The 221362-nt window shown below is 71.7% G+C and carries 220 protein-coding genes, 1 tRNA gene, 2 pseudogenes and 2 riboswitches (2 of these 225 cut by a window edge); of the genes and pseudogenes, 97 read left to right on the top strand and 126 right to left on the bottom strand.

Features of this window, described 5'->3' with window-relative positions; genetic code table 11:
* The 3 genes from fabB to C5708_RS06420 form a co-directional block, all read right to left on the bottom strand.
* Positions 1 to 1208, bottom strand: partial view of a beta-ketoacyl-ACP synthase I gene (gene fabB / locus C5708_RS06430; protein WP_242919080.1) — the 5' portion only. It extends 7 nt beyond the left edge of the window; the window shows 1208 of its 1215 coding nt (coding positions 1-1208); it begins with the start codon at positions 1206 to 1208; its stop codon lies off the left edge, out of view.
* 23 nt (positions 1209 to 1231) lie between these two features.
* Positions 1232 to 1753, bottom strand: coding sequence for a 3-hydroxyacyl-[acyl-carrier-protein] dehydratase FabA (gene fabA, locus C5708_RS06425; RefSeq protein ID WP_242919078.1), 522 nt, complete (start codon positions 1751 to 1753; stop codon positions 1232 to 1234).
* A gap of 178 nt (positions 1754 to 1931) precedes the next feature.
* On the bottom strand, positions 1932 to 2390 hold the full coding sequence (locus tag C5708_RS06420) for an SH3 domain-containing protein (protein ID WP_242919654.1): 459 nt from the start codon (positions 2388 to 2390) through the stop codon (positions 1932 to 1934).
* A 197-nt stretch (positions 2391 to 2587) separates the two neighbouring features.
* Between C5708_RS06420 and C5708_RS06415 the strand changes: the two genes are divergently transcribed.
* Entirely contained in the window at positions 2588 to 3574 is a 987-nt protein-coding gene (locus C5708_RS06415) for a D-glycerate dehydrogenase (protein ID WP_242919076.1), read from the top strand.
* 62 nt (positions 3575 to 3636) lie between these two features.
* On the top strand, positions 3637 to 5538 hold the full coding sequence (locus C5708_RS19535; RefSeq protein ID WP_242919074.1) for a prolyl oligopeptidase family serine peptidase: 1902 nt from the start codon (positions 3637 to 3639) through the stop codon (positions 5536 to 5538).
* Positions 5539 to 5565: 27 nt separating this feature from the next.
* Here the strand turns inward: C5708_RS19535 and moeB are convergent, their stop codons facing one another.
* The gene (gene moeB / locus C5708_RS06405) at positions 5566 to 6303 is read right to left on the bottom strand and encodes a molybdopterin-synthase adenylyltransferase MoeB (RefSeq protein WP_242919072.1); all 738 of its coding nucleotides are present in this window, start codon (positions 6301 to 6303) and stop codon (positions 5566 to 5568) included.
* A gap of 78 nt (positions 6304 to 6381) precedes the next feature.
* On the opposite strand from moeB, the gene hslV reads away from it, so the two are divergent.
* Entirely contained in the window at positions 6382 to 6948 is a 567-nt protein-coding gene (gene hslV / locus C5708_RS06400; protein ID WP_242919070.1) for an ATP-dependent protease subunit HslV, read from the top strand.
* Positions 6949 to 6981: 33 nt separating this feature from the next.
* Positions 6982 to 8289, top strand: a complete 1308-nt coding sequence (hslU, locus tag C5708_RS06395; protein ID WP_242919068.1) for an ATP-dependent protease ATPase subunit HslU — start codon at positions 6982 to 6984, stop codon at positions 8287 to 8289.
* 16 nt (positions 8290 to 8305) lie between these two features.
* On the opposite strand, the gene C5708_RS06390 is transcribed toward hslU, so the two are convergent.
* Complete coding sequence (locus tag C5708_RS06390; protein WP_242919067.1) at positions 8306 to 9187, bottom strand: methylated-DNA--[protein]-cysteine S-methyltransferase; 882 nt, start codon at positions 9185 to 9187, stop codon at positions 8306 to 8308.
* A gap of 247 nt (positions 9188 to 9434) precedes the next feature.
* On the opposite strand from C5708_RS06390, the gene C5708_RS19530 reads away from it, so the two are divergent.
* The 4 genes from C5708_RS19530 to C5708_RS06370 all read left to right on the top strand — a co-directional run bounded on the left by C5708_RS19530 (position 9435) and on the right by C5708_RS06370 (position 14262).
* Positions 9435 to 9926, top strand: coding sequence for a T6SS immunity protein Tdi1 domain-containing protein (locus tag C5708_RS19530; RefSeq protein WP_242919065.1), 492 nt, complete (start codon positions 9435 to 9437; stop codon positions 9924 to 9926).
* Positions 9927 to 10009: 83 nt separating this feature from the next.
* Positions 10010 to 12385 carry a DNA translocase FtsK gene (locus tag C5708_RS06380; RefSeq protein ID WP_242919063.1) on the top strand — a complete coding sequence of 792 codons (2376 nt, stop codon included), beginning with the start codon at positions 10010 to 10012 and terminating at the stop codon, positions 12383 to 12385.
* Between the two features lie 106 nt (positions 12386 to 12491).
* Positions 12492 to 13142 (top strand): outer-membrane lipoprotein carrier protein LolA, encoded by a 651-nt coding sequence (locus tag C5708_RS06375; RefSeq protein WP_242919061.1) that lies wholly within the window; start codon positions 12492 to 12494, stop codon positions 13140 to 13142.
* Between the two features lie 313 nt (positions 13143 to 13455).
* The gene (locus C5708_RS06370; RefSeq protein WP_242919059.1) at positions 13456 to 14262 is read left to right on the top strand and encodes an exodeoxyribonuclease III; all 807 of its coding nucleotides are present in this window, start codon (positions 13456 to 13458) and stop codon (positions 14260 to 14262) included.
* A gap of 6 nt (positions 14263 to 14268) precedes the next feature.
* Here C5708_RS06370 and C5708_RS06365 read toward each other — a convergent pair whose 3' ends face one another.
* Positions 14269 to 14955 carry a response regulator transcription factor gene (locus tag C5708_RS06365; protein ID WP_242919652.1) on the bottom strand — a complete coding sequence of 229 codons (687 nt, stop codon included), beginning with the start codon at positions 14953 to 14955 and terminating at the stop codon, positions 14269 to 14271.
* 71 nt (positions 14956 to 15026) lie between these two features.
* Between C5708_RS06365 and C5708_RS06360 the strand changes: the two genes are divergently transcribed.
* The gene (locus tag C5708_RS06360; RefSeq protein ID WP_242919057.1) at positions 15027 to 15548 is read left to right on the top strand and encodes a L,D-transpeptidase family protein; all 522 of its coding nucleotides are present in this window, start codon (positions 15027 to 15029) and stop codon (positions 15546 to 15548) included.
* Between the two features lie 6 nt (positions 15549 to 15554).
* Here the strand turns inward: C5708_RS06360 and C5708_RS06355 are convergent, their stop codons facing one another.
* On the bottom strand, positions 15555 to 16247 hold the full coding sequence (locus tag C5708_RS06355; protein ID WP_242919055.1) for a YggS family pyridoxal phosphate-dependent enzyme: 693 nt from the start codon (positions 16245 to 16247) through the stop codon (positions 15555 to 15557).
* Position 16248: 1 nt separating this feature from the next.
* Here C5708_RS06355 and C5708_RS06350 point away from each other — a divergent pair, with 1 nt between their 5' ends.
* Entirely contained in the window at positions 16249 to 16908 is a 660-nt protein-coding gene (locus C5708_RS06350) for a thiamine phosphate synthase (protein WP_242919053.1), read from the top strand.
* Here C5708_RS06350 and C5708_RS06345 read toward each other — a convergent pair.
* Entirely contained in the window at positions 16898 to 17299 is a 402-nt protein-coding gene (locus C5708_RS06345) for an NtrZ family periplasmic regulatory protein (protein ID WP_242919051.1), read from the bottom strand. The two genes, C5708_RS06350 and C5708_RS06345, sit on opposite strands and share 11 nt — an antisense overlap.
* A gap of 311 nt (positions 17300 to 17610) precedes the next feature.
* Between C5708_RS06345 and C5708_RS06340 the strand changes: the two genes are divergently transcribed.
* The 5 genes from C5708_RS06340 to C5708_RS06320 all read left to right on the top strand — a co-directional run bounded on the left by C5708_RS06340 (position 17611) and on the right by C5708_RS06320 (position 23285).
* Complete coding sequence (locus tag C5708_RS06340) at positions 17611 to 18105, top strand: DUF3576 domain-containing protein (protein WP_242919049.1); 495 nt, start codon at positions 17611 to 17613, stop codon at positions 18103 to 18105.
* Between the two features lie 23 nt (positions 18106 to 18128).
* The gene (gene leuS / locus C5708_RS06335) at positions 18129 to 20729 is read left to right on the top strand and encodes a leucine--tRNA ligase (protein ID WP_242919047.1); all 2601 of its coding nucleotides are present in this window, start codon (positions 18129 to 18131) and stop codon (positions 20727 to 20729) included.
* Between the two features lie 20 nt (positions 20730 to 20749).
* A complete protein-coding gene (gene lptE, locus C5708_RS06330; protein ID WP_242919044.1) occupies positions 20750 to 21250 on the top strand; it encodes an LPS assembly lipoprotein LptE in 501 nt (166 codons plus the stop codon).
* Between the two features lie 7 nt (positions 21251 to 21257).
* Complete coding sequence (gene holA, locus C5708_RS06325) at positions 21258 to 22313, top strand: DNA polymerase III subunit delta (protein ID WP_242919042.1); 1056 nt, start codon at positions 21258 to 21260, stop codon at positions 22311 to 22313.
* A gap of 111 nt (positions 22314 to 22424) precedes the next feature.
* Positions 22425 to 23285, top strand: a complete 861-nt coding sequence (locus C5708_RS06320) for a universal stress protein (RefSeq protein ID WP_242919040.1) — start codon at positions 22425 to 22427, stop codon at positions 23283 to 23285.
* A 497-nt stretch (positions 23286 to 23782) separates the two neighbouring features.
* Here C5708_RS06320 and C5708_RS06315 read toward each other — a convergent pair whose 3' ends face one another.
* From C5708_RS06315 to C5708_RS06285, 7 genes are all read right to left on the bottom strand, one after another.
* Positions 23783 to 23947 carry a hypothetical protein gene (locus C5708_RS06315; protein ID WP_242919038.1) on the bottom strand — a complete coding sequence of 55 codons (165 nt, stop codon included), beginning with the start codon at positions 23945 to 23947 and terminating at the stop codon, positions 23783 to 23785.
* A gap of 353 nt (positions 23948 to 24300) precedes the next feature.
* On the bottom strand, positions 24301 to 25212 hold the full coding sequence (locus C5708_RS06310) for a ParB/RepB/Spo0J family partition protein (RefSeq protein WP_242919036.1): 912 nt from the start codon (positions 25210 to 25212) through the stop codon (positions 24301 to 24303).
* A 17-nt stretch (positions 25213 to 25229) separates the two neighbouring features.
* On the bottom strand, positions 25230 to 26075 hold the full coding sequence (locus C5708_RS06305) for a ParA family protein (RefSeq protein WP_242919035.1): 846 nt from the start codon (positions 26073 to 26075) through the stop codon (positions 25230 to 25232).
* A complete protein-coding gene (rsmG, locus tag C5708_RS06300; RefSeq protein WP_242919033.1) occupies positions 26062 to 26724 on the bottom strand; it encodes a 16S rRNA (guanine(527)-N(7))-methyltransferase RsmG in 663 nt (220 codons plus the stop codon). Before rsmG ends, C5708_RS06305 begins: the two co-directional genes overlap by 14 nt.
* Positions 26699 to 28561: a tRNA uridine-5-carboxymethylaminomethyl(34) synthesis enzyme MnmG gene (gene mnmG / locus C5708_RS06295; RefSeq protein ID WP_242919031.1), complete on the bottom strand. Its 1863-nt coding sequence runs from the start codon at positions 28559 to 28561 to the stop codon at positions 26699 to 26701. Before mnmG ends, rsmG begins: the two co-directional genes overlap by 26 nt.
* A gap of 162 nt (positions 28562 to 28723) precedes the next feature.
* Positions 28724 to 30073, bottom strand: coding sequence for a tRNA uridine-5-carboxymethylaminomethyl(34) synthesis GTPase MnmE (gene mnmE, locus C5708_RS06290; RefSeq protein WP_242919029.1), 1350 nt, complete (start codon positions 30071 to 30073; stop codon positions 28724 to 28726).
* A 17-nt stretch (positions 30074 to 30090) separates the two neighbouring features.
* Positions 30091 to 30333 carry a DUF6489 family protein gene (locus C5708_RS06285; RefSeq protein WP_242919027.1) on the bottom strand — a complete coding sequence of 81 codons (243 nt, stop codon included), beginning with the start codon at positions 30331 to 30333 and terminating at the stop codon, positions 30091 to 30093.
* Between the two features lie 117 nt (positions 30334 to 30450).
* On the opposite strand from C5708_RS06285, the gene C5708_RS06280 reads away from it, so the two are divergent.
* Entirely contained in the window at positions 30451 to 31149 is a 699-nt protein-coding gene (locus C5708_RS06280) for a dienelactone hydrolase family protein (RefSeq protein WP_242919025.1), read from the top strand.
* 9 nt (positions 31150 to 31158) lie between these two features.
* The gene (locus C5708_RS06275) at positions 31159 to 32130 is read left to right on the top strand and encodes a quinone oxidoreductase (protein WP_242919023.1); all 972 of its coding nucleotides are present in this window, start codon (positions 31159 to 31161) and stop codon (positions 32128 to 32130) included.
* An 82-nt stretch (positions 32131 to 32212) separates the two neighbouring features.
* Here C5708_RS06275 and rho read toward each other — a convergent pair whose 3' ends face one another.
* Positions 32213 to 33643 carry a transcription termination factor Rho gene (rho, locus tag C5708_RS06270; RefSeq protein ID WP_242919022.1) on the bottom strand — a complete coding sequence of 477 codons (1431 nt, stop codon included), beginning with the start codon at positions 33641 to 33643 and terminating at the stop codon, positions 32213 to 32215.
* Positions 33644 to 33947: 304 nt separating this feature from the next.
* Here rho and C5708_RS06265 point away from each other — a divergent pair, with 304 nt between their 5' ends.
* Positions 33948 to 34460, top strand: a complete 513-nt coding sequence (locus C5708_RS06265; protein WP_242919020.1) for a hypothetical protein — start codon at positions 33948 to 33950, stop codon at positions 34458 to 34460.
* Positions 34461 to 34476: 16 nt separating this feature from the next.
* Here C5708_RS06265 and hemJ read toward each other — a convergent pair whose 3' ends face one another.
* The 3 genes from hemJ to hemE are packed head-to-tail and all read right to left on the bottom strand — an operon-like array spanning position 34477 to position 37055.
* Complete coding sequence (gene hemJ / locus C5708_RS06260; RefSeq protein ID WP_242919018.1) at positions 34477 to 34944, bottom strand: protoporphyrinogen oxidase HemJ; 468 nt, start codon at positions 34942 to 34944, stop codon at positions 34477 to 34479.
* On the bottom strand, positions 34941 to 35984 hold the full coding sequence (hemH, locus tag C5708_RS06255; RefSeq protein WP_347567004.1) for a ferrochelatase: 1044 nt from the start codon (positions 35982 to 35984) through the stop codon (positions 34941 to 34943). The genes hemJ and hemH overlap by 4 nt, the downstream gene beginning before the upstream one ends.
* A gap of 30 nt (positions 35985 to 36014) precedes the next feature.
* A complete protein-coding gene (hemE, locus tag C5708_RS06250; protein ID WP_242919016.1) occupies positions 36015 to 37055 on the bottom strand; it encodes a uroporphyrinogen decarboxylase in 1041 nt (346 codons plus the stop codon).
* 565 nt (positions 37056 to 37620) lie between these two features.
* Here hemE and C5708_RS06245 point away from each other — a divergent pair.
* Genes C5708_RS06245 through dnaQ form a run of 5 tightly spaced genes read left to right on the top strand, consistent with a single transcriptional unit; the run spans position 37621 to position 41277 of the window.
* On the top strand, positions 37621 to 38469 hold the full coding sequence (locus C5708_RS06245; protein WP_242919014.1) for a pyruvate, water dikinase regulatory protein: 849 nt from the start codon (positions 37621 to 37623) through the stop codon (positions 38467 to 38469).
* Positions 38466 to 39059 (top strand): Maf family protein, encoded by a 594-nt coding sequence (locus C5708_RS06240; RefSeq protein ID WP_242919012.1) that lies wholly within the window; start codon positions 38466 to 38468, stop codon positions 39057 to 39059. The genes C5708_RS06245 and C5708_RS06240 overlap by 4 nt, the downstream gene beginning before the upstream one ends.
* Entirely contained in the window at positions 39056 to 39919 is an 864-nt protein-coding gene (gene aroE, locus C5708_RS06235; protein WP_242919010.1) for a shikimate dehydrogenase, read from the top strand. Before C5708_RS06240 ends, aroE begins: the two co-directional genes overlap by 4 nt.
* Positions 39916 to 40554 (top strand): dephospho-CoA kinase, encoded by a 639-nt coding sequence (coaE, locus tag C5708_RS06230; protein WP_242919009.1) that lies wholly within the window; start codon positions 39916 to 39918, stop codon positions 40552 to 40554. Before aroE ends, coaE begins: the two co-directional genes overlap by 4 nt.
* Before the next feature lie 6 nt (positions 40555 to 40560).
* Complete coding sequence (gene dnaQ / locus C5708_RS06225) at positions 40561 to 41277, top strand: DNA polymerase III subunit epsilon (protein WP_242919007.1); 717 nt, start codon at positions 40561 to 40563, stop codon at positions 41275 to 41277.
* 70 nt (positions 41278 to 41347) lie between these two features.
* Here the strand turns inward: dnaQ and secB are convergent, their stop codons facing one another.
* Entirely contained in the window at positions 41348 to 41848 is a 501-nt protein-coding gene (gene secB / locus C5708_RS06220; RefSeq protein WP_242919005.1) for a protein-export chaperone SecB, read from the bottom strand.
* A gap of 202 nt (positions 41849 to 42050) precedes the next feature.
* Here secB and timA point away from each other — a divergent pair, with 202 nt between their 5' ends.
* From timA to C5708_RS06205, 3 genes are read left to right on the top strand one after another with little or no spacing between them, the layout of a single operon-like run.
* Positions 42051 to 42659, top strand: a complete 609-nt coding sequence (gene timA, locus C5708_RS06215; RefSeq protein WP_242919003.1) for a TIM44-related membrane protein TimA — start codon at positions 42051 to 42053, stop codon at positions 42657 to 42659.
* A gap of 5 nt (positions 42660 to 42664) precedes the next feature.
* Positions 42665 to 43852 (top strand): MltA domain-containing protein, encoded by a 1188-nt coding sequence (locus tag C5708_RS06210; protein WP_242919001.1) that lies wholly within the window; start codon positions 42665 to 42667, stop codon positions 43850 to 43852.
* The gene (locus C5708_RS06205; RefSeq protein WP_242918999.1) at positions 43849 to 44367 is read left to right on the top strand and encodes a Smr/MutS family protein; all 519 of its coding nucleotides are present in this window, start codon (positions 43849 to 43851) and stop codon (positions 44365 to 44367) included. The genes C5708_RS06210 and C5708_RS06205 overlap by 4 nt, the downstream gene beginning before the upstream one ends.
* A gap of 32 nt (positions 44368 to 44399) precedes the next feature.
* On the opposite strand, the gene C5708_RS06200 is transcribed toward C5708_RS06205, so the two are convergent.
* From C5708_RS06200 to C5708_RS06170, 7 genes are all read right to left on the bottom strand, one after another.
* Positions 44400 to 44873, bottom strand: coding sequence for a VOC family protein (locus C5708_RS06200; protein ID WP_242918997.1), 474 nt, complete (start codon positions 44871 to 44873; stop codon positions 44400 to 44402).
* 117 nt (positions 44874 to 44990) lie between these two features.
* Positions 44991 to 45314, bottom strand: coding sequence for a phosphoribosyl-ATP diphosphatase (locus tag C5708_RS06195; RefSeq protein WP_242918995.1), 324 nt, complete (start codon positions 45312 to 45314; stop codon positions 44991 to 44993).
* A gap of 39 nt (positions 45315 to 45353) precedes the next feature.
* A complete protein-coding gene (gene hisF, locus C5708_RS06190) occupies positions 45354 to 46118 on the bottom strand; it encodes an imidazole glycerol phosphate synthase subunit HisF (protein ID WP_242918994.1) in 765 nt (254 codons plus the stop codon).
* A 2-nt stretch (positions 46119 to 46120) separates the two neighbouring features.
* The gene (gene hisA, locus C5708_RS06185; protein WP_242918992.1) at positions 46121 to 46867 is read right to left on the bottom strand and encodes a 1-(5-phosphoribosyl)-5-[(5-phosphoribosylamino)methylideneamino]imidazole-4-carboxamide isomerase; all 747 of its coding nucleotides are present in this window, start codon (positions 46865 to 46867) and stop codon (positions 46121 to 46123) included.
* Positions 46855 to 47490, bottom strand: coding sequence for an imidazole glycerol phosphate synthase subunit HisH (gene hisH / locus C5708_RS06180; RefSeq protein WP_242918990.1), 636 nt, complete (start codon positions 47488 to 47490; stop codon positions 46855 to 46857). Before hisH ends, hisA begins: the two co-directional genes overlap by 13 nt.
* 9 nt (positions 47491 to 47499) lie before the next feature.
* On the bottom strand, positions 47500 to 48093 hold the full coding sequence (gene hisB, locus C5708_RS06175) for an imidazoleglycerol-phosphate dehydratase HisB (RefSeq protein ID WP_242918988.1): 594 nt from the start codon (positions 48091 to 48093) through the stop codon (positions 47500 to 47502).
* 97 nt (positions 48094 to 48190) lie between these two features.
* Positions 48191 to 49180, bottom strand: coding sequence for an adenosine kinase (locus C5708_RS06170; protein ID WP_242918986.1), 990 nt, complete (start codon positions 49178 to 49180; stop codon positions 48191 to 48193).
* Positions 49181 to 49290: 110 nt separating this feature from the next.
* Here C5708_RS06170 and C5708_RS06165 point away from each other — a divergent pair, with 110 nt between their 5' ends.
* Entirely contained in the window at positions 49291 to 50145 is an 855-nt protein-coding gene (locus C5708_RS06165) for a transporter (protein ID WP_242918984.1), read from the top strand.
* Between the two features lie 49 nt (positions 50146 to 50194).
* Here C5708_RS06165 and nth read toward each other — a convergent pair whose 3' ends face one another.
* Positions 50195 to 50866, bottom strand: coding sequence for an endonuclease III (gene nth, locus C5708_RS06160; RefSeq protein WP_242918982.1), 672 nt, complete (start codon positions 50864 to 50866; stop codon positions 50195 to 50197).
* 64 nt (positions 50867 to 50930) lie between these two features.
* On the opposite strand from nth, the gene C5708_RS06155 reads away from it, so the two are divergent.
* Together C5708_RS06155 and C5708_RS06150 are read left to right on the top strand one after the other, a co-directional pair.
* Complete coding sequence (locus C5708_RS06155; RefSeq protein ID WP_242918980.1) at positions 50931 to 51410, top strand: DUF2244 domain-containing protein; 480 nt, start codon at positions 50931 to 50933, stop codon at positions 51408 to 51410.
* Positions 51411 to 51460: 50 nt separating this feature from the next.
* Positions 51461 to 52714, top strand: a complete 1254-nt coding sequence (locus C5708_RS06150; protein ID WP_242919650.1) for a UbiH/UbiF/VisC/COQ6 family ubiquinone biosynthesis hydroxylase — start codon at positions 51461 to 51463, stop codon at positions 52712 to 52714.
* 27 nt (positions 52715 to 52741) lie between these two features.
* Here the strand turns inward: C5708_RS06150 and rnk are convergent, their stop codons facing one another.
* From rnk to C5708_RS06120, 6 genes are all read right to left on the bottom strand, one after another.
* The gene (rnk, locus tag C5708_RS06145) at positions 52742 to 53152 is read right to left on the bottom strand and encodes a nucleoside diphosphate kinase regulator (protein ID WP_242918978.1); all 411 of its coding nucleotides are present in this window, start codon (positions 53150 to 53152) and stop codon (positions 52742 to 52744) included.
* A 262-nt stretch (positions 53153 to 53414) separates the two neighbouring features.
* Positions 53415 to 53771 (bottom strand): DUF971 domain-containing protein, encoded by a 357-nt coding sequence (locus C5708_RS06140; protein ID WP_242918977.1) that lies wholly within the window; start codon positions 53769 to 53771, stop codon positions 53415 to 53417.
* The gene (locus C5708_RS06135; protein ID WP_242918975.1) at positions 53768 to 53971 is read right to left on the bottom strand and encodes a Trm112 family protein; all 204 of its coding nucleotides are present in this window, start codon (positions 53969 to 53971) and stop codon (positions 53768 to 53770) included. Before C5708_RS06135 ends, C5708_RS06140 begins: the two co-directional genes overlap by 4 nt.
* A gap of 11 nt (positions 53972 to 53982) precedes the next feature.
* Positions 53983 to 54651, bottom strand: a complete 669-nt coding sequence (locus C5708_RS06130) for an LON peptidase substrate-binding domain-containing protein (protein ID WP_242918973.1) — start codon at positions 54649 to 54651, stop codon at positions 53983 to 53985.
* Positions 54652 to 54680: 29 nt separating this feature from the next.
* On the bottom strand, positions 54681 to 55574 hold the full coding sequence (gene trxA / locus C5708_RS06125) for a thioredoxin (RefSeq protein WP_242918971.1): 894 nt from the start codon (positions 55572 to 55574) through the stop codon (positions 54681 to 54683).
* A 113-nt stretch (positions 55575 to 55687) separates the two neighbouring features.
* Positions 55688 to 56230, bottom strand: coding sequence for a YbaK/EbsC family protein (locus C5708_RS06120; RefSeq protein ID WP_242918969.1), 543 nt, complete (start codon positions 56228 to 56230; stop codon positions 55688 to 55690).
* A gap of 85 nt (positions 56231 to 56315) precedes the next feature.
* Between C5708_RS06120 and C5708_RS06115 the strand changes: the two genes are divergently transcribed.
* From C5708_RS06115 to C5708_RS06070, 9 genes and pseudogenes are all read left to right on the top strand, one after another.
* The gene (locus C5708_RS06115) at positions 56316 to 57059 is read left to right on the top strand and encodes a DUF6065 family protein (RefSeq protein WP_242918967.1); all 744 of its coding nucleotides are present in this window, start codon (positions 56316 to 56318) and stop codon (positions 57057 to 57059) included.
* A 114-nt stretch (positions 57060 to 57173) separates the two neighbouring features.
* A tRNA-Gly gene (locus C5708_RS06110) sits at positions 57174 to 57248 on the top strand.
* A gap of 214 nt (positions 57249 to 57462) precedes the next feature.
* Positions 57463 to 58059 (top strand): annotated as a pseudogene (locus C5708_RS06100) (protease modulator HflK N-terminal domain-containing protein); the annotation flags it as partial.
* Positions 58060 to 58192: 133 nt separating this feature from the next.
* A complete protein-coding gene (locus C5708_RS06095) occupies positions 58193 to 59764 on the top strand; it encodes a DUF4173 domain-containing protein (RefSeq protein WP_242918959.1) in 1572 nt (523 codons plus the stop codon).
* 11 nt (positions 59765 to 59775) lie between these two features.
* Entirely contained in the window at positions 59776 to 60492 is a 717-nt protein-coding gene (locus tag C5708_RS06090; RefSeq protein ID WP_242918957.1) for a response regulator transcription factor, read from the top strand.
* On the top strand, positions 60489 to 62084 hold the full coding sequence (locus C5708_RS06085) for a HAMP domain-containing sensor histidine kinase (protein WP_242918955.1): 1596 nt from the start codon (positions 60489 to 60491) through the stop codon (positions 62082 to 62084). Before C5708_RS06090 ends, C5708_RS06085 begins: the two co-directional genes overlap by 4 nt.
* Before the next feature lie 123 nt (positions 62085 to 62207).
* Positions 62208 to 62399, top strand: a complete 192-nt coding sequence (locus C5708_RS06080; protein ID WP_242918953.1) for a hypothetical protein — start codon at positions 62208 to 62210, stop codon at positions 62397 to 62399.
* 77 nt (positions 62400 to 62476) lie between these two features.
* Entirely contained in the window at positions 62477 to 63445 is a 969-nt protein-coding gene (locus C5708_RS06075; protein WP_242918951.1) for a DUF5996 family protein, read from the top strand.
* A gap of 225 nt (positions 63446 to 63670) precedes the next feature.
* The gene (locus C5708_RS06070; protein WP_242918949.1) at positions 63671 to 66088 is read left to right on the top strand and encodes a bifunctional diguanylate cyclase/phosphodiesterase; all 2418 of its coding nucleotides are present in this window, start codon (positions 63671 to 63673) and stop codon (positions 66086 to 66088) included.
* Positions 66089 to 66095: 7 nt separating this feature from the next.
* Here C5708_RS06070 and C5708_RS06065 read toward each other — a convergent pair whose 3' ends face one another.
* On the bottom strand, positions 66096 to 67688 hold the full coding sequence (locus C5708_RS06065) for a helicase HerA-like domain-containing protein (RefSeq protein ID WP_242918948.1): 1593 nt from the start codon (positions 67686 to 67688) through the stop codon (positions 66096 to 66098).
* A gap of 152 nt (positions 67689 to 67840) precedes the next feature.
* On the opposite strand from C5708_RS06065, the gene C5708_RS06060 reads away from it, so the two are divergent.
* From C5708_RS06060 to C5708_RS06050, 3 genes are all read left to right on the top strand, one after another.
* Positions 67841 to 68977, top strand: a complete 1137-nt coding sequence (locus C5708_RS06060) for an AI-2E family transporter (protein WP_242918946.1) — start codon at positions 67841 to 67843, stop codon at positions 68975 to 68977.
* Between the two features lie 342 nt (positions 68978 to 69319).
* Complete coding sequence (locus C5708_RS06055) at positions 69320 to 74221, top strand: NAD-glutamate dehydrogenase (protein ID WP_242918943.1); 4902 nt, start codon at positions 69320 to 69322, stop codon at positions 74219 to 74221.
* A 101-nt stretch (positions 74222 to 74322) separates the two neighbouring features.
* On the top strand, positions 74323 to 74883 hold the full coding sequence (locus C5708_RS06050) for a DUF308 domain-containing protein (RefSeq protein ID WP_242918942.1): 561 nt from the start codon (positions 74323 to 74325) through the stop codon (positions 74881 to 74883).
* A 15-nt stretch (positions 74884 to 74898) separates the two neighbouring features.
* On the opposite strand, the gene C5708_RS06045 is transcribed toward C5708_RS06050, so the two are convergent.
* Positions 74899 to 75660 (bottom strand): VOC family protein, encoded by a 762-nt coding sequence (locus C5708_RS06045; protein WP_242918940.1) that lies wholly within the window; start codon positions 75658 to 75660, stop codon positions 74899 to 74901.
* 74 nt (positions 75661 to 75734) lie between these two features.
* Entirely contained in the window at positions 75735 to 76715 is a 981-nt protein-coding gene (locus C5708_RS06040; RefSeq protein ID WP_242918937.1) for a zinc-binding dehydrogenase, read from the bottom strand.
* A 177-nt stretch (positions 76716 to 76892) separates the two neighbouring features.
* Here C5708_RS06040 and C5708_RS06035 point away from each other — a divergent pair, with 177 nt between their 5' ends.
* Positions 76893 to 77780, top strand: coding sequence for a LysR family transcriptional regulator (locus C5708_RS06035; protein WP_242918936.1), 888 nt, complete (start codon positions 76893 to 76895; stop codon positions 77778 to 77780).
* Between the two features lie 19 nt (positions 77781 to 77799).
* Here C5708_RS06035 and C5708_RS06030 read toward each other — a convergent pair whose 3' ends face one another.
* The 6 genes from C5708_RS06030 to C5708_RS06005 all read right to left on the bottom strand — a co-directional run bounded on the left by C5708_RS06030 (position 77800) and on the right by C5708_RS06005 (position 86021).
* Complete coding sequence (locus tag C5708_RS06030; protein ID WP_242918934.1) at positions 77800 to 78501, bottom strand: dienelactone hydrolase; 702 nt, start codon at positions 78499 to 78501, stop codon at positions 77800 to 77802.
* Positions 78502 to 78593: 92 nt separating this feature from the next.
* Entirely contained in the window at positions 78594 to 80183 is a 1590-nt protein-coding gene (gene purH / locus C5708_RS06025) for a bifunctional phosphoribosylaminoimidazolecarboxamide formyltransferase/IMP cyclohydrolase (RefSeq protein ID WP_242918932.1), read from the bottom strand.
* Between the two features lie 16 nt (positions 80184 to 80199).
* A riboswitch (ZMP/ZTP riboswitch) is annotated at positions 80200 to 80305 on the bottom strand.
* A 47-nt stretch (positions 80306 to 80352) separates the two neighbouring features.
* On the bottom strand, positions 80353 to 82224 hold the full coding sequence (locus C5708_RS06020; protein WP_242918930.1) for a nucleoside-diphosphate sugar epimerase/dehydratase: 1872 nt from the start codon (positions 82222 to 82224) through the stop codon (positions 80353 to 80355).
* Positions 82225 to 83973 (bottom strand): heparinase II/III family protein, encoded by a 1749-nt coding sequence (locus C5708_RS06015; RefSeq protein WP_242918928.1) that lies wholly within the window; start codon positions 83971 to 83973, stop codon positions 82225 to 82227.
* 7 nt (positions 83974 to 83980) lie between these two features.
* Positions 83981 to 84661 carry a ribulose-phosphate 3-epimerase gene (gene rpe / locus C5708_RS06010; protein ID WP_242918919.1) on the bottom strand — a complete coding sequence of 227 codons (681 nt, stop codon included), beginning with the start codon at positions 84659 to 84661 and terminating at the stop codon, positions 83981 to 83983.
* 73 nt (positions 84662 to 84734) lie between these two features.
* On the bottom strand, positions 84735 to 86021 hold the full coding sequence (locus C5708_RS06005) for an RsmB/NOP family class I SAM-dependent RNA methyltransferase (protein WP_278253818.1): 1287 nt from the start codon (positions 86019 to 86021) through the stop codon (positions 84735 to 84737).
* Between the two features lie 219 nt (positions 86022 to 86240).
* On the opposite strand from C5708_RS06005, the gene C5708_RS06000 reads away from it, so the two are divergent.
* Both C5708_RS06000 and C5708_RS05995 read left to right on the top strand, forming a co-directional pair.
* On the top strand, positions 86241 to 86441 hold the full coding sequence (locus tag C5708_RS06000) for a succinate dehydrogenase assembly factor 4 (RefSeq protein ID WP_242918907.1): 201 nt from the start codon (positions 86241 to 86243) through the stop codon (positions 86439 to 86441).
* Positions 86442 to 86539: 98 nt separating this feature from the next.
* Complete coding sequence (locus C5708_RS05995) at positions 86540 to 86974, top strand: hypothetical protein (protein WP_242918905.1); 435 nt, start codon at positions 86540 to 86542, stop codon at positions 86972 to 86974.
* Between the two features lie 111 nt (positions 86975 to 87085).
* On the opposite strand, the gene pyrF is transcribed toward C5708_RS05995, so the two are convergent.
* Positions 87086 to 87802, bottom strand: a complete 717-nt coding sequence (gene pyrF / locus C5708_RS05990) for an orotidine-5'-phosphate decarboxylase (protein ID WP_242919646.1) — start codon at positions 87800 to 87802, stop codon at positions 87086 to 87088.
* A 169-nt stretch (positions 87803 to 87971) separates the two neighbouring features.
* Here pyrF and C5708_RS05985 point away from each other — a divergent pair, with 169 nt between their 5' ends.
* Positions 87972 to 88682, top strand: coding sequence for a MarC family protein (locus C5708_RS05985; protein WP_242918903.1), 711 nt, complete (start codon positions 87972 to 87974; stop codon positions 88680 to 88682).
* Positions 88683 to 88685: 3 nt separating this feature from the next.
* Here C5708_RS05985 and C5708_RS05980 read toward each other — a convergent pair whose 3' ends face one another.
* The 3 genes from C5708_RS05980 to C5708_RS05970 all read right to left on the bottom strand — a co-directional run bounded on the left by C5708_RS05980 (position 88686) and on the right by C5708_RS05970 (position 90737).
* The gene (locus C5708_RS05980) at positions 88686 to 89486 is read right to left on the bottom strand and encodes an SDR family oxidoreductase (RefSeq protein ID WP_242918901.1); all 801 of its coding nucleotides are present in this window, start codon (positions 89484 to 89486) and stop codon (positions 88686 to 88688) included.
* Between the two features lie 71 nt (positions 89487 to 89557).
* Positions 89558 to 90175 (bottom strand): flavodoxin family protein, encoded by a 618-nt coding sequence (locus C5708_RS05975; protein ID WP_242918899.1) that lies wholly within the window; start codon positions 90173 to 90175, stop codon positions 89558 to 89560.
* Positions 90176 to 90317: 142 nt separating this feature from the next.
* Positions 90318 to 90737: an Rrf2 family transcriptional regulator gene (locus C5708_RS05970; protein WP_242918898.1), complete on the bottom strand. Its 420-nt coding sequence runs from the start codon at positions 90735 to 90737 to the stop codon at positions 90318 to 90320.
* A gap of 350 nt (positions 90738 to 91087) precedes the next feature.
* On the opposite strand from C5708_RS05970, the gene C5708_RS05965 reads away from it, so the two are divergent.
* The 3 genes from C5708_RS05965 to C5708_RS05955 all read left to right on the top strand — a co-directional run bounded on the left by C5708_RS05965 (position 91088) and on the right by C5708_RS05955 (position 94704).
* The gene (locus C5708_RS05965) at positions 91088 to 93016 is read left to right on the top strand and encodes a potassium transporter Kup (RefSeq protein WP_242918896.1); all 1929 of its coding nucleotides are present in this window, start codon (positions 91088 to 91090) and stop codon (positions 93014 to 93016) included.
* 3 nt (positions 93017 to 93019) lie between these two features.
* Positions 93020 to 93388: a hypothetical protein gene (locus C5708_RS05960; protein WP_242918894.1), complete on the top strand. Its 369-nt coding sequence runs from the start codon at positions 93020 to 93022 to the stop codon at positions 93386 to 93388.
* 80 nt (positions 93389 to 93468) lie between these two features.
* The gene (locus C5708_RS05955; protein WP_242918893.1) at positions 93469 to 94704 is read left to right on the top strand and encodes an argininosuccinate synthase; all 1236 of its coding nucleotides are present in this window, start codon (positions 93469 to 93471) and stop codon (positions 94702 to 94704) included.
* Between the two features lie 41 nt (positions 94705 to 94745).
* Here the strand turns inward: C5708_RS05955 and C5708_RS05950 are convergent, their stop codons facing one another.
* On the bottom strand, positions 94746 to 94952 hold the full coding sequence (locus tag C5708_RS05950) for a KTSC domain-containing protein (RefSeq protein ID WP_242918890.1): 207 nt from the start codon (positions 94950 to 94952) through the stop codon (positions 94746 to 94748).
* Between the two features lie 127 nt (positions 94953 to 95079).
* On the opposite strand from C5708_RS05950, the gene C5708_RS05945 reads away from it, so the two are divergent.
* The 3 genes from C5708_RS05945 to C5708_RS05935 all read left to right on the top strand — a co-directional run bounded on the left by C5708_RS05945 (position 95080) and on the right by C5708_RS05935 (position 97196).
* Positions 95080 to 95487, top strand: a complete 408-nt coding sequence (locus C5708_RS05945; RefSeq protein ID WP_242918888.1) for an MAPEG family protein — start codon at positions 95080 to 95082, stop codon at positions 95485 to 95487.
* Positions 95488 to 95557: 70 nt separating this feature from the next.
* Positions 95558 to 95687, top strand: a riboswitch (cobalamin riboswitch).
* Positions 95688 to 95801: 114 nt separating this feature from the next.
* Positions 95802 to 96434, top strand: a complete 633-nt coding sequence (locus tag C5708_RS05940) for a LysE family translocator (RefSeq protein ID WP_242918886.1) — start codon at positions 95802 to 95804, stop codon at positions 96432 to 96434.
* Positions 96435 to 96620: 186 nt separating this feature from the next.
* On the top strand, positions 96621 to 97196 hold the full coding sequence (locus C5708_RS05935) for a hypothetical protein (protein ID WP_242918884.1): 576 nt from the start codon (positions 96621 to 96623) through the stop codon (positions 97194 to 97196).
* A gap of 91 nt (positions 97197 to 97287) precedes the next feature.
* Here C5708_RS05935 and C5708_RS05930 read toward each other — a convergent pair whose 3' ends face one another.
* Complete coding sequence (locus tag C5708_RS05930) at positions 97288 to 98070, bottom strand: SDR family NAD(P)-dependent oxidoreductase (RefSeq protein ID WP_242918882.1); 783 nt, start codon at positions 98068 to 98070, stop codon at positions 97288 to 97290.
* 72 nt (positions 98071 to 98142) lie between these two features.
* Here C5708_RS05930 and C5708_RS05925 point away from each other — a divergent pair, with 72 nt between their 5' ends.
* On the top strand, positions 98143 to 98541 hold the full coding sequence (locus C5708_RS05925) for a YkvA family protein (RefSeq protein ID WP_242919644.1): 399 nt from the start codon (positions 98143 to 98145) through the stop codon (positions 98539 to 98541).
* The gene (locus tag C5708_RS05920) at positions 98534 to 99169 is read left to right on the top strand and encodes a lysoplasmalogenase (protein ID WP_242918874.1); all 636 of its coding nucleotides are present in this window, start codon (positions 98534 to 98536) and stop codon (positions 99167 to 99169) included. The genes C5708_RS05925 and C5708_RS05920 overlap by 8 nt, the downstream gene beginning before the upstream one ends.
* Before the next feature lies 1 nt (position 99170).
* On the opposite strand, the gene C5708_RS05915 is transcribed toward C5708_RS05920, so the two are convergent.
* The 10 genes from C5708_RS05915 to trmD form a co-directional block, all read right to left on the bottom strand.
* On the bottom strand, positions 99171 to 100091 hold the full coding sequence (locus C5708_RS05915; RefSeq protein ID WP_347566998.1) for a DMT family transporter: 921 nt from the start codon (positions 100089 to 100091) through the stop codon (positions 99171 to 99173).
* Entirely contained in the window at positions 100084 to 100830 is a 747-nt protein-coding gene (locus C5708_RS19525) for a 2OG-Fe(II) oxygenase family protein (RefSeq protein ID WP_242918872.1), read from the bottom strand. The genes C5708_RS05915 and C5708_RS19525 overlap by 8 nt, the downstream gene beginning before the upstream one ends.
* Positions 100827 to 101720, bottom strand: a complete 894-nt coding sequence (locus tag C5708_RS05905) for an SDR family oxidoreductase (protein ID WP_242918870.1) — start codon at positions 101718 to 101720, stop codon at positions 100827 to 100829. The genes C5708_RS19525 and C5708_RS05905 overlap by 4 nt, the downstream gene beginning before the upstream one ends.
* Before the next feature lie 99 nt (positions 101721 to 101819).
* Entirely contained in the window at positions 101820 to 102428 is a 609-nt protein-coding gene (locus C5708_RS05900; RefSeq protein WP_242918868.1) for a TetR/AcrR family transcriptional regulator, read from the bottom strand.
* A gap of 30 nt (positions 102429 to 102458) precedes the next feature.
* Positions 102459 to 103535, bottom strand: a complete 1077-nt coding sequence (locus C5708_RS05895; protein ID WP_242918866.1) for an HlyD family secretion protein — start codon at positions 103533 to 103535, stop codon at positions 102459 to 102461.
* Positions 103536 to 103696: 161 nt separating this feature from the next.
* Positions 103697 to 104749 (bottom strand): 3-isopropylmalate dehydrogenase, encoded by a 1053-nt coding sequence (leuB, locus tag C5708_RS05890; RefSeq protein WP_242918864.1) that lies wholly within the window; start codon positions 104747 to 104749, stop codon positions 103697 to 103699.
* 40 nt (positions 104750 to 104789) lie between these two features.
* Positions 104790 to 105398 (bottom strand): 3-isopropylmalate dehydratase small subunit, encoded by a 609-nt coding sequence (gene leuD / locus C5708_RS05885; RefSeq protein ID WP_242918862.1) that lies wholly within the window; start codon positions 105396 to 105398, stop codon positions 104790 to 104792.
* An 11-nt stretch (positions 105399 to 105409) separates the two neighbouring features.
* Positions 105410 to 106870, bottom strand: coding sequence for a 3-isopropylmalate dehydratase large subunit (gene leuC, locus C5708_RS05880; RefSeq protein ID WP_242918860.1), 1461 nt, complete (start codon positions 106868 to 106870; stop codon positions 105410 to 105412).
* 230 nt (positions 106871 to 107100) lie between these two features.
* Positions 107101 to 107499: a 50S ribosomal protein L19 gene (rplS, locus tag C5708_RS05875; RefSeq protein ID WP_242918858.1), complete on the bottom strand. Its 399-nt coding sequence runs from the start codon at positions 107497 to 107499 to the stop codon at positions 107101 to 107103.
* A 20-nt stretch (positions 107500 to 107519) separates the two neighbouring features.
* Positions 107520 to 108242 carry a tRNA (guanosine(37)-N1)-methyltransferase TrmD gene (trmD, locus tag C5708_RS05870; protein WP_242918856.1) on the bottom strand — a complete coding sequence of 241 codons (723 nt, stop codon included), beginning with the start codon at positions 108240 to 108242 and terminating at the stop codon, positions 107520 to 107522.
* A 100-nt stretch (positions 108243 to 108342) separates the two neighbouring features.
* Here trmD and C5708_RS05865 point away from each other — a divergent pair, with 100 nt between their 5' ends.
* A complete protein-coding gene (locus tag C5708_RS05865) occupies positions 108343 to 109203 on the top strand; it encodes an acyl-CoA thioesterase II (RefSeq protein WP_242918854.1) in 861 nt (286 codons plus the stop codon).
* A gap of 3 nt (positions 109204 to 109206) precedes the next feature.
* Here the strand turns inward: C5708_RS05865 and rimM are convergent, their stop codons facing one another.
* From rimM to C5708_RS05845, 4 genes are all read right to left on the bottom strand, one after another.
* The gene (gene rimM, locus C5708_RS05860) at positions 109207 to 109719 is read right to left on the bottom strand and encodes a ribosome maturation factor RimM (RefSeq protein WP_242918852.1); all 513 of its coding nucleotides are present in this window, start codon (positions 109717 to 109719) and stop codon (positions 109207 to 109209) included.
* Between the two features lie 56 nt (positions 109720 to 109775).
* Positions 109776 to 110255 carry a 30S ribosomal protein S16 gene (gene rpsP / locus C5708_RS05855; RefSeq protein WP_242918842.1) on the bottom strand — a complete coding sequence of 160 codons (480 nt, stop codon included), beginning with the start codon at positions 110253 to 110255 and terminating at the stop codon, positions 109776 to 109778.
* A gap of 29 nt (positions 110256 to 110284) precedes the next feature.
* Entirely contained in the window at positions 110285 to 111799 is a 1515-nt protein-coding gene (gene ffh / locus C5708_RS05850) for a signal recognition particle protein (RefSeq protein ID WP_242918840.1), read from the bottom strand.
* Positions 111800 to 112067: 268 nt separating this feature from the next.
* Positions 112068 to 113093, bottom strand: a complete 1026-nt coding sequence (locus C5708_RS05845; protein WP_242918832.1) for an NAD(P)-dependent alcohol dehydrogenase — start codon at positions 113091 to 113093, stop codon at positions 112068 to 112070.
* Positions 113094 to 113228: 135 nt separating this feature from the next.
* Between C5708_RS05845 and C5708_RS05840 the strand changes: the two genes are divergently transcribed.
* Complete coding sequence (locus C5708_RS05840; RefSeq protein ID WP_242918830.1) at positions 113229 to 114131, top strand: LysR family transcriptional regulator; 903 nt, start codon at positions 113229 to 113231, stop codon at positions 114129 to 114131.
* Here the strand turns inward: C5708_RS05840 and C5708_RS05835 are convergent.
* Positions 114128 to 114520: a VOC family protein gene (locus C5708_RS05835; protein ID WP_242918822.1), complete on the bottom strand. Its 393-nt coding sequence runs from the start codon at positions 114518 to 114520 to the stop codon at positions 114128 to 114130. The genes C5708_RS05840 and C5708_RS05835 overlap by 4 nt on opposite strands.
* A gap of 28 nt (positions 114521 to 114548) precedes the next feature.
* The gene (locus C5708_RS05830; RefSeq protein ID WP_242918814.1) at positions 114549 to 115586 is read right to left on the bottom strand and encodes a TraB/GumN family protein; all 1038 of its coding nucleotides are present in this window, start codon (positions 115584 to 115586) and stop codon (positions 114549 to 114551) included.
* A gap of 193 nt (positions 115587 to 115779) precedes the next feature.
* Here C5708_RS05830 and C5708_RS05825 point away from each other — a divergent pair, with 193 nt between their 5' ends.
* Positions 115780 to 116346: a hypothetical protein gene (locus C5708_RS05825; RefSeq protein WP_242918812.1), complete on the top strand. Its 567-nt coding sequence runs from the start codon at positions 115780 to 115782 to the stop codon at positions 116344 to 116346.
* A gap of 83 nt (positions 116347 to 116429) precedes the next feature.
* On the opposite strand, the gene C5708_RS05820 is transcribed toward C5708_RS05825, so the two are convergent.
* Entirely contained in the window at positions 116430 to 118583 is a 2154-nt protein-coding gene (locus C5708_RS05820) for a M3 family metallopeptidase (RefSeq protein ID WP_242918810.1), read from the bottom strand.
* Between the two features lie 177 nt (positions 118584 to 118760).
* Between C5708_RS05820 and C5708_RS05815 the strand changes: the two genes are divergently transcribed.
* Together C5708_RS05815 and C5708_RS05810 are read left to right on the top strand one after the other, a co-directional pair.
* Positions 118761 to 119612, top strand: a complete 852-nt coding sequence (locus C5708_RS05815; protein WP_242918808.1) for an aspartate/glutamate racemase family protein — start codon at positions 118761 to 118763, stop codon at positions 119610 to 119612.
* 92 nt (positions 119613 to 119704) lie between these two features.
* Entirely contained in the window at positions 119705 to 120253 is a 549-nt protein-coding gene (locus C5708_RS05810; protein WP_242918806.1) for an SRPBCC domain-containing protein, read from the top strand.
* A gap of 54 nt (positions 120254 to 120307) precedes the next feature.
* On the opposite strand, the gene C5708_RS05805 is transcribed toward C5708_RS05810, so the two are convergent.
* On the bottom strand, positions 120308 to 120844 hold the full coding sequence (locus tag C5708_RS05805) for a carboxymuconolactone decarboxylase family protein (protein ID WP_242918804.1): 537 nt from the start codon (positions 120842 to 120844) through the stop codon (positions 120308 to 120310).
* Positions 120845 to 120942: 98 nt separating this feature from the next.
* Positions 120943 to 121500 carry a peroxiredoxin gene (locus tag C5708_RS05800; RefSeq protein ID WP_242918802.1) on the bottom strand — a complete coding sequence of 186 codons (558 nt, stop codon included), beginning with the start codon at positions 121498 to 121500 and terminating at the stop codon, positions 120943 to 120945.
* Between the two features lie 130 nt (positions 121501 to 121630).
* On the opposite strand from C5708_RS05800, the gene C5708_RS05795 reads away from it, so the two are divergent.
* Entirely contained in the window at positions 121631 to 122536 is a 906-nt protein-coding gene (locus C5708_RS05795; RefSeq protein WP_242918800.1) for a hydrogen peroxide-inducible genes activator, read from the top strand.
* A 54-nt stretch (positions 122537 to 122590) separates the two neighbouring features.
* Here the strand turns inward: C5708_RS05795 and C5708_RS05790 are convergent, their stop codons facing one another.
* A complete protein-coding gene (locus tag C5708_RS05790; RefSeq protein WP_242918798.1) occupies positions 122591 to 124732 on the bottom strand; it encodes a prolyl oligopeptidase family serine peptidase in 2142 nt (713 codons plus the stop codon).
* A 2-nt stretch (positions 124733 to 124734) separates the two neighbouring features.
* Positions 124735 to 126930, bottom strand: coding sequence for a prolyl oligopeptidase family serine peptidase (locus C5708_RS05785; RefSeq protein ID WP_242918796.1), 2196 nt, complete (start codon positions 126928 to 126930; stop codon positions 124735 to 124737).
* A gap of 158 nt (positions 126931 to 127088) precedes the next feature.
* On the opposite strand from C5708_RS05785, the gene dapF reads away from it, so the two are divergent.
* Both dapF and mtaB read left to right on the top strand, forming a co-directional pair.
* Positions 127089 to 127922 carry a diaminopimelate epimerase gene (gene dapF / locus C5708_RS05780; protein ID WP_242918794.1) on the top strand — a complete coding sequence of 278 codons (834 nt, stop codon included), beginning with the start codon at positions 127089 to 127091 and terminating at the stop codon, positions 127920 to 127922.
* Complete coding sequence (mtaB, locus tag C5708_RS05775) at positions 127919 to 129217, top strand: tRNA (N(6)-L-threonylcarbamoyladenosine(37)-C(2))-methylthiotransferase MtaB (RefSeq protein ID WP_242918792.1); 1299 nt, start codon at positions 127919 to 127921, stop codon at positions 129215 to 129217. Before dapF ends, mtaB begins: the two co-directional genes overlap by 4 nt.
* On the opposite strand, the gene C5708_RS05770 is transcribed toward mtaB, so the two are convergent.
* Positions 129214 to 130395, bottom strand: a complete 1182-nt coding sequence (locus C5708_RS05770) for an aspartyl protease family protein (RefSeq protein ID WP_242918790.1) — start codon at positions 130393 to 130395, stop codon at positions 129214 to 129216. The genes mtaB and C5708_RS05770 overlap by 4 nt on opposite strands.
* A gap of 120 nt (positions 130396 to 130515) precedes the next feature.
* Here C5708_RS05770 and ftsY point away from each other — a divergent pair, with 120 nt between their 5' ends.
* Complete coding sequence (gene ftsY / locus C5708_RS05765; RefSeq protein ID WP_242918788.1) at positions 130516 to 131454, top strand: signal recognition particle-docking protein FtsY; 939 nt, start codon at positions 130516 to 130518, stop codon at positions 131452 to 131454.
* Positions 131455 to 131464: 10 nt separating this feature from the next.
* The gene (locus C5708_RS05760; protein ID WP_242918786.1) at positions 131465 to 132067 is read left to right on the top strand and encodes a septation protein IspZ; all 603 of its coding nucleotides are present in this window, start codon (positions 131465 to 131467) and stop codon (positions 132065 to 132067) included.
* 2 nt (positions 132068 to 132069) lie between these two features.
* Here the strand turns inward: C5708_RS05760 and C5708_RS05755 are convergent, their stop codons facing one another.
* Positions 132070 to 132597: an NUDIX hydrolase gene (locus C5708_RS05755; RefSeq protein ID WP_242918784.1), complete on the bottom strand. Its 528-nt coding sequence runs from the start codon at positions 132595 to 132597 to the stop codon at positions 132070 to 132072.
* A 161-nt stretch (positions 132598 to 132758) separates the two neighbouring features.
* Between C5708_RS05755 and C5708_RS05750 the strand changes: the two genes are divergently transcribed.
* Complete coding sequence (locus C5708_RS05750; RefSeq protein WP_242918782.1) at positions 132759 to 133385, top strand: MarR family winged helix-turn-helix transcriptional regulator; 627 nt, start codon at positions 132759 to 132761, stop codon at positions 133383 to 133385.
* Positions 133386 to 133397: 12 nt separating this feature from the next.
* On the opposite strand, the gene C5708_RS05745 is transcribed toward C5708_RS05750, so the two are convergent.
* The 7 genes from C5708_RS05745 to ccmA form a co-directional block, all read right to left on the bottom strand.
* Positions 133398 to 133748 (bottom strand): hypothetical protein, encoded by a 351-nt coding sequence (locus tag C5708_RS05745; protein WP_242918780.1) that lies wholly within the window; start codon positions 133746 to 133748, stop codon positions 133398 to 133400.
* A gap of 80 nt (positions 133749 to 133828) precedes the next feature.
* A complete protein-coding gene (locus C5708_RS05740) occupies positions 133829 to 134347 on the bottom strand; it encodes a DsbE family thiol:disulfide interchange protein (RefSeq protein ID WP_242918778.1) in 519 nt (172 codons plus the stop codon).
* Between the two features lies 1 nt (position 134348).
* The gene (ccmD, locus tag C5708_RS05735; RefSeq protein WP_242918777.1) at positions 134349 to 134528 is read right to left on the bottom strand and encodes a heme exporter protein CcmD; all 180 of its coding nucleotides are present in this window, start codon (positions 134526 to 134528) and stop codon (positions 134349 to 134351) included.
* A 4-nt stretch (positions 134529 to 134532) separates the two neighbouring features.
* The gene (locus C5708_RS05730; RefSeq protein WP_242918775.1) at positions 134533 to 135264 is read right to left on the bottom strand and encodes a heme ABC transporter permease; all 732 of its coding nucleotides are present in this window, start codon (positions 135262 to 135264) and stop codon (positions 134533 to 134535) included.
* 126 nt (positions 135265 to 135390) lie between these two features.
* Complete coding sequence (locus tag C5708_RS05725; protein ID WP_242918773.1) at positions 135391 to 135903, bottom strand: Spy/CpxP family protein refolding chaperone; 513 nt, start codon at positions 135901 to 135903, stop codon at positions 135391 to 135393.
* 158 nt (positions 135904 to 136061) lie between these two features.
* Positions 136062 to 136727 (bottom strand): heme exporter protein CcmB, encoded by a 666-nt coding sequence (gene ccmB, locus C5708_RS05720; RefSeq protein ID WP_242918771.1) that lies wholly within the window; start codon positions 136725 to 136727, stop codon positions 136062 to 136064.
* Positions 136724 to 137338 carry a heme ABC exporter ATP-binding protein CcmA gene (ccmA, locus tag C5708_RS05715; RefSeq protein ID WP_242918769.1) on the bottom strand — a complete coding sequence of 205 codons (615 nt, stop codon included), beginning with the start codon at positions 137336 to 137338 and terminating at the stop codon, positions 136724 to 136726. Before ccmA ends, ccmB begins: the two co-directional genes overlap by 4 nt.
* Positions 137339 to 137515: 177 nt before the next feature.
* Between ccmA and acnA the strand changes: the two genes are divergently transcribed.
* The 3 genes from acnA (at position 137516) to C5708_RS05700 (ending at position 141797) form a co-directional block, all read left to right on the top strand.
* Positions 137516 to 140206, top strand: coding sequence for an aconitate hydratase AcnA (gene acnA / locus C5708_RS05710; protein ID WP_242918767.1), 2691 nt, complete (start codon positions 137516 to 137518; stop codon positions 140204 to 140206).
* Between the two features lie 104 nt (positions 140207 to 140310).
* The gene (locus tag C5708_RS05705; RefSeq protein ID WP_242918765.1) at positions 140311 to 141048 is read left to right on the top strand and encodes a DUF1223 domain-containing protein; all 738 of its coding nucleotides are present in this window, start codon (positions 140311 to 140313) and stop codon (positions 141046 to 141048) included.
* 401 nt (positions 141049 to 141449) lie between these two features.
* Entirely contained in the window at positions 141450 to 141797 is a 348-nt protein-coding gene (locus C5708_RS05700; protein WP_242918763.1) for a DUF2794 domain-containing protein, read from the top strand.
* An 82-nt stretch (positions 141798 to 141879) separates the two neighbouring features.
* Here the strand turns inward: C5708_RS05700 and C5708_RS05695 are convergent, their stop codons facing one another.
* Positions 141880 to 142626, bottom strand: a complete 747-nt coding sequence (locus tag C5708_RS05695) for a Bax inhibitor-1/YccA family protein (protein WP_242918761.1) — start codon at positions 142624 to 142626, stop codon at positions 141880 to 141882.
* 163 nt (positions 142627 to 142789) lie between these two features.
* Here C5708_RS05695 and C5708_RS05690 point away from each other — a divergent pair, with 163 nt between their 5' ends.
* From C5708_RS05690 to C5708_RS05680, 3 genes are read left to right on the top strand one after another with little or no spacing between them, the layout of a single operon-like run.
* Positions 142790 to 143830 (top strand): aldo/keto reductase, encoded by a 1041-nt coding sequence (locus C5708_RS05690; RefSeq protein WP_242918759.1) that lies wholly within the window; start codon positions 142790 to 142792, stop codon positions 143828 to 143830.
* A 52-nt stretch (positions 143831 to 143882) separates the two neighbouring features.
* Positions 143883 to 144419, top strand: a complete 537-nt coding sequence (gene thpR, locus C5708_RS05685) for an RNA 2',3'-cyclic phosphodiesterase (protein ID WP_242918757.1) — start codon at positions 143883 to 143885, stop codon at positions 144417 to 144419.
* A gap of 7 nt (positions 144420 to 144426) precedes the next feature.
* Positions 144427 to 144867 carry a DUF488 domain-containing protein gene (locus tag C5708_RS05680; RefSeq protein WP_242918755.1) on the top strand — a complete coding sequence of 147 codons (441 nt, stop codon included), beginning with the start codon at positions 144427 to 144429 and terminating at the stop codon, positions 144865 to 144867.
* A 114-nt stretch (positions 144868 to 144981) separates the two neighbouring features.
* Here C5708_RS05680 and pnp read toward each other — a convergent pair whose 3' ends face one another.
* From pnp to C5708_RS05635, 9 genes are all read right to left on the bottom strand, one after another.
* Positions 144982 to 147135 carry a polyribonucleotide nucleotidyltransferase gene (pnp, locus tag C5708_RS05675; protein ID WP_242918753.1) on the bottom strand — a complete coding sequence of 718 codons (2154 nt, stop codon included), beginning with the start codon at positions 147133 to 147135 and terminating at the stop codon, positions 144982 to 144984.
* A gap of 243 nt (positions 147136 to 147378) precedes the next feature.
* Positions 147379 to 147648: a 30S ribosomal protein S15 gene (gene rpsO, locus C5708_RS05670; RefSeq protein WP_242918745.1), complete on the bottom strand. Its 270-nt coding sequence runs from the start codon at positions 147646 to 147648 to the stop codon at positions 147379 to 147381.
* Between the two features lie 17 nt (positions 147649 to 147665).
* The gene (gene truB, locus C5708_RS05665; protein WP_242918743.1) at positions 147666 to 148595 is read right to left on the bottom strand and encodes a tRNA pseudouridine(55) synthase TruB; all 930 of its coding nucleotides are present in this window, start codon (positions 148593 to 148595) and stop codon (positions 147666 to 147668) included.
* Positions 148595 to 149041 (bottom strand): 30S ribosome-binding factor RbfA, encoded by a 447-nt coding sequence (gene rbfA / locus C5708_RS05660; protein WP_242918741.1) that lies wholly within the window; start codon positions 149039 to 149041, stop codon positions 148595 to 148597. Before rbfA ends, truB begins: the two co-directional genes overlap by 1 nt.
* A 136-nt stretch (positions 149042 to 149177) precedes the next feature.
* Positions 149178 to 149723 carry a DUF2939 domain-containing protein gene (locus C5708_RS05655; RefSeq protein WP_242918739.1) on the bottom strand — a complete coding sequence of 182 codons (546 nt, stop codon included), beginning with the start codon at positions 149721 to 149723 and terminating at the stop codon, positions 149178 to 149180.
* A gap of 59 nt (positions 149724 to 149782) precedes the next feature.
* Entirely contained in the window at positions 149783 to 150607 is an 825-nt protein-coding gene (locus tag C5708_RS05650; RefSeq protein WP_242918737.1) for a dienelactone hydrolase family protein, read from the bottom strand.
* 47 nt (positions 150608 to 150654) lie between these two features.
* Positions 150655 to 151224 (bottom strand): hypothetical protein, encoded by a 570-nt coding sequence (locus C5708_RS05645; RefSeq protein WP_242918735.1) that lies wholly within the window; start codon positions 151222 to 151224, stop codon positions 150655 to 150657.
* Positions 151225 to 152294: 1070 nt separating this feature from the next.
* On the bottom strand, positions 152295 to 152618 hold the full coding sequence (locus C5708_RS05640; protein ID WP_242918734.1) for a hypothetical protein: 324 nt from the start codon (positions 152616 to 152618) through the stop codon (positions 152295 to 152297).
* A 217-nt stretch (positions 152619 to 152835) separates the two neighbouring features.
* Positions 152836 to 153042: a helix-turn-helix transcriptional regulator gene (locus C5708_RS05635; RefSeq protein WP_242919640.1), complete on the bottom strand. Its 207-nt coding sequence runs from the start codon at positions 153040 to 153042 to the stop codon at positions 152836 to 152838.
* Between the two features lie 337 nt (positions 153043 to 153379).
* On the opposite strand from C5708_RS05635, the gene C5708_RS05630 reads away from it, so the two are divergent.
* Positions 153380 to 153544: a hypothetical protein gene (locus C5708_RS05630; protein ID WP_242918732.1), complete on the top strand. Its 165-nt coding sequence runs from the start codon at positions 153380 to 153382 to the stop codon at positions 153542 to 153544.
* 151 nt (positions 153545 to 153695) lie between these two features.
* Here C5708_RS05630 and infB read toward each other — a convergent pair whose 3' ends face one another.
* The 6 genes from infB to trmB all read right to left on the bottom strand — a co-directional run bounded on the left by infB (position 153696) and on the right by trmB (position 161049).
* Positions 153696 to 156752 carry a translation initiation factor IF-2 gene (infB, locus tag C5708_RS05625; RefSeq protein WP_242918730.1) on the bottom strand — a complete coding sequence of 1019 codons (3057 nt, stop codon included), beginning with the start codon at positions 156750 to 156752 and terminating at the stop codon, positions 153696 to 153698.
* A gap of 103 nt (positions 156753 to 156855) precedes the next feature.
* The gene (locus C5708_RS05620; RefSeq protein ID WP_242918728.1) at positions 156856 to 157497 is read right to left on the bottom strand and encodes an RNA-binding protein; all 642 of its coding nucleotides are present in this window, start codon (positions 157495 to 157497) and stop codon (positions 156856 to 156858) included.
* A 69-nt stretch (positions 157498 to 157566) separates the two neighbouring features.
* Positions 157567 to 159279 carry a transcription termination factor NusA gene (nusA, locus tag C5708_RS05615; RefSeq protein WP_242918726.1) on the bottom strand — a complete coding sequence of 571 codons (1713 nt, stop codon included), beginning with the start codon at positions 159277 to 159279 and terminating at the stop codon, positions 157567 to 157569.
* A gap of 2 nt (positions 159280 to 159281) precedes the next feature.
* A complete protein-coding gene (gene rimP / locus C5708_RS05610; RefSeq protein WP_242918724.1) occupies positions 159282 to 159833 on the bottom strand; it encodes a ribosome maturation factor RimP in 552 nt (183 codons plus the stop codon).
* A 145-nt stretch (positions 159834 to 159978) separates the two neighbouring features.
* Positions 159979 to 160203, bottom strand: a complete 225-nt coding sequence (locus tag C5708_RS05605; RefSeq protein WP_242918722.1) for a hypothetical protein — start codon at positions 160201 to 160203, stop codon at positions 159979 to 159981.
* A gap of 147 nt (positions 160204 to 160350) precedes the next feature.
* The gene (gene trmB / locus C5708_RS05600) at positions 160351 to 161049 is read right to left on the bottom strand and encodes a tRNA (guanosine(46)-N7)-methyltransferase TrmB (protein WP_242918720.1); all 699 of its coding nucleotides are present in this window, start codon (positions 161047 to 161049) and stop codon (positions 160351 to 160353) included.
* 129 nt (positions 161050 to 161178) lie between these two features.
* On the opposite strand from trmB, the gene C5708_RS05595 reads away from it, so the two are divergent.
* Both C5708_RS05595 and C5708_RS05590 read left to right on the top strand, forming a co-directional pair.
* Entirely contained in the window at positions 161179 to 161868 is a 690-nt protein-coding gene (locus C5708_RS05595) for a glycosyltransferase family protein (protein ID WP_242918718.1), read from the top strand.
* A complete protein-coding gene (locus C5708_RS05590) occupies positions 161865 to 162632 on the top strand; it encodes a M48 family metallopeptidase (protein WP_242918716.1) in 768 nt (255 codons plus the stop codon). The genes C5708_RS05595 and C5708_RS05590 overlap by 4 nt, the downstream gene beginning before the upstream one ends.
* A gap of 7 nt (positions 162633 to 162639) precedes the next feature.
* Here the strand turns inward: C5708_RS05590 and C5708_RS05585 are convergent, their stop codons facing one another.
* The gene (locus C5708_RS05585; RefSeq protein ID WP_242918714.1) at positions 162640 to 163626 is read right to left on the bottom strand and encodes a nitrilase family protein; all 987 of its coding nucleotides are present in this window, start codon (positions 163624 to 163626) and stop codon (positions 162640 to 162642) included.
* 117 nt (positions 163627 to 163743) lie between these two features.
* Positions 163744 to 165738, bottom strand: a complete 1995-nt coding sequence (locus C5708_RS05580; RefSeq protein ID WP_242918713.1) for a penicillin-binding protein 1A — start codon at positions 165736 to 165738, stop codon at positions 163744 to 163746.
* A gap of 200 nt (positions 165739 to 165938) precedes the next feature.
* Between C5708_RS05580 and C5708_RS05575 the strand changes: the two genes are divergently transcribed.
* The 4 genes from C5708_RS05575 (at position 165939) to C5708_RS05560 (ending at position 169106) form a co-directional block, all read left to right on the top strand.
* The gene (locus C5708_RS05575) at positions 165939 to 166247 is read left to right on the top strand and encodes a hypothetical protein (RefSeq protein ID WP_242918712.1); all 309 of its coding nucleotides are present in this window, start codon (positions 165939 to 165941) and stop codon (positions 166245 to 166247) included.
* Positions 166248 to 166308: 61 nt separating this feature from the next.
* The gene (gene recQ / locus C5708_RS05570; RefSeq protein ID WP_242919638.1) at positions 166309 to 168141 is read left to right on the top strand and encodes a DNA helicase RecQ; all 1833 of its coding nucleotides are present in this window, start codon (positions 166309 to 166311) and stop codon (positions 168139 to 168141) included.
* A 76-nt stretch (positions 168142 to 168217) separates the two neighbouring features.
* The gene (locus C5708_RS05565) at positions 168218 to 168613 is read left to right on the top strand and encodes a GFA family protein (protein WP_242918711.1); all 396 of its coding nucleotides are present in this window, start codon (positions 168218 to 168220) and stop codon (positions 168611 to 168613) included.
* Positions 168614 to 168695: 82 nt separating this feature from the next.
* Positions 168696 to 169106 carry an SRPBCC domain-containing protein gene (locus C5708_RS05560; protein WP_242918710.1) on the top strand — a complete coding sequence of 137 codons (411 nt, stop codon included), beginning with the start codon at positions 168696 to 168698 and terminating at the stop codon, positions 169104 to 169106.
* A 28-nt stretch (positions 169107 to 169134) separates the two neighbouring features.
* Here C5708_RS05560 and gyrB read toward each other — a convergent pair whose 3' ends face one another.
* The 3 genes from gyrB to C5708_RS05545 are packed head-to-tail and all read right to left on the bottom strand — an operon-like array spanning position 169135 to position 173050.
* Positions 169135 to 171573: a DNA topoisomerase (ATP-hydrolyzing) subunit B gene (gene gyrB, locus C5708_RS05555; RefSeq protein ID WP_242918709.1), complete on the bottom strand. Its 2439-nt coding sequence runs from the start codon at positions 171571 to 171573 to the stop codon at positions 169135 to 169137.
* 2 nt (positions 171574 to 171575) lie between these two features.
* Positions 171576 to 172715: a DNA replication/repair protein RecF gene (gene recF / locus C5708_RS05550; RefSeq protein ID WP_242918708.1), complete on the bottom strand. Its 1140-nt coding sequence runs from the start codon at positions 172713 to 172715 to the stop codon at positions 171576 to 171578.
* A gap of 47 nt (positions 172716 to 172762) precedes the next feature.
* The gene (locus tag C5708_RS05545) at positions 172763 to 173050 is read right to left on the bottom strand and encodes a GIY-YIG nuclease family protein (RefSeq protein WP_242918707.1); all 288 of its coding nucleotides are present in this window, start codon (positions 173048 to 173050) and stop codon (positions 172763 to 172765) included.
* Positions 173051 to 173128: 78 nt separating this feature from the next.
* On the opposite strand from C5708_RS05545, the gene C5708_RS05540 reads away from it, so the two are divergent.
* The gene (locus C5708_RS05540) at positions 173129 to 174055 is read left to right on the top strand and encodes a DMT family transporter (protein WP_242918706.1); all 927 of its coding nucleotides are present in this window, start codon (positions 173129 to 173131) and stop codon (positions 174053 to 174055) included.
* Here the strand turns inward: C5708_RS05540 and C5708_RS05535 are convergent.
* The 6 genes from C5708_RS05535 to mutM all read right to left on the bottom strand — a co-directional run bounded on the left by C5708_RS05535 (position 174052) and on the right by mutM (position 180181).
* On the bottom strand, positions 174052 to 174801 hold the full coding sequence (locus C5708_RS05535) for an SDR family NAD(P)-dependent oxidoreductase (RefSeq protein ID WP_242918705.1): 750 nt from the start codon (positions 174799 to 174801) through the stop codon (positions 174052 to 174054). The two genes, C5708_RS05540 and C5708_RS05535, sit on opposite strands and share 4 nt — an antisense overlap.
* Positions 174802 to 174919: 118 nt before the next feature.
* On the bottom strand, positions 174920 to 176038 hold the full coding sequence (gene dnaN, locus C5708_RS05530) for a DNA polymerase III subunit beta (RefSeq protein ID WP_242918704.1): 1119 nt from the start codon (positions 176036 to 176038) through the stop codon (positions 174920 to 174922).
* Positions 176039 to 176181: 143 nt separating this feature from the next.
* Positions 176182 to 177630, bottom strand: a complete 1449-nt coding sequence (gene dnaA / locus C5708_RS05525) for a chromosomal replication initiator protein DnaA (protein ID WP_242918703.1) — start codon at positions 177628 to 177630, stop codon at positions 176182 to 176184.
* A gap of 406 nt (positions 177631 to 178036) precedes the next feature.
* On the bottom strand, positions 178037 to 178306 hold the full coding sequence (gene rpsT, locus C5708_RS05520; RefSeq protein ID WP_242918702.1) for a 30S ribosomal protein S20: 270 nt from the start codon (positions 178304 to 178306) through the stop codon (positions 178037 to 178039).
* A 119-nt stretch (positions 178307 to 178425) separates the two neighbouring features.
* A complete protein-coding gene (locus tag C5708_RS05515) occupies positions 178426 to 179295 on the bottom strand; it encodes a TraB/GumN family protein (RefSeq protein WP_242918701.1) in 870 nt (289 codons plus the stop codon).
* A 22-nt stretch (positions 179296 to 179317) separates the two neighbouring features.
* Entirely contained in the window at positions 179318 to 180181 is an 864-nt protein-coding gene (mutM, locus tag C5708_RS05510) for a bifunctional DNA-formamidopyrimidine glycosylase/DNA-(apurinic or apyrimidinic site) lyase (protein WP_242918700.1), read from the bottom strand.
* Between the two features lie 140 nt (positions 180182 to 180321).
* Here mutM and C5708_RS05505 point away from each other — a divergent pair, with 140 nt between their 5' ends.
* Together C5708_RS05505 and ubiB are read left to right on the top strand one after the other, a co-directional pair.
* Positions 180322 to 181092, top strand: coding sequence for a class I SAM-dependent methyltransferase (locus C5708_RS05505; protein ID WP_242918699.1), 771 nt, complete (start codon positions 180322 to 180324; stop codon positions 181090 to 181092).
* Positions 181093 to 181127: 35 nt separating this feature from the next.
* A complete protein-coding gene (gene ubiB / locus C5708_RS05500; protein ID WP_242918698.1) occupies positions 181128 to 182639 on the top strand; it encodes a 2-polyprenylphenol 6-hydroxylase in 1512 nt (503 codons plus the stop codon).
* Here ubiB and C5708_RS05495 read toward each other — a convergent pair.
* Positions 182636 to 183217, bottom strand: coding sequence for a hypothetical protein (locus C5708_RS05495; RefSeq protein ID WP_242918697.1), 582 nt, complete (start codon positions 183215 to 183217; stop codon positions 182636 to 182638). The two genes, ubiB and C5708_RS05495, sit on opposite strands and share 4 nt — an antisense overlap.
* A 165-nt stretch (positions 183218 to 183382) precedes the next feature.
* Here C5708_RS05495 and coaBC point away from each other — a divergent pair, with 165 nt between their 5' ends.
* Both coaBC and dut read left to right on the top strand, forming a co-directional pair.
* Positions 183383 to 184585: a bifunctional phosphopantothenoylcysteine decarboxylase/phosphopantothenate--cysteine ligase CoaBC gene (coaBC, locus tag C5708_RS05490; protein WP_242918696.1), complete on the top strand. Its 1203-nt coding sequence runs from the start codon at positions 183383 to 183385 to the stop codon at positions 184583 to 184585.
* A complete protein-coding gene (gene dut, locus C5708_RS05485) occupies positions 184585 to 185040 on the top strand; it encodes a dUTP diphosphatase (RefSeq protein WP_242918695.1) in 456 nt (151 codons plus the stop codon). Before coaBC ends, dut begins: the two co-directional genes overlap by 1 nt.
* Before the next feature lie 12 nt (positions 185041 to 185052).
* Here the strand turns inward: dut and C5708_RS05480 are convergent, their stop codons facing one another.
* Positions 185053 to 186543 (bottom strand): amidase family protein, encoded by a 1491-nt coding sequence (locus tag C5708_RS05480; protein ID WP_242918694.1) that lies wholly within the window; start codon positions 186541 to 186543, stop codon positions 185053 to 185055.
* A gap of 19 nt (positions 186544 to 186562) precedes the next feature.
* Positions 186563 to 187378: a 4-hydroxy-tetrahydrodipicolinate reductase gene (dapB, locus tag C5708_RS05475; RefSeq protein ID WP_242918693.1), complete on the bottom strand. Its 816-nt coding sequence runs from the start codon at positions 187376 to 187378 to the stop codon at positions 186563 to 186565.
* Between the two features lie 303 nt (positions 187379 to 187681).
* On the opposite strand from dapB, the gene C5708_RS05470 reads away from it, so the two are divergent.
* Complete coding sequence (locus tag C5708_RS05470) at positions 187682 to 189973, top strand: NADP-dependent malic enzyme (RefSeq protein WP_242918692.1); 2292 nt, start codon at positions 187682 to 187684, stop codon at positions 189971 to 189973.
* 113 nt (positions 189974 to 190086) lie between these two features.
* Entirely contained in the window at positions 190087 to 191397 is a 1311-nt protein-coding gene (locus tag C5708_RS05465; protein ID WP_242918691.1) for an Hsp70 family protein, read from the top strand.
* Here C5708_RS05465 and C5708_RS05460 read toward each other — a convergent pair.
* The 10 genes from C5708_RS05460 to rdgB all read right to left on the bottom strand — a co-directional run bounded on the left by C5708_RS05460 (position 191373) and on the right by rdgB (position 202921).
* Entirely contained in the window at positions 191373 to 192734 is a 1362-nt protein-coding gene (locus C5708_RS05460; protein WP_242918690.1) for an MFS transporter, read from the bottom strand. The genes C5708_RS05465 and C5708_RS05460 overlap by 25 nt on opposite strands.
* Before the next feature lie 99 nt (positions 192735 to 192833).
* Complete coding sequence (locus C5708_RS05455) at positions 192834 to 194558, bottom strand: response regulator (protein WP_242918688.1); 1725 nt, start codon at positions 194556 to 194558, stop codon at positions 192834 to 192836.
* 164 nt (positions 194559 to 194722) lie between these two features.
* Complete coding sequence (locus tag C5708_RS05450) at positions 194723 to 196159, bottom strand: serine hydrolase domain-containing protein (protein ID WP_242918686.1); 1437 nt, start codon at positions 196157 to 196159, stop codon at positions 194723 to 194725.
* A gap of 94 nt (positions 196160 to 196253) precedes the next feature.
* Positions 196254 to 197804: a YifB family Mg chelatase-like AAA ATPase gene (locus C5708_RS05445; RefSeq protein ID WP_242918684.1), complete on the bottom strand. Its 1551-nt coding sequence runs from the start codon at positions 197802 to 197804 to the stop codon at positions 196254 to 196256.
* A 134-nt stretch (positions 197805 to 197938) separates the two neighbouring features.
* A complete protein-coding gene (gene gshB / locus C5708_RS05440) occupies positions 197939 to 198886 on the bottom strand; it encodes a glutathione synthase (protein WP_242918682.1) in 948 nt (315 codons plus the stop codon).
* 21 nt (positions 198887 to 198907) lie between these two features.
* On the bottom strand, positions 198908 to 199723 hold the full coding sequence (locus C5708_RS05435) for a transglutaminase family protein (protein WP_242918680.1): 816 nt from the start codon (positions 199721 to 199723) through the stop codon (positions 198908 to 198910).
* Positions 199720 to 200151 (bottom strand): YraN family protein, encoded by a 432-nt coding sequence (locus C5708_RS05430; RefSeq protein WP_242918678.1) that lies wholly within the window; start codon positions 200149 to 200151, stop codon positions 199720 to 199722. Before C5708_RS05430 ends, C5708_RS05435 begins: the two co-directional genes overlap by 4 nt.
* Positions 200148 to 201029, bottom strand: coding sequence for a 16S rRNA (cytidine(1402)-2'-O)-methyltransferase (rsmI, locus tag C5708_RS05425; protein WP_242918676.1), 882 nt, complete (start codon positions 201027 to 201029; stop codon positions 200148 to 200150). Before rsmI ends, C5708_RS05430 begins: the two co-directional genes overlap by 4 nt.
* Before the next feature lie 93 nt (positions 201030 to 201122).
* Positions 201123 to 202259, bottom strand: coding sequence for a radical SAM family heme chaperone HemW (gene hemW, locus C5708_RS05420; protein WP_242919636.1), 1137 nt, complete (start codon positions 202257 to 202259; stop codon positions 201123 to 201125).
* 62 nt (positions 202260 to 202321) lie between these two features.
* On the bottom strand, positions 202322 to 202921 hold the full coding sequence (rdgB, locus tag C5708_RS05415) for an RdgB/HAM1 family non-canonical purine NTP pyrophosphatase (RefSeq protein ID WP_242918674.1): 600 nt from the start codon (positions 202919 to 202921) through the stop codon (positions 202322 to 202324).
* A gap of 28 nt (positions 202922 to 202949) precedes the next feature.
* Between rdgB and C5708_RS05410 the strand changes: the two genes are divergently transcribed.
* From C5708_RS05410 to C5708_RS05395, 4 genes are all read left to right on the top strand, one after another.
* Positions 202950 to 203540, top strand: coding sequence for a glutathione S-transferase N-terminal domain-containing protein (locus C5708_RS05410; RefSeq protein ID WP_242918672.1), 591 nt, complete (start codon positions 202950 to 202952; stop codon positions 203538 to 203540).
* Between the two features lie 407 nt (positions 203541 to 203947).
* Positions 203948 to 204481, top strand: a complete 534-nt coding sequence (locus C5708_RS05405; protein ID WP_242918670.1) for a DUF2975 domain-containing protein — start codon at positions 203948 to 203950, stop codon at positions 204479 to 204481.
* 18 nt (positions 204482 to 204499) lie between these two features.
* Positions 204500 to 204736 carry a helix-turn-helix transcriptional regulator gene (locus C5708_RS05400; RefSeq protein ID WP_242918668.1) on the top strand — a complete coding sequence of 79 codons (237 nt, stop codon included), beginning with the start codon at positions 204500 to 204502 and terminating at the stop codon, positions 204734 to 204736.
* A gap of 3 nt (positions 204737 to 204739) precedes the next feature.
* Positions 204740 to 204988, top strand: a complete 249-nt coding sequence (locus C5708_RS05395; RefSeq protein WP_242918666.1) for a DUF2164 domain-containing protein — start codon at positions 204740 to 204742, stop codon at positions 204986 to 204988.
* 29 nt (positions 204989 to 205017) lie between these two features.
* Here C5708_RS05395 and rph read toward each other — a convergent pair whose 3' ends face one another.
* A complete protein-coding gene (gene rph, locus C5708_RS05390) occupies positions 205018 to 205734 on the bottom strand; it encodes a ribonuclease PH (protein ID WP_242918664.1) in 717 nt (238 codons plus the stop codon).
* 72 nt (positions 205735 to 205806) lie between these two features.
* Here rph and hrcA point away from each other — a divergent pair, with 72 nt between their 5' ends.
* The gene (hrcA, locus tag C5708_RS05385) at positions 205807 to 206889 is read left to right on the top strand and encodes a heat-inducible transcriptional repressor HrcA (protein WP_242918662.1); all 1083 of its coding nucleotides are present in this window, start codon (positions 205807 to 205809) and stop codon (positions 206887 to 206889) included.
* An 11-nt stretch (positions 206890 to 206900) separates the two neighbouring features.
* Positions 206901 to 207527, top strand: a complete 627-nt coding sequence (gene grpE, locus C5708_RS05380; RefSeq protein ID WP_242918660.1) for a nucleotide exchange factor GrpE — start codon at positions 206901 to 206903, stop codon at positions 207525 to 207527.
* Between the two features lie 69 nt (positions 207528 to 207596).
* Here grpE and C5708_RS05375 read toward each other — a convergent pair whose 3' ends face one another.
* Together C5708_RS05375 and C5708_RS05370 are read right to left on the bottom strand one after the other, a co-directional pair.
* Positions 207597 to 208505, bottom strand: a complete 909-nt coding sequence (locus C5708_RS05375) for a dienelactone hydrolase family protein (protein WP_242918658.1) — start codon at positions 208503 to 208505, stop codon at positions 207597 to 207599.
* Between the two features lie 63 nt (positions 208506 to 208568).
* A complete protein-coding gene (locus C5708_RS05370) occupies positions 208569 to 209186 on the bottom strand; it encodes an alpha-ketoglutarate-dependent dioxygenase AlkB (protein WP_242918656.1) in 618 nt (205 codons plus the stop codon).
* 261 nt (positions 209187 to 209447) lie between these two features.
* On the opposite strand from C5708_RS05370, the gene dnaK reads away from it, so the two are divergent.
* The 3 genes from dnaK (at position 209448) to C5708_RS05355 (ending at position 213084) form a co-directional block, all read left to right on the top strand.
* Complete coding sequence (gene dnaK / locus C5708_RS05365) at positions 209448 to 211349, top strand: molecular chaperone DnaK (RefSeq protein WP_242918654.1); 1902 nt, start codon at positions 209448 to 209450, stop codon at positions 211347 to 211349.
* 162 nt (positions 211350 to 211511) lie between these two features.
* Positions 211512 to 212669, top strand: a complete 1158-nt coding sequence (dnaJ, locus tag C5708_RS05360; RefSeq protein ID WP_242918646.1) for a molecular chaperone DnaJ — start codon at positions 211512 to 211514, stop codon at positions 212667 to 212669.
* 31 nt (positions 212670 to 212700) lie between these two features.
* Positions 212701 to 213084 carry a DUF3224 domain-containing protein gene (locus C5708_RS05355; protein ID WP_242918644.1) on the top strand — a complete coding sequence of 128 codons (384 nt, stop codon included), beginning with the start codon at positions 212701 to 212703 and terminating at the stop codon, positions 213082 to 213084.
* Positions 213085 to 213381: 297 nt separating this feature from the next.
* Here C5708_RS05355 and C5708_RS05350 read toward each other — a convergent pair.
* Positions 213382 to 214140: pseudogene (locus C5708_RS05350) on the bottom strand (pseudouridine synthase); the annotation flags it as partial.
* Positions 214141 to 214241: 101 nt separating this feature from the next.
* Here C5708_RS05350 and C5708_RS05345 point away from each other — a divergent pair.
* Together C5708_RS05345 and C5708_RS05340 are read left to right on the top strand one after the other, a co-directional pair.
* On the top strand, positions 214242 to 214697 hold the full coding sequence (locus C5708_RS05345; RefSeq protein ID WP_242918642.1) for a DUF1440 domain-containing protein: 456 nt from the start codon (positions 214242 to 214244) through the stop codon (positions 214695 to 214697).
* Positions 214698 to 214818: 121 nt separating this feature from the next.
* Positions 214819 to 216003, top strand: a complete 1185-nt coding sequence (locus tag C5708_RS05340) for an aspartyl protease family protein (protein ID WP_242918640.1) — start codon at positions 214819 to 214821, stop codon at positions 216001 to 216003.
* A 49-nt stretch (positions 216004 to 216052) separates the two neighbouring features.
* Here C5708_RS05340 and C5708_RS05335 read toward each other — a convergent pair whose 3' ends face one another.
* Both C5708_RS05335 and C5708_RS05330 read right to left on the bottom strand, forming a co-directional pair.
* Complete coding sequence (locus C5708_RS05335) at positions 216053 to 216664, bottom strand: hypothetical protein (protein WP_242918638.1); 612 nt, start codon at positions 216662 to 216664, stop codon at positions 216053 to 216055.
* A 186-nt stretch (positions 216665 to 216850) separates the two neighbouring features.
* Complete coding sequence (locus C5708_RS05330; protein ID WP_242918636.1) at positions 216851 to 217393, bottom strand: GNAT family N-acetyltransferase; 543 nt, start codon at positions 217391 to 217393, stop codon at positions 216851 to 216853.
* A gap of 132 nt (positions 217394 to 217525) precedes the next feature.
* On the opposite strand from C5708_RS05330, the gene mutS reads away from it, so the two are divergent.
* Positions 217526 to 220207, top strand: a complete 2682-nt coding sequence (gene mutS / locus C5708_RS05325) for a DNA mismatch repair protein MutS (protein ID WP_242918634.1) — start codon at positions 217526 to 217528, stop codon at positions 220205 to 220207.
* On the opposite strand, the gene C5708_RS05320 is transcribed toward mutS, so the two are convergent.
* Positions 220204 to 221121, bottom strand: coding sequence for a LysR family transcriptional regulator (locus tag C5708_RS05320; RefSeq protein WP_242918632.1), 918 nt, complete (start codon positions 221119 to 221121; stop codon positions 220204 to 220206). The two genes, mutS and C5708_RS05320, sit on opposite strands and share 4 nt — an antisense overlap.
* 98 nt (positions 221122 to 221219) lie before the next feature.
* Between C5708_RS05320 and C5708_RS05315 the strand changes: the two genes are divergently transcribed.
* On the top strand, positions 221220 to 221362 hold the beginning of the coding sequence (locus C5708_RS05315; protein WP_242918630.1) for an SDR family oxidoreductase. 580 nt of this gene lie beyond the right edge of the window; 143 of the gene's 723 nt are visible here — the first part of the coding sequence; its start codon is at positions 221220 to 221222; the stop codon falls past the right edge of the window.

Below are 221362 nucleotides of genomic sequence, written 5' to 3'. Positions count from 1 at the left end.
TCGTGGCGGCTCATCACCAGGCAGGCGTTGGTGCCGCCGAAGCCGAAGCTGTTGGACATGACGTTGCGCAGTTCGACGTCCCTGCGCGCGCGCAGGATCGGCAGGTCGGCGAAGGCCGGGTCGAGGGTCTCGATGTGGGCGCTCTCGGCGGCGAAGCCGTTGTTGAGCATCAACAGGCAGTAGATCGCCTCCTGCGCGCCGGCCGCGCCCAGGCTGTGCCCGGTCAGCGACTTGGTCGACGAGATCAGCGGGGCCTTGTCGCCGAACACCTGGCGCACGGCCTCCATCTCCTTGAGGTCGCCCACCGGCGTCGAGGTGCCGTGCGGATTGAGATAGTCGATCGGGCCGTCGACGGTCTGCATGGCCAGCCTCATGCAGCGCGTCGCGCCCTCGCCCGAGGGAGCGACCATGTCATAGCCGTCGGAATTGGCGGCGTAGCCGGTGATCTCGGCGTAGATCTTGGCCCCGCGCGCCTTGGCGCGCTCCAGGTCCTCGACCACCACGATCCCGGCGCCGCCGGCGATGACGAAGCCGTCGCGGTCCTTGTCGTAGGCGCGGCTGGCCACGGCGGGGGTGTCGTTGAAGTTGCTCGACATGGCGCCCATGGCGTCGAACATGTTCGACAGGCTCCAGTCCAGCTCCTCGCAGCCGCCGGCGAAGACGACGTCCTGCTTGCCCAGCATGATCTGCTCGGCGGCCGCGCCGATGCAGTGGGCCGAGGTCGAACAGGCCGAGGTGATCGAATAGTTGACCCCCTTGATCTCGAACCAGGTCGACAGCACCGCCGAGGGGCCGCTGCTCATCGCCTTGGGCACCGCGAACGGCCCGATGCGTTTGGGGCCCTTCTCGCGGGTGATGTCGGCGGCGGCGACGATGGCGCGGGTCGAGGGCCCGCCCGAGCCGACGATCAGGCCGGTGCGCTCGTGCGAGATCTCGGCCTCGGTCAGGCCGGAATCGGCGATGGCCTGCTCCATGGCGATGTGGGCGTAGGCCGTGCCCGGAGCCAGGAACCGCGCGGCGCGGCGGTCGACCATCGACTCCCAGTCGATATGGGGCGCGGCGTGCACACGGCAGCGGAAGCCCAGTTCGGCGTATTCCGGCGCGGCGACCACGCCCGAGCGGGCGTCGCGCAAGGAGGCCAGCACCTCGTTGGCGCTATTGCCGATCGACGAGACGATGCCGATCCCGGTGACTGCGACGCGGCGCATGGGCGTGTTCTCCCCTCGTCCGGTCAGACCAGATCCTTGGCGTCGAACAATCCGACGCGAAGATCGTGCGCTTCATAGATAGGCTTGCCGTCGGCTTCCAGCACCCCGTCGCCGATGCCCATCACGAGTTTGCGCATGATCACGCGCTTGAGGTCGATCCGGTAGACCAGCTTCTTGACGGTCGGCGTCACCTGGCCGGTGAACTTGACCTCGCCGACGCCCAGCGCCCTGCCCTTGCCCGGGGCGCCGGACCAGCCGAGGAAGAAGCCGACCAGCTGCCACATGGCGTCCAGGCCCAGGCAGCCGGGCATCACCGGGTCGCCGATGAAGTGGCACTGGAAGAACCACTGGGACGGGTCGATGTCGAACTCGGCCTCGATGAGGCCCTTGCCGTGCTTGCCGCCGCTGGAGGCGATCTTGGTGATGCGGTCCATCATCAGCATCGGCGGCGCCGGCAGCTGGGCGTTGCCCGAGCCGAACAGGTCGCCGCGGCCGCAGGCGAGCAGGTCTTCGAGGTCGTAATGGTCTTTCTGGACGGCGGTCATGCCGGACGCGTTCCTGGACTTTAGGGGCGCTCGCGCTAGCGGATCGCCGTTTGTGTTGGCGTGGGGTTAGCATAAGCGGCGGCCGCGCCTCAACTCCGAGGGGGAAACGGCCGGGCCGCACCGTCGTTCGCCCCCTGCGGCGATCGGCGGCAGGGAGCCCGCCGACGGCCACGAACGATCAACGGCACTGGGGCGTCTCGACCACACCCCAAAGATCGACTTCCTTGGCCCAGCCGGCGGCGCCGCCAGCGCGAATCTTGCACCAGCCCTTGTCGCAGCGGTCGAGGCCGGCCAGGGCGCGCGAACGCAGATAGGCGGTCACCTTGGCCTCGTCGCGGGGCTTTCGGCGGATCGGCATGTCGCCGTCCTGCATGCGGATGACCATCCGCCGCCCGTCGGTGGTGCGCTTGTGCACCCAGGCCAGGCCCCCTTCGGGATCGCAGATGCGCCGCCAGTCGCTGGTCTCGGCCACCACCTGCACCGGCAGGCCCTTGGCGTGGTAGACCCACAGGGCCTTGTAGTCGTCGCCGGGGCCGGCGCGGGCGTTGACCTCGTCGAACTTGAGCGAGACGTAGCGGGGCACCGGCAGGCCGGACGGCGTCGGCCGATCGCCCTTGTCGTCCGCCGCGGCCAGCATCAGCCCCGCGCCCAGCGCCAGCAGCACCTGCACCGTTCGCGCCGCCGCCTTCCGCCCCATGAATTCTTCGCCTCGCTCGTCCGGTCTTCCCTTACGGCCAGCCTTGGCCGTCGCGGGACCCTTTGCTACAGGTGCGGGGACACATAGCCGCGTTCTCACGACTCCCAGCCGCCGCAACCCCCTTTTCAGACCTGCACATGGCCGTCCGCAAGCCGAAAGTCATCGTCACCCGCAAGCTTCCGGATCCGGTCGAAACGCGGATGCGCGAGCTGTTCGACACCGAGCTCAACCTCACGGACGAGCCGATGGGCCACGACGCCCTGGTCGACGCCGTCGGCCGGGCCGACGTCCTGGTGCCGACCATCACCGACCGCATCGACTCCAAGGTGCTGACCCGCGCCGGCGAGACCCTGAAGCTGATCGCCAACTTCGGGGCGGGGGTGGACAATGTCGACGTGGCCACGGCCAACGCCCGCGGGATCATCGTCACCAACACCCCCGGCGTCCTGACCGAGGACACCGCCGACATGACCATGGCGCTGATCATGGCCTCGGCCCGCCGCCTGGTCGAAGGCGCCAACGTCGTGCAGGCCGGCGGCTTCCAGGGCTGGTCGCCGACCTGGATGCTCGGCCGCCGCATCTGGGGCAAGCGCCTGGGCATCGTCGGCATGGGCCGCATCGGCCAGGCGGTCGCCCGCCGGGCCAAGGCCTTCGGCCTGTCGATCCACTATCACAACCGCAAGCCGGTCAGCCCGCGCATCGAGGAAGAGCTGGGGGCGACCTACTGGGAGAGCCTCGACCAGATGCTCGCCCGTATGGACATCGTCAGCATCAACTGCCCGCACACCCCGGCCACCTACCACCTGTTGTCGGCGCGGCGGCTGCGGCTGCTGCAGAGCCAGGCGATCGTGGTCAACACCGCCCGCGGCGAGATCATCGACGAGGCGGCCCTGGCCAACATGCTGGCGCGGGGCGAGATCGCCGGGGCCGGCCTCGACGTCTTCGAGCACGAGCCGTCGATCAATCCCAAGCTGCTCAAGCTGCCCAACGTGGTGCTGCTGCCGCACATGGGCTCGGCCACGGTCGAGGGCCGCATCGACATGGGCGAGAAGGTCATCATCAACATCAAGACGTTCATGGACGGCCACCGGCCGCCCGACCGCGTCATCCCGGCGATGCTCTGACACGCGCTTGACGCGAGGCGCCCCGATCGCTCATCCTTAGGGAGAACGACGCGGGGGCGGACGTGATTTCACGCAGGACTGTGCTGGCCGCCGCCGCGCTCGCGCCCCTCGCGCCCGGCCTCGCCCAGGCGGACGCGGCGCCCGTCCCGCCGAGCCTCGACGACCTTCTGCGCCCGCCGCTCCTCCGCGACGCGGCCCTGTCGCCCGACGGCCGGCGCGTGGCCATGCTGGCGGCGGATCGGGTGCTGCTGTTCGACGCCGACGCCCCCGACGCCCCGCCCGACGCCCTGTCGCTCGGCGCGCTAGACCAAGTGCGCTGGGCCAACGCCGAGCGGCTGCTGCTGTGGCGCACCGTCGGCAAGGGCGGCCAACGGCGCAGCGAGGTCTCCACCGTCGATCTGGCCGGCGGCGACCCGCGGCCGCTGTCGCCGCCGCCGCCTCTGACCGACCCCGCCCTCGCCGATCCGCTGCCGGACGAGCCCGGCGCGGTGCTGATGCAGGCCTTCGACCCCGACGCCGTCCGGCTGTGCCTGGCGCGCGTCGACCTCGCCAGCGGGACCTGGACGCGGACCGAGGAAGGCGAGGAGACCACGCTCGGCTGGACGATCCGGGCGGGCGCGCCGGTGCTGCGCCTCGACGGGGCCGAGACCGACGGCGGCCTGCGCCTGTTCGCCAAGCCGCCCGGCGTGGCGGGCTGGACCTTCCTGCGCGAGACGCGGCTCAACGACCAGGGCGCCAAGGACTTCGAACTGGCGGCCATGACCGGCCGGCCGGGCGTGGCCCTGGTCGTCCATCGCGGCGAGACCGACGAGACCTGCGCCGTTCGCCGTTTCGACCTCAGGCGCGGCGTCTTCGGCCAGGCCGTCGCCCAGCATCCCGGCCGCGACGTCGAGGCCGCCTTCGTCGATCAGCGCGGCCGCTATGTCGGCGCCCGTTTTCGCCAGGACCGTGGCGACTATCTGTTCCCGGACAGGTCCGCCGCCGCCGACTTCCGCGCCCTGCAGGCCGCCGCCGGCCCCGACCTCGACGTCGAGCTGCTCGACGCCGGTCCCGACGGCGGCGTCTGGCTGGGCCTCGTCCGCGGCCCGCAGGCGCCGGGCGACCACCATCTCTATCACCGGGCGAGCCGGCGGCTCAGCCGGCTGGGCGCCGCCCGCCCCTGGCTGGCGCCGGGAAGCCTGGCGCGGGTCGAGCCCCTCACGGTCGCCGCGCGCGACGGGGCCCGTCTCGACGCCTATCTGACCCGGCCCCTGGCCCCGGGGCCGCGACCGCTGGCGGTGCTGCCGCACGGCGGGCCCGAGCTGCGCGACAGCCTGGGTTTCGACCTGATGGCCCAGGCCTTGGCCGCGCAGGGCTGGCTGGTGCTGCAGGTCAATTTCCGCGGCTCCGGCGGCTATGGCCGCCGCTTCGCCGAGGCCGGCCGCCGGCGCTGGGGCGGCCGCATGCAGGAAGACGTCGAGGACGCCGTCGCCCAGGTGGTCGCCGCCGGCCGCGTGGCGGCGGGACGCATCGCCATCTGCGGCGCCAGCTACGGCGGCTACGCCGCCCTGATGGGGGCGGTGCGGCGGCCCGAGCTCTACCGCGCCGTGGTCTCCATCGCCGGGCCGACCGACCTGATCCGCCTGCTCGACCACGCCCGCGACGCCGAGGGCGAGACCTCGGCGGCCTACGGCTACCTCAAGGCCACCATCGGCGATCCGGACACCGACCGCGAGGCCCTGGCCGCGGCCTCGCCGCACCTGCACGCCGAGGCCGTGGCCGCGCCGGTGCTGCTGCTGCACGGCCGCCGCGACACGGTGGTGCCGCCGGGCCAGTCGCGCATGATGGCCGCCGCCCTGCGCAAGGCCGGCAAGACCGTCGCCCACAGCGAGTTCGGCGCGGGCTACCACGGCTGGGACCGCGAGGTGTGGGGAACCATCCTCTCACGGACCATCGAGCACCTGAGGCCGGCCCTGGACGGTTGAGCGGGGCCTCCCCTCTTACAGCTTGCCTCAACCGCCGCCGCAGACCGGGCAGGCCGGGTCGGCCCCGACGCGGACCGTGCGGCTCTCGGCGGCCAGGGCGTCGTAGATCAGCAGCCGCCCGGTCAGCGGCTCGCCGGCCCCGGCGACGATCTTCACCGCCTCGAGCGCCATCATCGCGCCGATCACCCCGGCCAGGGCCCCGACCACGCCGACCACGGCGCAGGTCTCGGCGTCGGGCGGGATCTCGGGCGTCAGGCAGCGATAGCAGGGCCGGCCGGCGAACACCCCCACCTGGCCGGTCCAGCGGCCCAGGGCGCCGGAGACCAGGGTCCTGCCCTCGGCGACGCAGGCGTCGGCGACCGCGAAGCGGGTGGCGAAGTCGTCGGTTCCGTCGAGGACGAGGTCGTAGCCGCGCACCAGCTCGCGGGCGTTGGCGGCGTCGACGGCGAAGGCGTGGGCCACCGTCTCGACGTGCGGATTCAGGGCCGACAGCCGGCGGGCGGCGGCGGCGGTCTTGGCCGCGCCGACGTCGGCCGAACCGTAGAGGACCTGACGCTGGAGGTTGGACAGCGACACCACGTCGGGATCGACCAGGCCCAGCGTCCCGACGCCGGCCGCCGCCAGGTACAGCGCCGCCGGCGCGCCGAGGCCGCCGGCCCCGACCATCAGCACCCGCGCCCGCTTCAGCGCCTGCTGGCCCGGCCCGCCGATCTCGCGCAGCACGAGGTGGCGGGCGTAGCGTTCGACCTCTTCGTCAGAAAACATGGCGACCTCCGTCCCCGCGCTAGCCCGGCCGGGCGGCGATGACGAGCAAAACTTGAACCTTCGCCCCGCACGGGCCAAATGCGGGCCATGAACAATCCCAATTTCCCCGACTGGCACGGAACCACGATCCTGGCGGTGCGCAAGGACGGCGCGACCGTCATCGCCGGCGACGGCCAGGTGTCGATGGGCCCGACCATCGTCAAGGGCGCCGCCAAGAAGGTGCGCCGCCTGGCCGGCGGCAAGGTGGTGGCCGGCTTCGCCGGCGCCACCGCCGACGCCTTCACCCTGATCGAGCGGCTGGAGACCAAGCTGGAGCAGTATCCGGCCCAGCTGGCCCGCGCCTGCGTCGACCTGGCCAAGGACTGGCGCACCGACCGCTACCTGCGGCGGCTGGAGGCCATGCTGCTGGTCGCCGACGCCGGCGCCATCTACACCGTGACCGGTGTGGGCGACGTGCTGGAGCCCGACGCCACGAGCGGCGGCTCGGTCGCGGCCATCGGCTCGGGCGGCAACTACGCCCTGGCCGCGGCCCTGGCCCTGATCGACACCGACCTGCCGGCCGAGGCCATCGCCCGCAAGGCCATGGCCATCGCCGCAGGCATCTGCGTCTACACCAACGGCTCGCTGACGGTCGAGGTCCTTTGACCGCCCGCGCCCAGACCTAAAATCGAAACCGTCATGACCGAATTTTCCCCCCGCGAGATCGTCTCCGAACTCGACCGCTTCATCGTCGGCCACGCCGAGGCCAAGCGCGCCGTCGCCGTCGCCCTGCGCAACCGCTGGCGCCGCCAGCGCCTGCCCGACGACCTGCGCGACGAGGTGACGCCCAAGAACATCCTGATGATCGGCCCCACGGGCGTCGGCAAGACCGAGATCGCCCGCCGCCTGGCCAGGCTGGCCCAGGCGCCGTTCCTCAAGGTCGAGGCCACCAAGTTCACCGAGGTCGGCTATGTCGGCCGCGACGTCGACCAGATCATGCGCGACCTGGTGGAATCGGCCGTCGTCATGGTGCGCGACAAGCGGCGGGCCGGCGTGCGCGCCCGCGCCGAGGAGGCCGCCGAGAACCGCATCCTCGACGCCCTGGTCGGCCCCGGCGCCGGGCCGGCCACGCGCGAGAGCTTCCGCGCCAAGCTGCGCGCCGGCGATCTCGACGACAAGGAGATCGAGCTGACCCTGGCCGACAACGCCTCGTCGTTCCCAGGGTTCGAGATTCCCGGACAACCGGGCGGCTCGGTGGGCGTGCTCAACCTGTCCGACATGATGAGCAAGGCGTTCGGCGGCCGCACCAAGGCGCACAAGACCACCGTCGCCGCCGCCTGGACGCCGTTGATCGCCGAGGAAGGCGACAAGCTGGTCGACCAGGAGGCCCTGACCCAGGAGGCCATCGCCCTGGCCGAAAACGCCGGCATCGTGTTCATCGACGAGATCGACAAGGTCGCCTCGCGCTCGGAACGCTCGGGCGCCGACGTCAGCCGCGAGGGCGTCCAGCGCGACCTCCTGCCCCTGATCGAGGGCGCCACGGTCTCGACCAAGTACGGGCCGGTGAAGTCGGACCACGTGCTGTTCATCGCCTCGGGCGCGTTCCATGTCGCCAAGCCGTCGGACCTGTTGCCCGAGCTGCAGGGCCGCCTGCCGATCCGCGTCGAGCTGAAGGCCCTGACCCGCGACGACTTCCGCCGCATCCTCACCGAGCCCGAGGCCAACCTGATCCGCCAGAACCAGGCCCTGATGGAGACCGAGGGCGTCGCCCTGAGCTTCACCGACGACGCCGTCGACGCCCTGGCCGACGCGGCGGTGGCGGTGAACGGCGCGGTCGAGAACATCGGCGCCCGCCGCCTGCAGACGGTGCTGGAGAAGGTGGTCGAGGAGATCAGCTTCCACGCCGGCGACAAGTCGGGCGAGACGGTGGTGATCGACGGCGACTATGTCCGCGCCCGCATCGACGCCCTGGCCCGCAACGCCGACCTGTCGCGCTACATCCTGTAAGGCGCGGCTGCGCCGGTCAGGCCGCCTCGGCCGCCGCCCGCACGGCCTCGGTCCCCAGCTTGGCCGCCTTGCGCGCCAGGCCCCAGTGGTAGCCGGTCAGCCGGCCGTCGCGGGCGATGGCCCGGTGGCAGGGGATCAGGTAGCTGACCGGGTTGGCCCCGATCGCCGCGCCGGCGGCCCGGAACGCGCCGGGCTTGCCGGCCCAGCGGGCGACGTCGGCGTAGCTGGCCGTGGCCCCGGCCGGGATGCGCAGCAGCGCCTTCCACACCTGCACGTGGAAGGGCGGTCCCATCAGCACCACCGGCGGCGGCGGTCCCTCGCCCAGGAAGGCGGCCGGCGCCGTCGCGCGGGCGGCCGCGTCGTCGCGGACCCAGCGGGCGGCGGGCCAGCGGCGATGCATGTCGGCGAAGGCCGCCTCCTCCTCGCCCGCATCGGCGAAGGCCAGGCCGCACAGGCCGCGCGGGGCCAGGACGAACAGGCCCTGGCCGAACGGCGTCGGCGCCAGGCCCCATCTCAGCTCCAGCCCCCCGCCCCGGCGGCGGGCGTCGCCGGGCGTCAGGGCCTCGTGGGCGATGAACAGGTCGTGCAGCCGCGACGGGCCGGAAAGGCCGGCGTCGAGGGCGGCGTCGAGCACGCTGGCCCCGTCCTCCAGCATGGTGCGCGCCTCGGCGTGGGCGATCGAGGCCATGAAGGTCTTGGGGCTGACCCCGGCCCAGCGGGTGAACACCCGCTGGAAATGGAAGGGCGACAGGCCGGCGGCGGCGGCGGCCTCCTCCAGGTTGGGGCGGTCGCGCCAGCGGTCGGCCAGCCATTCCAGGGCCTTGGCCATGCGGACATAGTCCTGCGCCTGCTCGTCCAGGCGCGCCAGGCTTTCGCTATGGGAGACATCGAGGGGCATGGCGGCACTATAGAACGCCCCCATCGCCCTTTCCGCCCGCTTCTTGCGGCATCGTCCTTGGCGACGGGCCAAGCCGGCTCTTGACGGTCGGGTTTGCGCCCAACGGCCGGGGCTGGGTCCGCCGGCGACCCATTGCAGTGGTCGCCCGCCTGGGCCACGCAGGACGTCTCAGGCGCGGAGGTGGCTGATGTTTTCGAAACTCTTCAAGCGGTCGCCTTCCGGGCGGCCAGGACCGACGGAGGGCCTCGTGGACGGGGCGTACCGCCGGCATCGGCCCGAGGACGTCGAGGGGTTCACAGAGCTCGCTCGGCAGGCCTTTCCCGCGTTCGCCGAACGGATCGAATGCTTCGGCGCCGACTGGCTGGGAAGGCAGTTCGCCGCCGACCTGGGCCGCGTGGCCGCCGGGCGGCCTCAGGTGCTGATGCTGGAGCCCGGGACGGGCGAGGCGTTGGAGATTCCCGTGGACGTCGAGGCCTTTCACGACCAGGAGCTCGTCCACCACGCCGACGACGCGGTGGCGCACGGGTTCTACAAGCAGTGGCTCGCGCAGGGCGGCGCCCGGCCCTCGTATGCGCAGTGCGTCGGGTGCCGGCGCCCGCTGTACCTGGGCGGCGCCGACGACGTGACCAATCTCGAAGTCGGCGACTTAGACGTCTATTGGACGATCTCGGCCCAGCTCCTGGCGAAGGTGCGTGACCTGCCGCCCGGAACGCCGATCGGGAACATCTCCATTTCCTAGACGCCCGGACGCCGGCCCCAAAGTAAACGCCTCTTAACTCTCTTCCCCGATGGTGCGGGCCTGAGAGGGTCAAGAGGGTGACGATGGCCAAGGCGGCGCGGCGTTCGAGCGTCCAGTTCGTGATGGAGGGGGCGAGGCTCGGCTGGACCCATCCCTGGACCGCGCGGTTCCGGGGCGGGCTGACCGCCGCCGTCGGCCTGGCCCTGATCGTCGCCTTCGCCAGCTACCACGCCGTCGATCCCAGCTGGAACGCCGTCGGGCCGGGCCCGGCCCGCAACCTGCTGGGCGGCGTCGGCGCCAATCTCGCCGACCTGGGCATGCAGTCCCTGGGCCTGGCCGCCTGGATCGCCGCGGTGCTGATGGTGGTCTCCGGCCTGTGGCGGGCGTCCGACCGCGATCCCGATTCCGCCCGCGCCCGCCTGCGGCTCAAGGCCGGGGTCGGCGCCTTGGGCGTGCTGGGCCTCGCCGGCCTCCTGGCCGCGCCGGCCCCGCCGGCGGCCTGGCCCCTGGCCCGCGGGCTGGGCGGGCTGTGGGGCGACGGGCTGCTGCGCGCCCTGGCCGCCGTGTTCTCCTTCGCCCATATCCCCGGCGCGACCCTGATCGCCGCCGTGCTGCTGGGCGGGCTGGGCCTGGCGGCCCTGTTCTTCTCGCTCGGCCTGAAGCGGCTGGACTTCGCCCGCAGCGGCGCCTGGGTGGCCGACGGCCTGCGCGCCGGGGCCGAAGCGCGCCGCAAGGCCGCCGCCGCGCCGCCCGCCCCGCGCGAAAAGGCCGCCTCCGCCCGCAAGGCCGCGGTCGCCGCGCCGACGCCCGAGCCCGCGCCGAGCGCCCAGGCCGAGCCCGAACCCTATTTCGACGACGGCGACGACGACGAGCCGGCCCCGCAGGTCCTGAACATCAGCAAGCCCAAGCCGTCCAAGCGCGAGGAGCGCGAGAACCAGAAGGCGTTCGACTTCGTCAAGCCTGAGGGCTTCCACCTGCCCGAACTGGCCATGCTGGCCAAGCCCAAGCCGCGCTCGGCCGCTTTCGACGAAGGCGCCCTGCGCCAGAACGCCCGCATGCTGGAAAGCGTGCTGGCCGAGTTCGGCGTGCGCGGCCAGATCGACCAGATCCGCCCCGGCCCGGTGGTCACCCTGTACGAACTGGTGCCGGCGCCCGGCGTGAAATCGGCCCGGGTCGTCGCCCTGTCGGACGACATCGCGCGCTCGATGAGCGTCGCCGCCTGCCGCGTCGCCGTGGTGCCCGGCCGCAACGCCATCGGCATCGAGCTGCCCAACGCCCGCCGCGAGACGGTGTTCCTGCGCGACCTGCTGGCCTCGTCCGAATACGAGAAGTCCAGCCAGATCCTGCCCATGGCCCTGGGCGAGAACATCGGCGGCGAGCCCTACATCGCCGACCTGGCCAAGATGCCCCACCTGCTGATCGCCGGCACCACCGGCTCGGGCAAGTCGGTCGGCGTCAACGCCATGATCCTGTCGATCCTCTACCGCCTGGCCCCGCACCAGTGCCGGTTCATCATGATCGATCCCAAGATGCTGGAGCTGTCGGTCTATGACGGCATCCCGCACCTGCTGGCCCCGGTGGTCACCGACCCGAAGAAGGCCATCGTCGCGCTGAAATGGACGGTGCGCGAGATGGAGGACCGCTATCGGCGGATGTCCAAGATCGGCGTGCGCAACGTCGCCGGCTACAACGAGAAGGCCAACGAGGCCGCCGCCAAGGGCGAGCATTTCGAGCGCACGGTGCAGACGGGGTTCGACGATTCCGGACGACCGATCTATGAAACCGAGAAGATCCGCCCCGAACCGATGCCCTATCTGGTGGTGGTCATCGACGAGGTGGCCGACCTGATGATGGTCGCCGGCAAGGACATCGAAGGCGCCGTGCAGCGCCTGGCCCAGATGGCCCGCGCCGCCGGCATCCACCTGATCATGGCCACCCAGCGGCCCTCGGTCGACGTCATCACCGGCACCATCAAGGCCAACTTCCCCACCCGGATCAGCTTCCAGGTCACCTCGAAGATCGACGCCCGCACCATCCTCGGCGAACAGGGCGCCGAGCAGCTGCTCGGCCAGGGCGACATGCTCTACATGGCCGGCGGCGGCCGCATCACCCGCCTGCACGGGCCGTTCGTCTCCGACGGCGAGGTCGAGACCGTGGCCCGCTTCCTGCGCGACCAGGGCACGCCGCAGTATCTGGAGGAAGTCACCGCCGGCGGCGACGACGAGGGCGGCGGCGACGAAGGCGGCTTCGGCGGCGACGAATCCAACGACCTGTACGACCGCGCCGTCGCCGTGGTCACCCGCGACCGCAAGGCCTCGACCAGCTACATCCAGCGCCGGCTGCAGATCGGCTACAACCGCGCCGCCTCGCTGATGGAACGCATGGAGCAGGAAGGCGTTGTCGGTCCGGCCAACCACGCCGGCAAGCGCGACATCCTGGCCGGACCGCCGCCGACCTAGGGCCCGCCGATGAACGGGGCTTCAGGCGACCGCCGCATTGGCGCCGCCTCAAGGCCTTTCCCGCGCCGCGCCGGCCGGGCATGACACGAGGATGCAAGGTTTCCGCATGACCGCCCTTCCCCGCCGCGCCGCCCTCGCCGCCCTGATCGGGGCCGCCGCCCTGACCGGGGCCGGACAGGCCCTGGCCGCCAAGCCGGCCGTCGCCCCGCTGTCGGCCGAGGACAAGGCGCTGGTCGACAAGGCGGCGGGCTATCTGCAGTCGCTGAACCAGGCCAAGGGCCGCTTCGTCCAGACCGACGCCCGCGGCCAGACCACGGCCGGCGACTTCTACCTGAAGCGGCCGGGCAAGGTGCGCTTCGCCTATGACCCGCCGTCGGGCCTGCTGGTGGTCTCGGACGGCTACAACGTCAACGTCGCCAATTCGCGGCTGAAGACCTTCGATTCCTATCCGCTGGGCATGACGCCGCTGTCGCTGTTCCTGGCCCGCGAGATCCGGCTGGACAAGGGCGTGGTGGTCAGCCGCGTCGCCCGCATGGCCGACGGCTTCTCTATCACCGCCCGCGACGGCAAGAAGGAGGCCGAAGGCCAGATCACCCTGGTGTTCGCCGACAACCCGATGAGCCTGCGCGAATGGACGGTGACCGACGCGCAAGGCCAAGCGACCCGGGTGCAGCTTCAGGGCCTGGCCGCCGCCGCCGATCTCGATTCCAGCCTGTTCGTGCTGCGCAACCCCAAGCCGGTCCCCGTCCGGCGGTAGGCGTCGGAGTGGACCGCGAGGGCCTGAACGGGCGCCCGCCGACGGTCGCGGCCGGGCGCGTCGACGCCTTGGCCCAAAACCCGCGATGATTGTGACATATTCACAACAAGCAAGAGCGGTTGTGCTTTTGGCTTGACTTTTGGTTTGCTAGTGGCAAATTTGACACGGACAAGCGGGCGAGCCCGGCGCTCGCCGCTTTGACACCGTGCCGGACCCTATCCCCTCCCGGCGGCGGCATGAGAGACCACTTCAAGCCCGGACGCCCGTGCGTCCGGGCTTTTCTTTTCGGGGCGGAATCCTCTATGCCGGCGTCATGCGCCTGCGTCTCGCCACCTGGAACGTCAATTCCGTCCGCCTGCGCGTCGAGCAGGTCGCCCGCTTCGTCTCCGAACAGGCGCCCGACGTGCTGTGCCTCCAGGAGATCAAGTGCCAGACGGGCGAGTTTCCCGTCGAGGCCTTCGCCGAGATGGGCCTGCCCCACCTGCGGATCAGCGGCCAGAAGGGCTGGCACGGCGTGGCCATCGCCTCGCGCCTGCCGATCGAGGACGCCGCGCCCGTCGCGGCCTGCCGCGAAGGCCACGCCCGCTGCGTCGCCGCCAGGGTGGCCGGGGTCGAGATCCAGAACTTCTACATCCCCGCCGGCGGCGACGTCCCCGACCGGGCGCTGAACCCCAAGTTCGACCACAAGCTGGATTTCTTCGAGCGGCTGACCGCCGAGATGGGCCGCCGCGACCCCAAGGCGCCGCTGATCGTCGCCGGCGACCTCAACGTCGCCCCCGGCGAGTTCGACGTCTGGAGCCATCGGCAGATGTCGAAGATCGTCAGCCACACGCCGGTCGAGATCGAGGCCATGACCGCCCTCAAGGCCAGCCTGGGCTTCATCGACCTGCCGCGCGAGGCCATCCCCGAGCCGCAGAAGCTGTTTTCCTGGTGGAGCTACCGCGCCGCCGACTTCCGGGCCTCGAACCGCGGCCTGCGCCTCGACCACATCCTGGCCTCGCCCGGCCTGCGCGAGGCGGCGTTCCGCCTGGGCTCGGCCTCGTCGCGGGTGCACGACGACGTGCGCGAATGGGAGCGGCCCAGCGACCACGCCCCGGTGACGGCCGACCTAGCCCTCTAAGGGGCCTCAAGGCGCCAGCCGATAGCCCCCGGCCTCGGTGATCAGCAGCTTGGCGCCGGACGGGTCGGGCTCGATCTTCTGGCGCAGACGGTAGACGTGGGTCTCCAGCGTGTGGGTGGTGACGCCGGCGTTATAGCCCCACACCTCGGTCAGCAGCTCCTCGCGCGCCACCGGCTTGGAGCCGGCGCGGTAGAGGTATTTGAGGATGTTGGTTTCCTTCTCCGTCAGCCGGATCTTCTTCTGGCGCTCGTCGATCAGCAGCTTCTGGGCCGGGCGGAACTCGTAGGGGCCGATGCGGAACACCGCGTCCTCGGACGCCTCGTGGCTGCGCAGCTGGGCGCGGATGCGCGCCAGCAGCACCGCGAAGCGGAACGGCTTGGTCACATAGTCGTTGGCGCCGGAATCCAGGCCGAGGATGGTGTCGCTGTCGGTGGCGGCGGCGGTCAGCATGATCACCGGACAGGTGACCCCCTCCTCGCGCATGCGCCGGCAGGCCTCGCGGCCGTCGAGGTCGGGCAGGTCGACGTCGAGCAGGATCAGGTCCGGCCGGATCTCGGCGGCCCTGGCCACGCCGGCCAGGGCGGTCTGCACCTCGACGACGTTGAAACCCTCGTGCGTCTGCAACTGTTCGGCCAGGGCGCCGCGCAGGTCGTCGTCGTCGTCGATGATGAGCAAGGTCTTGTGTTGCGCCATGGGTTGGAACATGCACCGCTCCGGCAGGCCGCGCCAAGGGCGGATTGCAGGCGAGCGACAGCGGAGGCGACATGATCTTCACCGCCTGGTCGGACGGACGGCTCGATCTCGACGGCCGCCTGGTTCGCTGCGCCCTGGGCAAGGGCGGGGTGATCGCCGCCGCCGACAAGCGCGAGGGCGACGGGGCCAGCCCGCTCGGCGTCTGGCCGATCCGGCGGCTGCTCTACCGGCCCGACCAGGGCGGCGTTCCGGCGACCGCCCTGCCCGTCCAGCCGATCGGCCCGGACGACGGCTGGTGCGACGCCCCGGGCGATGCGGCCTACAACCGCCCCGTCACCCTGCCCTACCCGGCCAGCGCCGAGCGGATGTGGCGCGAGGACCGGGTCTACGACCTGGTCGGCGTGCTGGCCCACAACGACGACCCGCCGGTTCCCGGCCTGGGCTCGGCGATCTTCCTGCACCTGGCCCGGCCGGACTTCGCCCCGACCGAGGGCTGCGTCGCCCTGGCCCGTCCCGACCTGGAGGCCTTGCTGCGGCTGGCCGGCCCCGGATCGGCGATCGCCATCCGCCGCGCCGAGGAACGGTCCGCCTGACCGGCTCTAGAGCGCCGCGTCCCCGGCCGCGCGGGCGCGTGGGCCGAACACCGCCGAGCCGAGCCGCACCGAGGTGGCGCCGAAGCGGATCGCCGTCTCGAAATCGTCGCTCATGCCCATCGACAGGCGCGAAAGGCCGTTGCGGGCGGCGATCTGGGCCAGCAGGGCGAAATGCGGTCCGGCCGGCTCGGCCTCCGGCGGGATGCACATCAGTCCCTCGACCTCCAGGCCGTAGACACGCCCGGCGGCGGCGATGAAGGCGTCGGCCTCGCGCGGGGCGACGCCGGCCTTCTGCGGCTCCTCGCCGGTGTTGACCTGCACATAGAGCCGGGGGGCGCGGCCGGCCCGCTGGATCTCGTCGGCCAGGGCCTTGGCCAGCTTCTCCCGGTCGAGCGTCTCGACCACGTCGAAGAAGCCGACCGCCTCGCGCGCCTTGTTGGTCTGCAAAGGCCCGATCAGGCGCAGCTCCAGGCCGTCGCGGCGGCCGGTCCAGCGCTCCGTCGCCTCCTGCACGCGGTTTTCCCCGAAAATCGCCTGGCCGGCGGCCGCCACCGGCGCGATCCGGGCCCAGTCCTGTTGCTTGGAGACCGCGACCAGGGCCACATCGGCGGGATCGCGGCCGGCGGCGCGGGCGGCGGCGGCGATGCGGGCCAGCACGGCGGCGCGGGCGGCGGCGGAATCGAAGGAGGCTTGGGTCATCGTGGATCCGGTGAGGGCGACGGACAGGCTGGCGCGGACGGCGGCGACGCTAGGCCGATGCGCGGCCGGGCGGAAGGGCCCCGCGGCCGCCCGCAGCCTGCCCGCCCTGTGGTTCGTCACCGATCCGATCCGCACGCCCGACCCCGCCGCCGTCGCCGCCCGCCTGCCCCGGGGGGCGGGGGTGATCTTCCGGGCGTTCGGGGCGGCGGACGCCGTCCACGCCGCGCGGCGGCTGGCCCGCATCGCCGCCGCGCGCGGCCTCGTCCTGCTGGTGGGGGCCGACGAGGCCCTGGCCGTCGCGGCCGGGGCGCACGGCCTGCACCTGCCCGAGCGGATGATCGCGCGGGCCCCGCGCCTGCGGGCCCGGCGGCCGGCATGGATCGTCACCGCCGCCGCCCACGGCCCCGCCGCCCTGGCCCTGGCCGCCCGCAACGGGATCGACGCGGCCCTGGTCTCGGCGGTGTTTCCCAGCCGCAGCCCGTCGGCCGGCGCGCCGATCGGCCCCGTCCGCCTGGCCGGGCTGGCGCGGCGCGCGGGGCTGCCGGTGATCGCCCTGGGCGGCGTGGACGCGAAGACGGCGCCTCGGCTGATCGGCACGGGCGCGGCCGGCCTCGCGGCCGTGGACGGATTTTCAGGAGGTCAGAAAGGGATCAGAACTTGAACGAGGTCTCGAGGCGCACGCGCGGCGCCTGATCCTGCGGGGTGGACTTGCGGTCCGGAACCGGGGAGTCGCCGCCGAGGGCGACGGCGCCGCCGACGCGCAGCGACGGCGTGACGCGGAAATAGGCCCCGGCCTGGATGTCCTTCATCTGCACGTCACGGCCGATCGGCTGCTCGACGTCCAGCTTCAGGCCCCACTTGCCCTTGTCGTCCCATTGCAGGGATTTCTTGGGGGCGGCCGGGCCGAACTGGGCCTGTTCCGGCGAGATCTGTTCGTGGGTGGAGAAGGCGTCGCCGGTGACGGTGACCTTCGGCTTGACCGACTGGGCGTGGGCCAGCGTTCCCGTTCCCGAAAGAACGAGCGCCGAGATCGCCACAGCGAACAGCCGCACCCTTGCCATCGCCAGTCCCAACCTAGCCCAAAGCCCCAAACGTCTAGATCGGGAGTTCGCTCCCGAGCCATGCGTTATGTCAGTTTCGATTAAAGTCCGCGGCGGCGGCGGGTCAACAGCGTCGGCGGCGAGTCCGGGACGATTCGACGATTGCGTCCGGCGCCTGTGGCGCGAAGGCCACGCGATTCCGCTTTGGTCGCGGCTTAGGCATGTTATAGACGCAGCTTCCGAAAGGTCGGGGTCTGCTTTGGGGGCGACGCCGCATGTCCGCCCGATGGGGCCGGACGGGCCATACGATTGGAGCGAACTATATGCCGTTTGTGCGTGGCGGTTTTAAGCGTGAGGCCGCATCCGGCCTGGGCGTGGCCGTTCTGGCCGTCAGCATGATCGCGGTGGCGGGCTGCTCGACCGTGGGCAAGGCCAATCCCTTCCGCAAGAGCGGCGAGGCGCCGGCGCCCAGGGCCGCCGAAGGCGCCATCGGCGTCAACGCCTATCTGTGGCGCGCCACGCTCGACACCCTGGCGTTCATGCCGCTGGCCTCGGCCGACCCCTATGGCGGCGTGGTCATCACCGACTGGTACACCAATCCGGAAAAGCCGGACGAACGCTTCAAGGCCACGGTCTACATCCTCGACACGCGCCTGCGCGCCGACGGTCTCAACGTGACCATCTTCAAGCAGACCAAGGACGCCGGCGGAAACTGGGTCGACGCGTCCTCGGCGGCGCAGACCGAAACCGACATCGAAAACGCGATCCTGACCCGCGCCCGGCAGCTTCGTCTGTCGAACATCAACGGCAAGGGTTGATCCGCGGTTTTCCCGAGAAGGCAATGGCCCGGTACAATCCGAAAGAAGCCGAACCCAAATGGCGCGCCGCTTGGGCGCAAGCCGACGTGTTCCGCACGCCCGCGCTGAACGACGCCCAGGGCAAGCCCAAGTACTACGTGCTGGAGATGTTCCCCTATCCGTCGGGGCGCATCCACATGGGCCACGTGCGCAACTACGCCATGGGCGACGTCGTCGCCCGCTTCAAGCGCGCCAACGGCTTCAACGTCCTGCACCCGATGGGCTGGGACGCGTTCGGCATGCCGGCCGAGAACGCCGCCATGGAGCGCGGCGTCCACCCCAAGGGCTGGACCTACGACAACATCGCCGCCATGCGCGAGCAGCTGAAGCTGCTCGGCCTGTCGATCGACTGGAGCCGCGAGTTCGCCACCTGCGACCCGGCCTATTACGGCCGCCAGCAGGCCTGGTTCCTCGACCTGTGGAAGCGCGGGCTGGTCTATCGCAAGGAAGCCCAGGTCAACTGGGACCCCGTCGACATGACCGTGCTGGCCAACGAGCAGGTGATCGACGGCCGCGGCTGGCGCTCGGGCGCCCTGGTCGAGAAGCGCAAGCTGACCCAGTGGTTCCTGCGCATCACCGACTACGCCGACGCCCTGATCGACGGGCTCAAGACGCTGGACCGCTGGCCTGACAAGGTCCGCACCATGCAGGAGAACTGGATCGGCCGGTCCAAGGGCCTGCGCCTGTCGTTCAGGTTCGCCGGCGAAACGCCGGAAGGCTTCACCGCCGACAACGGGCTTGAGGTCTACACCACCCGGCCCGACACCCTGTTCGGCGCCAGCTTCGTGGCCGTCGCGCCCGAGCATCCGCTGGCCCAGGCCCTGGCCGCGCGCGACCCCAAGGTCGCCGACTTCGTCGCCGAATGCCGCCGCGGCGGCACGTCCGAGGCCGTGATCGAGGGCGCCGAGAAGCTGGGCTTCGACACCGGCGTCGAGGTCGCCCATCCGTTCGACCCGGCCTGGAAGCTCAAGGTCTGGATCGCCAACTTCATCCTGATGGACTACGGAACGGGGGCGGTTTTCGGCTGCCCGGCCCACGACCAGCGGGACCTGGACTTCGCGCGCAAATACGGTCTGGCGGTCAAGCCGGTGGTGCTGCCGGCCGGCGCCGATCCGGCCGTCTTCGCCGTCGGCGCCGAGGCCTATGTCGGGCCAGGGAAGATCTACAACTCCGCTTTCCTCGACGGCCTGGACATCGAGGCCGCCAAGGCCGCCGCCATCGCCCGCGTCGAGGAGCAGGGGCAAGGGCAGGGGGCCACGGTCTACCGCCTGCGCGACTGGGGCGTTTCGCGTCAGCGCTATTGGGGCTGCCCGATCCCGGTCATCCACTGCAAGACCTGCGGCCCGCAGGCGGTTCCCGCCGACCAGCTGCCGGTGGTGCTGCCCGACGACGTCGAGTTCGACCGTCCCGGCAACCCCTTGCTGCGCCATCCGACCTGGCGGCACGTCGCCTGTCCCAAGTGCGGCGGCGCGGCCGAGCGCGAAACCGACACCCTCGACACCTTCGTCGACAGCTCGTGGTATTTCGCGCGCTTCGCCGATCCGACCGCCGAGGCGCCGATCGACCAGGCGGCCGCCGACCACTGGCTGCCGGTGGACCAGTACATCGGCGGCGTCGAGCACGCCGTCCTGCACCTGCTCTACGCCCGGTTCATCACCCGCGCCCTCAAGGACGGCGGCCTGCTGTCGGTCGAGGAGCCGTTCGCCGGCCTGTTCACCCAGGGCATGGTCACCCACGAGACCTATCGCAAGGCCAGCGGCGAGTGGGTCGAACCCGGTTCGGTGGAGATCACCGTCGAGAACAACGCCCGCCGCGCCGTCCTGGCCGACACGGGCGAGGCCCTGACCATCGGCGACATCGAGAAGATGTCGAAGTCCAAGAAGAACGTCGTCGCGCCGGAAGACATCTTCGACGCCTATGGCGTCGACGCCGCGCGGCTGTTCGTGATGTCGGACAGCCCGCCCGAACGCGACGTGCAATGGACGGTCGGCGGGGTCGAGGGCGCCTGGCGCTTCATCCACCGCGTCTGGAACGAGTTCGACAGCCAGCCGGCCGAGACGCCCGCCGCCCAGGCCGGCGACGACCCGAGGGCGGTCGAGCTGCTGCGCGCCGCCCACCGGCTGATCAAGAGCCTGAGCGAAAGCGTCGAGGGTTTCCGTTTCAACAGCGGCGTCGCCCGCCTGTACGAATTCCTCAATATTCTCAAGGCGGCCCCGGCCGAGGGCGCCACGCCCGCGGTGCTGGCCGCCCGCGCCGAGGCCCTGTCGGTCCTGGCGCGGCTGATCGCCCCGATCACCCCGCACCTGGCCGAGGAATGCTGGGCCCGCATCGGCGGGGAGGGGATGGTCGTCGACGCGCCCTGGCCCACGTTCGATCCGGCCCTGGCGGCCGAGGACGAGCGGGTTCTGCCGGTGCAGATCAACGGCAAGCGCCGCGCCGAGATCCGCGTCGCCCCCGGCGCCGCCGAGGACGAGGTGAGAAAAATCGCGCTGGCGGACGCGGCCGTGGCGCCGCACCTTGAGGGCCTGAACGTGCGCAAGGTGATCGTCGTGCAGGATCGCATCGTCAACATCGTCGCGGGGTGAACGCCTTGATCCGTCGACCCTTGGTAAAAGCCGTCGCGCTCGGCGCGCTCCTCGTCCTGGGCGGTCTGACGGCGGCGGGCTGCGGCTTCACGCCGCTCTACGCCTCTTCGGGCGTCACCCCGGCGCTGTCGGCGATCACCATCGCCGCGCCGCAGGGCAGGACCGCCTATCTGGTGCGTGAATCGCTGGAGGACGCGCTGCTCCAGAACAGCGACGTCCCGGCGAAGTACCGGCTGGGCTTCACCCTCAAGGAACAACGGTTCGCCCGCGGCCTGCGCTCCGACAACGTCGCCAACCGTTACGAGCTGCACGTCGACGTCAACTACACCCTGACCGAGATCGCCACCGGCAAGACGGTCAGGCAGGCCGGCCAGAGCGCCGTGGTCACCTACGACTCGGCCGACCAGCCCTACGCCGGCATCGCGGCCCAGTCCGACGGCGAACGACGCGCCGCCGAACAGGTCGCCCAGCGCATCCGCATCGACCTGGCCAGCTTCTTCGCCAGCCAGAAGAAGCCCTGACGCCGCGATGATCCTGGGCAAGCGCCCCGAGATCGAACGCTTCCTGTCGAACCCGCCGGCCGACGTTCGCGCCGCCTTGATCTATGGCCGCGACCGGGCGGTCGTGCGCGAGCGGGCCGACGGCCTGGCGGGCAAGGTGGCCGTGCGCCCCGACGATCCGTTCGACGTCGCCCTGCTGACCGAAACCGACATCGACGGCGATCCCGCCCGGCTGGAGGACGAGCTGGCGGCGCTGTCGATGATGGGCGGCCGGCGGCTGGTGCGGCTCAAGCTGACCGGCGACAAGGCCTCCGCCGACCGCAAGGCGGCCGAGGCGTTGAAAGCCCATGCCGAGGGCAAGCTCAATCCCGACGCCTTCTTCCTGATCGAGGGCGGCGCCCTTGGCCGCGACTCGGCGCTGCGCAAGGCCGCCGAGGGGGCCAAGGCCGGCGCCGTGGCCATTCCCTGCTACGAGGACGAACCGGGCGACGTGGCGCGGCTCGTGCGTGAGAACCTCGCCCGCGACAAGGTCGGCCTGACCTCAGACGCCCTCGACATGTTCGTCGCCCGCCTGCCGCGCGAGCGGGGGGTGGCCCGCCAGGAGATCGAGCGCCTGGCGCTCTATCTGGGGCCGGGCTCGGGCGTCACCGCCGGCCCCGGCGACCTGGAGGCCTATCTGGGCGTCGAGCCGGAGGCGTCGTTGTCGGACGCGGCGCAGGACGCCTTCGGCGGTCGGCTTGGCGCGGCCCAGGCGGCGCTTCGCCGGGCGGCGGCGGAAGGAGAGGGCGGCCCGGCCGCCGTGCGGGCCATCGGCCTGCATCTCGGCCGGCTGCGCCGCACCCTGACCCTGGCCAAGAGCGGCGCGGGCCTGGCCGAGGCGGCCAAGGCCTCCGGCGTGTTCTGGAAGAGCGAACGCGAGTTCCTGCGCCAGGCCAGGGCCTGGACGCTGGAGCAGCTCGACGTCGTCCAGCCCGAGGTGCTGGCCGCCGACAAGGCGTGCAAGACGGCCGGATCGCCGGACAATCTGATCGCCGAGCGCCTGGCCCTGACCATCGCCGGCCGGGCGCGGCGCCTGGGGCTGTAGGGCCTCGACCGGCCGCGCGCGGGATATTTCCTCGCGTCCACGCGTTGAACAGGTGCGAGGCGGCCCGTCCGCCGGGCGCCGTCCCGCGCGCCGATCCCGGAAAGGCCGACCATGCCCCCCAGCCCGATCTACGACCAAAGGCCGCAACGCCTGGTGCTGGCCACCGACCTCAGCGCCCGCTGCGACCGGGCCATGGACCGCTCTGTGCAGCTGGCGCGGGCCTGGGACGCCGAGCTGGTGGTGGCCAACGTCATCGAGACCGAGGCCGCGCCCGACAAGGACGCGCCGGCCTGGCGGCGGGACGGCGCGCCGGCCGATCTGGTCCGCCGCCTGGTCGAGGCCGACGTCGCCGATCCGGCGGTGCGGCTGAAGGTCGAAGTCCGTTCCGGAAACCCGCCCGACGTGGTCGCCGACCTCGCCGAGACCCACGCCGCCGGCTTGATCGTCACGGGGATCGCCCGCGATCCGGCGCTGGGCCCGCGCATTCTCGGCCGGCTGGTGGAGCGGCTGGCCCGCACCTCGCCGGCGCCGACCCTGATCGTCAGCGACCGCGCCCGTGGGCCCTATCGCCGCGTCGTGGTCGGGCTCGACTTCTCCAAGCCGTCGACGCGGGCCATCCATACCGCCTTGGCCTATTTCCCGGACGCGGCCGTCGAGCTGTTCCACGCCTTCCAGCCGCCGGCGCGGGGCAGGGTGAACCTGGACGAGCATCGCGACCAGCTGCGCGAACTGGCCCGCAAGGAGGTCGACAAGTTCCTGCGCAAAAGCGGTCCGGAAGCCGCTCTAGGCCTTGCGACCGTGGTCGAGCCGGGGGACGCGCCCGGCCTGCTCGCCGACTATGTCCATACCGTCGGGGCCGATCTGGTGGTCTTGGGCGCCGAAAGCCGCGGCGCCTTGACCAGCGCCATCATCGGCGGGGCGGCCGCCCGCATGCTGTCGGCGCTGCGGGGCGACGTGCTGCTGGTGCGATAGGGGCGGCCACAGAACCGGCTAAGTTCGGAGCCAGGGTGTCGCGCGCGCGGGTTTTCGCCCCGCGTCGGGCGGGGGCGCCAGTAAAAGCCGCGCAGGCGGCCGGGGGAGCGCATGCAGCCGCCGTCAGACACCGACGACACGTCGCCGTCCAACCTCTACGCCCGGCCAAGTCCGTGGGGACGCCTGCCGCCGACCACCTTTCAGCTGGGGCCGTTGCCGCGCGCGGCCAAGCCAGCGTCGCCGCCGGCCGTCCCGCCGCCGCCGAGGCCGAGCATCCTCACCGGATCGGTGATGCCGGCGCCGCGCCAGGCCAAGCCGGCCCCTGCGCCGCAGCCGGCCCCTGCCCCTGCCCCTGCGGCCGCTTCGCGCCCGGAACCCGCATCAGCGCCGGCGCAGGAGCCGGATCAGAGCCCTTCGCCCGGTCCGGTCCTGGCCGCCGAGGCCATGGTCATCTCGCCGATCGGGAAGGACACGCCCGAACGGCGCAGGACCGGCCTCTACCTGGCCCTTGCGGGCGCGGGGGCCTTGGCGCTGGCCGCCGGCGCGGCGGCGATGCTCAGTCGGCCGCAGGGCCGGACGGCGACGCCGATCCCGCCCGTGACGGCCACGCCGGCCGCGCCGCCCAGCCAACCGACCGTGGCCGAGGCGGCCAAGCCTGTCACGGTCCCAGAGACCGCCACGGCCATGCCGGCGGCGGCGCGCAATCCTGCAAGCCCGGGTCCGGCTAAAGTGGCGAAGACAGCGGCGCGAAGGCCCTCAGGGGCCGCGTCTGGCCTTCCGGCCGCCGCCGGGGCCGCTCCGGCGACCGTCAGCGAGCCCTCGGCGTCCCCCGTTCAGGATCCCGTGGTCGCGGTGACGCCGCCAGCGACGGTGGCCGCGCCCGTACCGGTCGAACCGGCACCTGTGGCCCCCCCGCCGCCTCACCCTCGGCCAGCCGCCGATCCCGACGCCCCGATCCCAGGCCGGACGCCGGGCTGAACCAGCCCCAAAAGGTCCCGAAACCGGCCTTGGAAGCTCAGCCCGCCGAACGGGTGAGCCGGCGGCAGAGCTCGTCTAGCTGTTCCAAGGTGGCGTAGCGGATGCGCAGTTCGCCGACGCCGCCGCGATCGTCGATGGCCACCTCCAGCCCGAGGACGTCGGCGAGGTCTTCCTCCAGCGCCCGGGTGTCGGCGTCCTTGCCCCTCGCCCCGCCGATGGCGGGCCGGGCGGCCCGGCCGCCGACCGGGCCCTCGGGATTGGCCGCCTTGCGGGCCAGGGCCTCGGCCTCGCGCACCGACAGGCCTTCGTCGACGATCTGGCGGGCCAGGGCCGCGACATTGGGCGCCGAGGCGATGGCTCGGGCGTGGCCGGCGGTCAGCCGGCCGGTGATCAGGTGTTCCTGCACCTCGTCGGGCAGGTTGAGCAGGCGCAGGGCGTTGGCGACATGGCTGCGGCTCTTGCCGACCGCCTCGGCCACGGCGTCCTGGGTGCGGCCGAACCGCTCCAGCAGCGCCTTGTAGCCCAGGGCCTCTTCGATGGCGTTGAGGTCGGCGCGCTGGACGTTCTCGATGATGCCGATCTCAAGCACCTGCAGATCGTCGAGCTCGCGGATCACCGTGGGCAGGGCGCGCAGGCCGGCGCGCTGGGCGGCGCGCCAACGCCGCTCGCCGGCGACGATCTGGTACTCGCCGGGCGCGCCGGGGGCGGGGCGCACCAGGATCGGCTGCAGCACGCCCTTTTCGCGGATCGACGCGGCCAGCTCCTCGAGGTCCGCCTCGACGAAATGCCGGCGCGGCTGGTCGGGATTGCGGCGGATCAGCTCGATCGGCGTTTCGCGCACGCCGGCCGTCGCCGTCGCGGGGGCGCCTTCGCCGGCCGGAGAAACCTCGGCCTCGCCCAATAGGGCCGACAGGCCACGACCCAATCCCCGGCGGTTTTCCGCGGCCATAACCGTATCCTTCATGTTCAAGCGGCCGCCCGCGCCTGTCTTGCGCGTTCGCGGCTGACGACCTCGCGGGCCAGCTTCAGATAGGCCTGGCTGCCGGCGCATTTGAGATCGTAGATCAACACCGGCTTGCCGAAGGACGGCGCCTCCGACACCCGCACGTTGCGCGGGATCACCGTGTCGTAGACCTTGTCGCCGAAGTGCGAGCGCACGTCCTCGGCCACCTGGTCCGACAGGCTGTTGCGCCGGTCGTACATGGTCAGCACGACGCCCTGGATCTCAAGCTTGGGGTTGAGGCTGCCGCGCACCAGCTCCACCGTGCGCATCAGCTGGGTCAGGCCCTCCAGCGCGAAGAACTCGCACTGCAGGGGCACCAGCACGGCGTCGGCGGCGGTCATGGCGTTGACCGTCAGGAGGTTCAGCGACGGCGGGCAGTCGATCAGCACATAGGTGAAGCGGTCGCGACCCTCGTCGGCGCGCAGGTCGGCCAGGGCGTCGCGCAGGCGGTACGAGCGGCGGTCGGCCCCAGCCAGCTCCAGCTCGACGCCCGACAGGTCCGGGTCGGACGGCACGATGAACAGGCCCGGCAGCGAGGTGGCCACCGCCGCCTGGGCCAGCGGCTGGCCGCCGACCAGGACGTCGTAGGCCGTGGTCGAACGCTGGCTGCGCGAAACGCCCAGGCCGGTGGAGGCGTTGCCCTGCGGGTCGAGGTCGAGGATCAGCACCCGCTCGCCGACGGCGGCGAGGGCGGTGCCCAGATTGATGGCGGTGGTGGTCTTGCCGACCCCGCCCTTCTGGTTGGACACCGACAGCACCCGTAGGGCCGGGTATGCCCCGGCGGCGGCGTTGGGGTCAGACTTTGGCACGAGACAGCCTTTTCACCTCGACGACGTGGCCACGCGGATCGCTCAAGCTGGGCCTGAGCTCAGCCTGAAAAATCCAATATTTTGTGGCTTCAGTCAATTCAACCTCAACATCTTGACCCTTTAGAAACAAGGCGGTCGCGCCTCGCTTCAGGTAGGGCCGGGCGTACCCGAGCAGCCGCGCCATGGGCGCGCAAGCCCGGGCCGTGACGATATCCACGGAAAGCGACAACTCTTCCGCACGTATGTTGTGAATCGTCGTCGGCAGGGCCAGACGCGTGCTGACCTCGGCCAGGAAGCGGCAACGCTTGGCCATGCTCTCGACCAGATGCACCTGGGCGCCGGCGACGCCCTTGAGCAGGATGGCCAGGACCAAGCCCGGAAACCCGGCCCCGGCGCCGAGATCGGCCCAGGTGAGGGCCTGCGGCGCGTAACGCAGCAGCTGGGCGCTGTCCCAGGCGTGCCGCGACCAGAAATCGGGCAGGGTGGCCGGCCCGACCAGGTTCATCTTCTCGTTCCACTCGGCCAACAGGTCGAGGAAGACGGCAAGGTCGGCGAGTTGGGCGTCGGTCGCGCCGGACGCGGCCTGGAAGCCGGCGGCGTCGACCACGCGCACGGGCGCGGCCTCAAGCGACGCGGGCGCGACGGACATGGGCCAACAGGGCGGTGATCGCGCCGGGGGTGACGCCTTCGATGCGGGCCGCCTGGCCCAGGGTCAGCGGGCGGATGCGGTCCAGCTTCTCGCGCACCTCGTTGGACAGGCCGCCCAGCCCGGCATAGTCGAGATCGGCGGGCAGGCGCAGGTCCTCGTCGCGGCGGAAGGCCTCGACGTCGGCGGCCTGGCGGTCGAGATAGCCGGCATAGGCCGCGTCGATCTCGATCTGCTCGCGGGTGGCGGCGTCCCACGTGGCGATCTGCGGCCAGACGGCCGCCAGACCCTGCAGGTCGACGCCGGGATAGGCCAGCATCTGCAGCAGGTCGCGCCTTTGGCCGTCGGCGTTGACCTTGAAGCCCAGGCGGGCGGCCTCGGCCGGGGTCAGCTTGAGATCGCGGGCCAAGCCGCGGGCGGCGGCCAGCTTTTCGGCCTTGGCCTCATAGGCGCGGGCCCGCTCCGCCCCGACCACGCCCAACGCCGTCCCGCGCGCGGTCAGGCGCTGGTCGGCGTTGTCGGCGCGCAGCGACAGCCGGAACTCGGCCCGGCTGGTGAACATGCGATAGGGTTCGGTGACGCCACGGGTGACGAGGTCGTCGATCATCACCCCGATATAGGCTTCGTCGCGGGCGAAGGAGACGGGCTCGGCCCCCGAGGCGGCGCGGGCGGCGTTCAGCCCGGCCACCAGCCCCTGCGCGCCGGCCTCCTCGTAGCCCGTGGTGCCGTTGATCTGGCCAGCCAGATAAAGGCCGGGCAGGCGCTTGACCTCCAGCAGCGGCGACAGCTCGCGCGGATCGACATAGTCGTATTCGATGGCGTAGCCGAACCGCTTGACCTCGACCTGCTCCAGGCCGGGAATGGTGCGCAGGAACAGCGACTGGGTCTCCTCGGACACCGAGGTCGAGACGCCGTTTGGATAGACGGTGTCGTCGTCGAGACCCTCCGGCTCCAGGAAGATCTGGTGGCTGGTCTTGTCGGCGAAGCGGACGACCTTGTCCTCGATCGAAGGGCAGTAACGCGGGCCCCGGCCGTGGATGCGGCCGCCATAGACCGCCGACTCGCTGAGTCGCTCGGCGATGATCCGGTGCGTTTCCTCGGTGGTGTAGGTGACGCCGCAGGACACCTGCGGCCGGTCGACACTGGCGGTCAGGAACGAAAAGGGCGTGGCGGGGTCGTCGCCGGCCTGCATCTCCAGGCGGTCCCAGGCGATGGTGCGGCCGTCGAGGCGCGCCGGGGTGCCGGTCTTCAGCCGCCCCATGTCCAGGCCGAGCGCGTAGAGCCGGTCGGCGAGGCCGATCGACGGCGCGTCGCCGACCCGGCCCGCCGGGATGCGTTTGTCGCCGAGGTGGATCAACCCCTTGAGGAAGGTGCCGGTGGTCAGCACCACGCGCGGGGCCCGATAGAGGTTTCCCGTGGCGCCGACGGCGCCGGCGACCCGGCCATCCTCGACGATCAGGTCCTCGACCGCCTCGGCGACGATGTCCAGGCCATGCTGGGCGGCGAGGGCGGCCTGCATGGCCTCGCGATAAAGACGGCGGTCGATCTGGGCGCGGGGGCCGCGCACCGCAGGGCCCTTGGAGCGGTTGAGCAGGCGGAACTGGATGCCGGCGGCGTCGGCCACGCGGCCCATCAGGCCGTCGAGAGCGTCGATCTCGCGCACCAGATGCCCCTTGCCCAGGCCGCCGATGGCCGGGTTGCAGGACATCTCGCCGATGGTCTCGATCTTGTGGGTCAACAGCAACGTGCGCGCGCCGAAGCGCGCGGCGGCGGCGGCGGCTTCGCAGCCGGCGTGGCCGCCGCCGATCACGATCACATCCCAGGACAAGGTGCGGGTCATCGAAACCGAGGCTGAACGAGGAACGCCCCCGGCGAGCGGGGGCGCGGAGCTTCTTATAGCCGAAAGGGCCGGGGAGGGCGAGTCGGTCAGGCGTGTTTCACGTGAAACATCGGACCCAGGGCAGGCGACTGGCGACGGCGATGTTTCACGTGAAACACCGCCTCACTTGCCGATGCAGAAGCTGGAGAACACCCGGTCCAGCACGTCTTCGGCGTCCACCCGGCCGGCGATGCGGCCCAGCGATCGGGCCGCCAGCCGCACATCCTCGGCCGCCAGCTCGACCTCGGCGTCCAGCATCTCGACCGCCCGGCCCAGGTGATCCCGCGCCTCCACCAGCCGGCCGCGATGCCGCTCCCGCGTCGCGGCGGGAAAATCGGCCCCGCTCAAGGCGGCGACCACCGTCCGGCGCAGGCGCCCGGTCAGCTCGTCCAGGCCCAGGCCCGTGGTCAACGACACGGAGGCCATCGTCGCCCCGACGGCCGCCGCGTGCTTGCGCGCCGCCTCGCCGTCGCCGGACGCCGGCAAATCGGCCTTGTTGATCACGCAGATGTCGCCGGCCCGCAGCAAGCCCGCCGCCTCCCGCCAATGGCCGTCGCCCGCCGCGCCATCGACCACCCACAGGCGCAGGGCCGCGCTTTCCGCCCAGGCCCGCGCCCGACGCACGCCCTCGGCTTCGATCACATCCTCGGCCCGCCGCACCCCGGCGGTGTCGGCCAGCAGCACCTTGTAGCCTTCCAGCACCAGCGGCGTTTCGATGACGTCGCGCGTGGTGCCCGGCTGGGCGGTGACGATGGCGGCGTCGCGGCCGGCCAGGGCGTTGAGCAGGCTGCTCTTGCCGGCGTTGGGGGCGCCCATCAGGGCGACGCGGAAGCCGTCGCGCACCCGCTCGCCCCGCGCGGCGTCGGACAGGGCGGCGTCCAGCTCGGCGATCAGCGCCGCAAGGCCGGGCCGGGCCCGCGCCGCCAGGTCCTCGGGCAGCTCCTCGTCGGGAAAGTCGACGCCCGCCTCCAGCAGGGCCAGGCTCTCGATCAGGGACGCCCGCCAAGCGGCGTAACGGTCGCTCAACGCCCCATCCAGCTGCGACAGGGCCTGGCGGCGCTGGGCCTCGCTCTCGGCGTCGACCAGGTCGGCCACCGCCTCGGCCTGGGCCAGGTCCAGCTTGCCGTTCTGGAAAGCCAAGCGGGTGAACTCCCCCGGCTCGGCCAACCTCAGGCCGAGGGCGGCCAAGGTCTCGACCACGGCCTCGACCACGGCCTGGCCGCCATGCACGTGAAACTCGGCGCAGTCCTCGCCGGTGTAGCTGGCCGGCCCGGGGAACCACAGCACCAGGGCCTGGTCGATGGTCTCGCCGTCCCCCGGCCGGCGAAGGCGGCGCAGCGACGCCAGCCGCGGCGCCGGCAGGCCGCCGCAAAGCCGCGCCACCACGTCCGCCGAGCGCGGACCCGACAACCTGACCACGGCCACCGCCGCGCGTCCCGGCGCCGTGGCCGGGGCGAAAATGGTATCCGACATCGATCCGCCTTGCGTCCTCAGGGCTTGCCCGCCGCCCCGGCCGCCGCCGCCGCCATCAGCCGGCGGAACTGCTCCTGGGCCTGGTCGCCGAACGCGCTCCAGGTCTTCATCAGCTCCTCGGGCTGCAGCATGGCGATGTTGGCGTCCATGCGCTTCTGCATCTCGGCGGTCAGCCGCTCGTTGAGGGCCGACACGTCGGGCAGGCCGAGGAAGGCGCGCGCCTCCTGCGGAGTGCAGTCGATCTCGATCGTCACCTTCATGGCCGGCCTTCGTCTCCTGGGCGCGCCCCGCAATCGGGCGGGGGCACGACTTTGTTATGGGCGCTTCGCGGCCCAGAGCGTTACTACCCCCTGGGACATAAACGGAGAGCGAAAACCATGAGCCATGAAAGCCTGACCGTCACCACCCCCGACGGCGACTTCAGCGCCTATGTCGCCCGCCCCGCCGCCGCCAAGGCGCCGGCCGTGGTGGTCATCCAGGAGATCTTCGGGGTCAACGCCGTCATGCGCGGCGTCGCCGACGACCTGGCGGCCCAAGGCTATCTCGCCATCTGCCCGGACCTGTTCTGGCGGATCGAGCCGGGCGTCGACATCACCGACCATTCCGAAGCGGAATGGAAAAAGGCCTTCGAACTCTACAACGCCTTCGACGTCGAAAAGGGCGTCGCCGACATCGCCGCGACCATCGACGCCATCCGCAAGGACGCCGGCTGCACCGGCAAGGTCGGGGCGGTGGGCTTCTGCCTCGGCGGCCTGCTGGCCTTCCTGACCGCCGCCCGCACCGACAGCGACGCCACGGTCGCCTTCTACGGCGTCGGGATCGAGAAGTTCACCGGCGAAGCGGCCAAGCTGGCCCATCCGCTGCTGATGCATATCGCCGAGGAAGACCAGTTCGTGCCCAAGCCGGCCCAGGAGCTGATCCTGGCCGCGCTGAAGAACCACCCCCAGATCGAGATCCACACCTATCCCGGCCGCGACCACGCCTTCGCGCGCAAGGGCGGCCAGCACTACGACGCCAAGGACGCCGCCCTGGCCGAGGGCCGCACGGCGGCCTTCTTCAAGACCAACCTGGCCTGAGGCGCGGCGATGCTGGCTGTTCAAGCTGTCCGCGCCGGCGGCCCCGAGGTCCTGGAGGTCGTCGAGCTTTCCACGCCCGAGCCGGGTCCCGGTCAGATCCGCATCCGCAACGAAGCGGTCGGCCTCAACTATATCGACACCTACCAGCGCAGCGGCCTCTATCCGATGAAGCTGCCGGCGGTGCTCGGCCTCGAAGGCGCCGGCGTCGTCGATGCGGTCGGGGAGGGGGTCGCCCGCTTCAAGGTCGGCGACCGCGCCGCCTACGGCAACGGCCCGGCCGGGGCATACGCCCAGTTCCACGTGGTCCCCGCCGAACGCGCCGTGCGCACGCCGGAGGGGGTGTCGTCGCGCGCCGCCGCCGCGGCGATGCTCAAGGGCATGACCGCCGAGTTCCTGCTGCGGCGGTGCTATCGCGTCCAGGCCGGCCAGACCATCCTGGTCCACGCAGCCGCCGGCGGGGTGGGCTCGATCCTGGCGCAGTGGGCCAAGTCGCTGGGGGCCGTGGTCATCGGCACGGCCGGCTCGGCCGACAAGGCGGCCCTGGCCAGGACCTACGGCTGCGACCACGTCATCCTCTATCGCGACGAGGACGTGGCGGCGCGGGTCCGCGAGCTGACCGGCGGCAAGGGCGTCGCCGTCGCCTATGACGGGGTCGGGGCCGAGACCTTCGAGGCGACCCTGGCCAGCCTCGCCCGGCGGGGAACCTTCGTCAGCTTCGGCAACGCCTCGGGACCCGTGCCGCCGTTCGCGCCGCTGCGCCTGTCCCAGGCCGGCTCGCTGTTCTTCACCCGGCCGACCCTGTTCGACTATGTCGCCACGACGGAAGAGCTGGACGCCAGCGCCGCCGCCCTGTTCGCGGCCATCGCCTCGGGCGCGGTCAGGATCGACATCGGCCAGGAGTTTCCGCTGGCCGAAACCCGCCGCGCCCACGAAGCGCTGGAGGGCCGGGCGACCACCGGCGCGACCCTGCTGATCCCCTGATCCCAAGGCCGCGCCGCAAAGCAAAAGAGCCGGGCCCCAGGGCCCGGCTCCTCTGTCGCGGAGATCGGCGTCGACCGCGCGATCAGGTGTTCATCGACTGGAAGAAGTCGCCGTTGTTCTTGCTCTGACGCAGCTTGTCGAGCAGGAACTCGATGGCGTCCTGCGGCCCCATCGGGTTGAGGATGCGGCGCAGGACATAGGTCTTCTGCAGCACGTCCTTCGGGGTGAGCAGCTCTTCCTTGCGGGTGCCGGACTTGAGGATGTCCATCGCCGGGAACACGCGCTTGTCGGCGACCTTCCGATCAAGGACGATTTCCGAGTTACCGGTGCCCTTGAACTCTTCGAAGATCACTTCGTCCATGCGCGAGCCGGTGTCGATCAGGGCGGTGGCGATGATGGTCAGGCTGCCGCCTTCCTCGATGTTCCGCGCCGCGCCGAAGAACCGCTTCGGCCGTTGCAGGGCGTTGGCGTCGACGCCGCCGGTCAGCACCTTGCCGGAGGAGGGGACCACGGTGTTGTAGGCCCGGCCCAGACGCGTCACCGAGTCCAGCAGGATGACCACGTCGCGCTTGTGCTCGACCAGGCGCTTGGCCTTCTCGATGACCATCTCGGCCACCTGGACGTGGCGGGTCGCCGGCTCGTCGAAGGTCGAGGCGACCACCTCGCCCTTCACCGTGCGCTGCATGTCGGTGACTTCTTCCGGCCGCTCGTCGATCAGCAGCACGATCAGATAGCATTCGGGGTGGTTGGTCTCGATCGACTTGGCGATGTTCTGCAGCATCACCGTCTTGCCGACCCGCGGCGGGGCGACGATCAGGCAGCGCTGGCCCTTGCCCAGCGGGGCGACGATGTCGATGACCCGGCCCGAACGGTCCTTCAGGGTCGGATCGTCGATCTCCATGGTCAGGCGCTGGTCGGGATAGAGCGGCGTCAGATTGTCGAACGCCACCTTGTGGCGGACGTTCTCCGGGCTCTCGAAGTTGACCTGATCGACTTTCACCAGGGCGAAATAGCGTTCGCCCTCGCGCGGGCTGCGCACGCCGCCCTCGACCGAATCGCCGGTGCGCAGGCCGAATTTGCGGATCTGCGAGGGGCTGACATAGATGTCGTCGGGCCCGGGCAGGTAGTTGGCTTCCGGGCTGCGCAGGAAGCCGAAGCCGTCCGGCAGCACCTCCATGGTGCCCGAGCCGGAGATTTCAACGCCTTCCTCGGCCAGGCCCTTGAGGATGGCGAACATCATGTCCTGCTTGAGCATGGCGTTCGCGTTCTCGATCTCCAGGCTTTCGGCGAAAGCGAGCAGATCGGCCGGCGACTTGTCCTTGAGCTCCTGCAGCGACATGCGCGTCAGGCCCATGGCGGCGATGGCGTTGGCGGCGGCGGTCGGTTCTTCGGGACCGTCGTCCTCGGCGCCGCCGAGCTCATCGCCGAGATCGGCGGCGTCCTCGATGGCGGCGGCCGCGTCGGCGACGAGGGTTTCGTCCTGCGCGGCTTCGGTTTGGTTTTCGTCTTGCATGATGATGACTCTGTCGAAAAGGCTCGCGCCGGCGATCCGCCGGAACGAGCGAGGGCCAAGCGGCCCTCAGGTAAATTGATGTGCGCACGCGGCGCGGAGCGGGAGGCGGACCGTCGCGGCGCGGAGCGGACGGCTCGGGCGCGGGTCCGTGGAGAGAGGGGAACGTCGGCTTGCGACGACGCTTCGCAGCCAGCGGAACCACATGGGCGGCGGCAGGTCAAGGCCCCGACGCGCGCCGGTCTTCCGTCGGCCGCATCGACGTGTCAGCCTGCGGGCCGGGCGCGCCGCCCGCGAGGAGACCGTCATGCCCGACGCCCAGCCGCCGCCAGCCCCGCCGGCCTGGGTTGAGAGCCGTCCCGAACCGGCGGCTCCGCTTCGCGCCGCGACCACCACCGGCCGATTGCAGGTGGGGCCGAACCAGGCCCCGGCCGAGCTGGTCGTCGAATGCCGGGCCGGATCGCCGATCAGCGCCAACCTGCGCTTAGGCGGCGAAACCGGCTTCGACCTGTCGCCCTATGAGGGACCCGACGCCTGGGGCGAGACCCATAAGCTGTTGACGGTCGCCCTCGACGGCCGTGCCGCGCCGCCGCGCAATGTTTCGGGCTGGTGGACGACGTCCGAGCGTTTCAACCTGTCGTTCCGGCTGGATGCGGCCGAGGCCCTGGCCTGGAAGGCCGCCGCCGGCCGGCCGCTTCGCATCGCCCTGCCGCCGGCCGCCTCGGGCAAGCCGAGCCCGGTCCTGGAGGCCGAGTTCAGGCTGCCGGCCGACGACCGGGTGTTGGCGGCGGTGATCGCCCCCTGCCTGGCCAGGCCCTGAAAGCCCGACCCCGTCGTCAGCGGCGGCCGAACTCGGTCGTCACCGCCAGCACCATGATGATCGCCACGATGAACGGCAGTTCGTTGGTGGCGCGCCAGAACTTCTCAGATCGGGTGTTGCGGCCCTCGGCGAAGGCGCGGCGGGCCTTGGACAGGAACCCGTGCCAGCCGAACAGGAACACCACGCCGGCCAGCTTGGTCAGCATCCACGGCTGGGCCAGGAAGCTCCAGCCGCGTATGTGGCCATCGACCCAGATCAGCGCAAGACCCATGACCAGGGTGAAGATCATCGCCGGATTGATGATAATCCGCAGCAGCTTCAGCTCCATGACCTTGAAGGTCTCGTCCATCTCCGAGCCCGGCGTCGCCCGGGCGTGATAGACGTAGAGCCGCGGCAGATAGAGCATTCCCGCCATCCAGGCGATGACGCCGATGATGTGCAGGCCCCGCAACAGATCGTACTGGCCGATCAGGAAATCGCTCACGCCGCCGCTCCCGTCCTCTGGTCCCTCGCGCATTTCGGCCAACAGGCCGCGCACGCCCAATCGCCCGCCGGCCGGACCCCGCCGTCACGGGCCAGGGCCTCGACCGCGATCCGCGCCAGGCCGTCGATGAACACCCGATCCACCCCCAGGGCCGGAACCCGAACATAGGCCGGACAGCCCAGGTCGGCGGCGAGGGCGGCGTATTCATGGTCCAGCTCGACCAGCGTCTCGACATGCTCGGAGACGAAGGCGATGGGGGCCACCACCACGCCCAGGCCCTCGCGCGCCGCCTGGGCGATGGCGTCCGGCGTGGCCGGGCCGATCCAGGCCATCGGTCCCACCCGGCTCTGGTAGCAGACGCTCCAGTCCCAGGCCGCCTCCAGCCGGGCGACGACCGCCGCCGCGGTGGCCTCGATCTGGGCCTGGTAGGGATCGCCGCCGTCGACCACCTTCTGCGGCAGGCCGTGCGCCGAGAACAGCAGCCGCACCTTGTCGGGCGAGCCCGCCTCGCGCCAGGCCGCCTCGATCCGGCGGGCGTGGGCCTCGGCCAGCTCGGCCTCGGTCGGATAGCAACAGACCGCCCGGGCCCGGCCGCCGCCGCGATAGGCCGCCGCCCAGGCCTTCAACGACGAGGCCGTGGTGGTGGTCGAGAACTGCGGATAGAGCGGCAGCAGCACGATCTCGTCGGGGGCGAAGGCCTCCACCGCCGCGGCCGTCTCGTCGCTCATCGGCCGCCAGTAGCGCATGGCCACGAAGGCCTTGACCGTCGATCCGGGGATGCGCGCGGCGAGCGCCGTCTCCAGGGCCCGGGCCTGCGCCTCGGTCTCCGGCGCCAGCGGCGAGGCGCCGCCCATCAGCGCATAGTTGGCCTTGGCAGCCTTCTCGCGGGTCCGCGAGATCAGCGCCGCCAGCAACTGCCGGAACGGCGCGGGCCAGGGGATGATCGCCGGATCGGAGAACAGGTTGTAGAGGAACGGCCGCACCGCCCCGGGGCCGTCGGGGCCGCCGAGGTTGAACAACACCACGGCGATCCGCCGCATCTGCCCGCTGTCACGCGCCAAGGCTCTTCCTCAGTCCCGAACCACCCGGGCGAGCGTCTGCTCGATATGGGCGATGGGGGTGTCCGGCAGAACGCCGTGCCCCAGATTGAAGATGTACGGCGCCTGGCCCCATTGCTCCAGAAGCTGATCGACCCGGCGATCCAGCGCAGCGCCGCCGGCGCGCAGCAGCAGCGGATCGAGGGCGCCCTGGATGGCCTTGCCCGCCTGGATGCGCCGGCCCAGGGCCGCCGGGGCCTGGACGTCCAGCGCCACCGCCTGGACGTCGACCGTCCCGGCGTAGGTCTCGACCAGGCCGCCGGCGCCGCGCGGGAAACCGATCACCGGCGCCGTCACCCTGGCCAAGCGCAGCCGGCGGACGATCTCGGCGTGCGGCCGCGCCACCAGGCGCTCGAACAGGTCCTCGGAAAGCCCTTCGGCCCAGGATTCGAACAGCTTGAGCGCCTGGGCGCCGGCGCCGGCCTGCATGACCAGATAGCGCGTGGTGGCCTCGACCAGCACCTCGATCAGGGCGTCCAGCCTGTCGGCGTGCTCGTAGGCGAAGGTCCGCGCCCGGCTGCGATCGCTGGAGCCGCCCTCGATCATATAGGTCGCCACCGTCCACGGCCCCCCGGCGAAGCCGATCAGGGCCCGCTCAGGCTCCAGCGCCGCGCGCACCCGCGACAAGGTCTCGCCCACCGGGGACAGCCGCTCGACCGAGGCCTCGACATTGTCGGCCAGCCGGCCGATGTCGGGCAGCGGCCCGAGCTTGGGGCCCTCGCCCGTCTCGAACCAGACGTCCTGGCCCAGGGCGCGGGGGATCAGCAGGATGTCGGCGAAGACGATGGCCGCGTCGAACGGGAACCGCCGCATCGGCTGCAAGGTCGCCTCGGCCGCCATCGCCGGATCGAGGCAGAACGAAATGAAGTCCGGGGCCTTGGCCCGCAAAGCCCGGTATTCCGGAAGACTGCGCCCCGCCTGGCGCATGAACCAGACCGGCGGCCGCTTGAGGGTCTCGCCCGCCAGGACGCGCAGCAAGGCGGGGCGGGCGGGCGCGGGAGAGGGCGTCGTCATGGCCGTCCTTAAAGACGCTCCAGCCCGAAGGCTCAAGCCCGCTTGATCGGTCCTTTTGTCCTCCCCGCCCCGAACCAACTCTTAAATAAAAGATTAATAAGAATATTGAGGAGGAAGAGGTTGGACCAGGGCGCCGTGGGGATGACTGGTCGGCGCGGCCCGGTCATACGCAGGCTTTCCCCTTGTCGCACCGAGGCTTTCCCTGTTGAGCGAAGGCGTCTGTGGATGACGTGGACAACTCTCAACCACCCGAAATCATTAATGAATTCTTAACGCGGTCGGAGGGCGGACCAGCGAGTCATAGACTTTTCCCCCGCGCCGGCCAAGCCGTCGGGCGACAGGAATCCACAATGGGATCGGGCATGGGGACGACCGCCGGTCGAACCGGGTCGTTCTCCACCGTCGGCCCTGGCGGGCCGCGACCGGGACGTTTCCATCCCAGGTTTCGTCCAATTCGCCCGACAAGGGTTAAGACGGAGTTAACGATGCTTCCACAGGCTCCGGAAACCATGATCGGCCGATCGGCCATGGACATCGGGCCCGCCACGCGGGAAACAATGGCGCGATGACCGCCGCGCGCTTCGCGACCTATTTCCATGTCCATCTCGTCTCCGACTCCACGGGCGAGACGCTGAACGCCATGGCCAAGGCCGTGTGCGCCCGCTTCGACGACGTGCTGCCGATCGAGCACATCTACGCCCTGGTGCGTTCGCCCCGTCAGCTGGAGCGGGTGCTGCACGAGATCGAGGGCGCGCCGGGCGTGGTGCTGCACACCATCGTCGACAAGGAGTTGCGCGCGGCGCTGGAGCAGGGCTGCCGCGACCTGGACATGGCCTGCATCGCCGCGCTCGATCCGCTGGTCTCGGCCCTGTCCCGCTATCTCGGCGCCTCGCTGTCCACCCGGGTCGGCGCCCAGCACAATCTCGACAACGACTATTTCAACCGCATGGACGCGCTCGACTACGCCATGGGCCACGACGACGGCCAGGGCGCCCAGGAGCTGGAGCGCGCCGACGTGGTGCTGGTCGGGGTCAGCCGCACGTCGAAGACGCCGACCTGCATCTATCTGGCCCATCGCGGCGTGCGGGCGGCCAACGTGCCGCTGGTGCCGGGGGCCGATCCTCCGGCCCAGCTGTTCAGTCTCAAGCACGCCCAGGTCGTCGGCCTGACCGTCTCGCCCGACCGCCTGCTGCAGATCCGCCGCAACCGCCTGCTCAACCTGCGCGAGGAGCGCGAAAGCAGCTATATCGACACCGAGGCGGTGCGCGAGGAGATCATCCGCGCCCGGCGGTTGTTCGAGCGGCACGGCTGGCCGGTGATCGACGTCACCCGCCGCTCGGTCGAGGAGACGGCGGCGGCGGTGATCAATGTGCTGACCTCCGGCAAGGGGCAGGTGGAGGTGCTGTCGTCGTGATCCCGGTGATCCTGGCGTCCAAGAGCGCGGCGCGCGGCGCGCTGCTGCGCGGGGCCGGCGTCTCCTTCGAGACCCGGGTCGCCGGCGTCGACGAGGACGCGGTGAAATCGGCCATGCTGGCTGACGGCGCGGGGCCGCGCGACATCGCCGACGCCCTGGCCGAGATCAAGGCCGTCAGGGTCTCGGAAAAGACCGCCGGCCTGGTCGTCGGCACCGACCAGACCCTGGATCTCGACGGCCGGCTCTACGACAAGGCCGCCAGCCTGGACGAGGCCCGCGCGCGCCTGCAGGATTTCCGCGGCAGGAGCCACAAGCTGCATTCGGCGGTGGTGGTCGCCCGCGACGGCGCGCCGATCTGGCGCGAGGTGGTCACCGCCACCTTGCGCATGCGCCCGTTCACCGACGCGTTCCTCGACGGCTACTTGGCCCGCAACGGCGAGGCGGCCCTGAGCTCGGTGGGCTGCTACCAGCTCGAAGGCGAGGGGGTGCAGCTGTTCGACCGGATCGACGGCGACTATTTCACCATCCTCGGCCTGCCGCTGATGGGCTTGCTCGACCTTCTGCGCCGCCACGGCGTGCTGCCGCTGTGAGCCGGCCGGCGATCACCGGGGCCACGGTGGTGGCCGGCGTGGCCGGCGCGCCGGTGCGCCATTCTCTAAGCCCGATCCTGCACAACGCCTGGCTGGCCGGCGCCGGGATCGACGGGGTCTATGTCGCCTTCGCCCCGCCGGCCGACCGTTTCGCCGCCTTCGTCGAGGGCCTGCGCGGCGGGGCGGTGCGCGGTCTCAACGTCACCTTGCCGTTCAAGGAAGAGGCCCTGGCCCTGGCCGACGAGGCCAGCGACCTGGCCCGCGCCGCCGGGGCGGCCAACGTCCTGGTCTTCGAGACCGACGGCCGGATTCGCGCCGACAACACCGACGGCTTCGGCCTGCTGCAGGCCCTGGCGGTCCAGGCCCCCGGCTTTTCGCCCGCCGCCGCGCCGGCCGTGGTGCTGGGCGCGGGCGGCGCGGCGCGGGGGGCGGTCGCCGCCCTGCTGGCCGCCGGCGCGCCCGAAGTCCGCGTCGTCAACCGCACCCGCGCCCGCGCCGAGGCCATCGCCGCCGCCCTGGGGCTTAAGGTTAGGGCCTTCGGCTGGGAGGAACGCGACGCCGCCTTCGGCGGCGCTGGAGCGCTGATCAACGCCACCTCGCTGGGCCTGGCCGGCGGCCAACCGCTCGACCTCGCCATCGACGCCCTGCCGCCGGCCGCCGTGGTCATGGACATGGTCTATAAACCGCTGCGCACCGATCTTCTGGGCCGGGCCGCCGCCTCGGGCCGCCCGGCGGTCGACGGGCTGGAGATGCTGATCCGCCAGGCCATGCCCTCGTTCGAAGCCTTCTTCGGCCGCCCGCCGCCCGCCGAAGTCGACGCCCGCGCCCTGGCGCTCGCCGCCCTGCGAGGCGCGGCGTGATCGTCGTCGGCCTCACCGGCTCCATCGGCATGGGCAAGTCGACGACGGCGGCGATGTTCGCCGCCGAGGGCGCTCCGGTCTACGACGCCGACGCCGAGGTCCACGCCCTCTACGCCGAGGGCGGCGCGGCGGTTGGGCCGGTGGGGGCGGCTTTCCCCGGCGTGGTGAAGGACGGCGCGGTCGACCGCGCCGCGCTCAGCGCCCAGGTGGTCGGAAACCCCGAGGCGCTCAAGCGGCTGGAGGCCATCGTCCACCCGTTGGTCGGCGCGGCCCGCGCCGAGTTCTTCGAGCGCGCGGCGCGCGACGGGGCCGACCTCGTCGTCCTCGACATTCCCCTGCTGTTCGAGACCGGCGGCGAAAAACGCGTCGACGCCGTGGTCGTCGTCTCCGCCCCGGCCGAGACGCAGCGGGCCCGCGTGCTCGCCCGCCCGGGCATGACCGCCGAAAAACTCGACGCCATCCTGGCGCGCCAGATGCGCGACGCCGAAAAGCGCGCCCGCGCCCATTTCGTCATCGACACCGGCCGGGGGCTGGAGGCGGCGCGGCTGCAGGTCCGCGAGGTGGTCGAGACGCTGCGCCGGCCGGGCTGGCGCGCGGGACCGGCCCTTGAAGCCGGCGGCGAAGCGCCCCATTGATCGACCATGGCGCGTGAGATCGTCCTCGACACCGAAACCACCGGGCTCGACCCCAGGCATGGCCACCGCCTGATCGAAATCGCCTGCCTGGAGATCGAGGACTTCATCCCGACCGGGCGCACCTTCCACCGCTATGTCGATCCCGGCCGCGAGGTCGAGGCCGAGGCCGAGAAGGTGCACGGCATCTCGACCGCCATGCTGGTCGGCAAGCCCAAGTTCGGCGATCCCGACATCGTCGACGCCTTCCTGGATTTCATCGGCGACGCGCCGCTGGTGGCGCACAACGCCCCCTTCGACCGGGGCTTCATCAATCACGAACTGGGCCTGATCAACCGGCCCGCGCCGCCGGACGACCGCTGGATCGACACCCTGGCCCTGGCCCAGAAGCGTTTTCCGGGCATGTACAACTCGCTGGACGCGCTGTGTAAGCGGTTCAAGATCTCGCTGGCCGAGCGCGAGAAGCACGGGGCCCTGATCGACGTGCGGCTGTTAGCCGAGGTCTATCTGGAGCTGCAGGGCGGCAAGGAGCGCGGGCTCGACCTGGCCCCGGCCCGCCTCAAGACCGCCGCCGCCACGGTCGGCGGGCGGATCGACCACGGGCCACGGCCACGGCCCCTGGCCCCGCGATCGACCGAGGCCGAGCGCGAGCTTCACGCCGAATGGGTGCGTGGAAAGCTGAAGGACAAAGCCGTCTGGCTGAAATACGGCGTCGGCGCCGACTGAATTCCCGGGCCGCCGCAAGACCGGCCGGCCCCATCCTGGCGGACGGCGCCGGCGGCCAAATCACATCGGGTCAGGCTTCGCCGGCGGCGGGGCCTTCCATCTGGGCGCGGCGCGCGGTGTAGACGCCGGCGAAATCGATCGGGTCGAGCAGGAAGGGCGGGAAGCCGCCTTCGGTGGTCAGGTCGGCGATCACCCGGCGGGCGAACGGGAACAGGAAGCGCGGGCACTCGATCAGCAGCACCGGCTCCAGGTCGGCCTCGGGCACGCCCTGGATCTGGAACAGGCCGCCATAGACCAGCTCGACCTGGAACACGGTCTCGCCGTCGCGCTCGGCGCGGGCGGTCAGCTTCAGGTCGACCTCGAACAAGCCGTCGTTGCGGCCGCGGGCGTTCATCTCGACGCCCATGTCGATCTGCGGCTGTTCGGCGCCGGCGCGCAGGGACTCCGGCGCGCGCGGGTTTTCGAACGACAGGTCGCGGATGAACTGGGCGATGATGCGGATGCCCGGCTGCGCCGATTGGTCAGCGCCGTTGCCATTTTCCTGCACGGCGCTGGCTTGCGTGTCGGTCATGAGAGGTTTTTTCCAGTAACGAAGGCGTTTTGCGCCGACGCGGCGGTCGCCCGGCTTTCAGGTTCGAAGCGGCGCTGCTAACACGACAAGCCGCCGTCGTGCAACGGCGGCGCCTGACGCGCGCCTCAGGTGAGCCTATATTGACATCTCCGGCCTGTCGTCAGGCCATTCTTTCGCTCAAGTTCCGGTCGATCCGTTGCAAGTGCTCGAACTCATCATCTTCGCCGTCCTCGCCGCCGTCGTGCTGTATCAGCTCTACGCCGTCCTCGGCCGGCGCGTGGGCCGCCAGCCCGAGGACATGCCCTCCGGGCCGCCCGCGATCCGCTCGGCGGTGGACAGCGACCCGGCCGCTCCGGCCGCGATCGACCCGGCCTCGCTCGGCGGCCTTGCGGCGCTGCGGGCCCGCGACCCCTCGTTCGAGACCGGCCATTTCCTCGCCGGCGCCGCCTCGGCCTACGAGATGGTCGTGCGCGCCTTCGCCCAGGGCGACCGCGCCACCCTGGGGCGGCTGCTGGCCCCGGCGATCATGCGGCCGTTCGAACAGGCGATCTCCGGCCGCGAGACCGAAGGCCGCACCGAGACGGTCGAATTCCTGTCCTCGCCGCGCGCCGACCTGGAGACCGCCGAGGTCGACGGCGACGTCGCCCGCGCCAAGGTGCGCTTTCTGGCCGAGTTCCGCAGCCGCACCAAGGGACCGGAGGGCGAGGCGGTCGACGACAAGCGCACCGCCGAACTTTGGACGTTTGAACGAAACCTTAACAGCCGCGACCCCAACTGGCTGCTGGTGCGAGTGGATGCGGCGGAGGCGTAGGTCGGATGCGGTTTGGAGGTTTCGCGGGCGTCGTCGCGTCCTCGCTGCTGCTTTACGCCTGCGCCACGGCGCCCAAGCCGGCGCCGCCGGTTCCGCCCAGGCCGCCGGTTGAGCCTTCGCAGGGCGGGGTCGCCACCCCGCCGCCGCCCGCCACGGCGCAGCTGCGTTTCTCCGACCTGCCCGGCTGGGCCCAGGACGACCACGCCGCCGCCCTGCGAGCGTTCCAGGACGGCTGCGGCGTCGCCAAGCCGGCGGCCCTGGCCGACGCCTGCCGGCGCGCCCGGGCCCTGGGCCCCGTCGACGAGGCCGCCGCGCGCGCCTATCTCGAAGCCCATTTCCGGCCCGAGGCCGTGGTTCCCCCTCCGGGCGACAAGGGCGGCCTGCTCACCGGCTATTTCGCGCCGGTCTACGAGGCGCGGTTCTCGCGCCAGGGCCCGTTCACCGCCGCCGTGCGCGGCCGTCCCGCCGACCTCGCCGCCAATCCCGACGACCCCGGCGTCATCGGCCGGCAGACCCGCGACGGCTTCGAGCCCTATCCCGACCGCGCGGCCATCGAGGCCGTCCCGGCCCGCGAGCCGTTGGCCTGGATGCGGCCCGAGGACCTTTTCTTCCTGCAGATCCAGGGCTCGGGCGTCCTGGTGCTGCCCGACGGCCGGCGGTTCAAGGCGCTGTTCTCGGCCAACAACGGCCGGCCGTTCGTCGGCATAGCCACCTACATGCGCGACCAGGGCCTGCTGCGCGACGACAACACCTCGGCCGACAACATCCGCAACTGGCTGGCCGACCATCGCGGCCCCGAGGCCGACGCGGTGATGCGGCGCAATCCCCGCTACGTGTTCTTCCATGTCGCCCCCGACGACGGCAAGGAGCCGAACGGGGCGGCGGGCGTGGCCCTGACGCCCGGCCGGTCCATCGCCGTCGATCCGACGAGGCACCCCTTCGGCGGCCTCTATTGGATCGACGCCAGCGCCCCGGCCCTGGCCGGCGCCTTCCCGGTCTATCGCCGGCTGGCGGTGGCCCTCGACGTCGGCGGCGCGATCAAGGGCGAGGTGCGCGCCGACCTCTACACCGGTCGCGGCGACGCGGCCGGCGGCGAGGCCGGCCGCGTGCGCCATATCCTGCACCTCTACCGGCTGGTCCCCGTCGACGCGGTGGCCACGAGCCCGGCGCCGGTCCCGGGCCGCGGGTCGTGAAACGGCCGCTGCGCCCGGAGGAGCTCAAGCTCTGGGCGACGGTGCTGACCACGGTGCGCCCGGCCCCCGGCCGGCGCCGGCCGGCCTCGCCGGCCGAGCCCGAAGACGCGGCGGCCGCGCCGGTGGCCCTGGCGCCGGCCCCGTCGGGATCGGCCAGGCCGGCCGGACCCAAACCCTATATCCCGCCCGAGGGCATCGAGCCCGGCCGCAAGCGACGCATCGTGCGCGAACGCGAGCTGATCTCGGCGCGGATCGACCTGCACGGCCTGGACCAGGACCGCGCCCGCAACACGCTTGAGACCTTCCTGCGCCGCGCCCAGGACCAGGGCGCTCGCTCGGTGCTGGTCATCACCGGCAAGGGTTCGCGCGGCGAAGGCGTCCTGCGCCGCTACGCCCCCGAATGGCTGGCCGCCCCCGCCCTGCGCGGCGTCGTCGCCGGGGTGTCCGAAGCCCACCGCCGCCACGGCGGCGAGGGCGCGCTCTATGTGGCGCTGAAGCGGAAGGCAGAGGTCTGAACTGACGGCGACCCCGGGCGGGCGAAGGGGCGTCAGCCCCGCCGCGCCGCCTCGATGGCGGCGACGTCGATCTTCTTCATCGTCATCATGGCTTCGAAGGCGCGCCTGGCCTCCTCGCCGCCGGCCGCCAGCGCGCCGGTCAGCGCGCGCGGGGTGATCTGCCAGGAAATTCCCCACCGGTCCCTGCACCAGCCGCAGGCGTTCTCCTGGCCGCCGTGGCCGACAATGGCGTTCCAGTAGCGGTCGGTCTCTTCCTGGTCGTCGGTGGCGATCTGGAACGAGAAGGCCTCGCTGGGCTTGAAGGTCGAGCCGCCGTTGAGGCCGAGGCAGGCAACGCCCGCCACGGTGAACTCGACCGTCAGCACGTCGCCGGCCTTGCCGGCCGGATAGTCGCTCGGCGCGCGGCGGACGGCGGTCACGGCGCTGTCCGGAAAGACCTCGGCGTAGAAGCGGGCGGCCGCTTCGGCCTCTTTGTCGAACCAGAGACAGATGGTGTTTTTGGCCATGGCGCGTCCCTTTCGCTTCGAGGCCGGCCGATATCGGTCCGCCGCCGTCGAGACTAAGCGGTGGTTCCTGGCCGGCTCAAGTCGAACCTGGGCGAGCTTGGCGGCGAGGTTAGGGCGTCAGCCCTTGCGCCCCGCCTTCTCCTCCACGCCCGAGCGGCCCTCGCGGGCTTCGAGCACGGCGGCGACGTCGTCCAGGCCGACGCCCGTCGCGGCCAGCAGGGCCAGCCAGTGGTAGATCAGGTCGGCGCTTTCGGCGGCGATGGCGGTCTTGTCGCCGAGGGCGGCGGCCTGCACCGTCTCGATGGCTTCCTCGCCCAGCTTCTTGGCCGCGAGGCGAGGGTCGGCGATCAGCCTGGCCGACCAGGACGAGGCCGGATCCGCGCCGCGCCGGGCCTCGATGGTCGCGGCCAGGCGATCCAGGGTCTCGGCGAAGCGGCTCATGCGGGCGTCTCCGGTCCGGAGGGGAAGGGGCGGGTCAGATCAGGTCAGGCGCACCGGCAGGCCGGCCTCGGCCATGGCCCGCTTGGCCTCGCCGACGCCGACCTCGCCGAAGTGGAAGATGGAGGCGGCCAGCACCGCGTCGGCCCCGCCGTCGCGCACGCCGGCCACCAGGTCGGCGGCCGAGCCGGCCCCGCCGGAGGCGATCACCGGCACGCCGACGGCCGAGGTCACGGCCCGCAGCAGCGCGGTGTCGTAGCCCGACTTGGCCCCGTCGCGGTCCATCGAGGTCAGCAGGATCTCGCCGGCGCCGTGCGCCACGGCCTCAGCCGCCCAGTCGACGACGTCGAGGCCGGCGTCCTTGCGGCCGCCATAGGTGAAGACGTTCCAGCCCGAGCCGTCCTCGCGCGCCTTGGCGTCGACGGCGACCACCACGCATTGGGCCCCGAAGGCGTCGGCGCAGCGGGCGACCAGGCCGGGGTCCTCGACGGCGGCGGTGTTGATCGAGATCTTGTCGGCCCCGGCGCGCAGCAGGCGGCGGGCGTCCTCGACCGCGCGGACGCCGCCGCCGACCGAGAGCGGCATGAAACAGACGTCGGCGGTGCGGGCGATGACGTCGAGAATGGCCCCGCGCCCCTCGTGGCTGGCGGTGATGTCGAGGAACATCAGCTCGTCGGCCCCGGCCGCGTCATAGGCCCGGGCCTGTTCGACCGGATCGCCGGCGTCGCGCAGGGCCACGAAGTTGACCCCCTTGACCACCCGGCCGTCCTTGACGTCCAGGCAGGGGATGACGCGGACCTTGAGCATGGTCAGGCGGTCCGCTTCTTCTGGGCGGCGGCGATGACCTCGGCCGGGCGGATGGCGCCGTTGTAGAGCGAGCGGCCCAGCACTGCGCCGGCGATGGGGACGCCCTTGCGGGCGATCAGCTGCTCGATGTCCTTGACCGAGGCGACGCCGCCGGAGGCGATCACCGGGATCGACACCGCGTCGGCCACGGCGCCGACGCCCTCGACATTGACGCCGGTCATGGCCCCGTCGCGGCTGATGTCGGTGACGATCAGGGCGGCGACGCCGGCGTCCTCGAAGCGCTTGGACAGGGTGATGGGGTCGAGGTCGGAAGCGCCGACCCAGCCGTCCACGGCCACCTTGCCGTCGCGCACGTCGACGGCGACGGCGATCTGCTCGGGCCACAGGCGGGCGGCCTTCTTGACCATCTCGGGCTCGCGCACGGCGACGGTGCCCAGGATCACCCGGCTGACGCCGGCCTCGATCCAGCGCTCGACCCCTTCCAGGGTGCGGACGCCGCCGCCGAGCTGGACCGGGATCGACACGGCGCCCAGGATGTCGGCCACCGCCTCGGCGTTGACCGCGCGGCCCTCGATGGCCCCGTTGAGGTCGACCACGTGCAGCCAGTCGAAGCCGTCCCTGGCGAAGCGCGCGGCCTGGTCGGCGGGCGAGGCGTTGAACACCGTCGCCTTGTCCATGTCGCCGTGCAGCAGGCGCACGCACTGGCCGTCCTTCAGGTCGATGGCGGGATAAAGGATCATGGCCGCCACTCCAGGAAATTGGCCAGCAGCCGCAGGCCGGGACCTTGCGACTTTTCGGGGTGGAACTGCACCCCGGCGATATTGTTCTTGGCGACGGCGGCTGTGAAGACGCCGCCGTGGTCGGTCCTGGCCGCGACGTCGGCCGGATCGGCGACGTCCATGGCGAAGGAGTGGGTGAAATACATGTGCGCCCCGTCGCCGAGGCCGGCGAACAGCGGGTGGCCGGCGACGTCGACCAGGGCGTTCCAGCCCATGTGCGGCACCTTGAAGCGCGGCTCGGACGGGGCCAGGGCGCGGACGTCGCCGCCGATCCAGTCGAGGCCGCGGGCCTCGCCGAACTCCAGCCCGCGCGTGGCCAGAAGCTGCATGCCGACGCAGATGCCCAGGAACGGCGCGCCGCGGCCGCGCACGGCCTCGGTCATGGCCTCGATCACCCCCGGCCGCTCGGCCAGGGCCGCCATGCAGGCGGCGAAGGCGCCGACCCCTGGCAGCACCACGCGGTCGGCCCGGCGGATGGTGTCGGGATCGTCGGTCGCCACCACGCGCGCGCCGTCGCCGGCGGCGGCGATCAGCGCCTTTTCGGCCGAGCGCAGGTTGCCCGACCCATAGTCGATGAGGACGACGCTCTGCATGGGGTCAGCTCAGAGCACGCCCTTGGTGGACGGGGCGCGGCCCTGGGTCTTGGGGTCGATCTCCACCGCCGCGCGCAGGGCCCGGGCCAGGGCCTTGAACCCGCTTTCGGCGACGTGGTGGGTGTTGTCGCCGTAGAGGGTCTCCAGGTGCACGCAGGCGCCGGCGTTCATGGCGAAGGCGTGGTGGAACTCCTTGAACAGCTCGGTGTCCATCTCGCCGACCTTGGGGCGCTTGAACTCGACCTTCCAGATCAGATAGGGCCGGTTGGACAGGTCCAGAGCGCAGCGGGTCAGGGTCTCGTCCATCGGGATATAGGCGTGGCCGAACCGGCGCACGCCCTTGAAGCCGTCCAGCGCCTTGTTGATCGCCTGGCCGATGACGATGCCGGTGTCCTCGACGGTGTGGTGCATGTCGATATGCAGGTCGCCCTTGGTCTCGACCTCAAGATCGAAACCGCCGTGCCGGGCGAAGCTCTCGAGCATGTGGTCGAAGAAGCCGATCCCGGTCGAGATCGTCGACTGTCCGACGCCGTCGAGATCGATGCGGACGCGGATCTGCGTCTCCTTCGTCTCGCGGACCACTTCCGCCGTGCGGTTCGCCATCAGGCGCTCCTCCAAGCGTTCCTGGCGGAGCCAGGGGCCGCCGCCGGAAACGCGCTTAAGTCAAAACCGGAACGCCTTCCGGCCGGAAGGCGTCCCTTTAAAGTCCGCTCGCCGCCGCCAGGTCGCGCAGGGAGACCTGGGGCCGGGGGCCATAGTGCGAGATCACCTCGGCCGCCGCCAGCGAACCCAGCCGCCCGCAGACGTCGAGCGGCCGGCCCTGGGCGAGGCCGAACAGGAACCCGGCCGCGTATTGGTCGCCCGCGCCCGTGGTGTCCACGACTTTTTCGACGCGGGCCGCCTGAACCTCGTGCAGCGTCTCGCCGGCGACGATGACCGAGCCGTGCTCGCTGCGGGTGATGGCGGCGATCTTGGCCCGCCCGCGGATGGCCTGCACGGCGGCGTCGAAGTCGTCGGTCTGGAACAGCGAGCCGATCTCGGCGGCGTTGGCGAACACGATGTCGACCTGGGTGTCGATGAACTCCAGCAGGCTTTCGCGATGGCGCTCGACCACAAAGGCGTCCGACAGGGTGAGCGCGATGCGGCGGCCGGCGCCGTGGGCCAGGCCCGCGGCCTTGGCGAAGGCCCGGCGCGCGTCCTCGGGGTCGAAGAGGTAGCCTTCGAGATAGACGATGCTGGCGGCCTCGATGACCTTGGCGTCGACGTCGGCCGGGATCAGCTGGTTGGCCGCGCCCAGATAGGTGCACATGGTGCGCTGGCCGTCGGGGGTGACGTTGATCAGCGAGCGGCCGGTGCCGGGCCCGCCGACCAGGCGGCCGCCGCTGAAATGCACGCCGATGGCGGTGATGTCGTGGTCGAACACGTCGCCGAGCTGGTCCTGGCCGACCTTGCCGACATAGGCGGCGCGGCCGCCGAAGCTGGCGACGCCGGCGACGGTGTTGCCGGCCGAGCCGCCCGAGGCCTCGATGCCCGGCGCCATGCGGCCGTACAGCTCCACCGCCCGGGCTTCGTCGATCAGCATCATCGAGCCCTTGGCGAGGTGCTCGTCGACCAGGAACTGGTCGGCGGCGGGCGCGATCACGTCGACGATGGCGTTGCCGAGGGCGGCGACGTCGTAAAGAGCGGTCATGTCGGGGAAACGATCCGGGACGGTTGAAAAATCGGCGCGGAGTATAGAGACAGGCGTCGGGGAGGCAACGCAGCATTCCCGACCGGAAGCCGACCGACAAAGGACCGCCCATGCGCCTCGTCATCCTCACCCCGGCGACCGACAATCCGCGCTTCGCGGGCACATGGCCGGAATGGTTCGAACGGCTGGCCGCGCCCCTGCGGGCCGAAGGCTTCGCGGTCGAACCGGCCCCGTGGACCGAAGCGTCCGACCTCTCCGGCGCCGACGCCGTGCTGCCGCTGCTGGCCTGGGGCTATCACCTGAAGGCCGACCTGTGGGCCGCGCGGCTGGACGCCTGGGAGCGGGCGGGCCTGCGCATGCCCAACCCGGCCGCGACCCTGCGCTGGAACACCGCCAAGACCTATCTGGCCGAGCTGGCCGGACGCGGCGCGCCGGTGGTCCCCACCGTGGCGGTCGAGCGGGTGACCGAGGAGGCGGTCGCCGAGGCCCGCGCCCGTTTCGCAACCGAGGTGGTGGTCGCCAAGCCGCAGGTCTCGGCCGGCTCGCAGGACACGGTGCGCCTGAAGCCGGGCGATCCCCTCGACGGCGCGCCCCGGGGGCCGGCCCTGCTGCAGCCGTTCCTGCCGGCGGTGGCGCAGGAGGGCGAGCAGTCGCTGTTCTATTTTAACGGCGTCCTCAGCCACGCCGTGGCCAAGGCGGCGACCGGCGGCGATTTCCGCGTCCAGCCGCAGTTCGGCGGCCAGGTGGCGGCGATGACGCCCAGCGCGGAGATGCTCGCCGTCGGCCAGGCGGTGCTGGCCGCCGCCGACCGGCCGCTGGCCTATGCCCGCGTCGACCTGATCCGCGACCTCGACGGCGCGCTGAAGCTGATGGAGCTGGAGGCGATCGAGCCCGACCTCTACCTGCAATACGCCGCCGACGGCGGCGCGGCCTTTGCGCGGGGAATGCGGGCGGCCCTCGCCTGAATGTGCTTAGTCAGTCCTCCCCCGCTTGCGGGGGAGGACAGGGATCGGATCAAGCCCCCAGGAACAGCTCGCGCGAGGGGCACAGGTCGGCGACCAGGCAATCGCCGCATTTTGGCTTGCGCGCCACGCAGGCGTAGCGGCCATGCAGGATCAGCCAGTGGTGGGCGCGGGTCAGATAGGGCGCCGGCACGATGGCCATCAGGTCGCGCTCGACCGCGTCCGGGGTCTTGCCGGCCGACAGCTTCAGCCGGTGGGCGACGCGATAGACGTGGGTGTCGACGGCGATGGCCGGCTCGATGTCCAACTCGTTCAGCACCACGCTGGCGGTCTTGCGGCCGACGCCGGGCAGGGCCTGCAGCGCCTCGCGGTTCAGCGGGACCTCGCCGCCGTGCTGGTCGACCAGGATCTGCGACAGGGCGACGACGTTCCTGGCCTTGGTGCGGTAGAGGCCGATCGACTGAATGAACGGCGTCAGGCCCTCGACGCCGAGGTCGAGCATCTTCTGCGGCGTGTCGGCGACGGCGAACAGCTTCTGGGTGGCCTTGTTCACCGACTTGTCGGTGGCCTGGGCCGACAGGGCGACGGCGACGACCAGGGTGTAGGGGTTGTGGAACTCCAGCTCGGTGCGCGGGTGGTCCGTGCGGGCGGCGAAGCGGTCGAAGATCTCCTGGATGCGGGCCTTCTCGGCGGGCGACAGGCGCTTTCGGCGGGGCGGGCTCATGAGGGCGGACCATGACCCGCGTCGCGGGCTTCGCCAAGCCGCCTCGGCGCTCTAAGATGGCGGCATGAGCGCCGCGCTGTATATGGATGCGATCATCACGCCGAACCGTTCGCTGTCGAAGCGCGGCTTCCATGTGCTGATCGGGGCCCTGCTGCTGATCAGCGCCGGGTGGGCGACCTTCTTCCTGATCATCGGCGCGCCGCCGATCCCCATCTTCCTCGGCGTCGACGTGCTGGCGGTGTTCGTGGCCTTCAAGGTCAGCTACGCCGCCGGCCGCCGGGCCGAACGGGTGCAGGTCTCGGCCGAGGAGGTGGTGGTCACCCACGAATGGGGCGAGGCGGCCCGCCTCGTGTGGAGCTCGCCGACCGCCTTTACCCGGGTGGCCCTCGAGGACGACGGCGCGCACGAGGCCAGCCTGAGCCTGCGGCTGTCGGACAAGGCGGTGACGGTGGGCGAGGCGCTGAGCCCGTCCGAACGCCACGACTTCGCCGCCGCCCTGGACCGGGCCATCCGCCGGGCCCGGTCGGAGCGCCACGTCGCCTGAGGCGCGCGCGGGGCTGGACGCGGCCTCGGAGACGGCGGCATATGCCGGCCATGAGCTCGGACCTGACCGCAGACGTCGTCGTCGCCGGAGCCGGCATGGCCGGCGTCACCTTCGCCCTGGCCCTGGCCAGCGGCGGCCTGCGGCCGGTGCTGGTCGACCCGGTGGTGTTCGACGACCAGATCGCGCCGGATTTCGACGGCCGCGCCTCGGCCATCGCCTTCTCGTCCTTCCGCCAATGGGGCGTGGTCGGCGCCGGCGGCTGGCTGGAGCCGCACGCCCAGCGCATCGAACAGATCCTGGTCACCGACGGCCGCGCCCCGGGGGCGGCGGCCGGGGGCGTGTCGCCGTTCTTCCTGCGCTTCGATTCCGCCGAGATCGCCGACCGGGTGGCCGGCGAGCCGCTCGGCTACATGCTGGAGAACCGCCATATCCGCGCCGGCCTGGCCAAGGCGGTCGCGGCGGCGGGGATCGAGGTGCTGGCCCCGGCCCGGGTCGAGGCGGTGGAGACCGCCGGCCCGGCGGCGCGGGTGCGGCTAGCCGACGGCCGCGTGCTGGCCGCGCCCCTGGTCGTCGGGGCGGAGGGCCGGGGATCGACCGTGCGGCGCGACGCCGGGATCAACACCATCGGCTGGGGCTACGGCCAGGCCGGCGTCGTCGCCACCGTCAAGCTGGAGCGCGGCCACCGGGGCGTCGCCCACGAATATTTCCTGCCCGGCGGGCCGTTCGCCATCCTGCCGCTGACCGAGGACCGCGCCTCGCTGGTCTGGACCGAGAAGAGCGCCCAGGGCGAGGCGCTGCGGCGAGCCCGGCCCGAGGTGTTCGAGGCCCATCTGCGCCGCCGCTTCGGCCCGTTCCTGGGCAAGGTCGAGGTGCTGGGCCCGCGCTTCGTCTATCCGCTGTCGCTGCTGCTGGCCGAGCGGCTGTCGGCGCATCGCGTCGCCCTGCTCGGCGACGCCGCCCACGGCATCCATCCCATCGCCGGCCAGGGCCTGAACCTCGGCCTCAAGGACGCCGCCGCCCTGGCCGAGGTGCTGGTCGACGCCGCCCGCCTGGGCGAGGACATCGGTTCGGAGGCCGTGCTGGAGCGTTACGCCCGCTGGCGGCGGTTCGACAACGTCATGCTGGCGGCGGCCACCGACGTGTTCACCCGGCTGTTCTCCAACGACGACCGCCTGCTGCGCCTGGCCCGGGGGCTGGGCATGGCCGCGGTCAACCGCATCGGGCCGGCCCGCCGCTTCTTCATGCAGGAGGCCGGCGGCGCGGTCGGCGACCTGCCGCGCCTGCTGCGCGGCGAGGCGCTCTGACCTTTTGACCCACGACGCGCGCGGGCCTCAGGCCGCCGCCCGCCGCACCTCCAGGATGCGCAGCAGACGGGTGTGGCCGTCGCGGTCCGGCCAGGCGATGGTCTGGCCCTCGGACAGGCCGATCAGGCCGGCGCCGATCGGCGTCAGCACCGAGATGCGGTCGGCCGCGATGTCGGCGTCCTGCGGATAGACCAGCTCGACCGTGCGTCGCCGGCCGCTGACCTCGTCGAGGAACTGGACGGTCGCGCCCATGCCCACGGCCTTGTCCGGGGTCTGCGGGTCGGGCCGCACCTCGGCCCGCTCGATCTCGGCCAGCAGCAGGCCGGCGACCACCGGCTGGGCGTCGATCGCCCGCAGGGCCAGCGCCGACAGGCGCTCGGCGTCGGTCTCGCTGAGGACCAGGGCGGGGCTGGAGGGGAAGGCGTGGACGTTGGTCATCGAAGGAGCTCGTGAAGGCGCGGAGGATCGCCGGGCTCGGGCCGGCGGATCGATGCGGGGAGGGGCCGAATTCGGGAAGGGCGTCGCGGGGAGGGATGTTCGACCCGGCTGCGGCGCAAAGCGCGCGCGGCCGGGCTCAGAATCCTGCGAGCAGGCTTCCGCCGTGGTGCGTGAAACGCGGATAGGTCGACCGCAGCAACATGCCGCCATCAAACCCCGGCGACGGCGCCGATGTCAAATCGGTCCAGGTCGGCGACCCCGGTCAGCCGCGATCGAGGCCCTCGCGCTCCAGGCGGGCGAGATAGTCGGCCCACAGGGCGTCGCGGTCGCGGCCGAGGCGATAGAGGGCGTCCCAGCCGTAGAAGCCGCTGGCGTGGCCGTCGTCGAACGCGATGCGCACGGCGTAGCGGCCGACCGGCCGCACGTCGACGAGGCCGACGCCCCGCTTGCCGGCGACGGTCCGCCCAGGCCCGGCGCCGTGGCCCCGGTCCAGGGCGCTGGCGGTCATCACCCTCAGGTACTCGGCGTCCAGCACGAAGCTGGCGCCGTCGTCGAAGCTGGCGGTCAGGGTCCGCTCGCCGCGGCGCACCCGCAGCTCGGTTGGCCAGGGACGGCTCATTCGCCGTCTTCGAGGGGGCGGGCCTCTTCCGGCAGCATGACCGGCACGCCGTCGCGGATGGGGTAGGCCAGGCGCGCGGCGCGGCTGACCAGTTCGCCCCGGGCGCGGTCGTAGGTCAGGGCGGTGCGGGTGACTGGGCAGACCAGCACCTCCAGCAGGCGCGGATCGACCTCGATCGGCGGGGCGGCGGGTTCGGTCATCGCGGGCGGTCCTATTGCAGCGGCGGCGGGTCGTCCTCGCCCGCCAGGCCGGCGGCGTCAATCTCCATCAGGGCGATCAGGGCCTGCCGCCGGTCGCGCAGGCCCCGCGCCTCCAGCAGCGCCTGTTTCTCGGCCGGCTCGAAGGGCAGGGCCATGGCCAGGCTGTTGACCAGGGCGTCGCCCGGCGCGGTCTTGGCGGCCTCCCAGTCGAGGTCCAGCGCGCGGCGGTCGAGATAGGCCTTGAGGGCCGACAGGAAACGGATGCGGTCGAAGCCCTCGTCCTCGACCATCGGCCGCAGGTCGCCGGCGAACCCGTGGAAATCGGCGATCACCTGCCGGTAGGGGGTGCGCACCGGCAGCTCGTCGCCGGCGGCGAACCGGCACAGACCGCTGAGGGTGATCAGATAGCGGCCGTCCGGCGTCTCGGCGAAGCTGGTGATGCGCCCGGCGCAGCCGATCGGCGCCAGGGGGGGCGGGAGGTCGGCGACGCCGCCGGCCCGCGTCTGGATCATGCCGATGATGCGGTCCCCTGCCATGGCGTCGTCGACCATGTTGAGATAGCGCGGCTCGAACACGTTGAGCGGCAGCTGGCCGTAGGGCAGCAGCAGGGCGCCGTTCAGGGGAAAGACCGGGATCACCCGCGGCAGATCCGCCGCCTTCCTGTATCCGCCCGTGACCATGGACGCCTCCGCCCTGCCTGGGGTCCCCGTTACGAAAACAAGATCGAAGACAGTTTCCTGCGTCCGGTCTTGGCGACCTCCGAGGTCGGACCCGCGGCCTCGAAGATGGTCAGAAGCTGTTTGCGCGCCGCCCCGTCGTTCCAGTCACGATCCCGGGCGACGATGGCGAGAAGATGGTCGGCGGCCTCGGCCATGGCCCCGTGGCCGGCCAGGGCCGAGGCCAGCTCGAAGCGGGCCTCGTGGTCGTCGGCGTCCCGGGCGAGGCGCTGCTCGAAGGCGGCGGTCTCGGACGGGGCCTCGTCGGCCAGTTTCAGGGCCGCGCGCACGCCTTCCAGGTCGGCGTCCTTGGCGTCGGCCGGGGCCATGCCGGCGATCTGGCGGGCCTGGTCGACGTCGCCGCCGGCGAGGTAGCACCGCGCCAGGCCGGCGATGGCCTTGAGGTTGGCCGGGTCCATCTGCAGCGCCTGGGCGTAGGCCTGGGCCGCGCCGCCGAGATCGCCGAGGTCCATCGATTCCTTGCCCATGGCCAGGACGGCGTCGAGGTCCGACGGCGCGGGCGGACCGGCGAGGCGGTCGATGAAGGCCTTGATCTGGCTGTCGGGCTGGGCGCCCATGAAGCCGTCGACCGGCTGGCCGTCGACGAAGGCGTAGACGGTGGGGATCGACTGCACGCGCAGCTGGCCGGCGAAGGCCGGGTTCTTGTCGACGTCGATCTTGACCAGCTTGACCGCGCCCTTGGCCTCCCTGACGGCCTTCTCCAGGGCCGGCGTCAGCTGGCGGCACGGACCGCACCAGGTGGCCCAGAAGTCGACGATCACTGGCTGGATCTTGGAGGCCTCGATGACGTCGGCCATGAAGGCGGCGTCGGACCCTTCCTTGATCAGGTCGTTCGCGGCGCCGTTCTGCGTGGCTTCGCCCAGCATGGGATATCCTTGGAGCAAGAGAGGCGCCGCCGGCGGCGTCGCCCGTCGTGGAAACTGTTCGGCGGCTAAAATGGTCTCATCGACCGCCGGCCGCAATCGGCGCCGGCGCGCGATCAGCCCTCCAGGGCCGCGAAATCGACGATCAGGGGCTCGACGCCCAGGGCGTCGAGGAATTTGAGCAGACCCTGGCGCGACACGGCGGTGGTGGCGGTGTTGGCCAGGGGGTGGAAATTGACCGGGTCGGTCCGCATCAGGGCGGCGTCGAGCACGAAGCGCACGCGCCGGGCGCGGTCGTTGATCAGGGCGAAGGCGGTCACCGAGCCGGGCCGCACGCCGAGGACCTCGAACAGCAGCGCCTCCGAGCCGAACGACAGCCGGGCCGAGCCGATGGTCCGGTGCAGGGTCTTGAGGTTGATGCGGGTCTCGCCCAGGGCGCTGATCAGCCAGATCTGGCCCTTGGCGTCCTTGAGGAACAGGTTCTTGGTGTGGCCGCCGGGCAGGGCGGCCTTGATCTCCAGCCCCTCCTCGACGCGGAACACCGGCGGATGGCGCAGGGTCGAGTGGGCGATCGCGCAGCGGTCGAGGAAGGCGAACAGGTCCTCGGCCGTGGCGAGCCCGGGTTCGGCGGACGGTTCGGCGGCGGCTTCGGCGGTCATGCGTCCGCTGTAACGGCCGGGCCTTTACGGCTCAAGCCCCGCCCGGCTAGGACGGTGGACGAGGAAATCCGCGAGAAGGCGTGTCATGGAACTGGAGTGCTTTCCCACCACCGGCCGGCCCCCCGATCTGGTGCCCGGCCGCCCCCAGCGCGGCTGGATGGACCGGTTCGCCGACCGCCACCCCTATCGCTGCCTGCCGCTGACCATGGCCAACACCACGGGCTGGGAGATCCTCTGCCCGATCGGCTTCACCATCGAGTGGAACGGCGGCGTCCACCAGAACGACATCACCTTCCGCGCCGATCCGGGCTATCCCGACTTCGAGGACTTCGTGAAGTCGCACTTCTCGCACGGGGTGGTGACCTTCCATCCGGGCTACCTGTTCCGCACGCCGCCCGGCTGGTCGATGTGGACCTCGGGCCCGCCGAACCACATCAAGGACGGCATCCAGCCCCTGGTCGGCCTGGTCGAGACCGATTGGCTGCCGTTCCCCTTCACCATGAACTGGATGATGACGCGGCCGGGCAAGGTGCGGTTCGAGAAGAGCGAGCCGTTCTGCTTCATCACCCTGCTGCAGGACAAGCGGCTGTCGGAGTTCGACGTGGTGCAGCGTTCGATGGACAGCGACGAGACCCTGCGCGGCCAGTACGACGCCTGGCACCGCCAGCGCACCGAGTTCAACACCAAGATCTTCAAGGGCGATCCCGAGGCCATGCGCGAGGCGTGGCAGAGGTTCTACTTCAAGGGCGAGATCCCCGAGGAGAAGGGCCCGGCCCCCAAGGAGCACGTCAACAAGCGCCGGCTGAAGCCCAAGCGCCTGGGTTTCTGAACCGTCGCCGGGGCGGCGGCCGAAAGGTCGCGAAACCCTCTTGCCAAGGCCGGGGGGCTCTGCCATAAGCCCGGCCTCTTCGGAGGGGACGGCCTTCACCGGCGGTTCCGGAGCGCGGGCGTAGCTCAGGGGTAGAGCACAACCTTGCCAAGGTTGGGGTCGTGAGTTCGAATCTCATCGCCCGCTCCAAATTTCGAAGAGCTTTGAAGCAAGGCCGGGGCTCGCCCCGGCCTTTCTGCTTTCCGGGCCGCCGGCGACCGGCTTCCTCGAAACCGTGATTGCAATCTGGCGGCGTCCGCCGCCGGACGGACGCGCGACTTTGGCGCGCCTGCGTCCCTCGCGCCGATTTTTCGGCGCGCTGCGCCGATAGACTGGCGTCGAACCGGCCGGAAGCGAGCCGGGCGAACAAGAAAGACGGGGAGAGCCATGGAGCTGGGCGACAGCGGCCTCGCGGCGGATCGCGCGGCGCGTGGGGCGAGGATGGCGGGTCATGTCGGCTAGCCGACGCCCCGCGCCGCCCGATCTCGAACAGGTCTATCGCGACCATGAGCTGCGCCTGCGCCAGGTGGCGGGCCGGGGCGGCCGTCAGGACGCCGCCGACCTGGTCCACGACGCGGTGGTCAAGACGCTGGAGGCCGGCCGGCGGACCGAGATCCTCGAACCGGTGCGCTTCCTGTTCCACGTCACCCGCAACACCTTGCTGGACAGCCTGCGTTCGCGGACCCGGCGCGAGCGGGTTCTCGAATACGGCCTCGAAGAGACGGCGGCGGACCCGTCGCCCGCCGCCGAGCACCGGCTGCTGGCGTCCGAGAATCTCAAGCGCGCCCTCGCCGTCATCGACGACATGCCGCCTCGCCGCCGGGAGGCGTTCCTCCTGTGCCGCATGGAGGAGCTGACCTACGCCCAGGCGGCGCGGCGGATGGGCGTGACCGTGCACGCCATCGAAAAGCACATGACCGCCGCCATGGCCCAGCTGTCCAAGGCGCTCGGCTCGGATTGAGCCCGTCGGGCCGGACCGCCCGCGACCGGCTGCACCGGTCCTGCATCCAATCCGCATCCGCCCGCGACAAGGTCCGCGACGGCGATCGACGCGCGGCTGGCATTGAGGGCGCTCCCGCAATGGAGCCCGCCGGATGCCCGCCTTCCCACGCCGCCGCCTCAAGGGCTCGTTCGCACGCAAGCCGGTGCTGGCCGTCGGGCTGGCGATCCTGGCGGACCTGCTGTTCTGGGGCCGGCCGGCGGGGGCCAGCCTCGGGCTGTTCGCCCTGGCCCTGTGCGCAGCGTCGTGGGTCGGCAGGCCGGCCCCGCCCGGCGACCGGCGGGCCCGATGGGCGCTGGCGGCGGCCGCGATCCTGGCCCTGACGCAGATCGAGCAGCCGAGCCTCGCCGGGATGGCCCTGTTCGGGGCGGCCGCCGGAATCGCCGCCCTGTCCGGGCGCGCCGGCCCGCGCGAGGACGTCTGGCGCTGGCTCCAGCGCCTGGCCGCGCTCGTGGTCTGCGCGCCGGCGGGGCCGGTGCTGGACGGGTTGCGGCTGGCCCGCCGCCGGCCGCGCCGCCCTTCGCAAGGCGGCGCCTGGCGGCTGGCGCAGACCCTGCTGTGGCCGCTGGCCGGCGGCGCGGTCTTCCTCGGACTGTTCGCCCTGGCCAACCCGGTCATCGCCCAGGCCATGGCCCAACTGCGCCTGCCGAGGCCCGAGATCGGCCGGATAATGTTCCTGCTGCTGACGGCGGTCGCGGCCTGGGCCCTGCTGCGGCCGCGCCGGCTGCGGCGGACGCTGGCCCCGCCGGAAGGTCCCGCCGGCCTGCCCGGCGTCGCCGCCGGCTCGGCGGCGCTGTCGCTGGTGGTCTTCAACCTGCTGTTCGCGGTGCAGAACGGCCTCGACATCGCCTTCCTGTGGAGCGGCGCGCCGCTGCCCGCCGGCGTCACCCTGGCCGACTACGCCCATCGCGGCGCCTATCCGCTGGTGGCCACCGCCCTCCTGGCCGGCCTGTTCGTGCTGACGGCGCTGCGGCCGGGGTCGGACGACGCGGGCCGGCCGCTGATCCGCGGGCTGGTGTCGCTGTGGGTGGCCCAGAACGTGTTCCTGACGGCGTCGGCGGCGCTGCGCACCCTGGACTATGTGGGGGCCTATTCGCTGACGCGGCTGCGGCTGGCCGCCCTGATCTGGATGGGCCTCGTCGCCGTCGGCCTGGTTCTGATCTGCTGGCGGCTGCTGCGCGGCAAGAGCGCCGGCTGGCTGATCGACGCCAACGCCCTGGCCGCGGCGGCGGTGCTGGCGGCGGTCGGCCTGGTCGATCTCGGCGCGGTCTCGGCGGCCTGGAACGTCCGCCACGCCCGCGAGGCCGGCGGCGCCGGCGCGGCGCTGGACATCTGCTACCTGCGCGTCCTGGGCGCGTCGGCCCTGGTTCCCCTGGCCGAGCTGGAGCAGCGGCCCCTCGATCCGGAGCTGCGCGACCGCGTCGCCTGGGCGCGGACCGCGGCGGCTCGTGATCTGGAGGCGCGGCAGGCGGATTGGCGCGGCTGGACCTGGCGCGGGGCCCGCCGCCTCGCCGCCGCCGCCCGCCTGTCGCCGGGCCGGGGGGTGCTGGCGACGCCGGCGCCCGGACCGCGCGACTGCGACGGCTTTCTGCAGCGGCCGCCGGCCCCGCCGCCCGCGGAGGCCGACCGCGCCGTCGCCCCGTTGACCGCCGCGCCGCAGGGCTGAACATGGGGGCCATGTCGCGCACCATCCTGATCGTCGACGACGATCCCCACATCCGCCAGCTTCTCGTCTTCGCCCTGGCCAAGGCCGGCATGGCCGCCCGCGAGGCCGAGGACGGCGAGCGCGCCCTGGCCGAGGTGGCGGCCGAGCGGCCCGACCTCGTCATCCTCGACATCAACATGCCGCGCCTGGACGGGCTGGAGGTCTGCCGGCGGCTGCGCGCCGAGGGCGACCTGCCGATCCTGTTCCTGTCCTCGCGCGACGACGAGATCGACCGCGTGCTCGGCATCGAGCTGGGCGGCGACGACTACGTGGTCAAGCCGTTCAGCCCGCGCGAGGTCGCCGCCCGGGTGGCCGCCATCCTGCGGCGGACGGGGGCGGGCCGCCCGCCGCCCGGTTCTCCCGCCGCCGAGCCGGGCGTCGTCGGCCACGGCCGGCTGCGGCTCGACCTCGAGGGCTGGACGGCGCGCTGGGACGAGGCCCCGGCGGCGCTGACCGTCACCGAGTTCAGCCTGCTGCGCGTCCTGGCGACGGCGCCGTCGCGGGTGTTCAGCCGCGACGCGATCATCGACCGCCTGCACGGACCCGGCTTCGCCGTCACCGACCGCACCATCGACAGCCACATCCGCAACATCCGCGGCAAGTTCGCCGAGCTGGGCGGGGTCGACGTGATCGAGACGCGGCCCGGCGTCGGCTACCGGCTCGGTCCCTGCCTCGGCGGCCCGGCGTGATCGAGGCGGCCAAGACCCTCGTCAAGCGCTACTGGCCGAGCCTGCGGCTGCGCACCATCCTGTTCGCGGTGCTGGTGTTCGCCGCCGCCATGCCGGCGGCCGGCGCGGTGTTCCTGCGCGTCTACGAGAACACCCTGGTCCACCAGACCGAGGCCGAGCTGATCGCCCAGGGCGCGGCCCTGGCCGCCGCCGCCTCGGCGGCCTGGCCGGCGGAGCCCGCGCGGCCGGGGTCGCGGACGCCCGGCTCCGCCCGCGACCCCGGCTATTATCGTCCCGAACCGAGCACCATCGACCTCAACGGCTCGCCGGTCCTGCCCGAACGGCCGCCGGTGCGCCCCGGCGGCCCGGCCGATCCGGCGGCGCTGGCGGCGGCGGGGGCGGTCGGGCCGATCATCGACCGCACCACCCAGACCACCCTGGCCTCGATCCTGCTGCTCGACCGGCGCGGCGTCGCCGTCACCGGCGACCAGGCCGGCGGCGACTTCTCGGTGCTGCCCGAGGTGCGCGAGGCCCTGGCCGGCCGTCCCGACAGCGTCATGCGCCGCGCCGGCGACTACCGCCCCCGCTATCCGCTGGAATGGCTGAGCCGCGCGTCCAGCCTGCGGCTGCACCACGCCCGCCCGATCCGCGTCGGCGATCAGGTGGTCGGGGTGCTGCTGCTGTCGCGCTCGCCCCGGGCGCTGTTCCGGGGGGTCTATGACGACCGGGGCAAGATCGCCCTGGCCGGCCTGACCATCTTCGGCGTGCTGGCCGTGCTGTCGGGCCTGGTCTCGCGCGGGGTCACCCGCCCGATCGAGGGGCTCAGCGCCGCCTCGCGCGACGTCGCCGCCGGCCGTGGCGGGGACATTCCGGACACGCCGGCCACGGCCGCCGTCGAGATCAAGGCCCTCTATGAGGACTTCCGGGCCATGGCCGACGCCATCGAGCGGCGGTCGCGCTATCTGCGCGACCTCGCCGCCTCGGTCAGCCATGAGTTCAAGACGCCGCTGACGGCGATCGGCGGCGCGGTCGAGCTCCTGCAGGACCACGCCGACGACATGAGCGACGAGGAGCGCCGGCGCTTCCTCGACAACGCCTCCGCCGACGTGCGCCGGCTCTCGCATCTGGTCTCCCGCCTGCTCGAGCTGGCCCGCGCCGACATGGCCCGGCCCGAAGCGGGAGCCAGCGTCGACGTGCGGGACGTCCTCGGCCGGCTGGCCGACGCCTTCGGCGGGCCCGACTTCGCCGTCGCGGCCGAGGCGCCGGCCGGTCTGGCCCCGACCGCCGTGCCCGAGGCCGCCCTGGAGGCCGTGCTCGCCGCCCTGATCGAGAACAGCCGGCAGGCGGGCGCCCGCCGGGTCGACATCCAGGTCGTCGACGCCGCCGACGGCCTGCGCATGAGCGTCCGCGACGACGGGCCGGGCGTCGCCGCCGGCGACCGCGAGCGACTGTTCGAGCCGTTCTTCACCAGCCGCAGGACGGCCGGCGGCACCGGTCTCGGCCTGCCGATCGCCCGGTCGCTGCTGGCGGCCAGCCATGGGCGGATCGTGTTGGCCGAGGGCGGAACGGGCGCCTGCTTCGACCTCTTCCTGCCGCGCGCCGAGACGGCCTAGGGTCTCTCGCCCGCCGGCGTCTCCATCGTTTCTGCACGGAATCTCCCCCGCGCCCGCCATCACCGGGCGCGGGGACGCGGCTAGTCTGGCCTCGTCGCAACCCTTCCATCCTGGCGAGACTCGATGAAAAGCCTTCCCATCCCCGCCGGCGTCGACGTGCGGCCGAACGACCGCCGCTGGACCTGGGCGGCCACCACGCCGGACGGGGCGCGCCTGTGCGGCGAGGCCGCCGACCGCGGCGCGGCCCAGCGCACCGGCGCCTTTGCCGCCGCCGTCATGGAGGCCTTCGACCGCATCGGCCGCCGCGGGTTCTGATCTCCCCGGCCTCGCGGCGGGGGTCTCGCCGCCCGTCGCCGTCCCGTGTAGGTTGCGGCTGCGGCGGAGGAACGACGATGACGAGCGCGTCTTCGAAAGAGCGGGAAGCGGTGTGGCCCGACCTGCCTTGCGCGGCCTGGGCCGACACGCGCCAGACGCTGCACCTGTGGACCCAGATCGTCGGCAAGATCCGCGTGGCCCAGGCGCCGTGGCTGAACCATTCGTGGCAGACCACCCTGCACCTGACCCCGCGCGGCCTGTCGACCGGCAACATCCCCTGCGGCCGGCGGCTGTTCGACGTCGCCTTCGACTTCATCGACCATCAGCTGATCCTGCGCGCCGACGACGGGGCCGACCGCCACGTGGCGCTGAGGCCGCGCACGACGGCCGACTTCTTCGGCGCGGTGCGGCGGGCCCTGTCCGAGCTGGACCTCGACGTCCGCATCGACCGCACGCCCAACGAGATCGCCGACGCCATCCCCTTCGACCGCGACGAGGTCCACGCCGCCTACGACCCGGTCCACGCCGAGCGGTTCTGGCGCGTGCTGCTGCAGGTCGACCGGGTGTTCAGCCTGTTCCGCACCGGGTTCCTGGGCAAGTCGAGCCCGTCGCACTTCTTCTGGGGCAGCTTCGACCTGGCGGTGACGCGCTTTTCCGGCCGCCGCGCGCCGCTGCACCCCGGCGGCGCGCCGGGCCTGCCCGACGCCGTCGCCCGCGAGGCCTATTCGCATGAAGTCAGCAGCGCCGGCTTCTGGCCCGGGGGCGCGGGCGTCGACCATCCCGCCTTCTACGCCTACGCCTATCCCCAGCCGGCCGGCTACGCCGAGGCCAAGGTCGCCCCGGCCGAGGCCCGCTACGACCCGGCGCTGGGCGAGTTCATCCTGCCCTATGACGCGGTGCGGTTGGCGCCCGATCCCGACGCGGCGCTGCTGGCCTTCCTGGAGAGCGCCCACGCCGCCGCCGCCTCGCTGGGCGGCTGGGACCGCGCCAGCCTCGAATGCGCCCTCGGCCGCCCCCGCAAGCCCCGGCCGGTCTCGCCGCCGTGACGGGGTGTGACGGATCGGCGACGTTGAAGGTCAGCCGGCCTCGGAAGGCCGTCTAGACTCTGTTCGAGAGTCGAAAATCTCGCGTTTGACTCTGGGAGACGCCGCCGCCCGAGTCATGAAGGATGCGGGATTTGCTCAATCCGAGGAAAATCTTCCTCACATCCTCAAATCATTAAGGTTTACCCGGCTATCCAATCCCGCTGTAGCTATGGGTGGGGTTGTCCTGTGCTGAAAGTCCTGACCTGCCTCGTGGTCCAACACGACCATCGGCTGGTGCTTGTCGCGGCGGCCGTGTGCCTCAGCGCCTGTCTGACGGCGTTCCGGCTCTATTCGCGCATCCGCGCCTCGCGGGGGGTCGTGCGGGCCTCTTGGCTGACGCTGACGGCCCTGACCGCCGGGGCCGGCGTGTGGGCCACCCATTTCATCGCCATGCTGGCCTACCAGCCGGGCCTGCCGACCGGCTACTCGCCGGCGGGGACCCTGGCCTCGCTGCTGGTGGGCACGGCCTGCGTCGGCCTGGCCTTCGCCGTCGCCTCGGCCCACCGCGACCGCCTGAACCAGGTGGCCGGCGGCATGGTGTTCGGCGGCGGCGTCGCCGCCATGCACTATATCGGCCTGGCCGCCTTCCAGACCCAGGGCCGCGTCGAATGGGACTCGCTGCTGGTGGCCGTCTCGATCGCCCTGGGCATGGGCGTGTCGATCCTGGCCCTGCTGGCGGCCGACCGCGCGCGCACCCTCAAGCGCCAGATGGCGGGCGCGGCGGTGCTGACCCTGGCCATCTGCCTGCTGCACTTCACCGGCATGGGCGCGGCGACCATCATCCCCGACCCCTCGATCAGGGTGCCGCCGCAACTGCTGTCGGGCGCCGTGCTCACCTTCGCCGTCGCCTCGATCACCACCCTGATCATCCTGGGCGGCCTGGGCGCGGTGATGATCGAGGCCCAGACCAGCCGTTCGGCCCTCGACCGCATCCGCCGCCTGGCCAACGCCGCCTACGAGGGCCTGGTCGTGGTGCAGAACGGCCGGGTCAACGACGCCAACCTGGCGTTCTGCGAGCTGATGAGCGCGCCGCTGGCCAGGCTCGAGGGCCTGCTGCTGCGCGAAGTGCTGGCCTACGAGGCCGACGCCCCGGCCGGCGAGGACACCCGGCGCGAGGGCTGGCTGGCCCCGCTCGACGGCGGCGAGCCGATCCCGGTCGAGATCTTCGCCCGCGCCCTGGACGACGGCTTCAGCTTCGACGCCTCGATGACCGTGCTGGCCATCCGCGACCTGCGCGAGCGCCGGTCGGCCGAGGAGCGCATCCGCTATCTGGCCGAGCACGACGGCCTCACCGGCCTGCCCAACCGCAACGCCCTGCAGACCAAGCTGGCCGCCGCCCTCGACCGCGTCGAGGCGGCCGGCGAGACCCTGGCGGTGATCTGCGTCGATCTCGACCACTTCAAGGAAGCCAACGACCTGCACGGCCACCTGGCCGGCGACGCCCTGCTGATCGAGGCCGCCCGCCGCCTGCAGGCCCAGGTGACGGCGCCGTCCTTCGCCGCCCGCCTCGGCGGCGACGAATTCATCATCATCCAGATCGGGGCGGGCGATCAGGCCGCCGCCGCCGGCGAGCTGGCCAACAACGTCATCGAGGCCATGCGCGCGCCCTACGCCCACGAGGGCGACGACCTGACCGCGGGGGCCAGCCTGGGCGTGGCCCTCTATCCCGACGACGGCCGCGAGGCCGAGACGCTGCTGGCCAACGCCGACATGGCGCTCTACCGCGCCAAGGAGGCCGGGCGCGGCACCTTCCGCTTCTTCAAGCGCGAGATGGACGAAACCATCCGTGAACGGCGCAACCTGGCGCGCGAGCTGCGCCAGGCGATCAGCGACGAGCAGCTCACCTTGCACTATCAGCCCCAGGCCAACGCCGCCGACGGCGAGGTCTGCGGCTTCGAGGCGCTGGTGCGCTGGAACCACCCGACCCGGGGCATGGTGGCGCCGTCCGACTTCATCCCCCTGGCCGAGGAGAGCGGGCTGATCGTGCCGCTCGGCGAATGGGTGCTGCGCCGGGCCTGCGCCGACGCGGCGGCCTGGGCGCGGCCGCTGAACGTGGCGGTGAACCTGTCGCCGTTGCAGCTGCACCAGGGCGACCTGCCCAAGCTGGTTCACGAGGTGCTGCTGGAGGCGGGCCTGTCGCCGCAGCGGCTGGAGCTGGAGGTCACCGAGAGCGCCCTGTTCAAGGACTACCAGCGCGCCCTCGACAACCTGCGCCGGCTCAAGGCGCTGGGCGTGCGCATCGCCATGGACGACTTCGGCACCGGCTTCTCGTCGCTGTCGACCCTGCAGTCGTTCCCCTTCGACAAGATCAAGATCGACAAGAGCTTCGTCGAGAACATCCACGTCCACGACCGCGCCACGGTGATCGTGCGCGCCGTGCTGGGCCTGGGCCGCAGCCTGGACATCCCGGTGGTGGCCGAAGGGGTGGAGACCGAGGAGCAGATCGCCTTCCTGCGCGGCGAGGCCTGCGCCGAGCTGCAGGGCTACGCCATCGGCCGGCCGGCCCCGATCGAGACCATGACGGCCCTGACCAGCGGCAAGGCCGCGCCGGTCGCGGTCGAACCCGCCGTCCGCCCCCGCCGCCGCAAGAGCGCGGCGGCCTGAGGCGGCCTCAGCGCCGCATGCCGCCGAGCACGCCGCGGGTGATCTCGCGGCTGGCCGCCGAGATGGCGCTGCGCGACAGCTGACCGGCGAGGCCGCCGACCACGCCCCCCGCCCCGCCGGAGGCGGCGCGTCCGCCGCCGCCGCGCCGCGAGCCGGTGAAGAGGCTCATCACCATCTTCAGGAAGGTCACCGACAGCACGGTGCGCAGCACCTGCTTGACCACCACGCCGCCGATCTCCGAGCCGGCGGAGGGCTGGCCCGTCCGCGCGCCGCCGCCGGCCGTCCGGGCGGGCGTCTGGGCGGTCGACGCGGCCTGGCCGGCGCGGGCCTGCAGGATCTCGAAGGCCGACTCGCGGTCCTGGACCTGGTCGTACTGGCCGGCGACGGGGCTGCGGGCCATGACGGCGGCGCGCTCCTGGTCGCTGACCGGCCCCAGGCGCGAGGCGGGCGGGCGGATCAGCGTCTTCTGCACCACGGTCGGGGCCGCCTTCTCGTCGAGCACCGAAACCAGCGCCTCGCCCACCCCCAGGGCCTGGATCGCCTCGGCGGTGTCGAAGGCCGGATTGGCGCGGAACGACTGGGCCGCCGCGCGCAAGCCCTTCTGGTCGGCGGGGGTGTAGGCGCGCAGGGCGTGCTGCACGCGGTTGCCGAGCTGGGCCAGCACGCTGTCGGGGATGTCGGACGGGTTCTGGGTGACGAAATAGATCCCCACCCCCTTGGAGCGGATCAGCCGCACCACCTGCTCGATCTTGGCGAGCAGGGCCTTGGGCGCGTCGCGGAACAACAGGTGCGCCTCGTCGAAGAAGAACACCAGCCTGGGCTTTCCCGGGTCGCCGATCTCGGGAAGCTGTTCGAACAGCTCCGACATCAGCCACAACAGGAAGGTCGAATAGAGCGCCGGGCTCTGGATCAGGGTGTCGGCGGCCAGCACGTTGACATAGCCGCGGCCCGAGGCGTCGGTGCGCATCAGGTCGGCCAGCCGCAGGGCCGGTTCGCCGAAGAAGTGCTCGGCCCCCTGGTTCTCCAGGGTCAGCAGTTTGCGCTGGATGGTGCCGACCGTGGCCGGGGCGACGTTGCCGTACTGGGCGCTGATCGCCTGGGCGTTGTCGGAGACGTATTTCAGCGCCGCCTGCAGGTCCTTCATGTCCAGAAGCAGCAGGCCTTCCTGGTCGGCGACGCGGAAGACGATGGCCAGCACCCCTTCCTGCACCTCATTGAGGTCGAGCAGGCGGGCGAGCAGCACCGGGCCCATCTCCGAGACGGTGGCGCGGATCGGATGGCCCTTCTTGCCGAACAGGTCCCAGAAGATCACCGGCGGCGCGGCGGGCGTGAGGTCGAGGTCCATGGCCTTGGCCCGCGCCAGCATCTTGTCGCCCGGCGCGCCCGGCTCGGCCACGCCGGACAGGTCGCCCTTCACGTCGGCGGCGAACACCGGCACCCCGGCGTCCGAAAAGGCCTGGGCCATGATCTGCAAGGTGACGGTCTTGCCGGTGCCGGTGGCCCCGGCCACCACCCCGTGGCGGTTGGCCCGGTCGAGCAGCAGGGCCTCGGGCTTGTCGGAGAAGCCGATGAAGATCGAGGCGGCGGTCTCGGCGGTCATGGGTCGGGTCTCCCGGCTCTGGTCGGCAGGCGGCGGTCTTCAGCCTAGCGGCGCGGGCGGGCGGCGGCCACCCGCCTTGCGTCCGGCCTTGCGCCATTGACGAAAAGACCGCACTGCCGCGACAGTTCCCCATCCGTCACCCGGAGTTCCGCATGGCCCGCGCCGTCATCCCGAAGCTGGACCCCACCGCCCGCAACGCGCTGGTGGTCATCGCCGTCATCGTCGCCGGCGCGGCGTTCCGATGGATGGCCGGCATCCTCACCCCCCTGGCCCTGGCCATGTTCTTGGCGGTGATGATCGACAGCCTGGCGCGGGTGCTGCGCAAGCGCGCGCCGATCCTGCCCGAGCGGGCCGCCCTGCCGGTGGCCCTGGCCCTGTCGGTGGTCCTGTTCGGGCTGGTGGTCTATGTGGTGGCCGACAACGCCGGCCGCTTCATCGCCGAGCTGCCCGGCTACGCCTCGCGTCTCGACGGCATCATCGCCAAGGTCGCCGGCCTGGTCGGCGTCAAGGTGCCGCCCACCGCCGACCAGCTGTTCCAGCAGCTCAACCCGACCAAGTACATCGGCTCGGTGGCCAACGCCCTGCAGAGCGCCGCGTCCAGCGCCGTGCTGGTGCTGATCTATCTCGGGTTCATCATCGCCTCGCGCAGCGGCTTCGAGCGCAAGACCGACCGGCTGTTCCGCACCGACACGGAGCGCCGCGAGGCCGCCGACGCCTTCACCCGCATCCGCAACGGCGTCGAGAACTACCTGTGGATCCAGACGGTCACCGGCCTGATCATCGCCGCCGGCTGCTGGGCGGTAATGGCGCTGCTGCACCTCGAGAACGCGCTGTTCTGGACGTTCCTGATCTTCATCCTGTCCTACATTCCGATCATCGGCGCGGCCATCGGCATGATCCTGCCGACCCTGTTCGCCCTGGTGCAGTTCGACAGCATCTGGCCGGCGGTGATCCTGATCTCGGCCCTCGAGGCGATCCACTTCTTCGTCGGCAACGTCATCTATCCGCGCATGCAGGGCGAAAGCCTGAACATGGACCCGGTGGTGGTGCTGCTGTCTCTGGCTTTCTGGGGCGCGATCTGGGGCCTGCCGGGGATGTTCCTGTCGACGCCGCTGACGGTGATGGCCATGGTCATCCTGGCCCAGTTCGACGGCTCGCGCTGGATCGCGGTGCTGCTGTCGGGCGACGGCGATCCCCTGGGCGGTTCCGGCGGCTTTCCCAAGGACGAGCAGCCCGACGCCGACGGGGCGGACGGAAAAAATCGTCACGGAACTGTGAAGGGGGGGTGAAATCCGGACGAGGGCGCCTATCTCAAGCCTGTTCCGGAGCGTTCCCCCCCTCGCGCCGGACCGCAAGGCGCCCTTCCCGTCCCCCCGAGAAGCAGGGCGCCGAACAAGCGCCTCGCCGTTCCCCCCTCGGCGAGACCCGCCGTCGGATGGCCCAAGAGCGCCGTCCGGCGGCGTTTTGCGTTGAAAAGCCGGGCCTTGGCGGGCTTCGCGGAGCGGCGGCGGGGAATTTTGCCTGAAAACAGCGGCAATTCGTCCAATCGTTACAAAAAATGGCCGGCGAGTCCCGGTTGATCGATCCGCCGGGATGACTAGGCTCGCGCCGAGTTTCGAACAGGAGCCGCCATGCCAGGCGCCAGCTTGCAGACCGCCGAACCCGCCTTCCCCAAAGCCGAGATCGAGGAGGCCTTCGCCAAGGCCGTCGGCCGCCCGCCCGGCGGCCTGAGCGCGGCGGAGGCCGCGTTCATCGCCGGGGTGCAGGAAGATTGCGCGGTCGACGAGCTGCAAGGCTGGTCCGGCGCCGACCTGGCCGCCGCCGCGGCCGGCTTCTGGACCTTCGCCGCCCGCCGCGACCCGGCCGGCCTGGCCATCCGCCTGGTCCGCGCCGTCGGCGCCGACGGCCGCGACCTCAAGCGCGACCTGCTGGAGATCGTCCAGACCGACGCGCCGTTCCTGGTTGACAGCGTCATGGGCGAGATCGCCGAGGCCGGTTTCTCGGTGCGCGCCATGTTCCACCCCGTGGTCGAGATCGCCCGCGACGCCGCCGGCGTTCGCGGCGAGGCCGGCCCGACGGCGCGGGAATCGATGATCCAGGTGGTGCTCGACCCGGTCGGCGAGGACCGCGTCGACCAGCTGATCGCGGCCGTGCGCGGCGCCCTGGCCGACGTGCGGCTGGCCGTCGACGACTTCGACGCCATGCGCGCCCTGATGAGCCGCTCCATCGCCGGCCTGGAGGAGGGCGGCCCCAACGTCCCGCCCGAGGCCCTGGCCGAATACGTCGCCTTCCTGCGCTGGATGAAGGGCGACCACTTCGTGTTCCTCGGCGCGCGGGTCTACGACTATCCGCGCACCGCCGACGGCGAGTACGCCTCGGAGGAGCCGCTGTTCCAGCCCGAGGGCAGCCTGGGCGTGCTGCGCGACCAGGACCGCATGGTGCTGCGCCGCGCCAACGAGCCGGCGGTGCTGACCGAGCAGGTGCGCAAGCTGCTGGAGGCCGACGCGCCGCTGGTGGTCGCCAAGTCCAACCTGCGCTCGCGCGTCCATCGCCGCGGCTACATGGACTATGTCGGGGTCAAGCGTTACGGCGCCGACGGCCGGCCCTCCGGCGAGGTCCGCTTCGTCGGCCTGTTCACCGCCGAGGCCTATGACGAGCCGGCGCGCGACGTGCCGCTGATCCGGCGCAAGGTGGCCCACGTCATGGAGCGGGCCGGCAAGACGCCGGGCAGCCACAACGAGATGCGCCTGCGCAACATCGTCGAGAACTATCCCCGCGACGAGCTGTTCCAGATGACCGAGGACGACCTCCTCGACATCTCCCTGGGCATCTTGCACCTCTACGACCGCCCGCGCGTGCGGCTGTTCACCCGCAAGGACCCCTTCGACCGCTTCGTGTCGGTGCTGCTCTACGTGCCGCGCGACCGCTACGATTCCGGTGTGCGCGCCCGGGCCGGCGCCATCCTGGCCGAGGCCTTCGGCGGCCGCATGTCGGCCTATTATCCCAACTTCTCCGAAGCTCCGCTGGCGCGGGTCCTCTACATCATCGGCGTCACCCCCGGCGCCCATCGCCAGCCGGACCTGCACGCCGTCGAGGCCGAGATCGCCCAGTCCGCCCGCACCTGGGAGGACCGCTTCGAGGCGGCCGCCCGCGACGGCGGCGTCGCCGTCGGACAGGTGGCCGACGTGCTGTCGCGCTACGCCGGCGCCTTCCCGGCCGGCTATCGCGACCAGTTCGACGCCGCCGAGGCCCTGGCCGACCTGGCGGTGATCGAGAGCCTCAAGCCCGGCGAGGCGGTGCGCATCCGCGCCTATCGCGCGGCCGAGGACACCAACCTGCGCTTCCGCTTCAAGCTGTATCGCCCAGGCGAATCCGCGCCGCTGGCCGACGTGCTGCCGATCCTGGAGCACATGGGCCTCAAGGCCCTGGTCGAGGACGGCTTCCCGGTCAAGCCGCTGCGCGCCGACGGGACGGCGGCCAAGGTCTGGGTCCACGAGTTCGTGCTCGAGGACCCGCGCGGCGCCGATCTGGTGTTCGACGACGTGCGCGCCGCCTTCGAGGCCGCCTTCGTCGCCGTGTGGACCGGCCGCACCGAGAGCGACGGCTTCAACCGGCTGGTGCTGGAGCTGGGCGTCTCCTGGCGCGAGGCGGCCCTGATCCGCGCCCTGGCCAAGTATCGCCAGCAGACCGGGCTCGACCCGTCGCAGGCGGTGCAGGAACAGGCCCTGGCCGACAACCCCTGCGTCGCCCGGCTGATCCTCGACCTGTTCCGCACCAAGTTCGACCCGGCCGTCGCCGCCGAGCTGGACGCCCGCCAGGCCCAGGCCGACGCGGTGTTCGCCGAGATCGTCGAGGCGCTGCAGAAGGTCGAGAGCCTCGACGCCGACCGCGTGCTGCGCCGGCTGGCCCTGCTGGTACAGGCGCTGAAGCGCACCAACTACTACCAGGCCGGCGAGGACGGCGAGCCCAAGCCCTATATCAGCTTCAAGGTGGCTAGCCGCGAACTGGCCGACCTGCCGGCGCCTAAGCCGTTCCGCGAGATCTTCGTCTGGGCCCCGCACATCGAGGGCGTCCACCTGCGCTTCGGCCCGGTCGCCCGCGGCGGCCTGCGCTGGTCGGACCGCCGCGACGACTTCCGCACCGAGGTGCTCGGCCTGGTCAAGGCCCAGCAGGTCAAGAACGCGGTGATCGTGCCGGTCGGCTCCAAGGGCGGCTTCTATCCCAAGGCCCTGCCGCGCGGCGGCAGCCCCGACGAGGTCCGCGCCGAGGCCATCCGCGCCTACAAGACTTTCCTGTCGGGCCTGCTCGACATCACAGACAACATCGACGCCGACAACGCCGTGGTCCGCCCGGCCGGCGTCGTCGCCCACGAGGGCGACGATCCCTATCTGGTCGTCGCCGCCGACAAGGGCACGGCGACCTTCTCCGACATCGCCAACGGCGTGGCCGAATCCTACGGCTTCTGGCTGGGCGACGCCTTCGCCTCGGGCGGCTCGGCGGGCTACGACCACAAGGTGATGGGCATCACCGCCCGCGGCGCCTGGGAGGCGGTCAAGCGCCACTTCCGCGAGATGGGCAAGGACATCCAGGCCGAGCCGTTCACCGTCGTCGGCGTCGGCGACATGTCGGGCGACGTGTTCGGCAACGGCATGCTGCTGTCCAAGCAGACCCGCCTGCTGGCCGCCTTCGACCACCGCCATATCTTCCTCGACCCCGATCCGGACCCGGCGAAGAGCTGGGTCGAGCGCAAGCGCATGTTCGACCTGCCGCGCTCGTCCTGGGACGACTACGACAAGAGCCTGATCTCGGCCGGCGGCGGGGTGTTCCCGCGCAGCCTGAAGTCGATCCCGATCAGCGCCGAGGTCAAGGCCGCCTTCGACATCAAGGTCGACGCCATGACTCCGGCCGAGCTGCTCAACGCCCTGCTCAAGGCCCGGGCCGAGCTGCTCTATTTCGGCGGCATCGGCTGCTACGTGAAGGCCAGCCACGAGAGCCAGGCCGACGCCGGCGACAAGGCCAACGACGCCATCCGCGTCAACGGCGCCGAGCTGCGCTGCAAGGTGGTGGGCGAGGGGGCCAACCTCGGCCTGACCCAGGCCGGCCGCATCGAGTTCGCGCTGAAGGGCGGGCGGCTGAACACCGACGCCATCGACAACTCGGCCGGCGTCGATTCCTCCGACCACGAGGTCAACATCAAGATCCTCACCGGCATGGTCGAGCGGGCGGGCGAGCTGACCCGGCCGGACCGCAACGCCCTGCTGGAATCGATGACCGACACGGTCGCCCACCACGTCCTGGCGCACAACTACGACCAGACCCTGGCCCTGTCGCTGCTGCAGATGGACGCCGCCGCCGAGATCGACCAGCACGCCCGGTTCATGAGCGACCTGGAGGCCAAGGGCAAACTCGACCGCAAGGTCGAGGGCCTGCCCGACGCCCTGGCCCTGGCCGAACGCAAGCAGGCCGGCAAGGCCCTGACCCGGCCCGAGCTGGCCGTGCTGCTGGCCTATGGCAAGCTCGACCTGTTCGAGGACATCATCGCCAGCCGCGCGCCGGACGATCCCTACTTCTTCCGGACCCTGGAAGGCTATTTCCCCAAGCCGCTGTCCAAGTACCGGGACGCGATGAAGCACCACCGCCTGCGGCGGGAGATCATCGCCACGGTGGTCGACAACGAGCTGGTCAACATGTGCGGCCCGACCTTCCCGCAGCGCCTGCGCGCCGCGGCGGGGGGCGACACCGCCGCCCTGGTGATCGGCTTCACCGCCGCCCGTCAGGTGCAGCGCATCGACGAGGTGTGGGGCAAGGTCGCCGCCCTCGACGGCCAGGCCCCGGCCGAGGGCCAGATGGCCCTGTTCAAGGAGCTGGCCTACATCCTGCGCGGCCAGACCTTCTGGCTGGCCCGGCGCGCGGCGCGCGACAACGCCACGGTGCAGGGGCTGATCGACGCCTACCGCCCGGCGGTGGACGAGCTGAAGACCCTGGTGCCGCAGATCCTGTCGCCGTTCGAACAGAAGGCGGCGGCGCGGCGCGGCTCGGACTTCGTCAAGGCCGGGGCGCCCAAGGAGCTGGCGCACCAGATCGCGCTGCTGCGCCCGTTGACCACGGCCAGCGACCTGGTCGAACTGGCCAACGCCTCCAGCTGGTCGGTGACCAACGTCGCGCGGCTGTACCATCAGGTCGGGGCGAACTTCGGCTTCGACCGCCTGCGTTCGGCGGCGGGGTCGCAGGCGGCCGGCGACGCCTTCGAGCGGCTGGCTGTGCGCCGCCTGGTCGAGGACATGCTGGCCGAACAGACCCAGCTGACCCAGGCGATCATGAAGTTCGTCGCCAACGCCCAGGCGGGCGAGGACGCCGAGCACGCCAAGGCCGCCGTCCAGTCCTGGGCGGCGCTGCACCCGGCCCCGGTCAAGGCGGCCAAGCAGACGGTCGAGGAGATCGAGGACGCCAACGCCAAGGGCGGGGCGGGCTGGACCTTCGCCAAGCTGACCATCGCCAACGCCGCCCTGCGCGAACTGGCCGTGCAGGCCTAGCGCGCGGAGCGGTCCAAAGGACGGAGAGGCCGTCCGCCGTCGCAACCAAGAGGCGACGGCGGGCGTTCCCTGGCGAGAGCCGTCGGTTCGGGAGCCTCGCCATGTCCACCGCTCACCCAACCTCCTTCGCCCGCTCGCGATGGGAGTTCAGCGCCGTCAGCGTCCTGTTCGGCGTCGTGCTCGTCGCCCTGGGCGTCTTCGCCTTCGCCATGCCGGTGGTGTCGACCATCGCCGCCACGGTGACCATCGGCGCCTGCATGGCCGTCGCCGGAATCGCCGGGCTGATCGCCGTGCTGCGCGAACGCGGCCGGCCGGGGATGGCCTGGAGCCTGCTCTGGGCGGTCGCCGCCCTCGGCCTGGGCGTGCTGCTGGTGGTCTGGCCGGTCAGCGGGGCCCTGTCCCTGACCCTGTTCCTCGCCGCCGCCTTCATCGTGCGCGGCGTGTTCGCCGTGGCCCTGGCCTTCAGCCGGCGACGGGTGTTCCGCAGCTGGGGCTGGGTGGCCCTGGGCGGGGCGGTCACCCTGGTCCTCGGCCTGCTGGTCCTGTTCAACTGGCCGGCCAGCGGCGTGCTGACCCTGGGCCTGCTGGTCGCGGTCGACCTCGTCTTCTACGGGGCGGCGCTGATCGTCGCCGCCCTGACCGCGCCGCGCCTGGCCGCCTGACCCCGCCGACCGGCCTCAGCCCTTGCGCGGGCCGGTCAGGGCGAAGAACACCCCTTGCGGGTCCTGGGCCTGGACGATCCAGGCGCCGCCGGGCGCGGACATCGGCCCGTTCAGCACCTTGCCGCCGGCGGCCTTGAGCCGCGCCGCCGCCGCGTCGATGTCGTCGACCACGAAATAGTACAGCCAGCAGGGACCGGGCGCGCCGGGCGGGCGGTTGAACAGGCCGCCGATCGGCGCGCCGTCGCCGGCGAACAGCTGATAGACGCCCATGGCCCCCATATCGACGGCCTCGACCTTCCGCCAGCCGAACATCGCCTCGTAGAAGGCGAAGGCCGCCGGCCAGTCGTCGGTCGCCAACTCGCGCCAGCCGACGAAGCCGGGGTCGGTCGATTCCGGCGGCGGGGCGTCGCTGTCGCGGCCGCGGAACAGCACGACGGCCGCGCCTTGCGGGTCGGCGATCACCGCGAAACGCCCGACGCCGGGAATGTCGGCGGGCGGGGCGTGCACCGCGCCGCCCAGGCTTTCGGCCCTGGCGGCGGCGGCGTCGACGTCCGCGACCCCGACATAGCCGGTCCAGCAGGGCGGCGCCCCGGGCCGGGGCAGGCCCATCAGCCCGCCGATCGGCGCGCCGCCGACCGTCAGCAACCTATAGGGCTTGCCGGGTTGCGAGGCGTCCTGCGCGCCCCAGCCGACGACGGCGGCGTAGAACGCCTGGGCCGCCGCGGGGTCGGGGGTCATCAGCTCGTACCAGACGAAACGGCTTGGGGAACCAGCCATCGAACGCGCTCCTCTGCGGAGGGGAAAGGCGGCGAGGGACCAGCGTCGCCGGGAAGACCATAGGCGCGTCTTGGTCAGAAGGTCAGCACCTGCTTTCCCCGCTCGGGCGCATGGACGGTTTCCTCAAGCGCGGCGCGATAGTCCTCCAGGGGCCGCAGGCCGGCGATCAGCACCTCGGTCGCCGGGTCGGCCAGTTCGTCCAGCACGCTCTTCAGCCAGGCGGCGTCCCCGGGCGTCGGGGCCTCGAAGAAGTAGCGGTAGATGTACGAGCGGATCACCTGGTTCTCCATCAGCATCCTCAGGGCGTTGGTCTGGAACGGGGTCGTGTCGTAGGCGCCGACGATCACCGCCCGGCCCATGAAGCCGAGCGCCGCCAGCAGCTCGGTCAGCACCGCCCCGCCGACCGCGTCGACCACGCCCGACAGGCTCTCGCCCCCGGTCGCCGCGCGCACGGCCTGGGAGAGCGGGACCTCCAGCCCCGACAGCTCGATCACCGCCTCGGCGCCCAGGGCCGAAAGATCGCGGCCCTCGACCCGCTTGCGGACGATCGCCGCCACCCGCACGCCGCGCCTCCTGGCCATCTGGATCAGCAGGGTCGAGACCAGCGAATGGCCGGCCGTCACCGCCAGCCACTGGCCAGGCTTGACCTCGCTGGCCTCCAGGAGGTCGCGGGCCGTCACCGCCGGCATGAACTGGGCGGCGCGCTCGATCGGGTAGTCGTCCGGCAGCGGCGTCAGGGCGGCGGGATCGACGACCACCTGCTCAGCCCACAGGCCGGCGCCGCTGAACGTCACCAGCGCGCCCGGCGACAGGTCGGGGCGGCCGCCGGTCTCCACCACCCGGCCGACGCCATCGTTGCCGACGATCTGGCCGGGAAGCCTGGGTTGCTTGGCCTCGGGATAGAGGCCCTGGGTGAAGAAGAAGTCGCCGGGATGGACGCCGACGGCGACCATGCGCACCAGGGCCTGGCCCGGACCCGGCCGGGGCTCGGGAACCTCCCGCAGCTCGACGACGTCGAGGGGTGGACCGAGACGGTCCTGAACGAGGGCTTTCATGGCGTGAACTCCTGACCGCCCGCGACCAGCCGCGAGCTGGAGCGTCAGATGCGGACCGTCGCCTGTTGGGACAATCGCGTCGTATGGAACTCTGTTTTCCGTAAACGGGACAATCGGGGGCTTGCGGCGTCGGCCGCCGGAGGCGATGTGGACCATGTGTTTCGACGGAGCGCGCGCGTGCTGGGCTATGATGACGTGGCGATCTTCCTGAAGGTGGCGCGCGAGGGCAGTTTCGTGGCCGCCGCTGAGGCCCTGGGCCTGCCGACCAGCACGGTCAGCCGCCGCGTCGCGGCCCTGGAGGCCCGGTTCAGGACCCAGTTGCTGCGGCGGACCACCCGCGCCGTCAGCCTGACCGACGACGGCCGCGCCTTCGTCGACCGCGCCGCCGCGGCCATGGACGAGCTGGAGGCCGCCGCCCGCGGGCTGGACGTCTGCGACTCCCGCCTTTCGGGCAGGCTGACCGTCACCGCGCCCCATCACGTCTGCAACGAGGAGTTCGCGCCTCATCTCCTGGCCTTCGCGGTCAAGCACCCGGACCTGGTCATGGAGCTGCGCTTGACCAACGGCGTCCCCGACCTGGTCGAGGAGGGCGTCGACGTCGCCTTCCAGCTGGCCCCGCTGCCGGAGGGCCGGCATGTGGCGCGCCGGCTCTGGACGGCGCCGTACATGCTGGCCGCCAGCCGGCGGTTTCTGGAAAACCACCCCGAGGCCGCCGCGCTGGACCATCCCCGGCGCCTGGGTCGGCTGCCCGCCGTGATGACGCCGCCGATCTCGTCGTGGCGCTTCGTCCATGCGGGGGGCGAGACCCTGGCCGTCACGCCGCGCGTCATCGGGGCCTCTGTCGACGACCTGTCGCTGGGGGCCCTGGCCGCCAGTCAGGGCCTGGGCGCGGCCTATCTGCCGAGGGGCCTGGCGGGCCGCTTCCCGGAACTGGTCGAAATCTCCCTTGGCGACTGGAAAGTCGAGGACCGCGAACTCTACGCCCTCTATCCCGCCACCCGGCAGCTGTCGCCGAAGGTCCGGGCCCTGATCGACCACGCCCTGGCGGCGCGGGCGGCGCACTAGGGCCGGCCGCGAACCTTGTTCACGCCATGCCGGCCTGGGCCGGCGCGGCCTCGACCAGCGTGCGCCGCAGGTGGTCGGCGAAGAGGTCGCGGCTTTGCAGGGCCTGGTTGGCCAGCCGTGGCGGCGGCCAGGCGCCGTTCTCATCGGGCTGGTCGAAGGCGTGGCCGACGCCCTCGGCGATCCAGGCGCGGACCGCGCCGCCGGCGGCCTCGCAGCGCCGGTGGACGACGGCGTGGCGGACCGGTTTGGCCAGGTGGTCGCGCTCGGCCACCACCGCCAGGGCCGGGGCGGTGCGCAGCCAGGGCCGCCGGCCGCCGCGCGTCCCCAGGCCGACATAGGCGTAGAAGAAGCTCAGCGACTTCAGCCCGGCCAGGGGCGCGGGCGACGGATCGGCCAGCCGGGCCTCGCCCGACCGGGTCAGCGGCATGGTCATCAGGTCCATCATCGCCCAGGCCCCGTGGCTCCATCCGGCCAGGCCGAGGCGTGCGGGATCGACGTCGGGCCGGGCGGCGATCCCGTGCAGGGCGGCCAGGACGTCGCCGGCCCGCTCGGCGCCGCCGAACCGCGCGCCCGTGCACACCAGGGTCAGGCCGAACCGCCGGCCCCAGCCGCGCGGGGCGAAGGAATCGACCACGAAGGCCCGCACGCCGGCCTCGGCGGCGGCCTGGGCGTAGGCGTCCAGATGGGCCTGGACCCCGCCGCAGCCGTGGAACAGCAGCACGGCCGGACGCGGCGTCTGGTCCGCCGGCCCGAAGACGGCGACGTGCGGGCCGAGCCTGGCCCAGCGCGCCGCCAGGGTGTCGAGCCCGGCCGTCAGTGGCGGAACACCCGCACGCCGGTGAAGGCCATGGTCAGGCCGCGCTCGTCGGCGGCGGCGATGACCTCCTCGTCGCGGATCGAGCCGCCCGGCTGGATCACCGCCGTCGCCCCGGCCTCGGCGGCCTGGATCAGGCCGTCGGCGAACGGGAAGAAGGCCTCCGAGGCGCAGGCGCAGCCGGCCAGGTCGAGGCCGAAGTCGGCGGCGCGCAGGGCGGCGATGCGGGCCGAATCCTTGCGGTTCATCTGGCCGGCGCCGACGCCCAGGGTCTGGCCGTCGCGGGCGTAGACGATGGCGTTCGACTTGACGTGCTTGCCGATGGTGAAGGCGAACAGCATGTCGCGCACTTCCTGTTCGGTCGGCTGGCGCCTGGTGACGATCTTCAGGTCGTGGCTGCGGATGCGGGCGTCGTCGCGGCTCTGGACCAGGAAGCCGCCGGACACCGACTTGAAGGTCACGCCCTTGGCCAGCGGGTCGGGCAGGCCGCCGGTCACCAGCAGGCGCAGGTTCTTCTTGGCGGCGAACACGGCGACGGCGTCGTCGTCGGCCTCGGGGGCGATCACCACCTCGGTGAAGATCTTGACCATCTCCTCGGCGGCGGCGCGGTCGAGGCGGGTGTTGACGGCGACGATGCCGCCGAAGGCCGAGGTCGGGTCGCAGGCCAGGGCGCGCTCATAGGCGCTCTTCAGCGAGCCGCCGACCGCCACGCCGCAGGGGTTGGCGTGCTTGATGATCGCCGCCGCCGGGCCGTCGGCGGGATCGAACTCGGCGACCAGCTCGAAGGCGGCGTCGGTGTCGTTGATGTTGTTGTAGGAGAGCTCCTTGCCCTGCAGCTGGCGGGCGGTGGCGACGCCGACGCGCGGGTTCGGATAGGTGTAGAAGGCCGCGCTCTGGTGAGGGTTCTCGCCGTAGCGCATGGTCTGGCGCAGCTCGCCGGCCACGGCCTTGCGGCGCGGATAGTCCTCGCCGAGCTGGGCGGCGAACCAGGTCGAGATCGCCGCGTCGTAGGCGGCGGTGCGGGCGTAGGCGCGGGCGGCCAGGCTCTTGCGCAGCGACAGGGCGATGGCGCCGTCGGCCTGCAGCGCGGCGACGACCTCGGCGACGTCGGCTGGCTCGGTGCAGACGCAGACATAGCCGTGGTTCTTGGCCGCCGAGCGGATCATGGCCGGGCCGCCGATGTCGATGTTCTCGATGCAGTCGGCGAAGTCGCCGCCGCGGGCGACGGTGGCCTCGAACGGGTAGAGGTTGACGTACAAAAGGTCGATGCCGCCGATGCCGTGCTCGGCCATGGCCGCCGCGTGGGCCGGGGCGTCGCGCACGCCCAAGAGGCCGCCGTGGACGATCGGGTGCAGGGTCTTGACCCGCCCGTCCATCATTTCCGGAAAGCCGGTGAGGTCGGAGACGTCCTTGACCGGCAGGCCGGCCGCCGCGATCGCCGCCTTGGTGCCGCCGGTCGAGACCAGCTCGACGCCCAGTTCGACCAGAGCCTTGGCGGTGTCGATCAGGCCGGTCTTGTCGGAGACCGAGATCAGGGCGCGCTTGACGGCGACGTGGTCGGGGGCGGGCGGGAAGGCGGGCGCAGACATGGAGGGCTCCGGAATGAGGAAAGGCCCAGGCGCGCGGCAACTGGCGCGCGCTCAGCCGAACACGATCCAGGCCCGCGCTCCCCGGTGGTTCTCCACCTCGATCGCCAGTCACGCAGGCGGGGGCAAAATACGGCCCGGCCCCGGCGAGTCAACGTCTTCGACCGGGTCCTCAGCCGGGCTTGAAGGCCGGCTCCAGCGCGCGCAGCCGGGCCAGCACCTCGCCGGCGTTGCGGGCGGCGGCGGCGGTGAGCAGGTCCTGCACCGGCTTTTCCAGGCTGGACCAGTCGCCGTCGGAGGCGCAGGCCCGCAGCACCCCGTCGGCGGCGGTGGGGCGCACGTCCTCGGCGGCGTAGAAGATCTCTTCGAACAGCTTCTCGCCGGGACGCAGCCCGGTGTGGACGATGTCGATGTCGGCGCCCGGGCGCAGGCCGTGCAGGCGGATGACCTGGCGGGCCAGGGCCTCGATGCGCACCGGCTCGCCCATGTCCAGGACGTAGACCCCCGCTTCGCCCGTCTCGGCCGGCAGCGAGGCGGCCTGCAGGACCAGGCTGGCCGCCTCCTGCACGGTCATGAAGTAACGCTCCATCTCGGGATGGGTGACGGTGACCGGCCCGCCGTGGGCGATCTGGCGCTCGAACAGCGGCACCACCGAGCCGGCCGAGCCCAGTACGTTGCCGAACCGGACGATGGCGGCCTTGGCCTCGCTTCCGGCGCACAGCGCCTGCACCACCCGCTCGGCCACCCGTTTGGTGGCGCCCATGACGTTGGTGGGGTTGACCGCCTTGTCGGTGGAGATGAACACGAAGGCCGCGCCGGTGTCGCGGGCCCGCTTGGCGACGTTGAGCGCGCCGCCGACATTGGTCAGCACCGCCTCGGCCGGGTTGAGCTCCATCAGCGGCACGTGCTTGAGGGCGGCGGCGTGCAGCACGACCTCGGGCCGCTCGCGCAGGAACAGCTCGCGCAGGCGGGCGGCGTCGCGCACGTCGCCCAGTTCGCTGGTCCAGGTGCAGGCGGGCTTCAGCTCGGTCAGCTCCTGGTCGATGGCGTACAGGTTGAATTCGGAGGCGTCGAGCAGGATCAGCCGCTCGGGCCCCAGCTTGACGATCTGGCGGGTCAGCTCGGCCCCGATGGTGCCGCCGGCGCCGGTGACCATGACGCGGCGGCCGGCGACCAGGGCGGCCGGGGCGGCGACGTCGAGGTTGCGCGGCGGCCGGTCGAGCAGGTCGGCGGCCTGGACCGGGGTCAGCAGGGCGCCGCCGCCGGAGCCGTTGGCCGGCCGGGCCCTGGCCACCGCCGCGCCCGCCTCGCCGGCGGCCGCGACCACCTCGTCCAGCAGGGCGCGGCTGGGCCGGGGGTGGGCGAGCACCAGTTGCGGCCGCTGGGCGTCGCGCGCGCCGAGGGCCTTGAGGATGGCGGCGAGGCGGCCGAGCTGGCCCAGCACCTCGGCCCCGGCGATGATCCGCCCGACGGGGGCGTCGTCGAGCACGACGATGCCGGCCACCCGCAGCCGCGCGTCGCTGGTCCGGCGCGATTCCTTGAGGAACGCCGCCGCGTCGGCGGCGCGGCCGACGATGACGGTGGCCGGCAGGGAGCGGTCCTCGAAGTGCAGCACGCCGCGGAAATCGCCGCTGGCCGCCACGTGGGCGAAGGCGCGGCCCAGACACAGGGCGAGGGTGACGCCCAGGGTCCCGAAGAACGGCGCCGACCGGGGAAAGTCCTCGCCGCGGTTGAAGGCGAACAGCACCGGCACCAGCATCAGGTTGACCACGGCCGCCGCCGAGGCCACCCGCACGATGTCGTTGAGGGTGGTGAACCGCCACATGGTGCGGTTCAGCTTGAACAGCGGGAAGACGATGGCGGCGAGGGCGACGAACACCGCCGTCGCGGTGCCGATGGCCAGATAGGGCGTCGGCTTGTCCTCGAAGCGGTAGCGCACCATCAGCACGCCGGCCATGGCCAGCCCGCCCACGGCCAGGTCGTGAATATAGCCGAGCGCCACGGCCGCGACGTCGCCGCTCCGCCGCGTCTTGCGATCCGACATCTAGGCCCCCGGTTCCGCCGCCGTCAGTTTCCAACGCACGCGGCCGCCCGTGTCCGTCGGCGCCTGGGCGTGAAGGACGATCTGGCTGGTGCGCCGCGCGACGCCGTCCAGAAAATGCACCGAAGGCTCGACCGCCACGTCGGCGGCGTCGTTGCGCAGCCACCAACCCTGGTTGGACGGTCCTTGCAGCAGGACGCTGCGCTTGTCGCGCGCCAGCGAGGCGCGGACGTCCGGGTGCAGGTGGAAGCGCACGGCGACCGGGGCTGTCCGCCGCGCCGGCGGGCGAGGAGGCGAGGCGTCGGGGCCGGCGGCAGGGCTCAGGCGGTCCTCGCCGCGCAGCTCGTCGGTGCGCGGGTCGAGGAACAGCCGCCGGACATGGACGAACCCCCAGGAGGCCAGCCAGCCGTCGTGGGTCAGTTCGACCAGCACGCCGTCGTCGCCTTCCTGGCGGGCGGCCTTGACCTCGCGGGCGCCGCCGATCAGCCGGGGGCCCAGGGCGCGGCCGATGAAGCCGCCGGCCGGGGTTCCGGCGGCGCCCTCGCCGATCGACAGGGTCGAACCGGCCTCGGCCAGCCGGAACGCGTCGCGCCCGGCGGCGCGGGGCGACCAGCCGCAGTTGGTGATCAGGCGGTCGGCCCCGCAGAGGATCTCGATCGCGCCCGGCTGGCCGCAGGCCGCGACGCTCCAGGCGTCGCGCGCCGGGGCGCCGGCGTCGAGAAGGATGGTCATGGCCCGGCCCTGCAGCCGCTGGTAGCCGGCGTGCGGCGCCTGGGTGGGACGCCGGCGCTCGGCGCCCTGGACGTCGGGCCGGGGCGCGGCGGCCACCCGCTCGGCGGCGCATTCCTCGCCGCCCTGAAAGCAGGCGAGCCGGCCGTCGGGCAAGGTGAACAGCGGCAGGGCGGCGTCGAGCCGGTCGATGGCCCGGCTGAGGGCCGGCGGGGCCGGGCGGCCGCGCCGGGCCAGGCCGTCGTCGAGGGCGCGCAGGTCGAACAGCAGCTCCATCCCGGCCTCCGGCGAGCGGGTGGCGTGGCCGCCGTCGGCCAGGACGGCGGCGTCGAGCGCGCCGCGCAGCCGGTCCAGGCCCTGGTCGATCAGGCCCTCGCCGGCCTCGCCGGCCAGGGCCGCGCCCGCGGTCGCGGCGGCGGCGGCGCGTTCGGCGGCGCGATGCTCGGGATCGCGCAGCTTGAGCAGCTGGCGGGCCTGACGGGCGAGGTCGTTGGCCAGGACCGCCGTCTCGGCCTCGGAGGCGGCGGCGGTCAGGGGCTCCAGGGCGCAGGCCAGGTGCAGCACCCGCCGCTCCAGGACCAAGGCGCCCCAGGCGAAGCTGTTCCAGCGGCCGAACAGTCGCCGCCAGTCGAGCAGCAGCCGCAACCCCTCGCGGGCGCCGGCCTCGCCCGTCGCCAGAAGGTCGGCGATCCAGGCGAAGCGGTGCAGCGTCTCGGCGAAGGCGCGGCTGGGACTGGGCTGATCCCAGGGATCGCCGCCCGGCCCGACGTCGAGGGTCTCGCCGCCGAAGGCGAACACGCCCTTGAGCAGGGCCGCGCCGACGTCGGGGCGCACGGGCCGGGCGTCGTGCGGGCGCACGGCGGCCGCCTCGGCGCGGGGGCCTCTGAGGCCGAGCAGGTGGAAGGGCGAGCCGAACCATTCGGTCTCGGCCTGCCGCCGCAGCCCGGTTCCGGCCGCCAACGCCCACAGCGCCGGCCGGGGACCGGCGGCGGCGTGGGTCAGGGCGGTCGGCAGGGCCGTCATGGCGTGCTCAGGCCCTCCGCAAGGCGGCGATGTTGGCGGCGTAGGCTTCGGGCCCGCCCTTGAACACGGCGGTGCCGGCCACCAGGGCGGTGGCCCCGGCGGCGACGCACAGGGGCGCGGTCTCGGGCGTGACGCCGCCGTCGACCTCGAGCACGATGTCGCGGCCGCAGGCGTCGATCATCGCGCGCAGGCGCTCGATCTTCTTCAGCTGGGAATGCATGAAGGTCTGGCCGCCGAAACCCGGATTGATCGACATCACCAGGATCAGGTCGATCTCGTCCATCATCCATTCGATGGTCTCGGGCGGGGTCGAGGGGTTGAACACCACGCCGGCCTTGGCCCCGAGCTGGCGGATGCGCTTGAGCGAGCGGTTGAGGTGCGGACCGGCCTCGGGATGGACGCTGATCCAGTTCGCGCCGGCGGCGGCGAAGGCCTCCAGGTACGGATCGGCCGGGGCGATCATCAGGTGCACGTCGAAGGGGATCGAGACGTGCGGCCGCAGCGCCTTCACGATGTCGGGGCCCAGGGTGATGTTGGGCACGAAATGGCCGTCCATCACGTCGATGTGCAGCCAGTCGGCGCCGGCCGCCTCGACCGCCCTGATCTCTTCGCCCAGGCGCGAGAAGTCCGAGGCGAGGATCGAGGGGGCGATGATCGGCGAGGGGCCGCCAGGACGGATCTGACTCATGGTTCCGACTTAGTCCTATGGTTGAATCGCGGCAAGCCGCCGCCGGTCCGCCGCGCCCCGCAGCCGTTCCGGCTCACGATATCTGCAACCTGGAGACGAAAAAGCCGTCGATCCCGCCTTCCGCGTGGCGGGGCAGGATGCGCAGGTCCCCGTCGGGCGTGCGGCTGGCCGCCGGGGCGCCGGCTTCGCCCGGGGCGACCGGGTCGCGCCGCAGGTCGGGCCGGCGGCGCAGAACCGCCTCGATCTGCGCCTCGCCCTCCTCGGGCTCCAGCGAGCAGACGCAATAGACCAGCCGTCCGCCGGGTTTCAGGCGGTCGGCGGCGGCGTCGAGCAGGCGGGCCTGGACCTCGGCCAGCTTGGCGATGTCGGCGGGGCGGGCGGCCCACAGCACGTCGGGCTGGCGGCGGAAGGTGCCGGTGGCCGAGCAGGGCGCGTCGAGCAGCACGGCGTCGAACTTGCGCGGGTCCTCCCAGGTCTCGGCCGGCTGGGCGACCACCTCGGCCTCCAGGCCGGTGCGGGCGAGGTTCTCGGCCAGGCGGCGCAGGCGCGGCGCGGAGCGGTCGACGGCGGTGACCCGGCCGCCGGCCGCGGCCAGCTGCAGGGTCTTGCCGCCGGGCGCGGCGCACAGGTCGAGGACGGTCTCGCCCGGACGGACCGCCAGCAGCCGGGCGGGGACGGCGGCGGCGGCGTCCTGCACCCACCAGCGGCCTTCGGCGAAGCCCGGCCAGCCGGACAGGTCGCCCTTCAGGCCGGCGCGGACGCCGCCGCCGGCCAGGACGCGGCCCTCGACCTGGGCGGCGACCGTCTCGGCCTCGGCGGGGTCGCGCAGGGTCAGGTCGGTCGCCGGCTCGTCGGCGATGGCGGCGGCGAGGGCCTGGGCGGTCTCCCCGCCATAGGCGGCGCGCCAGCGGGCGAACAGCCAGGCCGGCGCCAGGGTTTCGGGATCGAAGACGGGCGGCTCGCGCAGCAGGCCGCGCAGCACGCCGTTGATCAGGCCCTTGAACGGCCGCGTATCGCCGCGCGCCTCGGCCAGGGCCAGGGTGGTCGACACCGCCGCGAAGTCGGGCACGTCCATATAGAGGGCCTGGGCCGCGCCCAGCCGCAGCAGGGCGACGACCGGCGGCGGCGGCGGCTTCTGCAGCCGGGCCCCCAGGGCGCGGTCGATCTGGCCGAGCCGGCGCAGCACGGTCATCGCCGTCATGCGGGCGAAGCCCCGGTCGCGCGGGTCGAGCCCGGCCAGGGCCGCGGCGCCGAGCGCCTCGTCCAGGCCGCCGCGCCGCTCCAGCGCCGCCTCGACCACCGCCAGGGCCGCCTCGCGCGCCGGATCGACCGAAACCGGCGCGGCGCGGGGCTTTTCCAGCCTGGGCGCGGCGGCGCGGGGCGTCGAGGGTTTGCGGGAGGCGGGACGCGGCTTGCGGCCGGGCGGGACGGGGGGACGGGCGATGACGGCGGACTCCGGGCGTGGGGCGCTGGATCGGCGGCGCCATCCGGCCTTCTAGACCAGGACGGCGGCCGTTCGAAACGGCGAAGCGCCGCAGCCGGCTTTCGCCGACGGGCGCTGGTTCCTAGATAAGACGTCATGACCGACCAAGTCCCTCCAACCGCCGGCCGCGCCGACCGCGTCCTGACGCCCGCCGCCCGCCGGGCCCTTGAAGAGGCCGCCGCCCGCCGCGCCGCCGAGGCCGCCCGCGCCGACACCGGCGAGCAGGGCGGCCCCGCCGGCCCCGAGCCCACGCGTTTCGGCGACTGGGAGCGCAAGGGCGTCGCGGTCGATTTCTGATCCCTCGCCGCCGCGCACTGGCGCAGCCGTCGTCGCCTCCCTAAGTTTATGTTAAGGATTATGAACGCGGACGTGGAGACGATCGCGTGGAGGCGACGATGAAACCGATGATCTGCGCCGGGACGGCCGCCCTGGCCCTGCTGGCGGCCGGCGCGGCCGCGGCCCAGGACTGGGCGCAGAACTGGGGGCCGGAGGCCGCCTGGTCCGCGCCCGCCTCGCCAGTCTACGCCCAGCCCGTCTATGCATCGCCCGTCCAGGCGCCGTGGCCGGCGCCATCGGCGTGGAGCGCCCCGGCCTATGGCGGATACGGCGACTACGGCGGCTGGGGTCCGGGCCCCGAGACCGTCCGCCTGCCGGCCAGCTTCTTCGCGGGCGCGGGCGGCGTCGGTCCCCAGGGCCTGGTCTTGGATACGGGCGTGCGCTGGGGCTATGTGATCTGGCCGTCGCGGCCGGTCGCCGCGTTCGCCTCGGCCCGGGCTTCGGCCTTCGCCTCGGCCCACGCGTCGAGCAGGGTTTCGGTCTCGGTCCGCTAGGGTTCGGGCCCTACCGCCGCTTCAATCCTTCAGGCGAAGGCCGGGGCCGCCGCGAAAGGCGAGCGACGGCGCATGCTCGCCATCGCCGACCGGCTCCCGCGCGCCGCCGGCCTAGACCCCGGCGATCTCGGCGACGATCCGCTCGGCCGCCGCGCGTGGGTCGGCGGCGGCGGTGATCGGCCGGCCGCAGACGATGTGGCTGGCGCCCGCCGCCAGGGCCTCGGCCGGGGTCGCCGCCCGGGCCTGGTCGTCCTTGCCGGCCCAGTCCGGCCGCACGCCGGGCGTCACCACCAGGAAGTCGAGGCGCCCCGCCTCGCGGGCCAGGGCGCGGGCCATCGCCGCCTCGTGCGGACTGGCGACCACCCCGTCGCAGCCGCAGGCCAGCGCCTGGCGGATGCGCCGCTCGACCAGGGCCTCGACCCCCATGGCGTAGCCCATCTCGTCGAGGTCGGCGTCGGTCAGGCTGGTCATCACCGTCACCGCCAGGATGTTCAGGCCCTCGTCGCCGGCGGCCTTGCGGCCCCGCACGGCGGCCTTCATCACCTGGGGCTCGCCATGCACGGTCAGCAGGTCGCAGCCGGCGACGGCCAGGGCGGCGGCGGCCTTCTCGACCGTGGCGCCGATGTCGTGCAGCTTCCAGTCCAGGAACACCTGCTTGCCCTCGCCCTTGAGCGCCCGCGCCAGCTCCATGCCGCCGCTGGCGAACAGCTGCAGCCCGACCTTGTAGAACGAGACGGCCTCGCCCAGGCGGTCGACCAGGGCGCGGGCCTCGGCGACGGTCGGCACGTCGAGCGGAACGATCAGGCGCGGGTCGCTGGCGGCGGTCATGGCGTCCTGGGCGCTTTGGGCGGTGGTCATGGCGGGTCCTCCTCCGGTCGGGGCTCGGCCCCCCGGGGGGCCGTCGCGCGCCAGGGGTGGCTTGCGCGCGCGCGCGGCCTTACACAAGGGTCCTGGGACCCTGGCGGTCGAAGCCGAAAAGTTGAAAGCGAGCCTCTGCATGGGACACGCGGACATCTCCGTCAACTTCTTCGTGAACTTCTTCGTCGCCCTGTTCGCCCTGATCGACCCGATCGGCAACGTGCCGGTGTTCGCGGCGGCGACGGTGGGGGCGACGGCGGCCGGCCGGCGGCTGACGGCGGTCTACATCGCCCTGTTCGCCATGGTCTTCCTGACCTTCTTCTATTTCAGCGGCCTGGCCCTCCTGCAGTTCTTCGGCATCTCGCTGCCGGCCTTCCGCATCGCCGGAGGCATCCTGTTGTTCCTGCTGGGCCTGGAGATGGCGCGCGACGATTTCACCGCCGCCTTCGCCGAGGCGGCCACCGACGGCGAGCCGCTGTCGACCCGCGCCTACGCCCGCCGCCGGTTCGAGCGGCTGATCGTGCCCTTCGCCATGCCGCTGCTGATCGGGCCGGGGGCGATCTCGACGGTGGTGATCTACGCCGGCGAGGCCAAGCGTTTCGGCCTGACCGGCGCGGTGATGGGCTTCGGCGTCATCGCCGGGGTGGCCCTGACCATCCTCCTGGCCTTCTGGGCCACCGGGTTGATCAGCCGCATGCTGGGCCGCATCGGCATGACCATCATCGTGCGGGTGCTGGGCCTGATCCTGTGCGCCATGGCCGTGCAGTTCGTCATCGCCGGGGTGGCCGATTCGACGCGGGGGCTGGTGCGCCACGACACCGTCGCGCCCTACGCCTCGGACAAGGACTGAGCCTCAGACCTTGCGGAAGCGGCCGCCCTGGCTGGCCATCAGGGCCAGGGCCCAGTCGTCGGGGATCAGCTTGGCCGCCGCCGCGATGGCCTTGTTCGGCGAGCCGGTGACGCAGACCGCGCGGTTGGCCTCGGCCGCCTCGTAGCCCTCGGCGGCCACCTCGTCGGCGCCCAGCCACAGCCAGGACGGGGTGTTGCGGCTGATGTCCTCGCGGGTGTTGTTGACGTCGTGGAACTCGGAATAGGTGAAGCCGGGACAAAGGGCGGTGACGTGCACGCCCTGGGCGGCGGTCTCCAGGTGCAGCCCCTGGGAGAACTTGACCAGGAAGGCCTTGGCCGGGCCGTAGAGCGTCTGTCCGGCCGCGCCGGGGATCAGCCCGGCCAGCGAGGCGACGTTGACGATGCGTCCGAAGCGCCGCTCGATCATGCCCGGCAGCACCTTGTGCGCCAGCTCGCACGGGGCGTCGAGCAGCACCCGCAGCAGGGCGCGCTGCTCGGACCAGCCGGCGCTGACATAGGCTCCCGGCAGTCCGTAGCCGGCGTTGTTGACCAGGGCGTCCACCACCCGGCCATGGTCGGCGACGCCTTGCAGGATGACATCGACCGCATCCTCCTGCGCCAGGTCGGCGGCGATCGAAAAGGCCTCGACCCCGTAGCGCAGGCGGATCTCGTCGGCCAGCCGGTCGAGCCGGTCCGCCCGCCGCGCCGTCAGGGCCACGTCGTAGCCATGCTGGGCGTAGACGCGGGCGAAGGCCGCGCCGATGCCGGCGGAGGCGCCGGTGACGAGGCAGAGGCGGCGGGTCATGACGGGCGGGCCCTCGAAGCGTTCTTACGCCTGCAAGATTGGCCCGCCGTCACCGCCGGTTCAAGTCGGCGTCAGGCCGCCTGGGCCAGGTCGGCCGCCGCGCCGCGCTTCCAGCGCAGGGCGGCTTCGCCGATGCGCAGGCCCTGCAGGCGGGCGGTCTCGCGGTCGCCGGCCGGCGGGCTCAGCTCGGGCGAGACGTGGTCGGACTGGGCGGCGAGGCCCAGGAAGGCGCCGACGCGGTTGAGCGTGTCGGGGCCGCGTTCGGCGGCGGTCACCCCGGGAGGGGCGAGGCCGAGGCTGACCCAGTTCATGCCGTGCTGGGCGGCGAGCACGGCCAGGGTGGTCAGGGCGTGGACCTTGTCGCCCGAGAAGCTGTGCGAATTGGTGAAGCCGCCGGCCAGCTTGTCCTTCCAAAGGCTGTTGAACCAGGGCTTAGAGGTGGCGTCGATGAAGGCTTTGAACACGGCCGAGACGTCGCCCATGTAGGTCGGCGCGCCGAACACCACGGCGTCGGCCTCGGTGATGGCGTCGAGCAGCGGATCGAAGTCCTGCCCGGCGCTCTCGACCTTGAGCAGGACGGCCTCGGCGCCGGATTCGCGGACGCCCTCGGCGACCTTCTCGGCCAGGACGGCGGTGTGGCCGTAGCCGGAATGATAGACGACGGCGACCTTGGCTTGAGCATGGCTCATCTGGATTTCTCCCTCGCGATATGTAACCGCAACAACGACAGATACATAATCGAGCCTGAGGCCGGCGCAAGGGATTCGTAACAGCAGTGGATGCAGTTTTTCTGCAGGCGCTGTCAGGCGGCGAGGCCAGGCCGCCCCGAGGTCAGGCGGCCTTGAGCAGATCGGCGACGGTGATGCGCGACAACCGCTCGGCCGCGGCCTGGTCGGCGGCGGTGATGGCCGAGCGCACGGCCTCGGGGATGCGTTCGCCCACGGGGCAGCCCTGGGCGCCCGGCGGCGGCATGCCCAGGTGGGCGCAGCCGTTCACCGCGCGCAGCACCACGTCCAGGCCGATCTGGTCGGCGGGCTTGATCAGCCAGGCGCCGCCGTTGGCCCCCGGCCGGGTGGCGATCAGTCCCGCCTTGGCCAGCATCGCCGTCACCCGCCGCACCACCACCGGATTGGTCGGCATCGAGGCCGCCAGTTCGGCGCTCGACACCGCCGCGTCGGGCGCGACGGCGTCCTTGTGGGCCAGATAGGCCAGGGCGTGGGCGGCGACGGGAAATCTTTGGCTGTCGGACATCGTGGTTCTACATAGTCGCTTTCAGAGGATTTTTCGCGGAAACCGGCCAGCCCGCGCGGAAAAACCCTCCGAGGCGAGGATATTTCGTCCAAGAACGGTGCGAAAACCGTTCTCTCCCCAGGGAACGTAGGCGCTGCGGCCGCGCGTTCAATGGACGATCGGCGGAACGGGCCTCCACGTGGCGATTGAATGCGGCGAGGAAAGAGAGTATCGCGCCCGCTGCAATCGACATGGGGCCGCCCAAGACTGGTGTCGCGGACGCTTCCCGGAGGGATTGAATGTCAGGGGAACCCCCCGGCGCGGCTGTGACCCAAGAGCCCGCGCCCCAAGATGCCGGCGCCGCGGACGGCGTGGCGAAACCACCCGAAGACAGCCAGCAGAGTCACAAGGGGCACGGCTTTTTCGGCCTGGCCCTGGGCTCGGTCGGCGTCGTCTTCGGCGACATCGGCACCAGCCCGCTCTACGCCTTCCGCGAGGCCATGGGGGCCGCCCTCACCGACGGCGCCAGCCGCGATTCCATCCTCGGGGTGGTGTCGCTGGCGCTGTGGGCGCTGATCCTGGTCGTCACCGTCAAGTACGTGCTGTTCCTGATGCGCGCCGACAACAAGGGCGAGGGCGGGGTGCTGTCGCTGATGGCCCTGGCCCAGCGCGCGCTCGGCCGGCGGACCACGGGCATCTTCATCCTCGGCCTGATCGGGGCGGCGCTGTTCTACGGCGACGCGGTGATCACCCCGGCGATCTCGGTGCTGTCGGCCCTGGAAGGGATGAAGACCATCCCCTCGCTGCACAAGGTGGTGAACACCGACACCGTGATGCTGGTGGCCATCGTCGTGCTGGTGGCCCTGTTCGTGGCCCAGGCCCGCGGCACCGCCAAGGTCGCCACCCTGTTCGGGCCGGTGATGGCGGTGTGGTTCCTGTGCATCGGCGCGTTCGGCGTCATGCACCTGCTCGACGACCCGCACGTGCTGCTGGCCTTCTCGCCGCACTACGCCGTCGAGTTCCTCGGCCGTCACGGCCTGACCGGCTTCCTGGTGCTGGGCTCGGTGTTCCTGACCGTCACCGGGGCAGAGGCGCTCTACGCCGACATGGGCCATTTCGGCCGCTGGCCGATCCAGGCCTCGTGGCTGTTCTTCGCCCTGCCGTGCCTGGCGCTGAACTATCTGGGCCAGGGCGCCTTCGCCCTGGCGGCCCTGGAATGGTCGGTGGCGCACGGCAAGGTCCTGGCCAACCAGGACTGGTTCTTCCTGATGATCCCCGGCGGCCTGCGCGCGCCGATGGTCATCCTGGCCGCCGCCGCCACCGTCATCGCCTCGCAGGCGGTGATCACCGGGGCCTATTCGCTGACCCAGCAGGCGATCCAGCTCGGCCTGCTGCCGCGCATGACCATCACCCGCACCTCCGAGACCCAGTCGGGCCAGATCTACCTGCCGCAGATCAACGCGATGCTGCTGGTCGGGGTGATGGTGCTGGTGGTGCTGTTCCGCACCTCCGACCAGCTGGCCCACGCCTACGGCCTGGCGGTCACCGGCACCATGGTGGTGACCACCTCGCTGGCCTTCGTCGTGGTCAAGCGGCTGTGGAAGTGGACGTGGCCGGCGGCGATCGCCTTCATCACGCCGTTCCTGATCCTCGACCTGACCTTCCTGGCCGCCAACGGGCTGAAGATCATCTCCGGCGGCTGGGTGCCGCTGCTGATCGGCGGGGCGCTGTTCACGGTGATGGCCACCTGGGTGCGCGGCGCCCAGATCCTCACCGACAAGACCCGCCGCGACAGCGTGCCGCTCGCCGACCTGATCGACATCCTGCGCGCCCGCGCCCCGCACCGCGCCCCGGGCACGGCGATCTTCCTGACCTCGGACCCCGAGGTCGCGCCGGTGGCGCTGATGCACAACCTCAAGCACAACAAGGTTCTGCACGAGAAGAACGTCATCCTGACCGTGCGGGCCACCGAGACGCCGCGGGTGGCCGAGGCCGACCGCGTGCGCATCGAGCCGGTCAACGAGGACTTCAAGAAGGTCTATATCTCCTATGGGTTCATGGAGAGCCCGAACGTGCCCAAGGCCCTGGCCGTCTGCCGCAAGCAGGGCCTGAAGTTCGACATCATGGCCACCAGCTTCTTCCTCGGCCGCCGCTCGATCGTGCCGTCGGCCCAGCACGGCATGCCGTTGTGGCAGGACAAGCTGTTCATCTTCCTGATGAAGAACGCCGCCAACCCGACCGACTTCTTCAAGATCCCGCCGGGACGCGTGGTCGAGCTGGGCGCGCAGGTGACGGTCTAGGCCATGGGCCGGGTGCTGGCCTTCGTCGGCGACGCGCCGTGGATCTTCGCGCTCAGCGTGATGGCCGGCGCCTCGCGCCTGGCCTGGAGCAAGATCCCGCCTGGAACGCCGATGCCCACCGGCTGGACGCTGCAGGGCCGCCCGGCCGGCCGCTGGCCGCGGGCGACCGTGCTGATCTTCGGCCCCGCCTTCGGCTTCCTGATCGGCCTGCCGCTGTTCGTGATGGCTCGCACCGAGGCCGGCGGGCCGACGGCGGCCCTGGTGATCCTGGGCGTCCGGGTGCTGCTGGCGGCGCTGATTCCGTTCGCCTATCTGAGCTATCTGCGCTGGGCCATGGCCGTTTTGGAGCGCGAAGGCGCGCTCCGCTCTTGAACGAACCGCCCCGGCGCCCTTAAACGCCCCCGACTTTCATACGTCGTCCCGTCCGCCCGTCCCATCCAGGAGCGCCGCCCATGGCCGCCCAAACCCAGAATGCGCCCAAGAAGGTCGTGCTCGCCTATTCGGGCGGCCTCGACACCTCGATCATCCTCAAGTGGCTCCAGACGGAATACGGCGCGGAGGTGGTGACCTTCACCGCCGACCTCGGCCAGGGCGAGGAGATCGAGCCGGCCCGCGCCAAGGCGCTGTCGGTCGGCGTCAAGCCCGAGAACATCTTCATCGAGGACGTGCGCGAGGAGTTCGTCCGCGACTACGTGTTCCCGATGTTCCGGGCCAACACCGTCTATGAGGGCCAGTACCTGCTCGGCACCTCGATCGCCCGGCCGCTGATCGCCAAGAAGCAGATCGAGATCGCCCGCAAGGTCGGCGCCGACGCCGTCTGCCACGGCGCCACCGGCAAGGGCAACGACCAGGTCCGCTTCGAGCTGGCCTACTACGCCCTCGAGCCCGACATCCGCGTGGTCGCCCCCTGGCGCGAATGGAGCTTCGCCAGCCGCGAGGCCCTGCTCGACTTCGCCGAGAAGCACCAGATCCCGATCGCCAAGGACAAGCGCGGCGAGGCGCCGTTCAGCGTCGACGCCAACCTCCTGCACTCCTCGTCCGAGGGCAAGGTGCTGGAGGACCCGTCGGTCGAGGCTCCCGAGTTCGTGCACATGCGCACGATCAGCCCGCAGGACGCGCCGGACGCCCCGACCGTGTTCACCATGGATTTCGAGCGCGGCGACCCCGTCGCCATCGACGGCGAGAAGCTGTCGCCGGCCGCCCTGCTGACCAGGCTGAACCAGCTCGGCCACGACAACGGCGTCGGCCGCCTCGACCTGGTCGAGAACCGCTTCGTCGGCATGAAGTCGCGCGGCGTCTACGAGACCCCCGGCGGAACCATCCTGCTGGCCGCCCACCGCGGCATCGAATCCATCACCCTCGACCGGGGCGCCATGCACCTCAAGGACGAGCTGATGCCCAAGTACGCCAGCCTGGTCTACAACGGCTTCTGGTTCTCGCCGGAGCGCGAGATGCTGCAGGCCGCCATCGACCACAGCCAGGCCCTGGTCGCCGGCCGCGTCACCGTCAAGCTCTACAAGGGCAACGTCACGATCGTCGGCCGCGAAAGCCCCTACAGCCTGTACGACCAGGACCTGGTCACCTTCGAGGAGGGCAAGGTCGCCTACGACCACCGCGACGCCGGCGGCTTCATCAAGCTGAACGCCCTGCGTCTGCGCGTGCTGGCCAAGCGCGACCGCCGCGGCTGAGCCGCGACGCGGGCCCGGCCGACCCCGGGCGGGCCCGCGCCTCAGCCGGCCAGCTTGTTGTAGGGATACTGGTCGCGGATGCGGCGGCTGAAGAAGGCGCCCTTGGAGCTGGCCTTGACGAACGCCCTGTGCACCGGGGGCGGCACGCCGACATAGAGATATTCGTCGCCGTCGCTGAAGCGGACGAACAGCTTGCGATGCGGTTCGTCGTAGCTGATCTCGCAGATGGCGGTCGACAGCGCGCGCATCACGGACCCTCCGCGTTCAACGGTGTTAACGTACCCGACGCCGTGCGGTTTCGCGCTGCGGCGAAGCGTGCCACCTTTCCCGTCCAGGGCGGCGCAGACCGCCCGACGCACCATCGGGAAGGAACACATGCAACAACCCCACGACCTCGTCGCGCTCGTCACCCTGTTGTCGCTGGCGGTCTACGCCTGGATGATCTTCATCGTCGGCAAGGCCCGGGAGACCCGCGGCGTGCCCGCCCCGGTGGTGAGCGGCGACGAGGTGTTCGAGCGGCACTATCGCGTGCAGATGAACACGCTGGAGGGCCTGCCCGTCTATCTGCCCTGCCTGTGGCTGTTCTCGCTCTACTGGAACAACCTCGTCGCCGCCGGTCTCGGCCTGGTGTGGGTCGTCGGCCGGATCGTCTACGCCCTGGCCTATGTCAAGGACCCCAAGACCCGCAGCCTCGGGTTCGGGCTGCAGGGCGTGGCCACCCTGGCGCTGATGATCGGCGCGATCGTCGGCGCGGCGCGCGCCCTGATCGTCGTCGGGATCTGACCCCGGCCCGAGAGCATATAAGGATATCCTTATATCGTTCTTGACACTGGGGCGTTTCGGGCGCTCTGTGGCCGGGTCGTGGTCTGCGGGCGCTCGCGCCCGGAGCTAAGAGGGAAGTCGGTGAGGGCGTGAAACCCCGAATCCGGCGCTGCCCCCGCAACTGTGAGCGGCGAGCCGCTGTCCGTTTCGTGTCACTGACGCGCCGCCGCTCGGCGACGGGCGAGTTCGTGATGGTGGCGGTGAAGGACGCCGACGGATCTTGCCGCCATGGGCCGGCTTGACGCCGGGGCGCGGCGGTTCGACAAGCGCCGGTCATGACCTTGCCTGTCGATCCCGCCCGCTACGCCGCCTTCCTCGCCGTCATGGCGGTGATGGCGGTGACGCCCGGCCCGGCCAACCTGTTCGCCATCGCCACCGGCATGGAGCGGGGGCGCGGCGCGGCCCTGGTCGGGGTCGCCGGCATGAACGCCGCCACCCTCTGCTGGTTCGCCGCCGCCGCCCTGGGGCTGGGCGCGCTGATCGCGGCCTTTCCGGCCGCGTTCAGGCTGCTGACCGTGCTGGGGGCGCTCTATGTGGCCTGGCTGGGGATCAAGGCGCTGATCGCGGCGGCGCGGGGCGTCGCCGGGCCCGGGCATGCGGCGGGCCGCCGGCCCGGCCGCTCGGCCTTCCGCGACGGCTTCGCCGTGCAGATCGCCAACCCCAAGGCGCTGCTGTTCTTCACCGCCGTGCTGCCGCCGTTCATCGACGTCGCCCGGCCGGCGGCGCCGCAGCTGGCGCTGTTCGCCTGCGGCACCATCGCCATGGACGTGGCCAGCATGAGCGCCTACGGCGTCGGCGGTGCGGCCCTGTCGGCCCGGATGAGCGAGCCGCGCTTCGCCCGCGGCTTCTCGGCCTTCGTCGGCGTGCTGCTGCTGGCGGCGGCCGTCCTGATCCTCACCCGCCGCTGACCGCGCGAGAAATCATCCCAGGACGCGACGGCCGGCCGGTTTCGCGCGTTTAAGTCTTGCGGCGTCCTCCGGCGGAGCGGCAAGCTCCGTCGCAAGTCGCGGCTGAAATCTTGTGGCGACAATGCCTCGTCATCATCTATGTCCGCAGGGACGACACGCGGCAGCGTCGAAGGAGCGCGCCCTATCATGACCAGCAAGTTCATATCCATCGCGGCGGCGGCCGCAGCGGCGCTGAGCCTGGCCGCCTGCGCCACCGCCACGCCCTATCAGCCCAGGCTGCCGGGGCAGGCGCAACAGGGCGGCTACAGCGACGCCCGCATCGAGGCCAACCGCTTCCGTGTCGATTTCGCCGGCAACAGCCTCACCTCGCGCGACACGGTCGAGACCTATCTGCTCTACCGCGCCGCCGAGCTGACCGTGAACCAAGGCTACGACTGGTTCGCCATGGCCGAGCGCAAGACCGACAAGAAGGTCAACACCTACGTCAACAACTACGGCCCGTACGGCTACGGCTGGGCGCCGTCCTGGCGCTATTACGGCCGCTTCGGCTGGCGCACCTGGGACCCGTTCTGGGGCGACCCCTTCTGGGCCAACAACATCGACGTCCAGACCGTCGAGAAGTACGACGCCTCGGCCGAGATCGTCATGTATCGCGGGCCCAAGCCCGGCGACAATCCGCGGGCCTTCGACGCCCGGGACGTGATGGCCAACCTCGGCTCGAAGATCGTCCGCCCGCCGGTCGCGGGCCAGGCCGGCCGCTGAGCGCGGACGGTCTTTCCCGATCAAGAGGACGGCCGGTCGCCCTGGGCGGCCGGCCGTTTTCCGTCGGGCGAAGGGGCGATCGGGCCCCGGCCTAGCGCGGGGCCATGCGGATGGCGCCGTCGAGACGGACGTCCTCGCCGTTGAAATAGCCGTTGGAGATCATGGCCAGGGCCAGCTTGGCGTACTCGGCGGGATCGCCCAGGCGCTTGGGGAAGGGGACGCTGGCGGCCAGGGCGGCCTTCACGTTGTCCGGCGCGGCGTTCATCAGCGGGGTGTTGAAGATGCCCGGCAGGATGGTGTTGACGCGAATGCCCTCGCTCATCAGGTCGCGGGCGATCGGCAGGGTCATGCCGACGACGCCGCCCTTGGACGCCGAATAGGCCGCCTGGCCCATCTGGCCGTCCTCGGCCGCCACCGAGGCGGTGTTGACGATGGCGCCGCGCTCGCCGTCCTCCTGGGGCTCCAGGGTCAGCATGCCGGCCGCCGACTTGGCGATGCAGCGGAAGGTGCCGACCAGGTTGATCTGGATGACCATGTTGAAGGCGTCGAGCGGGAAATGCTTGATCGCGCCGGTGGCCTTGTCGCGGCCGGCGGTCTTGGCGGCGTTGCCGACGCCGGCGCAGTTGACCAGCACGCGTTCCTGGCCGTGGGCGGCGCGGGCCTTCTCGAAGCCGGCGTCGACCTCGGCGTCGGAGGTGACGTTGACCTTGCAGAACACGCCGCCGATGTCCTTGGCGACCTGTTCGCCGCGTTCTTCGTTCATGTCGAAGATGGCGACCTTCACCCCTTGCGCGGCCAGGGCGCGGGCGGTGGCTTCGCCGAGGCCGGAGGCCCCGCCGGTGACGACGGCGGCGACGGAGGAGTCGAGTTTCATGGACGAGTTCCCTGCTGGTGCGTTTAAGCTTGGCGTCGTCGCGGGACGACTGGATTTTCGGGTTTAACGATGATGACCGCCCACGCCAACGGTGACGCAACGGCGCCTCTCGATCCGAGGAAGGCGCTCGAACCGGCCACGATCCGGCTGAACGAGATGCGGGTGCGCCGGGGGTTCTGGCCGGCCTTCCGCAAGGCCGCGGCCAAGATCCCGTTCGCGGCCGACCTGCTGTCGGTCTATTACTGCGCCCGCGATCCGGAGACGCCGGCGACGGCGAAGGCGATGATGATGGCGGCCCTGGCCTATTTCGTCCTGCCCGCCGACGCCATTCCCGACGTGCTGCCGGTGATCGGCTACACCGACGACGCGGCGGTGATCGCCGCCGTGCTGGCCATCGTCGGCCGCAACCTCAAGCCGCGCCACAAGGACGCCGCCCGCGCCCTGCTCGACCGCATGGCCGCCGATGCTTGAGCGCCGCCTGGTCTGGCTGTCGGCGATCGCGGCGGTGCTCTACGCCGCCGCCTTCCTGCATCGCTCGCCCTCGGCCCTGCGCACGGTGGTCAAGACCGCCGCCGTCGGGGCGCTGGCGGTGATCGCCTATCTGGCGGACGTGCCCTGGCTGCTGGCGGCGGGGCTGGCCCTCAGCGCCGTCGGCGACGCCTTCCTGGCCGGCGATCCCGACCGCTGGCTGCCGGCCGGCCTCGGCGCCTTCCTGCTGGCCCACCTGCTCTACATCTGGTTCTTCCTGGAGACCGGGCTGGGCCTGGCCTCGTTCGCCGCCTCGCCCGTGCGGCTGGCCGGGGCCGTGGCGGTGTTCGTCCTGGCTGCGGGCATGCTGGCCTGGCTGTGGCGCTCGCTGGGGGCCATGCGCCTGGCGGTCTCGGTCTATGTCGGGGCCATCGCCGTGATGGTCGCCGCCAGCTTCACCCTGCCGGCGCCGCTGTGGCCCGCCGCCCTGGGGGCGGTGCTGTTCATGCTGTCCGACGCGGTGTTGTCGGTCGAGCTGTTCAAGGGGCTGAAGAGCCGCGTGGCGGCGCACGCGGTGTGGGCGCTCTATTATCTCGGCCAGTTCGCCATCGGCTGGGCCTTCGTGCGCTGACCTAGCCTTCCGCCGCCTCCGGGGCCGCCGCCCTGGCCGCCCGCTGCTCGCGCCAGGTGATGTAGAGGGTCGAGGCCACCACCACCGCCGCGCCGAGGATGGTGGTCCAGGCCGGCAGCTCGCCGAACAGCAGAAGGCCGGCGCCGACCGCGAACACCAGCCGGGTGTAGTCGATGGGGGCCATGGCCGCGGCGTCGCCGATCTGCATGCCCTTGATGTAGCAGGCCTGGGTGATCACCCCCATCACGCCCATGGCCGCCAGCAGGGCGAGGTCGGCGGGTTGCGGCCAGCGCCAGACGAACAGGGCCGGCGGGATCGAGAACGCCAGGCCCAGCGCCGCCGCCCAGACCAGCAGCACGAACGGGCTGTGGTCGCGGGTCATCACCTTCATGCCGGTGATGGTCAGGGCGAACAGGAAGGCCGAGGCCAGGGCGGCCAGCTGGGCCCAGCCGAGGGCGGCCAGGCCGTGGCCGGTCCCGAACACCATCAGCAGCACGCCCAGGAAGCCTACCACCGCCGCGCCGATGCGCGCCGGCCCCAGCCGCTCGCGCAGCACGAAGGCGGCCAGCGGAACCAGCCACAGCGAGCGGGTGAAGGACAGGGCGTTGGCGTCGGCCAGGGGCAGCTTCTGGTAGGCGTAGAAGCTGAGGATCATCGCCAGGGTGCCGGCCGCCGAGCGGAAGAACAGGATGCCCGGCCGCGTGGTGCGGAACGCCCCCTTCCAGTCGCGGGCGATCAGCGGCGCCAGCACCAGCAGGCCGGCGGCCTGGCGATAGAAGGTCTGGAGCGAGGCCGGATAGTCGCCGCCCAGGTATTTGATCAGGGTGGTCATCGCCGTGAAGCTGATCGCCGAGGCGACCATCCACAGCGCGCCGCGCACGTTGGGCGCAAGCCCCGGCGCGGCCGCCGCCGCGTCAGCCACGGGCCCGGACCCAGCCGGTGATCGACAGGCGCTCGCCGCCGGCGAAGGGCGCGACCGCCGTCACCGCGTGATCCTGGGGCACGCGGAACAGGTTCAGGGCGTTGAAGGCGGGGCTGTAGCCCTCGGCCAGATGGCCGTCCTCGTCGGGGAAGGCCAGCACGCCGCCCCAGTCGGCCCGCCAGCCGGGGGTCAGGTTGAGCACATAGGCGAACAGGCGGTGCTTGCCCGGCTGGGCGTCGCTGTGGCGGGTGAGGAAATCGCCGGGGCCGTAGCGGGTGGCCTGGGCGTCGCAATAGGCCGCCCGCGGCTCATTAGTCAGTATACGAATGAAGTTCAGGAAGGCGTCGCCGTTGAGGAAGTCGTAGGCCGCCTCGGCGGCCGCGCCGGTCCGCCGTCCCGCCTCGACGTCGTCGCTGACCTTCCAGCTGTCGAAACGGTAGGCGAAGCCGTCGCGGGCCTCGCGCCAGATCGCCTGGTCCAGGGCCTGGCGCTGGCCGTCGCTGATCGCCTCGTACTCGGCCAGGGTCGGCTCGTAATGGGCGCCGCCGTGCAGGAACGCCTTGCGCCAGGGCGCGCCGGCCGCCAGCCCGGCGTGCAGGCGGCCCGCCCCGTCTCCGGCCAGGAAGCCGGGCAGGTGCAGCCGTCCAAACCGCGCGAACAGGGGGCGCAGGGCCTCGGGACGAAGGCCGGGATCGATGCGCAGGTCGATCCCGGCGGCGGTCGGCGGACGCGGGGTCACGATCCGGCGTTCGCCTCCGCGATGCGGGCGGCGCGCATCTGCTCGGCCTGCTCGGCGGTGACGCCCATGGCGTCGAGCAGGGGCGAGACCGCCTGGGGGTCCCAGGCGTGGCGGCCGCCGATGGTGATGGCCCCGTCGACGACGAAATGCTGGCCGCTGACGAAGGCCGAGGCGTCCGAGGCCAGGAACAGGGCGGCGTTGGCGATGTCCTCGGGCATGCCGGCCTTGGGCACCGGCTGCATCTTGGGGGCCACCTCGGCGACGCGGGCGGCCATCTGGTCGGCGACCTCGCGCGGCAGGCCCATGGAGGCGCCGAAGATCGAGGTGGCGATCAGGCCGGGGCAGATGGCGTTGACGCGGATGTTCTGCGGCGACAGCTCGGCCGCAGCGCAGCGGGTCAGGTGGATGACCGCGCCCTTGGCGGTGGAATAGGCCAGCGGGCCCCAGCCGGCCTGCAGCCCGGCGATCGAGGCGGTGTTGATGATCGAGCCGCCGCCGCGCTCGCGCATCAGCGGCAGGGCGTGGGTCATGCCCAGCATCACCGAGCGCAGCAGCAGGGCCATGGTCCCGTCCCAGGCGGCGGCGGTCATGTCCTCGACCCCGTTGGGCGCGCCGCCCGAACCGGCGTTGTTGAACAGCACGTCCAGCCCGCCGAAGCGGTCCTTCGCCGTCCGCAGGGCGGCCTTGACGTCGTCTTCGCGGGTGACGTCGCAATGGACGTAGGCCACGGCCTCGCCGAAGCGCTGCTCGAGCGCCGCGCCCTTGGCGTCCTGCATGTCGGCGGCCACCACCTTGGCGCCTTCGGCGATGAAAAGCTCGGTCGCGCCGAGGCCGATGCCCGAGGCGGCTCCCGTGACGACGGCGATCTTGCCCTGCAGTCTTCCGGTCATGGCGTTCTCCTTATCAATGTTCTCTTATCCCGCATTCCTCCCATGCCGGCAGGGCGGAACGCCAGAGGAGAATCGACCGGCCGCCGCGTCCGTCGGCGTTCAGGCCGCGTAGGCGCGCATGAACCTGTGGGCGATGCGGCGGGCCAGCCGTTCGATGCCGGCTTCGTCCAGCCCGAGGTCCAGGCCGATCAAGGCGCGGATCTGGCGGTGGCCGATGCACATGCCCGAGAAGAATTCGGCGGCCTCGTCGGGGTCCTCGACGGCCATCCGGCCGGCGCCGGTCTCGGCGGCGAGGAAGGCGGCCAGCTTGGCGCGGGAGGCGCGGGGCCCGGCCTCGAACACCTCGCGGGCGGTCTCGGGCAGGCCGTCCGCGCCCTGGATGGTCATGCGGATCAGCGAATAGTTGCGGGCCGAGCAGATGCTTTCCAGCAGGATGCGGGCGTAGGCCGCCAGGGTCTCCTCGGGGCGCTCCTGCGCGCCCGGCTCGCGCAGCGGCGCGGTCAGGTATTCCACCCGCCGGGTGACCAGGGCCCTGACCAGGGCGGTCTTGCCGCCATAGTGGTTGTAGATGGTCTGCTTGGAGACGCTGGCGCGCCGGGCGATGGCCTCGATCGGCGCCGACAGGCCCCGTTCGGCCAGCACCTCGACGGCGGCGTCGAGTATGGCCTCGTTCTTGGCGACGTCGATCTGTCCGGCCAGTCTGGGCATGATGGGTCCCGCTCGCTCGAGCGCCGCCGCTCAGCGCGCCGCGGCGGCGGCCGAGGCGGCCTCCGCGAAGCCGGGCCCGGTCTGGGCCTTGACGTCCACCTTGACCTCGACCGAGAGGCCCGGCCGCAGGGCCGCGCCGAGGCCGGCGCGGTCGACGGCGATCTTCACCGGCAGCCGCTGGGTGATCTTGGTGAAGTTGCCGACGGCGTTCTCGACCGGGATCATGGCGAACTGCTGGCCGGTGGCCGGGGCGAAGCTGTCGATGCGCCCCTTGATCGGGTCCTTGCCGAAGGCGTCGGCCTTGATCTCGACCGGCTGGCCGACGCGCATGCGCGCCACCTGGGTCTCCTTGAAGTTGGCGACCACATAGGCCTTGCCCAGCGGCACCACCGACAGCAGCGCCGTTCCGGGCGACACGTACTGGCCGGGCCGCACGGCGCGGGCGCCGACGACGCCGGCGACCGGCGCGCGGATCACCGTCCGGTCCAGGTTGATGCGGGCTGCGTCGACGGCCGCGCGGGCCGCCGCCGCCTGAGCCATGCCCTGGTCGCGCGCCGAGCCCAGCGACTGGGCCGAACGGCGCTCGGCCTCCAGCGTCGCCTGCGCCTCGGCGACGGCGGCGCCGGCCTGGCTGGCCTGGGCGTGGACCTGCTGCACCTTCTGGGACGACACCCAGCCCTGGCCGGACAGGGCCGAATAGCGCTGCTGGTCGGCGTGGGCCATGGCGGCCTGAGCCTCGGCGCTGGCCACGCCGGCGGCGCGCTGGGCGATCATCGCCTGCTCCAGCCGGGCCTTGTCGTCGACGCTCTTCACCGCCGCCTCCTGCGACGCCAGGTTGGCGACCGCCTGGTCGTAGCGCGACTGGGCGTCGGCCGGATCGATGCGCACCAGCACCTGGCCGGGCTGGACCCGCTGGTTGTCGGCGACCAGCACCTCGGCGACGTAGCCGCTGATCTGCGGGCTGACCGAGACGGTGTCCGCCTGGACATAGGCGTTGTCGGTCTTCTCGTAATGCTGGCGGTCGGCCCACCACAGGCCGCCGGCGACGAGGCCGACGACGGCGGCCGCAGACCCGGCGATCAACGGGACGAGCTTGCGTTTGGACATGACCGGCCCTTGCCCCCCGACAGAGAGAGGCCGACGCCCGTCCGGGGAGGGACGTCGGCCGCCGGCGCGTCTGGGCTCTAGCCGCGCCCCGCCGGCCGCGCAAGGGTTAAGTGGACGCTGTGTCCAAACATCAGGCCGGCTGTCGCCGGCGAGGCGGAACGCTAGAGCTGGGCCAGGACCGCGTCGCCCATCTGGACGGTGGTCAGGGCGCCGCCGAGGTCGCGCGTGCGGGCGCCGGCGTCGAGGGCCCGGCGCACGGCGGCGAACAGCGCGTCGGCCAGTTCGGCGCGGCCCAGCGACCAGCGCAGGGCCATCTCGAACGACAGGATGGCGGCGACCGGATTGGCGATCCCCTGGCCGGCGATGTCGGGGGCCGAGCCATGGATCGGCTCATAGAGGCCGGGGCGGCCCGGCGCGCCGAGGGCGGCCGAGGGCAAGAGGCCGATCGAGCCGGTCAGCTGCGAGGCCTCGTCCGACAGGATGTCGCCGAACAGGTTGTCGGTCAGGATGACGTCGAACTGCTTGGGATTGCGCACCAGCTGCATGGCGGCGTTGTCGGCCAGCATGTGCTCCAGCCGCACGTCGGCGTAGTCGCGCCTGTGCAGGGCGGTGACCACCTCGCGCCACAACAGGCCGGAATCCATCACATTGGCCTTTTCGCACGAGGTGACGTGGTTGCGGCGGCCGCGTGCCATCTCGAAGGCGACGCGGCCGACGCGCTCGATCTCCGAGGTGGTGTAGACCTGGGTGTCGACGGCGCGCTTCTGGCCGTCGGCCAGGGTCTCGATGAACCGGGGCTCGCCGAAATAGATGCCGCCCGTCAGTTCACGGACGATCATGATGTCCAGCCCGGCCACCACCTCGCGCTTGAGGGTCGAGGCGTCGGCCAGCGGGTCGAAACACAGGGCCGGGCGCAGATTGGCGAACACCTGCATGGCCGCGCGCAGACCGAGCAGCCCGGCCTCCGGCCGCTTGTCGCGGGGCGCGTCGGCCCATTTCGGGCCGCCGACCGCGCCCATCAGCACGGCGTCGGCGGCCAGGGCGCGGGCCTTGGTCTCCTCGGTCAGCGGCGCGCCGTGAGCGTCGAAGCTGGCGCCCCCGAACGGGCCCTCCTCGATGACGAGGTCCGGCGTCAGCCGCTCGGCGACGCGGCGCACCTGGGCGCAGACCTCGGGGCCGATCCCGTCGCCGGGCAGGAGGAGAAGCGTGGACATGGACGGAGCCTTCAGGTGGACGGCGGATCGGGAACGGCGGTCAGGCGTAGGCCCAGGGCTGGCTGAGCGCCTGGCGTTGCTCGAACAGGTCGATGTCGCCGACGTGCTGCAGCGTCTCGCCGATGGCGTCGAGGCCCTTGAGCAGCTTTTCCTTGCGGCCGGGGTCGATCTCGAAGCCGAACGTCTGGCCGGACGGGGCGGTCACCGTCTGCGCCTCGAGATCGACGGAGAAGACGTGGTTGCCGCCCTTGGCCTCGCCCATCAGGGCGCGGACCTGGGCCTCGGGCAGGACGACGGGCAACAGGCCGTTGTTGAAGCAGTTGTTGTAGAAGATGTCGGCGAAGCCCGGCGCGATCACGCAGCGGACGCCGAAGTCGAGCAGGGCCCACGGCGCGTGCTCGCGGCTGGAGCCGCAGCCGAAATTGTCGCCGGCGATCAGGACGGCGGTCTTGGCGTAGGCCGGCTGGTTCAGCACGAAGTCAGGCCGCTCGCGGCCCTCGCCGTCGAAGCGCAGGGCGTGGAACAGGCCCTTGCCCAGGCCCTCGCGCTCGACGGTCTTCAGGAACCGGGCGGGGATGATCTGGTCGGTGTCGATATTGGCGATGTCGAGCGGCGCGGCGCGGCCGTCGAGGCGGGAGAAGGGCTGCATGGTCGGAAACCCTAGGCGTTCGGGCCGGCGGCGGCCAGGGCGCGCACGTCGGCGATGCGGCCGGCGACGGCGGCGGCGGCGGCCATGGCCGGGCTCATCAGGTGGGTGCGGCCGCCGGGGCCCTGGCGGCCCTCGAAGTTGCGGTTCGAGGTCGAGGCGCAGCGTTCGCCGGGGGCCAGCTTGTCGGGGTTCATGCCCAGGCACATCGAGCAGCCCGGTTCGCGCCAGTCGAAGCCGGCGGCGATGAAGATGCGGTCCAGGCCCTCGGCCTCGGCCTGGGCCTTCACCAGGCCGGAGCCAGGCACGACCATGGCCTTGACGCCGGGGGCCACATGGCGGCCCTCGGCCACGGCGGCTGCGGCGCGCAGGTCCTCGATGCGGCTGTTGGTGCACGAGCCGATGAACACCCGGTCGATCCGGGCCTCGGCGATCGGCTGGCCGCCCTCGAGCCCCATATAGGCCAGGGCCCGCCGCACCTGGGCCTGCCTGACCGGGTCGGCGATGGCGGCCGGGTCGGGCACGCGGCCGTCGACCGGGGCCACGTCGTCGGGGCTGGTGCCCCAGGTGACCAGGGGGGCGATCCGCGCCGCGTCCAGCCGCACCTCGCGGTCGAAGCGGGCGTCGTCGTCGGTGAACAGCGTCTTCCAGTGGGCCAGGGCCATCTCCCAGGCCCCGCCCTTGGGCGCGGCCGGCCGGCCCTTGAGATAGTCGAAGGTGGTCTGGTCGGGGGCGACCAGGCCGGCGCGGGCGCCGGCCTCGATGGTCAGGTTGCACAGGGTCATGCGGCCTTCCATCGACAGGGCCCGCACGGCCTCGCCGGCGTACTCGATCACATGGCCGGCGCCGCCCGCGGCCCCGATCTCGCCGATCACCGCCAGGGCGATGTCCTTGGCCCCGACTCCGGGGGCGGGGGTTCCGTCGATGACGACGCGCATGTTCTTCGACTTGCGCTGGCGCAGGGTCTGGGTGGCCAGCACGTGCTCGACCTCGGAGGTGCCGATGCCGTGGGCCAGGGCCCCGAAGGCGCCGTGGGTCGAGGTGTGGCTGTCGCCGCAGACGATGGTCATGCCCGGCTGGCTGCGGCCCTGCTCGGGGCCGACGACATGGACGATGCCGTTGCGCACGTCGCCCATGGGGAAGAACTCGACGCCGTGGGCGGCGACGTTGCGGGCCAGGGTCTCGAGCTGCAGCCGCGCCTCGGGATCGGTCACGGCGGCGACGCCGCGCGCCTGGCCCTCGGTGGGCACGTTGTGGTCGGCCACGGCCAGGGTGCGCTCGGGCCGGCGCACCGGCCGCCCCGCCGTCTTCAGCCCGGCGAAGGCCTGCGGCGTGGTCACCTCGTGGATCAGGTGCAGGTCGATATACAGAATCTGTTCGCCGTTGGGATCGGCCGCCGCGACGTGGGCGTCCCAGATCTTGTCGTACAGGGTCCTGGGGCCGCCGTGCGGCGAGGGGGGGATTTGTCCGGACATAGTACGCGGCTTTTAAGCGGGGCGGACCCCGATCGTAAACCCCGGCCGGCAAATTTTCATCGGGAACCGGCGGTTTGGACGTGGAATCTTGTCGCCCGCCCGCCCGGTCTCCCCGCCGCCGGGACGAATTTCGCGCCGCGTCCGGCCGCCGGAACTTGGGCCCCGCACAGCAAAAAGGCCTCCGCCGGTGGGCGGAGGCCTTTCGCGAAGGTCGGATCGACCGGCCTGGATCAGGCTTCGGTCGGGGCGGCCTCTTCCTTGTTGGCCGACATGGCGCGTTCGGCGATGCGGGCGGCCTTGCCGCGGCGATCGCGCAGGTAATACAGCTTGGCGCGGCGGACGACGCCGCGGCGCTTGACTTCGATCGAGTCGATCATCGGCGACAGCAGCGGGAACACGCGTTCCACGCCTTCGCCGAAGGAGATCTTGCGGACGGTGAAGTTCTCATGGATGCCGCCGCCCGAACGGGCGATGCAGACGCCTTCATAGGCCTGGACGCGCTCGCGCTCGCCTTCCTTGATCTTCACGTTGACGCGCAGGGTGTCGCCCGGCTTGAAGTCCGGAACCTTGCGCAGCGACAGCAGACGCTGGGATTCTTCCTGTTCCAGCTGCTGGATGATGTTGGCCATCTTCATATCTCCTACGGGCTTTATTCGCCCTTTGCCTGTTGATTGGCGAGATGCGCCGCCCAGAGATCCGGCCGCCGCTTCCGCGTGGTGAGCTCCCGCTGCGCCTTGCGCCATTCGGCCACCTTGGAGTGGTGGCCGCTCAGCAGCACCTCGGGAATGTCGCGCCCTTCGAACGTCCGCGGCCGTGTGAACTGCGGATGCTCCAGGAGCCCGTCCTCGAAACTGTCGTCCTGCGCGCTGACCTGATTGCCCAGGACCCCGGGAACCAGCCGAACGCAGGCCTCGACCGCCACCATCGCCGCCGCCTCGCCGCCGGCGAGGACCGCGTCGCCGACGGCGACCTCCTCGAACCCCCGGGCGTCGAGCACCCGCTGGTCCACCCCCTCGAAGCGACCGCACAGGACCACCAGGCCCGGCGCCGCCGCCCACTCACGAACGCGCGCCTGGGTCAGGGGCCGGCCCCGGGCGCTCATGTACAAAAGCGGCCGTTCCGCGAGGCCTCCGGACGCCGAGAGGCTGTCCAGCGCCGCCGCGACCACGTCCGCGCGCATCACCTGCCCCGGCCCGCCCCCAGCGGGGGTGTCGTCGAGGAAGCCGCGCTTATCTGTGGAAAACGCCCGAATGTCCAGCGTTTCCAGACTCCAAAGCCCCGCCTCGCGCCAGGCCGAGCCGATCAGGGATACGCCGAGCGGCCCCGGAAAGGCCTCGGGGAACATGGTCAGGACGGTGACGTCGAAAGGCATGGCCCGGCATAGGCCCAAACCGCGGCCTTGGGTAGGGCCGCGCTTGCGGCCCGGCCTGCGAGGCCGTAAGCCCTTCGCGCTGCAGCATGGACCAAACGTCGTGACCGAACCCGAGAACCTCGTCGAAACCCTGGCGCTGGAGAAGATCGAGAAGAACCTGTTCCGGGGCGTCAGCCCGAACGACGGCTTCCCGCGCATCTTCGGCGGCCATGTCATCGCCCAGGCGCTGCTGGCGGCCTACGAGACGGTGCCCGAGCGGGTCTGCCACTCGCTGCACGCCTATTTCATCCGCCCCGGCGACGTGCGCATCCCGGTGCTCTACGAGGTCGACCAGGCCCGCGACGGCGGCACCTTCACCACCCGCCGGGTGATCGCCATCCAGAACGGCGAGCAGATCTTCAACCTGGCCGCCTCGTTCCAGGCGCCGGAAGAGGGCTTCGAGCACCAGTTCCCGGCCCCGGCCGCGCCCGATCCCGAGGCCACGCCCACCGAGGCCGAGCGTTTCGCCGAGGTCGCCGACCACTTCCCCGAGGCCTATCGCCGCCACATGGCCAGGCCCCGGCCGATCGACCTGCGCTGGGTGCAGCCGCAGCAGTACGTCGACCCCAAGCCGCAGCCGCCGACCAAGGAGGTGTGGATGCGGGCCAAGGCCGGGATCGGCCGCGACTTCCATCTGCACCAGGCGATCCTGGCCTACGCCTCCGACATGGCGTTCATGGAGACGGCCCTGCGCGTGCACGGCCTGAACTGGGACACGCCGGGCATGCAGTCGGCCAGCCTCGACCACGCCATGTGGTTCCACCGGCCGGTCGACTTCAACGACTGGGTGCTGTTCGCCCAGGACAGCCCGTCGGCGTCGCAGGGGCGCGGACTGGTGCGCGGGCAGATGTTCGCCAAGGACGGGACGCTGGTCGCCTCGGTGGCGCAGGAATGCCTGATGCGGCTGAAGCCGCCGCGCTGAGGCCTATTCGGTCTCGTCGGGGCGGACCACGACCACGCGGCCGCCAGCGATGTCGACCGTCGGCACCGCCTCGCGGGTGAAGGGCAGCCACCAGGCCGCGCCGGCCGGAGGCTGGATTTCGAGCAGGTCGCCGGCCCCGAAGTTCTGGACGGAGCGGATGCGCCCCACGGGCGCGCCCTGCGGCGTCTCGACCGGCAGGCCGATCAAATCGGTCAGGTAGTATTCGTCGTCCTCGACGGCCGGCAGGGCCTGGCGCGGGACGAACAGGCGCAGGCCGCGCATGGCGTCGGCCTGTTCCTTGGTGTCGATCTCGCGGACGCGGGCGATGACGTCGCCCTTGGCCACGCGGCCGGACAGCAGGGTCAGGCCCGGGGACCCGTCCTCGCGCACCAGGGCGGCGTAGTCGAGCAGGGCGCCCGGCCGCTCGGTGTAGGCGCTGATCCGCACCTCGCCGCGCACGCCGAAGGCGCCGGCCAGGCGGCCGACCAGGACGAGACGAGGCGAGGCTTGGGTCATGGGCGCGGCCGAACGCCGGCCCGTCCGCCGCGAGGCGGAGCGGGCCGGCGAAGGGATCAACCTTCCGTGGTTTCGGCCGGGGCTTCGGCCGGAGCCTCAGCGGCGGCTTCTTCGGCCGGCGCCTCGACGGGGGCTTCTTCGACCGGGGCGGCCGCAGCGGCGGCGGCGGCTTCGGCGGCCTCGGCCTCGGCGGCGACGCGGTCGGCTTCACGCTGGGCGCGTTCGGCGGCGCGTTCCTCGGCCTTCTTGCCCGGCTTGCCCTTGTTCGGGTTGTTGCCGGCTTCCCACTTGGCCAGGCCCTGCTGCGACAGGAAGCGGGCCACGCGGTCGGTCGGCTGGGCGCCCTTGCCGATCCATTCCTGGATGCGCTCGACCTTCAGGGTGACGCGGTTGGGGTCGTCCTTCTTGAGCAGCGGGTTGTAGGCGCCGACCTTCTCGATGAAGCGGCCGTCGCGGGGCGAGTGGCTGTCGGCGACGACGATCGAGTAGTAGGGGCGCTTCTTGGCGCCGCCGCGGGCGAGACGGATCTTCAGCATTTCAGTAGTCCTTCCAGGAATTCGGGAGTTCAGGATTTCGGTTTGCCGAACGGCAGGCCGGGCAAGCCCGGGAAACCGCTCGGGGGATTGGCTTGGCCGCCGCCCAGTCCGGGCAGCAGGTTCGCGGCCTCGGCCGGGTTCTGGGCCAGCTTGCCGCCGCCCATGGCCTTGAGGCGGGCGAGATCGGCGCCGCCGGGCATGGCGCCCATGGCCTGGGCCATGCGCATCATCGACTTGCCGCCGTCGCGGCTCATGGCCTTGAACACGTCGGCCATCTGGCGGTGCTGTTTCAGCAGGCGGTTGATCTCGGCCACGTCGACGCCGGCCCCGGCGGCGATGCGGCGCTTGCGCGAGGCCTGCAGGATGTCGGGCTTCTTGCGCTCCTGCTTGGTCATCGAGCTGATGATCGCCTGCTGGCGGCGGAACACGCGGTCGTCCACGCCGGACTCGGCGATCTGCTTCTTGACCTTCTGCACCCCGGGCAGCAGGCCCATGATGCCCTGCATGCCGCCCATCTTCTGCATCTGGGCCAGCTGCTCGGACAGGTCGTCGAGGTCGAACTGGCCCTTGGCCAGTTTCTTGGCCATGCGCTCGGCCTTGGCCTGGTCGAGGTCGGCGGCGGCCTTCTCGACCAGGGCCACCACGTCGCCCTGGCCCAGGATGCGGCCGGCGACGCGGCGGGCGTCGAACGGATCGAGGGCGTCGATCTTCTCGCCGGCGCCGAGGAACTTGATCGGCAGGCCGGTGACCGCCCGCATCGACAGGGCCGCGCCGCCGCGGCCGTCGCCGTCGGCGCGGGTCAGGATCAGGCCGGTCAGCGGCAGGCGCTCGTGGAAGGCCTTGGCCGTGCGCACCGCGTCCTGGCCGGTCAGGCTGTCGGCGACCAGCAGGGTCTCGACCGGATTGGCGATGCGGGCGATCTCGGCCGCCTCGCTCATCATCGCCTCGTCGAGGGTGGTGCGGCCGGCGGTGTCGAGGATCAGGACGTCGTAGCCGCCGAGCTTGGCGGCCGACAGGGCCCGGCGGGCGATGTCGGGCGCGCTCTGGCCGGCGATGATCGGCAGGGTGTCGACCTCGGCCTGCTTGCCCAGCAGGGCCAGCTGCTCCATCGCCGCCGGACGGCGGGTGTCGAGCGAGGCCATCAGGACCTTCTTGCGGTCCTGCTTGGTCAGGCGCAGGGCCAGCTTGCCCGAGGTGGTGGTCTTGCCCGAGCCCTGCAGGCCGGCCATCAGGATCACCGCCGGCGGGGCGGCGGCCAGGTTGATCGGCTCCGGCTCGTCGCCGCCCAGCATCTCGACCAGGCCGTCATGGACGATCTTGACCACCATGTCGGCGGGGCGGACCGAGCGGACCACCTCTTCGCCGGTGGCCCGTTCCTTGGCCTTGGCGACGAAGTCCTTGACCACGGGCAGGGCGACGTCGGCTTCGAGCAGGGCGACGCGGACCTCGCGCAGGGCCTCGTCGACGTCCTTCTCGGACAGCACGCCGCGGCCGCTGAGGCGGTCGAAGACGCTGGATAGACGCTCTGACAGTCCGTCGAACATAAGTGGTCCCTTGCGCGCTATGCTTGGCCCAAACGCCCTCGACCCCCGTGGACGATCACGTCGACGGGGGGCCTCGCCGCCCTCGTCCGATATAGGCCTTGTCCTGGCGCTTCGCTGCTCGAGGACGGCCGACCGGGGTCGTGGCGGTGGAGGGCGCTGATCAAGATAGCGCCGGAAAGCGGGCCTTATGCGCGCGAAAGGCTGAAAACGCAAGCCTTTCGGCCCGCCGCGCGGGCGGCGGGCCCTTTTACGGGCGGCGGGCGGGGCGTCAGCCGACCTCGACGACGATCTTGCCGAACGGGCCGCGGTCCAGGTGGTCGAGGGCGGCGGGCAGGTCGGCGAGGGGGTAGCGGGCGTCGATCACCGGCCTGAGGCCGATGCGGTCGACGGCGCGGACCATGTCCTCCTGGGCCCGGCGATGGCCGACCACCACGCCGAAGACCGTCACCTCCTTCAGCAGCAGCGGAACGACCCGGGTCTTGAGCTCGAACCCTTCCAGCAGGCCGATCATGGCGATCCTGCCGCCCACCGCCGCCGCCGCGACCGAACGGTCGAGATTGGCCCCGCCGGCCAGCTCGAGAATGTGGTCGGCGCCCCGTCCGCCGGTGTGGGCGATCACCGCCTCGGCCCAGTCGCCGGCGAGGCGGTTGATCCCGTGGTCGGCGCCCAGGGCCTTGGCCCGGGCCAGCTTGGCGTCGTCGCCGGAGGTGACGATGACCTCGGCCCCGGCCGCCTTGGCGAACTGCAGGCCGAACAGGGCGACGCCGCCGGTGCCCTGGACGACCACGGTCTCGCCGGCCTTGAGGCCGCCGCGTTCGAACAGGGAGAACCAGGCGGTCAGGCCGGCGATGGGCAGGGTGCTGGCCTCGGCCGGGGTCAGGCTGGCGGGGGCGGCGGTCAGCCAGTCCTGGTTCAGCACAACATATTCGGCCAGCACGCCCTGATGGAGGCCGCCCAGGGTGGCGTAGCCGGGCCGGGCCGCCGATCCGCCGGTGCGGCCGTCGATCCAGCCCGGCACGAAAGTCGAGATCACCCGGTCGCCGGCGGCGAACCGGGCGACGCCCGTCCCGACGGCCGCCACCTCGCCGGCCATGTCGGACAACGGCGTCAGCGGGAACGGCAGGTCGAGGCCCATGCCGGTCTCGATCACCAGCTTGTCGCGATAGTTCAGCGAGACGGCCGCAACCTTGACCAGCACCTGGCCGGGGCCCGGCGTCGGGACCGGAACTTCGGCCAAGGCCAGGTTTTCGCGGCCGACCGCGTTCAAGGTCCAGCGCTTCATGGTCTGCGCCATAGGGTTGGTTCTCCGTCGGATCGGCGCCGCCCGTGCGGCGCGTGAAGCGAGAACCCTATCCGGCCGACAATGTCGGTGGTGGCGGCGAATTGTCGGGTTATTGTCGCTCAAATTTCTACAATTGAGGCGACGACGATGGCGGACCGGCTGAACGGCGTGTCGGTGTTCGTGCAGGCGGCGGAGGCCGGCGGCTTCGCCCAGGCGGGCGAGCGGCTGGGCCTGTCGCGATCGGCGGTGGGCAAGGCGGTGGCCCGGCTGGAGGCGCGGCTGGGCGCGCGCCTGTTCCACCGCACCACCCGCAGCCAGAGCCTGACCGACGACGGCCAGGCGTTCTACGAGCGCTGCGTGCGCGCCCTGAACGAGTTGGAGGCGGGGGCGGCGGCGCTGGATTCGGGCCGCCGCGAGCCGGTCGGCCGCCTGCGGGTCAGCATGCCGGTGACGTTCGGCCGCCGTTGCGTCGCGCCGATCCTGGTCGACCTCGCCCGCGCGCATCCCGGCCTGCGGCTCGACCTGGCCTTCAGCGACCGTCCCGTCGACCTGATCGAGGAGGGTTTCGACCTGGCGATCCGCAACGGCCTGGCCCCGGACGGCGCGGGACTGATGAGCCGGCGGCTGTCGGGTCAACGGATGACGGTCTGCGCCTCGCCGGCCTATCTGGCCCGGCGCGGGACGCCGGCGAGCCTCGAGGATCTCGCCGACCACGAGGCGGTGCTCTACAGCCGCGGCGCCAAGATGCGGACCTGGCTGTTTCCCGACGCCGACGGCCGCCTGCGCGAGGCGACCGTCCCGAGCCGCCTGCGCTTCGACGATCTGGAGGCGATCGCGGCGGCGGCGGTCGACGGCATGGGCCTGGCCTGGCTGCCCTGCTGGCTGGTCGCGCCTTGTCTCGCGCGCGGCGAACTGGTCCGGGTGCTGGCCGACGAGCCGGGCCTGGTGTTCGACAGCTACGCCCTGTGGCCGCAGGGGCCGCACCTGCCGTCGCGGGTGCGCGTCGCCATCGACGCCCTGGCCGCCCGCATGCCGGCGCTGATGAGCTAGGCGCGCAGCTCCAGATTGTTGCCTTCCGGGTCGCGCAGGTAGATCGAGGTCGCCTCGCCGGTCGAGCCGTAGCGCTCGCCGATCTCGCCCACGGCGACGCCATGCCGGCCCAGGTGGGCGACCACCGTCTCGACGTCGAAATCGGCCACCCGCAGGCACAGGTGGTCCATGTTGCGGCCGCCGCGACGGGGCGGGGCCCCGCCCATGCGGCCGATGCGGCCCTTGACGTCGACGAGGTCGATGAGCTGGCCGCCCGCCCGCAGCTGGGTCAGGCCGATCGCCTCCTGCCGGCGCTCGACCGTGCAGCCGAGCACGTCGACATAGAACCGCTCCATCGCCTCGGGGTCGACGGCGCGGATCACCACATGGTCGATGCCGGTCAGCCGCATCCGTCGTTCTCCCTGATTCTGCGCGGGGTCATTCCGGCGGCACGCTGATGGTCGCGCCGGCGGCCTTGAGGCGGTCCAGCACGCCGTCGCGACGCAGCAGGAAGGAAAGGTCAATCACCGCCACCGTCTTGCCGGGGCGGTCGAGGGTCTTGAGCACCGCGCCGGTGGCTTCCTCGACTCCCTTCTGCACCATGCCGTTGACCCCCGGCGACTGCAGCAGGCAGCGCTCCAGCTGCGAGGCGCCGTAGCGCTGCCGCACCGTGTGCAGGTCGCCGGCGGCCCAGGCCTGGCCGAAGCCGACCGGATCGGCACCCTCGCGGTCGATCTCGTTCAGCGCGCCGTCGAGGCATTCGAGCTGCTGGCCGTCGGAGAGCTTGCCGATCGAGCCGATCAGGCCGGAGGTGCGCAGCTCGGCCATCGGGCGGACCTTGACGCCCTTGGCCTTGGCCATGCGCAGGATGGTCGATCCGGGCTTGGCGTCCGACAGCCCGGCCGCCTCGCGGAAATCCTCCAGCAGCCGGAACCCGGCCACCGCGGGCTTCCATCCGGCGTAGCGGCCGGGGTCCTTGCCCAGGCGCGTGCGCGTGGCGACGAAGCGGGCGCGCAGGTCGGGCGGCAGCGACGGCTCCAGGCTCTTGCCCATCGGTTGGCGCAGGCGCAGCGCGCCGCCCAGCATCAGGCCGGCGACGTCGCGCACCCCGGTCTTGGCCGCCGGCGGCATGAGCAGCAGGTCGGCGCCGTCGAGGGCGTGCTGGACGCGGCCGGCGTCCCAGGTCTGCATGTGCCGCAGCGGTGTGACCGAGCCGACGATGATCAGCTGGGCGTCGCCCTTCTGGACGCGCCACAGCGCCGGCCCGGGCGGGTGGGCGACGACCAGCAGCTCCTCGACCACCGGGCTGTCCTCGCCGGGGGGCTGGGCGGCCTGGAGCTGCACGGCGGGCGCGGGCGCGGGCGGCGGGGCGGGGGCCGGCTGGGCGCGGGCCGGGGCGGTCTGCGCCAGCAGGGCCAGGGCCGATCCCGCCGCCGCCAGCCGGGCGAAGCCATCCTTGCAAACACGGGTCGCCATGCTGGGGTCCTTGCGTCGCCGCCTCGGTCTGCGCCGAGGCTCGGTTTCAGCTAAGTCGAAATTGCGGCGGCTTTCTTACCGTGCGGCCAGGCCGCGCGCATGCGCGAACTTGGCGCGGCCGTCCGATCTCGACCGCCCGCAGGGCGCCCGCTAGCCTCAGGCGGGGAAACGAGCCTTTCGACAGGGGGAGACGATGAAGGGACGCGTTGTTCTGGCCGGCGTTCTCGGGGGCGTGGCCATGTATGTCTGGGCCAGCGTCGCCTACATGTCGCCGCTGGGCATGATCGGGTTCAAGGACCTGCCGAACGAGGCGACGGCCGTGGCGGCGCTGCAGACCGCGGTGCGCGAGGCGGGCGGCCTCTACATCTTCCCGAGCCAGGGCGGAGCGGCCGACAAGGCCGCCTACGCCGAGAAGCTGAAGACCACGCCGCAGGGCGTCCTGGTCTACAAGCCCGCCGGCACGCCGATGATGACGCCCGGCCAACTGATCGTCGAGCTGGTGCTGGAGCTGGTCGAGGCCGTCCTGGCGGCCTGGCTCTTGTCCCAGACGGCGCTGTCGGCGTTCTGGTCCAGGGTCCGCTTCGTCACGGCGATCGGCGTGGTGGTCGCCATCACCACCAACGGCTCCTACTGGAACTGGTACGGCTATCCGGTCGACTACACCCTGGCCAACATCTTCATGCAGGTGGTCGGCTTCTTCGTCGCCGGCCTGGTCATCGCCTTCATGACCCGGAACAAGGAGACGGTCGCCGCGGCCTAGGGCCCGCCGCCCCCGGGGTCCCGGATCGGCCTTGCGGCCGTCCGGGACGACGGTGAGCGACGCCTCGCCTTAGGCCTTACGCCTTACGCTTTCGCCGGGGCGGCGAAGCCGCGGTTGCGCATCAGGGCGTCGATGGTCACGTCGCGGCCGCGGAAGCGGCGGAACGCCTCGTCGGCCGGGATGGTGTTGCCGACGCTCATGATGTCGTCGTGCAGCCGTTTGGCCACCGCCTTGTCGTAGAAACCGCCGGGCGCCTCCTGGAACGCCTCGGCCGCGTCGGCGGTCAAGGTGTCGGCCCAGATGTAGTCGTAGTAGCCGGCCGAATAGCCGTCGCCCGAGAAGATGTGGCCGAACTGGGTGGGCCGGTGGCGCATGACGATCTCGGGCGGCATGCCGATCTCGGCCATGGTGTCCTTCTCGAACTGGCCCGGATCGATGGCCTGGCCCTTGGCGGCCAGGTGGATCTTCATGTCGTAGATGGCCGAGCCCAGGTATTCGACGGTCTTGAAGCCCTGGTTGAAGGTCTTGGCCTTCTCGATCTTGGCCACCAGGGCGTCGGGGATCGGCTGGCCGGTCTTGTAGTGGACGGCGAACTGGCTCAGCACCTGCTTGGTCGGCAGCCAGTGCTCGTTGAGCTGCGAGGGGAACTCGACGAAGTCGCGGGCGACGTTGGTGCCGGCCAGGGTCGGGTAGTTCACGCTGGAGTTCAGGCCGTGCAGGGCGTGGCCGAACTCGTGGAACATGGTCGAGGCGTCGTCCCATGACACCAGGATCGGCTCGCCCGGCTTGCCCTTCACGAAGTTGGCGTTGTTCGAGACGATCGGCAGCACCACGCCCTTGAACCGCTCCTGGGTGCGGTACTCGTTCATCCAGGCGCCCGACTGCTTGCCCGGGCGGGCGTAAGGGTCGAAGTACCACAGGCCGACCGGCTGGCCGGCGCGAGTCACTTTGAACACCCGCACGTCGGGGTGATAGACCGGCGCGTCGTGGATCTGGGTGAACTCGAAGCCGTAGAGCTGGCCCGCCGCCCAGAACATGCCCTCGCGCAGCTTCTCAAGCTGCAGGTACGGCTTCACCTCGTTCTCGTCGAGGTCGTAGCGCGCCTTGCGCACCTTTTCCGAATAGTAGCGGTAGTCCCAGGGCTCGATCTTGATCTTGGCGCCCTCGGAATCGGCCAGCTTCTGCATGTCGGCCACTTCCTCGCGGGCGCGGGCCGAGGCCGGCTTCCAGACCTTCATCATCAGGTCCATGGCCGCGTCGGGGGTCTTGGCCATCTGGTCGGCGGTGATCCAGTGGGCGTAGGTCGCAAAGCCCAGCAGCTTGGCCTTCTCGGCCCGCAGCTGCAGGATCTGGGTGATCACCGGCTTGTTGTCGTGGGCGCCGGCGTTGTCGCCGCGCATCACCCACATGCGCCAGACCTTCTCGCGCAGGGCGCGGTTGTTCGAATAGACCAGGAACGGCTCGGCCGAGGAGCGGGTGTTGGTGATCACCCACTTGCCGGGCAGCTTCTTGTCGACGGCGGCCTGGGCCGCGCCGGCGCGCACGCTGTCGGGCAGGCCGTCGAGATCGGCCTCCTTGTCGATGACGACGGTGTAGCCTTCCTCGTCGGCCAGTTCGTTCTGGCTGAAGGTGGTGTAGAGGCTGGCCAGCTTCTGGTTGATCTCGCCCAGCCGCTTCTTGGAGGCGGCGTCGAGCGCCGCGCCCTGGCGGGCGAAGTTGTTGTAGATGACCCAGGTCAGGCGCTGCTGCTCGGGGGTCAGGCCCGAGGTCTCACGCTTGTCGTAGACGGCCTTCACCCGGGCGAACAGGGCGCCGTTCTGGGTGATTTCGTCCTGATAGGCGGCCAGGACCGGCGACAGGTCCTGCTCGACCTTGCGCATCGGCCCCACGCTCATGGTGGAGGTGAAGACGTTGAACGGGCAGAACGCCCGCGTCAGCGGCCGGCCGGCGTTCTCCAGGGCGGCGATGGTGTTGTCGAAGGTCGGCGCGGCCTTGTTCGCCGCGATGGCGGCGATCTCGGCGCGGCCCTGGGCCATGCCGGCCTTGAAGGCCGGGACGAACAGCTCGGGCTTGACCTTGTCGAAGGCGGGCACGCCGCCGAACGGGCCTTTCCACGGCGCGAGCAACGGGTTGGCCCCGGCCGCGGCGCCCTTGGCTGCGGTCTTGGTCGCCGCGTCGGCGATGGCGGGGGAAAGGACGGCCGCGCTGGCGGCCGCGAGGAAAGAACGTCGCTTCAAGGGGCGTCTCCAGGGATCGATCTTGCGCGGCACCCTAGACCGGCCGGGGGAAAGCGTCACATGACAGGACTGTAATGATGGCCGCCCCGCCAGCCGGGGGACGATCGCGGCCGAACGGTGGAAAGTTCGCCGCCGGCGCCTTCCGCCGCGCCGCCGGCCCGGCTAAAGCCTTGGGGCATGGCGATCGGCGTATTCGATTCCGGCGTGGGCGGGCTGACGGTCCACCGCGCCCTCGTGGACCGACTGAAGTCGGCCGACTTCATCTATCTGGCCGACCAGGCCAACGCGCCCTACGGCGTGCGGCCCGGCGAGGAGATCGTCGAGCTGACGCGGGCCGGCTGCATCCGGCTGTTCGAGGCGGGCGCCAACCTGATCGTCCTGGCCTGCAACACCGCCTCGGCCATCGCCCTGCGCCGCCTGCAGCAGACCTGGCTGCCCGGCTATCGCCAGGAGATCGGCCGGCCGGTCAACGTGCTGGGCATCATCGTGCCGACCATCGAGGCGGCCACGGGGGTGCCCTGGGAGCACGAGGCCGAGCGCCGCGGCGACAAGGTCGAGGCCCTCGACGTGCTGGGCGTGTTCTCCACCCCGGCCACGACGCGGAGCCGGGTCTACGAGATCGAGATCGACAAGCGCCGCCAGGACGTGGCGGTGTTCTCCGAGCCGTGCCCGACCCTGGTGCACCTGATCGAGGGCGACGCCGGCGCGGTCGAGCTGGCCAAGACCGTCGAGGGCCACGTGGCGGCGCTGAAGACCCGCATCGGCCGCCATCCCGACCGGGCGATCCTCGGCTGCACCCACTACGAGATCCTCGCCGACATCTTCCGCGCCGCCCTGCCGCCGGGCACGCCGCTGATCCACCAGCCGGCGACCACGGCCGACGCGGTCGAACGCTATCTGGAGCGGCATCCGGAATATCCGCCGGGGACGGGCGGGACGCGGCGGTTCCTGACCACCGGCAGGCCGGGCCCGCAGAACGGCCTGGTCGAGGCGTTCTGGGGCGGTCCGGTCAGTTTCGAGGCGGCCTGACGTCGCACCCGCCTCGGGGCGCTTGTCCCCGTCGCGGATTTGGGCCGACCCTGCGCCGCCGCCGATGCGCGGCGCGAGCCAGGGAGGCGGTCATGCGCGTGCAAGCGTGCGTTTGGGCGGCGACAGCTTTGATGATGTTCGGCGGAGCGGCGGCGGCGGAGGTGGTCGATTCCGGTCCGGGCGGGTTCACGGTGCGGACCACGGTCCATGTCGCCGCCCCGGCTGACAAGGTCTACGCCGCCCTGGTCCAGCCGGCCCGCTGGTGGAACTCCGAACACACCTTCTCGGGCGACGCGCGCAACCTCAGCCTCGACGCCCAGCCGGGCGGCTGCTTCTGCGAAGCGTTGAAGAACGGCGGCGGCGTACGCCACCAGACGGTGGTCTATGTCGATCCCGGCAGGGTGCTGCGCTTGCGCGGCCCCTTGGGCCCGCTGCAGGGGCTGGCCGTCGACGGCGCCCTGACCTTCGCGCTCAAGCCGGCGGGCGACGGCGTCGACCTGCAGGAGACCTACGCGGTCGCCGGCTACGCCAAGGACGGGCTGGCCGCCTGGCCGGCGCCGGTGGACGGGGTGCTGGCCGAACAGCTCGGCCGGCTCAAGCGCCTGGTCGAGACCGGCCGGCCGGACGAGGCGAAGAAGTAGGCAGGCGAAGAACCGATCCTCTCCGCGTTTGCGAGGGAGGATCGGCTGGAAGCTTCAGCTCGCGGCGGCGGCTTCGCCGGCGACCACGCGGCTGACGGCGTTGACCACGGCGGCGATGCGCAGGGCCGCCTGGATGTTGACGTTGGGCACGCCGCGCTTCTTCAGTTCTTCCTCGTGGGCGTCCAGGCACATGCCGCAGCCGTTGACCGCCGACACCGCCGTGCACCACAGCTCGAAATCGGTCTTCTCGACGCCGGGGTTGGCGATGATGTTCATGCGCAGCTTGGCCGGCAGGGTGCGGTATTCCTGGTTCTTCATCAGGTGCAGGGCGCGATAGTAGACGTTGTTCATGCCCATGATCGCGGCCGCCGCCTTGGCGCCGGTCTTGGCCTCCTCGGTCAGGCCGGCCGCCGCCGCCGCCGCCTCGATCGCCTTGACCACCGCCGGCACGCCCACCGCATGGGCGGCGGCGACGAACGTCCCCCACTTCTGCTGGTCGCTGAGCAGGCTCTCGGCGGCCAGGGAGGACAGGTTCAGGCTCAGGTCCTTGGCGTAGGCGGGCAGGCTGTCCCGCAGCGCGTCCAGCGACATCGGCGTCTCCGATCGGTTCTGAAGAAAAACGGAGCCCGGAACGCGCGCCTCAAGAGGAGAGGGCGGGCGCGCCTTCCGGGCTCGAAGAAGGCGGAGGCTTAGGCCGCCTTCAGGGTGTCGCCGCCCACCGCGCGGTTGCAGGGGCAGAGCTCGTCGGTCTGCAGCGCGTCGAGCACGCGCAGGGTGTCGGCCGGCGCGCGGCCGACGTTCAGGTTGGTGACGTAGACGTGCTGCACGACGTTGAACGGATCGACCACGAAGGTGGCGCGCAGGGCCACGCCGGCGTCGGCGTCGAGGATGCCGAGGTCGCGGGCGAACTTGCCGCCGTTGTCGGCGAACGACCAGATCGGCAGCTTATTCAGGTCGGCGTGGTCGCGGCGCCAGGCCAGCTTGACGAACTCGTTGTCGGTCGAGCCGCCCAGGACGACGGTGTCGCGATCGGCGAAGTCCTTGTTCAGGCGGGCGAACTCGGCGATCTCGGTCGGGCACACGAAGGTGAAGTCCTTCGGGTAGAAGAAGATCACCTTCCACTTGCCCGCGAAGCTCTCGTTGTTCAGGTCCTCGAACGCGCTCACGCCGTTCTCTTCGTGATTGTTGAAGCCCGGCTTCACGCCGACAATCTTGAATTCAGGCAGTTTTTCGCCGACGCCCAGCATCGCGTTCTCCATAAATCAAACGGGTTGGAAGGCCCGGTGCCGGGCCGCGGAGGCAGGGATAGGCGGTTCGCCGCCGAAAGGCCAATCGATTGTTTTTGAGATTTGCATAGAGCAATCCTATATAAGCTCCATGCTTCCGACCCTGCGCCAACTGCAATACCTCAAGCTGCTCGCCGAGCACGGCTCGTTCAGCCGCGCCGCCGACGCCGCCCACGTCACCCAGCCGACCCTGTCGGCCGGCGTCGCCGAACTGGAGAAGATCCTCGGCGCGCCGGTGGTCGACCGCGCCCGCTCGGGCGTCATCCTGACCACCGTCGGCGAGGAGGCGGTCCGCCGCGCCCAGGCCATCCTCGCCCAGGCCGAGGACCTGGTGCAGACCGCCCGCAGCGCCGGCCAGCCGCTGTCGGGCCGTTTCCGCCTGGGGGTGATCCCGACGGTGGCGCCGTTCCTGCTGCCTGGCGCCCTGCCGGCCCTGCGCGCCCGCTTCCCCAAGCTGCGGCTGTTCCTGCGCGAGGACCTGACCCACCGGCTGATCGCCGGGCTCAAGGCCGGGGCGCTTGATGCGGCCCTGATCGCCCTGCCCTACGACGTCTCGGGGCTGGAGACCGCCCACGTCGACGACGACGAACTGCTCGCCGCCTTCCCCGCCAACCACCCGCTCACCGCCGAGCGGCGGGTGTCGCCGACGCGGATGGAGGAGGACGACCTGATCCTGCTGGAGGACGGCCATTGCCTGCGCGAGCACGCCCTGGCCGCCTGCGGCCTGGAGCCGCCCAAGGCGCACGGCGAGGAGGCGGCCTTCGCGGCCACTTCGTTGCCGACCCTGGTGCAGATGGTCGGTTCGGGCCTGGGCGTGTCGTTCCTGCCGGCCATGGCCGTCGAGGCGGGCCTTACCGACAACGCCCCGGTCGCCGTGCGGCCGCTGGCCGGCGCCGGCGATCGCCCGCCCTCGCGCGAGATCGTGGTGGCTTGGCGCGCCGGCTCCAGCCGCGCCCCGGAAGGCCGCCTGCTGGCCGAGGCGCTGCAGGCGGCCTAGCGGCCGATCCGGTCCTCCCCCCGCATGCGGTGCGGGGGGAGGACCGAGCCTGCGTCAGTCCATCAGCTGCCGCGACAGATAGGTGTAGTGCCGCGCCCAGCGGGCGGCGGCGGCGGTCGGGTCGGCCGAGTTGGCGTGGCCGCCGTCGGTGTTCTCGTAATAGATGACCGGATTGCCCTCGTCCTCCAGCTCGGCGGCGAACTTGCGGGCGTGGCCTGGGTGCACCCGGTCGTCCTTGGTCGAGGTCGAGATGTAGGGCAGGGGATATTTCACGCCCGGCCTGACGTTCTGATACGGCGAATAGGCGGCGATCCAGGCCCGCTCGTCGGGCTTCTCCGGGTCGCCGTACTCGCCGACCCACGAGGCCCCGGCCGGCAGCTTGGGATAGCGCAGCATGTCGAGCAGCGGGCTTTCGATCACCACCGCGTTCCACAGGTCCGGCCGCTGGGTGAACACCACGCCCATCAGCAGGCCGCCGTTCGAGCGGCCGTAGGCGCCCAGGCGGCGGGGCGAGGTGATCTTGCGCGCGATGGCGTCCTCGGCCACGGCGTAGAAGTCGTCGAAGGCCTTCTGGCGGTTCTTGCCCTTGACCTGCTCGTGCCAGGCCGGGCCGAACTCGCCGCCGCCGCGGATGTTAGCCTGCAGATAGACCCCGCCGCGCTCCAGCCACAGCTTGCCCAGCTCGGCGTTGTAGACCGGCGGCTTGGACAGCTGGAAGCCGCCGTAGCCGTAGAGCAGGGCGGGCGCGCCGCCGTCGAACTTCAGGTCCTTCGGCCGCACGACGAAATAGGGGATCTTGGTTCCGTCCTTCGAGGTCGCCTCGAACTGCTCGACCACTTCCCTGGAGGCGTCGAAGCGGGCGGGCAGGGCCTTGACGGCCTTCGCCGCGCCGCTGGCGGCGTCGGCCAGCGTCAGTTCGGTGGGCGTGACGAACCCTTCGACCGAGTAGAACAGGCGGTCGTCGTCGTCGGCCGTCGCCACCAGGGCGACCGAGGAGTTGGCGGCTGCCGGCAGCCTGCTTTCGGTCCATCCGCCGCCCGCCTTCGGCGCGAAGGTGCGAACCTCGCCCCGGACATTGTCGTAGGCGGCGACCACCACGCGGTTGCGGGTGGTGTCGACCGCGTCGATCGACTGGCGCGGGCCGGGGGCGAACAGGGTGTCGACGGGACCCGTTCCGGCGATCAGCGCCTCGGGCGTCGCCGCGATCAGCGCGCCCTGGGGCCGCGCCGCGCCGCCGCCCGTCCAGGCCTCTTCCAGCGTGACGATCAGCTTGCCGTCGACGAAGCCGTGGATGGTCGACTTCGAGGGCAGGGCCAGCTTCACCGGCCCCTTGTCGGTCAGCAGGAAATGCTCGGAATTGAAGAAGTCGACGCCGCGCTCCAGCCTCACGACCTTGCGGCCCTGGCCGTCCTTCAGCACGTGCGCGCTGGCGCTGACGTCCTTGGGCGTGCCGCGAAAGACCTCCTTGGCCTGGGAAAGGTCCTGGCCGCGCTTCAGCGTCTTGACCACGAAGGCGTAGCCGGACTCGGTGACGGTGGGCGCGCCGGCCTCGGCGCCCCTATTTTCCGGGCCCCAGTCGCGGCCCAGGATCAGGGTGTCGTCGTCCAGCCAGTCGACGGTCTGCTTGCCCTCGGGCAGGCGGAAGCCGCCGGGGACGAAGGCCTTGGTCTTCAGGTCGAACTCGCGGATCTCGACGGCGTCCTTGCCGCCGTTGCTCAGGGCGACCAGGCAGCGGTCGTTGGCGGGCTTGCGGCAGGTCGCGCCCTTCCAGATCCAGTTGGCGTTCTCGGCCTTGGCCAGGGCGTCGAGGTCGAGCACCGTCTCCCAGGCGACGTCCTTGGCCTGGAAGCCCTCCAGGGTGGTGCGCCGCCAGACGCCGCGCACGTGGGTCCCGTCCTGCCAGAAATTGTAGACCGCCTGGCCGACGAAGCTCGGCGTCGGGATGCGGTCGACGGCGCTCTCGATCCTGACCGCGTCGGCCAGCAGCCCGGCGTAGCGCGGGTCCCTGGCCAGGACGTCCTCGGCCTTGGCGTTGTGGGCCTTGACCCAGCCCAGGGCCTTGGCGCCCTCGACCTCCTCCAGCCACAGGCGGCTGTCGGCGGACGCCGGCGCGGCGGTCTGCGCCGCCGCCTGGCCGGCGAGCAGGGCGATCGGGGAGGCGGCGGCGATCGCCGCCGCGAGAAGGAAGGTGCGCATGCCTAGTCCATCAACTTGCGGGTCAGGTAGGTGAATTCGAGGCTCGTCCGATGGGCGGCCTCGTTGAGGTTGGCCGAGGCGGCGTGGCCGCCGTCGATGTTCTCGTAATAGAAGAACGGCAGGCCCATGGCCTGCATCCGCGCCGCCATCTTGCGGGCGTGGGCCGGCTGCACTCGGTCGTCCTTGGTCGAGGTGACGAAGAACGGCTCGGGATAGGCCGTCCCGGCCTTGAGGTTGTGGTAGGGCGAGATCGAGGCCAGGAAGGCCCGCTCATGCGGGTCGTCCGGGCTGCCGTATTCGCCGACCCACGAGGCGCCGGCCCCGATCTTGTCGAAGCGCAGCATGTCGAGCAGCGGCACCTGGATGACCACGGCGTTCCACAGCTCGGGATGCTGGGTCAGCTCCACGCCCATCAGCAGGCCGCCGTTGGAGCCGCCCTCGACGCCCAGCCGCCGGGGCGAGGCGATCTTGCGGACGATCAGGTCGCGGCCCACCGCCGCGAAGTCGTCGAAGACGACCTGCCGCCGGGTCTTCAGCCCGGCCTCGTGCCAGGCCGGACCGAACTCGCCGCCGCCGCGGATGTTAGCCAGCACGTAGACGCCGCCCCGCTCCAGCCACAGCTTGCCGAGGGCGCCGGAATAGGTCGGCAGCATCGAGACCTGGAAGCCGCCGTAGGCGTAGAGCAGGGTCGAATTGCTTCCGTCCAGCTTCATGGCCTTGGGGCCGACCACGAAATAGGGGATCCTGGTCCCGTCGGTCGAGACCGCCTCGAACTGTTTGACGGCCAGGCCCGAGGCGTCGAACCGCGCCGGCGCGGTCTTCAGCCGCTCGGGCGCCGCCGCGCCGGCGGCGTCGGCCAGCCACAGCCCGGCCGGGTCGAGGAAGCCGGTGGCGGTGGCCATCACCCGATCGTCGTCCTCGCTGGCGCTGACGATCCCCACCGCCGAATCCGGCGGCAGGTCGATCCCGCCCTGCGACCAGCCGCCGTCGGCCTGGGGCGCGAAGGTGACGATCCGGCCCCGGACGTTGTCGTAGATCGCCGCCGCCACCCGGCCGCGGGTCAGCACGACCTGCTCGATCGACTGGCGCGGCCCGGGGGCGAACACCACCCTGATCGAATCGAGCAGCCCGGGGGCGAAGGCGCCCGCCGCCGCCCTGGCCTGCAGCGCGGCGAAGTCCATGGAGATCAACGCGCCCTGAGGATAGGTCGGCCCGCCGGGCGCGGGGGTCCACGCCTCGCGCAGCGTCGCCAGCAGCCGCCCGCCCGTCAGCCCCTCGATGTCCGCCTTCAACGGCAACGGCAACGGCAGGGGACGCGGACCGTCGTCGGCCAGCACGTAGTATCGGGTCTCGAAAAAGCTGACGGCGCGCCGGGCCATCGTCGTCTCGCGCCCAGAGGCCATGTCGCGCAGCACGAACGGGTCGGCCGAGACGTCCTTGGGCTCGCCCCGGAACACCTCGCGCGCCGCCGACAGCGGCTGGCCGCGGCGCAGCATCTTGATGACGAACGGATAGCCCGACTCGGTCAGGGTCGGCGCGCCGCCCTCGACCCCCCAGTCGCGGGACAGGATCAGCGTGTCCTCGTCGACGGCCTCGACCGTCTGCTTGCTCTCGGGCAGGCGGAAGCCGTTCTCGACGAACCGCCGCGTGGTCAGGTCGAACTCGCGGACCTCGGCCGAATCCTTGCCCCCGTCCGACAGCCGCACCAGGCAGCGCGTCATCCGCGGCCGGATGCAGGCCGCGCCCTGATAGACCCAGTTGGCGTTCTCGGCCTTGGCCAGGGCGTCGACGTCCAGCAGCGTCTCCCAGGCCGGCGTCGCCGTGCGATAGCTGGACAGCGTGGTTTGCCGCAGCACGCCGCGCACATGGGTCTCGTCCTGCCAGAAGTTGATCAGGGTCTCGCCCTTGAGGAAGGCGGCGTAGGGCGTGCGGTCCTTGGCGTTGACGATCTTCAGCGCCTCGGCGTGCAGGGCGGCGTAGCGGGGGTCGCCTTCGAGGACCGCCAGCGAGCGGGCGTTCTCGCCCCTGACCCAGTCTAGCGCCTTGGGATCGTCGGCGGGTTCGAGCCACAGGAACGGGTCTTCGGCGGCGGAAGCGGTCACGGCGGGAGCCTTGGCGGAGGGGGCGGGAGCGGCGAGCGGGGCGGGGCAGAGCGGGGCCAGGGCGGTCGCCAGGGCGAGCGCGAGCAAGGTGCGCATGATAAGGACGCGGGCTCCCCAGCCAGGAACTGAACGGGCGAGCATCACGGAGGACGGCGCGGCCGGCAAGCCGCTATTCGCCGCCGAGCGGGGCGCGGCGGCGGCCGATCCGCCGATAGGCCGTGCCCCGGGCGGCCTTATCCCCTATATAGGCGCCGATGAGCCGACCCTTTCTCAAGATGAACGGCCTCGGCAACGATTTCGTCGTGGTCGAGGCGCGCACCGCCCCGTTCCGCCCGGAGGCGGCCGAGGCGCGGGCGATCGCCGACCGCGACGCCGGTATCGGCTGCGACCAGATCGTCAGCATCGAGCCCAGCCCGGGCCAGGGCGGCGACGCCTTCATGCGCATCTGGAACGCCGACGGCGGCGAGGTCGAGGCCTGCGGCAACGCCACCCGCTGCGTCGGCTGGCTTTTGATGGAGGCCTCGGGCCGCGACCGGGCGGTGATCGACACCGTGGTCGGCCCCTTGGTCGCCAGCCGCGCCGGCGAGCGCCGCGTCGCCGTCGACATGGGCGCGCCGCGCCTGGACTGGCGCGACATCCCCCTGGCCGAGGAGATGGACACCCGGGGGATCGAGCTGCAGGTCGGGCCGATCGACGATCCGGTGCTGCATACGCCGGGCTGCGTCTCGATGGGCAACCCGCATGTGGTGTTCTTCGTCCCCGACGCCGAGGCCGCGCCGGTGACCGAGGTCGGGCCGATGATCGAGCATCATCATCTGTTCCCCGAGCGGGCCAATGTCGGCTTCGCCCAGATCAAGTCGCCCGACCGCATCCGCCTGCGGGTGTGGGAGCGGGGCGCGGGCCTGACCAAGGCCTGCGGCACCGGCGCCTGCGCGGCCCTGGTCGCCGCCCATCGCCGCGGCCTGGCCGGGCGCAAGGCGACCGTCGAAATGGACGGCGGCGAACTGGTCATCGAATGGCGCGAGGCCGACGGCCACGTGCTGATGACCGGCGACGTGGCGGTGGAGTTCACGGGAACGCTGCCGTGAACAAGCCTTTGGTCATCACCCCTTCGGCGGCGGCCCCGGCGCTGCGGCCAGACGTCGACATCGTCACCTTCGGCTGCCGGCTGAACACCTACGAATCCGAGGTGATCCGCAAACGGGCCGCCGAGGACGGGCTTTCCGACGCCGTCATCTTCAACACCTGCGCGGTGACGAACGAGGCGGTGCGCCAGGCGCGCCAGGCCATCCGCCGGGCGCGGCGCGAGCGGCCGGACGCCAAGCTGATCGTCACCGGCTGCGCCGCCCAGATCGACCCCGCCGCCTTCGCCGGCATGGCCGAGGTCGACCTGGTGCTCGGCAACGCCGAGAAGTCCCAGGCCGGCGCCTATGCCGACCGGCCCGAGGCGCCCCGCGTGCGCGTCAACGACATCATGTCGGTGCGCGAGACCGCCGGCCACCTGATCGACGGTCTCAAGGACCGGGCGCGGGCCTATGTCGAGGTGCAGAACGGCTGCGACCACCGCTGCACCTTCTGCATCATCCCGTTCGGGCGCGGCAATTCGCGCTCGGCCGCCGCCGGCGAGGTGGTCGAGCAGATCCGCCGCCTGACCGCCGAGGGCTATAACGAGATCGTGCTGACCGGGGTCGACATGACCTCGTGGGGCGCCGACCTGCCCGGCGCGCCGACCCTGGGCCAACTGGTCGCCCGCATCCTCAAGCTGGTCCCGGACCTGCCGCGCCTGCGGCTGTCGTCGATCGACGCCGCCGAGATCGACCCCGACCTCATGCGCTGCCTGGCCGAGGAGGAGCGCCTGGCGCCCTATCTGCACCTGTCCCTGCAGGCCGGCGACGACATGATCCTCAAGCGCATGAAGCGCCGCCACCTGCGCGCCGACGCCCTGCGCCTGGTCGAGCAGGTGCGGGCGGTGCGGCCCGACGTCGCCTTCGGCGCCGACCTGATCGCCGGTTTCCCGACCGAAACTGACGAAATGTTCGACAACACCCTGCGCCTGGTCGAGGAGACCCAGCTCGCCTATCTGCACGTCTTCCCGTTCAGCCCCCGGCCGGGCACGCCGGCCGCGCGCATGCCGCAGCTGAACCGCGGCGTGATCAAGGACCGCGCCGAGCGCCTGCGCGCCAAGGGCCGCGAGGCCCTGGGCCGCCACCTCGACCGCCAGGTCGGCCGCACCGTCTCGGCGGTGGTCGAAAAGCCGGGCTTCGCCCGCGGCGCCGACTTCACCGAGATCGACTTCGACGGCGCCGGCGAGCCCGGCCAGATCGTCTCCCTGGCCGTCACCGGCCACGACGGCCGCCACGCCAGGGCGCGGCTGGCGGGCTAGATCAGGTCCTTCAGGACCAGCTGGACCGGCTGGACCTCGCCGTTGCGCTCGATGTCGAACTGGACCACCTCGCCGGGGCCGCCGCTGAGCGCCCACCAGAACCCCATCGCCCCGTCCTTGCTGTGGGGCAGGACGACGTCGCCCTTCTCGACCCCGCTCTTGGCGGCGGGCGAGGCCGGCATGACCGCGACGACGCGCAGGCGTCGATCGGCGTCGGGCGCACAGTGGAGGCCCGAGCGGTCGAAACGCTGAACCTGGCCAAGCATCGGGTTCGGCTTCAGCCAGAGCGCATGCTGCTTGGCGTCGAGGACGAGATTGAACCGGCGGATCATGTCCATGCCGAGCAGGCCGTCGATCTCTTCCGATCCATAGCTGGTGCGCGTCGGGTCGATCAGGTTGATCAACGGGCGCTCGAGCGTGGAGCCGCCGAACTGCAGCGTGTCCAGGCGGACGGTGCGGCCGTCGAACGCGCCGGTCACGCCCCGCCCCGGCGAGGGCAGCCACTTGTCGGCGTTCCACAGGCCCATCCGCCTGACGGCCGGCGGGTACAGGGTCAGGGCGTTGGGCGAGCCGGTGTCGATGCAGACGCGCAAGGTCTTGCCGTTCAGCACCACGTCGGTCATCAGGCTGGGGTCGACGATGGTGGCGGCGTTCAGGTGGCCGCCGAGCCGGCGCTCGCGGTGGGCCAGCCGGACGCGCTCGAAGCCGTCCAGGGGCGGGCCGCCGCCGTCATAGATGCGCATCTCCCCGGCCGGGAAGTCGAGCTCGGTGGTGAACGCGCCCAGCACCCAGGCGGGAATGGCCCCGACGACGAAATCGCCGAGATGGCCGCTGATCATGGTGACGTTCTGGTCTTTCAACGCGTCGCCGATCACCACCTGCGCCGCCCAATAGACGTTGCGGTTCTCGTCGCCGACCAGGCCGGCGACATCGCGGGACAGGGTCTTTTTCAGCCCTGTCTCTTCGGCGAATCCGGGATCGACGACATAGTCGTCGGCCCCGGTGTCGATCATGAACCGGAACGGGCCCTTGCCGTCCAGCTTCACCGGCGTCCACAGCCGGTTGTAGCTGACCCGGATCGGCAGCCGCGTCGGCGCCGGCGGCTGCCCGGCGAAACCAGCCGTAGGCGCGGCCAGGCCGGCCGCGAGCGCCGCCGTCAGGCTTCGCCGCGTGAACATTCAGGACCCCTCCCTACACGTCTAGGTTTCAGCCATGCCACGGACGGGGCAGGGCGGCAATCTCCGGTGCGCCCCACCGCGCCCTAGCCCCGGCCGCGTTCCCCCGCTAGAACGCGGCCCATGAGCACCGAACCCAAGAAAGGCTGGTTCAAGCGCCTGACCGAGGGCCTGTCGCGTTCGTCGCGGCAGATGTCCGACCAGGTGGTGTCGGTCTTCAGCAAGAAGACCCTGGACCAGGCCGCCCTCGACGAGCTTGAGGAGATGCTGATCGAGGCCGACCTCGGCCCGCGCGCCTCGGCCCGCATCGCCGAGGCCTTCGGCGCCGCCCGTTTCGGCCGCGAGGCCGGCGAGGACGAGATCAAGGAGGCCCTGGCCGAGGCGATCGCCGCCGAGCTGATCCCGCGCCAGGGTGCCTTCGATCCGCTGTCCGGCCCCCGGCCCTATGTGGTGCTGTTCGTCGGGGTCAACGGCTCGGGCAAGACCACCACCCTGGGCAAGATCGCCGCCGACCTGACCGGCCGGGGGGCCAAGGTGCTGATCGCCGCCGGCGACACCTTCCGCGCCGCCGCCGTCGAGCAGCTCAAGGTGTGGGCCGACCGGGCCGGCGCCGAATTCATGGCCCGGCCCACCGGGGCCGACGCGGCCGGCCTGGCCTACGACGCCGTCGAACGGGCCCGGGCCGAGGGCTGCGACGTGGTGCTGATCGACACCGCCGGGCGGCTGCAGAACAAGTCCGGCCTGATGGACGAGCTGCTCAAGATCGTTCGGGTGCTGAAGAAGATCGACCCCGACGCCCCGCACGAGACCCTGTTGGTGCTCGACGCCACGGTCGGGCGCAACGCCCTCGCCCAGGAGAACATCTTCGGCAACACCGCCGGCGTCACCGGCATCGTCATGACCAAGCTCGACGGCACCGCCCGCGGCGGGGTGCTGGTGCCGGTGGCCCAGGCCTCCGACGCGCCGATCAAGCTGATCGGGGTCGGCGAGGGGATCGAAGACCTCCAGCCGTTCGACGCGCGCGCCTTCTCGCGCTCGCTGGTCGGCCTGGACGCGCAATAGGAACCATCGAGTGTCGCAATCGCCCCCCCCGCCCCAGCCGCCGCGCTGGATCCAGATGGTGGTCGACTACGCCGGCCTGGTGGTGTTCGGCGGGGTCTATCTGGTCTCCCGCAACCTGATGACCGCCACCTGGGGCCTGGTGGCCGGCTCGGCCGCCGGGCTGTTGTTCGGCCTGGCCATGCAGCGCAAGCTGGCCCTGCTGCCGCTGTTCACCGGCCTGTCGGCCATGCTGTTCGGCGGCCTGTCGCTGGTGTTCCACAACACCGTCTTCATCAAGATGAAGCTGACCATCGTCGACGGCCTGCTGGCGGCCGGCCTGTTCGGGGCCCTGGCCTTCGGCAAGCTGCCGCTGAAGGTCCTGCTCGGCGAGGCGCTGAAGCTGTCGGACGGGGCCTGGCGGCGGCTGACGGTGCGCTACGCCGCCTTCTTCATCTTCGCCGCCGTGGTCAACGAGGTGGTCTGGCGCACCCAGCCGGAAGCGACCTGGGTGCTGTTCCGGTTCCCCGGGGTGCCGCTGGCGGCCCTGCTGTTCTCGTTCACCCAGCTGCCGATGATGATGAAGGACATGAAGGCCCAGGAAGAGGCCGCCGCCCCGCCGCCGCCTTCGGAATAAGGCTACAGCCCCTCGACCGGATTGCCGAACGGGGCAAAGGCGGCCTGGCCGCGCACGCGGCGCCAGTGGCCCAACGCCCAGTGCACGGACGGGAAGGCCAGGTCCGCCCACGGAATGTCGTCCCAGGCGAACAGCGTCGTCTCCAGGCTCTCGATCCCGGGCGCGACATCGGGAACGGCCAGCTGCGCCCGGTGCATGATCTGCACCTGGCTGATGCGCGGGATCGAATAGATCGCCAGCACGGCGTCGATCTCGATCTCGGCCGCGGCCTCCTCGCGCGCCTCGCGGCGGGCGGCCTCCTCGACCGTCTCGCCCTCCTCCATGAACCCGGCCGGCAAGGTCCAGAAGCCGGCGCGCGGTTCTATGGCCCGCCGGCACAGCAGCAGGCGGGCGTCCTCGCCCTCGCCCCAGGCGGCCACCGAGCCGACGACGATCTTGGGGTTCACATAGTCGATGAAGCCGCAATGGCCGCAGATGCGGCGCTCGCGCTCGTCGCCCTCGGGCGTGCCCAGATGAAACGAAGGTTGCAAGGCGGCGGCCATGCCCGCACTGTGGGCCCCGTCCGCGCGCCAGGCAAGGCGGCCCAGCGCGGGCTCGGTTCCGGCCGCCCACGGATCGTCTGTCGTCAAATCGACGCAGACCCGCGTTATCGTCCGCCCCGCTCGACGGGGTGTCTCAAGGGGACCAGACGATGGCGAAAGCGAAATCCGACGGCAAGGGAGCCGGCGATGCGCTGGACCGTTCGCCGAGCCACCTGCTGCACCGCGCGCTGCAGGCCGCCCTCGACCTCTACGCCGAGGAGACCGGCGCCGGCGCCGTGACCCAGCGACAGTACGCCGTGCTCACCGCCGTCGCCGCCCATGAGGGCCTCAGCCAGACCGACCTCGTCAAGGCCACCGGCATCGACCGCTCGACCCTGGCCGACATGGTGGCGCGGATGATCGGCAAGGGCCTGCTGGGCCGCGAGCGGTCGGCCGCCGACGCCCGCGCCAACACCGTCAGCCTGACCGAAGCGGGCCGCGCCGTCCTGGTCGAGGCCGCGCCCCGGGTGGCCGCCGCCGATCATCGCATCCTCAGCCTGCTGCCGGCCGGCAAGCGCGAAGGCTTCCTGGCCACCCTGCGCGACATGGCCCACGCCGCCGACAAGCTGGCCGACCGGGCCGAGCGTGGCGAGGCCGAGGAGAAGAAGAAGAAAAAGAAGGCCGACAAGCCGGAAAAGGCCGCCAAGGTGGCCAAGCTGAAGCCGGCCAAGGCCGCGGGCGCGGCCAAGGCCGACAAGCCCGAGAAGAAAAAGAAGAAGCAGAAGAAGGCGGCCTGAGGCCGCCGCGCCTCAGACGCGGATGTCGACCAGCGAACCGGGCCGCAGCAGCCGGTGGGGGGCCTCGGCGCCGGCCTGACCCTGGGCCGCGGCCGTCGCGGCCGCGGGCTTGGCCGCTTGGGAAGAAGCTGTCTGGACGGGAGCGGCCGCCTGGGTCCTGGCCTGGGCTTGGACCTGGGCGGGCCGCGCCGCCGCCTGGGCGGCCTGGGCCTGGGCCTGGGCCGGGGCCTGGGGCGCGGGCGCCGCGCCGACCGCCGCCTGGAAGAACGCTCTCTGGGCCGCGCGCGCGGCCTCGTTCGATCGCGCGGCGGGGCGCTGGATCGACGCGGCGGTCGGCGGCGATGGAGGACGGACGGCGGTCAAGGCGGCGGCCTGCGGCGAAAGGTTAACGCCGGCAGGGTCGGGCGATTGTGGTTAGCGAAAGGTTAACGCCGGGCTCTGGATCAGCGCCGGGCCCTGTCGAGCAGCCGTTCGGCCGCCTCGGGGGTCAGCGGCCCGGCATGCTTGGCCAGGATGGTTCCGTCGGCGCCGACCAGGAAGGTCTCGGGCACGCCGGATATGCCGAACTCGACCCCGGCGCGGCCGTCGCGGTCGACCAGCACCTGGCCGAACGGGTCGCCCAGCCGTCCGAGGAAGGCCTGGGTGTTCTGCGGCGCGTCCTTGTAGGCGATCCCGACGATGCGCACGCCCTGGCTCTTGAGGGCCAGCAGGGCCGGATGCTCCACCTCGCAGGGGGCGCACCACGAGGCGAACAGGTTGACCAGAACCGGCCCCCCGGCCGCGGCCTCGCGCAGGCGGACCGGCCGGCCGCCGTCCAGGGCGGGCAGGGTCAGGTCGGGCGCGGCCTGGCCGACCAGGGCGTCCGGCTGGACCTGCGGATTGCGGTGCAGGGAATAGCCCACGAACAGCACGGCCAGGGCGGCCAGGGCCGCCAGGGGCAGGACGGCGATCCAGCGTTTCATCTCAGCGGCCCCGCCCGGTCGGCTCGGCCTCGCGCCGGCCGTCCTCGCGTCGTTCGACCTCGCGTCGCCAGCGGCGGGCGCGGATCAGGGAATCGGCGACCATCCAGGCGAGGGCCGCGGCCGTGGCGGCGTAGGCCGGCCAGACGAACGCCCCGTACTTGCCGACGTCGAGATCGATCATGGGGTCAACTCCGGCCCGCGGCCTGGACGGCCAGGGCGGCGGCGCGGCGGCGCCAGACCTCGCCCCGGATGCGCACCAGCCACAACGACCCGAACAGGGCCATGTAGCCCAGGGCCATGATCAGCAGCGGCCACAGATAGACCGGCGCCAGGGCCGAGCCGCCGGGGCGCAGCACCGAGGCGGGCTGGTGCAGGGTGTTCCACCAGTTCACCGACCAGTGGACGATCGGCAGGTTGACCAGGCCGACCAGGGCCAGGATGGCGGCGGCGCGATTGGCCCGCGCCTCGTCGTCGATGGCGGCCAGCAGGGCCATGTAGCCGAGATAGAACAGGAACAGCACCAACACCGAGGTCAGCCGCGCGTCCCACACCCACCACGTCCCCCACATCGGCCGGCCCCACAGCGAACCGGTGAGCAGGGCCAGCAGGGTGAAGGCCGCGCCCAGCGGCGCGGCGGCGCGGGCGGCGGCCTCGGCCAGGGCGTGGCGGAACACCAGGCCCAGGAAGCTGGCCGCGCCCAGGCAGGCGTAGCAGAACAGGCTCATCCAGGCCGCCGGCACGTGGATGAACATGATCCGCACCGTCGCGCCCTGCTGGTAGTCGGGCGGGGCCGAGAAGCCGAGCCACAGGCCGGCCAGCAGCAGCCCGGCCGCCAGCACGCCGAACAGCGGGGCCGCCCAGCGCGAGAACGCCAGGAAGCGTTGCGGGTTGGTCAGGAAGGCCAGGGCCTGGATCATCAGCGCGACCTAGCGCGCTTTCGGGTCGAGGAAAAGCCGCTCGACGCGGCGGGCCGCCCCAGGCGGGCGGCTTGTCCTCAAGCGGGGACGGCGGCGTTCCGCGCCGCCGTCCCCGTGGGCTCGAGCCTAGAGTTCGCCGGCGCCGCGCGGTCCGCCGGAGGGCGGGCCGCCCATCTTGTCGCCGAAACCGTGGCCGTCATGGCCGCGCCCGCCGTGGCCGAGCGTCTGCAGGGCGTCGAACGACTTCTGCTGTTCGGGGGTCAGCTGGGCGTAGAAGCGCTTGATCGCCTCGGCGCGGCGTTGGAACGCCTGCTGGCGCTCGGCCATGCGTGCGGCCATGCGGTCCAACCGCTCGGGCGTGGTCGCCGCCGGGGCCGGTGGTTGGCCATGATCGCGGCGCTCGGGTCTCATCGCCGCCTGGAAGGCCTGGAAGGCGGCTTCCTGGTTCGGCCGGATGCCGAGGACGTCGTGCAGGGCCCGGGCCCGTTCGGCCTGGCGCGCCTCCGTGCGTTCCTGGAACTTGGCCACGCCCGGACGCTGGGCCGGGGCGGGAGCGTCCTGGGCCACGGCGACCGCGGCGACGCACAGGGCGGCGGCCGAGGCGGCGCAGGCGATCAACGCTTTGCAGGTCTTAATCATCAGGTGGTCGTCTCCGACAGAGTGTCGTCCCTGTCTCGCTATACAACCGGTCAAGTTTGCCTGCGGATGTCCGCCGCCTGTCGTTTTGTTGCGCGCGGGCAAAGGCTTGGCGCCGAACCGCCGCAAGCGGCCCCTCCTTCAGACCCGGCGTCTCCGGGTCAGGACAGGGCGTTGCGGCAGGCCGCCGCCATGGCGAAGGGGCCGAGCGCGACGGCGGCCAGGCTGTAGGCGCAGAGCAGCATCAGCCCGGTCCGCCAGTCGAGGCCGCCGGCCATGGCCTCGACCGCGCCGGCGCCGAAGATCACCGGCGGGGCGAACAGCGGCAGGACGATGACGGCGATCAGCACCCCGCCCCGGCGGCCGCCCAGGCTCAGGGCCGCGCCGATCCCGCCGGTGAAGGAAAAGCCCAGGCCGCCGGCCAGGGCGGCGACGAAGATCAGCGGGGCCAGGGCGGTCGAGGCGCCCAGCGCGATCGCCGCCAGCGGCGCGGCGAAGGCCAGGGGCGCGCCGGCCGCCAGCCACTGCGCCAGGCACTTGGCGAAGGCCACCGCCTCCAGCGGCGCGGGCCCCAGCGCCAGCAGGTCGAGGGCGCCGTCCTCATAGTCCTGGGCGAACAGGCGCTCCAGCGACAGCAGCGAGGCCAGGGCCAGGGCCAGCCAGGCGCTGCCCGTCGCCACCGCCGCCAGCCGGGCGGGCTGCGAACCCACCGCCAGGGGCAGCAGGGTCGCGGTGCAGGCGAAGAAGGCCAGGGCCAGCAAGGGCCCGCCGCCGCGGCCCCAGGCCAGGGCCAGCTCGCGCCGGAAGAGGACGAGGAAGCCGGTCATGCGCCGATCTCCGCCTCGCGCGCGGCGATCGGCAGCGGGTCGTGCACGGCGGCGAGGATCAGGCCGCCGCCGGCCAGGTGCTCGGCCATCAGGGCGCCGAAGGCGGCCCGGCGCGCGGCGTCGAGCGGGGCCAGCGGCTCGTCGAGCAGCCACAGGGCGCGCGGGCTGGCGACCAGCCGCGCCAGGGCCAGCCGCCGCCGCTGGCCGGCGGACAGCTTGCGCACCTCCAGGTCGCACAGCGGCCCGAGGTCGAGCCGCTCGCGGGCGGCCTCGGCCCCCGCCCGCGAACCGCCGGTCCAGCGCACCTGGAACAACAGCTCCTCCCAAGCCGTGCGGGTGGTCTTCAGTCCGTCGTGGTGGCCGAGCAGGTGCACGCCGCCGCTCCGGGCCTCGTCGGGATCGAGGTCGCCGGCCGCCCCGGCGAACCGCACCCGGCCCGCCGCCGGCCGCACGAAGCCGGCCACGGCGCGCAGCAGGCTGGTCTTGCCCGCGCCGTTGCGCCCGACCAGGGCGACGGCTTCGCCGGCGCGCAGGTCCAGGCCGAACCCGGCGAACAGCCGCCGGTCTCCGCGGTCGACGGCCAGGTCCTCGATATGCAGGCTGGAAATCATCCGCAGCGAATATCCACGCCGGCCGCATGGACGATTAATCCGCGCGGGTCTATGACACGCGCGGCCGTGCGAGGCCTACGCCGCGCCGGGGCGGACGCTGTGTGTCCGCTTCGAGCAGCGCTGGGTCTGGCGTCCGATGTTCGGGCGGCCTGGAACAGAGAGAAAGGTCCTTCTCCAATGGCGTCCAAAGACAGCCTGCAAACACGGCGCGAACTGAAAGTCGGCAAGCGCAAATACGTCTATTACAGCCTCCGCGCCGCTGAGGAAGCCGGCCTGAACGGGGTTTCGACCCTGCCGGTGTCGATGAAGGTTCTGCTGGAGAACCTGCTGCGCAACGAAGACGGCGTCTCGGTGCGCGAGGACGACCTCAAGGCCGTCGCCGCCTGGCTCGAGAACCGCGGCAAGACCGAACACGAGATCAGCTTCCGCCCGGCCCGCGTGCTGATGCAGGACTTCACCGGCGTCCCCGCCGTCGTCGACCTGGCCGCCATGCGCGACGCCATGACCCAGCTCGGCGCCGATCCGGAAAAGATCAACCCGCTGAACCCGGTCGACCTGGTCATCGACCACTCGGTGATGGTCGACTTCTTCGGCACCGCCAAGTCGTTCGAGGAGAACGTCGACAAGGAATATCAGCGCAACCTGGAGCGCTACCGCTTCCTGCGCTGGGGCTCGTCGGCCTTCAACAACTTCCGCGTCGTGCCCCCGGGCACCGGCATCTGCCACCAGGTGAACCTGGAATACCTGGCCCAGACCGTGTGGACCGCCAAGGTCGACGGCGACGACGTCGCCTATCCCGACACCGTCGTCGGCACCGACAGCCACACCACCATGGTCAACGGCCTGTCGGTCCTGGGCTGGGGCGTCGGCGGCATCGAGGCCGAGGCCGCCATGCTCGGCCAGCCGATCCCGATGCTGATCCCCGAGGTCATCGGCTTCAAGCTGACCGGCAAGCTGCCGGAAGGCGCCACCGCCACCGACCTGGTGCTGACCGTCACCCAGATGCTGCGCAAGAAGGGCGTGGTCGGCAAGTTCGTCGAGTTCTACGGCGAGGCCCTGCACCACCTGACCATCGAGGACCAGGCGACCATCGCCAACATGGCCCCCGAATACGGCGCCACCTGCGGCTTCTTCCCGGTCTCCAAGGCGACCATCGACTATCTGACGGCCACCGGCCGCGAGAAGGAACGCGTCGCCCTGGTCGAGGCCTACGCCAAGGAACAGGGCCTGTGGCATGAGGAAGGCGCCGCCGACCCGGTGTTCACCGACACCCTGGAGCTGGACATCTCGACGGTGTCGCCGTCGCTGGCCGGCCCCAAGCGCCCGCAGGACCGCGTGCTGCTCAGCGATGCGGCCGCCAAGTTCGGCGAGGCCCTGACCGGCGAGTTCGGCAAGTCCGCCGACGCCGCCCGCGCGGCGGTGGCCGGCGAGAAGTTCGACGTCGGCAACGGCGACGTGGTCATCGCCGCCATCACCTCGTGCACCAACACCTCGAACCCCTCGGTGCTGCTGGCCGCGGGCCTGGTGGCCAAGAAGGCGGTCGAGAAGGGCCTGAAGGCCAAGCCGTGGGTGAAGACCTCGCTGGCCCCCGGCTCGCAGGTGGTCACCGACTACCTGGCCAAGGCCGGCCTGACCAAGTCGCTCGACGCCCTGGGTTTCAACCTCGTCGGCTACGGCTGCACCACCTGCATCGGCAACTCCGGCCCGCTGCCCGAGCCGATCTCCAAGGCGGTGCAGGACGGCGATCTGGTCGCCGTGTCGGTGCTCTCCGGCAACCGCAACTTCGAAGGCCGCGTGAACCCCGACGTGCGCGCCAACTACCTGGCCTCGCCGCCGCTGGTGGTGGCCTACGCCCTGGCCGGTTCGATGAAGATCGACCTGGCCAACGAGCCGCTCGGCGAGGACAAGAAGGGCCAGCCGGTGTTCCTCAAGGACATCTGGCCGACCAGCGAGGAAGTGGCCGAGCTGCAGCGCAAGGTCGTCACCAAGGCGATGTTCGACAAGCGCTACGGCGACGTCTTCGCCGGCGACGAGCACTGGCAGGGCATCCAGGTGGCCGGCGGCCAGACCTATTCGTGGGACCCGACCTCGACCTACGTGCAGAACCCGCCCTACTTCACCGACATGTCGATGACCCCGGCCCCGGTGACCGACATCGTCGAGGCCCGCGTGCTGGGCATCTTCGGCGACTCGATCACCACCGACCACATCAGCCCGGCCGGTTCGATCAAGAAGACCTCGCCGGCCGGCGAATACCTGATGCAGCATCAGGTCGGCCCGCTGGACTTCAACTCCTACGGCGCGCGTCGCGGCAACCATGAAGTGATGATGCGGGGCACCTTCGCCAACATCCGCATCCGCAACAGGATCACGCCGGAGATCGAAGGCGGCGTGACCAAGCACTTCCCGTCCGGCGACACCATGGCCATCTACGACGCGGCCATGCGTTACCAGACCGAGGGCCGCCCGCTGGTGATCTTCGCCGGCAAGGAATACGGCACCGGCTCCTCGCGCGACTGGGCGGCCAAGGGCACCAAGCTCCTGGGCGTGCGCGCGGTCATCGCCGAGAGCTTCGAGCGCATCCACCGCTCGAACCTGGTCGGCATGGGCGTGCTGCCCCTCCAGTTCAAGGTCGATGGGTGGCAGAAGCTCGGCCTGACCGGCGAGGAGATCGTCTCGATCCGCGGTCTGAACGACATCAGCCCGCGCCGCACCCTGACGGTCGAACTCTACCGCCCGACCGACGGCAAGATCGCCCGTTTCCCGGTGATCTGCCGCATCGACACTCCCACCGAGCTTGAATACTTCAAGAACGGCGGCGTGCTGAACTACGTGCTGCGCAACCTCGCGCGCGGCGACGCGGCGTGATGCGGCGGCGGAGGGGGCGCCTGCGCCTCCTCCGCCCGCTATCGGCGCTTGCTCACAGTCTCGTGAGGCGCATAGGCTGGGCAACTTCGCTTAATTGCATCGCCATGCGTCCTGCAGTCTTCCCGACATCGCTCTTCGCCGCCCTCGCCCTGGTCGCCGCCGTCGCGGCGTCGCCGCCGGCCATGGCCAAGGCGCCCGTGGTGGTCGAGCTCTACACCGCCCAGGGCTGCTCGGCCTGCATCAAGGCCAACGAGGCGGTCGACGCCCTGGCCGACCGGTCCGGCGTGCTGCCGCTGACCTTCTCGGTCGACTACTGGGACTATCTGGGCTGGAAGGACACCTTCGCCGCGCCCGAGTTCTCCGAGCGCCAGCGGGCCTACGCCAAGAAGCTGGCCCTGCGCGACGTCTACACCCCGCAGGTGATCGTCGACGGCCGGTTCCAGACCGCCGGCGGCCATCCCGAGCGGGTCGACAAGCTGATCAAGGACGCGGCCAAGGCGGCGGCCGATCCGCCGGACATGGCCTTCACCCGCGCCGGCGCGCGCATCGCCGTCGGCAGCGGCCCGTCGCCCAAGGGCGGCGCCGAGGTCTGGCTGATCCGCTACGACCCGCACGAGCAGCAGGTCGAGGTCAAGCGCGGCGAGAACCGCGGCAAGACCGTCGTCCATCGCAATGTCGTGCGCCAACTGGTCAAGCTCGGCCCATGGGCCGGCCGGCCGCGCACCTACGCCGTGCCCGAGGCCGACGACGACGGCCTGGCCGCGGTGGTGGTGGTGCAGGCGGTCAAGACCGGCCGCATCCTGGCCCTGAAGCAGGCCAAGCCGGCCAAGCCGGCGACCTGATCCGGCCTCGGCGGCCGCGATCCAATCTCGTTCCTGAAGGGGGCGGCTCCAGACAAAATGACGCCCGCGCTGGGGAGGGGATTCGCGCGGGCGTCACTTTGACTTGGATCTCAGCGCTTGGGGCTGCGCCGAAGAGTGCGCCGACCGACCGAAAGCCCGCAATCCGTGGGGGGCTGGGGGGGCTGTTCAGGATCCAGGACCACAAGGCTCCCGGTCAGTCGACAGTGTTAAAATGCTGGGCCAAACCGGCGGCGGCGAGACCGAATTAAGGTCATTTCATGACCCCAGATGAACGGATTCTCATAAAGATTAACAGCGTGGCGGTCTCGCCACGCCGACGACGCCGGGGCGGCGGCCGGCGATTTCCCATCGTCGGCGAACCGCGCTAGCCTGCGTGTCGCATGAGCTTGGAAGGGTCCGCCTCCGATCAGCCGGGCGGCGCCGTTTTCTTCGAACGGCGCGAACTCGATCGGCTGCTTCGTCTCTACGGCCGCATGGTGGCCGCGGGCGAGTGGCGCGACTACGCCATGGCCGGGCTGCGCGAGGCGGCGGTGTTCTGCGTTTTCCGCCGCTCGGGCGAGGCCCCCCTCTACCGGATCGAGAAGCGGCCGGGCCTGGCCCGTCGCCAGGGCGCCTGGTCGGTCATCGCCCAGGGCGGCCTGATCGTCCGCCGGGGCCATGAACTGGATCAGGTGTTGCGGGTGTTCGACCGCAAGGCCAACGGCGGCCTGTTCGCGGTGGTGGAGTAGGGGGCCGGCGAAGCAGCGGCCAGGAAAAAGCCCCGGCGGGGACCGCCGGGGCTTTGACATTCTCAGCTCGGGAGCGGCCGGCTTAGCGGCGGCTGCCCAGCAGCGACATCAGGAACTGGAACAGGTTGATGAAGTCCAGGTACAGGCTGAGCGCGCCGTAGTTGGTGGCCACGCCCATAGCCGCCTGGTCGCCGCCCAGCTGGTAGTAGGTCATCTTCAGGCGCTGGGTGTCGTAGGCGATCAGGCCCGCGAAGATCAGCACGCCGACGATGTTGATGATGAACTTGAGCGCCGACAGGTGCATGAACATGTTCACCAGCGAGGCGAGGATCAGGCCGACGAGGCCGATCATCAGGAAGCTGCCGAAGCCGGTCAGGTCCCGCTTGGTGGTGTAGCCCCACAGGCTGAGCGCGCCGAAGCCGGCGGCGGTGATCAGGAAGGTCATGAACACCGAGGCGCCGGTATAGGCCAGCACCCACACGCCGGACGAGGCGCCGATGGTGGCGACGATCGCCCAATAGAGGAAGCCGGAGGTGGCCGGGCTCGGATTGCGCATGGCGAACATCGAGACCAGGATGATGGCCAACGGCGCGAAGCGCAGGAGGGTGCCGAGCAGGGTGAAGCCGGCCAGGCGCCCATCGGGCGTCAGCACGTACAGCAGCTGGGTCACCGGCGGGAAGGCCGAGGTCGCATAGGCCAGGGCGGCCGACAGCAGCAGGCCGATCGCCACCTTGTTGTAGACGCCCAGCATGAAGGCGCGCAGCCCCGCGTCCACCGACATGTCGGCGCGGCCGGCGCTGACGGAATATCCGCGGTTGAAGTCGCTCATCTAAAACTTGCCCTTTGTCTCGCGCCCGGGAACGGACGCGCGTCAAATATCGGGGTCGGGGCGATCCGACGCAAGAGCGGACAAGATGACGGTTCCGTCAGGTTTCAATTTGTGGGCGGGCCGTCGATCCCTACACTAGGCGCGAACGAAGCGGGGACTGCTCATGCGTTATTCCGAACTGGGCCGCACCGGCCTGCAGGTCAGCCGCGTGTGCCTGGGCACCATGACCTGGGGCAGCCAGAACAGCGAGGCCGAGGCCCACGCCCAGATGGACTACGCCCTGGAGCGCGGGATCAACTTCTGGGACACGGCCGAGATGTACGCCTCGCCGCCCACGCCGGAGACGCAGGGCTCGACCGAGCGCTACATCGGCTCGTGGTTCGCCAAGAGCGGCAAGCGCGACCAGGTGGTGCTGGCCTCCAAGGTCGCCGGCCGCTCGCCGATGGCCTGGACCCGCGACAACGACCCGATCACCCGCCAGACCCGCGCCCAGATCGACGAGGCGGTGGAGAAGTCGCTGAAGCGGCTGCAGACCGACTATATCGACCTCTACCAGCTGCACTGGCCCGACCGCGCCATCCGCGTGTTCGGCGGCATGACCTTCCACGACTACGCCCAGGACTTCGAGCCGTTCGAGGCGATCCTGGAGGCCCTCGACGCCCATGTGAAGAAGGGCAATATCCGCCATGTCGGCGTGTCGAACGAAAGCCCCTGGGGGGTGATGCGGTTCGTCGCCGAGGCCGAGAAGCGCGGCCTGCCGCGCATCGCCTCGATCCAGAACGCCTATCATCTGGTCAACCGCACCTTCGAATACGGCCTGGCCGAGATCGCCCTGCGCGAGCAGGTCGGCCTCCTGGCCTATTCGCCCCTGGCCCAGGGCTTCCTGACCGGCAAGTACCAGAAGGGCGCCCTGCCGGCCGGCTCGCGCAAGGCGCTCTACAACCGCGGCCAGCGGTACGAGGGGCCCGGCGCGGAGCGGGCGATCCAGGGCTATCTCGACCTCGCCGCCGCGCAGGGGATCAGCCCGGTGCAGCTGGCGCTCAAGTTCGTCGACACCCGGCCCTGGACCACCTCGACCATCATCGGCGCCACCACCATGGCGCAGCTCAAGGACGACATCGACGCCTTCGACCTCGACTGGAGCGAGGCGCTGGAGGCGGCGGTGGACGCCCTGCACGTCCAGCAGCCGAACCCCTGTCCGTAGGATCCCGTTCCGAGGACTCCCTCTCCCGCTCACCCCAGCCGAGGGCCGCGTCATGATCCGCTTGTTCGCCGCCATCCATGTCCCCGAGGAGATCGGCGAAGGGCTGCTCGGCCGCCAGCATGGCGTCCAGGGCGCGCGCTGGCGGCCTCTGGAGGCGTTTCACATCACCCTGCGGTTCTTCGGCGACGTCGCCGAGAACGTCGCCGCCGACCTCGACGCCGAGTTGTCGACGGTGTCGGGCGAGCCGCTGGACCTGTCGCTCGACGGCGCCGGCTGTTTCGGCGAGGGCGCGGACATCCACGCCGTCTGGGCCGGGGTGGCCGAGGACGCGGGCCTGCGCCGCCTGGCCAGGGCCTGCGAGACGGCCGCCCGCCGGGCCGGGCTCAAGCCCGAGACCCGCAACTACAATCCGCACGTGACCATGGCCTATCTGCGCCGGCCCGATCCGGCCCAGGTCGCCGCCTGGATCCAGGGCAACAACCTGCTGCGCTCACCGCCCTTCCGCGTCGCCGCCTTCGGCCTCTATTCGAGCTGGATGGGCGAGGACGGCTCGCGCTACCGTCTGGAGCGGGACTACCCGCTGAGCTGAGGCCGCCATGACGCTGTTCACCATAGGCTTCACCCAATCGACGGCCGAGGACTTCTTCGGCCGGCTCGAGGGCGCGGGCGTCCGGCGGCTGATCGACGTGCGCCTGTCCAACACCTCGCAGCTGGCCGGCTTCGCCAAGACGCCGGACCTGGCCTTCTTCGCCCGCCGGGTCGCCGGCCTGGACTATGTGCACGCCCCCGACCTCGCGCCGGACGAGGCGTTGTTCGACGCCTTCAAGAAGAAGAAAAGCCTGTCCTGGGCCGATTTCTCACGCCGGTTCCTCGACCTGATGGCCGACCGCCACGTCGAGCGCGAATACGATCCCGGCCTGTTCGAGGCCGGCTGCCTGCTGTGCTCGGAGCATGAGGCGCACCATTGCCACCGCGCCCTGGTCGCCGGCTATCTCAACGACGCCTGGGGCGGCGGGCTGACGGTGCGGCACCTGTAGCCAGCCGCCGTCTTCCCGGACCGGCGGCTCGCCGCGGCCGGGACGCCGAAAACGCAAAACGGGCGGCCCCTCGCGGAGCCGCCCGTCGCCGATCTACGGATCGGAAGCGTCGCCTCAGGTGGCGACGGCTTCTTCCGGCTTGATCTCTTCCTTCTTGGTCAGGTCTTCGCCGGTCTCCTGGTCGACGACCTTCATCGACAGCTTGGTCTTGCCGCGATCGTCGAAGCCCATGAGCTTGACCTTGACGATCTGGCCCTCGGTCAGCACGTCCGAGGTCTTGGCGACCTTTTCCTTGCTGATCTGGCTGATGTGGACCAGGCCGTCCTTGGCGCCGAAGAAGTTCACGAAGGCGCCGAAGTCGACCACCTTGACGACCTTGCCGTCATAGATGGCGCCGACTTCCGGCTCCGAGGTGATCGACTTGATCCAGTCGATGGCCGCCTTGATCTTGGCGCCGTCCGAGGCCGAGACCTTGACCACGCCGGTGTCCTGGATGTCGACCTTGGCGCCGGTCTTTTCCACGATCTCGCGGATGACCTTGCCGCCGGTGCCGATCACTTCGCGGATCTTGTCGGTGGGGATCTGGATGGTCTCGATCTTCGGGGCGTACTCGCCGATCTCGGCGCGGGCGCCGTCGATCGCCTTGTTCATCTCGCCGAGGATGTGCATGCGCCCGGCCTGGGCCTGACCCAGGGCCTTCTTCATGATCTCCTCGGTGATGCCGGGGATCTTGATGTCCATCTGCAGCGAGGTGATGCCGTCGGCGGTGCCGGCGACCTTGAAGTCCATGTCGCCCAGGTGGTCTTCGTCGCCCAGGATGTCCGACAGCACCACATAGCCGTCCTTCTCCAGGATCAGGCCCATGGCGATGCCCGAGACCGGCTTCTGCAGCGGCACGCCCGCGTCCATCAGCGCCAGCGACGAGCCGCAGACCGTGGCCATCGACGACGAGCCGTTGGACTCGGTGATCTCCGACACCAGGCGGATGGTGTAGGGGAAGTCGGTCTTGGCCGGCAGCATCGGCCGGATCGCGCGCCAGGCCAGCTTGCCGTGGCCGATTTCGCGGCGGCCTGGCGAGCCCATGCGGCCCGTCTCACCCACCGAATAGGGGGGGAAGTTGTAGTGCAGCAGGAAGTTTTCCTTGTAGGTGCCTTCCAGCGCGTCGATCCACTGCTCGTCGTCGCCGGTGCCCAGGGTGGCCACGACCAGGGCCTGGGTCTCGCCGCGGGTGAACAGGGCCGAGCCGTGGGCGCGCGGCAGGACGCCGACTTCCGACACGATCGGACGCACCTTGTCGACCGGGCGGCCGTCGATGCGCACGCCGGTCTCCAGCACGTCGCGGCGCAGGACCGAGGCTTCGCATTCCTTGAAGGCCGCGCCGAACTTCAGGCTGTCATAGCCGTCCGGGTTGGTCTCGGACTTCAGCAGCGCCTCGCCGGCCTTGGCCTTGGCGGCGCTGAGCGCGGCGTGGCGCTCCATCTTGGCGGTCAGCTTGTAGGCGGCCTTCAGGTCGGCGCCGACCAGGGCCTTGATCTTGTCTTCGAGCGGGGTCAGGTCTTCGGCGACGAAGTCCCAGGGCTCCTTGGCGGCGTGCTCGGCCAGTTCGATGATGGCGTCGATGACCGGCTGGAAGCCCTTGCTGGCGAAGATCACGCCGCCCAGCACCTGCTCTTCGGTCAGTTCCTGGATCTCGGACTCGACCATCATGACCGCGTCCTGGGTGCCGGCGACGACCAGGTCCATCTTGTTGGCTTCGCCAAGCTGGTCGAGGGTCGGGTTCAGCACGTACTCGCCGTCGATGAAGGCGACGCGGGCGGCGCCGATCGGGCCCATGAACGGCACGCCCGACAGGGTCAGGGCGGCGGAGGCGGCGACCATGGCGACGATGTCGGGATCGTTCTCGAGGTCGTGGCTGAGGACGGTGACGACGACCTGGGTCTCGTTCTTGAAGCCCTTGACGAACAGCGGGCGGATCGGACGGTCGATCAGGCGGGAGACCAGGGTCTCCTTTTCGCTCGGGCGGCCTTCGCGCTTGAAGAAGCCGCCGGGGATCTTGCCCGCGGCGAAGGTCTTCTCCTGGTAATTGACGGTCAGCGGGAAGAAGTCCACGCCGGGCTTGGGCGCGCGGGCGGCGACGACGGTCGCCAGCACGGTGGTCTCGCCATAGGTGGCCAGGACGGCGGCGTCGGCCTGACGCGCGATGCGGCCGGTTTCGAGGGTCAGCTTGCGGCCGGCCCACTCGATGCTTTTGCGTTTGATGTCGAACATTTCGGATCTTTCTCAGTCCGCGAGGCCCATTCCCCGCGGGGCGGACAGGGGCGGCCGGCCGGATCGGCGGGCGCGGAATCCTCATCCTTGCGACAGGCCGGCGAGGGTTTCAGGACCCCCGGCGGACGTTGCGGGCCGCATCCGCGGCCCTTCAAGTAAGCCGCCGCGCCCCTGGCCTGTCGCAGGCGGGCGGCGGGATAAGCGACGGGGCCCGAACGCCTGGCGTTCGGACCCCGTTTTGAACTAGCGGCGCAGACCCAGGGTTTCGATCAGGGCCTGGTAGCGGCCTTGGTCGGACTTCTTGAGGTGGTCGAGGAGCGACCGGCGCTGCGAGACCAGCTTGAGCAGGCCGCGGCGCGAGTGGTTGTCCTTCTTGTGGGTCTTGAAGTGTTCGGTCAGGTTGGCGATGCGCTCGGAGAGGATCGCGACCTGCACTTCGGCGGAACCCGTGTCGCCCGTCGAACGGGCGTGGGTGGTGATCAGTTCAGCCTTGCGGTCGGCCGTAATCGACATCGGGGTCTCCTAAAGAGTCAAAGGTTGAACACGCGGACGGGCGACAGTTGCCCGGCGCGCAGCTCGCAGATCGAAACCGCCTGTCCCCCTTGCGTCGCCAAAACGGTTCGGGACCCGCCTGTAAGGCAGGCCTTCAACGTTTCGACCTGTCTGGGAAGCAGAACGATCGCTCGACCTTGCGAGAGCCTGAAGGCGTCTTCCGTGGTCACGGCCAGCGCCGGGATGTCGTCCAGCGCGGTCTCGACCGGAAGCAAAGCCTCCAAACCGCGGCCCTTCTGGCACAAATCCTCCAGAAATTCCAGCGTTATCGCCCGATCCTCGTCGAACGGGCCGACCTGGGCCCGGCGCAGGGCCGACACGTGGCCGCAGGCGCCGAGCATGACGGCCAGGTCGCGGACGATCGAGCGGACATAGGTGCCCTTGCCGCAGGCGATCTCGATCTCGACATGATCGGCGTCGGGCTGGTCGATGACGCGGGCGTCGTGGATGGTCACCTTGCGGGCGGCCAGCTCGAACTCGACGCCCTCGCGGGCGAGGTCGTAGGCGCGCTCGCCGTCGACCTTGATGGCCGAAAAGGCTGGCGGGGCCTGGTCGATCTCGCCGACGAAGGCCGGCAGGACGGCCTCGACCTGTTCGCGCGTCGGGCGCACGTCGCTGGTCGCGGTGATCGCGCCCTCGCGGTCGAAGCTGGCCGTGGTCGTCCCCCACTCGATGGTGAAGCGGTAGGCCTTGTCGGCCTCGACCAGGTGGGCGACGGTCTTGGTCGCCTCGCCCAGGGCGATGGGCAGCACGCCGGTGGCCAGCGGGTCGAGGGTGCCGGCGTGGCCGGCCTTCTGGGCGTTGAACAGCCGCCGCACCCGGGTGACCGCGGTGGTCGAGCCCATGTCGTGCGGCTTGTCCAGCACCAGCCAGCCGCTGACCGCATCGCCCTTTCTGCGGCGGCCCATCAGTCCTGGGCCCCGTCCGGGTCGTCCTCGCGGGCGAGGTCGGCCCGCACGCGCGGGTCGTCGAACAGCCGGTTCATCTGGGCGGCGGCGTCGAAGCTCTCGTCGTGGACGAACTTCAGGTCGGGGGTGAACTTCATGTCGATGGCGTGGCCCAGCCGCCCGCGCAGGAAGCGGGCGACGCGGTTCAGCCCGCCGACCACCTCGTCGGCGCGGGCGCCGCCCAGCGGTTCGACGAAACAGACGGCGTGGCGCAGGTCGGGGCTCATGCGCACCTCGGTGACGGTGACCGAGACGCCGGCCAGGCTGGGGTCCTGCATCTCCTCCTCGCGGAGGATCTCGACCAGGGCGTGGCGGATCAGCTCGCCCGCGCGCAGCTGCCGCTGGCTGGGACCGGTGGGGGCGTCGCGGCGGCCGGAGCCGCGCGCGCCATGGGAATGACGCTTCATGGGAAGTCCTTATCGCCTGCCGGAGGGTCGAACGCCGGTGTCAGGCCGGAAAGGCCGGGCTTTTAGTGCGCGGCGCCGAAAAGGGAAAGCGATTTCGGCTCGCCCCGCCTGTCCGGCATGACGGCGCGGGTGTTCCTCAGAGCCCCTTGACCTTGGCCATGTCGGGGGCGACGGCGACCAGCCGCCAGGCGCCGCCTTCGTTGGCGAAGGTCATCAGGCAGGGCCCGTCGTTGCGGCGCTTGGCGCAGACCGTGCCGTCGCCCTGCGGCTTCAACGCCGCCGCCAGGGTCAGGCGGTCGGGGATCGGCTGGCCGGGGCGATAGCCGTAATATTCCGCCGCCGCGCGGAAGGTCTGCGGCCGGATCAGGGCTTCGCCGGCCAGGTCGGCCAGGGGCTGGGCGAAGGCCGCGCCCAGGGCCCGCATCGCGTCGCCGCCCTGGGCCTTCTGCGCGCGGTCGAGGATCTGCGTCTCCAGCTGGGCCTTCAGGGCCCGCTTGTCGACATGGGCGTCGAACGCCGCCTTGTCGTTGTCGCGGATGGCGACCAGCAGGGCGTGCACGTCGCCGGCCGCGTCGTAGCGCGCGGCGGTGGCGCAGCCGGACAGCGCCGCGCCGGCCGCCAGGGCGGCGGCCAAGGCGGCGGTCCGGGCGAGGGCCGGGACGGCGCGGGAAAACCGGGTCATGCTCGCCTCCGCAGCGGTGGAATCGTCGGGCGCACCTATCGCCCGGAGCCAAGGCGGCATCAAGGCGCCGGCGCGATGGCGTCCTGCGGGGCGGTGCGTTCCTTGAAGAAGGCGATCACCCGCCGCTCGGCCGTCTTGGTCGGCCCGTCGGGGTCGTCGTCGCGCAGGTTCAAGGTCAGCACCGAGTGCGGATGCTTCAGCCGCGGGTCGGGCCGCGCGTCGGCGGGGTCGATCTCGATGGCCTCGAACCGCTCGCCGAACGTGTCCTGCAGCGCCTGGAACCGGCCGTCGCGCACGAAGGGATCGCCGGTGAAGCGCAGGCCGATCATCGACAGGTCCTCCTCGGCCATGCGCCGGCGGGCGCAGCCGATCTCGGCCGCCGAGACGCCGATGGCCGCCGCGTTCTTGCCGCCCAGCGGCAGGGACGGCTGGGCCAGCACCGGGGCGACCACCGCCGGCTCGGTCATCATCGCCAGGGCGAAGTTGCCGGTGAAGCACATGCCCACCGCCCCGACGCCGCGCCCGCCGCATTCGGCGTGCAGCGCCCGCGCCAGCTCGCGCAGCCAGTCGACGATCGGGCTGGAGCGGTCGGCCGCCCACACGTCGAACTCGCGGCGGATGCAGATGGCCTTGAGGATGGTCCCCAGGCCATAGCCCAGGCTGGGCTCGCGCCCCGGCTCGCCGAACAGGCTGGGCAGGGCCACGGTCATGCCGGCCTCGGCCACCCGGTCGGCGAAGCGGACCACCAGCGGATGCAGGCCGGGCATCTCGTGGATGATGATCACCGCCGGCCCCTGGCCCCGGCGGAACACCGGCCGCGTCCAGCGGCCCGCCGCGTCGGTGAAGTCGGAACGCGCATACTCGGCCAGCGCGGCGTGATCCATCTGCGCCCCTCCCAAGGCTTTGGACGGGCAGCCTAACACCGCTCAGGTCAATTGGGCGTGCGAATAGAGTTGGGCGGCGGGGTCGGCGCGCGGTTCAGGTTCCCCAGGGCCTCCAGCGGCCATTCGCCGTGAAAGGTGAACTCCCAGGTGGCGCAGCGGCGGGCCTGGCCGGTGGCCGGGTCGAGGCCGATGGCGTGGATGCGCAGCGGCTCGCCCGCGCGCAGGCGGCCGAAGGCCAGCCAGCCCTTGGTCTTCACCCGGCAGGCGGCGCGGATGAAGGCCGGCCCGTCCTTGGCGTCGGTGACGAGGTAAAGGTCGCGCTCCTCGGCCCCCGGCTCCAGCACGGCCGCCAGACCGCCCTTGCCCAGGTCGCCGCCCGAGGCCGGCTTCAGCGCCGCCTCGCCCTGCGTGCCGGTCGACAGCACCCGCTCGACCCTCTGTCCCGTCAGGCCCTTCTCGAAGATGATGGTCAGGCCGTCATAGACGAAGGCGCGCGTCAGGTCGGAGGCGGCGTCGTAGGAATACATCTTGCGCGCGGCCTCGGCCCGGCCGCCGGCGAGGCCGGCCGCCAGCAGGACCGCCAGGGCGGCGGCCGTCGGCTTGAAGCGTGAGGTCATCGCACGATCCCATCCCTGTCGCCCCGCTTGATGGAGCCGAACGCGGGCGGGATCAAGGCGGGGAGGCGCGCCGCGCTTAAACGCTGCGCTCTTCCCGCAACGCGGACCTCTCCAAGGTCAACTAAGAGCCCGCTCCGGTCGTCGGACGGAGCCCACCGCTGACGTCCGAGATTACTGCGCGAAGCTACCCGGAAACGGACGGTCCCAAGGACCGCAAGGAGCCCTTAGCCGACCGCAACGCTCGACGCACCACGTCAAAGCAGCTTGGTCCCAGCTTGCGCTTCACGTCAACTGGGACGACGACCTTCGTAAGTCGCTTACCGCGCAGTTAGAGGGCCATGAGGCGCGCGCCTCCATTGCGGGTCTGATCGTCCCGCCGGGCTACAGCGCGGACCGTTCTTCGCTCGACCAGTTGTTCGACGCTGACACCGTTCTCGCGCGGATGAGGGCGGAGAAGGAAGGCACCAGCATGAGTAGTTGGAGCGAACAAAGTCTCAGGCGGTTGCGGGCGATCTTGGCTGGTAAAAATCCTATGTTCGCGGGCGATGACGATGAAAATGAAGATGATCAGGCGTCTGAGGCTACGGCATAGGATCGCCCGTCATCCAGGGCTCCCAATTCGCTCGCCTATGTAAGAATATGAGGTGGCGTCGGCTGATTTGGAGGAGGGCGTAAAAGTCTTCTGATCGTGACAGAGCGACACCCATCAGGCCTCCGGCCGCCATTTCGTCCGCACGGCCCTCGATGTCGCTGGCGAACAGCTGACCAGTCATCCTGACCTTGAGGACGCCGAGCGACCGGAGGTCGACTCCGACACCAGTAACGTGCCGGGCTCGCCGCCGGCTGCCGAGACTATTCTGCGTAAGATCCGCGAATGCGCGGTGTTCGTGGCCGACCGCACCCCAGTAGCGACCACGCCGGGTGGCAAGAAGGTGGTCAATCCCAACGTGATGATGATGTCTGGAATCTGGAGCGATCCCAACGGCCGCAAGTGGCGCTGTCGGGCCCTCTGGAGCCGACGCTACGTTCGACGGGAAAGGGTGGTTGCGAGACATGCTGATCGAGATGATCTAGTCGCGCCAGAACCACACCTCAAACTCGACGCCGTCCTCGACAATCATCGTCCTGTAGCTCTCTTTAGCCCATTCAGCCGTGGTGTCAGCCCGCGCCGAAAGGTCGTCAGCCATACGATCAAGTTCTTCGCTACCGACATGGAAGCCCAGGTCCGATCTTGGCCACCGCCCATTGTCACAAGTCGCATCAATGGTTGAAACGGATAGACCGCGCGATCGGCCGAGTTCGATCAGGTCCATCATCTGCTCAAATGGCAGTGGCCCGGAGCCGTTTGCAGTGAGGGCGGCGGCCAAGGCGGCTTCGATCTGGTCCTGGGTCATTGTGCCAATCTAGACTGCCCAATGCAGCCAGCGCCAATATCCGCAACGGGTCGGGTTTCGCCATTAGCGCTGGCGACTGAATGTCCGGAATCTGGTGCGCCGCCAACGGCAGCTCGTGGCGCAACGCGGCCTTCGTCAGCCCGTGGAGGGCGAACACGCCTGTCTGGGGAGATCGGCCTTCCCCCTGGTGGATATCCTGCCAAGCCGTGACGACGGTTTAAGCCTTCAACCGCACGCCGGGGCCGCCGTCGGCGTCTGGTCCGATGAAGATGACGCCGCCTTCTTCCAACGTGGCCTGGATGCGATGGAGATTGGCCGCGAGTATGCCGCCTCGCCCCGTCTCGAACCGAAGGATCGTGGAATCGGCCACTCCGGAGCGCTGAGCGAGTTCGCGAACGCTTATGCCAAGGGCTGCACGAGCCATTCGGACTTGCGGCGCGACGATCATCTGAACGAAATTCTTCCTTAGGTGGCGGAATTTCGTTGACTTGGTCGGCGAAATTCGTTTCAGTTTAGCGGCATTCCTTTTGAACACCAGCCGGCCGCTGCAGCGGCCGGACCGAGCGCTTGCGCCGGGAGCCCCCGCATGGCCGAAGACGAGGTTGATGCAGATCGCGGGCGCGTCCCGGCGAGCTGGCCCGGCGAGGGCTCGATCGGCTTTCGCCGTACGGGTCTGACGATCCACCGTTTCGCGGCTGGATGGCCCGCTCCCGCCGCCCTTCCAAGCTTCCACCTTCCCGCCCGTGACCGGAGACCGCGCCTTGGCCAAACGATCCCGCATCTCGCCGCCCGCCGACGGCGCCGATCCGGAGCGGCGGGCCGAGGACGAGCTCGCCGGCCTGGTCGCCGCCTACCGCTCGATCAAGAGCCCCGCCGTTCGCCGCTCCGTCCTGCGCCTCATCCGCGCCGCCGCCGGCGACGACTAGCAGGGCGCCTGGCGGCCAAGGTCGCGGATCGGCGGGGCGGGGCGCCCCCGTCCGTTCCTGGGGCCGTGGCGAGGGCGCGGCCGCACGCGGCGAACGAAAAAGGCGCGGGCCTTGCGGTCCGCGCCTTCTTTCGTCGTCTTGATCGGATCGCCTAGAGCGACCGCTGCACCGTCTCGACGGTGAAGCACTCGATGGTGTCGCCGACCTTGATGTCCTGGAAGCCCTGGAACGCCATGCCGCATTCCTGGCCCGAGGGCACCTCGTTGACCTCGTCCTTGAAGCGCTTGAGCGTCTGCAGCGTGCCCAGCTCCAGCACCACCACGCCGTCGCGGACGATGCGGACCTTGGCGCCCTTGCGGACCGAGCCCTCGGTGACCTTGCAGCCGGCGACCTTGCCGACCTTGGTGATGTCGAACACCTCGAGCACCTCGGCGTTGCCGAGGAAGGTTTCGCGCAGCAGCGGCGACAGCATGCCGGACATCACCGACTTAATGTCGTCGAGCAGGTCGTAGATGATCGCATAGTAGCGGATCTCGACGCCCTCGCGCTCGGCCAGTTCGCGCGCCTGCTTGGAGGCGCGGACGTTGAAGCCGAGGATCGGCGCGCCGGCGCCCTTGGCCAGCAGCACGTCGCTCTCGTTGATGGCGCCGGCGCCCGAGGCGATGATCCGCGCGCGGACCTCGTCGGTGCCCAGCTTGTCGAGCGAGGTGACGATGGCCTCGGCCGAACCCTGCACGTCGGCCTTGATGATCAGCGCCAGTTCGCTGACCTTCTTGTCCTGCAGCTTGGCCATCATGTCGGCCAGCGACACGCCGGCGGCCACCGGGTTGACCGAGGTCTTGTTGCGCTTCTGGCGGATGCGGTACTCGGTCAGCTCGCGGGCGCGGGCTTCGTTCTCGACCACGGCCATGGCTTCGCCGGGCGAGGGCGCGCCGTCGAGGCCCAGCACCTCCACCGGCTCGGACGGGCCGGCCTGCGCCACCTGCTCGTCGCGCTCGTTGATCAGGGCGCGCACGCGGCCCCAGTTCGAGCCGGCGACGACGATGTCGCCGCGCTTGAGCGTGCCGCGCTTGACCAGCACGGTGGCCACGGCGCCGCGGCCCTTGTCGAGCTTGGCCTCGATGACCACGCCCTCGGCCGTGCGGTCGGGGTTGGCCTTGAGGTCCATGATCTCGGCCTGGACCAGGATGGCGTCGATCAGCTTGTCGAGGCCGATCTTCTTGGTGGCCGACACCTCGATCAACTGGGTGTCGCCGCCCAGGCTCTCGACCACGATCTCGTGCTGGAGCAGCTCGTTGACCACGCGGGTCGAGTCGGCGTCCGGCTTGTCGATCTTGTTGACCGCGATGATGATCGGGGCGTCCGCCGCCTTGGCGTGCTGGATGGCCTCGATCGTCTGGGGCATGACGCCGTCGTCGGCGGCCACCACCAGCACCACGATGTCGGTGACGTTGGCGCCGCGGGCGCGCATGGCGCTGAACGCGGCGTGGCCGGGCGTGTCGAGGAAGGTGACCCGCTGGCCGTCTTCCAGACGCACCTGATAGGCGCCGATGTGCTGGGTGATGCCGCCGTGCTCGCCCCCGGCCACGTCGGCCGAGCGCAGGGCGTCGAGCAGGCTGGTCTTGCCGTGGTCGACGTGGCCCATCACCGCCACGACCGGCGGACGCGGCAGCAGGTGGTCGTCATGGTCCTCGGCGTCGAGGAAGCCGGTTTCGACGTCGGATTCCGACACGCGGGTGACGTTGTGGCCGAACTCGGTGGCGATCAGCTCGGCGGTGTCGGCGTCGAGGACGTCGTTGACCTTGAGCATCATGCCCTGGCGCATCATGAACTTGATCACGTCCACGGCGCGGGTGGCCATGCGCTGCGACAGGTCCTGGACGGTGATGACGTCGGGAATGACCACGTCGCGGGCGACCTTCTGTTGTTCCTGGGCGCCGCCCCGGCGCTTTTCCTTCTCGCGTTCGCGGGCCCGGCGGACCGAGGCCAGCGAGCGCATGCGGTCGGCGGACTCGCCGTCGCCGGCCACGGCCTGGATGGTCAGACGACCTTCGCGGCGCTGGGGCGCGCCCTTGACCCGGCTGACGGCCTTGGGAGCCGGAGCGCCCTTGGCGCGCTTGATCGCGGCCTCGTCGTCGATCTCGGACGGACGGCGGTCCTTGCCGGCGCCCGGAGGGGCCTGGCGGGTGGCGCGTTGCACTTCCGGCGTCGCCGGCGCGGCGGCGGGCCGGGCGCCGGGGCCGCCGGGACGCGGGCCGCCCGGACGGGGGCCGGCGGGACGCGGCGCCAGGGCCGAATAGCGGACGGTCTCGCCGGCGCGCGGTGGACGGTCGCCCTGGGGACGGTCGCCTTGCGGGCGGTCGCCGCGGGGCCGGTCGCCGTCGCGCGGCGGGCGCTGGGTGTAGCCGCCCTCGCGCGGGGCGCGTTCGTTGCGGAACTCAGGACGCGGCCGGTCGCCTTCGCGCGGCGCGCGCTGGCCGAAGCTCGGCTGCGGGCGATAGGTGGTGGTCGAGCTGCGGTCGTCGCGACGGACGTCCTCGCGGCGCTGTTCGTAGCTGCGCTGCGGCGCGGCCGGGCGCGGGGCCTCGGCGCGCGGGGCTTCCGCACGGGGGGGCTCGGCCCGGGGCGCCTCGGCGCGCGGCGCGGCGGCCTGCGGGGCCGGAGCCTGAGCCGGGGCTTGGGCCTGGACGGGCGCTTGCGGCGCGGCGGCGACCGGCTGCGGCGCGGGGGCCGCGGGCTGGACCGGGGCGGGCGCCGGCTGGGCGGCGGCGCGCTCGGCGGCGGCCTTGGCCTCGGCCTCGCGGCGACGGCGCTCGTCCTCGGCGCGCACGCGCTCTTCCTGGTCGCGCCGTTCGGCGACCTGGCGCTCCTGCTGCTCGCGCGCCAGTTCGATGGCGCGCTGGCGGGCGCGAAGCTCGTCCTGCGACAGGCCGAGGTGCGATTGCGACGACGGCGCGGACGGCCGTTGCTGGCCGCCGCCCTGCGGGCGCGGCTCGGGACGGCGCTCGGCGTTCGACGGAGCGGCCAGGTTGACGCCGCCCTGCGGGCCGTCGACGCGGCGCCGCTTGGTCTCCACCACCACGGTCTTGGAGCGGCCGTGGCTGAAGCTCTGCTTCACCGTGCCCGCGCTGACCGCGCCCGCGCGCGGCTTCAGGGTCAACGGCGTCCGCCCGCCGGGGCGGTTTTCATTGTCGTTCGCGTCGCTCATCCGCTCGCTTTACATACCCGCCGCCCTCCGCGAAGGAGGCGGCTCACCTGAACAATCCATGTGCGAAAAGGGCCGCAGGCGACCGCAGATCGCCCCGCCCTTCTCAAGGCTCCTCGCGCCAACTCTCAGGAAGGAGCGGGCGGAAGCCCGAAAGCCGCTCGACGTCTGCCGTCCAGCGGTCGGAACCTCGCCCCGCAAGGAAGACGAGGTGTATCACATTATCCAGCCCTAAGGCCAAACCCAATTCGCCGGACGCGAAAACCCCCAGCAGACGGGGCGCGTTCGGGGCCCGGCGAGAGGCCTGCAACATCTTGCGCCGGCCGTCGGCCGCGCCGTCGCTGGCCTCGACCAGCCAGGCCGCCTTGCCCGCTTCGACCGCGGCGGAGGCCTTCTCGAAACCCCAGGTAAGATCGCCGGCGCGCCGCGCAAGGCCCAGGGCGTTTAGAACCCGTCGTAAAAGCAGCGCCTCGACCTGATCGGCCAGGTCGGCCGGCGCCGTCAGCTTGGTCTTGGCCGCGCGCGAGAACAGGCCCTTGCGGGCGGCCGTCTCGACCGAGGCGCGGTCGGCCGCGACCCAGAGCCCGCGACCCGGCAGCTTGCGGCCGAGGTCGGGAACCACGACCCCGTCGGGACCGGCGACGAAGCGGACGAGGCGAGCCTCGTCGGTCACCGCGCCGGTGACGATGTCGCGGCGCTCGCGGGAGGCCTGGGCGTGGGTTGCGGGAGCGGCTGGGACGCGGGTCATCCTTGTGATCGTCGATGTCGCCGTCCGCCCCGCCGGCCCGGGCCGGTCGAGGCGGAGCGCGAGACCGCCTTAGGCGTCCTCTCCGGCGGCCTGTTGGCCGACGGCATGGTCTTCGGCGGCTTCGCCTTCAACGGCTTCGCCCTCGGCGGCCTCGTCCTCGGCGTAGTCGAGGTCCTCGGCTTCCGGCTCGATCTCCGGCTCGGGCGGGGCCTCGACCCAGCCCATGATCACCCGGGCGCGCATGATCAGCGCCTCGGCGTCCTCGGCCGACAGGTTGAAGCTTTCGAGCACGCCGGGCTCGCGCACGCGCTCGCCGTTCTTGGTCTCGAACCAGCCGCGCAGGTCGTCGGGGATCAGGCCGGCGAAGTCCTCGACCGTCTTGATGTCGCCCTCGCCCAGGGCGACGGCCATCGGCAGGGTGACGCCCTCGATGTCGAGCACGCCGTCCTCGACGCCCAGGGCCTTGCGCTTGGCGTCGTACTCGGCGGCTTCCTTCTCGAGGAACTCGCGGGCGCGGGCCTGCAGCTCCTCGGCGGTGTCCTCGTCGAAGCCCTCGATGGCCGAGATTTCGTCCGCCTCGACATAGGCGATGTCCTCGACGGTGGCGAAGCCCTCGGTGACCAGCAGCTGGGCGATGACCTCGTCGACGTCCAGGGCTTCCTGGAACAGGGCGGTGCGCTCGGCGAACTCGCGCTGGCGGCGCTCGCTCTCCTGGCTTTCGGTCATGATGTCGATCTGCCAGCCGGACAGCTGGCTGGCCAGGCGCACGTTCTGGCCGCGGCGGCCGATGGCCAGCGACAGCTGCTCGTCGGGCACCACCACCTCGACGCGCTCGTCCTCCTCGTCCATCACCACCTTGGTGACTTCGGCCGGGGCCAGGGCGTTGACGATGAAGGTCGCTTCGTCGGGCGACCACTGGATGATGTCGATCTTCTCGCCCTGCAGCTCGGCGACCACCGCCTGGACGCGGCTGCCGCGCATGCCGACGCAGGCGCCGACCGGGTCGATCGAGCTGTCGTTCGACAGCACCGCCATCTTGGCGCGGCTGCCCGGGTCGCGGGCGACGGCGCGGATCTCGATGACGGCGTCGTAGACTTCCGGCACTTCCTGGGCGAACAGCTTGGCCATGAAGCCGCCGTGGGCCCGGCTGAGCATGATCTGCGGGCCCTTGGTCTCGCGACGGACGTCGTAGATGTAGGCGCGGCAGCGGTCGCCGATGTTGAAGTTCTCGCGCGGGATCGACTGGTCGCGGCGCATAATGCCTTCGCCGCGGCCCAGGTCGACGATGACGTTGCCGTACTCGACGCGCTTGACCACGCCGTTGACGATCTCGCCGACGCGATCCTTGTACTCTTCGTATTGACGCTCGCGCTCGGCCTCGCGGACCTTATGGGTGACCACCTGGCGGGCCATCTGGGTCTGGACCCGGCCGAACTCGAACGGCGGCAGCTCTTCTTCGTAGGTCTTGCCGACGAAAGCCTCGCGGTCGACCTTCAGCGCGTCCGACAGGGGCTGGTGGGCGTATTCGTTCTCGATCGTCTCGCCGGCGGCGGCGTCCGGGTCCTCGACCACGGTGACGACGCGCTTGAGGCTCTGTTCGCCGGTCTTGGGGTCGATCTTGACCCGGATGTCGTGCTCGGCGCCGTAGCGGGTGCGGGCGGCCTTCTGGATGGCCTCCTCGATCGCCTCGATGACGATCTCCTTCTCGATCCCCTTTTCACGGGCGACCGCGTCGGCGATCTGGAGCAGTTCAAGCCGGTTGGCCGCAATGCCGATGGCCATGGTCAGTCCTCTTCACTTTCGGACAAATCTTCGTTCGCCGCCGCGCGGGCGGCGCGTTGTTCGGCGCCTTTTTTCATCAGCTGGTCGGTCATGACCAGCTTGGCCTCGATGACCCAGGCGAAGGGGACGAGCGCGGTTTCCGCCTCGCCTTCCAGGTTGATGCAGACGTTGTCGCCCTCGATCCCGGCCAGTTCGCCGCGGAACCGCTTGCGCCCGTCGGCCAGGCGGTCGAGCTCCAGCCGCGCCTCGTAGCCCTCGAAGGTCTCGAAGTCCTTGAGCCGGGTCAGCGGCCGGTCGACGCCGGGCGAGGAGACCTCGAGCAGGTAGTCGCCCTTGATCGGGTCGGCGGCGTCCAGAACCTCGGACACCGCGCGCGACAGCTTGGCGCAATCCTCGACGTTCATCTCGCCGTCAGGACGTTCGGCCATCACCTGCAGGCGGCGCGACTGGGTGCCGCCCATCAGCCGCAGGCGGACGATCTCGTAGCCGGCGGCCTCGGCCACGGGGTCGAGCAGGTCGATCAGGCTGCGGTCTTCAGCTGTCTTTCCGCGCAAGTCTTTCAAAACCCAAGAAAAAAGCGGCGAACCCGAGGGTCGCCGCTCGAATGCGCCATCCAGCGCAATCGGACGATGTGACGCCTATATAGCGCGAATGGTCGGCGAGGGGAAGCCTCAGGCCGCCCGCTCGCCGACGACGGGATCAGGCCTCCTGGGCCGCCTCGTCTTCCTCTTCGCCGTCCTCGTCTTCCTCGTCGTTGGCGGCTTCGTCCTCGACGGCGAGGGCGTCGTCGTCTTCGTCCTCAAGGTCCTCGTCCTCGAGGTCTTCATCGTCATGGTCCTGGGCGTCGTCCTGCGCCTCGGCGGCGAGGTCGGCGTGATCCTCGACGGCGACGTCGAGATTGTCTTCGGCTTCGGTGGCGGACATGGCGTCGGCTCCTGGCGACCGATCCGGGCCGGGACGGCGCGGGTTCGGGCCAGGCAGGGTCAGGCTGGACGGCCGACCGTTTCGCGACGGGCATGCGAATTTTTAGCTAAATCCTCGCGATTCCGCGCCGCCGCGCCGGTCGGGCGTTCAGGTCCGCGCGAAATCGAAGAACACCGGGGCGCAGTCGCCCAGCTTCTTTTCCTCGTAGCGCGTCGTCACGTGGTCCGCGGGCGGGACCCGCCAGTCGTCGGCGGCCTCGGCCGTCCAGTGGAAGGCGGGCGAGGCGGTGAAGCGCTCCAGCGTCCAGTCGGCGTAGTCGGCCCAGTCGGTGGCGAAGCGCAGCCGGCCGCCCGGCTTGAGCACCCGCGCCAGCTCGGCCACGGTCTCGGCCTGGATCAGGCGGCGCTTGTGGTGCCGGGCCTTGGGCCAGGGGTCGGGGAACATGATGAACACCCGGTCCAGGCAGGCGTCCGGCAGGCGGGCCGTCAGGTCGCGGGCGTCGCCATGGTGGATGCGCACATTGGCCAGGCCCTGCTCCTCGACGTGGCGCACGGCGCTGGCGACGCCGTTGAGGAAGGGCTCGGCCCCGATCGCCAGCACGTCGGGCCGGCGGGCGGCCTGGGCCGCCATGTGCTCGCCGCCGCCGAAACCGATCTCCAGCCAGACCTCGGCCGCGTCCGGCGCCAGGCCGCGCGGGTCGAGCGGGCCCTCGGCGGGGACGGCGATCTGCGGCAGCAGGGTCTCCAGCAGGGCTTCCTGGCGCGGCTTGATCGGGCGCGACTTGATGCGGCCGTAGGAGCGCAGCGGGCCGTGGGGCTTTTGCCCGAAGGGCGGGGTGGCGGACATGGCGGGGCTTATAGCCGATATCTTCCCGGCGTCATCCTGGGGCGCGATCCCCAAGGCGCGGTCCCGGCGAGCGTCGGCCGCCGCGCGCGACGCTTTCCGCGACACGGCGCGGGATGCTAAGCCAGGACCATGATCCTCGCCGTCCTGCAGGCCCGCCTGTCTTCGACCCGCCTGCCGGGCAAGGTGATGCGGCCGTTGCTCGGCCGGCCGATGATCGAGCGCCAGATCGAGCGCCTGCGCCGGGCCGCGCGCATCGACCGGCTGGTGGTGGCCACCAGCGTCGAGGCCTCGGACGATCCCCTGGCCGCCTGGTGCGCCGCCTCGGGGGTCGAGGTCTTCCGGGGGCCGCTGGACGATGTGCTCGCCCGCTTCGCCGCCGCCGCCGAGGCGTTCGGCCCGGCCGACCCGGTGGTGCGCCTGACCGCCGATTGCCCGCTGGCCGATCCTGGCGTCATCGACGCCTGCATCGACCTGCACCTGCGCGACGGCGGCGACTACACCTCCAACGCCCTGACCCGCACCTATCCGGTCGGTCTCGACGTCGAGGTGGTCACGGCGCTGGCGCTGGCGACGGCGGCGCGGGAGGCGACCGACCCCTATGAGCGCGAGCACGTCATGCCGTTCCTCTATCGCCGGCCGCAGCGGTTCCGCATCGTCCAGCTGACCCAGGCCGAAAACCTCGGCGCGCTGCGCTGGACGGTCGACACCCCCGAGGACTTCGCCTTCGTCGAGGGCGTCTATGCGGCGCTCTATCCCGCCCGGCCGGACTTCGACACGGCCGACGTCCTCGCCCTCGCCGGCGCGCGGCGGACGGCATGATCAACCTGTTCGGGGCCCAGCGTTTCAACGACGGCGATCGTATCGAGATCGCCGGCGGGACGGTGCGGCTCAAGGTCAGCGGCCGCGCCCGGCGGGTGTCGCTGCGCCTGGACGTCGCCCGCCGCGAGGTGCTGGCCATCGCCCCCTCGGCGCGCCGGCTGGCCGAGGCCGTGGCCTTCGCCCGCGACCAGGCGGCGTGGATCGCCGCCCGCGTCGCCGAAATGCCCGGCCGGCCGGCCCTGGCGCCCGGCGCCGAGATCGCGGTGCTCGGCCGCCCGTGCCGCCTGGAGCACGAGCCGGGCCGGCTGCGCGCACGGCTGGTCGCGGCCTCGGCCGGGGCGCCGGCCCGGCTGATCGCCGGCGGCGAGGAAGAGGCCTACGCCCGCAGCGTCGTGCGCTGCCTGACCCTGGAGGCCCGCAGGGCCCTGGCCGAGCGCACCGCCGTGCACGCCGCCGCCCTGGGCCAGCCCATGCCGGTGGTGTCGATCATGGACGCCCGCGCCCGCTGGGGCTCGTGCAAGCCGCCGCGCGCCGCCGGTTTCGGCGCGGCGGCCGAGGTCGGCCGCATCCGCTATTCCTGGCGGCTGATCCTCAGCCCGTTCGAGGTGATGGACTATGTCGCCGCCCACGAATGCGCCCACCTGATCGAGGCCAACCACAGTCCGGCCTTCTGGGCGGTGGTGCGCGGCCTGATCGGCGACGAGCGCCCGCAGCGCGCCTGGCTCAAGGCCAACGGCGCGGCGCTGCACGCCTTCGGGGTCTGATCCCGACTCAGGCCGGCGGGTCGGGCGTCAGCACCGGCGCGGTCGAGAAGCGGGCCTCGCGCGGGTCCAGCTCATGGCCGAGCCGGCGGGTCAGCAGGCTGTAGAGTTCGGGCCGCCGCCCGCGGATCCAGCGCCGGCCGGTCGCGGTCGGCAAAAGGTCCAGGTCGAGGTCGGCGATGACCAGGGCCTCGTCCAGGGCGTCGGTCTCGGCCAGGACCCGGCCATAGGGGTCGAGGATCATGGCGTTGCCGGTCCGCACCTCGCCGTCGTCCTCGCCGACGCCGTTGCTGAACAGGATGAAGACGCCGTTGTCGTGGGCGCGGGCCGGCAGCCAGCGCATCAGCCAGCCGCGGCCCTTGTCGCCCTGGAACTCCGCCCGCAGGACGTCGGGGCGGACATGGCGCTCGCGCCACAGGGCCGGGTTGATGGGGCCCATGGCGTGCGGGCTGCGCGAGGCGGTCCCGCCGGTCTGGTGCGGGGCCAGGATGACGTCGGCGCCCAGCAGGGCGGTGGCCCGGGCGTTCTCGACGAGGTTGTTGTCCCAGCAGATCAGCACGCCGACGCGGACCCCGAACGGGGTGTCGAACACGGTGAAGGCGTCGCCGCTGCTGACGTGCGGGCTCTCGAAGGCGTGCAGCTTGCGGTGGCGATGCACGGCCCCGTCGGGGAGGGCGACGACATAGGTGTTGTAGAGCCGGCCGTCGGGGGCGGCCTCGATCAGGCCAGCGCCCACGGCCATACGATGGCGCTGGGCCAGCCGCAGCAGGGCCAGGCTCGACGGGCCGTCCGGAACCGGCTCGGCCAGGGCGCGCCAGCCGGCCTCGTCGAGGTTGCGGCAGTGCCAGTAGCCGGTGACGCACATTTCCGGAAAGGCGATCAGTTCGACGCCCGCCTTGGCCGCCTGGGCGGTCAGCCGGGCGACGACGCCCAGGTTGAAGACCTTGTCGCCGGGACGGTGCTGGAACTGGGTGGTGGCGCTGCGCAGCCGGGCCATGTCGCCTCTCGAAATCGCGGGTCGCGGCCGTCTCCATAGACCGGCCGCCGCGACCCGCGGCTTCAACAAGCGCTACCGATTGTTCCAGCTCCCCCGCGCGGGGGAGCGCCGGCCGGCTCAGTAGGGAATCTGCTGGGCCGCCGCGCCGCCGGCCGGCGGCGCGGCGGGCTGTGGCGAGGGCGGGGCGGTCCCGCCGTCGGCGGCCGGCTGTTCGGAATCGCCTCCGGCCGCCTGCTTGAGGATGTCGCCGATGGCGTCGGTCGGGGGCGGGGCGGCGACGTCGCCGCCGGGTATGGCCTGCACCTTCAGGCGCGGCAGGGCGGCGGCCATGAACAGGCGCCAGATCTCGGCCGGCGAGCTGCCGCCGGTGACGCTGCGCATCGGGGTGTTGTCGTCCTTGCCGGTCCACACCGCCGCCACGAAGCCGCCGGTGTAGCCGACGAACCAGGCGTCGCGATAATCGCTGGTGGTGCCGGTCTTGCCGGCCAGGTCGTAGCCGGGCACCCGCGCCCGGCCGCCGCTGCCGCTGACCAGCACCTGGCGCATCATCTGGATCATATAGCCGAGGGCCGGCTGGTTGATGACCTGCGGCCGGGCCTCCTTCTGGACGGCGTGATCGTAGAGCACCTTGCCGTCGGCGGTGCGCACGCGCTCGATGCCGTAGCCCCTGGCCAGCACGCCGCCGTTGGCGAACGGGGCGTAGGCCTGGGCCATCTGCAGGGGGCTGACCTCGACGGCGCCGAGGGCCATGGACGGGTCGGTCTGGATCTTCGAGGTGATCCCCAGCCGGCGGGCGGTGGCGGCGACGTTGGTGGTGCCGACCTGGTCGGCCAGCCGGGCGGCGACCGTGTTGATCGACTGGGCCAGCGCCGTCTGCAGGGTCATCGGGCCCAGGAAGCGGCCGGTGTAGTTGCGCGGCGACCAGCCGTTGATGGTCACCGGCTCGTCGACGACCATCTCGCTGGGCGTGTGGCCGTTCTCCATGGCGGTCAGGTAGACGAACGGCTTGAAGGCCGAGCCGGCCTGGCGCTGGGCGTCGGCGGCGCGGTCGAACTGGCTGTCGCCATAGTCGGCGCCGCCGAGATAGGCCCGCACGCGGCCCTCGCCGTCGAGGGCGACCAGCGAGGCCTGGCGCACGCCCTTGCTGGCGGAATCGCGGGCGACGATGGTGCGCACGGCGTTCTCGGCGCCCACCTGGATCGGCAGGTCGAGGGTGGTCTCGACGATCAGGTCGGCCTCGGGCTGGCCGACCATGGCCCGCACCTGCTCGTCGACCCAGTCGACGAAATAGCCGGCGTTCTGGTTGGCGACGTTGCGCGACACCCGCACCGGCTGCTTCAGCGCCTCGTCGCGCTGCGCGGCGGTGATGGCGCCGTTGGCGACCATCTGGTCGAGCACGATGGTGGCGCGCCGCTCGGCCCGCTCGGTGTTGTAGACCGGGCTGTAGCGCGACGGGCTCTTCATCAGGCCGACCAGCAGGGCGGTCTCGCCGACGGTCAGCCTGGAGGCCGGCTTGTTGAAATAGCGCTGCGCCGCCGCCTCGATGCCGTAGGCGCCGCCGCCGAAGTTCACCCGGTTCAGATAAAGGGCCAGGATCTCCTTCTTGGAATACTTGGTCTCCAGCCACACCGACAGCAAAAGCTCCTGGCCCTTGCGCCGCCAGGTCTGGCGGAAATTCAGGAACAGGTTGCGGGCCAGCTGCTGGGTGATGGTCGAGCCGCCGGCCAAGGGGCCGCTCTCGCGGCGCAGGTTGGACACCATCGCCCGGCTGATGCCGATCGGGTCGAAGCCGAAGTGGTAGTAGAACCGCTTGTCCTCGACGGCGACGAAGGCGGCTGGGACATAGGGCGGCAGTTCGTCGATCTTGACCGGCGGCGCGAACTGGCTGCCGCGCACCGCCAGCAGGGCGCCGGAGCGGTCGAGGTACGAGATCGAGGGCTGGCGCTTGACGTCCAGCGCCTTGGTGGTGTCGGGCAGATCCCAGGCGAACACGGCCAGCACCGCCACCAGGAAGATCAGAGCCCAGACGGTGAGCACCGCGCCCCAGTAGAACAAGGCCTGCAGCGGCGTGCGCCGTGGCTTGCCGCCGCCGGGGGTGGACCCGTTCGCCATGATCGTCATCGTCTCCGAACGTGGATTCGCCGCGCCCGCCCAGCACCGCTTGTCCGCTGTTTACTCAAACCGGAGAGGACGCGCGACAAGATTGACGAAAAGTGAACGCGGGCGCCGCGGGCATGACTTCGCCGCGCGGCGGCGCTATGGCTGGGCGGGCGTCGCCGTCCGTTCGCCGGCGGCGGGCTCGGAGACAGGACATGAACGTCAAAGGCTATGCGGCCGCCGCGGCCCTGCTGCTGGCCGGCTGCGCGACCGCCTCGGGGACCGACGGGTGGACCGGCGGCGATCCCAAGACCTTCGCCGCCGACGAGGCGGCCTGTCGCGACTCCTCGGCCTCGGTCGACCTGCGCCAGGCCGACGCCTATTCCAATCCGCAATACGGCGTGGTCGCCGCCCTGGCCGGCGCCCTCGACAACTCCAGCGTCAGGGGCGGCTCGTTCGGCAAGGCGCGCGAGGCGGTGTTCAACGCCTGCATGGCCAAGGCCGGCTGGCGCAAGGGCGGCTGATCCCCTTTGCCCCCGGGCGGGCGACGCTCCATAAGGAGTGGTGCTTGCTGATTCCCATGCCCTGACGCCTTCGCTGGACGTCGCCCGCGGCATTTTGCGCCGGACGTTCGGCCATGCCGATTTCCGCGGCCTGCAGGCCGGCGTCATCGGCGAGGTGCTGGCCGGGCGCAGCGCCCTGGCGGTGCTGCCCACCGGCGGCGGCAAGAGCCTGTGCTACCAGATACCCTCGCTCGTCCGCCCCGGCCTCGGCCTGGTGATCTCGCCGCTGATCGCCCTGATGGCCGATCAGGTGGCGGCGTTGCAGCAGTCGGGCGTGGCGGCCGAGAAGCTCGATTCCAACACCAGCCTGGATGCGCGGAGCGACATCTGGCGGCGCATCAACGACGGCGCGCTCGACCTTCTGTACCTGTCGCCGGAAGGCCTGATGCAGCCGTCGATGCTCGACCGGCTGTCGCGCCTGCCGCTGGCCCTGATCGCCATCGACGAGGCGCACTGCGTCAGCCAGTGGGGCCACGACTTCCGCCCCGAATACCGCATGCTCGGCCGCCTGGCCGAGGTGTTTCCCGAGGCGCCCCGGCTGGCGGTCACCGCCACCGCCGACGCGCGGACCCGCGACGACATCCGCGCCGAGCTGCGGCTGCAGGACTGCGCCGAGTTCGTCGACAGTTTCGCCCGGCCCGAGCTCGCCCTTTCGGCCGAGCGCAAGCAGGGCGCGGCGGGGGCGCGGGTGATCGAGCTGGTCAAGGAGCGCATGGGCCGGGCCGGGGTGATCTACGCCGGCTCGCGCGACGGCACCGACAAGCTGGCCGAGAAGCTGCGGGCCGAGGGCGTTCCGGCCCTGGCCTATCACGCCGGCCTCGACAAGACCCTGCGGGCCGACCGGCTGGAGCAGTTCCTCGAGGCCGAGGACGCGGTCATGGTGGCGACCATCGCCTTCGGCATGGGCGTCGACAAGCCGGACGTCCGCTTCGTCATCCACGCCGATCCGCCGGCCTCGATCGAGGCCTACTGGCAGGAGATCGGCCGGGCCGGGCGCGACGGCCAGCTGGCCGAGGGCATCAGCCTCTATTCCGCCGCCGACATGGCCTGGGCGGTCCGGCGCATCGACGGCCGCGAGGTCGAGGACGGGGTCAAGCAGGTGCAGCTGCGCAAGCTGCGTCAGCTCTACGCCATGCTCGACGGCGTCGGCTGCCGGCCGGCGGCGGTGCGCCGCTATTTCGGCGAGGCGAACGTGCGCCCGTGCGGGCAGTGCGACCTGTGCCTCAGTCCGCCGGAATCCATCGACGCCACCGAGGCGGCGCAGAAGGCCCTGTCGGCGGTGCACCGCCTCAGCGGCGACGGCTCGGGCCGGTTCGGCCGCGGCCGCATCGTCGACCACCTGCTCGGCAAGACCAAGGACGTGCAGCCGTTCGAGGCCAAGCTGTCGACCTTCGGCGTCGGCCGCGAGTTCAGCGCCGTCGGCTGGCGCGACCTGCTCGACCAGCTGTTGTTCGAGGGCCTGCTGCGCGAGGACCCCAACGAGGGCCGGCCGTTGATCGCCCTGGGCGACGCGGCGGGCGTCAAGGCGGTCTATCGCGGCGAGCAGAGGGTGTCGGTGCGCAAGCCGGCCGAGACCGACAAGGCCGGCGCCCGCTCGCGCCGGCGGCGCGGCGGCGAATCCCTGGCCGTCGCCCCGACCGATTTCCCGCTGTTCGAGGCCCTGCGGGCGTGGCGCCGCGAGCGCGCGGCCGAGCAGCACGTGCCGCCCTATGTCATCTTCCACGACGCCACCTTGGCCGACATCGCCCGCCTGAGGCCCGCGACCCTGACCGACCTCGCCTTGGCGTCCGGCGTCGGCCAGGGCAAGGTCGAACGCTACGGCCAGGCGGTGCTCAAGGTCGTGCGCGACAACTGATCCGCGGCCTTGCGGCCAAGCGGGGCGAACCGGAAGGCGCCTGCGTCTTCCACACGGAAGGAAGGGCGCAGTTCCGATGGCGCATCCCGGCTCCTGTCACTGCGGCGCGGTGCGGTTCCAGGTCGATTGGGACATCGACGAGCTGACCACCTGCGACTGCTCGCTCTGCGTCAAGCGCAACGCCGTCATGGCCAAGGTTCCCGAAGGCGCCCTGGCCGTGCTGGCCGGACAGGAGGCGTTGTCGCTCTATCAGTGGAACACCCGCCGGGCGATGCACTACTTCTGCCGGGTCTGCGGGATCTACGTGTTCCATCGCAAGCGTTCCGCCCCCGACCACTTCGGCGTCAACGCCTTCTGCCTCGACGGGTTCGATCCGGCCTCGGTCCCGCGCCGGCCCACCGAGGGGGCGAATATGAGCGTGGTTGATCCGCACGCCCGCGCCGACCTTCCCGGGCCGCGTCGCCCCGACTGAACCGCCGCGCCCGCGATTCCAATTGACCCATCCATAACTCGCTGGATATATGTTTGATCAATAGCTGGGAGGTTATGGGTCAATGAGCCAAGCATCGGTCGAAACGCTGTCCGTGGTCGTCGAGAGGGAGATCGCCTATCCTCCCGAAAGGATCTGGCGCGCGCTCACCCAGCCGCACCTGATCGAGGAATGGCTGATGAAGAACGACTTCCAGCCTGTCCTCGGCGGGCGTTTCGAGCTGCGCGCGGAGTGGGGCTCCCTCGCCTGCGAGGTTCTGGAGATCGAGCCGCACCGGACGCTGTCCTACACCTGGAACGGGCTCGGCCTGGAAAGCGTCGTCACCTGGACGCTGACGCCGACCAGCACGGGCGCGCGCCTGCGCATGGAGCAATCGGGCTTCCGGCCGGAGCAACGCCAAGCCTATGTCGGGGCGCAGGCCGGCTGGCCCCGACTGCTGGCCGAGCTGGAGCAGGTGCTGGCCCGGCTGGACTAAGGTCTGCCGGGGCCTGCCGGGGCCCGTCCTAGACGTCGACCTCGGCGTCCAGGGCGTTCTCCTGGATGAACTCGCGCCGGGGCTCGACCAGCTCGCCCATCAGCCGGGCGAACATGTCGTCGGCGTCGTCGGCGTGGTTGACCCGGACTTGCAGCAGGGTGCGCGCGTCGACGTCCAGCGTGGTCTCCCACAGCTGTTCGGGGTTCATCTCGCCCAGGCCCTTGTAGCGCTGGATGGTCAGGCCCTTGCGGCCGGCGTCGAAGATGGCGTTGAGCAGGTCGAGCGGCCCGCGCACGGTGGTCGCCTTGTCCTTGCGGCGGAACGTGGCCAGGCCCGAGAAGGTCTCGGCCAGCTTGGCGGCGCGCTCGGCCACCCGCCGGCCGTCGGCGGCGTGGGTGAGCACCTCGTCCAGCACGATCCGCTCGGAGACGCCGCGCCGCACCCGGCTGAACACGAAACCGGTCTCGGCCTTCTCGCCGCTCCACGGGCCGTCGCCCTCTTCGGCGTAGAGGTCCAGGCGGCGGGCGGCGGCGGCCGGATCGGGGTGGTCGCCGAACAGACCGGCCAGCGCCGCCTGCTCGACCGCGAAGGCCGGGGCGCGGGCGGCCAGCCGGTCGATGTTGGCGCGGGCCTGACGGGCGGTCTGCACCAGGGCGGCCAGATCGGCGCCGGCCAGGCGCTCGCCCGAGGCCAGGTCCAGGATCGCGCCTTCAAGGCCCTCGTCGACCAGGAAGGCCTCCATCTCGGCGTCGTCCTTGAGGTAGCGGGACGAGCGGCCCTTGGCGGCCTTATAGAGCGGCGGCTGGGCGATATAGAGATAGCCGCGCTCCAGCACCTCCGGCATCTGCCGGTAGAAGAAGGTCAGCAGCAGGGTGCGGATGTGGGCGCCGTCGACGTCGGCGTCGGTCATCAGCACGATCTTGTGGTAGCGCAGCTTCTCGATGTTGAAGTCGTCGCGGCCGATCCCCGCGCCCAGGGCGGTGATCAGGGTGCCGACCTGGTCGGACGACAGCATCTTGTCGAACCGGGCCCGCTCGACGTTGAGGATCTTGCCGCGCAGGGGCAGGATGGCCTGGTTCTCGCGGTTGCGTGCCTGCTTGGCCGAGCCGCCGGCCGAGTCGCCCTCGACGATGAACAGTTCGGACTTGGCCGGATCGCGTTCCTGGCAGTCGGCCAGCTTGCCGGGCAGGGAGGTGATGTCCAGCGCCGACTTGCGGCGGGTCAGTTCGCGCGCCTTGCGCGCGGCCTCGCGGGCGGCGGCGGCCTCGGCGATCTTGGAGACCACGGCCTTGGCCTCGGCCGGGTGCTCCTCGAACCACTGGTTCAGGCCCTCGGACACCAGGCTTTCCACCGCCGGGCGCACCTCGGACGAGACCAGCTTGTCCTTGGTCTGCGAGCTGAACTTGGGGTCCGGCACCTTGACCGACAGCACGCAGGTCAGGCCCTCGCGGGCGTCCTCGCCCGACAGCGACACCTTCTCGCGCTTGGTCGCGCCGGAACTTTCGGCGTAGCCGGTGATCACCCGGGTCAGGGCGCTGCGGAACGCGGCCAGGTGCGTGCCCCCATCCCGCTGCGGGATGTTGTTGGTGAAGCACAGCACGTTCTCGTGATAGCTGTCATTCCACTGCAAGGACAGATCGACCTCGACCTTGTCCTTGCGGCCGCGGATGACGATCGGGGCCTTGATCAGCGAGGCCTTGGCCTTGTCGAGGTGACGCACGAAGGCCTCGACGCCGCCCTCGTAGGACAGCACCTCCTCGAACGGCTCGGCCCCGCGCAGGTCCTTGAACACGATCCGGACGCCCGAGTTCAGGAAGGCCAGCTCGCGCAGGCGGTGCTCGAGGGTCTTGCGGTCGAACTCGATGGTCGAGAAGGTCTCGGTCGAGGGCATGAAGGTGACGGCGGTGCCGGTCAGGAACTCGCCGGCCTTGTCGCCTTCGGTGCGCTTGGGGGCCGTGCCGGTCACCGCCAGGGGCGCGACGGCGTCGCCGCGCTCGAACCGCATCTCGTGCTGCAGGCCGCCGCGATAGACCTTGAGCAGCAGATAGTCCGACAGGGCGTTGACCACCGACACGCCCACGCCGTGCAGGCCGCCCGAGACCTTGTAGCTGTTCTGGTCGAACTTACCGCCGGCGTGCAGCTGGGTCATGATGACCTCGGCCGCCGAGACGCCCTCGCCCTCGTGGATGTCGGTGGGGATGCCGCGCCCGTCGTCGGTGACCGTGGCCGAGCCGTCGGCGTTGAGGATCACCTCGACCAGGGTGGCGTGGCCGGCCAGGGCCTCGTCGATGGCGTTGTCGACCACCTCATAGACCATGTGGTGCAGGCCCGAGCCGTCGTCGGTGTCGCCGATGTACATGCCGGGGCGCTTGCGCACCGCGTCCAGGCCCTTGAGGACCTTGATGGAATCCGCGCCGTATTCCCCGTTGGCTTCGGGGGCGTTGGTCTCGGGAGTATCTTCGCTCATGCCTAGTCCGTAACAGCCAGCCGGGCGGCGTCAACCTGCACGCCCTGGGCCCGCCCTTTCAGGTCGTCAAACAGCGCCTCGTCGGTTCCAGTGAGAAAAGCCTGGAGCCCAAGCGCTTCGATTTCGTCGAAAAGCGCCGCGCGCCGGATGCGGTCCAGATGCGCAGCCACTTCATCCAACAGCAATATAGGATTCGGCGCGCCTTCCGCACGTGAAAGTCGCGAGGCCTGGGCCAAAACCAGGTTCAAAATCAGCGCTTTCTGCTCTCCGGTCGAGCATTCGGCGGCGGGGCGGTCCTTTTCGCGATGGACGACGGCGAGATCGCCGCGGTGAGGACCTGTCAGGCCGCGGCCGGCGGCGGCGTCGCGTTCGCGGCCGGCGCGCAGGGCGGCGGCCAGGCGGGCGGCGATCTCGGCCGCCTCCAGCCCCTGGCCGGCCATGCGCTCCCAATCCCCGGTCAGGCTCAGCGCCCCTTGCGGGAAGGGGCGGCCGTGGCGGTGGTCGATCTCGTCCTGCAGCGCGATCAGGGTGCGGGCGCGGGCCTCGGCCATGTGGGCGCCGGCCTCGGCCATGCGCGCCTCCAGCGCCGTCAGCCAGTCGGGGTCGGGCGGCGCGTCCGCCGTCAGCAGCCGCATGCGCTCGCGCAGGGTCTTGTCGTAGGCGGCGGCGAAGGCGGCGTGAGCGGGCTCGGCGGCGAAGGTCAGGCGGTCGAAGAACCGCCGCCGCTCGGCCGCGCCCTCCAGGAACAGCCGGTCCTGCTGCGGCGTCAGCCAGACCAGGCGCACCAGGTCCGCCAGGCGCCCGGGGGGCGCGTTCTCGCCCTCCAGCCGCACCACGCGCCGCGCGGCCCCGGCGGTTTCCAGGCCCGTGCCCAGCCGGGTTTCGCCGTCCGCGCCCTCGACCCGCGCCGCCACGCTCCAGGCCCGGCCCTGGGCCTCGCCCGGCAGGCGGCGGCCGATCTCGGCGATGGCCGCCCCGCGCAGGCCGCGTCCCGGCGCCAGCAGGCTGACCGCCTCCAGGAGGTTGGTCTTGCCCGCCCCGTTGGCCCCGAACAGGAACGCCGGGCGGCCGTCCAGCGCCAGCTCGGCCCGCTCGTAGGAGCGGAAGTCGGTCAGGGTCAGATGTGTCAGGACGGCGCGCATCTACAGACCGCCGCTCATCCCCGCGAAAGCGGGGAGCCAGGCGTTTTTCAAAGCTGCAGGTCCTGGAACAGGTCGCGCCACCCCGGATTGAATCGCTCGATCAGTTCGATTTTCCACGCCCGATTCCATTTTTTCATCTGGCGTTCGCGGTGAAACGCGCCGTCGCGGCTGTCGTGGACCTCATACCAAACCAGACGATCCACGCCATATCGCGCCGTAAATCCCGGGCGCAGCTTCTGCTTGTGTTGCGAGGTGCGTGTGATCAGGGCTTCGGTCGATCCGATATAGAGGGTCCCGTTCCGATCGCTCGCGAGCATGTAGACATAGAAGGCCATGGGAAAAAGCCTGGATCCCCGCTTTCGCGGGGAGGAGCGGGGTTTGTGGCGACCAACCAACCCCGGCTATAGCAGCTTATGTCCAAGAATCCGCACTGGGTCGCCTCGGCGTCGATCCTGTTGGCCAGCCTGATCTGGGGCGCGAGCTTTCCGGTCCTGCGCTATCTCCTGGAGGCGGGCGTGCAGCCCCTGGCGCTGATCGCCGCGCGCTTCGCGGTCGGCGCCGCCGGGCTGGCGGTCGTGCTGGTCCTGACCCGCACCCGCCTCGATCTGCGCGCCCTGGTCCAGGGCGGCGTGATCGGCCTGGTCCTGGCGGTCGGCTACTGGTTCCAGACCGACGGGATCCGCTTCACCACCAGCTCCAAGGCCGCGTTCATCACCGGCCTGTTCGTGCTGTTCACGCCGTTGCTGTCGGCGATGCTGGGCCAGCCGGCGCGGGGGCGCCACGTGGCCGGGGCGCTGCTGGCGGTCGTGGGTCTGCTGTTGCTGGTGCGCCAGCCCGGCGCGCCGCTTGGCGGCTGGACGCGCGGGGATGGCGAGAACCTGGTCGCGGCCATGGTGTTCGCCGTGCAGATCGTGCTGATCGCCCGCTTCGCCCGGGCGACGCCGCCCCTGGCGCTGGCCTTCGTCCAGATCGCCGTGGTCGCGGTCGCGGCCATGGCGGCCCTCGTCGCGACGGGCCAGCCGCTGCGGCCGCCGGTCCATGCGCCCGCCGGCGTCTGGGCGGCTCTGGGCTTCCTCGGCCTGGCGGCCACCGCCCTGGCCTTCGCGATACAGTGCACGATGCAGGCCCGGCTGGGGGCCACCGAGGCGGCCGTGCTGTTCTCGCTGGAGCCGGTGTTCGCCACCCTGCTGGCGGTGTCGGGATGGGCGCCGGGCGTGCATGAACACCTCGCGCCGATCCAGTGGGCGGGCGCGGCGGTGCTGGTCGGCGCGGCGCTGTGGGCCGAGCGCGGGCCGGCGCTGATCGGGATCGGGCCGCGCCGCGCCGGGCCGCAGACCTAGCGCTCCTGGTCGGTGGGCCGCATCAGGATCTCGTTGATGCCGACGTGCGGCGGACGCGTCACCGCGAACAGCACGGCGTCGGCGATGTCCTGCGCCTGCAGCTGGCGCATCGCCTCGGCGCGGGCGTTGACCGCCGCCCGGGTCGCCGGGTCGCCGATGTGGTCGCGCAGCTCGGTGGCGGCCATGCCGGGCGAGATGACCGTGACGCGGATGTTGTCCTGACAGACCTCGCGCCGCAGGGATTCCGAGAATCCGGCCACGCCGAACTTGGTCGCGGCGTAGGCGGCCGACAGCGGGTTGGCGACGTGGCCGGCCACCGACGAGATGTTGACGACATGGCCGTCCCGGCGCGCCTTCATGCCCGGCAGGGCCGCCTGGCTGGCGGCGATCAGGCCCAGGAGGTTCAGTTCGATCATGCTGCGCCAGCGGCCGAGGTCGGCGGTGACCACCGGCTCCAGGTACATGACACCGGCGTTGTTGATCAGGATGTCCAGCCGGCCGAAATGGCGCTCGGCCTCATGCACGGCGGCCTGGGCCTGCGCCTCCCGGCTGAAGTCGGCCACGATGACGTGGGCGTCGCCGCCGTCGTTGCGGATGCGCTCGGCCAGGGCCTCCAGCCGGTCCTTGCGCCGCGCGGCCAGGGCGACCTTGGCGCCCGCCTGCGCCAGGGCCGCGGCCATGGCCTCGCCAAATCCCGAAGACGCGCCGGTGACCAGCGCGATGCGTCCATCCAAGCGGTCGCCCATGGTCAATCCTCGTGTTGCGTTAAACGGAAACAAGCCCTGTCCGGCGGGCAGGGCCTGTTTCTCATATAAGCGCCTGGCGGCGGATTGCCGATCCCGAGGGAGACCGCGAAGGCGGAGATCAGACCCGCAGCGGCATCAGCACGTACTGGACGCCCGGATCGCTGGGATCGAGCACCAGGGTCGGGCTGGCCGGGTCGGCGAAGCGGAATTCGGCCTGTTCGCCCTGGATCTGGCCGGTGACGTCCAGCAGGTAGCGGGCGTTGAAGCCGATCTCGAAGCCTTCGCCGTCGTAGTCGACTTCCAACTCCTCGACGGCCTGGCCGGCCTCCATGTTGCGCACGGTCAGGACGATCTTGCCCGGCTCGACGGCCATCTTCACCGAGCGCGACTTCTCGGCCGAGATCGTCGCCACGCGGTCGACGGCGGCGGCGAACAGGGCGTTGTCGACCATCAGCACGCGGTTGTTGTCGCGCGGGATCACCCGGCCGTAGTCGGGGAACGAGCCGTCGATGACTTTCGAGGTCAGGGCGGCGCGGCCGGCCTCGAAACGGACCTTCTGCGGGCTGACCTGCAGCTCGACGCTCTCGCCGGCGTCGTCGAGCAGGCGGCGGACCTCCTGCACGGTCTTGCGCGGCACGATGACGCCGGGGGCGCCAGCGGCGCCGTCCGGCGCCGGCATCTCGGCCAGGGCCAGGCGGTGGCCGTCGGTGGCGACGGCGCGCAGCTTGGCCTGGTCGCCCTCGACCACCACGTGCAGGTAGAGGCCGTTCAGATAGTAGCGGGTCTCTTCCGTCGAGATGGCGAAACGGGTCTTGTCGATCAGGCGGATCAGGTCGTTGGTGTCGACGCTGATGCGGCTGGACAGGCCCTCGGACGACATCACCGGGAAGTCGCCGGCCGGCAGCACCGGCAGGTTGAAGCGCGAGCGGCCGGCCTGGATCGACAGGCGCGGGTCCTCGCTGGTGAAGCGCAGCTCGACCTCGGCGCCGTCGGGCAGTTTGCGGACGATCTCGTAGAGGGTGTGGGCCGGGGCGGTGATCTGTCCGGCGGTGTCGATGCGCGCCGGCGTCTCGTCGACGATCTCCATGTCGAGGTCGGTGGCCGACAGGGCCAGGCCGTCCTTGTCGGCCGACAGCAGCACGTTGGACAGGATGGGAATGGTGTTGCGCCGCTCGACGACGCTCTGAACGTGGCCCAGCGCCTTGATGAGAGCCTGACGCTCGATAGTAAGCTTCATTCGTCCGGTCCTGGAAGGCCGCGCGGCAAAGACCATCCCCCGGCGCGACCGTGAAGAGGACCTCGGAGATTAGCGAAAAAGCGCAGGCGGGGAAGGGGCCGCGGGTGGTTTTACCGTGGGCTTTTTCGCGTCGGCGCGGCGGATCAGCCGCGCAGCTTGCGGGTCAGCGCCTCGAGATCGCGCGCCATCTGCGCGTCCTCGCCCTTGAGCGCCTCGATGCGACGCACGGCGTGCAGGACGGTGGTGTGGTCGCGCCCGCCGAAGCGGCGGCCGATGTCGGGCAGCGACCGGGTGGTCAGCTGCTTGGCCAGCCACATCGCCGCCTGGCGGGGGCGGGCGATCGAGCGGTTGCGGCGCTCGGAGATCAGGTCGGCCTGCTTGAGGCCGAAATGCTCGGCGGCGGCTTTCTGGATGTCGTCGATGGTGATGCGCTTCTCCCCGCCGCGCAGGTGCGGGCGCAGGATGGCCTGGGCCTCGTCGAGGCCCAGGGTCGAGACGCCTTCGCCCAGGCGGGCGACCAGGGTGTTCAGGGCGCCTTCGAGCTCGCGCACGCTGTCGGTGAAGCGGTCGGCGAGAAACTGCAGGACCTCGGGCCGGGCGGTGGCTGCGCGCAGGCCCTGCTGGCGGCCCAGGACGTCGAGCTTCATCTCCAGGATGCCCATGCGCAGGCTGCGGTCGGCCGGCTCGATGCCGCAGACCAGGCCCGCCTGCAGGTGCGAGCGCAGGCGCGCGTCCATCTCGACCATGGCCGAGGGCGCGCGGTCGGCGGAGAACACCACCCGGCGGCCGTCCTCGACCAGGGCGGTCAGGGTGTGGAACAGCTCTTCCTGGGTCGACTGCTTGCCGGCGATGAAGTGCACGTCGTCGATCAGCAGGAGGTCGGCGGCGCGCAGCTCTTCCTTGAAGGCCGCCGTCTGGCGGTCCATCAGGGCGCGCACGAAGGTCGACAGGAACCGCTCGGCGGTCAGGTAGATGACCTTCTTGTGCGGGGCGACGCGCATGGCCTCCCAGGCCAGGGCGTTGAGCAGGTGGGTCTTGCCGAAGCCGTAGGGGCCGTGGAACAGCACGGGGTTGAAATGGCCGTCGGCCCAGGACGCCACCCGCCGGGCGACGGCGTAGGCGAACTCGTTGGCCGGGCCCGGCACGAAGCTGTCGAAGGTGAAGCGTTCCTGCAGGCCGGCCATGCGGGCCGGGCGGGCGCCCGCGCCGCCGACGGGCGCCACGTCGGGCACGTCGGACGAAACGGGCTCGGCGATCTCGATCTCCAGGGCCAGCGGCTCGGCCGAGGCGGCGGGACCGCCCTCGGCCTCGAACTCCACCCGCGACTTCAGGTCGAGGCGGCGGCCTTCGGGGTCGTTCTGGGCCCACAGCTCGGAAATGCGGCGCCACGCGTTGCGGCGAATCCAGTCGCGCGCGATGCCGGTGGGGGTGACGAGAACCAGGGCGCCGCCATGGCCTTCGCGCAGCGACGCCTGGGCCAGCCATGAACCGAAAGCGGCGTCGCCCAGCTCGGATTTGAGCGCCGAACAGGCTTTCACCCACACCGCTCCCGCCTGGATTCGATCCACCCCAGCCATGGCCGTTTTCGTCATCTGCCCCAATCCCAGCCGAACCTGCACCAGCGTGGCCGATCGCTCCCCCCGGTGCGGTCGCCGACGCCAAGTCTTCCCCCATTTTTCGGAACGCAAGGGTCTGCGCCGGCGACGCACATAGTCGCCGAGCCCTTTTTCATCCGTAATAAGATGGAAGACCGTTAGACCTTCAGACTAGCTAGCGGCCCCCGAGGGTCAACGGGGATTCTTCGCGCCGTCTGCGGATATTTCTGTTGACTCCCGGAAGCCCCTCTAAGCTCAGGGAAATACCGTTGAGATGGTTCCGTTCACTGAATAGGCGACCATCGTTACAGCAAATAAGCCTAGACAAAAGCCGGCCGCGACGGGTGTCGGGCCGGCTTTAATTTATTCAATACTATCAAGAAGTTGCGTCGAAACGCCGAGCTCAGGCGGCGGCCAACTTCTTCAGTCGAGCCGCGAGCCGCGACACTTTGCGCGCTCCGGTGTTCTTGTGAACGACGCCCTTGGAGACGGCGCGCATCAGCTCCGATTGAGCCTCGACAAAAGCGGTCTTGGCGGCGCCCGCGTCGCCCGTGGCGACGGCCTCTTCGAACTTGCGCAGGAAGGTCCGCACGCGCGAGCGGCGGGCCTTGTTGACCTCGGTGCGGCGCTCGATCTTACGGATCGCCTTCTTGGCGCCGGGGTTGTTGGCCATGGGTTTCGGACCTCAAACGGACAGCAAGCGCCGAACAGCTCGCGCGGCGCGGAAAATCAGGAGTGCGCGCATATACGGGAAGGCGGCAGGCAGGTCAATGCGCAACCGCGGCCTCCCGGTCACGGACCGTCCACCGCGACGCCCTCGGCCCGCAGCAGCGCCGGCACGCCGCCGGGGCCGATCAGGTGGCCGATGCCGACCACCATCACCGTCCGGCCCGAGCCGGACAGGCGCGCCCTGATGGTCTTGACCCAGGCGGCGTTCCTCTGGGTGATCAGCACCTGATAAAGGCGCGGCGACGACTTGAGCATCGGCTGCAGGGCCTGCTGGTCGAGGGCGGCGATGTCGCCCGCCGTCCAGGCGTCGACCAGCTTCTTATAGCTGTCGGGCTCCTCTTCGATCTCGCGCAGGGTCTCTTCCAGCGAGGCGGCCTGGTCCTGGAGCGAGGCGTCGGCGAAGAAGCCGATCTGCTGCTCCGGGGTTTCGAAGGCGCGCCGGGTGGTCGCGGCCGGGGCCTCGGCCGACAGCCGCCGCTCGACGCCCTGCTCCTCGAGCCCGCCCTGCTGGCGGAAGGCGGCGACCGAGATCGCCACCTCGGCCAGCCATGGCTGCAGGCGCTCCAGCCCGGCCATGGACGTGGCCAGCTTGGCGGCCACCCTCTGCAGCCGTTCGCGGCCGGCCGGGCTCAGGGTCTGGGACAGGGTCTGGCCCTCGGACAGCATGCCCCGCTGCATGGCCAGCCGCCCGACGGCCGACTGGCTGGCGTCGTCGAACGGAATTTCGAACCACAGGTCGTCGGCCCGGTCGACCGCCTCGCGCAGGGCCGGCGGCTCCCAGGCCACGCCCGGCGGCAGCACGTGCACCGAGCCGAACAGGACGATGGTCGAATCCTTGTCGTGGATGGTCCACACCGGCGGCTGGGCGGCGGCGAGGCCGGCCCACGCCCACAGGGCGGCCGCGGCGAGGCTGAGGCGGAACGGTTTGCGCATGACGTCTCCGGAGACCCGCCGGTCAGGTCTGGCAGACGGGACAGAAAAAGGTGGAGCGGCCGGCCTGGACCAGCCGCTCGACGGTTCCGCCGCAGCCGGCGGTGGCGCAGGCTTCGCCCTCGCGGCCGTAGACGCGGAAGCGATGCTGGAAATAGCCAAGCACGCCGTCCGCCCCGGCGTAGTCGCGCAAGGTCGAGCCGCCGGCGGCGATCGCTTCCTCCAGCACCGCGCGCACGGCGTCGGCCAGGCGTTCGATCCGCGCCCGGTCGACGGCTCCCGCCGGCCGGCGGGGCGAGATTCCAGCGCGATGCAGCGCTTCGCATACATAGATGTTGCCGAGCCCGGCCACGACCTTCTGATCGAGCAGCAGGGTCTTGGGCGACTGGGTCCGGCCCGCGAAGGCCGCCGCCAGCCGGTCGGCGTCGAAATCGGGGCCGAGCGGCTCGGGGCCCATGCCGGCGAACCAGGGATGACGGTCGAGGGCGTCCGTGGGGACCAGCCCCATGAAGCCGAAGCGGCGCGGGTCGGAATAGGCGACGCGGGCGCCGCTCTCGGTCTCGAACACCACGTGCACGTGCTTGGGATCGGCGGGCGCGGCGTAATAGTAATCGGCCGGCCGGACCGCGCCGCTTCCGTCGTCGACGTCGAAGCGGCCGGTCATGCCCAGGTGCATGACCAGGGTGTCGCCCCGGTCCAGCGGGGCCAGCAGGTACTTGGCCCGCCGCCGCAGGTTCTCGACGCGCGCGCCGGTCAGGCGCTGGACGAAATCGTCGGGGAACGGAAAGCGCAGGTCCGGACGCCGCGTCTCGACCCGGGCCAGCCTGGCGCCGTCCAGGGCGGGGGCGAGGCCCCGGCGGACGGTCTCGACCTCGGGCAGTTCGGGCATGGTCGCTCCTCGGCCGGCGGCGGCGAGGGCCGTCGACGGTCCATCCTATTTATAGCTTGGGGCCGGCGCGCCAAGGGGGACGAAGCCCGCCCGCCGGTCCGCACTTTTGCAAACCGCCGCCAGCGGCTACTACAGCGTCCATGACCCAATCCGCTCGCGAACCGCGCGCCACCTTCGGCTTCAAGGACGTCGATCCCGCCGACAAGCCGGGCCTCGTGCGCGGCGTCTTCGACCGCGTGGCCAAGCGCTACGACCTGATGAACGACCTGATGAGCGGCGGCGTGCACCGGCTCTGGAAGGACGCGGCGGCGGCGCGGCTGAACCCCCAGCCGGGCGAGCGCATCATCGACTGCGCCGGCGGCACCGGCGACATGGCCCGCCGTTTCGCCAGGATGGCGCGGGCGGCCCAGGCGCGGCGCGGCGGGCCGGACGCCGAGATCCTGGTCGTCGACTACAACGCCGAGATGATCGCCGCCGGCGTCGAACGGGGCGGCGAGCCCGAGATCTGCTGGTCGGTGGGCGACGCCCAGCGCCTGCCGTTGCCCGACGCCTGCGCCGACGCCTATGTGATCTCGTTCGGCATCCGCAACGTCACCGACATCCAGGCCGCCCTGGGCGAGGCCCGCCGGGTGCTGAAGCCGGGCGGCCGCTTCCTGTGCCTGGAATTCTCGCGCCCGGTGACCGAGGCCCTGCAGAAAGCCTACGACGCTTATTCCTTCAACGTCATCCCGACGATCGGGCAATGGGTGGTCAAGGACCGCGAGTCCTACCAGTACCTGGTCGAGAGCATCCGCCGTTTCCCCGACCAGGCCCGGTTCGCCGAGATGATGGGCAAGGCCGGTTTCGTCCGCGCCGGCTGGACCAATTTCACCGGCGGCGTCGCCGCGCTGCATCACGGCTGGGCCGCCTGAGCCGATGAGCGCGAACCGATGAACGGATGCGCCGCATGAGCGATTGGGCCGCTTTCGGCCGCCTGATCGCCGCCGGCTGGACCCTGGTCCGCGCCGACGCCCTGATCCCGCGCGAGATCGACGGCGAGCTGCCGCCCGGCCTGCGGCTGACGGCGCGCGCCCTGCGCCTGTTCGCGGGACCCGACGCCCGGGCCGGACGGCCGGGCGAGCGGCTGGCCGGACGCCTGGAGAAGCTGGGCCCGGCGGCAATCAAGCTGGGCCAGCTGCTGTCGACCCGGGCCGACATCTTCGGCGACCGTTTCGCCGACGACCTGTCGCGCCTCAAGGACCGCCTGGCGCCCTTCCCGCTGGCCGAGGCGCGGGCCGAGGTCGAGCGGGCCATCGGCCAGCCGTTCGACGACCTGTTCGCCGCCTTCGAGCCGCCGATCGCGGCCGCCTCGCTGGCCCAGGCCCATCCGGCCGTGCTGCGCGACGGCCGCCGGGCGGCGGTCAAGGTGCTGCGGCCGGGCATCGAACGGACGGTGGCGCGCGAGGCCGAGGCCCTGCAGCTGGCCGCCAGGCTGGTCGAGGCCCTGGTTCCCGCCGCCCGCCGGCTGGAGCCCCGCGCCCTGACCGCCACCGTGGTGCGGTCGTTGCAGCTCGAGCTCGACCTGCGCATGGAGGCCGCCGGCGGGGCGGAGCTGGCCGAGGTGATGGCGCGCGACGGCTACATGTCGGCGCCGGCGGTGATCTGGGACGGCGTCGGCCAGAGGGTGCTGACGCTGGAATGGGCCGAGGGCGCGGCGCTGTCCGACCCGGCCGTCCTCGATACGCCGGGGCTCGACCGCCGGGCGCTGGCCGACAATCTGGTCCGCGGGTTCCTGGCCCAGGCGCTGGACCACGGCGTCTTCCACGCCGACCTGCACGAGGGCAACCTGTTCGTCGTCGCGCCCGCCCGGCTGACGGCGGTGGATTTCGGCATCGTCGGCCGGCTGGGCCCGGGCGAGCGCCGCTATCTGGCCGAGATCCTCTGGGGCTTCCTGCGCCGCGACTATCGTCGCATCGCCGAGGTGCATTTCGAGGCCGGCTACGTGCCGCGGGTCCATGAAGTCGACGCCTTCGCCCAGGCGTTGCGGGCGGTGGGCGAGCCGATCTTCGGCCGCAGCGCCCGCGACGTCTCCATGGGCCGGGTGCTGGGCCAGCTGTTCGAGATCACCGCCCTGTTCGACATGCGCCTGCGGCCCGAACTGGTGCTGCTCCAGAAGACCATGGTCACGGTCGAGGGCGTGGCGCGGCGCATTGATCCCGCCCACGACATCTGGGCCGCCGCCGATCCGGTGGTGCGGCGCTGGATCGCGCGCGAACTGTCGCCGGCCGGCCGGGTCAAGGCCCTGGCCGAACAAGGCGTGAGAGCGCTGCAGTCGCTCTCACGCCTGGCCGAAACGCCCCCCGCCGTTTCGGCCTCGGCGCCCGGAACGAGGCCGGCTGCCTCATCGGGCGCTTTGTGGTTCGCGCTCGGCGCGGCGACGGCGGGTCTGGCCTTCGCCCTGACCGCCCTGCTGCGCTAGCCGCGGTCTTCGCCGTCGCGCCCGCCCTTGTCGCGGCGGGCCTCGCGATCCTTCTGTTGGGCCCAGTAGGCCGCGCCGTCGCGCGGCTTGAACATGGTGCGCGGCGCTCCGTCCCTGGTGACCACGGCGAAGACGTTGTCCTTGGGGTCGTAGATCAGCGTGTCGCCGTTGCGCCGGTTCAGGGTTTCGGCCCCCTTGGGCGGGGTCGCGACGAAGGCGTGGGCCTTGGCGATGTAGTCGTCGACGTCCTTGGCCCCGAAGTCGGCGCCGTCCCGCTCGAAACGGAACTGGGCGTTCTCCTGCGCCGTGTGCCGGCGGTTGGCGGCCCAGATCGGCTTGCCGCGATAGGTCGGGACCGGCTGCTTGCGCGGATCGTCGCGCGGGGCGTCGCCGCGGGTCGCGGACCGTCCGCCGCCTGCTCCGCCGCCCGTCTCGCCGGACGTCGATCCCGCGCTCGCGTGCTCCCGCGCCGGGGCGACGGCGGACGGCCCGCCGTCGCAGGCCGCCAGGATCAGCGTCGCCAGGACCGGGACCGCCGCGCGGGACAGGGCGGCCGATAGACTGCGTTGAACCGGCATGCGAGCATTCCCCCTGGCGCTCTCCGATGGCGTGCGGGAACGAACAAAGAACATTTTCCCAGGGTTGTCCAGAGTGTAAATGCACGTTCCGGCGGCGTCGCCGCTTTCCCCTATCGCAGGATGCGGCCGAGGGGGTAAGGACCGGCGAAACCCGGGAGGTTCGAAGTGAACGAACGGCGCGTGCTTCTCATCGTCGGCGGCGGCGTGGCGGCCTACAAGGCGCTGGAGCTGGTCCGCCTGCTGCGCAAGGCGGGCGTCGGCGTACGCCCGATCCTGACCCGCGGGGGCTCGCGGTTCGTCACGCCCCTGGCCCTGGCCGCCCTGGCCGAGGACAAGGTCTACGAGGAGATCTTCTCCCTCACCGACGAGGCCGAGATGGGCCATATCGAGCTGTCGCGCTCGGCCGACCTGGTGGTGGTGGCCCCGGCCACGGCCCACCTGATGGCCCGCGCGGCGGGCGGCCTGGCCGACGACTTGGCCACCACCACCCTGCTGGCCACCGACAAGCCGGTGCTGATGGCCCCGGCGATGAACGTGCGCATGTGGCTGCACCCGGCCACCCAGCGCAATCTCCAGCGGCTGCGCGACGACGGCGTGCTGTTCGTCGGGCCGGACGAGGGGGCCATGGCCTGCGGCGAGTACGGCCCCGGCCGTCTGGCCGAGCCGCCGCAGATCTTCGAGGCGATCATGGCCGCCCTCGACGGCGTCGCCGCCCGGCCGCTCGTCGGCCGGCACGTGCTGGTCACCGCGGGCCCGACGGTCGAGCCGATCGATCCGGTGCGGCTGCTGACCAACCGCTCCAGCGGCCGGCAGGGCTACGCCATCGCCGAGGCCCTGGCCCGGCTGGGCGCGCGGGTGACGCTGGTCTCGGGGCCGACCGGCCTGACCGCGCCGCCGGGGGTCGACCGGATCGACGTCGAATCCGCCCGCGACATGCTGGCGGCCTCGCAGGCCGCCCTGCCGGCCGATGCGGCGGTGTTCGTCGCCGCCGTCGCCGACTGGCGGCCGGACGAGGTGTTCGGCGTCAAGCTCAAGAAGGGCAAGGAAGGCCCGCCGGCCATCCGCCTGGTCGAGAACCCCGACATCCTCGCCACCCTGGCGGCCGGCGGTCCGGCCCGGCCCCGGCTGGTGGTCGGCTTCGCCGCCGAGACCAACGACGTCGAGACCCACGCCCGCGCCAAGCTGGCCAAGAAGGGCTGCGACCTCATCGTCGCCAACGACGTCACCCAGCCGGGCGTCATGGGCGGCGGCGAGAACGCCGTCATGCTGATCTCGAAATCCGGCGTCGAGCGCTGGGAGCGGGCCTCCAAGGACGAGGTCGCCCGCAAGCTCGCCCGACGCATCGCCGACACCCTGGAGACGCTTTAGTGAACCCGACCATTCCGATCACCCGCCTGCCCCACGCCCAGGACCTGCCGCTGCCGGCCTACGAGACGGCGGGCGCGGCCGGCATGGATCTGCGCGCCGCCGTGCCGGAGGACGCTCCCCTGGTGCTGAAGCCGGGCGCGCGGACCATGGCGCCGACCGGGCTGGCCTTCGCCGTGCCGCCGGGCTTCGAGGCCCAGGTGCGCCCGCGCTCGGGCCTGGCCGCCAAGGCGGGGATCACCTGCCTCAACACCCCCGGCACCATCGACAGCGACTATCGCGGCGAGGTGAAGGTGATCCTGGCCAATCTGGGCGACGAGGACTTCGTCATCCGCCGGGGCGACCGCATCGCCCAGCTGGTCATCGCCCCGGTGGCGCGGGCGGCCTGGAGCGAGGTCGCCTCGCTCGACGAGACGGCGCGCGGCGCCGGCGGCTTCGGCTCGACCGGCGGTCGCTGACCGCCGGGCCGGTCAGACCCCGATGGGGGCCGGCTCGGGTTCCGCCGCCGGCTCGACCGCGATCTCGGGCAGGGGCGGGGCGATAAAGCCGCCCAGCCGCTCCTCGATCGCCTGGGCGACGGCCAGGGTGCGGCCGTCGGCGCCGCGCGGCCCGATGATCTGCACGCCGACCGGCAGGCCGGCGTCTGTCCGGCCGGCCGGTATCGCGGTGGCCGGCAGGCCGCAGGCCGTGGCCAGGGCGATCCACTGCAGCATCGACACATAGGGGAAGGTCCGCCGGTCGCCGGCGGCCAGCTTGCGCTTGTTGAACGGACGGTGGTCGTGCGGAAAGGCCGCCACCGGCGCGATCGGCGCGATCAGCACGTCGAACCGTTCGAACACTTCGGCGATCTGGTGCTGGTGGCGGGCGCGGGTTTCGTTGGCCGCCAGCCAGTCGCGGTGGCTGGCGGTGTAGCCGAGCACGGTGGCCGCCCACGACAGCGGCCCCGCCCCCCGCGCCCTGGCCAGCTTGGCCGGGCCGCGCATCCAGCCAAGGCTCGACCGCGTCCGCGCCGGCAGGTCCGCCCCGATCACCGAGGTCAGCAACAGGCCGTAGGCGTCGAGCAGCTCCTGCCCGTTGACCGGGCTGCGGATGGGGGTGACCGCCGCCCCGGCGGCCTCCAGGCGGGCGGCGAAGGCCTCGATGGGCGCGCGCACGGCGCCGTCGAGCAGGAAGCCCGGCTCCTCCAGCCACAGGCCCACCTTGAGCTCGGCCAGGTCGGCGGCCGGCGCCCGCGCCGCCAGCGGTCCGTTCTCCATCACCGCCAGCAGCAGACGCAGGTCGCGGGCCGAGCGCGCCATCGGCCCGATGACGTTGAGGTCGGCCTCGGCGAAGGCGCCCGGCTGCGGCGGCACGTGGCCGCGCTGCGAGACCAGGCCGTAGGTCGGCTTGTGGGCGTAGACGCCGCAGAAGTTGGCCGGCGTGCGCAGCGAGCCGCCGATGTCGGAGCCGATCTCCAGCGGCGTCACCCCGGTGGCCAGGGCCGCGGCCGCGCCGCCGGACGAGCCGCCGCAGGTGCGCGCCACGTCCCAGGGATTGTTGGTCTGGCCGTAGACGTCGTTGTAGCTCTGCCAGTCGGCGGCCATCACCGGCACGTTGGTCTTGCCCCAGATCACCGCGCCCTGGGCGCGGGCGTGGGCGACCGCCGCGGCGTCGACGGCGGTGCGGCCCTTGAGGGCGGCCAGGCCCGACGAGGCGGGCAGCCCCTGGACGTCCAGCGTGTCCTTGATCGTCATCGGCAGGCCGGCCAGCAGCCCGGTCTGCTCGCCCCGGAACCGCAGGTCGTCGATCGCGCGGGCGGCGTGGACGGCCCGCTCGGGATCGGCCGCGACCACGGCGTTGATCCGGCCGTGCACCGCAGCTTCGCGGGCGACCGACGCCTCCAGCAGCTCGACGGCGCTGATCTGCTTGCTCTGCAGCGCGTGCAGCTGGCCGACGGCGTCGAGCGAAAGCGGATCGGTCATGGCGTCGGCTCCGGCAAGGTCAGGTCGGGTCGCGGAAACCCAGCACGTCCAGCATGTCGTAGAGGCCGGGCGGCCGTCCGGCCGCCCACAGGGCCGCCGCCAGAGCGCCCTTGGCGAACAGGCTGCGGTCGCGGGCCGAGTGCGAAAGGGTGAGGATCTCGTCCTCGGCGGCCAGGATCACCGAATGCTCGCCGATGACGCCGCCGCCCCTGACCACCGCGAAGCCGATCGTCCCCTCGGCCCGCGCGCCCGCGCGGTCCAGCGACACCCGGCCGTCGGCGTCCCGTCCGCAGGCCTGGTCCAGCGCCAGCCCGCGGCCGCGGGCCGCCGCCTCGCCCAGCATCAGGGCGGTGCCCGACGGCGCGTCGACCTTGCGGTTGTGGTGGGCCTCCAGCACCTCGACGTCCCAGCCCGGCGACCTCAGGGTGCGCGCGGCCTGTTCGACCAGGCCGATCAGGGTGTTGACCCCCAGGGAATAGTTCCCCGACTTGACCACCGCCGTCACGGCCGCGGCCTTGCGCACGTCGGCCTCCTGTTCGGGGGTGAAGCCGGTCGAGCCGATCACCAGGGCCGGCCCCCGGCGCTCGACGGCGGCGCGGGCCAGGGCGGCCGAGGCCTCCGGGGTGGTGAAGTCGACGATGACGTCGCAGGCGTCCACCGCCTCGCGGGCGCTGGTCAGCACCCGGTCGCCGACGCCCTGGCCGGCGCTGCCGGGCCGGTCGAACAGGGCGGCGACCTCGACGCCTTCGCGCTGGTCGGCGGCGGCGGCGACGGCGCGGCCCATGCGGCCGAGCGCGCCCGCGATCCCCAACCTGATTCCCACGCCGTCGGCCATCACCGGTCCATGTTCAACTGCAAGATGCGACCGACGGCTGGACGCGCCGGAAAGCGCTAGTCTCCCCGGCGCGGCCGGGCGGTCAAGGCCGCAGTTGGCGGCGGCGGCGGCCGCTTTCGTCCAAAGCGGACCGAGGTCGCGGAAATTTGTCCGGACATCTGGACGATTTTCCGAAAATGGGCTGGGTAATCGCTGTTCCGCGCGTTGTGGCGGCGAGCGGCGGTGCGGTAGGTTCGTGCGACGGAGGGACCGGAGCCGTCGGCCAACGCCGCCGCGCGCCCTCGCAGGAAGCGCCAGTATCCGATGAGCGACACCGAAAAACGCACCTTCACCGACGACGAAGCCCTTGCGTTCCACAAGTATCCGACCCCCGGCAAGATCGCCATCGCCGCCACCAAGCCGATGGCGACGCAGCGCGACCTGAGCCTGGCCTATTCGCCGGGCGTGGCCGTGCCGGTGAACGCCATCGCCGCCGATCCGGACGCCGCCTACGACTACACCTCCAAGGGCAACCTGGTGGCGGTGATCTCGAACGGCACCGCCATCCTCGGGCTCGGCGACCTGGGGGCGCTGGCCTCCAAGCCGGTGATGGAGGGCAAGGCGGTGTTGTTCAAGCGCTTCGCCGACGTCGACAGCATCGACGTCGAGGTGGCGACCAAGGACCCGGACGAGATCATCACCGTGGTCAAGAACATCGGCCTGACCTACGGCGGCATCAACCTCGAGGACATCCGCTCGCCCGAATGCTTCCGCATCGAGAGCGAGCTGCAGGAGCTGCTGGACATCCCCGTCTTCCACGACGACCAGCACGGCACCGCCATCATCTCGGCCGCCGGCCTGATCAACGCCTGCCACCTGACCGGCCGGCGGCTGGAGGAGGTCAAGGTGGTGCTCAACGGCCCGGGCGCGGCCGGCATCGCCACCCTCGACCTGATCAAGGCCATGGGCGTGCGGCACGAGAACGTCATCGCCGTCGACCGCAAGGGCGTGCTCTATCGCGGCCGCACCGAGGACATGAACCAGTGGAAGTCGGCCCATGCGGTCGACACCGACAAGCGCACCCTGGCCGAGGCGGTCGCGGGGGCCGACGTGCTGATCGGCCTGTCGGCCAAGGGCGCGTTCACCCAGGACCTGATCAAGGCGATGGCGCCGAACCCGATCATCTTCGCCATGGCCAACCCCGATCCGGAGATCACCCCGGAAGAGGTCAAGGCCGTGCGGCCCGACGCCATCATGGCCACCGGGCGGTCGGACTATCCCAACCAGGTCAACAACGTCCTGGGCTTCCCCTACATCTTCCGCGGCGCCCTCGACGTGCGCGCCCGGCGGGTGAACCACGAGATGAAGATCGCCTGCGCCAACGCGCTGGCCCAGCTCGCCCGCGAGGACGTGCCCGACGAGGTCGCCGCCGCCTATCACGGCCGCGCCCTGAAGTTCGGTCCCGACTACATCATCCCCGCCCCGTTCGACCCGCGCCTGATCTGGTACGTGCCGCCGTTCATCGCCCAGGCGGCGATGGACACCGGCGTGGCGCGCAAGCCGATCGAGGACATGGACGCCTACCGCGCCTCCCTGGCCCAGCGGCTCGATCCTACCGCCGGCTTCCTGCAGAAGATCTCCGGCTCGGTGCTGTCGGCGGCCAAGAAGCGCATCGTCTTCGCCGAGGGCGAGGAGCCGGCGGTGATCCGCGCCGCCTACGCCTTCCAGACCCAAGGGCTGGGCCAGGCGGTGCTGTGCGGCCGCGAGGAGCTGGTCCACCAGAACATGCGCCTGGTCGGCCTCGATCCGGCCGAGACCCACCTGGAGATCATCAACGCCCGCCTGTCGGACCGGAACCCGGAATATGTCGAGTTCCTCTACAAGCGCCTGCAGCGCGACGGCTATCTGAAGCGCGACGTCCAGCGCCTGATCAACCAGGACCGCAACAGCTTCGCCGCTTCGATGGTGGCGCTCGGCCACGCCGACGGCATGGTCACGGGCGTCACCCGCGCCTTCGACCAGGTGCTCGACGAGGTGCTGCGCGTGGTCGACCCCGCCCCCGGCGGCCGGATCATGGGCATGTCGATCGTGCTGGCCAAGGGCCGCACCCTGTTCATCGCCGACACCAACGTCACCGAGCTGCCCGAGGCCGAGGACATGGTCGAGATCGCCTGCGAGGCGGCCAGCGCGGTGCGCAAGCTCGGCTTCACGCCGCGCGTGGCCTTCATGTCCTATTCGGCGTTCGGCAGCCCGGCCGGCAAGCGCTCGGAGAAGGTGCGCGACGCGGTGGCCATGCTCGACGAGCTGGACGGGGTCGACTTCGAATACGAGGGCGAGATGCCGCCGGAAGTGGCGCTCGACGCCGCCAACCGCGCCAACTATCCGTTCTCGCGCCTGACCGCCGACGCCAACATCCTGGTGATGCCGGCCATCCATTCGGCCTCGATCTCGGCCAAACTGGTCCAGGCGCTGGGCGGGGCCACCGTCATCGGCCCGATCCTGCTCGGCCTGGAGAAGTCGATCCAGATCTGTCCGCTGTCGGCCTCGGTGTCGAAGATCCTCAACATGGCGATGATGGCGGCCTACGACCGGCCGCAGGCGGAGGCCGAGGCGTGACGCCTGCTCGCCGCCGTTCCCCCGCAAAGGCGGGGCCCAGGCCGTCGCGCTAGTCCCTGGAAGGGGCGGGGCGGCCGCGGCTCCCCGCTCCCTTTCAGCGCTCGCGTGATGTGATGACCCCAGCCGCTCCCACCGCCATCGGCGTCGATTTCGGCACCACCAACACCGTCGTCTCGCTCGGCTACGGCGACGGCCGCGCCGAGCTGGTCACCTTCCCGGCGGCGGGCGAGGGCCTGTTCGCCTTCCGCTCGTGCCTGAGCTTCCATGCCGGGCCCGGCGGAGCGCACGACCGCGAGATCGAGGCCGGGCCGTGGGCCATCGACGCCTATGTCGACGATCCGGTCGAGACCCGGTTCATCCAGTCGTTCAAGAGCTTCGCGGCCAGCGCCTCGTTCACCGAAACCCAGATCCTCGGTCGGCGCTACCGGTTCGAGGACCTGCTCTCGACCTTCCTGCTGCGCCTGCGCGCCCGCGCCGGCGACGCGCTGGACCAGGCGCCGCCCCGGCTGATCGTCGGCCGGCCGGTGCGCTTCGTCGGCGGCGCGCCCGATCCGGCCCTGGCCCTGGCGCGCTACGACGCCGCGTTCAGGCGGCTGGGCTTTTCCGACATCCGCTACGTCTACGAGCCGGTGGCGGCGGCCTTCTTCTTCGCCCGCCAGCTGGCCGCTTCGGCCACCGTGCTGGTGGCCGATTTCGGCGGCGGCACCAGCGACTTCTCGATCATCCGCTTCGAGCGGGAGGGCGGCCGGACGCGGGCCGCCGCGCTGGGCCAGGCCGGGGTCGGGCTGGCCGGCGACGCCTTCGACTACCGCATCATCGACAACGTGGTCTCGCCGGAGCTGGGCAAGGGGTCGCGCTACCGGGCCTTCGACAACCTCCTGCCCATCCCCAACCGCTACTTCACCGCCTTCGCCCGCTGGGAGCAGCTGGCGTTGATGCGCCAGTCGCGGGACATGCGCGAAATCCGCGCCCTGGTCCGCTCCAGCCTGGAGCCCGAACGCATCGCCCGCCTGGTCGAGGTGCTCGACGACAACCATACCTACAGCCTCTATCGCTCGGTCTCGCGCTTGAAGGAGACCTTGTCGGACGAGGCGGCGGCGCGGTTCGTGTTCGACGCCGGCGACGTCCACATCGCCCGCGACGTCTCGCGCGCCGAGTTCGAGGGCTGGATCGCGCCGGAGTTGGCGGCCATGGAGGCGGCGGTGGACGAGGCCCTGGCGGCGGCCGGGCTGGACGTCGGCGGCGTCGACCGGGTGTTCCTGACCGGCGGCGCCTCGCTGACCCCGGCGGTGCGGGCCCTGTTCACCCGCCGCTTCGGCGCGGCGCGGGTGGAGAGCGGGGCCGAGCTGGAATCGATCGCCGCCGGGCTGTCGCTGATTGGCGGCGAGGCCGACCTCGATCAGTGGAGCGTGCGCGCGACCTGAGCCGGCCTGGGCTCGCGGGCGGCCAGCAGCACGCATAGCAAGACCGCCGGCAGGCCGATCAGCCCGGCGCCGACGAAGAACAGCGCATAGCCGCCCATCTCGCCATGGGTCTTCTGCAAGGCCTCGACCGCCACGCCGGAGAACCCCTTCAACGGCTTGCCGACCCAGGTGTAGATCGAGCTGAGCAGGGCGTACTGGGTGGCGGTGTAGCCCAGGCTGGTCAGGCTCGACAGATAGGTGACCAGGGCGACGCCGGCGCAGCCGACCCCGAAGTTGTCGATGAACATCACCGCGCCGAACAGGCGCAGGTCCGGGCCCCATACCGCCATCAGGCCGAACGAGGCGATGGCCGCCCCCTGCAGCAGGCCGCCGATCACCAGGCCCCGCATGCGCCCGGCCGCAGCCACCAGCAGGCCGCCGCCGGCGATGCCCGCCAGGGTGCCGGCCAGCCCGGCCGACAGCCGCACCGCCCCGACCGTGTCCTTGGTGAAGCCCAGGTCGTGATAGAACGGCGTGGCCATCGGGCCCATGATGAATTCGGGCAGCCGGTAGAGCGCGATCATCAGCAGCACGACCAGGGCCATCCAGCCGAACGAGCGGAAGAAGGCGATGAACGGCCCGGCCACGGCGTCGAACAGGCCGCGCGGGTCCCACAGCGGGGCCTTGGCGGCCATCGCCCGGTCGGCCTTGGCCGGCTCGGGGATGCGCAGGACGGCGGCCACGCCGACGGCCATCAGCAGGGCCATCAGACCGTAGGAGACCGGCCAGCCCAGATGCTGGGCGGCGAACAGGATCAGGGCGTCGCTGCACAGGACGGCGATGCGGTAGCCCAGCTGGAACGCGCTGGTGAACAGGCCGAGCTGCTCGTCGTCGGCCGCGGATTCGATGCGCAGGGCGTCGACGGCGATGTCCTGGGTCGCCGAGGCGAAGGCGACGATCAGGGCGCCGACGCCGAGCGCGGCCAGCCCGCCCTTGGGGCCGATCAGGGCCATGCCGACCAGCCCCGCCGCCAGCGCGATCTGGGTCAGCAGCAGCCAGCCCCGGCGCCGGCCGAGGCGGCCGAGCAGCGGCAGGTTGACCCGGTCCACCACCGGCGACCACAGGAACTTGAAGGAATAGGCCAGGCTGACCCAGGAGATGAAGCCGATGGCCTTCAGCGAGGCGCCTTCGTCGCGCAGCCAGTAGCCCAGGGTCGCGCCGGTCAGCATGAACGGCAGGCCGGAGGCGAAGCCCAGGGCCAGCATCACCGCCACCTTCGGCCGGCGCAGCGAACGGACCACCTCCATGGCGCCGCGACGCCTGGGCGTTCCGCCGGTTCCGGTCGTATCCTTGGCCATCACGTCTCCGCGCGCTCGCGCAGCCCCCAAATCAGGCGCGGAGCTTGGCCCGCCGCAGGCCCGGCGTCCAGTCGTCCGGGCCGCGGCGAACGCGCCGCCTCAGGCGCTCTGGGCCCGCCTGGCGGCCGGCGGCGAGGTCGCGGCGGCGCTGGCGCGGGCGATGACGGCCTTGAGGGCGCCCCGGTCGAGCGGCTTGGTGAGGAAGTCGTTCATGCCGGCCGCCAGGCAGGCCCGGCGATCCTCCTCGAAGGCGTCGGCGGTCAGGGCGATGATCGGCGCGGCGACGCCCTGGGTCCTCAGGGTCCGCGCCGCGGTCAGGCCGTCCATGCCGGGCATGCGCACGTCCATCAGGATCAGGTCGAAGGCCGAGCGGCCGGCGGCGGCCACCGCCTCGGCGCCGTCGGCGGCGCGCTCGACGCTGCATCCCTCGCGCTCCAGCAGGGTGCGCGCCAGCAGGGCGTTGATCGGATTGTCCTCGGCCAGCAGCACGCGCAGGCCGAGCGGGCGGGCGGCGGCGGCGCGCTCGTCGTGCGGCGCGGCGGCGGCGCCGTCCAGCACCGCCAGCACGCGCGCGGCCACCGAGGCTTGGCGCAGCGGCTTGATCAGATAGCCGGCGAAACCCTTGGCCCGGTAGCGGCCGATGCGGGCCCGCTCCTCGGGAGCCAGCAGGATCAGGCACGGGCGGTCGGCCAGGGGCCTGACCAGCCGGCGCGGACCGGCGAAGGCGTGGTCGATCAGGACCACCGCGCCGGCGGGCGCGGCCTCGGCGGCCTCGGCCGTCTCGCAGGCCAGGACCTGGCCGCCGGCCGCCGCGACCTGCAGCGCCAGCGCCTCGCGCACGATGGCGCTGGGCGAGGCGACCGCCACCGTCACCCCCTTCAGCGACGGCCCGGTCCGGGGCGTCCCGGCGAGATCGAATTCGGCCTCGAACCAGAACTGCGAGCCCTGGCCCGGAGCGCTGTCGACCCCGACCCGGCCGGCGAAGGCCGCGGCGAGGCGGCGGACGATGGCCAACCCCAGGCCGGTGCTGTCCAGCCGGGCGCCGTGGCGCGGGTCGGCGTGGCCGAATTCCTCGAAGATCTCCTCGCGCGCCGCCTCGGGGACGCCGGGGCCGGTGTCGCGGACGGTGAAGCGCAGGCGGCTGCGGCCGTTCGCCGCGCCGGCCGCCTCGACGCCGAGGATCACGCCGCCGTGCTCGGTGAACTTGACGGCGTTGCCGGCGAGGTTGAACAGGATCTGGCGCAGGCGGCCGTCGTCGGCCATCACCGGCGGCGACCCGCCGGGGGCCGACCAGGCGATCTCCAGCCCCTTGGCGTGGGCGCGGGGGCTGAGCAGCTCGCACACCGATTGCAGCAATCCGTCGATCTCGACCGGCGCCGTCTCCAGGACCAGCTTGCCGGCGTCCAGCTTGGCCAGGTCGAGAACGTCGTTGACCATGCCCAGCAGGTGCTCGCCGCTGTCGCGCACGGCGGCGACATAGACCCGCTGTTCGGCGGCCAGCGGCGTGGCCTCCAGCAGGCCGGCCATGCCGAGAACCCCGTTGAGCGGCGTGCGCAGTTCGTGGCTCAGCGCCGCCAGGAAGCGGTCGCGTCCGCCGCCGGCCGCCCGGCCCGAGATCAGCCTCGCCCCGCCGGGCAGCGCCTTGGCCGTCCAGGCCAGCGCGGCGGCGTCGAACCCGGTCCGCAGCGTCTCGCCGGGGCGCACGGCCAGGGCCGCCGCGCCGCCGGCGGCGTCGAACGCGGCGTTGGCCGTCACGGCGCCGGCGGCGTCGACCACGGCGGCCGGAATGTCGAGGGCGTTGAGGATGTCGGCGGCGTCGGTCATGCGGTTCCAGAGTATTGGACAGGTCGATCCTAGCCGGCCGGATTTAACGGCAGGTCAAGCCGCGCTCATCCCAACATCGGGTGACGTCGTCGCGCCCGTTTCGTCCAGACGTCGGGGCGGCCCTTGATGGCGCGGACCATGCGTCGTCGGCCGCCGCCCTCCGTTCAGGCCTTGGCCGACAAGATCGCGTCGTGAACGGCCAGTTCGACGGCCGGCGCGACGCTCGCCATCCGTCCGTCATTGGCCGCCGCCGCGGAAGCGACGCCCTGGCCGGGATGGAAGGCGGCCATGGCGTACCAGAGGGTGTTCGATCCGTTGTGCCAGAGCACGCCGTTCGGCTGCACCATCCAGCCCATGGCGTAGTCGCCGCCGAAGGGCGGGGTATGCAGGGTCCGCCAGGTGTCGGGGGTCAGCAGCGGGGATTGGTCGCGATGGGCCGCCAGATAGAGAACGAGGTCCTGCAGGGTCATGTGGACCCGCCCCGCCGGGCCGAGGACGGCCGGGTTGTCCGACGGACCGGAAGCCGGGAAGGCGCGCAACACGCCGTCGGCCGCCGCCGTGTGGCCGGAAGGCTGGCCCGGCCCCTCGCGGTCCGGGGCGCCGAACCCGGCCGAGCCCAGCTTCAGCGGTTCGAACAGCCGCTCGCGGATCGCCGCCTCCCAGGTCTTGTCCAGCCGCCGCTCGATGATGGCGCCCAGCACGACATAGCCGTTGTTGGCGTATTCATAGGTGGTTCCGGCCGGGCCCTTGGGCGGCAGGGCTAGGGCCATGCGCGCATAGGCCAGCCGGTCCTCCCGCGGGTCGGCGCTTTCGCGCGGGAAGCGGGCGAGCTGGCCGTCGGGGAGGTCGCCCGGCAGGCCCGAGCGGTGGCTGGCCAGGTGCCGCAAGGTCGCCGCGCGGTATTCCGGCCGCATGTCGGGCGCCTTGTCGCCCAGCAAGGCGCCGACGGTGTCGTCCCACTTGAGCTGTCCGGCCTCGACCAGCCGGCCGACCAGGGTCGCGGTCATCGACTTGGTGATCGAGCCCAGGTGCCACTTGTCCGCCGGCCCGACGGGGTCGGCGCCGCCCAGGCGGCGCAGGCCGGCGGCCCAGGCCAGGGTCTGGCCGCCCCGGCGCTGGGCCGCCGCGCCGAGGGCGGGCGATCCCGACGCGCGACGCAGCGATTCCAGCAGTTCGGGGGTGAGCGGAGCCGGGGCGGGCAGGGCGGCCGGGAGCGGCTCGCCTTTCGGCAGCCCGGCGTCGCCTCGCTTAAGCGTGAGCGGAAGGCCCGCTCCGCCCTGGCTCCACGTCCCATCGATGCGATCGGCCGAGACCAGCTTGCCGGCGAACCGGCCCCCGACGGCGGCGATCTCCACCTCGATCTTCTCGGGGGCCAGCGCATTCGCCTTGCCGGCCATGGCCGCCCCGCCCTGGTCGAGGCTGTAGAGCGTCGCGGTTCCGTCGGCGCCGAGGACGAGGCGAAGCCGCAGCTTGGCCGGGCCGGCGGACAGGACGCCGGTCCAGGACCCGACCACCCCCGGCGCCTGGGCCGCTGCGGCCCGCGCGGCCGTCGCCAGACCCAGCGCCGCGAGCGTGGTCGTCACCGGTCTACGCGTGATCATCGATAAGCTCCATCGTCCTTGCTCAACCTTAGCGGTCGGAACGCGCGTCGGGAAGACGTCCGCGGGGCCGGCCATGCGGCGGCCGTCCGGCGGGTCAGGCCGCGCCCATCCCGGCTTCGGCCGGCGCCGCGCCTGTTTCGCCCAGCCGCCGGTAGATCAGCGCCTCGGCCACGTGGACGCGGCGCACCGCCGCCGCCCCGTCGAGATCGGCGATGGTGCGGGCCAGCCTCAGGGTGCGCGTCCAGCCGCGCGCGGTCAGGCCGCCCGCCTCGGCGGCGCGGGTCAGCAGGGCGCGGCCCGGTCCGTCCAGGCCGGCCGCCCGTTCGAGGAACTCCCCCTCGGCCCTGGCGTTGAGGGCCGGCGCGCCGTCGCCGGCCGCCTCGGCGCGGTCGTGCTGGGCCTGGCGGGCGGCGCGGACGCGGGCGGCGGCCTCGGCCGTGCCTTCGGCGGGCGGCGCGGCGGCCAGGTCGGCTGCGGTCACCGCCGGGGTGTCCACCTGCAGGTCGATGCGGTCGAGCAGCGGCCCCGAGACCCGGGCCTGGTAGGTCTGCCGGCAGCGGGGCGCGCGGCCGCACGCGCCCCGGCCGGGGCCGCCATGTCCGCAACGGCAGGGATTCATCGCCGCGACCAGCTGGACCCTGGCGGGATAGCGCACGTGGGCGTTGGCCCGCGCCACCATCACCTCGCCGATCTCCAGGGGCTGGCGCAGGCTGTCCAGGGCCTGGGCGCTGAACTCCGGCAGCTCGTCGAGGAACAGCACGCCGTTGTGCGCCAGCGACACCTCCCCCGGCTTGGCCCGCACACCGCCGCCCGTCAGGGCGGCCATCGAGGCGGAATGGTGGGGCGCGCGGAAGGGCCGGGCCCGGGTGAGCGTCCCCCTGGCGATCAGGCCGGCGACCGAGTGGACCATCGAGGTCTCCAGCAGCTCGCGCGGGGACAGCGGCGGCAGCAGGCCGGGCAGGCGCTGGGCCATCATCGACTTGCCCGATCCGGGCGGGCCGACGAACAGCAGGTTATGGCCGCCGGCGGCGGCGATCTGCAGGGCGCGCTTGGCGCCTTCCTGGCCCCTGACGTCGCGCAGGTCCGGCGCGCGCTCGCCGTCGACCATCGGCCCGGGCGCCGGCGGGCCCATCACCTGGGCGCCCTTGAAGTGGTTGACCAGCGAGATCAGCGAGCGGGGGGCCAGCACGGCGCAGCCGCCGGCCCACGCCGCCTCGGGCCCGCAGGCCTCGGGGCAGATCAGGCCGAGCCCGAGGCCGTCGGCGGCCACCGCCGCCGGCAGGGCCCCGGCCACGGGCGCGATCTGGCCGTCGAGACCCAGTTCGCCGATGGCGGCCCATCCGTGCAGGGCGTCCGGGGCGATCACGCCCATCGCCGCCATCACCCCGAGCGCGATGGGCAGGTCGTAATGGTTGCCTTCCTTGGGCAGGTCGGCGGGGGCGAGGTTGACCACGATGCGCCGCGCCGGCAGGGCGAGGCCCAGGCCGGCGAAGGCCGCCCGCACCCGCTCGCGGCTCTCGGCCACCGACTTGGCGGCCAGGCCAACGATCACGAAGGCGACTTCGCCGCCGGTCAGCTGGACCTCGACGTCGACCCTGCGGGCCTCGACGCCCTCGAACGCCAGCGTGACGACCCGCGCGACCATCTGTTCCGTCCCCCGACTTATCCACAAGCTCAGCACGGGCCGAGGGGAGGATCAAGAACAAAAATGGAACTTTTACAGAAACTATGACGAGGATTGTCGTAAAAGTCGCGGATCAGGTCGCCGCACGCTGACAGCTAGGTCGTCGTGCGGAGGGCTTCGATCCGATCCCAGAGGATCGACGCGACGTCGGCGCCGCCGAACCGCTTCAACTGCTGCGCGCCGGTCGGCGACGTCACGTTGATTTCGGTCAGATACTCGCCGATCACGTCTATGCCTACGAACAACAGGCCGCGCCGCCTCAGCTCCGGTCCGATGACGGCGCAAAGCTCGCGGTCGCGCGCGGTCAGGTCCACGGCCTCGGCCCGTCCGCCCCGCGCCAGGTTGGAGCGCACCTGGCCGTCGGCCGGCACGCGGTTGATCGCGCCCACCGGTTCGCCGTCGACCAGCAGGATGCGCTTGTCGCCCTTGGAGACGGCGGGAATGAACTTCTGGGCCACCACCTGCTCGCGGCCGATCATGGCGTGCAGCTCCAGCAGGGCGTCGAGATTGGGATCGTCCGCCTTCAGCCGCACCACGCCCGAGCCGCCGCCGCCATAAAGCGGCTTGAGGACGATGTCGCCGTGCCGGTCGCGGAAATCGTGGATCGCCTCGCGGTCGCTGGTCACCAGGGTCGGCGGCTGCACGCCGGGGAAGCCGGTGACGAACAGCTTCTCCGGGGCGTTGCGCACCTCGGCCGGATTATTGACCACCAGCGTGCGCGGATGAATGACCTCGAGAAAGTGCGTGGCGGTGATGTAGGCCATGTCGAAGGGCGGGTCCTGCCGCATCAGCACCACGTCGACCTCGGACAGATCGCGCGTCTCCCAGGCGCCCAGGCGGTGGTGATCGCCCTTGACGGCCTGGAGGGTCAGCGACCGGCCGCGGGCCAGCACCCGGCCGTCCTCCAGGGACAGCTTGTCGGGCGTATAGACCCACAGGGCGTGGCCGCGGTCCTGGGCCTCCAGCATCAGGGCGAAGGTCGTGTCGGTGTCGATGTTGATCCCCTCGACGGGGTCCATCTGGATGGCGACCTTCAAGGCCATGCTAAAAGCTCCGCATAAAGATCAGTTCAGCCTCAGCCGCACGCGTTCGCGCGCGACGCGGGCGGCGATGGAGGCGCCGCCGTCCAACATCTGTGCGCGGGACAGCGCTTGCAAGGCCCCCGCCAGCGCGCCCTGTCCCTCGCGGGCCGCGGCGACGTCGATCCACGGCCGGTGGTCGGCGGGGTCGAGCAGGGCCCGCCTGAGGGCCGATCGCTCGGCGCGGGCATAGTCGTGGGCCGCCGCCGCGCGGGCGAAGACGTTGTTCTGCAGGCGGATGGCGACGGCCCGGTCGCTGACCGGCCGCATCAGGGCGTCGAGGTCGGCGGCGACGTCGGGGGTGAGTCCCGTGCGCAGGGCCCGCCGGGTCAGTTCGGACGGCAGCACCACCCGGCCCTCGCTGAACGGGTCGAGCGCCATCGGCCCCTCGACGGTCTCGATCCTCAGCAGGAAGTGGCCGGGGAAGTCGACGCCCCTCACGTCCAGGCCGCACCGCCGCGCCGCCTCGATGTAGAACACGCCCAGCGCCACGGGCAGGCCCTTGCGCCGCTGGGCCACGGCGATCAGGTCGGCGTTGGCCGGATGGTCGTAGGTGATCAGGTCGCCGGCCAGGCGCAGGTCGCCGGCCAGGGCTTCGGCCAGCGCTTCCTCCGGCGTCTCGCGGGCCAGGCGCTCGGTCAGGCGGGCCGCAGCCTCGCGGGCCAGGGCGCGGGCCGGCTCCGGGTCGCGGGCCGGGTCGTCGTGAACGGCGCAGGCCAGCGCCGCCTCGAACAGCGGGAAGGCGCCGTCGGCGCATCGACCGGCCTCGGCCAGGACGGTCTCGGCCTCGTCGCGGGTCATGGCCGGCCGGCGTCCTGCCGCCAAGCGTCGGCGACGTGGCGGGGCCAGCGGCCCGGGGCCAGGGCCATCAGGTCGAGGCGCACGACGGCGTCGCGCAGGTCGGCGCGCCGGGCGCAGAGGTTGCGGCCGGCCCGGCGCAGGCGCTCGCGCTGGTCGGGCGACACCGCCGTCAGGGCCTGCTCCAGGGTGGCGCGGCGCTTGACCTCGACGACGGCGACCACGTCGCCCCGCCGGGCCAGCAGGTCGATCTCGCCCTGGGGCGTCTTCAGGCGAAAGCCCAGGATGCGATAGCCCTTCAGCATCAGCCACGCCGCCGCCCAGGCCTCGCCGCGCCGTCCGGACCGGCGCGCCTCGGCTCCGCGTTCGCGGCGATCCTGGGCGCGGCGGTCCCGGGCGGGTCGGTCGACCGAGGTTCCGCGGCCGCTCATTCGGACCGCCCGTGGACGCCCTTGAGATCGAGCGCCCGCCGATAGAGTTCGCGCCGGTTGAGCCCCAGCGCCTTGGCCACCTCCGAGGCGGCGTCGGCCGGACCCAGGCGGGTCAGCGCCTCGCGCAGGGCCTGGTCGGCGTCGTCGGCGCTGGCCGGGGCGGTCTCGCCCGGCCCGACCACCACCACGATCTCGCCCTTGGGCGCCTCGAAGCGGGGATCGGCCGCCAGCACGTCGAGCGGGCCGCGTATGCAGGTCTCGTAGAGTTTGGTCAGCTCGCGAGCCACCGCCGCCGGGCGCGGGCCCAGCACGGCCGCCATGTCGGCCAGGCTGGCGGCCAGGCGCGAGCCGCCCTCGAAGAACACCAGGGTGGCGCGCACCCCGGCCAGGTCCTGCAGGAAGGCCTGGCGGGCGGCCGACTTGGGCGGCGGGAAGCCGGCGAACAGGAAGCGGTCGGTCGGCAGGCCGGCCACGGTCAGGGCGGCCAGAGTCGCCGACGCCCCGGGGATGGGATGGACGGCGGCGCCCTGGGCGATCGCCTCGCCGACCAGGCGGTAGCCGGGATCGGAGACCAGCGGCGTGCCGGCGTCGGAGACCAGGGCCACTCGGCGGCCCTCGGCCAGGGCGGCCAGGATCTTGGGCCGCATCCGCTCGGCGGCGTGCTCGTCATAGCGTTCGATCCGCTTCGACAGGCCGTAGGCCGCCAGCAGCTTGCCGGTGACGCGGGTGTCCTCGGCCAGGATAAGGTCGGCCTGGGCCAGCACGTCGAGGGCGCGCAGGGTGATGTCGCGCAGATTGCCGATCGGCGTCGCCGTGATGTAGAGCCCCGGCGCCAGCGGCGCGGGGCTCAGGGGCGGCGGCGGGACATGGACGGCCAAGGGCGATCTCACGCGGGTGCGAAACGGGCCCCTGGCTTAGCCGTTCGGCGCGCGCGGGGCTAGCCGCCCGCGCGTTCGCGCCGCGTTCGGGCTCTAGGCCGCCAGTTCGGCCGTCAGGCGGTCGAGGACGGCGCGTCCCGGCATGGTGGCGGTCAGGCGGCCGTCCGCGACGGCGACGAGGCCGAGCGCCTGGAGGTCGGTCAGCCTGGCCGGGTCGACGGGGAGGGCGGCCAGCTCGTCCAGGCCGACGCCCTCGACGGTGCGCAGCCCCATCAGCAGGCGCTCCAGCGCCGCCTCGCGCGGGGTCAGGTCCTCGCGGTCGCGCCAGCCGAGGCCGGTCCGCTCCACCGCGCGGATGTAGTCGGCCACCTTGGGCTCGGCGTAGGTCGCGGCCCGGCCGCCGGCCGCCGGCGCCCCCAGGGTCAGGCGGCCATGGGCGCCAGGTCCGGCCCCGACATAGTCCTGGCCGCGCCAGTAGACGAGATTGTGCCGCGAGCGGGCGGCCGGGCCGCGGGCGTGGTTCGACACCTCGTAGGCCTCGAAGCCGGCGGCCTCCAGCGTCTCCTGGGTTGTCTCATAGAGGGCGGCGGCGAGGTCCTGGTCGGGCGGGACCAGCCGGCCGCGCCCGACCAGGCGGTCGAAGGCGGTGCCCGGCTCGATGGTCAGCTGGTAGGGCGAGACGTGCTCGGCCCCCCAGGCGACGGCCTGGGCCAGCTCGGCGGCCCAGGCGGCGGGCGTCTGGCTGGGACGGGCGTAGATCAGGTCGATCGACAGGCGCGGGAAGGCGCTGGCGGCGGCCTCGGCGGCGCGGCGGGCCTCGGCGGCGTCGTGGTTGCGCCCCAGCAGGCGCAGGGCGTCGTCGTCCAGGGCCTGGACGCCGAGCGACAGGCGCTGGACGCCGGCCTGGGCGAAGGCGGCGTAGCGGCCGGCCTCGGCGTCGGTGGGGTTGGCCTCCAGCGTCACCTCGACGGGGCCGTCGGCGGGCCACAGCCGCCTGGCCGCGTCGACGATCTCGGCCGCCCAGGCCGGGTCCATCAGCGACGGCGTGCCGCCGCCCAGGAACACCGAGACCAGCCGCCGCGGCCCCGTCAGCGCCGCCTGGGCCTCCAGGTCGCGGACGATGGCCTGGGCCAGCGCCGCCTGTTCAGGCTGGCCCCGGTCGCGCACGACGTTGAAGTCGCAATAGGGACAGATGCGGGCGCAGTAGGGCCAGTGGACATAGACCCCCAGCGGGGGAGCCCCGGTCGGGCGCGCGCCTCGCGAAGCGGCGTCCTGCGCGGGCGCGGGCGGGCTCAAAACAGCGCGGCCCTGAGCTGTTCGAAGGCGCGGGCGCGGTGGCTCATGGCGTCCTTGGCCGCCGGCTCCATCTCGCCGAAGGTGGCGGCGAAGCCCTCGGGCTGGAAGATCGGGTCGTAGCCGAAGCCCTTGGTCCCGCGCGGCGGGAAGGTCAGGACGCCGTCGACGCGGCCCTCGACCACCACGGCCGGTCCGTCTGGCCAGGCGACGGCGAGAGCGCAGGTGAACCAGGCCGCCCGGTCCTCGAGGCCGGTCTCGGCCAAGCGTTCCTCGACTTTGGCCATGGCCGCCGCGAAGTCCTTGGCCGGCCCCGCCCAGCGGGCCGAATAGACCCCGGGGGCGCCGTCGAGGGCGGCGACGGACATGCCGGAATCGTCGGCCAGGGCGACCAGGCCGCTGGCCTGGGCCGCGGCGCGGGCCTTCAGCAGGGCGTTGCCGGTGAAGGTCGCCTCGGTCTCGTCCGGCTCGGCCAGGCCCAGCTCGGCGGCCGAGACCAAGTCGAAGCGGTCCTCGAGCAGGGCGGCGATCTCCTTGACCTTGCCGGGATTGTGGGTAGCCACGACAAGCCGTGTCGACGGTTCCAGTTTCAGCGCCATATCGCCACCTTGCAAAGGGCCGCATCCGATGAAGCTTCTCTACTCCCCCATGTCGCCCTTCGCCCGCAAGGTCCGCGTCTGCGCGCACGAGCTGGGGATCGCGCTGCCGGTCGCGTTCGTCGATCCCTGGACCGACGAGGCGCTGCGCGGCGCCAATCCCCTGGCCAAGGTGCCGGCGCTGGTGCTGGCGGACGGCGCGCCGCTCTACGATTCCCGGGTGATTTGCCAGTACCTGGACCACCTGGGCGGCGGCGGGCTCTATCCGGCGCCGGGGGCGGCGCTGTGGCGGGCGCTGCGGCTGGAGGCTCTGGCCGACGGGATCTGCGACGCGGCGGTGCGCCGGCGCATGGAGACGATCCGGCAGGACGTCCGCCACGACGACGTCATCGTCCGCCAGGCCCTGGCCATGACCGCCGGGCTGGACGCGCTGGAGGCCGAAGCGGCGGCCGGCCTGACCGGATTCGGGATCGGCGAGATCGCGGCCGCCTGCGCCGTCGGCTATCTCGACCTACGTTTCCCGGACGACCGCTGGCGCGACGGCCGCCCGGCCCTGGCGGCCTGGAGCGAGACGGCGGCCGCCCGGCCGTCCATGGCGGCGACGGTGGTCTCTCCCGCCTGACGCTTCGCACCTGCGTTACGGGAAGGTAATCCATTACGAAGGTTTAATATCGTTTTTCGATAATTTCGTTGATCGAAAAGCGATGCGGGCATATCGATTGTCATCAAGGACGACCTGAGGTCGCCCTGCGGAAGCCAAAGGGAGAGCGCTTCCGTGTTGCAACGCACAATCGAGGGAGTTCCATCATGTCCGCCTTTGTCCTGGTTCTCGACCGTGTCGCCCCCGTCGTCACCGCCGGCCTGTTGGCCTGCCTGCCCATCAGCGCCTTCCTGTTCGTCGCCCCGTCGCTCTGAGCGCGGCGCGATGCGGACAGGACGCGATATCGGCTCGCCGTCCGCGCGACCTTGCCATAAGGATCGGCGGTCGGCGGCGTCGCCGGCGATCGCGAAACTGTAGGGGAGGGGCGCATGCGCGCCTTGGGACCGGGCTCGGTTTCGAGCCTGCTGAAGATTATTCTCGACGTTGTCTATGTGGCGCTGTGGATCGTCGCGGGGGCCGTCCTGATCGGGTTCATCGCCAGCGGCGTGCTGGTGGCCAATCCCGACCTGCTCAAGGGCGCGATCACCATCAACGGCGAGGTCACCGAGCTTAGCCAGCGCGGACCGTCCGTCATGGGCGCCATCGCCGCCGGCGGGCTCTATGTCGGCGGCGTGCTGATCATCGTCGGCCGGCTGCGGCGCATCTTCGCCACCCTGATCGCCGGCGACCCGTTCCAGCCCGACAATGTGCGGCGCCTGCGGGTGATCGGCGTGATGCTGGCCCTGCTGGAGCTGTCGCGCTACGTCGTCGCCGGCCTGTTCGCCTGGCTGGCGCCGGGCGTGAACAAGGCCGACGCCGGGGTCAGCCTGACCGCCTGGTTCGCCGTGCTGGTGGTGTTCGTCCTGGCCGAGGTGTTCCGCGAGGGCGCGCGCCTGCGGCGCGAAGCCGAATTGACCATCTAGGGCGCTGGAGCCGTCGCAATGCCCATTCGCGTCCATCTCGACCGCGTTCTGCTGGAGCGGCGCATGTCGCTGACCGAGCTCGCCGACCGGGTCGGGGTCACCATCGCCAACCTGTCGATCCTCAAGACCGGCAAGGCCCGGGCCATCCGCTTCTCGACCCTCGACGCCCTGTGCCGCGAACTGGGCTGCCAGCCCGGCGACATCGTGACGTTCGAGCCGGGCCCTCCGGATGATCCGGACGGCGGCGAGGACTAGCCCATGGCCCGCATCGAATTCGACCGCCCGACCCGCGAGATGCTGGCGCGCCAGATCGTGCGCCACCTGAAGGAGACGCTGGACGTCGAGATCGCGCCCTTCGACGCGGTCGATCTGCTGGACTTCCTGGCCGAGACGCTCGGTCCGCATTTCTACAACCAGGGCCTGACCGACGCCCAGGCCGTGATCCAGAGCCGCGTCGAGGCGATCGTCGAGGCCGTGTCCGATCTCGAAAAGCCGGTGAAGCGCTAGCCGGGCCGCGCGGCGGGCCAGCCGCCGGCTCAGGCGGCCGTCGCCGCCTTCTGCATCGCGATCAGCTCGCCGATCCCCTTGCGGGCCAGGCCGAACAGGGCGTCGAACTCGCCCTGGCTGAAGCCGCGCTTCTCGCCGGTGGCCTGGATCTCGACGATCTGGCCGGTTCCGGTCAGCACGAAGTTGGCGTCGGCCTCGGCGTTGGAGTCCTCCTCGTAGTCGAGGTCGAGCACCGGAGTGTCGGCGAACACCCCGCACGACACCGCCGCCACCTGGTCTAGAATCGGGTCGGCGGCGATCACGCCCTCCTCCATCAGGTGGCGCGTGGCCAGGCGCAGGGCGACCCAGGCGCCGGTGATCGAGGCGGTGCGGGTGCCGCCGTCGGCCTGGATCACGTCGCAGTCGATGCTGATCTGGCGCTCGCCCAGGGCCTTGAGGTCGACCACGGCGCGCAGGCTGCGGCCGATCAGGCGCTGGATCTCCTGGGTGCGGCCCGACTGCTTGCCGGCGGCGGCCTCGCGGCGGCCGCGGGTGTGGGTGGCGCGGGGCAGCATGCCGTATTCGGCCGTCACCCAGCCCTGGCCTCGGCCGCGCAGGAACGGCGGCACGCTCTCGTCGACGCTGGCGGTGACCAGCACCTTGGTGTGGCCGAACGAGACGAGGCACGAGCCCTCGGCGTAGCGGTTGACGCCGGTTTCGAAGGCGACCGGGCGCAGGAGGTCGGGGGCGCGTTCGGAAGGACGCATGGGGAGGGCCTCGTTATGAGCGATAGCGGCTTTGCCAATGGATGACGCCGCGCTTATCCTAGATCGACAGTCATGACGAGCATCCTTCAGTCCGGCCCGCCGTCGGCGCGCACGCCCACCATCGCCGAACTGGACGGTCGCGCCCGCGACATCTTCCGGCGGGTGGTCGAGACCTATCTGGAGACCGGCGAGCCGGTCGGCTCGCGCACGGTCTCGCGCGGCGGGGTGCACCTGTCGCCGGCCTCGATCCGCAACACCATGCAGGACCTGGCGCATCTCGGCCTGCTGGGCGCTTCGCATGTCAGCGCCGGGCGCATCCCCACCCACGCCGGCCTGCGGCTGTTCGTCGACGGCCTGCTCGAGGTCGGCGACCTGGCCGAGGACGAGCGCCGCGCCATCGACGCGCGGCTGTTCGCGCGGGGCCGGGGGTTCGAGGAGGCGCTCAACGAGGCCAGCAGCCTGCTGTCGGGCCTGGCAGGCGGCGCCGGCATCGTGGTCAGCCCGATCCGCGACGCCGGGGTCAAGCACGTGGAGTTCGTCGCCCTGGGCGTCGACCAGGCGCTGGCGGTGATGGTGTTCGAAGACGGCTCGGTCGAGAACCGCCTGATGACCCTGGCCGCCGGCCTGACCCCGGCGGCGCTGCAGGAGGCCTCGAACTTCCTCAACGGCCGGCTGCGCGGGCGGACCCTGGGCGAGACCCGGGCCGAGATGCGCGGCGAGCTCGACATCGCCCGGCGCGAGCTGGACGAGACCGCCGCCCGCCTGGTCGAGGACGGCCTGGCGGCGTGGAGCGGCGGCGAGGGCGCCGCCCGGTCGCTGATCGTGCGCGGCCGCGCCAACCTGCTCGACGACCGGGCGGCGCTGGAGGACATGGAGCGGGTGCGGATGCTGTTCGACGACCTCGAACAGAAGGAGCAGCTGATCAGCCTGCTGGACGACGTCAAGGCGGCCCAGGGCGTGCGCATCTTCATCGGCGCCGAGACGCGGCTGTTTTCACTTTCGGGTTCCGCCGTGATCGCGGCGCCCTATATGACAGGCCGGCAGCGGGTGCTCGGCGCGATCGGCGTGATCGGCCCGACCCGTCTGAACTATGCTCGGGTGATCCCGCTGGTGGACTATACGGCGAGGGTGCTCGGGCGATTGCTTGAGTCCTAGAGGATTGCGACATGACCGACGACCAAACGCCGGCCCCCGACCATCACGACGCCGACGCCGAGCGGGCCGAGGCCTTCGACGCCGACGCCGCCCTGGAAGCGGCCCTGACCGAGGTCGCCTCGCTGAAGGAGCAGATGCTGCGCGTCGCCGCCGAGGCCGAGAACGTCAAGCGTCGGGCCGAGCGCGAATCCAACGACGCCCGCGCCTACGCTATCCAGAAGTTCGCCCGCGACCTGCTCGGCGTGGCCGACAACCTGGAGCGCGCCCTGCAGCACGCCCCGCGCGATTCCGAGGACGCCTCGGTCAAGAACCTGACGGTCGGCCTCGACATGACCAACAAGGCCCTGCAGGAGGCGTTCGAGCGCAACCAGCTCAAGCGCGTGAGCCCCGAGCGCGGCGAGCGCTTCGACCCGCACCTGCATCAGGCGATGATGGAGCAGCCGGCCGAGGACGTCGCCCCCGGCTCGGTGCTGCAGGTGCTGCAGAGCGGCTACGAGCTGTTCGGCCGCCTGGTGCGCCCGGCCATGGTGGTGGTCAGCCCCAAGGCCGCTGCGCCCGCCCCCGCCCCGGCCGAGACCAACCCCTACGCCCAGAACGCCGCCGATCCCGCCGGCGGCGCCTTCGACACCAAGGCCTGACCTCGCGCGGGCTTCGCTCGCCCGCCCCTTCTCCGCGATGGCGCAGGGGTGGCGGGCGCTCGCCGGGCTTCAGCCGAACGCGCCGCGCTTGGCGCCCGGCTTGACGCCGTTCCTGGCGAACCAGTCGAGCATGCGGGCCCAGGCGTCCTTGGCCGCCGGCTCGTCATAGGTCGAGCGGTAGTCGGCGTGGAAGCCGTGCTGGGCCTCGGGATAGACGATGAGGTCGCCCTTCTTGCGGGCGTCGCGCAGCTTGGCGCGCATGGTCTCGACGTCGGTCAGGGGAATGCCCTTGTCCTTGCCGGCGTAGAAGCCGAGCACCGGCGCGCGCAGGTCGCCGACCACGTCCAGCGGCCAGGGCCGGTCCTCGTCGCCGAGGAACTGGTCCTTGGCCGGCCGCGACAGGCGGCCGTACCAGGCCGCTCCGGCCTTGAACTCGGGGAAACGGGCCGCCGCCATCCACACCGCCGCCCCGCCCCAGCAGAAACCGGTGACGGCCATGCGGCCGCGATCGACGAAATCCTGGGCCTTGAGCCAGGTCAGCACCGCCCCGATGTCGCCCAGCACCTGGGCGTTGGTGGCGGTGGCGACGATCTTCTGGATCTGGCCGAAGTCGGTCAGGGGCGCGGGATCGCCGGCCCGGTGGAAGAAGGCCGGCGCGACGGCGACGTAGCCGAGCTTGGCCAGCCTGCGGCAGAGGTCGCGGATGTATTCGTGGACGCCGAACACCTCGGACACCACCACCACCACCGGATAGCGGCCCTTGGCGTCGGGCCGGGCGACATAGGCCGGCAGGGGGGCGTCGGCCTGCGGGATCGCGACCTCGCCGGCGATCAGGCCGGCCTCGTCGGTGTGGATCGCCTCGGCCTGGGCCGAGACGGCGGCCAGGGCGTAGCCGGCGAAGAACATCGCGCCGAGCGCACGGCGGCTGGGCGAGAAGTCGGCGTCCTGCGACCCTTCGGGCCGGGTGAGGGTGACCATGGCGAAGCGGCTTTCGTTGGCGATTTTGACCGATTCAATCGCCGTTCCGCCTCCCGCGTCGAGTCATAAATTCGCCGGGCCCGGCCGCGCCCGCCTCAGGGTCAGGTTGATGCGGCCGCCGCCCGGAACCAGCCGCGAGGAGCCCGCCAGCACCCGGTCGACGCCATGGAAGGCCAGCCGCGCCGGCCCGCTCAGCAGGCAGACGTCGCCCGAGGTCAGCCGCACCGAGCGGGTGGGGTCCTTGCGGCTGGTCCCGCCCAGGCGGAACACGGCGGTGTCGCCCAGCGACACCGACAGCACCGGGAAGGCGAAGTCGGCCTCGTCGCGGTCCTGGTGCAGGCCCATGCGCGCGCCGTCGCGATAGAGGTTGACCAGGCAGGCGTCGGGCGGGGCGGCGGCGCCGGCCGCATCCGCCCACAGGTCGAGCAGGACCGGCGGGATCGGCGGCCACGGCGCGCCCGTCAGCGGATGCCGGTCGACATAGCGATAGCCCCGCGCGTCGGTGAACCAGCCGACCTCGCCCAGGTTGGTGGTCTCGACGCTCATGGCCTGGCCGCCGGGGGTGAGCGGCCGGTAGAACGGCGCGTCGGCGGCGGCGGCGAACACGGCGTCGACCAGGGCGCGCTGGACCGCCTCGTCCAGCCGCCCGGGAAACAGTCGAAAGCCCCGATCCTCGATCATCCGCCGCTTTTAGCGCGAAACCGGGCCGGCGGGCGCACAACCCTATCAAGTCTGTGGTCTTCCTCTTGCGGACCCCCCCGTCCTTCCCATATGCGGCTTCTGAAAGCGGATTACGGTCTCGTGAACCGCTGCCGTTTCCGGGGCCCACGACAACGGCCCCATAGTTTCGAACACCGGATCGAACGGGGGCGAGGATCACAAGCGGCGCTTCGGATGAAGGCCCGGAAATCCCCGTCCGCCAGACAGGAGCGACAGACTTCGATGAGCAAGATTATCGGCATCGACCTCGGCACGACCAATTCGTGCGTGGCGATCATGGACGGCAAGAGCCCTAAGGTGATCGAGAACGCCGAGGGCGTGCGCACCACCCCCTCCGTGGTGGGCATCCTTGACGACGGCGAGCGCCTCGTCGGCCAGCCGGCCAAGCGTCAGGCCGTCACCAACCCATCGAACACCCTCTTCGCCATCAAGCGGCTGATCGGCCGCAACTTCGACGACCCCGTGGTCGCCAAGGACAAGGGCATGGTGCCCTACGACATCGTCAAGGGCCCGACCGGCGACGCCTGGGTGCGCGCCCATGGCAAGGACTATTCGCCGCAGCAGATCTCGGCCTTCATCCTGCAGAAGATGAAGGAGGCCGCCGAGGCCCATCTGGGCGAAAAGGTCGAGAAGGCGGTCATCACCGTCCCGGCCTATTTCAACGACGCCCAGCGCCAGGCGACCAAGGACGCCGGCAAGATCGCCGGCCTGGAAGTGCTGCGCATCATCAACGAACCGACGGCCGCGGCGCTCGCCTACGGGCTTGAGAAGAACGACGGCAAGAAGATCGCGGTCTACGACCTGGGCGGCGGCACCTTCGACGTGTCGATCCTCGAGATCGGCGACGGCGTCTTCGAGGTGAAGTCGACCAACGGCGACACCTTCCTCGGCGGCGAGGACTTCGACCTGCGCCTGGTCGACTACCTGGCCGAGGAGTTCAAGAAGGAGACCGGGGTCGACCTGCGCAACGACAAGCTGGCCCTGCAGCGCCTGAAGGAAGAGGCCGAGAAGGCCAAGAAGGAGCTGAGCTCGACCACGCAGTACGAGGTCAACCTGCCCTTCATCTCGATGAACGCGTCGGGCCCGCTGCACCTCAACATCAAGCTGTCGCGCGCCAAGCTCGAAGCCCTGGTCGAGGACCTGATCGCCAAGACCATCGGCCCCTGCGAGCAGGCGCTGAAGGACGCCGGCCTCAAGAAGTCGGACATCGACGAGGTGGTCCTGGTCGGCGGCATGACCCGCATGCCCAAGGTCCAGCAGGCCGTGCAGGACTTCTTCGGCCGCGAGCCGCACAAGGGCGTCAACCCGGACGAGGTCGTGGCGCTGGGCGCGGCGGTCCAGGCCGGCGTGCTGCAAGGCGACGTCAAGGACGTGCTGCTGCTCGACGTCACCCCGCTGACCCTGGGCATCGAGACCCTGGGCGGGGTGTTCACCCCCCTGATCGAGCGCAACACCACCATCCCGACCAAGCGCTCGCAGACCTTCTCCACGGCCGAGGACAACCAGTCGGCGGTGACCATCCGCGTGTTCCAGGGCGAACGCCCGATGGCGGCCGACAACAAGACGCTCGGCCAGTTCGACCTCGTCGGCATCCCCCCGGCCCCGCGCGGCGTGCCGCAGGTCGAGGTGACGTTCGACATCGACGCCAACGGCATCGTCCACGTCACCGCCAAGGACAAGGCCACCGCCAAGGAGCAGTCGATCCGCATCCAGGCCAACGGCGGCCTGTCGGACTCCGACATCGAGGCGATGGTCAAGGACGCCGAGTCGCACAAGGCCGACGACGAGAAGCGCAAGCATCTGGTCGAGGCCCGCAACCAGGCCGACGCCATCCTGCACTCGACCGAGAAGGCGATGGCCGAGCACGGCGACAAGGTCGGCGCGGCCGAGAAGGGCGCCATCGAGACGGCCGCGACCGAGCTCAAGGCCGTCAAGGACGGCGACGACCTCGAGGCCATCCAGGCCAAGACCCAGGCCCTGGTCCAGGCTTCGATGAAGCTGGGCGAGGCCATGTATCAGGCCCAACAGGCCGCCGGCGGCGAAGCCGGCCAGGCCCATGGCGCGGACGACGGCGTCGTGGACGCCGAGTTCGAGGAAGTCGACGACGACAAGAAGTCGGCCTGAGGCTGACCGCCGTGCCGGCGACCGCATCCCTTTCCGAACATCCGGTCTGGCGGGCGGTCGCCGCGTGCGGCGAACGGCGCGGCGCGACCCGGCTCCGCGGCTTGCGGCGGAGCGCCGCCGCACCCACCTCAAAAACTCATGAAATGACGATCTGACGCCGCCATGCGCGACTATTACGAAATCCTGGGCGTGAGCCGCACCTGCGACGGGGCCGAGCTCAAATCCGCCTTTCGCAAGCTCGCCATGCAGCACCATCCGGACAAGAATCCGGGCTGCACCCAGTCCGAGGGCCGGTTCAAGGAGCTGAACGAGGCCTATTCGATCCTCTCCGATCCCCAGAAGCGCGCGGCCTACGACCGCTTCGGCCACGCCGGCGTCAACGGCGGCGCGGGCGGCCCGGGCCAGGCCGGATTCGGCGACATCCACGACATCTTCAACGAGGTGTTCGGCGACGCTTTCGGCGACATGTTCGGCGGCGGCCGGCGCCAGAAGAGCGGCCCCCAGCGCGGCCAGGACCTGCGCTACGACATCGAGATCACCCTCGAGCAGGCCTATGCCGGCGCCGAGGTCGAGATCACCGTTCCCTCCTCGGTGACCTGCGAGACCTGCGAGGGCTCCGGCGCCAAGCCGGGCACCAGCCCCACCGTCTGCGGAACCTGCGGCGGGGCCGGGCGCGTGCGCGCGGCCCAGGGCTTCTTCGCCATCGAACGCACCTGCCCGCGCTGCGGCGGGGCCGGGCGGCTGGTGCTCGATCCGTGCCGGGACTGCCATGGCCATGGCCAGGTTCGCCGCGACCGCACCCTGCAGGTGCGCATCCCCGCCGGCGTCGACGACGGCGCCCGCATCCGCCTGGCCGGCGAGGGCGACGCCGGGGCCCATGGCGGCCCGCGCGGCGACCTCTACATCTTCCTGTCGGTGCGGCCGCACGAGCTGTTCGAGCGCGACGGCCTGGACCTGTTGTGCACCGTGCCGGTGCCGATGTGCGTCGCCGCCCTGGGCGGCGACATCGAGGCTCCCTGCCTGCTCGGCGGGGCCGACTGCGACGGCGAATGCAAGATCGTGGTCAAGGTCCCCGAGGGGGCCCAGACCGGCAAGACCGTCCGCCTGAAGGGGCGCGGCATGCCCTCCTTGCGCACCCGCGAGCGCGGCGATCTGGTGGTCGAGCTCTATATCGAGACCCCGACCCGGCTGACCGCCCGCCAGAAGGAGCTGATGCGCGAACTGGCCGGCCTGTGCGGCGACCAGCAGCATCCGAAGTCCTCCGGCTTCTTCAAGAAGGCCAAGACCTTCTGGGAAGACATCACCAGCGCCGAGGCCTGAGGCCCGGGCGGCCAGGAATGCGAGGAACGCCATGACCCATCACGCGACCGGCGCCTTCGACGTCAAGCGCACGCCCCAGACCGCCGCCGACGCGCCGGTGGGGCGGTTCTCGCTGGACAAGGTGTTCCGCGGCGGGCTGGAGGCGACCAGCGTCGGCGAGATGCTGGCCGTCGGCTCGGACACCCCCGGCTCGGCCGCCTATGTGGCGCTGGAGCGGGTCTCCGGAACCCTAGACGGCCGGACCGGCGCCTTCGCCCTGCATCATGTCGGCCGCATGGAGCGGGGCGCGCCCTCGCTGACCATCGAGGTCGCGCCCGATTCGGGGACCGGCGAGCTGGTCGGCCTGACGGGACGGCTGAGCATCCGCATCGAGGACGGCCAGCACTTTTACGATTTCGAATACGACCTGGGCTGAGCCCCGGCGCGCTCAGGGCTTGCGTGGTCCCCGGCGCGGTCCGCCGGGCTTGGCTGGGCCGTCCGGGCGAGGGCCCGGCCGCTTGCCGCCCGCGCTTCCGCGGCCTTCGCCCCGCGCCGGTTTCGCCCCGCGCGCCGCCGAGGGACCGCCAGCGAAAAAGCTCTTCTCGCCCGGAACGGCCGGCTTGGGCGCCCGGCGCTTCTTGGGCTTGTCGCCCGCCGCCGCTGTGGGCCGGGGCCGCGCCGCCGCGCGCGCCAGCCGCGCCTGACGGGCGTCGTCGGGTCCGGCCGCCGGCGGCGCCAGCAGCGCCTCGCGCTCGGCCGTCGTCAGCGGGCGCCACTTGCCTTCGGGCAGGGCGCCGATCTCGATCGGCCCGATGCGGATGCGGTGAAGGTCGACGACCGTCAGCTCGACCAGCTCGCACATGCGGCGGATCTGGCGGTTGCGGCCTTCCTTGAGCACGAAGCGCAGCACGCCGCTGCCGGTGTCGGTCACCCGCGCCGGCTTGAGCTGGCGGCCGTCCAGCTCCAGCCCCAGGCGCAGCAGGGCCAGCTTCCTGGGCGTGATCTCGCCCGCCACCCGCACCAGATATTCCTTCTCCAGCGCCGCGTCCGGCCCGATCACCGCCTTGGCCACCACCCCGTCCTCGGACAGCAGCAGCAGGCCGCGCGAATCCATGTCCAGCCGCCCCACCGGGGCCAGCTTGCTCTCCAGGGTCGGAACGGTCGCGCCCGGGTCGCCCCACAGCGCCGCGCGGGTGAGCAGGCGCACGGCCGGGACCTGGCCGTGCTCGGGCTGGCTCGACACCACCCCGACCGGCTTGTGGAAGACGATGCTCAGGCTGGCGTCCAGCGTCTGGGTGGCGTCGTCGGCGAGGGTCAGGGTCTGGCCGGAGGCGATCTTGCGGCCGGGGTCGGTCACCGTCTCGCCATCGACGCTGACCAGGCCGCGGCCGATCAGGCCCTCGGCCTCGCGGCGCGAGCACACGCCGGCCTGGGCCAGCCAACGGTTGATCCGCTGGGGCTCGGCTTCTTCGTAACGTCGGGTCCAGGGCATGAACGGTCTCGAAAATGTGTCGGCCTTAGTAGGGTTTGCGGCGCGGCTTGACAATCGGCGGGCGGCGGCCTCCGCTGAACGCCGTTACGGGGGAACGTCCAATGAACAAGTCAGGCTCCATCCTCGCCGCCATTCTGCTCGGCGGCCTTGTCGCGGGAACCATCGACGTCGGCGCGGCGGCGCTGATCAACGGGGCGCCGGTCCCGGTCATCCTGAAGTTCATCGCCAGCGGCCTGCTCGGCAAGGGCGCGCGCGGCGGCGGCGCCGACATCGCCGTGCTCGGCCTCGTGCTGCAATGGGCGATGTCGCTGGTCATCGCCGCCGTCTTCGTTCTGGCCAGCCTGCGCCTGCCGGTTCTGCGCCGCAACTGGCCGGTCTGGGGCCTGGCCTACGGCGTCGGAATCTATTTCGTGATGAGCTACGTGGTCATGCCGCTGTCGGCCGTCGGCCACGCGCCCAAGTTCGTCATGGCCGGCTTCGCCATGAACATGGCGGCCATGCTGGTGTTCGGGCTGATCGTCGCCGGCTGCGCGCGGTGGCGGTTGGGCAAGGCCTAGGCCGCGGGTTCGGGACGTTTCCGAATCCGCTATCCCAGGGGTTGTGTTGCGTCGGCGAGTGCGCCCATGGTGGCGGCCGCGTCGCCGTCGCGGCGCGGGCCTGCATGCGGGGGATGATCCAGTGAACGCGACGATCCGTTGGCGGTCTACGGCCATCCTTGCCGCGGCGGGCCTGGGGTTCGCGCCGCCCGTCTGGGCCGACCCCGCGCCGGCCACGCGCGCCGAAGCGGTCGAGGCGCCCTTCACCCTGGCGGCGGAGCACATCTATGTCGATGTCGAGATCAACGGCCAGGGACCCTTCCACTTCATCCTGGACACCGGCGCGGTCAACGTCCTGACGCCGGAGACCGCGAGCCGCCTGAACCTCGCGCTCGAGCGCAAGGTCGAGGCGGTCGGCACGGGCGGAACCCAGAGCGCCCGTGAGACCAAGGTCCAAACCGTCCGCATCGGCGGCGCGACGCTGCGCGATCAACCTTTCTATGTGATCGACCTGCCTCCCGCGGTGGTGGCGAGCCGGCCCGTCGACGGCCTCATCGGGCATGGCTGGCTGAGCCGGACGCCGACCAGGATCGACTACGCCGCGTCGAAGCTGACCTTCTATCCGTCCCAGGGCTGGCGCTATGGGGGAGCCGCCCCGGCGACGCCGCTCCATTTCAAAGGGGCGCTGCCGCAGGTCGACGCCGCCGTCGACGGCGTCTCCGGCCGTTTCACGCTCGACACCGGCAGCAGCGGGTCGCTGATCCTTTATCCCGCGTTCGTCGACAAGAACGATCTCATCGCGCGGTATCGGCCGAAGACCGAGATCATGTCCGCCGTCGGCGTGGGCGGGCCGGTCTTCTCGCTCATCACGCGGGCCAAGCGCCTCGACGTGGCGGGAGTCTCGGTCGACGGCCCCGTCACCTTCCTGTCGCGCGCCAAGTCCGGGGCGGCGGCCGACGCCAGGACGGCCGGAAGCTTCGGGTTCGGCGTGCTGCGGCGGTTCACCGTCACGCTCGACTACGCCAAGGGCCAGGCCTTCTTCGAGCCCAACGCGGCGTTGGGCGAACCCGATCTGGCCGACCGCTCGGGCCTGAGGCTCGAAACGGCCCCCGAAGGCTTCAAGGTGACCTTCGTCGCCGTGGACAGTCCGGGCATGCGGGCGGGGCTGCGGGCGGGCGACATCATTCGCGCGGTCGAGGGCGCGCCGGCCGCCGGGCTCGACCTGTCGGCGATGCGGACCCGGCTGAAAGGCGCCGTCGGCGCGAAGATCGCCCTCGAGGTCGCCGGCAGGACCGCGCCCGTCGTGGTGGAGCTGGGCGACCTCTAGGCCCGACCCTTCGGCGCGATGCGCGGGTCGTCGGCGTCGGCGCCGGCGCTCAGCTGCAGGAGCGGAACTCGCCGGTCTTGCTGAAGCAGACCTGCACCTCGGTGAGCACGTGGCCGGCCGTCACGGTCACGACGCCGTCGGCCGGGATGTCCGGGTTCGCCTGCCGGAAGGCCTGTTTCAGCGCCGAGGTCTCCTGCTCGCCGACGGTCCGCGCCGTCGCATAGGCGCTCGGGATGGTCACCGAGCCGCGCAGCTTGTCGGACAGCGCGAAATAGCCGGCGGGGTCCAGTCCGGAGCAGGTGCCGTGCTTGGCCCACTCGTGGTCGATCATCGTGGGGCTGGGATAGAGCGACTTGTACCGCTCGCGCACGTCGGCCGGCAGGGCCGCGCGGCTGCAGCTCGCCGGGAAGGTGCGGGCGTCGTACTGCGGCCAGAGCCCGTGCAGGCCGAAGCCCAGGCCATGGCCGCATTCCACCGGATCGCTGTGGGTGGCGCAGAACCCCGGCGTCCAGGTCAGGGCCAGGACGTAGTAGTTGAAGTTCTTCGGGGTGGGCTTGGACCGCTTGTGCCGCGCCAGGGCCGGATCGGCGCCGGCCACGGCCAGCGCCAGGGTCAGGCAGAGCAGGGCGGCGGCGCGCGACGGGGATCGGGACGATCGCATGCGGGGGTTCCGGCGGTTGGCGTCGAGACGGTTTCCCGGCGGCCCTCGGCGCGACCGGCACGGCGAAGCTTCACCTCGCCAGCTAACACCAGCTAACACCAGCCGACGCCGCCTGACAATCTGGGATATTTTGCCGTGGTCATGCCCTTTCAGATTGAAATGGCGATCGCGACGCGGCCGGGCGCGCTATCCTGCGCCGGCGGACAACCACCCCGGCAGGTCGTCCCACCGATAGGCGACCGCCGCCACCGAGCCGCCGGCGATGGGCTCGCGGCGGGCCTCGGCCCGGCCGCCGCCCAGGCGCTCGTAGAAGGCGCGGGCGCGGAGGTTGTCGGCCAGCACCCAGATCACCAGCGAGGTCGCGCCGCGCGCGGCCAGGGCGCGGGCCGTCGCCGTCAGGAGGGCGCGGCCCAGGCCCGAGCCCTGCGCGGTCTTGAGCAGGTAGAGCGTGGTGATCTCGGCCTCGCCCGGGACGCCCGCCCGCGACGCCTCGCCCGAGCAATAGCCGACCAGGCCGGCCTCTCCTTCGGCCGCCAGGGTGACTTCGCCGACATGCAGCAGCCGCCAGCGCCAGCGGCGGGCGTGGGCGGCGACCGACATCCGCGCTAGATAGGCCGCCGGCAGGACGCCCGGATAGGTCTCGCGCCAGGCCTGGACATGGACGAGGGCCAACTCGGCGGCGTCGCCGGGCCCGGCGGGGACGATGGCGTAGGTCAGTTCGCTCTGCATCGTCATATGGACGTGGGGCGGGACCGGTCGGGTTCAAGGGGCTTGCGGAGCCGGTCTTTGCGGGGCGCGCCGTCGATTAACCCGCCAAGACGGGGCTGACGCGCGGGCGCGGGCTCTGTAGCTTGCGCCGCGATGAACGCCCCCGCCGCTTTGATTCCCGATCCCGCCGGCGCCACGCCGGTGATGGCCCAGTATTTCGAGGCCAAGGCCCGCCAGCCCGACGCGCTGGTGTTCTTCCGCATGGGCGACTTCTACGAGCTGTTCTTCGACGACGCGGCCAAGGCGGCGGCGGCGCTGGGCATCGCCATGACCCATCGCGGCACCCACGCCGGCCAGCCGATCCCGATGGCCGGCGTGCCGGCCCACGCGGCCGAGGCCTATCTGGCCAAGCTGATCCGCGCCGGCTTCAAGGTCGCGGTCTGCGAGCAGATGGAGAATCCGGCCGAGGCCAAGAAGCGCGGCTCCAAGTCGGTGGTCCACCGCGAGGTCACCCGCGTGGTCACCCCCGGCACCCTGACCGAGGACGGCTTGCTGGACGCGCGCGGGGCCAACCGGCTGGCGGCGGTGGCGATCCGCGCCGGCCAGGCGGCGGTGGCCAGCGTCGAGCTGTCCACCGGCGAGGTCGAGGTGATGCTGGCCGCCCGCGACGGGCTGGCCGCCGCCCTGGCGGCGCTGCAGCCGTCGGAAGTGCTGGTCCCCGACCGGCTGTTCGCCGACGAGGCCGCCTCGGCGGCGCTGAAATCGGTCGGCGGGCTGGTGCAGCCCATGCCCGGCGCCCTGGCCGAGCCGTCGGCTTCCGAGGCGCGGCTGAAGCGCCTCTACGGCGTCGACACCCTCGACGGCTTCGGCGAACTGGGCGGGGCCGAGGTCGCCGCCCTGGGCCTGATCGCCGCCCACCTGGAGACCACCCAGGCCGGCCGCCTGCCGGCCCTGCGCCCGCCGCGCCGCGCCGGCGAGGCCGACGTGATGGCCATCGACCCGGCCACCCGCGCCTCGCTGGAGATCGAGAAGACCCAGAGCGGCGGCCGCGACGGCTCGCTGCTGGCGGCCATCGACCGCACGGTCACCGCCGGCGGGGCCCGCCTCCTGGCCGCCCGGCTGGCCCGGCCGCTGTTGCGGGTCGAGGCCATCGAGGCCCGCCTGGACGCGGTGGAATGGTTCGCGGGCCACCGCTCGCTGCGCCAGGACGTGCGCGAGGTGCTGCGCGGCTGCGGCGACATGGCCCGCGGCCTGTCGCGCCTGGCGCTGGGCCGCGGCGGCCCGCGCGACCTGGGGACCATCCGCGACGGCCTGCGCGCCGGCCACGCCATCGGCGCCCTGGTCGCCGCCCATCCCGACATCCTCGATCCGCCGCCGCCCGAGGTGGGCGAGGCGCTGGACGCGCTGAACGCCGCCCTGCACCCCGACCTCGCCGCCTTCCTGGCCGCGCTGGAGCAGGGCCTGGGCGCCGACCTGCCGGCCCAGCCCCGCGACGGCGGCTTCGTCGCCGCCGGCGTGCGGCCCGAACTGGACCAGGCCCGCGCCCTGCGCGACGACAGCCGCCGGGTGATCGCCGCCCTGGAGGCCCAGCTCCAGGCCGAGACCGGCATCAGCCTGAAGGTCCGCCACAACGCCGTGCTCGGCTATTTCGTCGAGGCCACCGCCAAGCAGGCCGAGCCGCTGTTCGCGCCGCCGCTGAACGCCGCCTTCATCCACCGCCAGACCCTGGCCAACCAGGTGCGCTTCACCACGGTCGAGCTGGCCGAGCTGGACGCCAAGATCGCCCAGGCCGCCGAACGGGCCCTGGCCATCGAGGTCGAGACCTTCGAGGTCTGGCGCGCCCAGGCCGTGGCCGCCGCCGCCGCCATCCAGGGCGCGGCCGAGGGCGCGGCGCGACTGGACGTCGCCGCCGGCCTCGCCGAATGGGCCGAGGACGCCCGCGCGGTGCGGCCGCAGATCGAGGATTCGCTCGCCTTCGAGGCCGAGGCCGCCCGCCACCCGGTGGTCGAGGCCGCCGTCACCCGCGCGGGCGAGCCGTTCACCCCCAACGACTGCGCCCTCGACGGCGCCGGGGCGGCCAGCGCCCGGCTGGCCATCGTCACCGGCCCGAACATGGCCGGTAAGTCGACCTTCCTGCGCCAGAACGCGCTGCTGGCGGTGCTGGCCCAGGCCGGCGCCTTCGTGCCGGCGCGGCGGTTGAGGCTGGGCGTGGTCGACCGGCTGTTCAGCCGCGTCGGCGCCGCCGACGACCTGTCGCGCGGGCGCTCGACCTTCATGGCCGAGATGGTCGAGACGGCGGCGATCCTGACCCAGGCGACGCCGCGCAGCCTGGTGATCCTCGACGAGATCGGCCGCGGCACCGCCACCTATGACGGCCTGGCCATCGCCTGGGCCTGCGCCGAGGCCCTGCACGACGTCAACCGCTGCCGGGCGCTGTTCGCCACCCACTATCACGAGCTGGCGCGGCTGGAGACGCGGCTGGCCCACGTCTGCAACCTGTCGCTGCGGGCCAAGGAATGGAACGGCGACCTCGTCTTCCTGCACGAGGCGGCGCCCGGCCCGGCCGACCGCTCCTACGGCGTGCAGGTGGCCAAGCTGGCCGGGGTGCCGGCCGCCGTGGTCGCCCGCGCCCGCGAGGTGCTGGACCGGCTGGAGAGCCAGACCGCCTCGCCCGCGCGCCTGGACGACCTGCCGCTGTTCGCCGCCACGGCGCCGGAGCCGGAACGGCGCGGCCCCAGCGAGGTCGAGCAGGCCCTCGGCGGCCTCGATCTCGACGGCATGTCGCCGCGCGAGGCGATGGACGCGCTTTATCGCCTCAAGGGCCTGCTGCCCTAGGCGGGCGGCCGCTCCCAGGGCGGGGCGGGGGTGAAGGCCTCGACCAGGGCGTCGATCACCGCCCGCAGGCGACGCGGCAGATGCGGCGCGCGCGGCCACAGCGCATGGATCGGCGGTCCCGGCGGCGTGCGTCCCGGCAGCACGGCCTCCAGCCGACCGGCGGCGATCGCTTCCGCCGCCAGCCATCGCGGAACCAGGGCGACGCCGCATCCGGCGACGGCGGCCTGCATGGCGGCGTCGACGCCGCCCAGGCGCAGCCGGGCCGGCGGGTCGATCCGGCGCAGGCGCCCGTCCTCTCCGATCAGCCGCCAGCCGCCGTCGCGCAGGTCCAGGATCGCGTCGTGCCCGGCCAGCGCCTCCAAGTCTTGCGGTCGCCCCCGGCGGTCGAGATAGGCCGGGGCGGCGCACAGCACGGTCTCCTGCCGGCCCAGCGGCCGGGCGGCGAGGCTGGCGCTGTCGCCCGGCTCGCCGATGCGCACCACCAGGTCGACCCTGTCCTCGGCGAGGTCGATGACGCGGTTGCTGAACGAGATGTCGAGGGCCAGGCCCGGGCGGCGGGCGGCGAGGTCGAACAGCGCCGGCAGCACCCAGCGCCGGCCGAACAGTTCGGGCAGGTCCAGGCGGACCCGGCCGTGCGGCTCGCCGCCGGCGGCGGCCAGGGCGGCCTCGGCGGCTTCCAGCCCGGCCAGGGCCGCGACGGCGGCGTCGTAGAGCAGGCGGCCCTCCTCGGTGGCGGCCAGGCTGCGGGTGGTCCGGTGCAGCAGCCGCGCGCCGAGCCGGCGCTCCAGCCTGGCCACCGCCTTGCCGACCGCCGAGCGGGTGAGGCCGAGGCGCTCGCCCGCCAGGGTGAAGCTGCCGGCCTCGACGGCCTGGACGAAGGCCTGCACCCCGGCGAGGTGGTCGTTGGGGATCATGCCGCGCCTTTCATTCCCGAATATAGGGAAATCATAGCCCAGATCGGGACCATGAAGCTCGACTATCGTCGGCCCTTCCCGAGCGAGGAGCTGGCGGCGTGAACGGACGGATGGACGGCAAGGTGGTGGCGGTGATCGGCGGCGGGTCGGGTATCGGCCTTCGCCTGGCCGAGCAGGTGGTCGCGCTCGGCGGCCGGGTCGTGCTCGGCGGGCGCACGGCCGAGCCGCTGGACGCCGCGGT

The sequence above is a fragment of the Caulobacter sp. CCUG 60055 genome (assembly GCF_022750545.1).
GTDB lineage: Bacteria > Pseudomonadota > Alphaproteobacteria > Caulobacterales > Caulobacteraceae > PUIC01.
This window is presented reverse-complemented; position numbering and strand designations above follow the sequence as displayed.

Bases quoted from the DNA above. Each gene is read 5' to 3' on its own strand.
- fabA (WP_242919078.1), bottom strand. From the start codon at position 1,753: ATGACCGCCGTCCAGAAAGACCATTACGACCTCGAAGACCTGCTCGCC.
- C5708_RS06420 (WP_242919654.1), bottom strand. From the start codon at position 2,390: ATGCTGGCCGCGGCGGACGACAAGGGCGATCGGCCGACGCCGTCCGGC.
- C5708_RS06415 (WP_242919076.1), top strand. From the start codon at position 2,588: ATGGCCGTCCGCAAGCCGAAAGTCATCGTCACCCGCAAGCTTCCGGAT.
- moeB (WP_242919072.1), bottom strand. From the start codon at position 6,303: ATGTTTTCTGACGAAGAGGTCGAACGCTACGCCCGCCACCTCGTGCTG.
- hslV (WP_242919070.1), top strand. From the start codon at position 6,382: ATGCGGGCCATGAACAATCCCAATTTCCCCGACTGGCACGGAACCACG.
- hslU (WP_242919068.1), top strand. From the start codon at position 6,982: ATGACCGAATTTTCCCCCCGCGAGATCGTCTCCGAACTCGACCGCTTC.
- C5708_RS06390 (WP_242919067.1), bottom strand. From the start codon at position 9,187: ATGCCCCTCGATGTCTCCCATAGCGAAAGCCTGGCGCGCCTGGACGAG.
- C5708_RS06380 (WP_242919063.1), top strand. From the start codon at position 10,010: ATGGCCAAGGCGGCGCGGCGTTCGAGCGTCCAGTTCGTGATGGAGGGG.
- C5708_RS06375 (WP_242919061.1), top strand. From the start codon at position 12,492: ATGACCGCCCTTCCCCGCCGCGCCGCCCTCGCCGCCCTGATCGGGGCC.
- C5708_RS06370 (WP_242919059.1), top strand. From the start codon at position 13,456: ATGCGCCTGCGTCTCGCCACCTGGAACGTCAATTCCGTCCGCCTGCGC.
- C5708_RS06365 (WP_242919652.1), bottom strand. From the start codon at position 14,955: ATGGCGCAACACAAGACCTTGCTCATCATCGACGACGACGACGACCTG.
- C5708_RS06360 (WP_242919057.1), top strand. From the start codon at position 15,027: ATGATCTTCACCGCCTGGTCGGACGGACGGCTCGATCTCGACGGCCGC.
- C5708_RS06355 (WP_242919055.1), bottom strand. From the start codon at position 16,247: ATGACCCAAGCCTCCTTCGATTCCGCCGCCGCCCGCGCCGCCGTGCTG.
- C5708_RS06340 (WP_242919049.1), top strand. From the start codon at position 17,611: ATGCCGTTTGTGCGTGGCGGTTTTAAGCGTGAGGCCGCATCCGGCCTG.
- leuS (WP_242919047.1), top strand. From the start codon at position 18,129: ATGGCCCGGTACAATCCGAAAGAAGCCGAACCCAAATGGCGCGCCGCT.
- holA (WP_242919042.1), top strand. From the start codon at position 21,258: ATGATCCTGGGCAAGCGCCCCGAGATCGAACGCTTCCTGTCGAACCCG.
- C5708_RS06320 (WP_242919040.1), top strand. From the start codon at position 22,425: ATGCCCCCCAGCCCGATCTACGACCAAAGGCCGCAACGCCTGGTGCTG.
- C5708_RS06310 (WP_242919036.1), bottom strand. From the start codon at position 25,212: ATGGCCGCGGAAAACCGCCGGGGATTGGGTCGTGGCCTGTCGGCCCTA.
- rsmG (WP_242919033.1), bottom strand. From the start codon at position 26,724: ATGTCCGTCGCGCCCGCGTCGCTTGAGGCCGCGCCCGTGCGCGTGGTC.
- mnmG (WP_242919031.1), bottom strand. From the start codon at position 28,561: ATGACCCGCACCTTGTCCTGGGATGTGATCGTGATCGGCGGCGGCCAC.
- mnmE (WP_242919029.1), bottom strand. From the start codon at position 30,073: ATGTCGGATACCATTTTCGCCCCGGCCACGGCGCCGGGACGCGCGGCG.
- C5708_RS06285 (WP_242919027.1), bottom strand. From the start codon at position 30,333: ATGAAGGTGACGATCGAGATCGACTGCACTCCGCAGGAGGCGCGCGCC.
- C5708_RS06280 (WP_242919025.1), top strand. From the start codon at position 30,451: ATGAGCCATGAAAGCCTGACCGTCACCACCCCCGACGGCGACTTCAGC.
- C5708_RS06275 (WP_242919023.1), top strand. From the start codon at position 31,159: ATGCTGGCTGTTCAAGCTGTCCGCGCCGGCGGCCCCGAGGTCCTGGAG.
- rho (WP_242919022.1), bottom strand. From the start codon at position 33,643: ATGCAAGACGAAAACCAAACCGAAGCCGCGCAGGACGAAACCCTCGTC.
- C5708_RS06265 (WP_242919020.1), top strand. From the start codon at position 33,948: ATGCCCGACGCCCAGCCGCCGCCAGCCCCGCCGGCCTGGGTTGAGAGC.
- hemH (WP_347567004.1), bottom strand. From the start codon at position 35,984: ATGCGGCGGATCGCCGTGGTGTTGTTCAACCTCGGCGGCCCCGACGGC.
- hemE (WP_242919016.1), bottom strand. From the start codon at position 37,055: ATGACGACGCCCTCTCCCGCGCCCGCCCGCCCCGCCTTGCTGCGCGTC.
- C5708_RS06245 (WP_242919014.1), top strand. From the start codon at position 37,621: ATGACCGCCGCGCGCTTCGCGACCTATTTCCATGTCCATCTCGTCTCC.
- dnaQ (WP_242919007.1), top strand. From the start codon at position 40,561: ATGGCGCGTGAGATCGTCCTCGACACCGAAACCACCGGGCTCGACCCC.
- secB (WP_242919005.1), bottom strand. From the start codon at position 41,848: ATGACCGACACGCAAGCCAGCGCCGTGCAGGAAAATGGCAACGGCGCT.
- C5708_RS06210 (WP_242919001.1), top strand. From the start codon at position 42,665: ATGCGGTTTGGAGGTTTCGCGGGCGTCGTCGCGTCCTCGCTGCTGCTT.
- C5708_RS06200 (WP_242918997.1), bottom strand. From the start codon at position 44,873: ATGGCCAAAAACACCATCTGTCTCTGGTTCGACAAAGAGGCCGAAGCG.
- C5708_RS06195 (WP_242918995.1), bottom strand. From the start codon at position 45,314: ATGAGCCGCTTCGCCGAGACCCTGGATCGCCTGGCCGCGACCATCGAG.
- hisF (WP_242918994.1), bottom strand. From the start codon at position 46,118: ATGCTCAAGGTCCGCGTCATCCCCTGCCTGGACGTCAAGGACGGCCGG.
- hisH (WP_242918990.1), bottom strand. From the start codon at position 47,490: ATGCAGAGCGTCGTCCTCATCGACTATGGGTCGGGCAACCTGCGCTCG.
- hisB (WP_242918988.1), bottom strand. From the start codon at position 48,093: ATGGCGAACCGCACGGCGGAAGTGGTCCGCGAGACGAAGGAGACGCAG.
- C5708_RS06170 (WP_242918986.1), bottom strand. From the start codon at position 49,180: ATGACCGCTCTTTACGACGTCGCCGCCCTCGGCAACGCCATCGTCGAC.
- C5708_RS06165 (WP_242918984.1), top strand. From the start codon at position 49,291: ATGCGCCTCGTCATCCTCACCCCGGCGACCGACAATCCGCGCTTCGCG.
- nth (WP_242918982.1), bottom strand. From the start codon at position 50,866: ATGAGCCCGCCCCGCCGAAAGCGCCTGTCGCCCGCCGAGAAGGCCCGC.
- C5708_RS06155 (WP_242918980.1), top strand. From the start codon at position 50,931: ATGAGCGCCGCGCTGTATATGGATGCGATCATCACGCCGAACCGTTCG.
- C5708_RS06150 (WP_242919650.1), top strand. From the start codon at position 51,461: ATGAGCTCGGACCTGACCGCAGACGTCGTCGTCGCCGGAGCCGGCATG.
- rnk (WP_242918978.1), bottom strand. From the start codon at position 53,152: ATGACCAACGTCCACGCCTTCCCCTCCAGCCCCGCCCTGGTCCTCAGC.
- C5708_RS06140 (WP_242918977.1), bottom strand. From the start codon at position 53,771: ATGAGCCGTCCCTGGCCAACCGAGCTGCGGGTGCGCCGCGGCGAGCGG.
- C5708_RS06135 (WP_242918975.1), bottom strand. From the start codon at position 53,971: ATGACCGAACCCGCCGCCCCGCCGATCGAGGTCGATCCGCGCCTGCTG.
- C5708_RS06130 (WP_242918973.1), bottom strand. From the start codon at position 54,651: ATGGTCACGGGCGGATACAGGAAGGCGGCGGATCTGCCGCGGGTGATC.
- trxA (WP_242918971.1), bottom strand. From the start codon at position 55,574: ATGCTGGGCGAAGCCACGCAGAACGGCGCCGCGAACGACCTGATCAAG.
- C5708_RS06120 (WP_242918969.1), bottom strand. From the start codon at position 56,230: ATGACCGCCGAAGCCGCCGCCGAACCGTCCGCCGAACCCGGGCTCGCC.
- C5708_RS06115 (WP_242918967.1), top strand. From the start codon at position 56,316: ATGGAACTGGAGTGCTTTCCCACCACCGGCCGGCCCCCCGATCTGGTG.
- C5708_RS06095 (WP_242918959.1), top strand. From the start codon at position 58,193: ATGCCCGCCTTCCCACGCCGCCGCCTCAAGGGCTCGTTCGCACGCAAG.
- C5708_RS06090 (WP_242918957.1), top strand. From the start codon at position 59,776: ATGTCGCGCACCATCCTGATCGTCGACGACGATCCCCACATCCGCCAG.
- C5708_RS06080 (WP_242918953.1), top strand. From the start codon at position 62,208: ATGAAAAGCCTTCCCATCCCCGCCGGCGTCGACGTGCGGCCGAACGAC.
- C5708_RS06075 (WP_242918951.1), top strand. From the start codon at position 62,477: ATGACGAGCGCGTCTTCGAAAGAGCGGGAAGCGGTGTGGCCCGACCTG.
- C5708_RS06065 (WP_242918948.1), bottom strand. From the start codon at position 67,688: ATGACCGCCGAGACCGCCGCCTCGATCTTCATCGGCTTCTCCGACAAG.
- C5708_RS06060 (WP_242918946.1), top strand. From the start codon at position 67,841: ATGGCCCGCGCCGTCATCCCGAAGCTGGACCCCACCGCCCGCAACGCG.
- C5708_RS06055 (WP_242918943.1), top strand. From the start codon at position 69,320: ATGCCAGGCGCCAGCTTGCAGACCGCCGAACCCGCCTTCCCCAAAGCC.
- C5708_RS06050 (WP_242918942.1), top strand. From the start codon at position 74,323: ATGTCCACCGCTCACCCAACCTCCTTCGCCCGCTCGCGATGGGAGTTC.
- C5708_RS06045 (WP_242918940.1), bottom strand. From the start codon at position 75,660: ATGGCTGGTTCCCCAAGCCGTTTCGTCTGGTACGAGCTGATGACCCCC.
- C5708_RS06040 (WP_242918937.1), bottom strand. From the start codon at position 76,715: ATGAAAGCCCTCGTTCAGGACCGTCTCGGTCCACCCCTCGACGTCGTC.
- purH (WP_242918932.1), bottom strand. From the start codon at position 80,183: ATGTCTGCGCCCGCCTTCCCGCCCGCCCCCGACCACGTCGCCGTCAAG.
- C5708_RS06020 (WP_242918930.1), bottom strand. From the start codon at position 82,224: ATGTCGGATCGCAAGACGCGGCGGAGCGGCGACGTCGCGGCCGTGGCG.
- C5708_RS06015 (WP_242918928.1), bottom strand. From the start codon at position 83,973: ATGACGGCCCTGCCGACCGCCCTGACCCACGCCGCCGCCGGTCCCCGG.
- rpe (WP_242918919.1), bottom strand. From the start codon at position 84,661: ATGAGTCAGATCCGTCCTGGCGGCCCCTCGCCGATCATCGCCCCCTCG.
- C5708_RS06000 (WP_242918907.1), top strand. From the start codon at position 86,241: ATGACCGACCAAGTCCCTCCAACCGCCGGCCGCGCCGACCGCGTCCTG.
- C5708_RS05995 (WP_242918905.1), top strand. From the start codon at position 86,540: ATGAAACCGATGATCTGCGCCGGGACGGCCGCCCTGGCCCTGCTGGCG.
- pyrF (WP_242919646.1), bottom strand. From the start codon at position 87,802: ATGACCGCCGCCAGCGACCCGCGCCTGATCGTTCCGCTCGACGTGCCG.
- C5708_RS05985 (WP_242918903.1), top strand. From the start codon at position 87,972: ATGGGACACGCGGACATCTCCGTCAACTTCTTCGTGAACTTCTTCGTC.
- C5708_RS05980 (WP_242918901.1), bottom strand. From the start codon at position 89,486: ATGACCCGCCGCCTCTGCCTCGTCACCGGCGCCTCCGCCGGCATCGGC.
- C5708_RS05975 (WP_242918899.1), bottom strand. From the start codon at position 90,175: ATGAGCCATGCTCAAGCCAAGGTCGCCGTCGTCTATCATTCCGGCTAC.
- C5708_RS05970 (WP_242918898.1), bottom strand. From the start codon at position 90,737: ATGTCCGACAGCCAAAGATTTCCCGTCGCCGCCCACGCCCTGGCCTAT.
- C5708_RS05960 (WP_242918894.1), top strand. From the start codon at position 93,020: ATGGGCCGGGTGCTGGCCTTCGTCGGCGACGCGCCGTGGATCTTCGCG.
- C5708_RS05955 (WP_242918893.1), top strand. From the start codon at position 93,469: ATGGCCGCCCAAACCCAGAATGCGCCCAAGAAGGTCGTGCTCGCCTAT.
- C5708_RS05950 (WP_242918890.1), bottom strand. From the start codon at position 94,952: ATGCGCGCGCTGTCGACCGCCATCTGCGAGATCAGCTACGACGAACCG.
- C5708_RS05945 (WP_242918888.1), top strand. From the start codon at position 95,080: ATGCAACAACCCCACGACCTCGTCGCGCTCGTCACCCTGTTGTCGCTG.
- C5708_RS05940 (WP_242918886.1), top strand. From the start codon at position 95,802: ATGACCTTGCCTGTCGATCCCGCCCGCTACGCCGCCTTCCTCGCCGTC.
- C5708_RS05935 (WP_242918884.1), top strand. From the start codon at position 96,621: ATGACCAGCAAGTTCATATCCATCGCGGCGGCGGCCGCAGCGGCGCTG.
- C5708_RS05930 (WP_242918882.1), bottom strand. From the start codon at position 98,070: ATGAAACTCGACTCCTCCGTCGCCGCCGTCGTCACCGGCGGGGCCTCC.
- C5708_RS05925 (WP_242919644.1), top strand. From the start codon at position 98,143: ATGACCGCCCACGCCAACGGTGACGCAACGGCGCCTCTCGATCCGAGG.
- C5708_RS05920 (WP_242918874.1), top strand. From the start codon at position 98,534: ATGCTTGAGCGCCGCCTGGTCTGGCTGTCGGCGATCGCGGCGGTGCTC.
- C5708_RS05905 (WP_242918870.1), bottom strand. From the start codon at position 101,720: ATGACCGGAAGACTGCAGGGCAAGATCGCCGTCGTCACGGGAGCCGCC.
- C5708_RS05900 (WP_242918868.1), bottom strand. From the start codon at position 102,428: ATGCCCAGACTGGCCGGACAGATCGACGTCGCCAAGAACGAGGCCATA.
- C5708_RS05895 (WP_242918866.1), bottom strand. From the start codon at position 103,535: ATGTCCAAACGCAAGCTCGTCCCGTTGATCGCCGGGTCTGCGGCCGCC.
- leuB (WP_242918864.1), bottom strand. From the start codon at position 104,749: ATGTCCACGCTTCTCCTCCTGCCCGGCGACGGGATCGGCCCCGAGGTC.
- leuD (WP_242918862.1), bottom strand. From the start codon at position 105,398: ATGCAGCCCTTCTCCCGCCTCGACGGCCGCGCCGCGCCGCTCGACATC.
- leuC (WP_242918860.1), bottom strand. From the start codon at position 106,870: ATGTCCGGACAAATCCCCCCCTCGCCGCACGGCGGCCCCAGGACCCTG.
- rplS (WP_242918858.1), bottom strand. From the start codon at position 107,499: ATGGCCAACATCATCCAGCAGCTGGAACAGGAAGAATCCCAGCGTCTG.
- trmD (WP_242918856.1), bottom strand. From the start codon at position 108,242: ATGCCTTTCGACGTCACCGTCCTGACCATGTTCCCCGAGGCCTTTCCG.
- rimM (WP_242918852.1), bottom strand. From the start codon at position 109,719: ATGACCCAAGCCTCGCCTCGTCTCGTCCTGGTCGGCCGCCTGGCCGGC.
- rpsP (WP_242918842.1), bottom strand. From the start codon at position 110,255: ATGCTGAAGATCCGTCTCGCCCGCGGCGGCGCCAAGAAGCGCCCCTAC.
- ffh (WP_242918840.1), bottom strand. From the start codon at position 111,799: ATGTTCGACGGACTGTCAGAGCGTCTATCCAGCGTCTTCGACCGCCTC.
- C5708_RS05845 (WP_242918832.1), bottom strand. From the start codon at position 113,093: ATGGCGCAGACCATGAAGCGCTGGACCTTGAACGCGGTCGGCCGCGAA.
- C5708_RS05840 (WP_242918830.1), top strand. From the start codon at position 113,229: ATGGCGGACCGGCTGAACGGCGTGTCGGTGTTCGTGCAGGCGGCGGAG.
- C5708_RS05835 (WP_242918822.1), bottom strand. From the start codon at position 114,520: ATGCGGCTGACCGGCATCGACCATGTGGTGATCCGCGCCGTCGACCCC.
- C5708_RS05830 (WP_242918814.1), bottom strand. From the start codon at position 115,586: ATGGCGACCCGTGTTTGCAAGGATGGCTTCGCCCGGCTGGCGGCGGCG.
- C5708_RS05825 (WP_242918812.1), top strand. From the start codon at position 115,780: ATGAAGGGACGCGTTGTTCTGGCCGGCGTTCTCGGGGGCGTGGCCATG.
- C5708_RS05815 (WP_242918808.1), top strand. From the start codon at position 118,761: ATGGCGATCGGCGTATTCGATTCCGGCGTGGGCGGGCTGACGGTCCAC.
- C5708_RS05810 (WP_242918806.1), top strand. From the start codon at position 119,705: ATGCGCGTGCAAGCGTGCGTTTGGGCGGCGACAGCTTTGATGATGTTC.
- C5708_RS05805 (WP_242918804.1), bottom strand. From the start codon at position 120,844: ATGTCGCTGGACGCGCTGCGGGACAGCCTGCCCGCCTACGCCAAGGAC.
- C5708_RS05800 (WP_242918802.1), bottom strand. From the start codon at position 121,500: ATGCTGGGCGTCGGCGAAAAACTGCCTGAATTCAAGATTGTCGGCGTG.
- C5708_RS05795 (WP_242918800.1), top strand. From the start codon at position 121,631: ATGCTTCCGACCCTGCGCCAACTGCAATACCTCAAGCTGCTCGCCGAG.
- C5708_RS05790 (WP_242918798.1), bottom strand. From the start codon at position 124,732: ATGCGCACCTTCCTTCTCGCGGCGGCGATCGCCGCCGCCTCCCCGATC.
- C5708_RS05785 (WP_242918796.1), bottom strand. From the start codon at position 126,930: ATGCGCACCTTGCTCGCGCTCGCCCTGGCGACCGCCCTGGCCCCGCTC.
- dapF (WP_242918794.1), top strand. From the start codon at position 127,089: ATGAGCCGACCCTTTCTCAAGATGAACGGCCTCGGCAACGATTTCGTC.
- C5708_RS05770 (WP_242918790.1), bottom strand. From the start codon at position 130,395: ATGTTCACGCGGCGAAGCCTGACGGCGGCGCTCGCGGCCGGCCTGGCC.
- ftsY (WP_242918788.1), top strand. From the start codon at position 130,516: ATGAGCACCGAACCCAAGAAAGGCTGGTTCAAGCGCCTGACCGAGGGC.
- C5708_RS05750 (WP_242918782.1), top strand. From the start codon at position 132,759: ATGGCGAAAGCGAAATCCGACGGCAAGGGAGCCGGCGATGCGCTGGAC.
- C5708_RS05740 (WP_242918778.1), bottom strand. From the start codon at position 134,347: ATGAAACGCTGGATCGCCGTCCTGCCCCTGGCGGCCCTGGCCGCCCTG.
- ccmD (WP_242918777.1), bottom strand. From the start codon at position 134,528: ATGATCGATCTCGACGTCGGCAAGTACGGGGCGTTCGTCTGGCCGGCC.
- C5708_RS05730 (WP_242918775.1), bottom strand. From the start codon at position 135,264: ATGATCCAGGCCCTGGCCTTCCTGACCAACCCGCAACGCTTCCTGGCG.
- C5708_RS05725 (WP_242918773.1), bottom strand. From the start codon at position 135,903: ATGATTAAGACCTGCAAAGCGTTGATCGCCTGCGCCGCCTCGGCCGCC.
- ccmB (WP_242918771.1), bottom strand. From the start codon at position 136,727: ATGACCGGCTTCCTCGTCCTCTTCCGGCGCGAGCTGGCCCTGGCCTGG.
- ccmA (WP_242918769.1), bottom strand. From the start codon at position 137,338: ATGATTTCCAGCCTGCATATCGAGGACCTGGCCGTCGACCGCGGAGAC.
- acnA (WP_242918767.1), top strand. From the start codon at position 137,516: ATGGCGTCCAAAGACAGCCTGCAAACACGGCGCGAACTGAAAGTCGGC.
- C5708_RS05705 (WP_242918765.1), top strand. From the start codon at position 140,311: ATGCGTCCTGCAGTCTTCCCGACATCGCTCTTCGCCGCCCTCGCCCTG.
- C5708_RS05700 (WP_242918763.1), top strand. From the start codon at position 141,450: ATGAGCTTGGAAGGGTCCGCCTCCGATCAGCCGGGCGGCGCCGTTTTC.
- C5708_RS05695 (WP_242918761.1), bottom strand. From the start codon at position 142,626: ATGAGCGACTTCAACCGCGGATATTCCGTCAGCGCCGGCCGCGCCGAC.
- C5708_RS05690 (WP_242918759.1), top strand. From the start codon at position 142,790: ATGCGTTATTCCGAACTGGGCCGCACCGGCCTGCAGGTCAGCCGCGTG.
- thpR (WP_242918757.1), top strand. From the start codon at position 143,883: ATGATCCGCTTGTTCGCCGCCATCCATGTCCCCGAGGAGATCGGCGAA.
- C5708_RS05680 (WP_242918755.1), top strand. From the start codon at position 144,427: ATGACGCTGTTCACCATAGGCTTCACCCAATCGACGGCCGAGGACTTC.
- pnp (WP_242918753.1), bottom strand. From the start codon at position 147,135: ATGTTCGACATCAAACGCAAAAGCATCGAGTGGGCCGGCCGCAAGCTG.
- rpsO (WP_242918745.1), bottom strand. From the start codon at position 147,648: ATGTCGATTACGGCCGACCGCAAGGCTGAACTGATCACCACCCACGCC.
- truB (WP_242918743.1), bottom strand. From the start codon at position 148,595: ATGGGCCGCCGCAGAAAGGGCGATGCGGTCAGCGGCTGGCTGGTGCTG.
- rbfA (WP_242918741.1), bottom strand. From the start codon at position 149,041: ATGAAGCGTCATTCCCATGGCGCGCGCGGCTCCGGCCGCCGCGACGCC.
- C5708_RS05655 (WP_242918739.1), bottom strand. From the start codon at position 149,723: ATGACCCGGTTTTCCCGCGCCGTCCCGGCCCTCGCCCGGACCGCCGCC.
- C5708_RS05650 (WP_242918737.1), bottom strand. From the start codon at position 150,607: ATGGATCACGCCGCGCTGGCCGAGTATGCGCGTTCCGACTTCACCGAC.
- C5708_RS05645 (WP_242918735.1), bottom strand. From the start codon at position 151,224: ATGACCTCACGCTTCAAGCCGACGGCCGCCGCCCTGGCGGTCCTGCTG.
- C5708_RS05640 (WP_242918734.1), bottom strand. From the start codon at position 152,618: ATGACCCAGGACCAGATCGAAGCCGCCTTGGCCGCCGCCCTCACTGCA.
- C5708_RS05635 (WP_242919640.1), bottom strand. From the start codon at position 153,042: ATGGCTCGTGCAGCCCTTGGCATAAGCGTTCGCGAACTCGCTCAGCGC.
- infB (WP_242918730.1), bottom strand. From the start codon at position 156,752: ATGAGCGACGCGAACGACAATGAAAACCGCCCCGGCGGGCGGACGCCG.
- C5708_RS05620 (WP_242918728.1), bottom strand. From the start codon at position 157,497: ATGACCCGCGTCCCAGCCGCTCCCGCAACCCACGCCCAGGCCTCCCGC.
- nusA (WP_242918726.1), bottom strand. From the start codon at position 159,279: ATGGCCATCGGCATTGCGGCCAACCGGCTTGAACTGCTCCAGATCGCC.
- C5708_RS05605 (WP_242918722.1), bottom strand. From the start codon at position 160,203: ATGTCCGCCACCGAAGCCGAAGACAATCTCGACGTCGCCGTCGAGGAT.
- trmB (WP_242918720.1), bottom strand. From the start codon at position 161,049: ATGTCCGCCACCCCGCCCTTCGGGCAAAAGCCCCACGGCCCGCTGCGC.
- C5708_RS05595 (WP_242918718.1), top strand. From the start codon at position 161,179: ATGATCCTCGCCGTCCTGCAGGCCCGCCTGTCTTCGACCCGCCTGCCG.
- C5708_RS05590 (WP_242918716.1), top strand. From the start codon at position 161,865: ATGATCAACCTGTTCGGGGCCCAGCGTTTCAACGACGGCGATCGTATC.
- C5708_RS05585 (WP_242918714.1), bottom strand. From the start codon at position 163,626: ATGGCCCGGCTGCGCAGCGCCACCACCCAGTTCCAGCACCGTCCCGGC.
- C5708_RS05580 (WP_242918713.1), bottom strand. From the start codon at position 165,738: ATGGCGAACGGGTCCACCCCCGGCGGCGGCAAGCCACGGCGCACGCCG.
- C5708_RS05575 (WP_242918712.1), top strand. From the start codon at position 165,939: ATGAACGTCAAAGGCTATGCGGCCGCCGCGGCCCTGCTGCTGGCCGGC.
- C5708_RS05565 (WP_242918711.1), top strand. From the start codon at position 168,218: ATGGCGCATCCCGGCTCCTGTCACTGCGGCGCGGTGCGGTTCCAGGTC.
- C5708_RS05560 (WP_242918710.1), top strand. From the start codon at position 168,696: ATGAGCCAAGCATCGGTCGAAACGCTGTCCGTGGTCGTCGAGAGGGAG.
- gyrB (WP_242918709.1), bottom strand. From the start codon at position 171,573: ATGAGCGAAGATACTCCCGAGACCAACGCCCCCGAAGCCAACGGGGAA.
- recF (WP_242918708.1), bottom strand. From the start codon at position 172,715: ATGCGCGCCGTCCTGACACATCTGACCCTGACCGACTTCCGCTCCTAC.
- C5708_RS05545 (WP_242918707.1), bottom strand. From the start codon at position 173,050: ATGGCCTTCTATGTCTACATGCTCGCGAGCGATCGGAACGGGACCCTC.
- C5708_RS05540 (WP_242918706.1), top strand. From the start codon at position 173,129: ATGTCCAAGAATCCGCACTGGGTCGCCTCGGCGTCGATCCTGTTGGCC.
- C5708_RS05535 (WP_242918705.1), bottom strand. From the start codon at position 174,801: ATGGGCGACCGCTTGGATGGACGCATCGCGCTGGTCACCGGCGCGTCT.
- dnaN (WP_242918704.1), bottom strand. From the start codon at position 176,038: ATGAAGCTTACTATCGAGCGTCAGGCTCTCATCAAGGCGCTGGGCCAC.
- dnaA (WP_242918703.1), bottom strand. From the start codon at position 177,630: ATGACGAAAACGGCCATGGCTGGGGTGGATCGAATCCAGGCGGGAGCG.
- rpsT (WP_242918702.1), bottom strand. From the start codon at position 178,306: ATGGCCAACAACCCCGGCGCCAAGAAGGCGATCCGTAAGATCGAGCGC.
- C5708_RS05515 (WP_242918701.1), bottom strand. From the start codon at position 179,295: ATGCGCAAACCGTTCCGCCTCAGCCTCGCCGCGGCCGCCCTGTGGGCG.
- mutM (WP_242918700.1), bottom strand. From the start codon at position 180,181: ATGCCCGAACTGCCCGAGGTCGAGACCGTCCGCCGGGGCCTCGCCCCC.
- C5708_RS05505 (WP_242918699.1), top strand. From the start codon at position 180,322: ATGACCCAATCCGCTCGCGAACCGCGCGCCACCTTCGGCTTCAAGGAC.
- ubiB (WP_242918698.1), top strand. From the start codon at position 181,128: ATGAGCGATTGGGCCGCTTTCGGCCGCCTGATCGCCGCCGGCTGGACC.
- C5708_RS05495 (WP_242918697.1), bottom strand. From the start codon at position 183,217: ATGCCGGTTCAACGCAGTCTATCGGCCGCCCTGTCCCGCGCGGCGGTC.
- C5708_RS05480 (WP_242918694.1), bottom strand. From the start codon at position 186,543: ATGACCGATCCGCTTTCGCTCGACGCCGTCGGCCAGCTGCACGCGCTG.
- dapB (WP_242918693.1), bottom strand. From the start codon at position 187,378: ATGGCCGACGGCGTGGGAATCAGGTTGGGGATCGCGGGCGCGCTCGGC.
- C5708_RS05470 (WP_242918692.1), top strand. From the start codon at position 187,682: ATGAGCGACACCGAAAAACGCACCTTCACCGACGACGAAGCCCTTGCG.
- C5708_RS05465 (WP_242918691.1), top strand. From the start codon at position 190,087: ATGACCCCAGCCGCTCCCACCGCCATCGGCGTCGATTTCGGCACCACC.
- C5708_RS05460 (WP_242918690.1), bottom strand. From the start codon at position 192,734: ATGGCCAAGGATACGACCGGAACCGGCGGAACGCCCAGGCGTCGCGGC.
- C5708_RS05455 (WP_242918688.1), bottom strand. From the start codon at position 194,558: ATGACCGACGCCGCCGACATCCTCAACGCCCTCGACATTCCGGCCGCC.
- C5708_RS05450 (WP_242918686.1), bottom strand. From the start codon at position 196,159: ATGATCACGCGTAGACCGGTGACGACCACGCTCGCGGCGCTGGGTCTG.
- C5708_RS05445 (WP_242918684.1), bottom strand. From the start codon at position 197,804: ATGGTCGCGCGGGTCGTCACGCTGGCGTTCGAGGGCGTCGAGGCCCGC.
- gshB (WP_242918682.1), bottom strand. From the start codon at position 198,886: ATGGCCTTGAAGGTCGCCATCCAGATGGACCCCGTCGAGGGGATCAAC.
- C5708_RS05435 (WP_242918680.1), bottom strand. From the start codon at position 199,723: ATGACCCGCGACGAGGCCGAGACCGTCCTGGCCGAGGCCGGTCGATGC.
- C5708_RS05430 (WP_242918678.1), bottom strand. From the start codon at position 200,151: ATGAGCGGCCGCGGAACCTCGGTCGACCGACCCGCCCGGGACCGCCGC.
- rdgB (WP_242918674.1), bottom strand. From the start codon at position 202,921: ATGGCGCTGAAACTGGAACCGTCGACACGGCTTGTCGTGGCTACCCAC.
- C5708_RS05410 (WP_242918672.1), top strand. From the start codon at position 202,950: ATGAAGCTTCTCTACTCCCCCATGTCGCCCTTCGCCCGCAAGGTCCGC.
- C5708_RS05405 (WP_242918670.1), top strand. From the start codon at position 203,948: ATGCGCGCCTTGGGACCGGGCTCGGTTTCGAGCCTGCTGAAGATTATT.
- C5708_RS05400 (WP_242918668.1), top strand. From the start codon at position 204,500: ATGCCCATTCGCGTCCATCTCGACCGCGTTCTGCTGGAGCGGCGCATG.
- C5708_RS05395 (WP_242918666.1), top strand. From the start codon at position 204,740: ATGGCCCGCATCGAATTCGACCGCCCGACCCGCGAGATGCTGGCGCGC.
- rph (WP_242918664.1), bottom strand. From the start codon at position 205,734: ATGCGTCCTTCCGAACGCGCCCCCGACCTCCTGCGCCCGGTCGCCTTC.
- hrcA (WP_242918662.1), top strand. From the start codon at position 205,807: ATGACGAGCATCCTTCAGTCCGGCCCGCCGTCGGCGCGCACGCCCACC.
- grpE (WP_242918660.1), top strand. From the start codon at position 206,901: ATGACCGACGACCAAACGCCGGCCCCCGACCATCACGACGCCGACGCC.
- C5708_RS05375 (WP_242918658.1), bottom strand. From the start codon at position 208,505: ATGGTCACCCTCACCCGGCCCGAAGGGTCGCAGGACGCCGACTTCTCG.
- C5708_RS05370 (WP_242918656.1), bottom strand. From the start codon at position 209,186: ATGATCGAGGATCGGGGCTTTCGACTGTTTCCCGGGCGGCTGGACGAG.
- dnaK (WP_242918654.1), top strand. From the start codon at position 209,448: ATGAGCAAGATTATCGGCATCGACCTCGGCACGACCAATTCGTGCGTG.
- dnaJ (WP_242918646.1), top strand. From the start codon at position 211,512: ATGCGCGACTATTACGAAATCCTGGGCGTGAGCCGCACCTGCGACGGG.
- C5708_RS05355 (WP_242918644.1), top strand. From the start codon at position 212,701: ATGACCCATCACGCGACCGGCGCCTTCGACGTCAAGCGCACGCCCCAG.
- C5708_RS05345 (WP_242918642.1), top strand. From the start codon at position 214,242: ATGAACAAGTCAGGCTCCATCCTCGCCGCCATTCTGCTCGGCGGCCTT.
- C5708_RS05335 (WP_242918638.1), bottom strand. From the start codon at position 216,664: ATGCGATCGTCCCGATCCCCGTCGCGCGCCGCCGCCCTGCTCTGCCTG.
- C5708_RS05330 (WP_242918636.1), bottom strand. From the start codon at position 217,393: ATGCAGAGCGAACTGACCTACGCCATCGTCCCCGCCGGGCCCGGCGAC.
- mutS (WP_242918634.1), top strand. From the start codon at position 217,526: ATGAACGCCCCCGCCGCTTTGATTCCCGATCCCGCCGGCGCCACGCCG.
- C5708_RS05320 (WP_242918632.1), bottom strand. From the start codon at position 221,121: ATGATCCCCAACGACCACCTCGCCGGGGTGCAGGCCTTCGTCCAGGCC.